Here is a 199,316-nt window from a genome sequence, read left to right as displayed (position 1 = left end):
TCGAAGCTCATGATCGAAGCCCCGGTAAACGGCGGCCGTAACTATAACGGTCCTAAGGTAGCGAAATTCCTTGTCGGGTAAGTTCCGACCTGCACGAATGGCGTAATGATGGCCACGCTGTCTCCAGCCGAGACTCAGTGAAGTTGAAATTGCGGTGAAGATGCCGTATACCCGCGGCTAGACGGAAAGACCCCGTGAACCTTTACTATAGCTTGGCACTGAACATTGACCCTACATGTGTAGGATAGGTGGGAGGCTTTGAAGTGTTGTCGCCAGATAGCATGGAGCCATCCTTGAAATACCACCCTTGTAGTGTTGATGTTCTAACTCTGGCCCCTAATCGGGGTTGAGGACAGTGCCTGGTGGGTAGTTTGACTGGGGCGGTCTCCTCCCAAAGAGTAACGGAGGAGCACGAAGGTTAGCTAAACACGGTCGGACATCGTGTGGTTAGTGCAATGGCATAAGCTAGCTTAACTGCGAGACAGACACGTCGAGCAGGTACGAAAGTAGGTCATAGTGATCCGGTGGTTCTGAATGGAAGGGCCATCGCTCAACGGATAAAAGGTACTCCGGGGATAACAGGCTGATACCGCCCAAGAGTTCATATCGACGGCGGTGTTTGGCACCTCGATGTCGGCTCATCACATCCTGGGGCTGAAGTCGGTCCCAAGGGTATGGCTGTTCGCCATTTAAAGTGGTACGCGAGCTGGGTTCAGAACGTCGTGAGACAGTTCGGTCCCTATCTGCCGTGGGCGTTGGATGATTGAAGGGAGCTGCTCCTAGTACGAGAGGACCGGAGTGGACGAACCGCTGGTGTTCGGGTTGTATTGCCAAATGCATTGCCCGGTAGCTACGTTCGGAATCGATAACCGCTGAAAGCATCTAAGCGGGAAGCGAGCCCTGAGATGAGTCATCCCTAGACCTTAGAGGTCTCTAAAGAGCCGTCCGAGACCAGGACGTTGATAGGCAGGGTGTGTAAGCGTTGTGAGGCGTTGAGCTAACCTGTACTAATGACTCGTGAGGCTTAACCATACAACCCTAATGGGTTTTACTGAACTAAAAGTTCAGAGTAATTTGCTAAACCTTAGAAAGAATACAAAGCGCTTAATGAAGCGAGAACATTGAGAAATCACTTTCCAGATTATTAAAAGATTGGTTAAAGACGCAGGAAATTGTTTGGCTGACAAAGCCGTGACGAGCGAAGCGCGGAGTGTACTTAAAGTACATGAGCACTAGAGCGAGGAAACAATACCGTCAGACGGACAATTAACCAGTCCAAAATACAGAATTTGTCTGGTGACAATAGAGCTGTGGCCCCACCTGAATCCATCCCGAACTCAGAAGTGAAACGCAGCCTCGCCGATGGTAGTGTGGGGTTTCCCCATGTGAGAGTAGGTCATTGCCAGACGCCAAATAAGAGAAAGCCCTAGCAGAAATGCTAGGGCTTTTTACTTTGCGGGCAATGACCTACTCTAATACGTGGCCTCTCAGCTTCGCAGCATAGCTGGTCGTGCTTCGACAGTGCTTTCAAAGCACACTGTCTTCGCCCCCATGTGAGCCTATGTCCTCAATAAATACTTCAATGTGATAGTGAAAGTACTAGTTTTTATTTAAAACTGAAATTATTTCCATGGCTTGCAACCAAACTCATTACAGATCAAACCTTCCATGTTGTTAATTGCTCCAGAATAAACAACATCACACTTGCCAGTGCAATTTAATGTGATCTCGGTGTTAAATGAGCTGTCGTTTGTTGTATCAATCGTTGCGGCCATTTCTCCTTGTTGGACTGGCATATAGCTACCGTCGGGTAATTTAAATTTTAAGCCTACATGTTCACTGGTGTTGAATACCGGAAAACAGGTTTTCATGTTCTTATGCGTAACTACAGCGCTTTGACAGAATGATTGTCCATTGGTAAAGGCTGTAAAATTATTTCTCAAAAATCTCTGGGAATGCTCATTTACAGGTTGTGCCTGACAAACAAATGAAATAAATATTGAGGTAATTAAAAGCAGCTTCTTACTTAGCATATTACTCTCCAACTTAGGCTTTATAAAAAATAACAATGTTAAATCGAGAATTAACCTGTCAGTGTATATAGCATTACTTTATTTGGGCCATGGGTGGCACTCGGTGTCATCACAGATTAATCCTTCCCAACTCTTTATTGGGCCTGTATAGATGACATTAGTCTTTTCTCGGCCGTCGAATAGTGTGATTGTGGTGTCAAAGGAATTATTGTCTGTTATGTTGAAGGCGGCGTAACTAGAATCCGATTGGACGATATCATCACTACCATTTGGGAAGGTCAATATAAGCGCGTTTTTTTGACTTAAGTTTAGAATTGGGAAGCATGTTTTTACGTTAGGGTGATCCGACGCAACGCTATCGCATACTTGTTGTCCATTACCTAAGGATGCAAAATTATTTTCTTGGAGCTTTGAAGGTAACTCACTGACTTTTAAAGAATGTGCTTGCGCAAAACTTGAAAAAAATATTGCAGTAATCAAAATAAGTTTTTGGTTTGACATTTTATCTCCAGTAGTAACATTTCGTGCAAAAAATATGTTGATTTTGTTGATTATATAGCCCTGTATAAGATGCTTTTAATTAATCATCCTTAATCTGTATCTATGATAATGATTCAAGGTTTACTAGCTTAACCTCACCTGTATCAAACCTCTTTTCACCTATCTAACTTGCTGTTTTGTACTATCTTTGCCGTATCGACTTTTTTGAAATTATTGAGATAGCAATGGCAGAAAAAGCTCACTACATTGATGTTCAAACTTCGAAAGGCACTTTTAAAGTCTGGGTTGAAAAGCACGGCGATAATCCTGATTGCAAAATTTTATTGCTGCATGGTGGTCCAGGGAGTAGTCATGACTATATGAAGTTGTGCGAGCCGTATTTTGATAAAGCTGGATATGAGTTTTACTATTACGATCAACTCGGCTCTCATCGAAGTGACAAACCTAAAGATGATAGTTTGTGGGAGTTACCTCGATTCGTGGATGAGGTTGAGCAAGTTCGTTTGGCGTTAGGTTTGGATAAAACCAATTTCATATTGATGGGACAATCTTGGGGCGGGTTACTTGCAATGGAATACGCCATTCACCACCAAGCTGCTTTGAAAGGCATGATTATCTCCAATATGATGTCGAGTGTTCCTGCTTACGGGGCTTACAGTAAGGTGCTCGCTGAGAGTTCGATGCCTGATGATGTTTATAAAGAAATCATGCAATTAGATGCTGCGGAAGATTACGAAAACCCTCGATTTATGGAACTACTTATTCCTAATTATTACGAAAAGCATGTGATGCGCATCCCTTTTGATTCTTGGCCTGAATGCGTCATGGATGCATTTAATCGAATCAATCATGATATTTACATTCCAATGCAAGGGCCAAGTGAATTTGGTGTTAAAGGAAAGCTTGCTGATTGGGATAGAAGCCAAGATCTCAAAGACATCCAAACTCCAACGTTAGTGATTGGTGGTGAACACGATACCATGGATCCTAAGCATCTTGCTTGGATGGCTGAGCAATTACCTCACGGTGTTCATAAAGAATGTAAAGGTGGTAGTCATATCACAATGGGAGACGCACCTGAAAGTTACTTTAAAGCGATTAATGATTTTCTTTCTCATCTCTGAATTTAAACCAGCTCTGAAGCTGTCTTTATTGACGGCTTTAGTGCTGAGGTTTGTCCAAATACAATAGCCTTTGATGGCTTGTTTTCTGTATAATCACCACCATATCTGAGTAATGTACTATGGTATTGGTTATTTTCTATGTTAAGTACCAAATTTGATGAACTAATGGAGTTTCCTTGCTCCTTTCCTTTTAAAGTTGTTGGTGATGCGTGTGATACGCTAGCCGATCGTGTTGTCGCGGTTGTTCAGAAACATGCACCAGGCGACTACACTCCTACTACTAAAGCCTCCAGTAAGGGCACTTATCACTCCGTGACCATTCGTGTGAAAGTGACAAGCAAAGAACATGTGGAAACGTTATACGTTGAATTGGCTAAAATAGAAGGCGTAAAGCGCGTTCTATAACGTCTAGGAGAGTTCCTCTTGCAAGATGCAAAGCTTCATATTCGATATTTAGGGCAACAAGATTACGAATCTGTATGGCATGCCATGCAAGAGTACACCGATAATCGTGATGCCGATAGCCGTGACGAGTTATGGGTTGTTGAGCACCCTCCAGTATTTACTCAAGGACAGGCGGGTAAAAGTGAACATATTTTGTTTGCTGGTGATATCCCTGTTATTCAAGTGGATAGAGGCGGGCAGGTTACCTATCATGGCCCAGGTCAGTTAGTGGTTTATCCACTACTTGACATCAAACGTCTTAAAATAGGCGTTAGGCAACTTGTTACAACGATAGAACAAAGTATCGTTGATATGCTGAAGGACTTTGATGTTGAAGCTTATCCAAAAGCGGATGCACCGGGAGTATATGTTAACGAAGCGAAAATTGCCTCTCTTGGATTGAGGATCCGTAAAGGGTGTTCTTTTCATGGTTTGGCGCTAAACGTGAATATGGATATGGAGCCTTTCCATCGAATTAATCCATGCGGATATGCAGGGTTACAGATGGTACAATGTCACGAATTAGGTGGACCTGAATCAGTAGAACAGGCCGCGGAGTCATTAATCCCACACTTAGCTGAACTATTAGGTTTTAAGCAGTTGGTTCAACATCAAGGATTAGCAGATTTAAATGAATAGACCAGAAAGACTTCAACCGGGCGTTAAGTTACGTGATGCCGATAAAGTATCGCGTATTCCGGTAAAAATTGTTCCCTCTGAGCGTGAAACCATGTTGCGTAAGCCTGACTGGTTGAGAGTTAAGTTGCCTTCATCAAACCAACGCATTACTGAAATTAAAAATGCACTGAGAAGTAACGGTTTGCATTCTGTATGTGAAGAAGCTTCGTGTCCAAACCTGTCTGAGTGTTTTAACCACGGTACGGCAACCTTTATGATCTTAGGTGCGATATGTACTCGTCGTTGTCCTTTCTGCGATGTTGCTCACGGTCGTCCTCTTAAGCCAGATCCTGAAGAGCCAAAGAAACTGGCGAAAACCATTAAGGATATGAAGCTTAAATATGTGGTGATCACCTCAGTTGACCGTGATGACTTACGTGATGGTGGCGCACAACACTTTGCTGATTGTATTCGTGAGATCCGTGTATTAAATCCTGAAATTAAGATTGAAATCTTAGTACCAGACTTCCGCGGTCGTACTGAAAAAGCGTTGGATATTATCTCTCAAAATCCGCCTGATGTGTTTAACCACAATTTAGAAACAGCGCCTGCACATTATCGTAAGGCTCGTCCCGGGGCAAACTATCAATGGTCGCTAAACTTGCTTAAGCAGTTTAAAGAGCGTCACCCTGATGTGCCAACTAAGTCTGGTTTGATGATGGGCTTAGGTGAGTCAAACGAAGAAATCATGCAAGTTCTGAGAGATCTTCGTGAGCATAATGTCGAAATGCTAACGTTAGGTCAGTATCTACAGCCTTCGAAATTCCATTTACCTGTGGTTCGTTATGTTCCACCTGCGGAATTTGATGAGCTTAAAGAGTTCGCTGATAGCATTGGCTTTACTCATGCAGCTTGCGGACCTATGGTTCGCTCAAGTTATCATGCTGATTTACAAGCGATGGGGAAAGAGGTTAAGTAACTTCTACCTATTGAGTATTTAAAGGCTGCATTTGCAGCCTTTATTTTGGGTTTTGATGCTAGGTGAGCGTGAGCTCCATCATTATCGCGTCTTCCCTTCCTGACTCTGTTGGATAATATCCTTCACGCCTGTATGTTTCGGTAAACCCAAGCTTCAAATATAAGGCTATGGCAGCTTGGTTGGAAGCTCTTACTTCTAACATCATTATTTTCACGCCCCTGTGTTGAGCTTGTTCTAATACTTGCTTAAGTAACTGTTTACCATAACCTTTACCTTGGCATGCAGGAGAGACACAAATATCCATTAACGTGGCTTCATCAATCACTTGCTGAACAATGGCAAACCCTACTATTTCATTTGCTTCATAAAGCCCAATATTGTGATATAAACCACCAAAACAAGATTGTATCGTTGGTAATGACCAAGGGTGTGAGTGTGCTTGTTGCTCGATAGCATGCAACACTTCGCAGTCTGCGACTTCTAATGGAGAAATGGAGGTAGCCATTTTAAGCCCTTGCATCTAATTGGTTTAAATGCTGGCAAATCTGTTGCCATAACTCACGCTTAGATTGGCTTTGTTGAAGTAGCTGAGCCATAGGTGCTGATTCAATCAATGCGGTATGGGGGCGAGTTTTTCTCTGCCGCATATCCCAAATCACTTGAGCCCCTTTTATTGGTTGTTCAGCAAAAGCAAACTCCACTTCAGATAAATCAAGTAGCCTTAAGATTTGTGCTACAAACTCAACCGTTGGGGGAGTATCATCGTCATCATGCAAAATCAAATACGCTGCTTGAGACTGGGCGTTGGCTGCTGATTGCCATTGCTGAATATTCATGGCATCAAGAAAAGCGGATTTATCCATAATATGCACAGGTTAAGATTGATTTTGCCAGTATATCAAATCAAGCAACACATTGTGATAAAACCGTTTTACGAGGTGGAAACTTATGCCTTGTCGTTTTTCTCAATTAGCCCCTGAACGATTGATCGACATTCACGGTAATCCTACTTACGGTCAATTTGATGGTGGTGTCGACCAAATTAATATTGAAGATTTCTGTTACTTTAATTCAATGGATAACAGAGTAAATCCATTAAAAAAATATCTTCACTTTAAGCAATTCCAATTTGTGTCGATTCTGACTCCTCATTACTTATTAGGTGCAGCCATCGCTGATATTCGTTATTTAGGGTTAGGCTTTGTTTATCTCTATGACATCCATAAAAATACTCTAGTGGAAACCAATTGGTTAAGACCACCACTGTTAGGATATGCGCTTTCTCACTCTCCTAAATATGGTAAGAGTTACATTGGAGGACGTTCTAAAGCAATGTCATTAAGTATCAATGAAGGGCTATGGCAATTAAAGATAGACAGTTCAGCTATTCAAGCTGATCTCATACTCAGCCCACCCAGTTTGAGCTTACCAATCGCACTGTGTACGCCGACGGGATATAACGGTTGGACGTACACTCAAAAGCATAATGGTCTTAAACCATCGGGGCGACTTACGATCAATAATGAGCCTCAACCCTTAAACAAAGCGCTTGCGAGTTATGACTTTATGGCTGGTTTTATGTGCCGACAAGTCAGTTGGCGTTGGGCATCAATTAATTCCTTTTCTGATGATAAAGTCATTGGGTTGAATTTAGCTGCTGGAATTAACGAAACGGGTGCTACTGAGAATGTGTTTTGGATAAATGGTGAAAAGCATTTGTTACCCCCTGTTCATTTTGATTTTGATCGTCATGTTAAAAGGGAGAGTTGGCACCTCTTTTCGCATGATGGTGGAATTAATTTAAGTTTTACTCCGAGAAATCAGCGAATATATAAACACAATTTTGGCTGGCTGCAATCGAATACCAAACAGTTTATCGGTGACTTTAATGGTCAGATTACTGATAGTAAGGGGAGAATTTATCATTTAAACAATGTGCTTGGCATAACAGAAGATCACTGTTCAAAATGGTAGTTAAAAAGCGAATACCACGCTTTTTAAAACTTGCAGATAAGCAATGTTAGTCAATTGGTTTGGTAATAATAAATAGCATCCGATAGTTTGATCACATCATCATATTTGAACCCTAAAGAACTCGTTTTGCCCACCTTAGGTTGATCACGTTTTGCTGTGGCGATTTTGAAGCCCCATTGATTATTACTCAGTCCTCCAAAAATTACATTGATGAGAGAATTATTCTCTTTAACTATTGCGATAATAGAATGCTGTTTCATTAAATTTCTGAGACTTTTCGTTTGTTTAGAGTGACTAAAATAGGGTTGATCTGAAAAATCAGTAATATGTTTTGCTTTAGCAGAAGGGATGAAACCCGCTACGTCAGATGGCGTGAAATCCATAATCATCGTTGGGGTAAAAAATGCGTTATTGACTCGATAAACCGCGTCATCAAGGCGTTGGATGATTTTTATATCTGAATTATTACCGAAGAACCCTTCAATGGCTTGAGTACTGCTGATGGCTTTTTTTATTATCGATAACCTGTGTTCTCTACAGGTAGTTTTATGACAGAGTACGAGCTCTGGTAACTTACTCACCACATTTTCTTCTAGATCCGAAACTATGCTGCCCATCACACCTAAATTGAAATTTGCAAACTGATTTCTATCTTCTAAAGACGAAAATTTAGTTGGATGAATGTCGAGTATCCCATATGGTGAAGAAAGTATGACGAGCTGTTGAAGAGAGCTTTTTTGGGGAAAGATATCATTTATTTTACGCAGAGTTTTTAAATACTCTTCATTGGGTTGTCCTTTCAGATAATCAGGGATCGGGTTTGCAAAGGCTATAAATGGGAGTAGCAAAAAGAGAGGTAGGAATTTCATTATTTTTTCTTTAGATTGATCCGATACTTGGGATTTTTATTGTTGAACTAGGGATATAAAGCAGAGAGTCTCACAGGGTTAATCACTGTGAGAGCTAACGTTGCTGCAATATATATATAATTTACAATCTTTCAACAATAAAATCGATGAATGCTCTGACCTTACTTGATAAGTGCTTTTTACTTGGATACATAAAGTACACATCAATGCTTCTGTCTTCAAAGCCTTCTAGAATGCTGATTAATTTGCCTTGCTCAAGCTGAGTGTCGAGCAAAAAAGATGGCATTCTAGCAATGCCTTTCCCTGCGGTGCACATGGCTACTAACATCTCGGAATCGTTACTTTGAAAGCGGACATTAATTGGAATAGTGTTTTCTTTTTCATTGTTGGATTGATAGCCCCATACATTTGGATTTTTGGCATGAGAATAGCCTAGGCAATGGTGTGCCGTGAGATCTTCAGGTTTTGTCGGTGTGCCAAATCGGGTTAAGTACTCTGGTGAAGCTAAGGTTAGGGCTTTAAATGAAAGCAATTTGCGGCAGATAAAGCTTGAATCATCAATATCCCTGGTGGCGCGCATGACGAGATCAAACCCTTCGGTGATGATATCAACACGTCGATTTGATAACTCCATTTCTAATTTGACCTTAGGGTACTGTTCTAAAAACTCATCAATGATTTTTTGCATTTTTGAGGATTGAAAATCGGCCATACAGCTGACTCTTAACAGCCCTGAGGGCTCATGTTGTAAGCCTTGGAGTTGTTCTTGAACGTTAAGCGTATCTTGAATGAGTTGTAGACTGTGTTGATGAAATTGCTCACCTTCCGGCGTTAAACTCAGTTTGCGGGTTGTTCGATTAAGTAAGCGTACACCAAGTCGAGATTCTAATTTATTTACCTCTTTACTTATATGTGAAGGTGAGTGTCCAGTGACTTCAGCGGCTTTGGTAAAGCTATTAGATTGAATCACTTGATTGAAAATCAGTATGCCATCCAATAATTGAGGTTGATATTTCATTGGTGTCGCTCTGCTTATTTCAACTCATATGGAAATAGTATTTCAATTTTATAGATATTAAAACTTTAATGTAAACAAACTAAGCTGTAGTTGTCTTAAATTACACAGAGTGAAAATGAACATGAGAGTACTCGTATTTGCGGCAACCAATCACAGTCAATCAATCAACAAACAGCTCGCTATGTATGTGGCTCAGCGAGTTAAAGGGGCTTCGAGCCATAATGTAAACATTGAAGTACTAGATCTTAATGATTACGAAATGCCTATTTATAGCCAAGATAGAGAAGAAGTTTCAGGTATACCACAACTTGCTTATGACTTTAGATCTAAAATCGCTGAAGCTGATGCCATCATTATCGGTTTTGCCGAACATAACGGCACGTATTCGGTGGCGTATAAGAATGTGTTTGACTGGACGTCAAGAATAGATCGTTCTGTATATCAAAGTAAGCCTGCGTTGTTACTCGCGACTTCTCCAGGTCCTGGTGGCGCCAATAATGTCCTTACACAAGCTGTGACTTCGGCACCTTATTTTGATATGAAAGTCATCGCTCAGTTTTCTCTTCCTAGTTATTTCGATAATTTTCAAGGTGCGGAAGAGGTAATTAAGGATGCAGAGCTTGAGCAACAATTACTAACTGCTGTTGATGCACTGAATAGCGAATTGAAATGAGGAGCGCTAAGCTGAACAACTTAAAAGTTGCCATTCAAGTTTTATTTTTTATAGGAAGTATTGAATTTCAATTCGCTACGGACTTGTAAAGAGGTTAAATCAAGAGCTCCTGAACCATAATTTGCATCTTGAACAAACGGGTTGGAACTCAGACTTAACAAGTCTGAGTCTTGCTGAACAGGCTCTCGTTCATTGTTAATAGGAGTGAACCCAATAGTCATAAATGGTTGTAATTGAGATTGCAAAGGTTTAGGGGTTACTTCATAACTTGCAATTTTAGATTGTAACTCCTGTATGGCGGCTTTAGGAAGTTTGCTATTAGGCTGTGGGGTAAAACCTTGGTGATGCAAGCCTTCATCATCTTTTAGAATGATATACTGGAGGAGTTCATAGTTATTTTTTACTTTTACTTTAAAACAAATTTCGTTCCTACCTTCTGTAAGCTGAGAAAGGCGGTCTTTAATTTTTTGACTGCTACCCGTCAATTGGATTAAATCATCAACAGAGTTATAAAACCCATTAAATGCGGTGTCGGTAGAAGATATTGGTTTAGCCATAATGAATATTCGATAACCTAAGATATTGTTTAGGTTATCAAAGTATCTAAAGTGACATGATTAATTGTTATTCATTTATGCGTCTTTAACCGATTGTAAAACCACAAATTTACCGTTAGAGCCTACAGTCTTACAGTTTCCAAATAAGCGCTTAAGTTTAATGTGATATCCCAAATGACGATTACCAACCACATGTAAAACACCACCTTGGACTAATTTACGTTTAGCATCTAAAAACATTTGCCATGCAATATGATCGGTAATGGCTTCACCTTGATGAAAAGGGGGATTACAAATGACTAAATCAGGTTTAACTTCTGAATCCAAATTTGTTAAGCAGTCATCCCAGTGAAAGTGACCCTTTGCTAAGTCAAAGCCATTGAGTTGCCAGTTGTTTTGTGCTGAAGCAACTGCCATTTCAGAATCATCCACAAAATGAATGTTTGCATTAGGGAATATTTGCGCTGCTCTTAGCCCCAAAACACCATTACCACAGCCAAGGTCGACAATATTGCTAAAGTCGCCTTTTGGGAAAAATTGTAATAATGCTCTTGCACCAATATCCAATTTATTCGCTGCAAATACATTGCTGAAGTTATTGAGTTGGAGTTGATATTCAGGGATCTCCCAATGTGTGTTGTTGGGGGCATTTCTCTTTGTACCGTCAGTCACACAAGTGATCACTCGGCATTTTTTCCAAGCCAAACTTGCACTTGCCTCACCAAGTTGTTGCTTAATAAGCTCGATCACCGATTTATTGATATTCTTAGCTTTAGCGGCAATCAGTACTTTCGTTTCTTGTTTTAGCACCTGCGACAATCGACTTAGCTGGTGGGCGAAGTAATTCAGGTTTTTAGGGAGCTTCATTAATACCAAGTCGATATTTTCTGGCAAATCTTCACGACTGTTTAGCCATTCAATGTTGTCTTGAACAAGCTGGTTAGCTTCGAGGTTCGCGATGGTGCCTAATTGACTGGTTTTGTTATCTGTTTCAACAAATAATGAGGTTTGAGGAAATTGCTGAGTCAATGCGCACGTAAGTGCACCGAAACTGTCATTAATAATAGCGACCTTGCTAAATGCGAGTTCTGATTCTAACAACTGCTTAAGCAAATATTCATCGGCAGCATCCCACGCTTGTAAATTGGCATTGGCAAACTGAGGGTAGCGATTTAGAGACAGAGATAATGTGCGATCCGATAAAGCGAGGTGCATAACATACTTCTTTTAAATGAACAGAAAAGTATTATCTCAAAGAATGTGGCTGAAATTAAATAAGTTTCTGAACCGCTAACTATACTTAAAGTAAATTTAGATAGTAGGTGTATGATTTTTATGAAAAACAAAAAGTCTCAAGGGTTGGCGCTTTTATTTATCGCTTCATTAGTTATGGTCAGTTGGTATGTATTTGGGGTTCTTATGATGGATTTGGTATGATCCGCCTAACACATATTTAATATTTGGATTTTGTGCAACAATCTCTAGCGCTTGAAGGCTCTGAGCTTCCAGTCAAAATTGTTCGACGTTACCTTACAAATAAACAGCGGCAATTATTGTTAGCTGAAGCTGAACGCTATCCTTTTTCTTCCCCGCAAATTGAAGTTTTTGGAAAGGTGCATACCATTCCACGCAGCCAAGTATGGCTTGCTGATGACGGTTGTGATTACTTGTACTCAAAGAAGTTAATAACCGCACAACCTTGGTTTCATTACGTTGCTCGATTGAAAGAGCAACTCAACACTCAGTTTTCTCAAAACTTTAATGGAGTATTAATCAATCATTATGCTAACGGACATGAGCATATGGGGTGGCATAGTGATGATGAGCCAGAAATTGTAGTTGGCAGTGACATCGCTTCAGTAAGTATTGGGGCAAGTCGTGATTTTGTGTTAAAACATAAAACGACTCATCAAAAATACACCATTTCCCTTGAATGTGGTGATTTACTGATCATGCCAGCAAGTACTCAGTCAGACTGGCTGCATGCATTACCGAAACGGTTAAAAGTGACTGAGCCAAGAATTAACTTTACTTTTAGACAAATCATTTCTGACTACCATTAGAGGGCGCTCTCAATTAAAGATTTTTGATTTGTTACTGCCTAAAATTTGCAAAATCAAGGCACGAAGATTGAAGTTTAGTGAACTAAACGAAAACTGAAGTAACACAGAGTTTACAAATTTTAGGCGTAACCCAGAGGGCTGCGTTCCTTTTTTGTTTAAACTTCGTTGTCAAATGTTTATGTAGATTAACTACACCTCACACTTTCCGCCTTGTTTAACCTAAAAAATAACAGCAGCAAATCAAAAATCTAATTGGGATCGCCCTCTAAAAATTTGTGCTTTATCACATCGTTTCTGTTTGCTTTATGAGATAAAGAAAGCAAGCAAAAGGAGAATATACGATGAAAGTCAGTGTGATAAGTACGGTAAGCGGTCTTGGCGGCAGTAATGTTGTAACTGAACTTGCACAAGAAACACGAGAGTTGGGCGGACATTGGCAAACCAGTAAAGTGATAACACTTGCCGATCACTTCACCGCGTTATTTTTAATCGTGATTGAGGAAACTCAACTAGCCGAGTTTAAACAAGCCATGTCACGACGCTTTTCGGAACTGCGCTTTGAATACTCAGCCCCTAAAATAGAAGCCACCATTTTTAGTGATCCCATTTCAGTAACCGTGCACTGTGTCGACAGGGCGGGATTAACAAAAGATATCCATGAATTGATGCAAGGGCTGGATTTGGATGTTGAGCAATTTAGCTTTTTTAGAGCCCCCGTTGCTCTGGTCGGAGACTCAGTATATCAAGCCAATATTCAGATGCGATTGCCTTCAGATCTCAGTATCGAAAAGCTCACTGAGAAATTTGAAGAACTCGATCCTGCTCTAAGGTTATCTACCCTAGGTTGATCTTTGTCATATCAAGCTTTAATCTGCTTGCATATTGTTTATGCGAGTAGAAACTATGCCCCAGAAACCGATAGGGCCTGTAGCAGCAAAAATTACCGAAAAATTAACACAGGCCTTTACTCCTCATTACATCGATGTGTTGAATGAAAGCAACCGTCACAATGTGCCTCCTGGCTCAGAAAGCCACTTTAAAGTTGTTGTAGTTAGTGATGAATTTGATGGCAAGAGATTGATCGGTCGACACCGCCTAGTTAACCAAGTGTTAGCAGAAGAGCTCGAATCAGAAATTCACGCATTATCCATTCACACTTATACTCAACAAGAGTGGCAAGAAAGTGATGATGTACCTCGTACACCAAACTGCAGAGGCTAAGCATCTTTGATAAGGGAGGGGACAGATGGAACAGTTAGAGTTTTTTGATGTCCCCAGCCCATGTATTAATGTTTGCCAGTCAGATAATCGCGGCTATTGTAAAGGCTGTTTTAGAAGCCGAGATGAACGCTTTCACTGGCAGCAGTTCGACGATGCCAAAAAAATCGACATCATTCGCCTATGTAAACAACGCAAACGACGTTACCGTTACGCTCAATATCAAGCCTATAAAGCTCAACTACGCCAAGAAAAGCAGCAAGCCGATACTAATCAGAGTTTTGATTTTGGTGAGTAACCTAAAACTTACTATCTCTATTGACCTCGAGCTGAGGTAGAAACTGATTATACGCTTGTTAGATCTAAAACCTTGCTTTTGCCTTTTTCTTTATACTGTTTGAAGAATTCATCCGTCGTTTTTTGTTGTTCCTCTGATTGATATGGTGCTGTAGGTATAGGAATAGCCAAAGAATCCAAATCACCTGTTAATCTTGCAATTTTAGCTTGAGTCACTACTAATACATTATATTGCTGCTCAATTGCTTTAGCTGCCGCTTTCCATTTTCTAGATAACATATCCCCTGATTCAACTTTTACGTTTATTGGATTGTGAAAATGGGTGATTGGTTTTAAATCCCCAACACCGTCTGCGGGTAACACTTTTACTAAAAAACTCTTTTCCTGAGAGAAACCCTCACCAGTGCACTTTAATTTCAGCTTGATTGTTTGCCAATCAGAATATTTCAAGTTTAATTGTGCTTTTATAGCAGGAAGGGCTGTTTCACTGAAATCCTCCAAAGAACCATTGCTTGGATTAAAGTTGCACACACGATCAATTATATTTACTTTGGATATCGGCTTTACGTCAGTGGCCATAATACTAACTTTGGTTTTGAAGTGTTGTATTTATGTAATCAAAATTAGTGATTTTCTGCCAGTTAATGTTTCTTCATTAATCTTTCATTGATTGGTGAAGTTTAAATTGACAAATTGCCTTTTGAAAAAAATACAATTTGGAAACGATTAAGTACAAGCTACATAGATTGATCAAAGCCTGAGCATTCCCAAATTTGTTTAACTTTCGTATGCTTGAAACCGCGAAAGTGATAACAACGAATAGAAGGACACACCAATGAGCCGCCCTCATTTTAACTGGCAAGATCCATTGAATCTTAATAGCTTACTCACTGATGAAGAACGAATGATCCGAGATATGGTTCATGAATACGCTCAAGATAAGTTAATGAGTCGTGTATTAACCGCAAACCGTGAAGAGCGTTTTGATCGTGAAATCATGAACGAGCTAGGAGAGCTGGGCTTGTTGGGGGTGACTCTACCTGAGCAATATGGCTGTGCTAATGCTAACTATGTAAGCTATGGCTTGATTGCCAGAGAAGTTGAGCGTGTAGATAGTGGTTATCGCAGTGCCATGAGTGTTCAGTCTTCATTAGTCATGCATCCTATTCATGCATACGGAACCGAAGCACAAAAGCAAAAATATTTACCCAAGTTGGCTACTGGTGAGTGGGTGGGCTGCTTTGGTTTAACTGAACCTGATGCGGGTTCGGATCCTGCGGGGATGAAGACCAGAGCCGAGAAAATTGAGGGGGGTTATCGCTTAACAGGTAGCAAAATGTGGATTACCAACTCGCCTATAGCAGACGTATTTGTTGTTTGGGCAAAGCTTAATGGCGATATTCGAGGCTTTGTTCTCGAAAGGGGCATGAAAGGGTTATCAACGCCAACGATTGAAGGAAAGTTCTCACTAAGAGCTTCCATTACGGGAGAAATCGTAATGGATAACGTTGAAGTGGGGGAGGATGCTATTTTCCCTGAAATCTCGGGATTAAAAGGTCCATTTGGTTGTTTAAACAAAGCGCGTTATGGCATTGCATGGGGCGCGCTTGGCGCGGCTGAATTCTGTTGGCACGCCGCAAGACAATATGGTTTAGATAGAACTCAATTTGATAAACCTATTGCCGCAACACAATTATTCCAAAAGAAGCTGGCTGATATGCAAACGGAAATCACCACAGGCTTATTCTCTTGCTTACAAGCAGGGCGATTGATGGACCAAGGCTCACTTCCCGTTGAAGCCATATCGCTCATTAAACGAAACTCTTGCGGAAAAGCGTTAGATATTGCTCGCATTGCTCGTGATATGCATGGTGGTAATGGTATTGCCGATGAATTTCATGTGATACGCCACGTCATGAATTTGGAGTCGGTGAATACCTATGAAGGCACCCATGACATTCACGCTCTAATATTGGGAAGAGGACAAACGGGTTTACAAGCTTTTATGTAGATTAAATTGCCTTAATCTTGCGAGATTGAGGCTCAGTTTGCGTTAAGGTCATAGCCAAGTTTGTTATTAGGTAAACTGGCTATGAAACTCTCGTCTACACTCTTTGTCATATTGCTTTCTAGCTACTCTGGCTTTGCATTTTGCAAAGCCTCTTGCGCTACTAAAAAAGACCAAATCATTGACCAACCCGATGTGAAAGTATGGAAAACTCGCCTTTGTCGCCGAGGAGTGATTGATTACCATACTCACAAGAATGCTCGAGTTATTATCTCGTCTGAAAATGCCATTCTCAAAATTCTGTACAGAGACGGAAGCTATGAGTTAATTAAGCTTCAAAAAGGCATGCCAAAGTATTTAACAAAGCAAGAAGGCCAAAAGCCTCATGAAGATATCAATGTGAGTGGTCATAATCTTGATTTAACAGTAATTGACCTTGAGCCACACACAGTCTGAGTTTGTTAAATTAAAGTTGAATTAGCATAAATTATCCCCACCTATATTTTTATAATGGAATTATAGGTGCGGATATGGATGAATTGATTTCAAGGTTTACAGAGCTAACGGCCTTTCACTTGTTTGCTGTAGTGTTACTTTGCAGCATTGGCCTTTGGGGATTATTCAAAATTGTAAAATGGGCGAAAGGTATGCCGAAAGCCGCTTTTTTAGTTCTTGCTATTTTTCCTTTAATTTCAATCTTCCCAATACCACCCCCAGCGTTTAAAAATGTTGAGAAAGCCAAAATAGAGCAACGAAAAAATAAACAAAATAATGGTGATTCAGGGGATGAAAACTAACTTATAAGTGGAACAGCGGTGGAACAGAAACGGAATGATTTTAAGTTTTTTGTTATTTTTCAGCTGCTTAGGTTGAGAAATGGTGGCCCCTCACAGACTTGAACTGTGGACCTATCGATTATGAGTCGAGTGCTCTAACCAGCTGAGCTAAGGGGCCATTTTTAAGTGGTAATGAATACTACCAAAGCGAAAAGAAGTATACGAACTTTGTACGCGCTTGTCATCTATGAACTGATGAGAAATTCAGCAAACAGAATCAACTGGTTAGCCTTTATTCAGAAAAGTGGTTTATGCCATCTTCTTAATTGGAAGCATTAGAGTGAGATTTGAATGTAAGGATAGAGTTGCTCTGGGATTATGGATAAACTCCACGGCTTCAGCATCTTCATCAATTTCGTAACTTTTGTCGAAAGCTTCTTTATAGAGTGCTTCCCAGCACGCAATATAAGTCGATGTATCTTTAACTTTTACATGGCAAGTTAGGTATTGTTGATGAGGAATACAGTGATTAGCTTCAGTTTCTGTGGTTTCATAGCCTAATTTATAAATAAATTCGAAGTTATCATTGTTAATTGGGGTGACGGTAACAGCAATTTCTGAGTCCTTTGGTGCGAAGTTGTCCCAACTCGCGATTATGCTCTGAAATCGATAATCACTAGAGTTTTTTAGTTTATAGAATTGTTTATCGATCACGGATATTGAAAAATCTATCGTTTGGCTAAGTGCTTGTTCAGAAGAGGTGTCATCGACTACGTGCTCTACTTTTTTCCTCAAAATTTCGTAATTTTCAGTAATGTCTTCTTGGCGGATCTCTTTTGCTGTTTTTCCAAAGTGCTTTTTTAAGATTTTTGCTAAGGATTGAACGGTTGAGAAACCTGCATCTAATGCGATGTTAGTAATCGTTTTTTCTTTGGCAAAGTAGAGTTCAAGTAGAACTTGTTTTAGACGTAAGCGCCTGTGATATGAGGCTGGTGGCTCTCCCATTACGGCTTTGAATATTGAATGGAAATGGGTAGGAGAAGAGGCACACTGCTTAGCGATATCTGGCCAATAAAGAGGCTTAGATAAATCTTGATGCATTAATTGAATTGCTTTTTCGAAACGAGCTTTCCATGTTTCTGAAAGTGAAGCAATGAGAAGTTCTTCATGAACTAAGTTATTAAATTGCATATTCGAGTCACTAAAGTGGAAGTAGCAGTATATTAAACGGCATTTTTTATAAACACCAATGAAAAAGCCCTGATTGGATCAGGGCTTTTAGAGAGTTACTTCATAAGTAAGATTATTGATTATTCATCTAAGAATGATTTCAAAATCTCTGAACGAGAAGGATGGCGTAGCTTACGCAGTGCTTTGGCTTCAATCTGACGAATACGCTCACGGGTAACGTCAAACTGTTTGCCCACTTCTTCTAGTGTATGGTCGGTGTTCATGTCGATACCAAAACGCATACGCAGTACTTTAGCTTCTCTTGCTGTTAAGCCTGCAAGTACTTCGTGAGTGGCATTTTTCAAGCTCTCGCCTGTTGCGCTGTCCAGTGGTAGCTCGAGGGTGGTGTCCTCGATGAAATCACCTAAGTGCGAATCTTCATCATCACCGATTGGGGTTTCCATGGAGATTGGCTCTTTAGCAATTTTTAGTACCTTACGGATCTTATCTTCAGGCATCTGCATGCGTTCAGCGAGTTCTTCCGGCGATGGTTCACGACCCATTTCTTGAAGCATTTGACGCGAAATACGGTTCAGCTTGTTAATGGTTTCGATCATGTGTACCGGAATACGAATGGTACGTGCCTGATCTGCAATCGAGCGAGTGATAGCCTGACGGATCCACCATGTAGCGTAAGTCGAGAACTTATAACCACGGCGGTATTCAAACTTATCTACCGCTTTCATCAGACCGATGTTACCTTCTTGAATAAGATCCAAGAATTGTAGACCACGGTTGGTGTACTTTTTCGCAATCGAAATTACAAGACGCAGGTTAGCTTCAACCATTTCTTTTTTCGCACGGCGAGCTTTCGCTTCACCGATAGACATGCGACGGTTGATGTCTTTTATTGCCGAGATGGCGAGACCTGTTTCTTCTTCAACGGCAACCAATTTACTGATGCAGCGAAGTACGTCTTCTTCAACTTTTTTAAGACCTTCTGAATAGGTTTTTCCTGAATTTAACTCAGTCAAAAACCATTCTGTTGATGCTTCGTTACCACCAAATACTTTGATAAAGTTTTTCTTTGGCAGTTTAGCTTGTTCGATACATAGCTTCATGATCAGACGTTCTTGAACACGAACTCTGTCCATCATGCTGCGCATGCTTTTTACTAGTGCATCGAACTGCTTAGGAACAAGACGGAACTCTTTGAACAGTTCACCTAGTTCAAATAAGCATTTTACAGACAAGTGATGATCACGGCCTTTTTCGGCAATAGTCGCTTGACCAATATCAAACAGTTTTCTCAGTTCCGTGAAGCGCTCTTTGGCCTCTTCAGGATCTGGACCTTTGTTTGCATCATCTTCTTCGTCTTCATCGTCGTCCTCATCGTCCAGTTGTTCGTCAGTCAATTCTGAACCAACGTGAGTAGCGGTTGGAGCGACGTCATCTTCGTCAGGGTTTACAAATCCAGAGATTATGTCTGATAGGCGAATTTCTTCGGCTTCGTATTTATCGAACTGCTCAAGGATCATGGCGATCGCTTGTGGGTATTCGGCTACCGAACCTTGAACGGTATTGATCCCTTCTTCAATTCGCTTGGCGATGACAATTTCGCCTTCACGGGTCAATAGTTCAACTGTACCCATTTCACGCATATACATACGAACTGGGTCAGTAGTACGGCCAATTTCACTTTCAACAGTCGCTAGAGCTGCAGCGGCTTCTTCTGCTGCATCTTCATCGGTACTGTCTTCAGACATCATTATTTCATCGGCATCCGGTGCTTCTTCAAACACGCGAATACCCATGTCATTGATCATCTGGATAATATCTTCAATTTGATCAGAATCGACCATATCTGCAGGTAAGTGGTCGTTCACTTCTGCATAAGTCAGGTAACCTTGTTCTTTACCTTTTGCAAGTAACAATTTGAGTTGCGACTGTGGAGTATGATCCATAGATATCATCCAAGTTTGAGTAAACAGTTTACGAGGCGAAGCGTTGAATTGTTCAGCGATGCTGTATTCAACGCAAAGCGTCAATTATAACCTTACGCACTACCTTGTGCTAGAGGTATGAACAAGAATTTACTTGTTTATCCCCTTCATTATGGAGATCAGCTTTTGAAGCTGTATCCTTTCTTCCTTGGTGTGGCTTTGTTTCAAGCTGAGTTCTTGATATCGCTGTTCGAGATATTGGTTACTTAACCAGACAAGCGATTTTTTAAATTCATGCTTGAGTTTGTCAGTAGCGACTTGATGTTCCCAGGTAGACAACTTTTTGACCGTCTCGAATTGAGGTTGCTGACGAAAATGCTCAAGCAGTTGGGCAGATGTCATCTGAGTATTACGAGTCAGATCCAATAATTGGATCAATAAATCCAGTCCGGGCATCGAAAGATGTTGTAAGGCTGGTTGTGCTGGTAAATTATTACCAACATCTGGGTGTTGTATGATCAGGCTTATGGCGAGTCTTAATGGTGTTCCTCTGCCTTTTAAACCTTTAGCACCCAATGGATTGGCTTTCGCAGCTTGCGAATTAAAGCCAAATTTCTTTTTAAGCTCATCGCTGCTATTAAGCCCAAGTTTATGGGCTAAATTTTCCAGCAATAAGTTTTGTAAAATTTCATCTTTAACTTTTTCTATAAGAGCAATGGCTTGCTTTACAAGCGTGCTTTTATCACCATCTGCTTCTTCAGTTAATTTTTCAAATAAAAAAGTTTCGAGTGGTTTGGCTTGGTCTATGTGTTGTTCGAAGGCTTCTTTACCGATGTTTCTTACGGTTGAGTCTGGGTCTTCACCTTGTTCTAAAAACATGAACTTAAGCTTGTCACCCGGCTTAAGTAGTGGCAAAGCCGTTTCTAGGGCTCGCCAAGCGGCTTCTTTTCCTGCTCTATCGCCATCGTAGCAGCATACCACTTCTCGGGCGCTTCTTTGTAATAACTGTAATTGCTCTGCTGTGGTTGACGTTCCTAAAGAAGCGACAGCGTAATCGACCCCATATTGTGCAAGGGCAACTACGTCCATATAACCTTCGACAATTAAGGCTCTATGTGGGTTCCGGTGTTTTAATTTTAATTCATAAAGACCATATAACTCATTGCCTTTATGGAAAATTGGGGTTTCCGGTGAGTTTAAGTATTTTGGTGTACCTTCACCAAAAACTCGACCGCCAAAGCCGATGACTCGTCCGCGACGATCGCGGATAGGAAACATGAGTCTGTCTCGAAAACGGTCATAACGTTTACCGTTATCGTTGGCGATTAACATTCCTGCGGTAAGCAGTTTTTCTTGTAATCCTTGGTTGTCTCGGTAACGACTGAGCAAATTATCCCAACCGTCTGGCGCAAAGCCAATATTAAACCGTTCTACAACGTCAGAAGATAGACCTCGATATTCAAGATAATTTTGTGCTTTTTCTTTATCTGAATGTTGGCGAAGCTGTGCCTGATAAAAGTTACAGGCTTCTTCCATTAATTGGTAGAGATCTTTACTCAGAGCATGGTCAACCTTTGGTCCTCGACCTTGCTCTTTTGGTATTTCAAGCCCAAGCTGTCCGGCTAAATCTTCTATGGCATCGACAAACTCTAAGCGGTCGTATTCCATGACAAAGTCAATGGCATTGCCGTGAGCGCCGCAACCAAAACAATGATAAAATTGTTTGTCTTGACTGACGGTGAAAGAAGGTGTTTTTTCGCTATGGAAAGGGCAGCAGGCCGAGTAATTCTTACCCGCTTTTTTAAGTGGTACTTTACTGTTGACCAGTTCGACGATATCAGTTCGAGCAACTAACTCATTGATGAAATCGCGTGGTATTGGCATAGTCTCACTCTTTGCTGGTTTTGCCTCTGGTCGAGGCTTAAACAAACAAGCCGCGCAGGTGCACGGCTTGTCGTAACGTTATTTAGAAGCCACCAAAAGAAGGCTTCTGCGGTTTACTTCAATTGGGCTCTAACTTGAGCACCAGCAGCACTCATATCAGCGCGACCTTGAAGTTTACCTTTTAACGCTCCCATTACTTTGCCCATGTCCGCCATGGATGAAGCGCCAACTGCTTGAATGGTTTCAGCAATAATTGCGTCAACTTCTTCAGTAGTTAATGGAGTTGGTAAGAAGGTTTCTAATACAGAAATTTCTGCCAGTTCCACTTCGGCCAGTTCGCTACGTCCAGCTTGCTCGTATTGAGTGACTGAATCGCGACGTTGCTTCACCATTTTGGTTAGCACAGCTATTACCTGATCATCAGTCAAGCTTTCGCGGGTATCCACTTCAACTTGTTTGATGGCGGCTAATGCCATACGAATCGTACCAAGTCTTGCCTTTTCTTTGGCAATCATGGCTTGCTTCATATGGTCTTTAAGCTGATCTACTAGGCTCATAACGGATTAGTATAAACGTACGCGACGAGCGTTTTCGCGAGAAAGCTTCTTAGCAAGACGCTTTACAGCAGCAGCTTTTGCACGCTTACGTGCAGTAGTTGGCTTCTCGTAGAATTCACGAGCACGAACGTCAGCTAGAATACCAGCTTTTTCACAAGAGCGCTTAAAACGACGAAGAGCTACGTCGAATGGTTCATTTTCACGTACTTTAACGATTGGCATACGCCATCACCCCTTAGGTGTAAGTTGTATTGAAAGAAAACAGCTAAAAGCCGTAATCAATCAAGGTTGATTAAAAAATGGTTCGGAATTCTACACCCAGAATGTCGACTTTGTAAACCCCAAAACCTTAACGATCGCGAGATCTTTTTTCGATCGTGACATTGATGTTTCGATTTACTGGAGCAAATCAGTATCTAAAGGTAGAATTGTTCGCCTTTGTAGTCATTAAGTGTAGATGAAATGCGAGTTTTAGGTATTGAGACGTCCTGTGATGAGACAGGCATTGCTGTTTATGATTCAAATGCTGGGTTGTTATCTCATACATTATATAGCCAAGTAAAACTGCATGCTGATTATGGTGGTGTGGTACCTGAATTAGCATCGCGTGATCATGTCCGAAAGATCATTCCTCTTATTCGTAAAGCACTTGCTGATGCTGATTTAGCCATGAGCGACCTCGATGGTATTGCTTATACCAAAGGCCCAGGCTTGATTGGTGCGGTATTAGTGGGCGCTTGTGTTGGACGATCGCTTGCGTTTTCGTTAGGTATTCCTGCCATTGGTGTGCATCATATGGAAGGACACTTACTGGCACCTATGCTTGAAGAAACGCCACCTGAGTTTCCGTTTGTTGCATTGTTGGTTTCTGGCGGTCATACCATGCTAGTGGATGTAAAAGGTATTGGTGAGTACGAAGTGCTGGGTGAGTCGATTGATGATGCAGCAGGTGAAGCGTTTGATAAAACCGCTAAGTTAATGGGGCTGGATTATCCCGGCGGTCCTCGCTTAGCCAAACTTGCTGCTAGTGGTGAACCTGCTAAATATAAATTCCCGCGCCCTATGACCGATCGCCCAGGGTTAGATTTCAGTTTTTCTGGTCTTAAAACCTTTGCCGCGAATACTATTTCAGCAGAGCCTGACGATGAACAAACTCGCGCCAATATTGCTAGAGCGTTCGAAGAAGCGGTGGTTGATACGCTAATGATCAAATGTAAACGAGCGCTTAAACAAACAGGTCGTAAACGCTTGGTGATTGCGGGTGGTGTGAGTGCAAATACAAGATTACGCGAAGGGCTTACCGAATTAATGACAAGCTTAAACGGTGAGGTGTCTTATCCTCGCTCTGAGTTTTGTACTGACAACGGTGCAATGATTGCTTATGCGGGCACGCAGCGTTTAGTGGCAGGACAAACTGAAGGGCTAGAAGTCAAAGGTCAGCCACGTTGGCCGTTGGATACATTAGAAAAATTATAAAGCCTCATTTTATCTCAAGGCATTATAAACGAATGTATTTTATAGAGTGGGAAACGCTTACTTGAGCAAAAGCCAAAAGCGAATCCCATCATCTGTGGTTTCACTCTACAGGGTTATATTGTTTTAGCTGTTCTAGTATTTCAGAATGCAGCTCTCCTGCTTGTAATCTTTGGGCTAAGTTATCGGAAGAAAGGTGAGGTTCAAGTTTTTTAAGAAATTCGGAGAACTGTTTTTCCTGCTCCTCTTGGGGGACATCTTGGCTTTTTTGTGCCCAAAGCTTGAGTAGTGACATGGCTGCGTCAAATTCACTTTCATCAATAGCCAATGTAAACAGTAACTTCAAGTCGTCCTTGTTAATATTAACTGTTTTATTTCCTAATACTTCATCCAGAATCCGTCTTTTTTCATCGCAGTCATTTTTTATTAATTGCTTAAGTAAAGTCATTAGCCAGAGTGTATAAGCCGCTGGCTCCATACTCTTTTGGGTTTCTTCAATGAGAAACTCTATTTTCTGCTCATCTTGGGGGATATCTTGGTTCTTTTGTGGCCAAAGCTTGAGTAGTAACATGGCTGCGCCAAATTCACTCTCTTCTACAGCCAAAGTAAATAGTAAATTCACGTTGTCCTTTCCAATATTAACCGCTTCATTGCCTAATACAGCGCCAAGCATCCTTATCTTTTCATCACAGTCACTTTTTATTAATTGCTTAAGTGAAGTCATTAGCCAGAGTGTATAAGCCGCTGGCTCCATACTCTTTTGGGCTTCTTCAATGAGAAAGTCTAGGTAATCAGTGCTTTTTTGGACAAGAGCATACCCCAGCAAGGTACTATCACTTTCATCTTCAAGTTTTAAATCATAATGGTTAGTGCTTATAATTATTTTCCCTATGTTCGTTCTTTGATTTAAAACGGATAAGTGAAAAGGAGTGTAGCCGGATGCATTTTTAGCTTTAAGCAAGCTAGATTCAGAGCCAGCTTTTTGGGCATCTTGGAGTAAGAGTACAAATACTCTTTCTCTGCCATGAATAACGGCTTCATGAAGCAGTGTGTTTCCCGAAGCGTTCACAGCATCAATTTGTACACCAGTTTGTTCAGCTTTGTGGAGTAAGAGTTCAAATATAGATTCACTGCCATTGATAGCCGCCTCATGAAGCGGCGTGTTTCCCGCGTCATTGACGGTGTTAATAGGTGAGCCTGACTCAAGTAACTCTTCTACTACGTTTAGTTGATCACAAATCACAGCTATATGTAATGCTGTTTGCCCACGCTTTGATTCGGCTGATGAGAGTTCAGTGCCTTCAGGTAGATGTTCTGTTCCCTGTTGTTTTGTGTCTAACGCTTTTATTTCAGATAGAGGGTGAGTGCTTGTAACACAAAGATTAAAACCTAACCCTAACAGCCTTCTAGTTTCAGTGGTATCTCCTTTTGTAGCAGCAAGAAACAAATTTATGTCATAGCGACCATTAAGAATGTGCAAAACAGTATATGCCATACAATCATGTGGAGTTTGGTCAGGTGATGCTGATTGACCTTGATGGAACTCTAGCCATTGCTTACTTGTTGCACACCAATGAAAAGAGAAAGTCCATGATTTTCCATCTGAACAGTTAACCGTTGCGGAATGTGGACAATCTTTTAGTTGCCCTATTTGAGTAAATTGTTCAGTTAGATATCGGTCATTGTCGACTGGGTTTTGTAAAACAACAACTGAGCCATAATCGACTGCTTGCAATGTCCATTGCTTAGCTGCTTGGGTACTTTCTGACGCTGTCATAGCCATAATGGAGACTCTAGAAGGACGGAAACACCCGCTTAAACTAACTTGAATGCACTGAATAATGGCTTACAAGGCTGTTTGTTAATGGCTTTGGTTTTGCCCTAATTTATAGCAAATTCATCATTATAGTTCTTATGTGTTGACCGCTTTTTGCAAAGTTTCTTTTACTTCTTTTAGTTTTAAAAGCAAGTCTTCTGCATGTGGTTGTTGGATCATATCTTCCTGAGTTAGCCTAGTAACTATGTCTATTGGCTCTTCTAAGTCTTTAGTTTGGAGTGCTTTGTCTTTTGCAAAAAAATGTTCCAATAATAACGTTGCAACTTCAAATTCTTGGCTATTGATTGCCATAAGAAGCAAATTTGTTTGTTGATATTTTACAACTTCTCTTCCTTTTAATTCAGTCTTAACCATCATATTGGTTTTCTGAATTGTAAGTGTCACAGGTTTATACTCAAAAATCTTTTTAACCATTGCTGTTTTAACGTCACAGTTACTATTAAGAAGCTGTGATAGAGAATGAGTAATCCAAGACTTGAATTTATTTGGCTCCATTTTACGTTGCGCGAACTCCATAAGTAGCTCTATATGTTCAATGTCTCTTTCAATCAGGGCTTGAGCCAATATCAAATTACCGTTCACTGCTGTAAATGCTAAATCTGGGTTTTGTTCAAGTATTGCCTTTGTCATAGTCGTTCTTCGATGGTGAACAGATAAGCCAAGAGGGGGGAAGCCAAACTTGTTTTTTGCTAGCAATGCATTATCTGTATAAACCAGCGATTTATTTTTTGCGAGTAATTCCATGAAAATAGCTTCATCGCCTTCAATGACAGCCTCGTGAAGAGGGGTGTTTCCTTCCGAATTTACTACATTAATAGGTGCCCCAACGCTCAGGAGCTCTTGTGTTGTATGAAATTTTTTAAAAATGACAGCTAAGTGTAATGGCGTTTGCGATAGTTGATAACGCGGTACTAAGTGAGCATCTTCTGTTTCTATGGGTAAGGACAATTCCTGAGATGTGAATCTACACAGATTAACGCCTTTACACAGTACGGTTTTTAATTGCTCTAGTTCACCGTTAGCCGAGTGAATAAGTACTTCAGAGGAATGTAAGCCATTAAGAGCTTGTAGGATAGGAAATCTCGGGCTATCTGGAGATGTTGGTTTGAAAGGTTCTTTCTCTCCTTGATGAAACTCACACCACTGTTTGCTCTCTGGGCAGAACTTTACTACGAAAATGTCCTTTACTCCATCAGGAAACTCTTGAGTAAATTGATGGGGAGAAAACATTTGCAGCCCAGCTGCCGTGAATTGTTTTGTTAATGACTGATTGTCATTCGGGGCGTTTTTTAAACTTACTCCACCTTCGACATGTTCGGATAAAACTGTCCACTCTAGAGGTGGTACAGAAAATCTAACATTGAGCTCTGCCACACTGAATACTCATTACAAACTGAAAGTACTCTGTCAAACTAACTCTTTTCAACTGAATATAGGCTTACAGCAATTATTGCTTTCTTTTTAATTTGTTTCTTAGAGTAAATCGAGGTTCTTCACCTCTGAACAGGCGATAGATATTGTCTTTATGTCGAATGACAATCAGTATTCCAAGCATTGCCACTGGAATGGTAAATCGATCATCTAAATAATGGGTTAAGATAGGAGCCATAATCGCGGTAGCAATTGACGCTAAGGAAGAAAATCGTCCGATAATGACCACAAGTACCCACGTTCCCATTAAATAGAGTGCTAAGCCTTCACCAATAGGGGCCATTGCACCAAATGCAGTTGCGACACCTTTGCCACCCTTAAAGTCAAAAAAGACAGGGAAAATATGGCCAAGACAGGCCGAGATAGCAATAAAGCCTAATGATACTGAATCGATATTGAGCTTGTAACTGAGGTAGGTGGGTAGTGCACCTTTTAGCATATCAAAAAACAACACCAAAGCCGCTGCACTTGCTCCCCCAACACGAAGAACATTAGTGGCGCCGGGGTTTCCAGAGCCTTGAGTGCGTGGATCTGGTAATCCTTTCAGACGACATACCAGAATCGCTGAGGAAATCGAGCCTAATAGATATGCTGCAATTAGCATGGCACTGATTAATGCTATTTCGCTCAAGTTGGTTTCCTTACTCAGGTTAATGTATTATCACGCCTACAAATTACGGCCTAAAAATATAAGACCGGTTTCAAAATATAAAACGCCAAGAAGTCCTAGTGTAACAGTACATTTGTTCAACATGCGACTCTGAATTGCCAATTATATATTGATTTTTTTAAATCTCTTATCAGACCTGTACAGCGTGGAATTACTTTGATGGATAAAGTCCTCATTAAACAATTAAAAGTTGATACCGTTATTGGTGTTTATGATTGGGAAAAACAAATTAACCAGAGCTTATATCTTGATCTTGAGATGCAATGGAATATTGCTCAGGCCGCCCAAAATGATGATTACAAACACGCACTTTGTTACGAAACTGTATCTAATCGTTTAATCGAGTTAATAACAGAAAAGCCCATTGAATTGATAGAAACTGTTGCCCAGTTAGTGGCTGATTGTTTGATGTCGGAATTTAATGTTCCGTGGGTAAAAGTAACAGTAAATAAACCGGGAGCGGTTAAAGCTTGTCAAAATGTGGCTGTTGAAATCACTCGCCAACAACAAGATTAAGGTAACGGTGTGTCACAGATATACATCAGTGTTGGTAGTAATATCGAACCAGAAAAATATTTTCGATTAGGGCTGAGAGCACTTAAACACTATTTTGATGATTTTAGTTTATCATCCGTTTATCTAAGTGAAGCCGTAGGCTTTGGTGGCGATGACTTTCTTAATATGGTGATAGGGGCTAAAACCTCAATGACCGTTGAAGAAGTTGTGAGCATTCTTAAGCAAATTGAGTATGATCATGGTCGAGCTAATGATGCTAAAAAGTTCAGCTCCCGTACCTTAGATTTAGACTTGCTTTTATTTGATGATTTAGTTTGTCAGATGCCAGTGCGTTTGCCTCGTAGTGAAATCACCTTTAACGCTTTTGTACTTTGGCCGTTAGCGGAAATTGCACCAAACCTTGTTCACCCCGAACTTAATAAGAGTTACTCGAACCTCTGGCAAGCTTACGATAAGTCTTCTCAGTGTTTAAAGCCCATTGAGTTCGATTGGTAACATTAATTTTTTAGATTTAGTTTTTTAGGAAAACAGATGGATACGTTACACGTCATTATTTTAGCGATCATTCAGGGATTGACTGAATTCTTACCTATTTCCAGCTCAGGGCATTTAGTCTTAGCCGCACCATTATTTGGCTGGCAAGATCAAGGTTTATCATTCGATGTTGCGGTAAACACGGGGTCGTTATTGGCTATGGTCATTTACTTTCGTCAAGAAATTTGGCAAATGGCTAAAGCATGGACAACCAGTTTAGTCACTCGAAAACAAACGCCTGATAGTAAATTGGCTTGGTGGATTGTATTGGCTACTTTGCCTGCGGTTATTTTTGGCTATTTGGGTATGGACTTTATCAAAACTCACTTCAGAAATATTGAAACCATTGCTACGACTACGATCGTGTTCGGCTTGTTGTTGTGGTGGGCGGATAAAGTTTCAAAACACAAGCTTGATGAGTACCAAACGGGTTGGAAAAAGGCCTTACTGATTGGTTTTGCTCAAATGCTGGCTTTGATTCCGGGAACCTCTCGCTCAGGTGCTACTATGACAGCAGGGTTACTTTTAGGCTTAACGCGTGAAGCGGCGGTACGTTTTTCGTTTTTAATGTCGATTCCAGTAGGGCTTGGCGCGGCTATTTTAGTGACCAAAGATTTGGTTTCTTCACCCGAAGCGATTGATATTCAAGCTTTGACTATTGGTACCATCGTATCTTTTGTCGCCGCTTATGTTTGTATTCATTACTTTTTAAAAGTGATTGGTAAGATGGGCATGAAGCCATTTGTGATATATCGATTACTGCTCGGTGCAGCATTGTGTGGTCTGATCTTCCTTGGCTAACCGAAGTAAGGCTCGCTCTGTTTTTAGAGCGAGCTAAATCAAATTCCACTCCTACTTCTATTTTCTATAGTTTCTGGCAAGGTTATTTAAGCGATCATTAGCACGTTCAGCGGCCTGTTTATTTCGCTTGATGCTATTCATCATTTGCTCGTGCTGAGATTTCATATCATTGACTTGTGAACTGAGCTGATCGAGTTTTTGGTTTGTTGTATTGATGTGTGCTTGTAATTCTGCATTGCTGACACAGCCAGAAAGCAAGCAAGTTAAACCTAATGCTGAGATTATGAGTAATTTTTTCATTATTTGGGCGCTCCTGAACGGAAAGTGCCCATATGTTGCCATAGCTGGTCTTAGTCTCAATTTTGATTAGGGATTTTTCGTGGCTTTGTCAGCCTGCAGTCAGCTTTTTAATTTCTGCTATGCTCTCTGTTCTTTGCTTCTCTAACTCAGACTTTATTGCAGCCCCTTTGAACCCTGAAGCAAGGATATTTTGGATATCAACACTATTTGCTGCATTAAAGCACTCAATTAAATAGTTAGCTTGCGTGTATTCATGCTGTTCAAAGCCCGTTCTTCCTCGAATATCGGCATGACAAGCAATAAGAATCTGCGATACACGTTCAGGTTTACGCCAAGCGTCCATTTTATTAAAAAACTTCAGGACTGTTGCTGGCTTAAGCTCAAAAGCGTTATGAACATTTTGATGTAAATCGCTGACCAGTAACGCCAAGTCTCTATAGTTGTTTGGGACTCTTATGCGTTCACACATTTTTTTGATCAAAGGCATACCAAACTGTCCATGACCATGATGGCTGGGCCATTTGTCTTGTGGTGTAACACCTTTGCCAAGATCATGAACTAAGGCGGCAAAGCGGATTTGCTTGTCTTCAGTTAAGCGTGCGGCTTGTTCCAGTACCATTAAGGTGTGAACACCCGTATCGATTTCAGGATGCCATTTTTCTGGCTGTGGTACGCCAAACAATTGCTCAATTTCTGGAAATAAAGCCTTAAGTGCCCCGCAATCTTTTAGCACTTGGAAAAAAACTTGAGGTTGAGGATAAGACAAGACTTCTTCCAGCTCTTGCCAAACTCGCTCAGCACTTAATGCTTGTAATTCACCGGATGCTGAAAGCTCTGTCATTAATGCCATGGTTTCTACTGCGATTGAAAAACCAAGAGGTGAAAAACGGGCGGCAAATCTCGCGACACGTAACACTCTTAACGGATCTTCAACGAAGGCTTCAGATACATGGCGTAGAGTTTTATTCTTGATATCATCAATACCACCGTAAGGATCATACAATTGTCCTTGCTCGTCTTCAGCAATGGCATTGATGGTGAGATCTCGTCGAAGTAAATCTTCTTCAAGTGTTACGGACTGGCTAGCATCGACGCTAAAGCCGCGATAGCCAATACCTGTTTTACGTTCAGTTCGGGCAAGAGCATATTCACAATGGGTCTTGGGGTGCAAAAATACTGGAAAATCTTTTCCCACTTGCTGATAGCCGAGGCTTACCATTTCATCTGGTGTGCTGCCCACCACCATATAATCTTTATCTTTTACGGGGAGCTCTAAAAGAGCGTCTCTAACGGCTCCCCCGACAAGGTATATTTTCACAATCTTCTTCAACTTTAAGCGATATCTATCTAAAGCTTATCAGACAAAACTTTGACAACAAAAGCACTTAGCCGTAAGTTGTTGCCATATTTGTCGATTATTTAGTTTATTGGTATGTATAAAGCGTTTTTTGGTTTAAAGGATACTCCGTTTTCAATCGCTCCAAATCCTGACTATTTATTTTTGAGTGAGCGTCATCGTGAAGCATTGGCCCACTTGAGTTATGGACTTGGTGATACTGGTGGATTTGTGTTGCTTACAGGAGAAGTCGGAACGGGGAAAACCACTGTCTCGCGCACTTTACTAAAGCAACTGCCCGACAATACCGATACTGCGTTTATTCTGAATCCTGCGCTTACTGAACTGGAATTACTGGCGACCTTATGTGATGAGCTGAAAATAGATTATCCAGAATCTCCTACTTTGAAACAGCTTACTGACCGCATCAGTGAATTTTTACTTGAGAATCACGAAAAAGGTCGTAATACCTTAATGATCATTGATGAAGCTCAGCATTTAAAAGCTGAAGTATTGGAGCAGTTAAGGTTACTCACCAATTTAGAAACAGACACAAAAAAACTGTTGCAAGTGATTTTAATTGGTCAGCCAGAATTACAACAGTTACTAAAACGCCAAGAACTTAGACAGTTGGCTCAGCGGATCACGGCTCGCTATCACTTATTGCCACTAACTGAAGATGAAGTCGCGTTATACGTTCAGCACCGCTTAGAGGTCGCTGGACGTTATGAGCCGCTATTTACCCGAAAATCAATCAAAGCTCTACATAAACATTCTGGTGGTATTCCAAGATTGATCAATTTGCTATGTGAGCGCACCTTGATGGCGGGATACGGTCAATCTAAAGTACCGCTTGATCATCATATGGTAAATAGAGCCGCTCAAGAGATCTTAGGAGTAGAAGAAGTTGCGGCTCCCAAATACAAATGGCCACTATTGATAGGCGGAGCTTTGGTGGCAAGCTTTGCTGTGGCGTATGTTGGGTTTAACCATTTCCAATCACCACAGGTTTTTGAACCGTCAGTTGGGGTAGCTAAAACTCCTGAGCGTAGCGAGCAAGTAGATAATCCAATATTGACTCAGGCGATAGGTCAAAGTCGTGACATCAAAACGGCGTTTTCAGTATTGCTTGGGCTGTGGGGGAAAACACCCTATCAAAACCTTACTAGTTGCCAAGCCGCACAGGCACAACAGCTGAATTGTTATCAACAGCAAGGAGACTGGAAAACGCTACTTAGAATGGGATATCCAGCGGTACTTTATCTGAAAGATGAAAGTGGTCGTCCTTTTTATGGCGCTTTGGTTGCTGTGGATGATCATAGAGCATTAATTCAACTTGGTGAGCAGCAATTATGGATTCAGCAAAGTTGGCTTGATACTCACTACGATGGCACGTTTGAGCTACTTTGGCAGAATGTCGGAGCACCTGACAGTACGATTACACGCTATGCACCAATTGAGCAAATCCAATGGCTTGAAAATCAACTGGCCAATTATAACCACGAAAAACCAAGGGAAATGACGCACTTTGATGCACCGCTTATTCGAACATTAAAAGACTTTCAAAAGCAAAATGGGCTGTTAGATGACGGTATTGCAGGCAAGCAAACATTGGTATTATTAAGTTTGTTTGCTGAGCATTCTGGGCCAGATCTTTCTGCGGCTAAGGAGTTGTATTAAATGTCAATTTTGCTTGATGCGGTGACTAAAAGTAAGCAAAAAAATGCGCCGTTTGATCCTACGATTTCTCCACAACGGCAACTGGCATCTGTGCACTCGAATAGACAGCTTCCTTGGCACTGGTTAGGCTTAGGCACAGCTGTTGTCGTAGGTGCGATCGGTGCATGGTGGTTATTGCAGCCTAATGTTGTTAATCAAACAACGAAACAAGCAGAGCCTATCACTACTGAAGCTAAGCCCTCAGTGTCATCACAAGTTACTCTTGCTGGGAAGGTCGCTTTGCCTATTCCTCAGTCTTATCAAGCACCAAGCCAGCCAGTTAGCAATGCTCAGAACCCTCAATCCGCTCAAGCTTCAACCAATAGCTCAAGTCAATCACAAGCTGTTCAAACGGCTTCGACAACTTCAGAACCCAGACCGATTATTTTAGGTAAGCCTTTGGATAAAAACAGTCCTTTAGCGAGCGAATATGGGCCTGAACAGACCCAATCGGATTTGGAGCACGCTAAAGAACTAATGCTTGGTGCGAAACCTAATAATACGCAGGCGTTAGATTTGGAAGCGTTAAAACGACAAGTGGCGCTAGCGGCATCGGATGTGGGATTAAAAACAGATGAGCAGCATAAGCAAGATAAAGTCATCAATAACTTGAAACAAGAACTGAGTCAGGTTGAACATGAAAGAGCGGTCAATAAGCCTTTTTCGGATGATCCTAAATTAGAAGCGAATGCCAAAGATAAATATACTCAGGTACCTAAATATGGGGAATTGCCAGCTGGTGTTCAACTACAAGTACCTCAGTTTACTATCAGCGCGCACTTGTATTCTACTACACCATCACAGCGCCGTTTAAGTGTTGACGGAAAAGAGTTAAAAGAGGGCGACACCATAAAAGGTAAATTGAAAATTTTAGAGATCCGCCCTCAAGATGTCGTCTTAGGGATTAATGGTGAGAAGTTTTCGGTGCCTGCTGCTTAACCAAAAAAATACCGACCGACAACCAAAGTCAATCCATACCCCAAACTATAACAAATGAGTAAAGCAGGGAAGAACTTGAGGTAACTACCAAAAGTCAGTTCTTTCACTTTACTCATAGCGATAACACCTGCTGCACTGCCTATCACCAATAGTGACCCGCCAACACCGACACCATAAGTTAGCCCTAACCATTCTGGAGTCGTTAGGTTTGGGTCTGCTTTTAACAAGGCTGCCGTCAGTGGCACGTTATCTAATAAAGCAGAGAAAGTACCTGCTATATAGTTAGATACACTGGCACTGTGCTGGCTGTAAACTTGTGCCAAGGTATCGAGTACCCCAATTTCTTTTAGCATTCCCACTAACAGCAAAATACCTAAGAAGAAAAGTAAAGTGTCGAACTCCACCTGCCTGATGTATTCCAATATCTTGACTTCTTCTCGGTTAGATCGTGCCAAGCTGCCAAGCAAAAACATGATCGACAAGCCAGTTAAAAAAGTCAGTACAGGAGGAATGGCAAATAGAATATTTAATAGCATGGTTAATACGATGGTACTGAAGAATAAAATCGTAATTGCGACATCGATTCTGTTGTAGTTACTTTCAACTTTGGTGGTACTTACGGTTCCTTTTAAGTTGTATGAAAACATTGAGGACAGCAAGATAACACTAATGGCTGAAGGAATGATTAAGGTGACTAACTCTGACATTTTTACATGACCACTTAGGAAGATCATTAAGGTGGTTACATCGCCAGTGATTAAAGCCACTCCGCCTGAGTTAACAGCAAATACCACAAGCACCGCCATTTTTAATTTCACTTCAGAACTCAGGTTAAAGGTACTTAATAGACCTAATGTCACCAAGGTTGCCGTGACGTTATCGCAAAATGTTGAGAGGATTAAGGCAAACAAAGATACCTGTATCATCAATAAGCGAACAGATATTTGGCTGGGAAAGATTTTTTGAACGATCAGCTGGATCATACCTTTGGCATTCAAGTAAGCGACAAAGGTCATGGTAGACATTAAAAATAGCCATAAGGTGGCAATCTCAAGTAAGTTCTCATTCAAATCCTTAGTGATAATTTGCTGGTGGCTTGACGAACCTGCTGCAACAAATAAACACACCCAAGAAAAACAGCCTAAAAATAGAGTGGTTTTAGCTTTGTTTATTTTGGTGATGTCTTCAAAAATGATGGTGATTAACGCTATGACTGATAAAGCAATTAGAAAAGTGTTGAGCATTGACGGCTCCAAGTAGTCAATTACAGAAAGTGAGTTATAACTCACGTCTTAATTCATTATTTTTAAATAAAAAATAATACAGGTTGTTATTAAGTAATAGTGTAATTGAAACCGCTTTTACAAAATCATTTATGAAAAAGATTTCATGATTCAATAAGATTTTTGAATATTTTCCTAAGCGCAGGGATGTGTCTGCCTGTTGATAAGGCAGACACTGATAAAGGACTATAGTTGAGCAAACACCTTATCCGCTGCTTTAAGCGTTTTCTCAAGCATTTCATCATCATGTGCTGCTGATAAGAAACTTGCCTCATAAGCACTTGGTGCTAAATAAACGCCTTCTTCTAACATGCCATGATAGAAAGCTTTAAAGCGTTCAAGGTCGCACTTAGTGACTTGTTCGAAAGTCGTCACTTTCTCATCTTCAGTGAAGAAGAAACCAAACATAGCGCCAACATAGTTGATGGTCATTGGGATGCCATGTTTATCCGCTAACGCTTTAAACCCTTCGGCAACATATTTGGTTTTACGAGCTAACTCTTCATAAAGCCCTTCTTCTTCCAAGGCTTCCATTTGTGCTAGGCCTGCAGCCATTGCAATTGGGTTACCCGAAAGAGTACCGGCTTGATAAACAGGGCCAGTAGGCGCAATGTACTGCATCACTTCTTTGCGGCCACCAAACGCACCGACAGGCATACCGCCGCCGATGACTTTACCAAGGCAAGTTAGATCGGGTTTAACACCATAGTGAGCTTGAGCACCTGCTTTAGCAACACGGAACCCTGTCATGACTTCATCAATGATCAGCAGTGCACCGAATTGATCACAAATATCACGCAACCCCTGTAAGAAGCCATCAATAGGAGGAATGCAGTTCATGTTACCCGCTACTGGCTCAAGAATGATACAAGCGATATCTTCAGGGTATTCTTCAAACAAGGCTTTTACGGAATCTAAATCGTTGTAGATCGCCGTTAGGGTGTGCTTAGCAAAATCAGCCGGTACGCCAGGAGAGCTTGGCTGACCTAATGTAAGTGCGCCAGAGCCAGCGTTAACCAATAGACAGTCTGCATGACCGTGATAACAGCCTTGGAATTTTAGAATTTTGTCACGGCTGGTAAAGCCACGTGCTAAACGAATTGCACTCATGGTCGCTTCTGTACCAGAGCTCACCATACGAACTTGTTCCATAGAAGGCACCATAGACGTGACTTTTTCAGCCATGGTTATTTCAAGTTCAGTTGGTGCACCAAAAGATAACCCGTTTTCAACAGCGTCAAGAACAGCTTGGCGTATTTTAGGGTGGTTATGACCTAAAATCATAGGTCCCCATGAACCGACGTAATCAATATAAGCATTGCCATCAGCATCATAAATATAAGCACCATCGGCTTTTTCAATAAAACGTGGCGTGCCGCCAACGCCATTAAAAGCACGAACAGGTGAGTTTACTCCACCTGGGATGGTCTGTTTTGCCTGTTCAAACAGCGTATCAGAACGGGTCATATGGGGTTCCTTAATTAAGTCTATTATTTTCTTACATACCAATTAACTGGTAGCTCATGTTGCTCTAATTGAGAATCAACACCAAGCGTAAGCGCAAAAAGTGCCATGCGAATAAGCAGGCCATTATCAGCTTGACGGAAAATCGCCAAGTTTGGATTTGAATTTAGATCATCGTTCAGCTCGTTGGCTTCTGGGCGAGAATCACGAGGCAATGGATGTAAAATTACCGTATCCTGATGACAATGTTGAGCGTAAACTCTTTGGTTCAGCCTAAATTGTCCTCGATACTTATTAGCTTCATCCTGAGATGGAAAACGCTCTTCTTGAATTCGGGTTTGATACAAAATATCGGCGTTTTCAAGGTTGCCTTCAATTTTATCAACGATGTTGACTTTATGCCCTGCATTAACCACTTGGTCAACCACATGTTGAGGCATTTGCAACTCTGTTGGAGAAAGTAAGGTGAAGGTCACGTCATTATATAGGCTGAGAAGTTTAGAAAGTGAATGTACGGTGCGACCATACTTTAAATCACCCATCATAGCGATGTTCATACCATTGATGTCTTTGTGTTTACCTTTGAGCTCTTTTTCAATGGTAAATAAATCAAGCAATGCTTGAGTTGGATGCTCATTTGAACCATCACCGCCATTGATTACAGGCACACAGCTGCCTTTAGAAAAATCCTGCACAGAAAAGCTTTCTGGGTGACGCATGGCAATGACATCCGAGTAGGTCGCCATCATTTTGGCAGTATCAAACAGTGACTCTCCTTTAGAAAGTGAAGATGTGCCTGAGCCAACGGTTTCAGCAACATTACCACCAAGTAGATTGAATGCTGTTGAGAAACTAACTCGAGTGCGAGTGCTTGGTTCAAAAAATAGGTTACCTAAGATCGCACCGTCAAGAACTCGAGTACGTCTTTCTCTTAACGCATAGGGTTGCATACGTTGGGCAACAGAGAAAATGGTGTGGAGGGTATCCAAATCAAATTGGTTCACCGAGAGGATGTGGGATCCTTCTAATTGTGTCATCAGCCTATCTTCCAGTAGTTTGGGTACAAAGATAATTATTAAAGATATTGCTGAGCGGGTATGCTACCAGAATAGCGCCAGTTTTTATATGTTTTGAAGAGGAAAAATGAGGTCTTATTAACTGAAATAACTTTGATATTAGGCGTTATAAATTTTCTTTACCTATCTGCTTTTCTAGCATTTTCCAAGAAATTATACCAACGATTCTGGTTTCATCTTGTTCATAGATGGCCACTTCTCCAGCTTTTTTATGGCCTATGTGGTTATACACTTCATCGAGGGTTGCTGTATCAGGCACAAGGGCAATTTTTTGGGTGTCGATCTGAGTCATATCTTCTGCTGCTAGTGCTCCTAGATGATGAGTAAATGTTCCCTCACTCTTTTGACTGATTACGGTTGAGACAGACTTTTCTTCGTATATGGTTGGTGAAACCTCTTTTTCGCTCTCAATGATGATGAAATCCTGACTCATCACCGCTCTGACGCCAACTTTTTGTAAAGCTTGGTTTTTAGCGGGGACGAAATGTTCTAATCCCATAATATTCATTTGTTCGATAAATAATGACTGAGACTTCAGCACCTTAAATGCGACTAAGTAGGCGGGAGTGATCACAAACATGGCTGGTAAAATGATATTTGCATCGGGTGTCAGCTCAAGCAATGTTACCAGCGCAGCAAGTGGAGCACTTAATGTTACACCCATCATTACGGTCATTCCTATGGCAACATAAAGCCCATAGTACTGCGCGGTATCAGGAGAAATTAAAATACTAAAAGTGGCTAGAATTGCCCCAAATAAAGCGCCAATTCCAAATAGAGGACCAATGATTCCACCAGGGATACCTAAACCGAGCGCAACAATCGTGGCTAATGATTTAGCAATAAGCACAGTAGCTAAAATAAAAAGGCCCAACTGGTGATCAACTGCAGTATGAATAGCTAAGTCCATAGAACCTAGTGCCTCAGGGACAAATACGCCAATTAGAGCTGTAAGTAAGCCTGCCAATAATAGTTTTTTTCTTAGAGGCCATTGCTTGTTGATTTTGGTCAATTTAAGCAAACTTTTGCTAAAGAGAGCGACATAACAGCCTAATAAAATCCCGCCAATAAATAACAATGGATAGAGTGCTATGGGAAAATGAACTAAATCAATACCAGCAAACTCTTGGAAATTACCAAAGACTAAGCGGCTAGTAAGAGCACCAATGACAGCAGAAAGTAGAATAGGGAAGAAGTAATGCAAACGGTATTCACGAATAACGACTTCAAATACAAAAATTACCGCAGCAAGGGGTGAGTTAAACGTGGCAGCTATACCTGCTGCAATACCGCTGGCACAAATAATTCTTACGCTGTTGTCAGGCAAACGAAACTTCTCGGCCATAGCACTGGCGCTGACTGCTGCAATATGAATTGCAGGGCCTTCACTTCCCACTGAGAAATTAGTGACTAATGAAGTGAGCGCTTGAAAAAATTGACCAATGCCTGTTTGGAATGGAATTTTGCCGTAAAACATCTTGAAACGATGCATGACAAAAGCAATCCCCATACGTCGATATTGCTTTGCCGTTAAATGAGCGATGCCCCATATCAACAGAGCACCGAGTATAGGAAGATAAACTCGCCAATCAGTGAAGTCAGCATTAAAGTCATCAGTGGTAAGCCGAGTAAACTCAAAGGTGTTGGTTATTAGCCAGCGAAAAGAGATGATCACACCTGAGGCAAAGAGCGCAAAAAACAAAGCCAAAATACATAGAGGAATACTCAGTTTGGCTTCGGCTAATATATTCCGTAAGCCATTTGCCATATCTCTTAGAATCCCCAACATCGTCGATGTACTCAAAACCGATTTGTTAGGTGATTTCATTTGTGTAGTCTCCTAAATCCATGGAAACATGACTCAGTCAAATGCTTTCAATAAAATATAGTATAAAAGCCAGTTAAACATGACCTTTACGAACTTCTTTATAAATCATTTTCCAGCTGATCAATCCAACAATATTGTGAGGATCTTTTTGGTAAATGGTGATTTCTCCTGTACGCATTGGTGCTAGTAATTTATAAGCATCATCAAGAGTTGCAGTATCAGGTAGTATTTTCAAAGGGGCTGATGAGAGCATTAGCTCTTCAGAGTTATTATCTGAAGCTTGTAAAATGTGAATGTCACCATCAACTGTCCTTACCAGTACTTTTTGCTCATTTTCATGGGAAGTACTCATTTGTTGTAGTAGGCTTTCATCAATAACCTTGATTTGTTTTTCCATTACTGCTCGTACACCTCGTTTTTGCAACCCTAAGTTGAGAGGCGGAACTCGGTAACCTAGTCCCATCAAGTCCAATTGCCTTAGTAATATTGATCGGCAATTAAAACCTTGGAATGCCAATAAAAAGGCTGGGATCATTACGAACATGGCAGGAAGAAGAATATTCGCGTCATTCGTGAGTTCTAAAAGCGCCACTAATGCCGCTAAAGGTGCGTTTAAGCATACGCCCATCATAACTGTCATGCCGATAATGGTATATAAGCCAACATAAGGTGCACTTTCAGGAAATAAATAGACATTGATTCCGGCCAAAATTGCTCCGAGTACAGCACCAATTCCATAAAGAGGGCCGATAAGCCCACCAGGAATTCCGAGCCCAATTGCGCTTACCGTTGCTATGGTTTTTGCAAATAAAATAGCAAATAGAAAAGTGAGGCCAACTGAATCGTCAATTGCAGTAGTTATGGCTAATCCATCACTGCCTAATGCTTGTGGAACCATAATTCCAACGGCGGTCGTGATAACACCAGCTAACAGCAATTTGGGAAATAAAGGCCACTTTTGGCTGATTTCAGTTATTTTCAGTAACGATGAGTTCAATAGTGCAGCAAAGCAGCCAAGTAACAAACCATCGGCTAATAACGTTGGGTAAAGACCTAGTGGCATATCATTGATATTAATTGCGCCGAATTCATGAATATCACCAAATACCAGCTGGCTACTCAGCGCACCGCAAACGGCAGAAATTAAAATGGGGAAGAAGTAATGAATTCGATATTCTCTAATGATCACTTCAAATACAAAGATCACCGCCGCTAAAGGAGCGTTAAAAGTTGCGGCAATACCAGCTGCAACACCACTGGCGCTCAGAATCCTGACACTGTTGTCTGGAAGGTTAAACTTTTGCGCTATGACACTGGCGCTAACCGCACCTAGATGAATTGCTGGACCTTCTCGTCCTACAGAGAAATTAGTAGCAAGTGCAAATAGTGCTTGTAAAAATTGACTTGGGGCCGATTGAAGTGGGATTTTTCCATAATGTAACTTGTATCGATGCAGTACATAGGCAATACCCATTTGCTTATATCGACGAGAGGCAAGACGAGCAGTAAGCCAAATAAGTAGGACACCTAATAAAGGCAAGTAACTGCGCCAATCAGCCAAATCAGCTACAAAGTCTGAATGTCTCAGTTCAGTGATTTCGAATGACGTTTGTAACAGCCAACGGAATAGGATGATGACACTTGAAGCGACAATCGCAAAAGCTAATGCTAGGAGGCACAATTGAACGTTGGTTTTGCTTCCTGAAAGCAAATCCCTGAAGTCGCTAGAAAAATATTCCAAAGCTTTTGAACAACTTTGCGTATTCAGCAATTTTTTTATTGTAGAATGCACCTATCCAATGGCTCCAAAGGGTAATAAAAATCATGTCGAGATCGGAACGCAGGCAAGATCGCTTGCGAAAATTTGAACAAAATTATTTTCCCATAAATCGCTATGTATTTTTAGTGGTTTTATTGGCTTTTGTGGCGGGGGGAGCAAGTTATTTTTATTACGAACAACTTTCACCTGTTCCCAAACAAGGAAATGCTGAGATTAAAGAGCTCAAAAATAAATTAAATACTCAGTCTCAAGAGTTGGCTCAACGTAATTTAGAGCTCAGTATCGCTCATCAATCGAACCAAAATCTACGAAATATGTTTGCAAAAAAGCAGGCATCACAAGCCGATATAGAAAGAGAATTGGCGTTCTACCGTAGCATCATGGCTCCAGAAACCAGTGCTCAAGGGATCAGTATTTATGATTTGAGGCTAGATAAAACGGTCGCCAGTGAAGGATATGAGTTAAATTTGATCTTAACCCAACTTAAAAAGCGTCGTTCTTCACTCACAGGTTATGCTGAATTGACACTTATTGGTGAAAAAAATGGCAAAGAGATCAAGCAATCTATCAATCAGCTGACAAAAAATGATTTCAAATTTCGTTTTAGATTTTTCCAATCGTTACAAGCTCGACTCGACTTACCTAAAGGCGTTAATTGGAAGCAATTACGAGTAAAAGTGAAAGTGCCAGCTAGTCGTTGGAGCAAAGCGGAAGAAACAGAGCGTAGTTTTGATATTAATAAATTACTTGCTGATCCTGAAGGTTCCCAATAATACTTGAATGAATTACTAAGGCATTAGATAATTAATAGAGAAAGTATTTAAAGAGGTAATCATGACGCAATTTACTGATGCTGCTGGAACAGTTGAAAAAGAACAGCCACAAGTGGTTCAACAAGAAACACAAGAACAACAAAGCAATGAACCGCAGCCAGAAAGCGATGCATTACCTATTCAATTTACTGATGCCGCAGCCAGCAAGGTAAAAGAGCTGCTAGAAGAGGAAGAAAACCCTGCATTAAAACTGCGAGTTTATGTTACTGGTGGTGGGTGTTCAGGATTCCAGTACGGGTTTACCTTTGATGAAAAACAAAACGAAGGTGATTTCACCGTTGAGAAGCAAGGTGTATTGCTAGTTGTAGACCCTATGAGTTTGCAATATTTGATTGGTGGGGAAGTGGATTATACTTCAGGCCTTGAAGGTTCTCGATTCTATGTGAAAAACCCGAATGCCACTACAACGTGTGGTTGTGGTGCAAGCTTCTCAGTTTAAATACCCCATCACAATAAGGCGCATTGAGCGCCTTATTCGTATCTTGTTCTAGGTTAAGTTATGGATAACACTTCAGCGCGAAATCGACTTCGTCATCAAATTCGCAATCAAAGACGTCAAATCTCTCAACCTCATCAAAAAATGTTTGCTGAGCAAGCCTCAGAAATACTGTTATCTCAACTTATTAAACAGCAATGTCAGTCTGTGGCTTTATATCTCAGCTTTGATGGCGAGCTTGATACTATGCCCTTGATACAAAAATTATGGCAATCTGGGGTAAAAACCTTCTTACCTGTATTGCACCCGTTTACTCAAGGGCATTTATTATTTCTGGAGTATCAGAACTCTACACCCATGAAGCTCAACAAATTTGGCATCGAAGAGCCTGAATTGGCTTGTAATAAGGTGTTACCTGTCGAACAACTTGATGCGATTATTACTCCATTAGTGGCTTTTGATGAGCAAGGAAATCGAATGGGCATGGGAGGAGGCTATTACGATCGCACTCTGGCTTATTTAGAGTCTAAACCGTTTTTAAAAGTAATTGGCTATGCTCATGAATGCCAGAAAGTGGATGCGCTTCCTATCGAAGCTTGGGATAAGCCTTTGTCGGCAGTGGTAACGGCACAAGCATTTTATCAATTTTGACAAGACCATAACTGTTACCTATACCTTATTCATTGCAGTAGCTGTATTAATAAGGAAGTATTAACATGGAACGTTCATTTGCCTCTAGGCTTTATAAAAGCTTAATAGCCCTCTCTCTCTCTGTTTTCATCGTAAGTTGTGGCAGTGACAACGATAAAAAAGTTGAAAAACAGCCTGTCGGTTTTATCTATACCACTACAAATGGTGAGGGCATCAACCAAGTAATGCAATTAAGCCGATATGATGACGGCACCTTAGGTAATGAAAAAGTGTACTCCACCAGTGGTAAAGGTGGTGCTAATGTCGGTGCTGGTGGTGATGCTCACGGTGATTTTGACTCACAAGGTGCAGTACAAATCATTGGTGATTATCTATTAGCAACCAATGCCGGTGGAAATAGTATTTCCGTTTTTAAGCTTAACAGAAGTACTGGTGATTTAGCCTTTATGCAAAGCGTTGGTTCTGGTGGTGAACGCCCTGTGAGTATTGGCTTTACTAAAAAAACAGAAAGTGAAGACGAGTACTGGGTCGTGGTTGGTAACCAATGGAATAACCCGAATATTCAAAAGTCAGGTGATGATATTGAAAGGTATCCAAACAATGCTTTCTTCGAGGGTGATTTAACCGCTGCCGATCCTTCTGATGCAGTAAGGAACATTGTGCTATTTAGCTTCGATAGCTCAAATGGTGCCTTAGTTCGTGATGATGGCGATTTTATGGATAGCTATAATCGTGAAAATGGTGGCCCAACAACAGTGACCTTTAGTGATGATGGCACTCGCTTAGCGGTAGCCACTTGGGGGATCGCACATTTCAGTACAGATACTCCTCTACTTGCTGAACAAAAACCAAGCCGCGTATACGTTTATAACTTTGATGCGGAAAATGGTGAAGTTTCAAACGTACGTCATTTTGAGAAGGAAGGCGTGGCGGGAACCATCGGCATCAACTTCGCTAAAGGTGTGAATGACGTTATTCATGCCAGTAACTTTAATTTGATTAACAGCTTATCTGATCATGGTCTTACGGTTTTAAAGGTGGCTGACACAGAAGTTACTATGATGGAAAGTGGTAATACAGGTGAAGCTAATCAACACGATGAAGCGTGCTGGACGGTATTGAACCCTGATGGAACACGTTTGTATGTTTCAAGCTTCGGTGCGAACGTGGTTACACCATTTTCGATTAACACTGACGGTAGCATGAACAAGACGCTTCCTTATGAAGCTCGTGGTGACAATACGCCAAGTGGTGATACCAAGGAAATGTGGGTATCGCCTGATGATAAGTATGTTTATGTGCTTGGTGCCTTTCAAACTTTCACCCTTAACCGCTTTAAAGTAACTGAAGATGGATTAGATTATCTAGATCAATACATCTATGAAGAAACTAAAGATGCTAGAGGTGACGATAGTGCAGGTAAGTACAACTTCCTTGGTTTAACGGGTTTTGACATCAAGTAACCCAATAATTAAACCTCTAGAGCCTCTGCTATTACAGGGGCTTTTTTTATGGCTATAAGTTAGAATCATTACAGACTCTATCTTTATTTCGACAATAATAAACTATGCAATTTGATAACAGTTACCTTCAATTAGGTGAACGATTTTTTGTAAAAACTCAATCTAAACCGGTTAGTAATCCCAAATTACTTTTATGGAATGATTCGTTAGATGAGCAGCTTGGATTGTCTGAATTGCAGGAGTCAAAGCGCGCACAGTACTTTTCAGGTAATGAGTTACTAGAAGGCTCTGAGCCAATAGCATTAGCCTATGCGGGTCATCAGTTTGGTCACTACAATCCTCAATTGGGTGATGGTAGAGCTCATTTACTCGGTGAACTGATTGATAGTGATGGCACGAGAAAAGATATTCAGCTTAAAGGATCTGGAGCGACACCATTTTCCCGTGGTGGAGATGGATTGTGTGCCATAGGCCCAGCACTGCGTGAATATTTAATGAGTGAAGCCATGTTTGCTTTAGGTGTTCCAACCACCCGCTGCTTGTCTGTGGTGTTAACGGGGGAGCCTGTTTATCGCCAGAGAGTACACCAAGGTGCAATCGTTACTCGAATTGCAAGCAGTCACATACGAGTAGGGACGTTCCAATTTATAGCGGCTCAGCAAGACAAAGCTACACTTCAGTCTTTGTGTGATTATGTGATAAATCGACATTTTCCAGAAGTTCAACAAACAGACGGTGATTCCATTTGTGCTTTATTTGAAGCGATTATGAATAAGCAAATTGAGCTTATTGTCGAGTGGCTGAGAGTGGGTTTCATTCATGGAGTGATGAATACTGATAACACTGCAATATCGGGAGAAACCATCGACTTTGGTCCGTGTGCCATGCTTGGAACATATGACCCAGAAACCGTTTATAGCTCGATTGATCGCCGAGGGCGTTATGCGTTTGGCAACCAAGCTAAGATTGCTCACTGGAACATGGCAAAATTAGCCGAAAGCTTGTTGGTGTTGGATAATGAAGTTTCCCGATTAGAACCACTTCAACACGCGTTAAATCAATTCCAATCCAAATTTGAACAGGCTTATTTTGCTATGATGTCGAATAAGCTAGGTTTATTGGAAACTCAAGAACAAGATAACACTCTGATTGAGAAAATAACTCAGGCCATGTACCAACAACAGCTTGATTACACGCAAACCTTTACTTTACTCACTCGTTCCCTAAATTGTGAAGAATCAGAGCAGAAAATAAGTAAGTCATTGGGTGATGCTTACTCAACTTGGTATCAAAGATTGAAAGCTAGTAATCACTCATTGGAGGATATTCAAGCTCATATGAGACAAGTTAATCCTGTCGTTATTCCAAGAAACCATCAGGTTGAGCAAGTGTTAGCTGAGTATGAAGACAATAATAATATTGAGCCGTTGTTGGCTTTTCTTAATGTATTAAAGCAACCTTATACTGACTCAGAAGTCAGTAAAGTGTATCAACAAGCCGACTCTGAATATGATGCTCAATATCAGACGTTTTGTGGAACCTAATATAAATTCTGACGCGCACCATCAAGAATATCGTAATAATCACCTTTTTCTGCGGTGAAGATATGTAATTTGATGGTACAGCCTGTGCCTCCATCAATACTGCCTAAAGCAATGCTGATCCAATCGTGTTTGTTTTTATCGATAGGATCAAAAAAGAGTGTAGAGCCGCACTTAGAGCAAAAACCGCGTCTGGCTTTTTCTGATGAATGATACCAGCTTAGATATTCTTCTCCTGCAATGGTTAATGAATCTAGCGGAACTGAAGTTGAAGCGAGTGCATAACCTGTAGATTTCCGACATTGAACGCAGTGACAAATTTCACCATCACCTAAAGGGCTGCTGGTGGAATAAGTGATGCAGCCACAAAGACATGATCCTTTAATCATTTTTACTTCCTAACGAACGCTTAGCTTTCGACAATAAGGTAACAATACCGACAGTGATCAAGCCTGCGATAACGCCAATTACGAGTTGCAATAAATGCGGCACAATAAACCAATCAAATTGAGTCAACTTCAAGAACTCAAGAACATGCAGGCTATGATCAACAATGCCGCCACCCACAAGAAACATGGCTAATGTGCCAATGATGGTAAGAATTTTCATTAATCTAGGGGCGGTATTCAACAGTGCTAATCCAAGCAGTTTTGCCCCTTTTCCTAACTTGCCTTGGTTGTGTTTTTGCAACAAATAAACACCACCATCATCCATCCGAACAATAAGCGCCACGAACCCGTAAACACCTATGGTCATCAAAAGAGCAATAATGGCGAGCGTAGAAGCTTGGGTGATCAAACTCTGCTCTGCGACAACGCCTAATGTTATGGCAATGATTTCGGCTGAAAGAACAAAGTCAGTCCGGATTGCACCTTTGATTTTTTTGACTTCATAAGCTTGGCGCTCTTGTTCCGTTTCAAGTTCAGGCTCATTTGAGTCTTCTGCGGAGGCTTTCTTTGAGGTGAGTTTGTGGTAAGTGCTTTCGATGCCTTCAAAACAAAGAAATAAACCGCCACAAAGGAGAAGGGGCATAATTGCCCATGGAATAAATGCGCTGATGAGAAGAGCGGCGGGAACAAGAATGCATTTATTTTTTAAGGAGCCTTTGGCGACTGCCCAAATAACAGGAAGCTCACGTTCTGATGCTACGCCTGATACTTGTTCGGCATTTAGCGCTAAGTCGTCACCCAAAACCCCCGCGGTTTTCTTTGCGGCGACTTTACTCATTACCGAAACATCATCCAAAATTGTGGCGATATCATCAAGTAGGGTTAGCAGACTTGCTCCAGCCATTGGTCATCCTTATTTCAAATGCTGATTTGTGGTTATCCTACTGACTCATCATTAGTTTATCAAATTCAGATAATGTTAAATCATCGACACTTTTTTGCATTAAGTGGCGTATAATATGTCGCAAAATCCATTGATTAAGCGTGGCGAATATGACCCAAGATGAAATGAAAAAAGCAGCTGGCTGGGCAGCTCTAGAATACGTTGAAAAAGATTCAATTGTGGGGGTTGGTACAGGCTCAACTGTTAACCATTTTATTGATGCACTTGCGACCATGAAAGCTGACATTGAAGGTGCGGTATCGAGCTCTGAAGCGTCGACTGAAAAAATGAAAGCTCTGGGTATTCCGGTGTTCGACTTAAACACCGTTGATAACCTTTCTGTGTATGTTGATGGTGCGGATGAGATCAATGGTCACATGGACATGATCAAAGGCGGTGGGGCAGCTTTGACTCGTGAAAAAATCGTGGCTGCAGTCGCTGATAAATTTGTATGTATCGTTGATAACACTAAAGAAGTTGATATTTTAGGTGAGTTCCCACTTCCTGTTGAAGTGATCCCTATGGCTCGTTCGTACGTGGCTCGTGAGTTAGTTAAATTAGGTGGTGATCCGGTTTATCGTGAAGGTGTGATCACTGATAATGGCAATGTGATTTTAGATGTGTATAACTTAAAAATCATGGAGCCGAAAAAGTTAGAAGAACAAATCAATAGCATAGTAGGCGTGGTAACTAACGGTTTATTTGCTCATCGCGGTGCTGATGTATTGTTGGTTGGCTCACCTGATGGCGTAAAGACAGTAAAGGGCTAAACTCTGGCTTATTAAAGTAGAAAGAGACATTCAGTAAGGCTTATTTCCGAAGCGAAATAAGCCTTAAGTGATATTAAAGTGGATTTAAAAGCAGTTTCTTTTTGCTCAAAACACGTCGTAAAACCAATCCTGCAGATTCAAGTTGCTCTGATTCTTGTAAATTATGGGCGATCATAAATTCTCGTTGCAATTCTTCATCTAAACCCAAGGTCTTAAACGCTTCAATTGTTAATGACTGTTGATGTTCATCAATAATGTTTTTCACAAAAGGTAATGGAATTGGTTTTTTCAAATCGAGCTCTAAGCGAGCAAACGAAGTAAGTGCAATGATTTGACCAAATACACTGAATAAGCAAATAGTTTGAAGTTCATCACTGTCGATTTTTGAGTCATGCATTTCGTGCAGTAATAAAATCGATTCTTCGGCAATACTTTCAGTAAGCTGCCAGTAGCCTTTGACTAATTTTTTGTAAGGTTGAGACAATTCATCGAACAACTCTTTTAGATAAAACGAAAACGCATATCGATATATGTTGACCTGACCTAAGCGTACCAGTGCTTCTTTGATGGTCTTAGGTTTACTCTGGATAGACGTTTCATGGTGCGCCAATTGAGTACGCCATAATATATGCGCTGAGAGTGAAGGATCACTGATCACAATATCGATGATATTTTGAATATCACCATCGGCGATAATGGCTTTTTTTAGTGGTATCAAAACACCGCGACGACCAATTAGAAGTTCTTCGTTAGCGATGATTGATTTTATCTGAGAAAAAATGATTTGCTCAATGTCTGTCATACTACTGTCCATAATCCTTTCAGAAACAGCGAACAGCTAGCCGCCACTTACTAATACACCGGATTTGTCGCATCTATTAACACAAGAACAGTATAAAGGAGTTGCTATTACAAAACTTCCACTTTTGTCTAATTAAAGAAACGGGTGCTGATAATTTAAACAAGACTATGCCTGCTGTTGTGAACAGGCATAGACATTAGCAATGTAGATTAGAACTGATAATTGACACTCAAATTGACATTACGGCCGTTACCAATATAAAAACCGCTACCAAATTTGCTATAAAAGCCTGAGCTTACATAAGTTTTATTCAGCAAGTTGTCACCACTCAGGGTAAATCGCCAATCGTTAAGCGTGTAATTGATTGCAGAGTTAACCAAGGTGTAACTAGGTAATTTCTTACCTAGGTTTCCGTTATCTCCTTCAAGGTAGCGCTTTCCAATAAAGTTAGCCGATAGATAAAACTGGATATTATCGGAAACATCAATTTGGCTGCTAATACGTGCGTTATTCTTCGCTACCCAAGAAAGGTGTTTACCCGTATTTTTCCCCTCAGTGAACTTGGCATCGATGTAATTGTATTCCGCGCCAAGGGTAACATTGCTGAACAGTTGCCAATTCCAATTAATACCTGCGCCATTACGGCGGGAGGCATCCGCATTAACATTGGCTCCGTTAAACCCACCTCTTCTTGGTGGTTGTGCGCTTGGATCAAATACGATTTCGTCGGTCAAGTCTAAACGGTATAAGTTTATTTTTAGGCTGTGATCACTTCCGCTGTAATTCCAACCAGCTTCATAAGACTTACCTGTTTGAGGCTTTAAACCATGCACGTTTGGAGAGGTATAAGCTTGCTCGTCCACTTTGGCGAATCTAAAGTTGGTTTCACCTCTAAGATAAAGACGATTTGACTGGTTTAATTGATAGTTAAATGCAAGCTCAACAGCAGTCGCATCCGCATTTAAATCAGTTCCATTTTTATAGATTTGCCCGTCGGTTAACTCATCTTTTACTGATGCATAGCGCCCACCGACGGTATAGCTGAGTTGTTTATTTAATGGCACTATTGCTTGGGTATAAACTCCTGACATAGTTTGGGTGTTTTTTCTATTGCGTACAGGAAAGTTTGCGCGGCCAACAGTAATGTCACTGCCTATAATCCAGTTAATCTTGCCTGCTTTGACAGGGAAATCGGCAATAAATTTTGAATACAACCCTGTTTGTTCACGTGATATCGGAAATGGATTACCAAAACTCAACCCTGTTTTTCCAGAATTGGTATAGTTTAGCTCGATATCCGTTTGCCAAATTTTGTCTAATTGCTGTCTCCAGCCACTTCGTAGAACAGTAGTGATGGTATGCCCATAATCATTGGCTAAGTGTGGCTTAGGGCTGGCTTGTCGAGGATTTTCTTTGTACTCTAGTTTGGTAAGAGCACCTGCATATAAACGGTTGTCATCCGAGTGACTAGCTTCAACAAAAAATCGTTGAGCGTCATCTTTATATTCAATTCTCGCTAACCCATTGCCAGTTTTGTTGGCATTGTGCTCTCGGTAATTGTCGCTTTTATCGTATTGACCACTTAAGTAGTAACTCCACGCATCTGTAATCTTGCCGCTGACATTCGCATTCGCCCGTTTGTGGTTCCAGCTACCGGCTAATAATTGAAGGTTACCTTGAGTAGACTGTGGTGATTTGGTGATGATGTTAATGACGCCACCGACCGCTTGATCACCATAAAGAACCCCGGCACTGCCAGATAACACCTCTATACGCTCGATTTGGTTTAATGCTATGGCATTAAGATCGGGGGCAGAAATATCAATTCTATTTAAACGTCTACCATCAACAAGCACGAGAGTATTGTTAGCGGCTTGGCTACCAGTAAACCCTCGGATTGAAAATCTAGGGCCTGAATTTGAATCTGAGACCTGAATGCCTGCTTGACCGCGCAATAAATCGGCTAGGTCTTTAGCTCCACTGGCAATGATGTTTTGATGATCAATTGTGGTAATGTTGCTGGCAATGTCCAGTTCGTGATTTAAACGTCTGCCGATTACCACAAAAATATCGAGAGGTTTATCTATTTCTGGCTCAGATTGAGCCGCCATTGTATTAGGTACGAATACACAGGCTGACAATAAAGCACAGCAGATAGAGCGATTAACTAGAGTTTTAGTTGTTCTCATTTTCACATCCAAAATTAAGAAAATGAGGCAGGACGTCACGAGCTTAAAAGCATCGCATCTCGAGATCTGCCCACCGAAATCATCGAAATCACCAATTCGGGCCGGTCTCCGGACTGAGGTTATGTTGGCAATTTTGCCAATGCAGCGAAATTACATGTTGTGTAAAAGCTTCACCATCACCGTTGCGGGGGCAGTATCGGATTTGCATGTTAGCGCACCGATTTCCCGATTATCCTTCATTAGGGCGTGCCCTAAGGTGAAGGCACCACGAAAGGTTGACTAGGATTCAGATTTTAATCAAATCCAGTTTGGAAATATAGAGGTCTACAGCGGTCAGAATAAACTATCTACAAAAGACAGATAGTTTTGGCTCGTCAAAGGTGGTTGCTTACTGTTGAACACTTTTCCACGTTGTGATTTATGCATTAAAATAAGCGTGTCATTGGTTTCTAGTACAGTAAAGTAACCAATTTCCCCTTGAGGTTTTGATACGAAGGTTTGTATTTTTCCTGTTTTAATTGTGTGAGTATTAGGCATACGGGTACAGCCTAAAATCGCATGGCTACCATTGTAACCACTGTGTGTTACATCACCCATCAGTTGAAATATCACCTCGCCTTGGCAGTTTTCCTCATAGTTTTCGGCCATACTATTTAGAAACATCTCAGGTTCAAGCTGCTTTGAGACGTTTTTAAAACCTTGGATACAAATCAACTCTTCCCATTCATTTAAATGCTGATGCTCAGGAATATACTCTGCTGAGAACATATTGGTCAGGCTTTCTCTATGCACTTTTTTCCATTTTTCAGGTAAGTTGAAATTTAATTTTTGAGAAAATATATCTAAAGTAACGGGAGTCTTGGCTGAGGTGAGGGTAGGGAATAGGGCTACAACGACCATACATGTTGTAATCATATGGATGTTTTTTTTCAGGTTGGTATTGAGCAAGCCTTTCATTTTTTAGCCCTTACTATCAAGTTTTTAATAAAACCTGTTGGTATAGTAACCAAGTTTTATGTTGCTAAAAAGAGTTAGTTGTTAAAAAATCTACAAAAATTATTTTAAATCATTGAGGAAAAGTAATGGATCAAAGTAACGCAGGGGTGTTAAAGCAGCAATGTTATATTCATGGTCGTTGGTTAGATGCCAATGATGGTGTAGAAATGCTCATTACTAATCCCTGTGACGGCAGCCCTGTCGCGACAGTACCCAGTATGGGGATGGAAGAGGTTCAATTAGCGATTAATTCTTCTGAAAAGGCGCAGAAACAATGGGCGAAGAAGTCTAGCCATGAACGCAGTCAGACGTTAATGAACTGGTATGAATTGATTTTGAAGAATCAAGATTCATTGTCAGAGCTGTTAACTTTAGAGCAAGGAAAGCCTTTGGCAGAAGCTAAGGGGGAAATTACTTATGCTGCTTCTTTTATTAAATGGTATGCCGAAGAAGCCAAGCGAGTGTCAGGTGAATTGCTTTCTCCTCCTAATACTGAAAACCGTTTGATGGTTGTAAAACAAGCGGTAGGAGTGACCGCTGCCATTACGCCATGGAATTTTCCTGCTGCGATGATCACTCGTAAAGCGGCAGCGGCTTTAGCTGCTGGGTGCAGTATGATTGTTAAACCTGCGCCAGAAACCCCGTTAACAGCATTAGCTTTAGCAGAACTGGCCGACCAAGCTGGTATTCCTGCTGGAGTATTGAACGTGGTAACGGGTGATGCGGAAATCATTGGTGAAGCTTTATGTGCTAGCCCTATTGTCAGAAAGCTATCTTTTACTGGCTCAACTCAGGTTGGCCGACTATTGATGGCAAAGTGTGCCCCAACCGTTAAAAAATTGTCATTAGAGTTAGGGGGAAATGCGCCATTTATTGTATTTGAAGATGCAGATATAGATGAAGCCGTGAAAGGTGCACTGCAAAGTAAGTTTCGTAATGCTGGACAAACCTGTGTTTGCGCGAACCGTATTTATGTACATGAGTCGGTATACCATGAATTTTCTGGAAAATTAGCCAGTTTAGTTGCGCAGTTAAAGGTCGGTTGCGGTGATGACAAAGGCGTTGATATTGGGCCGCTGATCAACCGTAAAGCTATTGATAAAGTACAAAGTCATCTCAATGATGCAATCACCAAAGGCGCAACTTTATTGGTTGGAGGAAAACAGGTGACAAAGTCGGTGAACGAGCAAGGGAACTTCTTTGAGCCTACTGTACTGACCGATGTAAACAAATCGATGCTGATTGCTAAAGAAGAAACGTTTGGTCCAATTGCGCCATTGTTTTCATTCAAAGATGAACAAGATGTCATTCAACAAGCCAATGATACTGAATTCGGACTTGCGGCTTATTTTTATGCAAAGGACATGTCTAAAATCTGGAGAGTCTCAGAAGCATTAGAGTATGGCATTGTGGGGGTTAATACAGGCTTGATATCAAACGAGGTTGCTCCGTTTGGGGGAATTAAAGCTTCAGGTTTGGGTCGAGAGGGAGGACATCAAGGTATCGAAGAATATCTTGATATCAAATACATCAATATGAAAATTTAGGGCTGCTTAGAGGGGATAGGTTCACGGTGATACAGTTTATAGATAAAGCCACATTTGTTACATTTGTATCTTGCTCTCACTCTAGAAAGCCTATCCCAAATAGTACGCGGGACTCGTGTATGGTAAATCTCATTTCCGCAACGTTCACAATTCATTTTGATGCCTTATCTGAAATTGAATTGAATAGTGGTTAAAATACATTTTTCCTTTACCTACTAGTGACGTTGCGTTTGAGAACAAAATTAGAATAGTTGTTAAGTTAATGTTAACTCTGATTTGTGTCAAGATTTTGACCAGTTGGGAAAAGTTTTTTTACACTAGATATTAATTGCTAAATTAAGTCAGTTTTATGAATCCAATGATTAGTTGTTGACGTAAGCTTTAAATACTTTACCTGTTTCAACGCCCTCAACAGATCGAACATAATACTGTGCCACTTCTTTAGCAGATATGGATCTAAAGCCTGGAAAGTAATCAGCATAAATATCTAAAGATTCTGTGAGTACAGACGGGCTTACACAATTGATACGAATGCCCTGTGGAAGTTCAAGTGCTACATGATGAACAAAATGATGAATGGCACCGCTTAGGGTGGCTGCACTAATACCTGTGGCTATTGGGTGATCGGCTATTATTCCAGTTGTTAATGTAATACTTCCATTATCGTTCAACATTTTAGCGGCTTGTTGAGCTAAATGGATTTGCCCCATGAGTCGCCCATTTATGCCAATATCCCATTGTTCGCGAGTCATTTTACTGAAAGGTGCAAATGCAACAGAGCCAGTTGCACAAATAACAGCGTCTAGATCAGTTAATTGTTCAAATGCTCTCTTAATGGAATTAGGGCAAGAGATATCGATTAAAACATCGCCTTGTGTTCTAGACGCTTTGATGATTGTATGTTTGCCTTCTAATGCAGAAACGATGGCTTTACCAATTGTGCCCGTTGCACCAATGACTAATATTTTCATAATGCTGGAGATGAGTTTTGATGAGCTAACAATAACAAAATGAGTAAGACTTTCAGTGAATAATCGTTAATGGCTGGAATAGCCTACTTTTGGCAGGCTATTCAAGTTGAAATAATTAGAAATGATATCTAAAGTTTGCTGCTAACCCTTCGTAATCTTTTGCATCACGAAACTCAAGATTTATGGACATAGCATCAGTAAATTTATATCCAGCTTGAGCGCTATAAACAAAGTTAGTTTCTTTAAAAGAACCATTTCGAATATGCTCAAAACCGATTCCCGCTTCAAGATAAAACTTTTCAAACGTTTTACCTAAATCGGTCATAAATCTTATTGCATTGGCTGAATCACGAGTAGAAATATTAACAGGGAGGGTCTCAGAAAGGTTTAGACTAGGATTTGATACGTTGATTTCGCCGTTAGCTGAGGCTTTTGCCATATTGCGAGTATAGCCACCATGGATATCTAGATAGAGACTATTTTCGAAATTAAACACCTTACCGATTTCAATACTCAACTGCTCGATTTCAAATTTACGCTTCACTTTAGATGTTCGAGTTAAGTCTCCAGTGGTTTCTGTACTTGAATTATTGAGTGTTTTTTCGGTGCTTAAATAGGAAATTGTGCCATACACAACTCCAAAATCCTTACTGACTTCGAGTTTAAACCCTTTAGGTTTTAGAGATTTGCCACTATCTGAATCTATACCGTCGATAGACATGGTTTGATAGCCAATTTCAGCATAATCTTTTATGTTGTCAGCAAAGGCTGGTGTTGAAAGGGTGAGTATTGTTGAAGCCAGAAGAAGTTTTTTCATTTGATTAGTCCATTAATTAAACGAGTTCCAATTTATTGTATTTGAAGATCGGCAAAAAGCTAGGGCGTGACCTAATTGAGTTATAAATAAACTCTCAGTTTAAAACCCTCTCACTCAGTGGTAAAATTCCCCGTTTTTGAATCTTTCACAAAGAATTAGGCAAAGAATGAGCGATATAAAACTGATCGTCGGTTTGGCAAATCCTGGTACTGAATATGAGCGCACTCGCCATAATGCTGGGGAGTGGTTTGTTCGAGAGTTAGCGAGAATAACCGGAGCCAACCTTGTCATGGACAGTAAATATTTTGGTCTAACCGCCAGAACTACTTTGCATGGTAAAGACGTTCGTTTGCTCATTCCTACTACTTTTATGAATTTAAGTGGTAAATCGGTTGGCGCATTAGCGAATTTTTATAAAATTACGCCCGAGCAAATTCTTGTGGCTCACGATGAGTTAGATATGCCTCCTGGCATTGCAAAGTTTAAGTTGGGTGGCGGTCACGGTGGTCATAATGGTTTAAAAGACATTATCGCTAGGCTTGCCAATAACAAAAATTTCTATCGACTTCGTATTGGTATTGGTCACCCAGGTCATAAAAACTTAGTCAGTAATTATGTATTGAGTAAAGCCAGCCCAACCGATCAAACATTAATGGACGCTGCGATTGATGAAGCTGTCCGTTCAACCGAAATACTGTTTAAGCAGGACATGGCAACTGCCATGCAAAGACTGCATTCGTTTAAAGCATAACGCTAAGCAAAAGGTAATTAATTATGGGATTTAAGTGCGGCATTGTTGGCCTTCCTAACGTGGGCAAGTCCACACTATTTAATGCATTGACTCAAGCAGGTATTGAAGCGGCAAACTTTCCGTTTTGTACCATTGAGCCTAATACTGGGGTGGTTCCTGTACCTGATGCACGTCTGAATGCATTGGCTGACATTGTTAATCCACAAAAAGTACTGCCAACAACTATGGAGTTTGTTGATATTGCTGGTTTGGTTGCCGGTGCGTCTAAAGGTGAAGGTCTGGGTAATAAGTTTTTAGCTAACATTCGTGAAACGGATGCAATTGGACACGTGGTTCGCTGTTTTGAGAATGACAATATTGTTCACGTTTCTGATGGTGTTGATCCTGCTCGTGATATTGAAGTGATCAATACTGAGCTAGCATTAGCTGACTTAGATAGTCTTGAGCGTGCTGTTTTACGTCAAACTAAAAAAGCTAAAGGTGGCGACAAAGACGCTAAATTTGAACTGACCGTACTTGAAAAAATGCGTCCGGTTCTCGATGAGTGCAATATGTTGCGTTCTTTAGAGCTAGAAAAAGAAGAGTTAGCCGCAGTTCGCTACCTAAACTTCTTAACCCTTAAGCCAACCATGTATATTGCAAACGTATCTGAAGATGGTTTTGAGAATAACCCACATTTGGATGCCGTTCGTAAGATTGCTGAGTCTGAAAACGCGGTAGTTGTCCCAGTTTGTGCTGCGATTGAATCAGAGCTTGCTGAAATGGATGCTGAAGAGCAGGAAGAGTTCTTGTCTGAGCTTGGCTTAGAAGAGCCGGGACTTAACCGTGTAATCAATGCAGGTTATACCCTTCTTAATCTTCACACTTACTTTACCGCAGGTGTAAAAGAAGTTCGTGCATGGACAATTCCTGTTGGTGCTCTAGCTCCACAAGCAGCTGGTGTGATCCACACTGACTTTGAACGTGGCTTTATTCGTGCTCAAGTCACTTCTTATAATGACTTCATCGAATTCAAAGGCGAGAACGGTGCTAAAGAAGCCGGAAAGCTGCGTGTTGAAGGTAAAACATACGAAGTGAAAGACGGCGACGTGATGCACTTCTTGTTTAATGTTTAAAATTATAGGGCGGGTTGAACTTTCGTGATTATTTTTGCAGCGAAAAATTGGTTATCTTATGCAAGGCAGCGTTTGTGTAGTGTGGTTATTACCAACATACAAAACTGTTGTTACTTCGTTTCCACATAAACAAACGAGAACGTAGTAAAAGTAACCAATTTACGCTGTCTTCGATGCTCTTGAGCATTTCCTGTTCTGTGTTGTGAGCTGTTCACTTAGATTACTAAGCCTTACAACTCACGCCTTGAACACGAAGTGCTCAAGCAGCACAAAATTTAATCCTGAAAGCTCAACACGCCCTACTGGAAAAACCGCTTTTTTGAGCGTCTTGCCCAAATCATGACCGTTTGATGACGTTAGGCGTATTTTTACTAAAAAAGCGGTTGACCTGCTTGGGGCGAATAAGCATAATACGCCCCGTTCCTCACGAGGAGCAAAACAAAGTGGCTATGTAGCTCAGCTGGTTAGAGCACAGCACTCATAATGCTGGGGTCGCAGGTTCAAGTCCCGCCATAGCTACCATCTTCTCTAAGATGTAAAACATAGGGACTCCGTGCGGGAGTGGTGGAATTGGTAGACACGCCAGATTTAGGTTCTGGTGCCGCAAGGTGTGAGAGTTCAAGTCTCTCCTCCCGTACCATTTAATAATTTACTTTTTGAAGGTTAAATTGTTAAATAAGCTTTCTTAGATTGGGGTATCGCCAAGCGGTAAGGCACCGGGTTTTGATCTCGGCATTCCCAGGTTCGAATCCTGGTACCCCAGCCATTTTTAAGTAAGCGCTAATATGATTTAATGGGGTATCGCCAAGCGGTAAGGCACCGGGTTTTGATCTCGGCATTCCCAGGTTCGAATCCTGGTACCCCAGCCATATTAAGGCTATGTAGCTCAGCTGGTTAGAGCACAGCACTCATAATGCTGGGGTCGCAGGTTCAAGTCCCGCCATAGCTACCATCTTCTCTAGGATGTAAAATACAGAGACTCCGTGCGGGAGTGGTGGAATTGGTAGACACGCCAGATTTAGGTTCTGGTGCCGCAAGGTGTGAGAGTTCAAGTCTCTCCTCCCGTACCATTTAATTTAGGCTGCTTGGTTTGAATTAAATAAACCCAATGTTGGGGTATCGCCAAGCGGTAAGGCACCGGGTTTTGATCTCGGCATTCCCAGGTTCGAATCCTGGTACCCCAGCCATATTTTCGTACTTTAGTAAAAGTGCAATCTTGTCTATGCGGGAGTGGTGGAATTGGTAGACACGCCAGATTTAGGTTCTGGTGCCGCAAGGTGTGAGAGTTCAAGTCTCTCCTCCCGTACCATCTTTTAAAGATTCTTAATTTCTCATCAAGCAGTTATTCATCATCTTAGTGTTATTCTTATTCTCAAGAATGCAGTTTAAGTTTTGTGATGAACGCTAAAATATCCCCTGAAACTATCGATGCTGGTCAAGCGATATACTCTAAGAAAATCTTAATGATTTATGATATTTGGGTACTTGGTATTTCCAATACTTTTATCTGGCGCTGTCCTACTAGACACCTTAGAGCTTTATTTTCTGAACATGTGAGTAACAATCATCTGGATGTCGGTGTTGGTACAGGATACTTTTTAGATAAATGTTTGAAGGCGAAAGAAAGAAGAGTTGCCTTATTGGATCTTAATCCCAATAGTTTGGCGGCAACAGCCGATAGGATCCAACGATTTTCCCCTGAAATTAATCAAGGTAATGTATTAGCGCCGATTTCATTACAGGGTGAAAAGTTCGCCTCTATCAGTATCAACTACTTGCTCCATTGCTTACCCGGAACTATGACTGAAAAATCTCAGGCATTTGGTTATTTGGCAGAACACTTAATGGCTGATGGCGTGTTGTTTGGGAGTACTATTTTAGGGCAGGGCTTGCCAAAATCGTTTTTGGCCAACAAATTGATGAGGTTTTACAACGAAAAAGGCGCTTTCAGTAATCTTGGGGATGATATGATAAGTCTGAAAGCGGGATTAAAACGTTATTTTGAAGATGTTGAAGTTCGTACAAGAGGATGTGTTGCGATATTTGTTGCACGAACTCCCAAATTAATTGCTAAGTAAACTGATGGCGGCACAACCAATCATGAACTTTATTGTTCTCTCTCCTTCTTCCCCCAGCTGACTCTTTGCTTGTTCAACACTGTTTTCTATTGCTTGAAAATGAGTGATTGATGAGTTTGCATTGCCAGATATGCTAAAAAAGAGCGTAAGTACAGCCTTAGCCTCAGATTCGCTAAAGGCTTTATTCCATGATGTTTCGAGAGTAGCAATCGTACTGAAATCGAGTGCTCCAATAAAAAGTTCTGCAATTCTGTCATCTAACTTTATCAAAAAGTCCGTTTTTTTTGGAAAGTGGTGACTGATCCCTGTGCGGCTGATCCCAGTTGCTTGAGAAAGCGTAGTGTAAGACATATTATCAAAACCAATTTCAATGATTTGTTTAAATGCCTCATCTTTAATCTGGTTGATAGTCAACTCTGTTTGAGATTTTGATCGTTTTGCCATAGACCCCTTTCCTCATTCAATAACCAACTCATGTTCTCGCACAATTAATTCGTTAGATGAGTAAATACTTTTGTCTGCTTATAAGCGAGTTTTCAGATTTATTACTGAATAACAAAGAATTGGTACTAAGTTGCATCTGAGCTTACCAAAGGGCTGTAGCTTTTGCTTTTGTATTAACGAATTGTTCAGGACGGATTCAGGCTATGATTCAATGGAAGAGCAAGTGCTTTAAGTATTGATTGTGCTTGAGTTTGATTTAACAATGCGGCGAGGGTTGGTGTTAAATAGGTGCTCAACTTGTCTCGGCGCCAAGATAAGTAATGAGGTTGATTAAAAGTGCTATGGGAGTGAAATAAGTGCCTAATGAGTGATTGAAATTCACGCTGTTCATCTTTAGATAAAGGCTGGAACTCTTGAATGATATTCTCGGCAAACTCTCGGTAGGACCCAAAGGCAATGACTTGTTCTGGGGAGTATTGTGTCAGTACATGGTGTAATAATGGAACGCTCCAATGAGAATAATCGGATTGTGAATTTATCACATTTAAATTACGTCTGTGGTACTGCTGCCAAGCAAGATGAAAGCTCTGAGTAGTATGGACACTTTGCCAAAGCGTATATAAATCGGCAAATGCTTCATGTTCAATTTTTGTCAGCCGACGTTTTAGGAGCGGATGAATGATTTGCTCGTTGTGTAGATGACCTTGCTCATGCCAAAGGTTTAGCTGTTGTTGCTGTTTTAAATTTAAAGTTATTTTTATCCCGTCTACGAAAGCATCCAGCTGAGGATCGGTTTTAACAGAGCGAAGAAAAATAACCCCTGAAACTGTGTTATCAGAAACTGGAACCACCATGGCATCTCGAAATGCCATGGATTTTTTGATATTTGAAGCCGCTATAGGTTGCTGAAGTGAAGAGGGGAGTTGCTGAATACATTGGGGAAAGTGGTCAATATTGCAGACTAACGCTTGTTTGTCGGCGATATCAACCCAATAACTGGCACTCAACAACATCCCAAGTAGCATTACTGGTTTGCCATTATGTTTTCGATGATTGCTGTAGTAGAAATACCGTCTTCAAAATTCAGTACTTTTACCTCACCACCCGCGGCCATTACCTCTTGTCCTCCAGCGATTTCCTCAACTTGATAATCACCACCTTTAACCAACAAATCAGGCAGTAGATTAGCAATTAAACGCTGAGGTGTATCTTCTGAAAATGGTACTACCCAATCAACAGCACTTAGCCCTGCCAATACTGCCATACGGCGATCTAACCCATTAATTGGGCGCTCTTCACCTTTAAGACGTTTTACAGAGTCATCCGAGTTCACGGCTACTATGAGTCTGTCACCTAAATTACGAGCTTGTGAAAGGTAGCTAACATGCCCAGCGTGAAGAATATCGAAACAACCGTTTGTCATTACGATCTTTTCTCCTTTCGCTTTGGCTTGCTTCAGTGTAGTAAGTAACTGTTCTTCACTGATCACACCTAATCCGGATTCACCTTGGTGAGTGTTTAGAGCTTCGATTAGCTCTACACGAGAAACTGTAGAAGTACCGAGCTTGCCAACCACAATACCTGCGGCGGTATTGGCAATCAAACAGGCTTGAGCTAAGTCACTTCCCGCAGCAAGACAGCTTGCTAAAGTCGAGATAACGGTATCGCCAGCGCCCGTTACGTCATAAACCTCACGCGCGACAGTTGGAATGTGTAACACGGGCTCTGTTTGGCTGACTAAAGTCATGCCTTTTTCAGAACGAGTGATCAAAATCGATTCAATCTCAAAATCTTTTAGAAGCTGTTCGGCTTTTTGCTCCAAGTCTTGCTCACTTTCAACTTTACCAACTACAGCTTCAAATTCAGACAGATTAGGCGTAATAAGGCTTGCGCCTTGGTAACGAGAAAAGTCACTACCTTTCGGATCGACAAGTACTTTAACGTTTTTTGATTTTGCTTTAGCAATAAACGAAGTGGGATCTGCAATAGCACCTTTTGCGTAGTCAGATAAAATCACAACTGAGACATCATCAAGGTGTTGTTCTGAATTGGCCATCAGTGCTTCACTGTCGTGTTCGGCAAAAGGTTCTTCAAAGTCTAAACGGATCAGTTGCTGGTGTCGGGATAATACACGCAATTTAGTGATTGTTGGTTTATCAGCGACCTTGTGCCATTGTGGGATCACTGCTTGAGCCTTGAGTACCTGAGTTAATGACTCTCCAGTTTCGTCATTGCCGATGATCCCAGCTAGCTGTACTTTTCCACCTAAACTCGCAATATTTAGTGCAACATTGGCAGCGCCACCAGGTCTGTCTTCGTTTTGATCGATTTTTACAACTGGTACTGGTGCTTCAGGAGAAATGCGGCCTGTTGGACCTGTCCAATAGCGGTCTAACATTACGTCGCCAACGACTAACACACTGGCATTTTCAAGAGCTGGAAGAGAAACCTTCATGGTGATCCGTCTATTTTTAAAATATTAATTGGGGATTTTAACCGAAATTTTTTTAGATAAGGTAAAATGTTACTCATTTTCTTATTTTTATTGTGAGTTTACCGTGGTAGAGAAGGCTGAGTTTTCTGTTCGATTACTTCATCCAAAGTTTTGGCTAGTTTGGTTTGGTGTTGCAATAGCACGCTTGACACAAGCTTTACCTTTGTCAGTTCAAATGAAATTGGGAGCTGGAATTGGTCGATTAGCCCTAAAGCTTATTGGTAAACGCGCAAAGACGGCTCAGCGAAACTTAGAATTGTGTTTCCCCGACATGCCTGAGACTGAGCGTCAGCAATTATTAATTCAAAATTTTGAAGAAACGGGCAAAGCCATTTTTGACTCAATTAATGCTTGGTGGTGGAGTGATGCTCGAGTTCAAAAGCATATGCATTTAAAAGGTGAGCATTATGTAACCGATACTATTAATAGTGGACAAGGCGTTATTTTATTTGCCGTTCATTGTTTACCGCTGGAAATGGGCGCTCGAATTATTGGGCAGTTTAATCCAGGTATTGGTGTATACAGACCTCACAATAATCCTGTAATGGAATACCTCCAAGTCAACGGCAGGCTGCGTTCTAATAAAGGCCTGATTGCCAAACGTGATATGCGAAAAATGGTTAAAAGTTTACGTAGCGCTGAAATGATTTGGTATACAGCCGATCAAGATTTTGGTCGCTCTAGTGCAGTATTTATCCCTTTCTTTAATGTTAAAGATGCGGCAACAATAACGGGTGCTACTACATTGGCAAAATTGGGAAAAGCGAAAGTTGTCCCTATGTTTGTTGAGCGTAATGAAGGAGATAGCGGTTATACCGTTGAACTTATGCCGCCACTTGAAAACTTCCCCGGAGAAAATGAAGTGGATGATGCTATTAGAGGTAACAAGATCATCGAGGAATTGATAAGTCGAAGTCCTGCTCAATGGATGTGGTTGCATCGCCGTTTTAAAACACGTCCAAACAAAGACGATCCTTCTCTATATTAATTATTCATTTTGGGGTTAATTTGTTTGAATTAACCCCAAAATAATTCCCCTTCACAATTTCTATCCTTAACTATACTTGTGTTTGACTTTTTGGTTTAGTCAGAGGCAAGGATGAAACGGATTTTAATATTATTGTTCTCGTTTATATCGTTTAACGGTATGGCTCAAATTCCTCAGCAGGCAGTTATGTCGTTTGCCGTCGGGGCTGGGTATAGTGCGGGTGAAAACTCCCGAGGTGTTGAAAATGATAAGGCTGCGGTTAGTTATGATGGCTCATATCGCTTTCAATTATTACCAGAGTGGGGGATAGAACTTGGCTACAAGCGACTTGATCCACAACTTTATACTGTGCATGTAGAAGAGGTTCTCGATAATGAAATTATTCAGGAACATATTTATAGCTACAGAGCACTGGCCACATACAGTATTCCATTTATGGACAAGCAGAGATTCGATTTAAAAGCTGGTGTTCATCAATATGATCTTGGCTATCGTTCGAAAGTTGACGGTAAAATCGTTGTTAAAGATAAATCAGCCATGTCTTATTATGCCGCAGCAAATTGGGTTTATCGGTTTGATATTGGTATAGAACTAGGCGTAGGCTATGACTTCCAACAGATAGACGTTATCAGAGTACAAACTTTCAGCTTAGTCATTGGCTATAGTATTTAATTACTGCAATTGGTGTAAACAAGGATGTTAAATATGAACAAGTTTCTATTAGCCATAGTATTAATGGCTTTGCCCCTTTCTACTTTAGCGGAAGAGCAGTTACAAGATAGACCTCATTACATTTCTACATCGGCATCATTTGCCCTTAGTCACGACAAGTCTGGGTATGACTTTAAAAGTGATGACTTCATGATTGGGCTTGATGTGTTCTATAGTTATCACTTCAACAACGAATGGGCCGTTGAACTGGGTTTTAGAGCCGTTGCTCCTGAACCATTCGTCACCATATTTACCGCGCCGTTTGAGCCAGATTTAATTCTTGATGATGCAAAGTCATTTCGCTTAGTGGCTAACTATGGCTGGCAACTCAATAAGCGTCACTCGATTATTTATAAGTTAGGTGCTCAGTTTTATGACGTGAACTATATTCATCAAACTTATAAAAGCTCGACTAAAGATGGCAAAACGACGATTACAGCGATTAAAGATCATCGCTCAACAGATGGTGTTTCTGTATTTGCCGGCGTAGGTTGGAGAATGCACTTTGACTCAGGTTGGGAGTTAGGTGTGAGTTATGACTTTCAACCTATGGATGTGATTAATGTTCAAACTTTAAACCTTGATTTTGGTTATCGTTTTTAGACCTGTTTAGGCAATTGTATCCCTACGCGAGTGATTTTACCTTCTTGCATTTCAGCAACAATCCAGCGTAGGGATTGCCATTTAAACTGATCTCCAATTACAGGAGTTTCACCGACCTTCTCATTAAATAAGTCTTGAACTTTTTTGTGCTGTTCTTCTTCTGAAAGAGAGATAGCGTACATCGGCGCCAAATGAATGAGTGGTGTTTGTGGCTCAATAAAGAAGTCTCCTAAGAATCTTGTTGGCGTAATCCCAATTTCAGTTTCTGGGGCTTGGCTGAATAGCTCACTTAAGGCATCAAGGTTCACCTCTTTTGCCAAAACACAAAGAATGTCATCAGCCTTTAATTCCGTTTTCCCCGATGGATGAAGCATTTTTTGATTTCTAAATACGGCGATAACACGAGTGCCATCAGGCATATTTAAAGCTTTCAGTGGTTCACCAATGCACCATTTATGGTTGCCTAACTTATATACAAAGACTTCCCAGTCGCTCTTGGGGTAGATCTCAATACCTGAACGTGAAATGGGCTCTGGTTTAGGAGGTAACAGGACTTTCGCTAATTTTGCCGCAAAACTGAGTGTTGAACCCTGTACTAATAGCGATACTAAAACGACAAAAAATGCCACATTAAAATAAAGTTGTGCATTGGGTAATCCTGCCATCATAGGGTAAACGGCAAGGATAATAGGTACAGCGCCTCTAAGCCCTACCCAAGAAATGAACCAGCGTTGGCGCTTACTGAAGTGTTTAAAGGGTAATAAACTCAGCCAAACCGATATTGGTCTTCCGATCAGAATCATACCAAAAGCAAGTAACAGACTTGGGATGATAATCCCTGTTAAAGACGAAGGTGTAAGCAGTAACCCTAAAATTAAAAACATGCCAATTTGACTCATCCATGTGACACCATCTAAAACGGCTAAAATGGTATGACGCCCTCGAGTTGGATGATTGCCTAACCAAACGCCTGCTAAATATATCGATAAAATGCCACTACCGCCCAAACTGTTGCTAATAGCATAAATCAGAAGCCCACCGCTGAGCACTAATATGGCATAGAGTCCTTCATCTAACTTCATGCGGTTGATAAGTTGCCATAGCAGCCAACCACCACCCAAACCTAGGCAAATTCCAATACTAAAATGCTGAATAAAATGCCAAATGAGCATAAAGCCTGAGGCATTAATTTGAGACATTGAGATTAAACTGATCAGAGTTACGGTAAGGAATACCGCCATGGGATCATTACTACCAGATTCAATTTCAAGGGTAGCCTCAACACGTTCATTGATGCTGCGGCCTTTCATCAATGAAAATACCACTGCGGCATCGGTTGAGCCTACAATCGCACCCAATAGTAGCCCTTGCATTAAAGACAGATTGAAAAGCCAAGTTGCCATCAGCCCTGTGATAATGGTGGTTAAGGCAACGCCTAATGTGGCAAGAGATAAAGCTGGACCAAGAGCGACTTTAAAGCTGCTGGCTCGGGTTCTAAGGCCGCCATCGAGCAATATAATAGCTAAAGCCAAGTTACTGGCGAGATAGGCGAGAGAAAAGTCGTCAAAGACTATACCGCCAATACCGTCGACACCCGCGAAGATACCTACAGCTAAAAAGACTAAAAGAATGGGAACACCGAGACGAGAAGATACTGGGCTGAGTAGCACACTGATTGCGATTAAAATAGCGCAAATTAGAAAAAAATTATTTATCCACTCAGCACTCAAATCCCTATCTCCTTAGAAATTTCACCAATCTAAACGCTATAAACCATAGCATAGAGAGCACTCTGTTTTGTCGTGTTTTTTATCTTATTGCAAAATCAAAAAAAGGAAACAGCACCGTAATAGCTAGAGTCAGGGCTATAGTGAAAAATTGGAACTGACTTATCTTTTGGTTTATTAACACAATATGCTCAGCTGTTGGTGGTTTTCCATATTGATATTTGGGTTGCTGTACTTTAATACCATCAAATAATTGAGGGCCGCCGAGCTCGATACCAAATTTAAAGGCTATTATGCGGTAACTCACTAATGCTGTTGTAAATGATTGAGGCGAAAAAGCAGTATTTACCCAAAGTGAGAAGCCTTTACAACCAGCTGAAATAGCAAAAAAAGCTGAGAATAATAACTTCGGAAAGAAATTTAATATCGCTAATACCGTATGCAAGTAACTGTTAAAACCGTTGAATCTAGGGGCAATATTAGGCCATGCTTCATCTAATTGCTGCAGCATTTTATACACTAAAACTAAAGGTGCACCACCAAGTAAAAAGGCAAGTATCACGCCAGTAAAGTTAGTTTGTGTAACGGATATAGTGGTTTCGATAGTAGCTTTGTTGATACCAAGAGTTGTTAAGGAGGAAGTATCTCGACTTGTCCAATCGGCTAAAACCATACGGGCTTTGTGCTTTTCCTGTTGATGACTCAGCTGTGCAATTCTATTGCTGTCTTTTATTAGCCGACTGTCCTGTAAGCATAAGTACAAGATCAAGAATTCAAAGAACCAAGGGTAATAAGCTAAAGCAATAAAAAAATAAATGAGCAGTGCAAAAGGCAAGGTAAGCAGTAGTACTGATAGAAAACCAGCAATTTTTCTTTGACTTATCGCCCGTTGTGGGTGATTAACATGAACCGCAAATTGTTTTGCAAGTCGAGCAAATAAAAATAGAGGTTGTTGTTGACGGTATAACGGAATGAAGTGAGCCATTATCAAAGCAGCAAGTAAGATTGCTGCTTGTTGATAATAAGCTAGGTTGTGTTCTAGAAGATGTACTAGTGCATCCTGCATTCTTCAAGTTTACTTATAGATATTCCGTTAACGCCAGTACCATTAGCGCAGAATGGTGACCTGCCTTAATAATATACGAATCAAAATCTACAGCTGAGTCATCATTAGCATTATCCGATAGCGAACGTATCACAACGAATGGCTTTTTAAATTGATAACACACTTGCGCTACGGCAGCGGCTTCCATTTCACAAGCGGCCATCGTTGGGAAGTTAGATAGCATCACTTTTGCGCGCTCAGGATTATTGATAAAGCTGTCACCAGAGCAAATCAAACCTTCAATTGCCTTCACTTCACCAATCTTATCAATGGCTTTACTGGCGGCATCAACCAAAGTTGGGTGAGGTAAATAGGCTGCAGGATGTTGAGGCACTTGTCCTATTTCATAACCAAAAGCGGTAACGTCGACATCGTGATGACGGACTTCGTTTGAAATCACAATATCACCAATAGCTAGCTCTTTTGCGAAACCGCCAGCAGAACCCGTATTGATAATGTATTCAGGGTTATACTCTTGAATAAGTATGGTTGTAGCGATACTCGCAGTTACTTTACCAATACCTGAACGCGTAACAATAAGCTGATGCTCACCATATTCGCCGGATACGAATTCAATACCTGCAATGGTTTTAGTTTGTGGATTTTGTATAGACTTAATTAAGTGAACAACTTCCGGCTCCATTGCGCCGATCACACCAATTTTCATATCTTTTTTGCCTTAGGGGTTACGCTTTTGATTCTAAATATTTTTTAGCATTTGAAGATCATCTGCTGCATGTTTAAGGATCAGGGCTAACCAAGCCTCTTTTTCTTGTTCCCAAATGGCCTCTTCACCATGTTGAAGCTTCTGTGCCGTTTGCTGGATGCGCTTTAGCCCCACAGAGCCCGCGGCTCCTTTGAACTTATGTGCTTCAGAACACAAAATGTCTTTGTCTTTAGACTCATCAGCTTTAACAAGGTTGTCCAAATATTCTGGGAGTAATTGTTCGAACAAAACAACACTTTTTAGTAAGGTAGTCGCGCCAATGGCATTACAATATTGCTCTAATGTATTTAGATCCAAAATGGTGTCTAAGTCCGCTGCTGCCATCCTGCTACCTCTTTCAAAATTTCAACGGTTGAGTGAAAAACAACCTTAGTGGTTATGCTAATGATTGCTTTCCTTGAATAAATTGGTACATCATACCCAGTATGCCTTGCTGTGAAAAGCGAAACCAGTATTTCAGTCGGTTAAGCATCAAGATTTACGAAAGTAGATAACAAGTCGAGATCATTTTTATGAAAAATTTACCAAGTTTGAAAAACTTGCATTACCTTATCCACTTACATCGTGAGCAAAATTTTAACCGTGCAGCCAAAGCGTGCTTTGTCAGTCAGTCAACCTTGTCGACGGGTATCCAAAACCTTGAAGAATTACTTGGTCAACAACTGATTGAACGAGACAATAAATCGTTTATGTTTACTGCGACAGGTGAAGAAGTCGTTGCAAGAGCTCAGCAAGTGTTAACCGATGTTACCGATTTAGTCGACTTGGTTCAGCAGCAAGGAGAGCCGATGACCGGAGAGGTTAGACTTGGCTGTATTCCGACCATTGCGCCTTTTCTACTAGGGCGGTTAGTCAGTCAATGTCAGCAAAAATATCCCGATTTGAATCTACAAATAAAAGAAGACACCACGGAGCAGTTATTATTGGCGCTTGGTGAGGGAAAACTGGATTTACTCATTTTGGCATTGCCCGTAGAAACTCATGGTTTTCATACTAAAAAAGTTGGTATTGACCCGTTTAAAATGATTGTACACAAACAATACGCAGAAGGTCTAAAAGAGCCTGTCGATTATCGCAGTTTACCTGAAAATAGCATCTTCTTATTGCAGCAAGAGCACTGTATTACCGGTCACGCTATCAGTGCTTGTAAGTTACAAGACAATCGCAAGGTTCACCCATTTTCCGCCACTAGCCTCCATACTTTGGTACAGATGGTTAATTGCAAATTGGGAGCAACCTTCTTGCCTCAAATGGCGATTGATAGTGGAATATTACAAGGCACAGAGCTTGAAGCATTAAACCCACCGGGAGAAACACCATACCGTGATATTGGCATTGTATGGCGTCAAACCTCTAGCAGACTTCAAACATTCATCGGTATTGGTCAAGAAGTTGAGGCATTGTTAGAGATAAGATAAGGTCTCTATAGTTGTTTACTCTTTCTTTTTCTTTGTAACTCCAAAGAGTTGCGTTGAATGTTGTTTACCCTTGAGTTTATGTTGACCAAGATCTTGGATATCAAATTCCGATTGCTCCTTATCCAGCCTAAGTGCCGTAGCGGAAGAAATGATCAGCTCTTGTTTTAGTGTGCTGCACTGATCTTGTAACCGAGAAAGTGTATTGAGTACATCACTAAAAAAGCTGATCTCTCGTTTTTGTACCCCTACAACAGCAGTGACAACCTGACCACAATGAATAGCGGCTTTAAACTCAGGAACAAAGCCATATTTTTTCTTGAAGTGAGCGCTATGCCATTTCAGTATTTGATTGAACTCAAAATATAAATGCAGGCAACGTTCTTCCTCAATTCCACGTTCAACTTGCCAATGAAGAAATACGCCATCACCCATATAACGATAGATTTCGGCGCCATTGTTACTTACGGGTTCATTCAGCAGTTTGAAACAGTCTTGAATTAAGCAACTGAAACGATAATCCCCCAGTTTTTCAGCGATCATCGTTGAATTAGACATGTCTAAAAACATAAATAAACGCTGTTCGTATAACGGTCGATGATATTTGCCGATGGCAATATTCAGTAGCTCTCTTGTGCCAACCAATAATCCCATTTGTTCAACAAACGCGAGACTGATCCGAACAAAAATAAGGTAAACCAAAAATAGTTTGAATGAATCACTATAGAGAATGCCTATCGCATCAATTTCCCAAAGAGTGATGTGATGATTTTTGATCCCCCACAGTTCTAAATATTGGAAGAAGCGTCCAATGGTGATTGCGGCGGCCAATAAAATGATGCCTTTGACAAATAAAGATACGATATAAGGCAGACGGTAGATGAAACTGTAATCCACAATGAGATTGGATAACCAGTGTAAACAGCCAAAGATCAGCCCTACACACAGGGCAAGAATTTGAAGATCCATGACGCTATTGGCCCATATGGGAAAGCCTGCATTATGGGAATAGCGGAAAAAAATAAATACTGACATCGCTACTATCCAAGAGATAACAGCAAAGGAAAGCTTTTTCAGTTGATGATCTAATCGCACAGATCAAAGTTCACTCAGTTGAATGGCAGCGCAGTCTATTCAAGAATATGGCTCTAAATCCACCCTGATAAGTGATGTTCGTCACGGTGTTGGGATAATTTTTTTAACGACTAAACATTTTTGCGAGAATTTGTGAGGTAAATTGGGTTTTAAGATAAAAACCACGAGGATTTGTTAATTTAATGCTGCCATCTTCAGTGATACTTTCTGTTAATGCGCGACTATTGGCGGCCTTAGGTCTAAGTTGTAGTACTTCTCCATGACGAGCTGTAATAGATTCAACTTGACCCAAAGCAATCAACTCCATGATTTCTTCCCAGTCCTGTTGAAGTAGCTTTAATTCAACTGGATCGGGTCGCCACAAAAATGGAGTTCCGATTCGACGCTCTGCGACAGGAATATCGCGTTCACCTTCTATTGGAACCCATAACACTTGTTGCAGTTTGTGAAAAACTAAGCTGTCAAAAAAGTTCAGGTTATTCACATTCATCAATGGAGTCGTTGTGACAAATGTGGTTTCTAAAGGTTTTCCATAACGATTTATTGGGATGGTTTTTAGCTCCACGCCAAGGTGAAGAAAGTCTTGTTGAGCTTTAGAACCCGCATCTGCACCGAGTTCAATTTCAATGAGCTGCCCAATCCAGCCTTTATCTCGCTTTAGATCTTTTGGAACGGGTAGTTGATTTAGCTTTGCTAGCTCCTCTAAATTGAGTCCAGCCATGGCATCAGCTCTTAGTAAAAGTTCATCTAGCGATTTAGGTTTAGATTTCATTGAGAGAAAAATGCTTCATGGTTCATGTAAATAGTGTACCAACTTAAACATATTCGTGATACTTGAAGGTGCATACTTCAAGTATCACGAGAATACATGTCTATGGGTGGTTAAAAAATGAGCTGGCATAGGCGTGCTATTCCAATTATTTTATTAATGACCCTAAAAGGATGAATCTAAAAGGGCTTAAAGCATCTGTATTAGCAAAGAGACAAAGTTATACCTGTTACTCCAGTATTACCCTATGTCTTTTCACAATGTTATCCACAGATTACTGGGATAACTCAAGTCTATAGACCATCAAAATGGTTTGGTCAATGAAAAATTGGTGCTAATTCGAGCATTAGAGAACAAAATTATATTTTTCTTGTGTATAAAATTAGTTAGCTAAAAGCTCGAATTTGTGAGTAACTTGAGGTGGTTGTTTTTTGTTCTGTCACTATGGCTAGTATATAGTGATAGGGTTTGCTTTTGTTTTAGTTATTGATAAATAGTGTTTTATTTGTTTTTTTGCCTTTGGTCTTAGTTCTACGTCATATAAAATTATGGAGAATTAATCACAGTTTTCAATAGTTGCGAACAGGGATATCCACAGCTTTTGTGGATAAAAATAAAGTTCAGTAAAAATTAATGTTGATAACTGTAACGTTTTCTATTGGTTATCCAAGATTAATAACAATGGCTAAATTTGCTGGAATCCTTACTTTATGAAACAATCAGTTTATATATTTGCAAAATATTTGGAGTCCATGTGATTGATAGTGACGGCTTTCGTGAAAATGTAGGCATCATTATCTGTAATAAATTCGGTCAGGTTATGTGGGCGAGAAGGTTTGGGCAACACTCATGGCAATTTCCACAAGGCGGTGTCGATGATGGCGAAACCCCTGAACAAGCAATGTATAGAGAATTGTATGAAGAAGTGGGGCTTAAACCTGAGCATGTGACAATCTTATCATCAAGTCGATCTTGGTTGCGATATCGTCTACCCAAGCGCTTGATTAGACAAGATAGTAAACCTGTTTGTATCGGACAAAAACAGAAGTGGTTTTTATTACAATTAAAAAGCCATGAAAAAGCCATTAACCTGAATGCATCTGGTCATCCTGAATTTGATCACTGGCGCTGGGTTAGTTATTGGTATCCGGTAAGGCAAGTCGTGTCCTTTAAACGAGATGTATATCGGAAGGTAATGAAAGAGTTCGCCCCAATAGTACTTGCAATGCAGCAAAGGGATTTTAGTGGCGGACGAAAGAGGTATAAAAAACGTTAGGAACTGATTATTTAGACCACAGTATCTCATAAAAAAGGAGGCAGCCGTTGTTAACTACGCTAAAAAAAATTAGTCAATCAATGGCTGCGGCTGCAAACTATGAACAAGCTTTAAAGGTGCTGGTGACAGGCACTAAAGAAGCCATGCTCACACAATGCTGTTCTATTTTTATTCTTGAAAATCAAAAGCTGGTTTTATCTGCCACTGACGGTTTACAGAAATCGGCCGTTGGAAAAGTTAAAGTCCCTGTCTCAGAAGGCTTAATTGGCTTAACTGTACAGCGTGAAGAACCACTTAATTTAGCCAACGCTCAAAGTCACCCTAATTTTAAAGGTTACCCAGAGGTGATGGAAGAAGACTATAAAGCGCTTCTTTCTGTTCCCATTATTCATCGCAAGCAGGTCCTTGGTGTTATTACCGTTCAGCAACAACAATCTCGCCAGTTCACAGAAAATGAAGAAGCGTTTTTAGTGACGTTAGCTGCGCAGGTCTCTTTAGCAATAGGTGGACTGCAGCAAAAAGAAAAAGTTAATAAAAAGCGCAGCCTAGTCATACTCCAAGGGTTATCAGCCTCTTCTGGTATCGCCATTGCTCCAGCTGTGGTAATGGGGGGGCAGATTACCTTAGAGCAACAGGATGAAGTAAGCAATGATACTAACTTTGAATATGAACGCTTACATTTAGCGATTACACAAACTCGAACCATGCTGGATGAGCTAGCTCAACGTTTTGATCAAGCCCAGCAACAAGATTTAGTATCGATTTTTTCAGCGTTACAGTTATTACTGGACGACAATAGCTTAGGCGGTGAGTTTGAGAAAGAAGTTCAGCTTGGTTGGAAAGCGGAATCGGCAGTAAGCCGAGTTTCTCTAAGGTTTATTAAACAGTTTTCTGAGATGGAAGATCCATACCTTAAAGAACGTGCAAACGATGTTCGAGATTTAGGTCAAAGAGTGCTCAGACATTTAATAGAACCTAATCGTTTACAGATGGAGTTTGATGAACCTGTTATCCTTGTTACCCGTGATGCGGATGCAACCATACTGGCTGAATTTCCTCAAGATAAGCTGGCTGGCATAGTCACTGAATTTGGTGGTGTTAACTCTCATGCAAGTATTATGGCGCGAGCATTAGGTATACCAGCCGTTGTGGGTGTCGATAAATTATTACTGGCGGACTTAACGGATAAAAAACTGATCTTAAATGCCCATAGAGGCATGTTATTGGTTTCTCCAACTCGATCAGTAGTTAAAGAATATCAGGCTTTAATTAAGGCCGAGCGAGCTCAAGAGCGTCGTTATCGTAAAGAAATGAGCGAGCCAACAGTCACGTTAGACGGACATAAAGCTAATTTGTATGTGAATGCAGGGTTATTAGGTGGCATTCAAAACGAAGTGGTTAATGAAGCTGATGGTATTGGCTTGTATCGTACTGAAGTTGCTTTCATGCTTCAGCCGCATTTCCCTAGTGAGATTGAGCAAATCAAGCTTTATGCTGAAGTGTTGCAATCAATGCCTAATCGTCCCGTAGTGATGAGAACCTTAGACGTTGGTGGTGACAAAGCTTTACCTTATTTTCCCATCAATGAAGTTAATCCTTGTCTCGGTTGGCGAGGAATACGTTTATCGTTAGATCATCCTGACTTATTACTCATCCAACTGCGAGCTATGATTCAAGCTGATCATGGTCAACAACAGCTGCAAATCTTACTGCCTATGGTCAGTCAGTTAGATGAGATTGATCGTGCATTAGGGTACATAAATAAAGCGCATCAAGAAATTGAAAGTGAATTAGATAAAAGTATTCCAAAACCCAAAGTTGGAGTCATGATTGAAGTGCCAAGTTTGGTTTACCAGCTGGATCAAGTAGCACAAAGAGTCGACTTTGTTTCAGTAGGCAGTAATGACTTAACTCAGTATTTATTAGCTGTCGATCGTAACAACCCAAGAGTCAGTGAGCTATATGATAGTTACCATCCAGGGGTTTTACGTGCACTACAGCGAATTATGCTGGATTGTCGTCAACACCAGCTAGATGTCAGTGTATGTGGTGAACTAGCCAGCGAACCGATGGGAGCAGCGTTGTTGCTTGCCATGGGGTGTAACAAGCTCAGTATGAACCACGGCAATATCCCCAAAGTTAATTATGTACTGAGAAGGGTTAAGCTCTCAGAGCTTAAGCAAATTTTATCTAAGTTATTAAGTTTGGACAGTGGTCTTGATGTTAGGACGTCGCTTGAGTCTTACTTTGAACAGCAAAATATAAAAGTTAGCTGAGCAATACAAGAAGGGCTTAGCTCTCAAATTCAATCATCATTGGCAAATAATTTGACTGGTCATTCAGCATGATTTCAATTTATATATTCAAATAATATTGCTTTGAGGCTGAGCCTGTTATCATAGAAAAGTTAACATTTTGATGGTTGAGGTTGAGTTGGATTCGTTTTGGATAGCCATTACAGTATTTATGGCTTTGGGTTCTTTGGTTGGGTTTATGGCTGGCTTGTTGGGGATCGGAGGTGGTCTCATCGTTGTTCCAGCCTTATTTTATTTATTACCACAAATGGGCGTTAATGCCGACTATGTTCCATTAATCGCTATTGCCACATCTTTGGCAAATATGGTTCTTACCACTTTTTCTTCTGTAGCCGCACATCATCGCAGGCAAAATTTAGATTGGGGTGTTGCCAAAGTTTTGGTTCCAGGGATCTTCATTGGTGCGGTGTTATCAGGCAGCGTGGCATCGCTTATCCCTGCCGAAGCCATGAAACAATTTTTTGCCATATTTGTCATTTTGATGGCTATCAATATGGCGAGACCAATCAAAGCTGAAGCTAATCAGAGAAGTTTGCCTCCCCCAACTATTCTGTTTGGAATGATGGTTCTCATTGCTATGTTATGTGGCATGCTCGGAATAGGTGGCGGCGTTATAATTGTGCCTCTACTTTGTTATTTCGGACAAAAAATGCAGCGTGCAGTCGGGCTTTCAAGTATGGCTGGCTTTTGTGTCGCGCTTGCGGGAAGCATTGGCTACATTGTTGCAGGGTGGAATGTCACCGATTTACCATCAGCGACAATAGGATATATTTATATACCGGCGTTGGTAGGCATTGCAATTACTTCAACATTAGTCGCTCCACTTGGAGTAAAAGCAGCAATGACGTGGCCGACTCCTGTCCTTAAAAAGGTGTTTGCCTTGTTTTTATTTTTTGTTGGTATTGAACTTGTAATTAGTTCATTCAGCGGTTAGTTTTATTCACAATTTTAATTGGTTACGAAAATACAATGGCATTAGAATTCCCACATATTGACCCAATCATGCTGCATTTAGGCACCTATGAAATTTTTGGGCAAACCTTTGAACCTGCTATCCGTTGGTACGGATTTATGTACTTAGTTGGCTTTGTTGCTGCGATGGTTTTATTAAATCGCAAAGCGGATAAATCCAATGGGGTTTGGACAAGAGATCAGGTTTCAGATTTGTTGTTCTATTCATTTTTAGGAGTCATTTTAGGTGGACGGATTGGCTATGTGCTGTTTTATCAGTTCGACTACTTCTTATCTGATCCTATGTATTTGTTTCGAATCACCGAAGGTGGAATGTCATTTCACGGTGGCTTGATTGGCGTAATTTTAGCTTTCGTTTATATCTGCTTTAGCCAGAAACGTAACTTCCTTGCTGTTGGTGATATGGTCGCCCCAGTAGTACCAATTGGTTTAGGTGCTGGACGCATTGGTAACTTTATTAATGGTGAACTTTGGGGAAGAGTAACCGATGTACCGTGGGGTATGGTGTTTCCTGGAGCAGGGCCGTTGGCGCGTCACCCATCTCAACTGTATCAATTTGCCTTAGAGGGCGTGGCGTTATTCTTAATCTTATATTGGTTCAGTAAACGTACCAATAAAGTTGGTGCAGTATCAGGTATGTTCTTACTTTGCTACGGTATCTTTAGAAGCTTGGTTGAATTTGTACGCCAGCCTGATGCCCAGCTTGGCTTATATTTAGGCGAGTTTACTATGGGGCAAATCCTTTCCCTACCAATGATTCTTTTAGGCTTATATCTTATCTTTAGAAAGCAAGGACTGCAGCAATGAAGCAATATTTAGATCTTTGCCAGCGTATTATTGATAAAGGCGTATGGGTTGAAAATAAGCGTACAGGAAAGCGCTGCTTAACTGTGATTAATGCCGATTTAACCTATCATGTTGATCGTAATGAATTGCCACTGGTGACGACACGCAAAAGCTATTGGAAAGCAGCTATCGCTGAGCTACTAGGTTATTTACGTGGTTACGATAATGCGGCTGATTTTCGTAAAATTGGCTGTAACACTTGGAATGCCAATGCGAATGATAACGAAGACTGGCTAGCGAATCCAAACCGAAAAGGTGAGGATGATATGGGCTTTGTATATGGCGCCGTGGCACGTAATTTTCCTAAACCAGATGGTGGTAGTGTTGATTTAATTAAGCAAGTCGTCGATGACTTATCTAAGGGCATTGATAATCGAGGTGAAATTATTACCTTCTATCATCCCGGCTCCTTCCACTTAGGTTGTCTTCGTCCTTGTATGTTCCAGCATCAGTTTTCTATTTTAGATGGCACCCTTTATTTAAACAGTTATCAACGCAGCCAAGACGTTCCTCTAGGTGGTAACTTTAATGCGGTTCAAGTGTTTGCTTTGCTTAAAATCATGGCGCAAATTACAGGCCTGAAAGCAGGTAAGGCCTATCATAAGATAGTGAACGCTCATATTTACGAAGACCAATTAGAGCTAATGCGAGATGTTCAGGTTAAACGCGAACCGTTTGCATCGCCTCAATTGCACATAAACCCTGAAATTAAGACCTTTGAAGATTTGGAAACATGGGTTACCTTGGATGACTTTGACGTGACGGGGTATGAACATCACGAAGCGATTAATTATCCGTTTTCAGTTTAAATCAAACGAATAACATCGAAAGCTAAGTCATTATGACTTAGCTTTTTTGTCGATATGGAAATCAAAATGAATAAAAACAAGAACAAACAAATAATACATTGGGAGAAGTGGACGGCACTTGGCACTGTTTTAATGGCTGTCTGTGCAATTGCGACTTCTTTATGGCAAGGGCATTTACTGAAAACCCACAATGAATTATCAATTTACCCTCACTTGGCGCTTGAAGTGAATACAGATCCGACTCCCAACGGCAGGATGACTTTAAGTATGTACATTAATAACCAAGGGCTAGGGCCTGCGAATGTGACTCATGTAGATATCTTTTGGGGAGATGAAAAGTTAAATAAAACCATAGATATTTGGAAGCAGATTAAATCTAAAGATTTCAAGAAAGATTGCCACAGAGGTTCAGGAAATATCAATCGATTCTATAAAGTTGAAGATAAACAAATGGTGATTAAAACGGTTAATTGCCCTTTAACATCCGAACAAATGTGGGAGTTGATGGATAATTTACGCTTTAAAGTAACGTACGAATCACTTTATGGTGAAGAGTTTGTACAAGAGTGGATGTAGGTGAGCCAAACTGTTTGTCACCAATATGCCCAATAAATGTGAATAAAAGGTTGATAATAATTAACTAAGTTGTTTTTGGCTAATCTAATACAATGTCTGTATTGAAGTATATTTTGTAGGTGCAAAATGGCAGCTCGTGCAGACTTAAATCCCGATGTGATAACTCCTAACTATGGGACAATTTCACCCAAACAGCCTGATACCCCTTCTCAATCATTTACTAATGCAGATAGGAGTTACTCGTTACTGGTGAACGTCGGAAAAAGTGCTCAACAGCCTCAAGCGCCACAGGGACAGTTTCATAAAGCTATTGATTTAACAGCGCTTAGCTATGCTGAACAAAAGCCTATTGTAGTGTCACAGTCATACTCAGTAAGTAAAGGAAGTAGTGACTTCGAATCAAGTATGATTATGGTGTGCTGCGTTTTATTGGTGATTGTATTGTTTATAGTAGGTATGGCAGTGGTTTGTTTATGGGCTGAAAATAAGTGGGGCTCATAGAGCTATACCAAGTCTAATAGCTTAAGTTGAGGCATTAATATAAGGCTAAGAAGCAAAACTTAACATGATATAAAAAACGGGCAAAAGCCCGTTTTTTTCATCCATAACTTAAATGATTAAAGATTAAAGTTTACATTAGCCATTAACCACAGCTTATCAGTATCAGCAGTTAAGCCTTTGTCTGAAGCCGAAGTCGTATCAGCATCATAACTCGCGTATTTTACTAGCACGGTAGTTGTTTTATGCACTTTAGCACTTGCTACTAAATCGTACTCAGTGCCGTAGTCACGTTTGTTATTGACTGATTCGAACTTGTGATAGAAAGCGGCCAAATTAACAGGGCCAACTTTGGTCGCGACTTTACCATAGTAATCTCTTAAGCCATCTTTGGGGGTGGCTAAGAACTTATCTGCAAAACCATTGAACTTGTGAGCTGTCGCTAACGGTGTACTAAAGCCATATTGACCGTGGTCATCACCCAGTTCTTCCATACCTAAGGTAAATTTGAAAGCGGAAACACTTGCTGTACCGTCGATTGCAAAATAGCCTGCGTCAAAATCACGATATTCTTGTTTCGCATAACTGGCATGTGCGCTTAACCAACCGAATTTACCTGTATAGTCAAAGCCAATCGTATTATTTTGATCAGGCCAATCGTTATCGTTCAACAGGTAAGCGAAAGCGGTCACATTCAACATCTCGCTTTGCTTATAAGTGGCGTTAATAAAGTGGAAATAACCGTTAAGAGAACTTTTAGGGCCGTCTGGACCAAAAATACGGTTAACGTGGTAAACAAAGCTGTAATCAAGTGAAAAATTATCATTGAAGGTGTATTGACCACGAGCACCATCAAACGTTTGCTCGTTTTGGCGCCACGCCACGCCACCTACAAAACGTTGGTTACCCAAATTAATACGCTGGCGACCCAGAGTGAACGCACCATTCTCACCTTGATACATCACATTTAACTGATTTAAATCAGTACCCGTTGGGTCCGCAACGACTGGATACCCTTTTACGTTGTCATGGTTATTACCGCTGTTATATCGCTCAGCACCAATACGAGTCACGTTATCGACTTCTGCTAGCACTCGATAGTTACTGAATGTGCCACTTTTAAAGGTGAGTCGGCTGCGAAGCGTTGAAGCATCAGCTTGTTCTTTAATGCCTTGTTGGTCGACATTCTCATAGCGATAGCGGAAGTTAAGGTTAGTAGAGCTACCCTCCAAAAAACCTGTATTACTATCAGCTAAAGCTGGTACTGATGAGATGCTACCGAGGACAGCTAATAAAACTGCCGATTTCTTAAAGCTTGGGCGTTTATTCATCATGGATTATCTCTCACTAGTGATTATTTATATTTGGTTTAATGCGTGAAGCTATTATGTGCTTTTTATTTTTTATGAAGTTGACCGAAATCAAGAGTAAATAATATTTGCTGTAGTCAGGCTATCAGTTATTGGAATTTAGACTTAGATTGAAATGGTCTTTCCAATAAAAGCTGGCTATAAACAGAGGGATGGAAATGAAGGCTGGTATCCATGAAATCGCTGAATTGACACCGTGGAGATTTAGCCACTCCATTAGCAAAGGAGAGCAACCTCCAATAGTTGAAAATGCCAGATTGAGACATAAAGCGATACCGGTAAATCTTATTTGAGTGGGCATAAGTTCACTGAGTGTGGCTTCATAAACGCCACTGATCAGAGCTGAATTAACAATTAGAGGTAAGAATGCTAAGAGTAAGCTGCACTTATAAAAGCAATGGTAGCTTAAAGGTAGTAGAAAGATGATGATACAACTGAGTCTGATTATTGGAATTCGTCCTATCTTATCGGACACTAAGCCAGAGACTATGGCGCCAATGCAGGTACATATGAAGCTCAGTAAAATGAATGTATGCATAGAGATTGGTAGCGCTAGAGTGATGTCTGAAAGATAGTAAAGTTGATAGATGCTAGAAATCGCAATGGCGGGAGCAGAGGTAATGAGGACTCCTAAAATGAGTTTACTTTTATATCGCCGTAGGAAGATTTTAGCAGGGAATGTTTCGACTTTATTTTTTAATTCTAGGAAGACTGGAGTTTCGGAAATAGATTGGCGTAAATACAGACTGAACAGACTAAATAATGCCCCTGCAATATACATTAATCGCCAGCCATATTGAGTAAAACTATCATGAGAAAGATAAGTCGTTAGCAAGACTAAAAGGCCACTGGCGACGACATTACCGCTTGTCACTCCTGCAACAATAAGTCCTGTGGTAAATCCTCTGCGGTTAATTTCACTATGCTCAGCAGCAAATACAATTGCTCCGGGTATTTCTCCACCTAGTGACAAGCCTTGTATCAAGCGCAGAAAAATCAAACAAATTAATCCGACATAGCCAGATTCGGCGTAGCTAGGCAATAATGCAATCCCAAAGCTGGCAGCGGTCATGATGGCTACTGTTTTTATGTACGTAGATTTACGACCTAATCGGTCGCCATAATGACTAAACCAAATTCCACCTATAATACGAGTCAAATACCCAGATGCAAATATGCTTAATAGGAGCAGCTGGTGAGTTTGTATATCGGAGTGAGGAAATAGTATCAGTCTTAATGTTGGTGCTAAGAAAATCAATAATGCAAAGTCATAAAATTCGAGCATAGAGCTCATAGTTGTTATGAGCTTTATTTTCGCAATTTGGTTCATCTCAGGCTATTGATAATCAGAAGTAAATATTCTGAGAGGTTCGAAAAGGATCTCCTTTCTGAGCGACGTCACCAGCAATCGTAACCAGAAGCGTTTTTGCAGCAATGCCCCCCATTTTTGTTCCTTGTGTGACTGTAGGTTGAACTGCATTTACTACGGGCTTAGGGACTAATGCCTGTGCTTGTTGCTGCCAAAGTATTGCAGTTCCCATTCTTGTTGTCACAGATAAAGCAACGTCCCAAAGGCTAGTTTGAGTGCCTTTCGGTTCGGAAGGCTCTTCATCAAGAACGTTATGATTAGCTAATTTTGCGGCGATTTCAGATACTGCGGCTCCAAAAGCTTGCGGCGTACCTTTTGTCTTTAAAGGGCCTGAACTTGTTATTAACACATCCCCTGCTCCTGATATAAAACGATAATAACCAGAGCTAGCAACTTCAGGGGCAACTTTATAAACAGCTTCATCTGCTAAGGATTTAACGAAGGCTACGCTACCGTTGATTGCTGCGGCTTTAACGCCACCGAACATCAAACCGCTCAACATCGCTCCTCCCACGGTTTCAGCCTTTTCGAATAACGTTGAATAACTTGGTGCTGGTTGCACTGCTGTTGTCATTTCTGTCATCAATTGCTCCTCGTTAGCACAGGGATAAATAGGTGGGATAATGGGAAAAGATGCTACACTAGCGTCCGATTTCGAAAAAATTAAACTTTATTAATCTGTTACTTAGGGTTGCTCTCGTGACAAATACATCCGTCAAGGTTTCTCAGCTTTCTTGGAGCCCAAACGATTCATTTGTGTTAGATGATATTCACTTCGAATTGAAAACAGGAAAAGTACTGGGAGTGATCGGGCCTAATGGATCAGGGAAATCCAGTATTCTTCGGTGTCTCTATGGCTATATTAAAGATTGCTCAGGCTCAATCAGACTATTTGATAAACCTCTGAAGGAATACTCTTCACTAGAGTTGGCTACCAAAATTGCCGTAGTACAACAAGATACTCCGAGTAATATTCACCTGACTGTTGAACAGCTGGTGGAACTTGGATTGACTCCTTATCAATCCTTATTGTCTTTAAAGCAACCTGATAAGGCACTCATTTTAGATGCGATTTCAACGGTTGGATTGTCTGATAAAGTCGGACAACAATTTCATACACTATCTGGTGGCGAGAAACAAAGAGCATTAATTGCAAGAGCTCTAGTCCAGCAACCTGAATTGTTGATTTTAGATGAACCAACAAATCACCTAGATATTCGATATCAGATCCAACTCCTCAGTATTATTAAGGAGTTATCTATCTCGGTTGTCATAACCATCCATGATTTAAATCTCGCCAGTGCTTTTTGTGATCAATTACTGTTGCTTAATACTGGAAAGGTTGTGGCTTATGATAAACCTACGAAGGTACTTACTCAGGAAAATATCTCAACCGTATTTGGAGTAGACTGTCAGATAACGGCAGATCCCGAACTTGCTAAGCCTCATATAAAATACTGCTATCAGCTTCAGCCGCAACGTAAAAACAAGGAACAAGCATGAAAAACGCCTTTGGTATGAATATCACAGGGTTGATGATGCTTATCATCAGTGTTTTTGTCTCGTTAAGTTTTGGCTCTGTAGAGACATCTTTTTCCGATGTATGGGAATCAATGATGGCTCCTACCTCAACGGATTTAATGAGCCGTATTATCATTGATCTTCGTCTTCCTAGAGTGATATTAGCCTTGTTAGCCGGTGTTGGATTAGCGGTAACAGGGCAGACATTACAAACGGTTACTCGAAATCCATTGGCCGACCCTTATTTATTCGGGATAAGTTCAGGGGCTTCATTTGGCGCAGTTGCTTTTACCATCTTAGCGGCCTCTGTTGGTGTAACTGCGAGTCTTGCAGCGTCGTTAGGGATCACTGCTTTTGCTTTTACAGGAGCCGCTGCTTCGGTTTTTTTAGTTTTGATTCTATCTGGGGTTCATCAACAACTTCAGGTAGAGCGAATGCTGTTATCTGGGGTGGCGATTTCATTCATGTTTTCGGCATTCAGTAGCTTGTTGCTTTACTTTGCTCAACCTCAAGCCGCAGCCTCTGTTTTATTTTGGGGGCTTGGCAGTTTTACTCAGGCTAATTGGGAGATGTTGCTATGGCCAACGATAGTTGTTACTTGTTCCATATTGGCTCTACAATTGCTTCAACCTTGGATTAATACTCTACAGCTTGGAGATGAAACCGCGCAAACCCTTGGTGTACCAGTTCAAAAATTACGCTTGAGTGTACTGCTTATTTGCTCTCTTATTACGGCTGTTTTAGTCGCAAATTGTGGAGGAATAGGTTTTGTTGGCTTAATGATACCGCATTTGGTTCGTATGATATTTCGAACAAACTCTTTAGCACTTTCAGGCTTAGTTGGGGGCATTTTTATGGTGTGGGTTGATGTGCTTGCTCGTACTCTTTTATCTTCGCAAGAATTGCCAGTTGGTATCATCACAACGGCATTAGGCAGTGTATTCTTTATTGGAATTATGAGTCGTAAAACTCATAGCTGACTTCTCGTTAAGTAAACTTCTTATTAAAAATGGTTTAGTTTTTTAGCCAAGTTTGGCTATCAGGGGTATCTTTAAACTGTGCTGGTTATCAGGGCTTAAGTCATGTCTGAAATATCAAATACAGCAGCAATCTATGAAAATCGGTTCCTAAGAGCTTTCAATATTGGTCCTAAACAATACCAAGGAATACATAATGCGAAGAGCCGTGAAGAGGCTCGACAGTATAGAACTGTGTGGCAAAAGATCAGTGATTGGTTTTTTGGAGAAAACTACCGAGTGTATGATCAGCTAAACTTGCTGCTACGTTATTCAAATAAAGATGAAATAAATTTAGAGCAACTGCATTATTTAATGTTGGCATTTAATGAGTTGAGAGACTGTTGTTGTTATGAATTTGAAGAGATGTTTAGAGTTAACATTATTGATTCAGGGCAGGGGCGTTTTAGCTTTTCTTTTAATATAAAAGGGCTAGGAGATTTGCACGTACCACAAGATGATTCGGAACATCCACAAGCCGTTGCAGAAAATTATGACCGAGAGCCAACAGTTGTTGCATATGCTTCACGTGGAGGTTGGGAAAAACCATTATACGCTTCAACTTCATTACCCATTCCGATAACGATTCAACCTCAACGACAAGGGCGAAGAAGAACTCAGCCTCTTTCTGGAGTACAGCGAGAAGTAGAGAACATTCTTGCACACGCTAGATTCGATCTTGATATGCTAAATCAATGTATTATTCGAAGGGAGGCAACAGCTAACACTCTTGAGAAAAAATGGAACGAAGATATTAGAGATCTTATGGAAGGGACTTTTTTACAAGCAATTGAAGATTTACAACAAGTTGATCCTGAAAGAAAGTGGGATCTTAAGCAAGTCCAGAGACGGATTGGTAAAAAGTAGGGCAGACATTGTCTGCCCTGTCTATTATTAGCTATTTATTCGCAAAGTACTCTTTGGTTAACTTAAAGACCACAGGGCTAAGTAGCAGTAGAGCGATCAAGTTTGGTAAAGCCATCATTGCATTTAAAGTATCTGCCAATAACCAGATGAATTTTAAAGAGCTTACCGCGCCAATTGGAATCGCAATAATCCATAAAATTCTAAATGGCAGTACGGCTTTCACACCAAATAAGTACTGAAGACATTTTTCAGAATACAAACTCCAGCCCAAAACAGTAGTAAAAGCGAAAATGGCTAATGCGATTGAGACAATATGCTCCCCCGCCGGAATCGCGGTTGCGAAAGCTTGAGAAGTTAATGCCGCACCATCTGCGCCAGAAGTCCACTCACCTGATACAACAATCGCTAAGCCTGTAATTGAACATACAATCAAGGTATCAATAAAAGTACCTAGCATAGCAACTAAACCTTGAGACACTGGGTTTTTAGTTTGAGCTGCAGCGTGTGCAATCGGCGCACTACCTAAGCCTGCTTCGTTAGAAAACACACCGCGAGCCACACCAAAGCGAATGGCAGCCCAGACTGCTGCACCAGCAAAACCACCAGTAGCGGCTGTGCCATTAAATGCTGAGTTGAAAATAAGGGCAACGGCTGCTGGAATTTCAGAAATGTTTACGATAAGCACGAACAAACCAGCACTGATATAGAAGAGAGCCATTAGAGGAACAAGCTTACCTGCCACATCAGAAATACGTTTTATTCCCCCCATTAGCACTAAGCCAACTAGTATCATCATTGCAATACCAGTCATTAGAGGGTCGATACCAAAACTAGATTCTAAGGCATGAGCTACTGAGTTTGATTGAACCGTATTACCAATACCAAAACCAGCAATTGAACCGAAGACAGCGAAAGCACCACCTAACCATGCCCATTTTTTGCCTAAGCCGTTTTTGATGTAAAACATTGGGCCGCCAATGTGGTTGCCATTTTCATCTGTTTCACGATATTTGACAGCAAGAACAGCTTCTGCAAATTTTGTCGCCATACCCACAAGGGCTGTACACCACATCCAAAATAGTGCGCCGGGGCCACCAAGAACAATGGCAGTAGCTACACCAGCAATATTACCTGTACCTACTGTGGCTGAAAGTGAAGTCATCAAAGCATTAAAAGGGCTGATTTCGCCTTCTTTCTCATCCCCTTGCTTGGGGCTACGACCACGCCAAAGTAGCTTAAACCCTGTACCGAGCTTGAGTATTGGCATTAATTTAAGGCCAATAGTAAGGAATAACCCTACACCCAAGATAGCAACCAGCATTGGTACACCCCATACAACGCTGTTTACCGCCGAAATCCAGCTAGTAAGCATTTCCATAACACTTTTTCCTGTGTTTTATTAAATTAGAACCCAAAATTTGATTTGAGTGATTGTTGTAATTTGGTTAACAACTTATCGAAAACCACTGAGCTTGCCAAGTTGAAGATTGCATATTTATGTCATAAAAAACAAAAAATGTTTTTTCAAGTCGTTCTAAAATCATAAAACCACAAGGGATTAATAAGGATTAACAGTACTTTAATGTGGGTTATATATTTGAATTTAAACAAGTATTTTTATTGGTGAACCCGTGTGGTTATTTTGTGACTAGATTTTTAATTTTTGAAGAATAAAGTAATTTTTATCCTAACTTCAAATAGTTACTCAAATGAGTTTTGACAAAATAGGTTCTGATGAAACTTTGCAAAGTCAGAATGACTACTCTACAAATGATCTTGATGCTGAGCCACAAGATTTTCATTCTGCTGGTTTAGATCAGCAAAATGTCTTTACCAAACAGACAACAGTTGAAGGCAAACCTCAAAAAGATAGAGCTGAACGACTAGAGGCCAAACCTTTAATGGGATCTGAAAAACCTCAACCGCACCCAGAGGTACAAATTAAAATTAAGCCGTTGGCTGTCGAAACAAAATCCATTCGCGATGAACTTCTTGCCACAGCACAAAGAAGGAAAGAGGTGAGTGGTGCTTCTGCATCTTCGGAGGTAGGTGGTATTAGTGCAAGCCGTGATGAAGATAAGCCTAAAATGACGCCAAGCAAGCCAATAAAGGTGGTCTCGCCATTACGAACTAAGGTTGTTGAGCAAGATGATGGTCATTTAGCTGATGATGAAGAAGAGCATAGTGTTGGGAGTATGAAGTATATTCCTGGTACTAATATTGCTGAATTCCCTTTACAAAGGCCGGTGCTGTTTTCACAAAAAGAGCAGCCAGCTCTGCAAACGGGAGCAAAGTCTAACAAAATACCAATGAGTTACCCCAAAGTAGCATCTGAAGTAGCAGGGGCACGTGGTTCAAGTCTTGAAATGTCTGCTCAAGTTATGCATACAGCAGGGAGTGCTAGATTTGATCCTTCTACGCTAACAAAAGGCAGTGAGGTTGTTACTGAGTTTCCGAAACATAGAGTTAGCGGTTTTCAGAGTAAGGATAGTCAAAGGCGTGATGCAATGAGAAACAGGGATTATCACGATAATTTGTTAGGTTATGGCATTCGAACTGTAGGGGCAAGAAAAGTTCAGCCACAACCGCCTGCTCCAGTTGGTGAAGGTCAGAGATTGGTAGAACCTAAACCACCCTCTCAAGGCAAGAAAGAGATCACAGAAACAAAGGTTTTGACTGACGATGAGCTGAGAAGAAAAAGGCTTGAAAGGTTAAAAAATCTAAAATAATCATTTTTTATTCGTTACGTAAATAAACCGGACACTAAGCGGACAGTGAGCGGTGTCCGTGGACATTCTAATATTTCTATCAAATCTAATTTTTTTCAGTAAGCTTCTGTTAATTAAGGTTAAAGTGTTTTGGCACACTAACTGCTAATCCTAAGGTAAGATAAAACATGGATAGCGGTTATGATTCAGGACACCAGCAGACAAGATACTAGTTTAAGGCCTTCAGCTAAAACAAGACTAATGAAGCCTTTGGGTCTAATTGCCATTTTCTCAGCTGTTTGTGCTGGAATATGGGTGACGCTAGGAAGCGATTCAGCCAGTCATTCGATAGATAAAGATGAGCTTAGACTATCAACTATCATACGCGGTGATCTGACTCGCGATATTGCGGCAACAGGTAAAATTGTGGCTGCTAATGCCCCTGTGTTATACAGCACAGAAGCGGGTGTGGTTACCTTGGTGGGTAAGCCAGGAGATCAAGTTAAAGCCGGTGATATTCTTGCAACCATCACCAGTCCTTCATTAGCCAACCAAGCAAAGCAGCAGCAATCGACGCTTTCTGCGATGAAAAGTGAGTTTGAACGAACCAAACTTACAGCGCGTAGCGAGCAACTTACTGCTCAACGCAGTCTCGATATGGCGCAAGTCGAAATGGCGGCAGCCGATCGTGAAAATCGTCGCGCGCAGCTACTCATCAAAGATAATCTGATTTCAAAAATCGATTTTGAAAAAAGTAAAGATGATCTCAATAAAGCGAAGCTTCAATACAAGCATGCCAGCCAAGAGCTTGAGTTGATCAGAGAACGACTCGCATTCGAAGTAAAAAATAAATCGTTAGAAGTTGAGCGACAAGCCTTAGTCGTAGCCGATTTAGAAAGGCAATTACAAGAGCTACAAATTAAAGCGCCTGTTGATGGCATCATCGGCAACTGGTTAGTAGAACAAAAAGCTCGTATAGCCGCCAGTCAGCCTGTACTGACCGTGGTCGATTTAAGTGCCTTTGAAGCTGAGCTTTCAGTACCTGAATCTTATGCCGATGAAATTGGTTTAGGCATGGATGTGGAGCTAAATATTGGCGGTAACAAAATTATGGGTAGTTTATCAGCCATTTCACCAGAAGTTCGAAATCGTGAAGTAACCACTCGTGTTCGCTTTACTCAAAACTCATCTCTTAAGTTAAGACAAAACCAGCGTTTATCAGCCCGAGTACTACTTGAAAACAGACCAAATGTATTAATGGTCAAACGCGGTGCTTTTGTGAGTTCAAGTGGTGGTCGTTATACCTATCAACTGGATGATGAACTGGCAAAGCGTATTTCTATTCAACTTGGTGCTCAGAGTATGAGTCACATCGAAGTGCTATCTGGGGCAAAAGAAGGGGACGTTTGGGTTGTGTCTGATCTGTCCAGCTTTAAAGAGTCCGATCAAGTGAGGGTTCGATAATGAAACGTAAGCTGATTGCTGCAATGGCATTACTGCTATTAACTGTCGCATTTCACCATGTGTTTGCAGAAGTTAATCATTGGTCGGTAATGGGGCTAGTTGCAATCGAAATCACGGAATTAGTTTTTAGTAGTTAAACAAAATTGTGAATAAGCTTGAGAGCTCCGAGGGAACAATAATGAAAACGCCAACAGAAGCGCACATCTGATAGGCAGGAAGCCTGAATGCCATGAAGCACATGGATGTGCGTGAATGGCCATGTGCTGACGACCGTGACATCCTGTCACGGACGGTTGTCTTATTTCATTATTGTTCCTCTATGGTTTTCTCAGCATGCTCGCCATCTACGTATTTGGTGAGTAAATAGATTTGAAAATTTGAGATAAGGAAATTCAGTATGTTGAAAATGAATAATGTCAGCAAAATTTTTAAAACCGAGCTGGTGGAAACTCATGCATTGCGTGATTTTAATCTCACAGTGAATGAAGGCGAATTTGTGGCAGTGACGGGACCTTCGGGTTCAGGAAAAACCACCTTTTTAAACATTGCTGGTTTATTGGAGCCATTTAGCCAAGGGGAATTCGAATTAGATGGTATTGATGTTTCTAATTTAAATGATAACCAAAGAACACAAATTCGAAATGAAAAAATCGGTTTTATCTTTCAAGGGTTTAATTTAATTCCTGATTTGAACTTAGCCGAAAACGTAGAAGTACCATTGCGTTACAGAGGGATGGGACGTAAAGAGCGCCAACAACGAGTCAATGCCTCGCTTGAACAAGTGGGATTAGGTTCTCGTCATCGACATTTGCCTTCACAGCTTTCTGGTGGTCAGCAACAACGTGTGGCTATTGCTAGAGCATTAGCGGGTGAGCCACGTTTTCTACTCGCTGATGAACCAACAGGTAACTTGGATAGCCTAATGGCGCGCCAAGTGATGGAACTATTGGAAGACATCAATCGTAAAGGCACCACCATCATCATGGTAACCCATGATCCAGAGCTCGCTCGTCGAGCGCAAAGGAATATTCAAATAGTGGATGGTCAAGTGTGCGATTTCACCATGTATCAACCGCAGCAAGACACTGGAAAAGAAACCAAATTAGAAGAAGCATTGAGTGAGTAGATTTATGTGGTTCAGAGAGTACAGCCAAGAAAACACCGACACGCTGCAAGCCCATCCATGGGTGCTTGACCTCGGCATCCATGCCTCGGACAGTCGGCTTATTTCTTAACAGTACTCCAGTTCACTCTGTTGAATACTCAAAATTTAAGGAAAGAAAAATGTTTCTACATTATTTAGATTTAGCGTGGCGAAGTATTCGCAAAACGCCGGCATTGTCACTACTAATGGTGATCGCTATCGCGATTGGTATTGGCATTACAACTACAACACTCAACATTTACCAAATGATGGCGTTTAATCCAACGGGTGAAAGAAGTGAGCAGTTACATGCAGTGCAGTTATGGAGTCAAGGTACTGATACATGGGATGAATTTCATATGCAGGTCACGTATCAAGATGCTATGAACTTGAGAAAGTTATCACCGCAATTTAAGCAGTTAGTGCAAATGCGCTCAGGCATGGTGATTCAATCAGATAACAAAGATTTCGAGCCTGAGTTAAGAGCTGTTCGAGTAACCGATGGTGATTTTTTTAGTATGTTCTCTGTACCATTTCGTTATGGGAGTTCATGGAGCAAACAAGTTGATGAAAGTGCTGCCTATCAAGTGGTGATTAGCGAAAACTATAACCAAAAAATCTTTGGCGGTGGTGACAATGTGGGTAAAACTATTTTCTTGAATCGAAAGCCATATCAAATCGTTGGCATCATTGATAGCTGGAATCCTCAACCTAGATTTTATGATCCTATGAATGGTGCCTTTAGTAATGCTGAAGAAATTTTTGTTCCTTTTTCATTATTAGCCATTGAGAAATACCAAGTTTGGGGAAATACCAGTGGCTGGAAATATGAAGAAGTTAAAACCTTTGAAGATAAACTGTTATCCGAAAAAGTATGGCTACAGTTCTGGATTGAGTTAAACACTGTAGAAGAACGTCAGCAATATAAACAAATTTTGACGGATTATGTGGCAGAACAGAAAGCACTAGGACGCTTTACTGATAATAAGTCTGCATCAGAATCACATAAGCTCAATACGGTTGAAGAATGGTTAGAGCACTCTGAAGTGGTAAAAGAAGATAATCGTATTTTAGTTGGCTTGAGCTTTTTATTTCTCTCTGTTTGTTTGGTTAATATTCTTGGCTTGATGCTCACAAAATTTTTAAAACGCGCACCAGAAGTTGGCGTAAGGAGAGCCATTGGTGCCAGTCGCTTTCAGATCTTTAGCCAGTATATGGTGGAAGTCGGCATTATTGGATTATTAGGCGGTATTACTGGTTTAGTTCTTGCTTCAGGCCTACTTTACTTGCTTGGTGAGCGATTTGCCATGGATTCATCATTAATTAGTCTTAGCCATAGCATGTGGTTTATTGCGCCTTTTATCGCCATTGTTACGACGTTACTGGCAGGTGTTTTCCCTGCATGGAAAGTCTGCCATACCAAACCAAGTATCTATTTGAAAAGCCAGTAAGGGAATACCATGTTACATATCAAACCTATTGTTAGTGCCTTATGGCGAAGTAAAAGTGGCCCTGTTCTGTTGTTACTGCAAATCGTTTTATCGGTGGCGATAGTGGCAAATGCGAGTTTTATTATCCATGAACGACTGCAAAAGATGACGCGTGATTCAGGGATTGAAGAGCAAGAAGTATTAACCATTAACGTTTATAACTTTGGTGAAAATGTCGATTACGATTTACAGCGTCGCAAAGACATTGAAATCATAAAAGCATTACCAAATGTAAAAAATGCTTCATTAGTGAGTATGTTGCCGATGAGTGGTAGTGGTTGGTCATCGGGGTTTACAGCTGAGCCTTATGATCCTAAGAAACCACATCAACACTCTGTGTCTTCAGGGATTTATTTTAATGACCACCATTTCATCGATACATTTGGGTTAACCTTAGTTGAAGGAAGAAATTTTCGAGCTGATGAAATCAGTTTTTCTCAAAATCTTTCGGATGTGAAAGCTATCATCTCAAAAGCGTTTGCGACAGAAATGTGGGGGAATGAATCTGCAATTGGAAAGAAGTTCTATCACGGTTTTAAGGAGCACATTACCGTAGTCGGTGTGTTGGAGTTTCTACAGGGTGATAGTGTAGGGAGAGATACCTTTGAAAATGGGATCATTCTCAGTTACGACTTTATTGGGGCGGGTAAGAATGCTATTTATACCATCAGAGCCAATGTAAAAGATATTCCTCAATTAGAAAAAGACATCAAAGATGCATTGATGGCTGATAACCCTTATCGAGTATTTCAAGGTTTCGAGACCATTGCAGAAATCCGAAAAGAAGCATACCGAAATGATGCTCTAATGGTTAGTGCATTGTCGATGATCATTGTTCTTCTTTTGGTTATTGCCTCTCTAGGTCTATCTGGCATGGTAATGTTCAATATTCAAAAACGCACCAAACAGATTGGTACTCGCCGAGCATTAGGAGCGAAAAAGCGCGATATCATCCAGCAGTTTTTAATGGAAAATTATCTGATTTGTGCTGCTGGTGCTTTGCTTGGTGGGATACTTGCTGTCCAGTTAGGTAATCAATTAATGCGCCACTATAACTTGCCTATGTTGGATCTGAGTTACGTCTTTTTCACTGTCGCTGGGTTGTTTGTTGTTACCACTATTGCAGTGTTGCTTCCAGCAAGAAAAGCGGCGGCTATATCGCCAGCAATTGCGACCAGAAGTGTTTAACTAAGTAATCATCACATTAGGTCAGGCTACTAAATGAAGAAAGAGCAGCTAATTGCTGCTCTTTCAAAGTGTGTTGATTTAGTAATAGATTAAGGCGTTGATATACACGAGACATAAACTGGCGTTGTGGCTCTGGGGAAAGTGCCATTTGATGTATTATTGAGTGACTCACTTGTCATGTCTGCACCAGATATTGATGTCGTTGCATATAAGTAAAACGTTGGCCATCCTGCAAAGTCCCACATGCTTCCTCTATTTGATTGAAGTCCGCGAATTTGGGCTCGGGTAGCTCTAGCCCAGTTGTTTCTGCCACCGAAAGAGAATGAGTTTAAATCGTCACACCAAGCTTGATATTGTCCGCCAGAACCATCATCTGGACCCGCTTGTGTGAACCTCCCAAAGCCTCCTCCACTTGGCCCTTGATTACCATTTTCAGTAAAAATTATCGAATAGTTCTTTGATGAGCCTGCCCCTTGTGTGTAACTCAAAGCCTGTAATGCAGGTAGACTTGGGGATGAGGTAAACCAATTATTACTGGAGTCGGTAGCAACTTTTATACAAGCGGTGCTGGCATTACTTTTGTCTGTATTGTTTACCTCTGCTCCACAAAGCCCAACGGCTGCCGTGGGAGTGACAGTAACATTTATATTTTGGTTAAAGCTCCCCATAGTTACAGTGATTGTGGTACTACCCGTTGCAACCCCTGAGATTTGGCCTGAGGTTGATACCCTGGCAATTGTATCATCTGAGCTCGACCAAGTTGCCGATGCTGATATATCACTGGTTGAGTTGTTATTGTATCTTCCCGTTGCCACTATGTTGTAATTTTGGCTTGCAGCTATGATGGCTTGAGATTGAGATACTTGTATGCCCGTCAATTGAGCCGCAGTTACATTTACGGTTATATCATTGCTAGTTTGACCGCTTAGAGAAGCATGTACTGTTGCTTGTCCTACGTTGGCTCCACGTAAAAGTCCACTTGGTGTAACCGTAGCTATATTGGTATCTGAACTATTCCAGTTCACAGTACTGGTGATATTCGCTGTCGTCGAATCACTGTAGGTTCCTGTTGCAGTTAGTTGTTGGGTAAGGCCATCAATAACACTGATGGGGGTAGTTGGAGTCACTTGAATACTATCAAGAACCGCTGCGGTCACTTGAATCGAAGCGCTTCCCCCTAGGCTTCCAATGTTGGCTCTTATCGTTGCAGAGCCTTCATTGACAGCTGAAACTAAACCAGAGTCGCTTACGGTTGCGATATTGTCATCAGAGCTTGTCCAGCTGACTTGAGTATTTAAATTTCTCGAAGTGCCATCTGAAAAATTACCAACGGCATTATATTGAACCGTATTGCCTTTAGGTGCCGAATTAGGTGTAGCCTGAATTTGTATGTTGTTAATGACGGCTGCGGTGATAGTGGTATTAATGGTGTTACTGCTGACGCCATCTAATGCTGCAGAAATAGTGACTGAACCCTCATTCACTCCTGTCACTAAGCCAGCATTTGATACGGTTGCGATATTGTCGTCAGAACTCGTCCAATTCACGCGGTTTGAAATGTCCGCTGTTGTTGTATCTGTGTATGTCCCTGTTGCGGTGAATTGTTGAGTTCTTCCGTTAGGAATGCTTTGATTGCCTGTTGGTGTAACTTGTATCTGTGTTAATTCTGCCGCAGTAACAGTAAAGGCGGCTTGATTACTGGTTACACCTGACATAGATGCAGTAATGGTTGATGTGCCAACATTTTCCCCTTTTGCTAATCCTGCGGGAGTAATTGTCGCATTATTCTTATCTGAACTATTCCAGCTAGCTGAATCAGTAATTGTCTGCGTTGTGCTGTCACTAAAAGTCGCAACAGCAGTAAACTGAGCGGTGTTTCCTTTTGGAACGGTGAGTGTGTTAGCAGTTACTTGAATAGAGTCTATGACCGCATCAGTAACGGTGACGTTAGCCGTATTACTGGTTACTGTTCCCATTGTTGCGTTAATTGTCGTTTGACCAACAGTCACGCCATCTACTAGACCAGCTGGAGTTACAGTTGCAACCGCAATACTTGAACTACTCCAACTGACTTTATTGGTGATATTGCTGGTACTGTTATCGGTATAAGTTCCCATTGCGGTATATTGCTGATTTCGTCCTTTGGCAATACTGGAAGTGGCAGGGGTAATTTGAATTTGGGTCAATGTCGCAGCGGTGACTGTAATGTTGGAATCGTTACTCGTAACGCCGTCTCTCACAGCCGAAATGACTGTCGTTCCTTCATTTACAGCGGTTGCGAGTCCTGCACTACTAACGGTGACCGTTGTATCGCTGTCTGTTTCCCATGTGACCTGGTCGGTAATATTAACAACACGACCGTTGTTGTAAGTTCCTTCGGCTGTGTATTGTTGAGTCAGTCCCTTGGCAATGCTTACGGTTGCAGGAGTGATTTGTATTGAAGTAAGTTGAGCTGCCGTAATGGTTAAGTTCAAGGTGTTACTGTCTATGCCGTTTAAGTCGGCTGAAATAGTGGTGGTGCCGTCATCAAGACCAGAGGCTAAACCTTGTGGGTCAATGGTGGCTTTTGAAGTGTCAGAGCTACTCCAACTGACGGAGCTAGTTACATTTGCTGTAGTGTTATCACTGTATGTGCCTGTGGCGGTATATTGAAGCTTGTTACCTTCGATGACCGTATTAGCACTGGCGGTAATTTGTAATTGGGTTAATACGGCAGCGGTAACGGTAAGTGTCGCATCATTACTTCTCACGCTATCTTCTGTTGCATGAATCGTCGACTCCCCAGTATTAACACCGTTTGCTGTACCATCCTCTCCAATCGTGACGTTATCAGTGTTGGAACTATTCCAGCTGACTGAGTTGGTGATGTTACGGGTTGATTTGTCCGTATAAGTTCCTGTTGCGATAAAGGCTTGGCTTCGACCTTTAGCAATGCTTTGAGTCGCAGGAGTGACTTGAATTGAAGTGAGTTCTGCTGCCGTAACCGTCATTGCCGCATTATTACTGGTTATGTTCCCCATGGCTGCTTGTATCGTCGACTCACCTTCAGTGTCGCCTGTTGCAAGCCCTTTGTCGTCAATGGATACATTGTCCTCACTTGAACTACTCCACACGACTGTGTTGGTAATATCCTCAGATGTTTGGTTGGTATAAATGCCTTTAGCCGTAAATTGCTGAGTTGTTCCTTTTGCAAGACTAGTTTGTGCTGGGGTTATTTGGATAGACGCTAATTGAGCATCACTGACGGTAAGCTTCAGCTGATTACTGCTTATGTCATTGAGAGATGCCGATATTTGAGTGTCTCCTTGATCAACGGCTTTAAGTAATCCTTTGTTATCAATGGTGGCTATACTCGTTTCCGAGCTCGCCCAACTCACAGAATCGCTGATATTCTGGGTGCTTTTATCGGTATAAGTTCCCGTTGCTGTGTATTGCTGAGTTAATCCTTCAGGGAGGTTATTTTCTGCTGCAGTGACTTCAATGGCCGTCAAGGTAGCAGCGGTTACTGTTAGAGTTGCTGTATTACTTTCAATATCGCCCTCTTTGGCTTGTATGGTCGCACTACCAATGTCAGGTGTTGCCGCAAGCCCTTTATCGTTGACACTGACCTTAGTGGCGTCTGAACTCGTCCAATCAACAGAGTTTGTGATATTTACTGTCGTATCATCGCTGTATGTTCCAATTGCGGTATATTGTTGGGTCAGTCCCTTGGGTAAGCTGTTTGTCGCGGGCGTGATTTGAATGGCTCGTAAAGCGGCGTCTGTAATGGTTAATTTTGCCTGATTACTGGTTACGCCATCGAAACTTGCGGTGATTGAAACTTCACCCTTTGTGAGTCCTTTGGCTAGACCTGCAGCATCAATACTTGATACCGCTGGCGTTGAACTTGCCCACGTTACCGAGCTACTGATGTTTTTCTTGGTATTGTTCTTATAAGTCGCGATTGCATAGTATTGGATGTTTACCCCTTTGGGGATCTCAACTTGGCTGGTACCTCGGGAAGGGTGACTCACAGGAGATATCTGAATGGAAACAATATTATGGGAACGAGAGTGGTGATGTAACGGACAACCACTCAAGGTTAATAGGCCAAAAACAATAATCATCCATTGACGAACATAGTGACTCCAAACTTTTTGAGGGCAAACAGAAAAAGCGTTCATAGTTGCTTCTCCAAGCTGGGAAAGGCGCTGATGTGTCCGACCACACTATGAGTTACTTTAGGTAATTTCAATGCTTAGACAGGTGGATTTTTCAGACATTCTAGATCTTTTATTTCTTATTAATGCTGTCTATTCATCTCATGATAATTTCTTACATTAAATGCTCATATCTTTCGTGTTTTTCATGTATCGTGTTGCTAGGAAGAAAATAAAGTATTAACACATGGATAAAGTTCTTATCGTAGATGACAACCTGTCGGTCTGTCAGGCATTAGCATTAATGCTCGAACTTAATGGTCATCGTGCCCTGTTTTGTCATAACGAAGCCGATGCCCTGAGTATTATTGAGCAGCAAGATATCTCGTTGGTGATTCAGGATATGAATTTTAGTGCTGACACCACTTCGGGCCATGAAGGGCAAAAGCTGTTTTATGCCATCAGAGAGCTTCAGCCTAATTTGCCTATTATTTTGATCACTGCGTGGACTCAACTTGAAATGGCGGTGGAGTTGGTAAAAAAAGGTTCGGCAGATTATATGTCCAAGCCTTGGGATGACGATAAGCTGTTAACAAGCATTAGCAATTTATTGGAATTACATCGAGCCACAAAAAACAACCAGCAGCTAAAGCGAATTGATAACCAACGAACCGAACATATAGCTAAAGCCGATTTATGCGGATTGGTTTTTGCGAGTGGTACTATGCAGCGGGTAGTGGACTTAGCCTTGCAGCTCGCTAATTCAGATGTATCAGTATTGGTCACAGGTCCAAATGGTGCAGGTAAAGATAAGATTGCCGATATCCTTCACGCTAACTCTCCTCTTAAAGATAAACCTTTAGTAAAAGTAAATATTGGTGCACTGCCAAGTGAATTATTAGAAGCAGAATTATTCGGTGCAGAAGCAGGGGCGTTTACCGGAGCAACAAAAGCCAGAGTCGGTCGCTTTGAAGCGGCTAAAGGTGGTACTTTATTTTTAGATGAAATTGGTAACTTGCCACTTTCTGGGCAAGTAAAGTTACTCAGAATATTGCAAACAGGAGAATATGAGCGCTTAGGAAGTAGCCAAACTCGTAAAGTGAACGTGCGTGTGATCAGTGCCACCAATGCCGATTTACTGGCTGATATTGCCAATGGCAGTTTTCGAGAAGACTTATACTATCGCTTAAACGTTATCGAACTAAAAGTGCCAGCTTTGTGCGAGCGAAAAGATGACATTGTGCCATTAGTTGAGCACTTCATTGGCCCTGAATTCTCATTAGATAAAGTCACCAAACAAGCTTTGTTAGCCCATCCTTGGAATGGCAATGTACGAGAGCTTCAAAACGCTTGTAAACGTGCAGTGTTATTGGCAAGAGACAGTAAATTACAAGCAGTGGATTTCGGTTTGATAGAGCCAAATTTGTCGAGTACAAACCAAGACATTGACATTAATAAACAGCAGATATTAGATGCAATGGAACAACATGACGGAGTGATAGCTCATGTGGCTAAATCAGTTGGCTTGAGCCGCCAAGCCTTATATCGCCGTTTAGATAAATTCGGAATCGAACGATGAGTTTATCTTCAAGACTGGCTTTGATTGTCGCTACTTGTATTGGCATTAGTGTTTCATTAATTCTGTGGTTAAACGCATTATTACTGCAGCCCAATAGTTGGTTATCTAAATTGAATCAGTGGCTGGGGTTGGATACTAGTTTACTATTCCATTTCGCGATACTGTTTTTGGGTGTTTGTCTTGTAAGACGGATGACTGCCAACATCAGTAACAGCTTACAAGCGTTAGAAGTCGGACTATTGAATTTCAAAGATAATGACTTTAGCGTTACTGTACCTGAAGTGAAAGATAAGGAAGTAAGCCGTTTGGTCAGTTTGTTTAACCAAACGGCTAAGATTCTGCGAAAAGAAAAGCAGTCGATTTATCAGCGTGAATTGTTACTCGACAAAGTGATTCAAAGTTCTCCTCATATCATGTTACTGCTGGATAATGAGCAAAGAGTGATTTATTCCAACGATGCGGCTCGGCACTGGTTCGCTCAAGGTAAACCCATCGCAGGGTGTTTGTTGCAAGATTTAAGCAAAAATTTATCACCTGAAATGGCACAAATCATCCACAGTCAGCAACAAGGATTGTTTACTTTAAACCATGATGAAGCTAAAAGTTGGCATATCAGTCGTGGCAATTTTGCGTTAAATGGTCAGAATCATCATTTACTGTTATTAAAGCAACTAACGAAAGAGATCAGCCGCCAAGAAGTACAAGTGTGGAAGAAAGTCATTCGTATCATCAGTCATGAGCTCAACAATTCTTTGGCACCCATTGCTTCCATGGTGAACTCTGGCAGAAAACTCACTCAAGAAAACCAATCACCTCAGTTAAATTTGATTTTTGATACCATCGAAAACCGATGCTCTCATCTAAATCAGTTTATTTTTAACTATGCTCGTTTCGCTAAGCTTCCTTTACCTCAGAAAAGTCATGTTGACTGGCAAGTTTTAACTCAGCAACTCTCTCAACATTATTCATTTAAGCTGATAGGTGAATTGCCATCAGAGCAAGGCTACTTTGACCAAATTCAGATTGAGCAGGTTTTACTTAATTTGTTGAAAAACGCTCATGAATCTGGCTCAGAGGTAGATGAAATTTCAGTGGAAATTAAACCTATGATAGTTGCTGCTAAACTAGGCGTTAGCATTAATATTTCTGATGCAGGATCAGGCATGTCTGGTGAAGTGATGCAGCAGGCTCTTTTGCCGTTCTATTCAACTAAACAGTCTGGAACTGGGTTGGGCTTGCCGCTATGTCGTGAGATCATCGAAGCCCATGAAGGGCAAATCAGTTTGCATCATCGGCAACCTCAAGGGCTGACGGTACAAGTGTGGTTGCCGAGTTCAAGTTAGTTGATCTTTTGATACAAGTCGTGCCCTGTCACTCTGGCTTTCCAAGTATCTACTCCATTACTCTGTACTAAGTAGATAGTATCCAACGTTTTGTTTTCTTTGCCCACACTCCCCACCATTGCAATGGTGGTTGGGGAGCCACAATCTTCAAGACTCATACTGATAGCTAAAGCATTACCATTGCTTGAGCCTTTAAAAGGTATCGGGTAGCCAATACAAGACTTGGTATCAGCGACAGCGGTTTTGAAGGTTCCAGTAAAATCATCATTTTCAGTTTGCGTGATGGTTAATGTAGAACCGTGTTCGTTTTTCCAAGTGCCTATTAATTGCTCGGCACCGATATTAGATTGGCAAAATGCATTAAATGATGTGAAAGAAAATGCAAATAATACGATATGAAAAAGGCGTTTCATGGTAGGACTCCAGTATTCCTGTATAGCTTATTCGATTTTACTAAAGGAATACTGGATGAAGGCTTGCTAGACTTACTTCAAAAAGCTACCCAACAAGAATTTTTGAAGTTTGGTGCCGTAGGGTGGATGAATGAATTTCCCCATATCGAACCAACCTTTCTTTAACACTGTTTTTGCGTGACTAAAGGTTCTAAAGCCCTCTTTCCCATGATAGTGCCCCATACCTGACGGCCCAATGCCACCAAAAGGTGCATCATCAACGGCTACTTGCATTACGGTATCATTAATCGATACCCCACCTGAGTGGGTTTGGCTAATGATGTGGTTTTGGATATCTGTGTCAAAACTCATGATATACAGCGCTAATGGGCGAGGGCGTTGGTTAATGTAATCAAGACTTTCATCTAAGCTGTCATAAGCAACGATAGGGAGAATAGGGCCAAAAATTTCTTGTTGCATTAACTGCATATTATCCGTCACATTGGTGACTAATTGCGTTGCAAACTTTCTTTGTTGCTTATCAATTTCTGTATTGGATGCAGAGATAATCTTTGCGCCTTTCTCGCGAGCATCATCCAATAAGCCCACGAGCCTTTCGAATTGCCGTTGATTAATGATACTTGTGTAATCTGAGTTATTCTCAAGATCTTGATACATGGCTTGAAAGCGTTGTTGATAAGTATCAATGAACTCTGCAATACGATGAGATGGGCAAAGTATATAGTCAGGCGCCACACAGATTTGACCCGCATTTAAGCATTTACCGTAAATCAAACGCTCAACCGCGGTTTCAATTTTCATATCAGGAGCGATGATCACCGGTGACTTTCCGCCTAGCTCAAGTGTTACAGGAGTTAAGTTATCAGCGGCGGCACGCATGACATGTCGACCAACTTGAGTTGAGCCCGTAAATAATAAATGGTCGAAAGGTAAGGCTGAAAACTCAGCAGCAACATCAGCTTCACCCTCAACAACGGCAATATGATTCTCTGAAAACGTTGTTTCGATGATTTTTCTAATGACTACATTTGTGCTTGGAGTGAATTCAGAAAGCTTTAGCATCACTCGGTTGCCAGCGGCTATCGCAGTAGCCAGTGGTGAGAGTGACAACATGATGGGAAAGTTCCAAGGAACGATAATACCAACGACGCCTTTGGGCTGATAATGCACTTTGACACTGGCTGGTGCCAGCATCGCTCCTGCGCTTCGGCTTTCAGGTTTCATCCATTTTTTTAACTTGGAAATGGTGTAGTTGATTTGAGAAACCGTAGGGAGCGTATCACCAATCATGGTGTCGTATTCTGAGCGACCATTGTAATCCTGATTTAACGCAGAAATAAGATCGGTTTGATGCGTTAGAAGAGATTTTTTCAGGGCTTTAAGGAAGTGCAAACGAGCTGAGTAGGGAAGGTAAGGCTCATTCTGAAATGCTTGTTTTTGTTTTTTAAAAACAGAAAGTAACGGTGAAGCTTGCTTGGCAGTATTCATGCTTTTCTCAGTTTCCAGTCATCAAACAGAAATTAGAATAATAGCACTATAGCGCAGTGATAATTTTGATAAAAGTGGAGAATAATATGAATTTGATATGAAGAGTAAGAAGTGGTGCCCGAACCCGGAATCGAACCAGGGACACGAGGATTTTCAATCCTCTGCTCTACCAACTGAGCTATTCGGGCAACGGGCGTCATTAAACGGTTTTTTAGTGGTAGAGTCAACTGTTTTCATTCGGTTTGTGTAAAAAATGCAATTAAGCGGAGGATTTGTATACGATAAAGCGGATTCACGTTAATTTTACTTTGTTTTACTGCCTAAAAAATTGTTTGCATATAAGTTAAGTTCATCTAACTCCTCTTTTGTGGCTTGTTTTACATCATCGACTTCAGTGTATTCCGCTTTGTATTTCGCTGGTAGTTTTGGGAATTTGAATTGAGGCTGAGTTAAATAAAGGCGAACGCCCGTTTTGGATGCGGCAATCCACTTATAATTTACTGTGGAGTCGGTATCTAGCAAAATTGGGCTAGTTTTTAGTCTAAATAGCACCAAATTGTTTTCTGTTAGTTCTAGACCTGAAAATGGACACATCGGCGGCTTTATTGAAGGCCTGATTTTAGAATAACTGCTGGGGGATGGAAGTAAGGTTTTTGTTACGAGTTCACCATTTTCTTCTACTTGTTGAGTGCTACCTTTTGCAGGCCGGATGTCATTTAATTTAAGGAAAACGGCCTGTAGGCGTTTCCCTTTGTGGGTATCAAAAAATGCCTGGTAACTATCGAAAATTAAATCTTCGTCTGTTGTTTCTTTTGCAAAATAGTTCTCGACTAGTGTAAGTTCATTGCTGCCTGCTGAGTCTGATTGAGTTGCTGCTTGAAATTTTGTTTTGTATCTAGATGCCTTTGGTTCTTTATATAGAGGGGTTATTTGCTCTTGTATTCGCACTTTTTCTATGTGTTCCTCTATTTGTCTAGCGATTAAAGATTTACTGATAACGGCACGAACATTAAATGCTGCTTGAGGCTTTGATACAAATGTACTGAACTTACTGCCAGAGCTATGCGGGGGAGTGGCTCTGACGATGAATGTAATACCATTTATGATAAATTCACGGGGACCAAGCATTTGTTTTAGCATCTGCTGCATCACAAGTTCACGAACTGTATCCAGAGTGAACTCTGTCGAAGTGCCTGCTGAAGTAGCCATGATTCTTCTCTAAGTTTTGTCTTCAAATAGTTCAAATTGAGCTTGTGAAAAAGCAAATTTGGGGTGATTAAACCGATGAGTGCAATATTGAGCTTGTTGGTAATTATCTTGGGTGGTTATTCTTATGTCATCCTCTGTAATATCTGTTGCTTTGAATCCTGCGGGAAGGGATTCGTAGTTTTCCTGGGTTGAAAAGAGAAATAACCGTAAACCTCGACGAGAAACTGTAATCCAATGTTCCTCTTCTTGAGCTGGATCTGTTTGGGAAGGCTTATGTAAGCGCAGTTGAAGCGAATTGCTTTTACAGAGAGGCTCTCCAGTAAAAGGGCAAATACATGTGATACTTCTCCAACCTTTTTTGGGAACAAGTTGGTAAGCATGCCAATCAGATTGAGGTTTTAAGAGCTTAGTTACTGGATCAAATTTCTTGGCTTCAATTTCAAATTCTGCTGTTTTTAATTCGAACTGTTTTTCTACAATTTTTTTGGCAGCTTTACCTTCTTCTGTTTCCAAAAAAACTTCTAGGTTGGTTTTAAGGCGTTGTGGCTGGGCCTTAATCGTTTCGAAAACTGTAGTTGGATCGTTAGGTTTTTCGGTTGTAATTTCAGTAAATTCATCTTCTTCAGCAAGAGCTTTCGCTCTTCTTGCATCATCTTGGGCTAACGTTCGAACCCACTCCTCTTGTGTGGCACCTACAGGCGAAAGCTGAAATTCATTATCTTGCTGTTGTTGAGGTGTGCTTTGTTGTGTAGGGGGAGGAGTCGTTATTTCTCCTTTATAATCACATATAACCCAGCCCTCTAGTAGCTTTTCATCATCATCTGTACCAGCCTTTTGGTTGACGATATAAGCTCCTATATTGTGGGCTGTGTTAAGTAGAGGTGCTGCAGTGGGGTCAGTAACTCTGGCGGCACTAATCCCTTCCTCTAAAAAAGCAGTAAGAATTTTATCTTTATGGTATGCCTGTGGGACATTCGCGACTGGGATTACTGTAAACGCTTTAGTCTGACCATTGATTTCGAGATAATAGGCGCTTTGACGGTTTCCACGTTCACCAGTTTTTTTGTCGAGAACGTTACTCACACCCCCATCTTTATCGTAATGAAAATGCTCACCAAAGTTTTTAAGCCAAGCGTGCTGTGCTACCTGCTCTTGTAATGAAAATTTCCATTGTGGTATGCCCATTTCATTATTCCGTTTAACAAAGAATAATGTAAGTTTAGGCCAAGATAGAGAGTTGAGAAATAAAGGAAAGGCTGTAGTTATTACAGCCTTTTTAGAAAGGTTAGTTTAATAACGAGTTATTAGGATAATTAGCCTTTAATACACTCAAGGCATGATCTTCAAGCGTTTTTTGGCCTAACTCTTTATAGGCTTTAGCCATTATTTCTAATGCCTTTTCTCTTGATGGCGAGCCTTCAAATGTTTCTAATACATATTGAGCTCGGCTGGCTGCTGCACTCCATGCATTCATCTTAAAGTAGTACTCGGCTACGTGGATAGAGTATCGAGCTAAGCGATTCTTGATGGCTTGCATGCGTTGACGGGCATCAGCCGCATACTTGCTATTAGGATAAAGCTTGATTAGCTTCTCAAAGTCTTTAAAAGCTTGTTCAGAGTATTGAGGATCGCGATCAGTTCGGTCGATGTTCAATAAATCATGGAACAAATAATCGTCCGACTGCATATTGGTTAGGCCACGCATAAAGTAGACGTAATCAATATTCTTATTTGTTGGGTTCAAGCGAATAAAGCGGTCTATGTTTGCAAGGGCTTGCGCTGTATCTCCCGTTTTATAGTAAGAAAAAATCATGTCCAATTGCACTTGAGTCTTATATGGCCCAAATGGATAGCGAGAATCTAGAGCTTCGAGGGTACGGATGGCTTTAGAATAGTTACCCAAATCCATAGAGTTCCGAGCTTGAGAGTACAAAATCTCTGCTGTGGCTTTTTTAGATATTTCTTCTGGTTTACTGCTACAGGCATTTAGCGTTAATGCAAGCAGGGCTAAGGCAACACCTTTTGACACTCTATTCATACTTGAATTCAATTCTTTTAAAGTTGTAGTTAAGAATTTTTCCATTTCGCGATAAAATGGAAGTTATCCGATTGTAACAGAGATACCAGAGATTCTTCAAAACGTCGAGTGGAAATACTTGAAAACATCTGAATTATCAAAATCCGGTATTCGTATATTGACCCCAAAGTTGGGTTAGGGTTCCCATGGCTCAAGAGATTAATCTAAAAAGTGAGTTTTCAGCAACTCAAACAGGTCAGCGTTTAGATCAAGCGTTGGCAGAATTATTTCCCGATTATTCCCGTACTCGAATTAAAGAGTGGATTTTATCTGGTGCAGTATCCATTGACGGTGAGGTATGGGATAAGCCTAGAACCAAAGTAATGGAATTACAGCAGGTTCAAGTGCAGACTGAATTGCCAGAGGAAGTCGTCGCAGAAGCACAGCAAATTGATTTAGATATCGTTTATGAAGACGATGATATTTTAGTGATCAACAAACAAGCAGGCTTGGTTGTTCACCCTGGTGCGGGTAATCAAGATGGTACTTTGATGAATGCATTATTGCATCACTGTCCAAATATTGAGTTAGTACCAAGAGCAGGGATTGTTCACCGCCTTGATAAAGACACCACAGGTTTAATGGTGGTAGCTAAAACGGTGGAAGCGCAAACGCACTTGGTGGCATCACTACAAGCAAGACAGATCACCCGTGAATATGAAGCTATTGCTATAGGAACCATGACCGCAGGTGGTTTGGTTGATGCGCCTATTGGTCGTCATCCGACGAAACGTACTCATATGGCAGTGCATCATTCAGGTAAACCAGCTGTAACCCATTACCGCGTGGCAGAGAAGTTCCGTGCGCATACTCGCCTAAGATTACGCCTAGAGTCAGGGCGTACTCACCAGATTCGTGTTCACATGGCACATATCGGCCATATTTTGGTAGGTGATCCTGTCTATGGCGGTCGTCCGCGTTTACCAAAAGCGGCCAGTGCTGAATTTATTGATGTATTGAAAAACTTTAAACGCCAAGCACTTCACGCTGTTCGTCTTGAACTGCAACACCCAATCACTTGTGAAATGATGAGTTGGACGGCACCAATACCTGCAGACATGACAGAGTTAACGAAAGCACTACGAAAAGATACGGAATTAAATCCTACTGTTTTATAAGGTGGATAGAAAGACGAGTTGAACTTAGCCTTGCCTAGAACTGACTAAAAATAAAAAAGCGGTAAGTCTCTTTAAGACTTACCGCTAGCGTCACTCATCGAAAGATTATTCAGCTTTTTTTACGTCGCCAAAATAAAACTGATATTCCTCCAGTAATGCTTTCACCTTAGGATCTGCTTCGAATTTTTTCGTAGCTTCAGGCACTGTGCTTTTTACCCACTCTAATGGCTTTCCGCTAAGTTTGAAGCTGTTGTGTTCGCTATATAAGTTCTTTGCTTCGGTAAAGTTATTTGAAAACTCATAATAAGAAAGTCGCTTTCCGTTAACTCTTAGCTCATAACGGATGACAAGATCTTTGTTTGTTACGATTGGCAATACACCTAAGCTCATGCTCGACCACATTATAGAAGCAAAACTTGCAGCCGCGCCTCCTGCGGTTCCTTTAAAGGTATGACTGACTTCTAGTCTTATTGGGGCACCAATATGTTCATTATCAACCTTTGCAAACATGGGTTGTGCTTGGACTTCTTCTTTCATTTCGTCAAAGTTGAAAGAAGTACCAAAACTCATCGGTGGTATGGTGGTTGCGAAACTACTAACACTTAATAAGCTTAATGCAGCACTTAGTATCCACTTCATTTTTTATTTCCTTATTATTGATAGCAATTAAGTTGTACAACAGAAGATAATGCTGCGTCATTACTGATGCGAATATTACCTTTCATATTTGGCTCAACTTCATCGAAATCAATCTTATTTTTATTTAAGAACTTAGCGATGAATTTGCCGTTCAATGCAAAGTTAACATTCTGTGGTAACGTGCCTTCTTCTATTAAGGCTTTATAACTTAATGAACTTACAGCAATACCAAGTAATTCTCCGCCGTCAGAAACAACGGGGCCACCACTGGAACCAGGTTGAATTGGAGCTGAAAATTGAAAATTAGCAATGGAGCCTTTAAGACCACCGTGAGAACTCACGTTGCCACGGGTTAAGTTTGGAGACTGTGACAGTAAACCTTGTAATGGGTAACCGACATTCGTCACTTGCTCCCCTAAGAATAACTCCTGTTTTTTACGTAATGGTAAATATCGCTTCGCTTCTTTTTTCCCTTTAATTACGGCTAGATCTAACAAAGTTGATGAGGCTATTGGTTGAGCAATAAATGAGTCACCATCTTTACTAACTTTCGTATATAAGCATTGTTCCAATACATGAGCAGCTGTTAGGATTTGACCTTTCTTATTAATAAAGAAACCAGTACCACTGGAAAATGGTTTTTCAGTATTAGCAAGTTTTACAACATCAACATCAGACATTGCCATTTTTGCTGGATAGTTTTCTGCTGAAGGTTTTAGGGAATTAATCACTTCAACTAAAATAAGCTGCGTTGCTCTTAATGATACGTTATAAAGAGCAGCGTCATTACTGATATGCCCGAAAGCAACTGAGAATTCTTTTTTTCCTGTTTTGACAATTTTCATACTTGAATCAAATAAATTGTATTTCATTGTCATGGTTACGTCAGGGTAGGAGAACTTCCATTTAGGTTCGATATCAAGCAATAAGCCAAATTTATCTTCTGACTTGCGATCAAACGGGACTTTGTTATCAAAGTATGTAGAAATTGCATCATCAACAGCCGCTTTAAGCGCAGGTCCTGTGTTGACACGAGTTTTATGCGAGTTTATGTAGAAGCTTTGCTCAGTTAAAGACTTTGGGAGGTAATAGGCGAGTTGTACATTTCTAGGTAGTTCTATCCCCTTAGAAATCTTAACGCCTTTTGGAAGTTTCTTTGCATTCATTTTAGTTGTGCTTACACATGCTGTTAGCGACAGCATGGTTAACACTACAACGATTATTTTATTTGTTGACATATAAATCCCTGAATGTTTCTTAAATTACTACGCGATTAAAGGTCGTGTTTTGTAACCAGAGTTTTTAATTGGTTGAGATTTTAGCATGATTTGTTAACTAATAGCATTTATGTGAAATTTTGTTGTTATATGTTTGTTTTGCAATAGGTTGTGAGTGATTTTATCTGTAAAAATGCAGGGAGTAATTTAGAGACAAATCACGACTTAATAAAACAACTTCAATTGTTTATTTTTTTACAGCTAGTTTTTTGTTTTGTTGCCTAGAGGCCATATACAACTTCTAAAGTTCGAACGGGTATATTTGTTAATGAGAGTTGTTTATAGTGACTGAGTTATTATCCTCCAATGGGCTTTCATGTTCTTTAGTTCTTTAGTTCTTTAGTTCTTTATCAATCAACGGTAGTGATGGAATTTAGTATGTTCTTCAAACATGATTGGCCTGTACCTAATAATGTTGGTATGGCTATGACAAATCGTCATGGTGGTTTTAGCAAGTCACCATTTGATGGTTTAAACCTTGCCTTGCATGTGGAAGATGATGAGCAACAGGTATTGGCTAATCGTGAACTACTTAGTAATTCGTTAGGGTTAAAAATAAAACCTACTTGGCTTGAGCAAGTTCATGGAACGGAAGTGGTGACGTTACCACAACAAGGTGTTCCTGTTGCTGATGGTAGTTACAGTAACCAAGCTGGGCAAGTGTGTGTTGTGATGACGGCTGATTGTCTACCTATACTGCTTTGTAATGATTCAGGCTCTGAAGTCAGTGCGCTTCATGCAGGCTGGCGTGGGTTATGTAATGGTGTGATTGAAAACGGCGTTGCTAAGTTTCAATCAAAACCTCGGAGTCTTAGAGCTTATTTAGGCCCTGCGATTGGTGAGCAAGCTTTTGAAGTTGGAGCTGAAGTAAAACAAGCTTTTGTTGATAAAGACCTTAACGCTGAACAATATTTTAAACCACATGGTCAAAAATTTCTGGCTGACTTACAGGGGTTAGCGACACGAAGATTACAGAGCTTAGGAATAAAACAAATTTACCGCTCAAATCAATGTACTTTCACTAATTCTGATTATTTCTCTTATCGTCGAGAACAACGAACAGGCAGACAGGCCTCATTGATCTGGATTAAATAATTCACACATATTCGTACCTTTCTCGCTTGAAAAAACATCGATAAGCCCCATCTTTAAAATCAACAAAGTTTGATTTTTTAGGAGGCGGTATGCGACTCGACAGAATGACAAATAAATTTCAGCAAGCATTATCCGATGCACAGTCGCTGGCATTAGGACGCGATCATCAGTTTATTGAACCTGTTCATGTGATGTCTGCCTTAATGAATCAAGAAGGCACGTCTATTACTCCGCTCTTAAGTGAAGCTGGAGTCAATGTTCGAAGCTTACGTTCGGCACTTAGCCAAGAAATTGATCGCTTACCTGTAGTCGAAGGCACTGGTGGTGATGTGCAGTTTTCTCAAGCCATGGGCCGACTTTTAAACCTATGTGATAAAACGGCGCAAAAGCGAAAAGATAAATTCATTTCAAGCGAGCTGTTTGTTCTTGCGGCTCTTGAAGGTAGCGACAAACTAACAGCATTACTGAAAGATGCTGGGGCTACCGTAGAAAAAATTGAAAAAACCATAGAGACCATTCGTGGTGGTCAAAATATGGATGATCCTAACGCAGAAGATAATCGTCAAGCTTTGAAAAAGTATACGGTTGATCTTACTGAACGCGCTGAGCAAGGGAAATTAGATCCTGTAATTGGTCGTGATGAAGAAATTCGCCGTACGATTCAAGTCTTACAACGTCGTAGTAAAAATAACCCTGTGCTCATCGGTGAGCCGGGCGTGGGTAAAACCGCGATTGTTGAAGGTTTAGCTCAGCGTATCGTTAATGGTGAAGTGCCAGAAGGCATTAAAAACAAGCGTGTACTTTCTTTAGATATGGGTGCGTTAATTGCGGGGGCAAAATACCGAGGTGAATTTGAAGAACGCTTAAAAGCGGTATTGAATGAGTTAGCTCAACAAGAAGGACAGATTATTCTGTTTATTGATGAGCTGCATACCATGGTTGGCGCAGGCAAAACCGATGGCGCTATGGATGCGGGCAATATGCTCAAACCTGCTTTGGCTAGAGGCGAGCTGCACTGTGTAGGTGCAACTACTTTAGACGAATATCGCCAATACGTAGAAAAAGATGCTGCCCTAGAACGCCGTTTCCAAAAAGTGTTGGTGGAAGAACCTAACGTGGAATCGACCATTGCCATTTTACGTGGTTTAAAAGAGCGTTATGAGCTTCATCATCATGTAGAAATTACCGACCCTGCGATTGTTGCTGCTGCAACTATGTCTCATCGCTATATGTCTGATCGAAAACTGCCCGATAAGGCCATTGATTTAATTGATGAAGCCGCATCCTCGATTCGTTTGCAAATGGATTCCAAGCCTGAGCCATTAGACCGACTTGAACGTCGTGCTATTCAGTTGAAACTTGAAGAACAAGCGCTCGCAAAGGAAAAAGATGAAGCCAGTGCTAAGCGTTTAAAAACCTTGCGTGAAGAGTTAAATAAAGTCGAAAAAGAAGTGGCTGAATTAACTGAAGTCTGGACAGCAGAAAAAGCTGCTTTAGCTGGTACTCAGCATATTAAAGCCGATTTAGAGCAAGCTAGACATGATTTAGAAGTCGCTCGCCGAGCCAGTGATTTGGGTCGCATGTCTGAATTACAGTACGGCAAAATTCCAGAGCTAGAAAAGCAGTTGGATTTAGCGTCTCAAGCGGAAATGCAAGAAATGACCTTGCTGCGTAATAAAGTGACAGATGTAGAGATTGCTGAAGTGTTATCAAAAGCAACGGGTATTCCAGTTGCTAAGATGATGGAAGGGGAAAAAGAAAAGCTGTTACAAATGGAAGATGCTTTGCATGAACGAGTTATCGGACAAAACGAAGCTGTAGATGCGGTCGCAAATTCGATTCGTCGCAGTCGTGCTGGTTTGTCAGATCCTAATCGTCCAATTGGTTCTTTCTTATTCTTAGGTCCTACAGGTGTTGGTAAAACTGAGCTGTGTAAATCACTCGCGACGTTTCTTTTCGATACCGAGTCGGCATTAGTGCGAATTGATATGTCGGAGTTTATGGAGAAACACTCTGTAGCTCGTTTAGTCGGTGCGCCTCCGGGATATGTTGGCTATGAAGAAGGTGGTTATTTAACTGAAGCAGTAAGACGAAAGCCTTACTCGGTCATTTTACTTGATGAAGTAGAAAAAGCGCATCCTGATGTATTCAACATTTTGTTGCAAGTATTAGATGATGGACGCTTAACGGATGGTCAAGGTCGTACCGTTGATTTTCGAAATACTGTAGTGATCATGACATCTAACTTAGGTTCTGATTTGATCCAAGAACATGCTTCAGATCTTAATTACGAAGAAATGAAACAAGCGGTAATGGGCGTAGTTTCAAATAATTTCCGTCCTGAGTTTTTAAACCGTATTGATGAAACTGTGGTGTTCCATAGCCTTGGACAAGAGCACATCAAGCACATTGCGGGCATTCAAATTGAAAACTTACGTAAGCGTTTGGCGGACAAAGATTACAGCCTTGAGTTGAGTGAAGATTCGTTAGACTTGATTGCTCACGCTGGTTTTGATCCTGTTTACGGTGCAAGACCACTTAAGCGAACTATTCAAACGGAAATTGAAAACCCATTGGCACAGCAAATACTTCAAGGGAAGTTACTACCTGGAACGCCTATTAAAGTTAAACGGGTAGATAATGAATTAGTGTTTGAGCAGTAGCTTTGATTACTTGATAGAATAAATGCCGCTATTTAGCGGCATTTTCAATGGTTAATCCCAATCGCTGCATTTATTTAAGACACATTTCACGCCAACATAATTTTTTGCATCACCGTTGTAGAGTACTTTACCTCCCATCATGCTGATGATTTCCACTTTCTCAGTATCATGCTTTACCGTTTTATTGGACATAATGATTAACCCAAGTTGAGCGAGTTGAGCATCACCTAGTTTAGTATCGGGAAACTTCAACACTAGCGGGAGAATCGATAAATTTCCTACAGGAATACACGTCGCAGGATTTCGTTTTAATTTACAAGCCAGAGAGGGAATAGCTCCCATCGGCGTATAGTTGCTCGTCGGAATTTTGGATGAGCTAACAGTAATATTGTCACTCTGACTCTGGGTTTTTATTGCGGTATGAGTTGAGGCTAGAGCCGTACCAGACATCAAGAATAAAGATGTAACTGCGAGAAGTTTTAACTTTTTCAATGTACTCATTGTTTCTCCTAAAATAGTGAACGAAAAATGAGCCGATACGAGGTTGAACGTATCGAGGACAGATAAATCTACAGATACAAATCAATTCTTGTCAAAGTGAATTTGTTAAGACCAATTCTTAAAAATAACGTCTTCTATGCTTGTTATTGATTATTCGAAAAAAGAGTCGTTATATTTGTTGGATATAAGCTATGTTTGAGCTTTTATCTACGTGCAACTATGGTGATTTATGCTGCAATAAATTAATATCTCAGGAATCATTAACCAAATTGTGATTTGGTAATTGAAATACTGATTTTTTGCTTTAATGGAGATAATTTACGATGCAAGGCGTGAATAAAGGATTCACCTTAATTGAGTTAGTCTCTGTTATCGTTCTACTCGGTATCTTAGCCGTGACGGCATCCAGTAAGTTTATCAATTTTGAAGATGATGCTTTAATTGCGACTCATAAAGCTACTGCGGCATCATTTAAACAAGCGATTAACTTGGCGCATATCAAGTGGAGGGCAGAGGGGTATACGACAGGAGTTGAAGAATTTAATATTTACCCTCAAAGCACTAAAAATATTGATATGAATCGGTTTGGATGGCCTGCACAAAGTTACCCCCATGGTAATGAATCACCTGATGCGCTTGATCTCAATAACGGTGCCGATTGCCAATCTGTATGGAATCAAGTATTGGACGATAATTCTGCAAGAGCAGCTGAGCAAGGCAGAAATAATGATTACGTTAATGCAAATGAAGCCGATTATGTTGTTGAATATATAGCTACAGCTCAATGCCGTTATCGTCATGTCAAAAAAAATACCCTTACAGTCAGTTATAACGCTCATACTGGCGAAGTGTCAGTTGGGTTGTAAATATTTAATGGAATAAATCAAAGAATGACAACAATTACAATTCGTCATAGTCGTACAGAAGATATTGAAGCCATCATGAGTTTGTACGAACAGCCAAGCATATATGCAAATACCCTTCAATTACCTCATCCTTCTATTGAAAAATGGAAAGCATTTTTAGGGAAATTGCCCGAAAACTTCCACAGTCTAGTTGCCGAAATTGACGGAAAGATCGTGGGACAAGTCGGCATGGAAGTATTTACTCGACCGAGACGTAAGCATGTCGCTAATTTAGGTATGGGAGTCTGTGAATCAGCTAGAGGACAAGGAGTCGGTAAAGCATTATTAAAAGAAGCGCAAAAGCTCGCTCATGATTGGTTGGCTGTTTCTCGAATTGAAATTGAAGTGTATACCGACAATCAAGCTGCAATTGCCTTATATAAGAGTTGTGGCTTTGAAATAGAAGGGACAGCCAAGAATTATGCGTTTCGTGATGGTCAATATGTTGATGCTTTTTATATGGCTTCTTTAATTCAGTTGAATTGAACTGTTCTCCGAGTGTCGTCTTAGTTTATAGTGTTTGAAGTCATTCTGTAAGTTGCTGTTTTATTTTGAAAACAATGTTCGGTGTAATTATTTTGTAGTATTTCTTAAACCTTTCTTAAATATAAAATAAATATTTTAGAAATATAAATGCAGTTCTTTTGTCATTTTTAAGCGTTAGTTTTTACCTGCCTAAAAACTTAACCCTAAATTCCGTCCTCGGAGATGACAATGGAACTGAAGAATCTTTTTAAATTGGCTGCTTTAACAACAGCATTAGCGTTAGCTGGCTGTGGCGGCGATATCAACGTAAACACTGGTAGTGATGGCAACAATGGCGGTGGCGTGACACCACCTCCTCCTGGAAAAACTGCTCAAGAAAAAGCCTACGGTGGTTTTGCATCGAAAAGTACTACTCTTGCTAAAATTGACGGAAAAGAAGTGTGGGTACTCAAAGGCACTCTAGCTCCTTCTTCAGGCCCTTCAACGATTGGCAATAATGGTGGCCAAGACGGTAAGCGTATTGTTTTAGGTAATGATGTTGTTTGGTTACTTGAAGGTGCGGTTGTTGCTGGTGGTGATAATGCAAAACAAGTTGATTTAGAAATCCAAGCAGGCACTAAAGTTTTAGGTGCTAGCCAATCTTATATTGCGATCAGTCGTGGCTCAAAAATCAAAGCTATTGGTACTGAAAGCGCACCAATCGTGTTTACCTCTCTTCAAAAAGGCCTTGGTCAAAAAGGTGAAGCTGGCCAGTGGGGTGGTTTAGTCCTTCTTGGTAATGCGCCTGTAAATACTTGCCCTGACTTGAATAACTGTTCAGCATCTTTCGAAGTGGGTGATTACAGCTACGGTGGTAATAAAGCTGACGATAATTCAGGTTCTATCAAATACGTTCGTGTTGAGTTCGGTGGTTTTAAAATCAACGATACTCAAGAAATGAACGGTATCTCTTTTGCCGCTGTAGGTAGCGGTACGCAAGTTAGCCATATTCAAGTACACGAGAATAACGATGATGGTATCGAGTTCTGGGGTGGTAGCGTTTCTGTTAAGAATGTTGTACTTACCAATAACTTCGATGACTCTTTAGATTGGACAAACGGTTGGACAGGTGCTGCTCAACACGTTTATATCCGTCAAAAAGATAATGGTTCTAACCGTGGTATCGAAGCAGACAGCAACAGCGATGCTGCGGCAGAGCCAATGTCTAACCCTGTATTAGCTAACTTCACTATTGATGTGGCAGAAGGCGCAAACTCTGGTGGTGATGATGCAGAGGGGATCTTGTTCCGTAAAGGCACAGCAGCAAAAGCGTACAACTTATTGGTTAAAGGTGGCGCTGCGTCAGGTGAGTGTTTAGAAATCAATGGCAGTAGCACAGTTGCAAATGTTGAAGCGGATAAATTGACTGTTGAAAACAGCATCATTGATTGTACCGAGCCATTTAAGAGCACAAAAGACGATGCTGATAATGTGATTTTAAACACCGAAGAATGGTTCTTAGCTGATGGTAAAAATAATCTAGCTGCGGCTTCTGATTTAAATGGTTATCAGCCAAACCCATCTTCTCCAGCTCGTACTAATGGTAAAGCAAATTTAGCCAACGAAGACAGCCGTTTAGATAACGCTGAGTATGTTGGTGCATTCGATGGTACAAACGATTGGACTACTGGCTGGACAACCGATATTCATTCTGGTGAGCAGCCTGCAGCAGGCCTACCTGAGCTTAACTCTTGTCCTGCAGGAACCACTTCTGAAACTGTTACTGCTGGTTTGTTTAAAGACTCAAAAGTTAATCTAGTTTGTAGCTTATCTGGCAACCTGACTTCTAACGTAACTTTACTAGCAGGTTCTAACGTACTTTATAAGTTAAAAGGTGGAGCGGTTCTTGTTGGTGGTGATAATAAAGACTCTGCAACCTTAGGTATTCAAGCGGGCGTTAAAATCTTCTCTAAAGCGGACTCTTACATTGCTGTAAGCCGTGGCTCTAAAATTATGGCTACAGGTAGTAAACAGCGTCCAATCGTAATGACTTCTGAAGAAGATGTTATCTCTGGTGCAACACCTTCTCGTGGTCAGTGGGGTGGTCTAGTGCTACTGGGTAACGGCTTAACAAATAAGTGTTCAGACAAAGCGAACTGCGATGTTTCATTTGAAGTTGGTAGCCATAACTATGGTGGTAACAATAATGCAGATAACAGCGGTCAGCTAAGTTATGTTGTCGTTAAGTACGCTGGTTTCAAAGTTAATGACACTCAAGAGATGAACGGCATTTCATTTGCGGCTGTGGGTAGTGGTACTCAAGTTGACCACATCCAAGTTCACGCAAATGGTGATGACGGTGTTGAATTCTGGGGTGGTGCGGTAAACCTAAAGTATGTTTACTTAACGCATAACTTTGATGACAGCTTAGACTGGACGAACGGCTGGACAGGTAAAGTACAACACTTATACATCACTCATGAAGATGGTCAAGCTAACCGTGGTATCGAAGCTGATAGCCATAAGAGTGCAGGGGCAACACCTATCTCTAACCCAACGCTTTCTAATGTAACTATCCTACCGGGTGTTGATACTAAGAATGCGAGTGGTGATAAAGGTGAAGGTATCATTCTTCGTGTCGCTACCAAAGGTTCTCTACACAATCTTCTGGTTCAAGGCCGTAAAGGTTCAACTGAGGAAACTGAGTCTGGTGAGTGTTTAGAGCTTGATGGTTCTTTCCCTGAATTGGTTGACCATGCTAACGATAAGTCTCTACAAATCACCCACTCAGTGATTGATTGTAACGAACCATTCAAGTACAGCGATGGTGATGATAAAGCAGATAACGATATCGACACTGAAGCTTGGTTCAAAGCTCAAGAAGGTAACAAGGCAACTGCAGTAACACTAACCAACGGTAAGCCTGCTTCTGATGACGCAACTTTGATTGGTAAAGGTAAAGACCTAAGTGCAGACAGCTTCTTCGATAAGACCAATTACATTGGTGCTTTCGATGGAACAACTGATTGGACTGAAGGCTGGACTTTCAACCCTGAGAAGTAATTCCACTCAACCGACGGCCTATGCGGTCGTCGGTTTCTTTAAAAAAAGTAATTTATGGCGATTGAAAAGTTGCTTTTTTTAAATACCAAAACACACCCTAAGTGAACGTAAACCGCAGTCGATGACGGTTTGAGACAGGACAGTCAAGAAATGAAGACCAAGCCAAATTTTTCCACGAGTAAATTAACAAAAGCTATTGCCCTTGCTATGTCAGCGGCGGCAGCTTTTACGGTTTTACCTGCGTTTTCAGCGGAAGATGCTGAAGCAACAACTGCTGATGAAAATAAGGTTATCGACAAGGACGATTTTCCAATTGAAGCCATTCAAGTTATTGGTCGTTTAAGAAGTTCTGCTTCAGCCGCCATGGAAGAGCGTCGTGAACTACCAACCGTTGCCGATTTAATGGGCTCAGAGCAAATTGGTCGAACAGGTGATAGTGATGCAGCAGCAGCTCTTCGTCGTGTGACAGGACTGACGTTGAAAGATGGTAAATTCATTTACGTTCGTGGTTTAGGTGAGCGCTATTCATCGACGTCATTAAATGGCGCTGTTGTTCCATCACCAGATCCTACTCGTAATGTTGTGCCGCTGGATATGTTTCCAGCATCAATCATCGAGTCACTGTCAGTACAAAAAGCCGCTTCTGCCGATATGCCTGCCGCGTTTGGTGGCGGTCATGTCGACATTCGTACTAAATCGATTCCATCCGACTTCATGTTTAAGATGTCTGTCGGCACTGAGCACAACTCGAATGACTCAAACGATAGCTATACCTACAAAGGTGGAAGTGATGATAAGTGGGGTAAGGACGATGGTACCCGTGCTATGCCTAAAAGCATCACCAATACCATCAAAGCATATGGTGGCTTAAGCCCAATTGATATTTTTACTGGTTCAAAAGGAAAGCTTACATTCCAGCAAGCTCAAAGCCTAAATCGCTCATTAGCATTAGATATGAATCGCAATATGGCGATTGATACTAGAGACACCCCAACGCCAGTAAACGCGAATATTGCCGTTGGAGACAAATGGGAAGTCGGTGAAGAGTCAGTATTTGGATTAATCGGTGCTGTTGCTTATAAGCGTAAGTCTGAAAACTACACCAAGCGTGAAGTTGAATTAGACGGTGATGCTAACAATGTGCAAGTTGAAAACCAAAAAGACATCAAGGGAACGGATTCAGTTGTACAAGTTTCAGGCATGTTTAATATGGGCTTTGAGCTAAACGATGACCACAAAGTAGAAACCTTCACTACTTACTTACGTGACACCTCTGATGACGTATCTATAGGTATTGAAGAAACTATTGACACCATTGGTGAGCCAAATGCTTTACAAGTCAATGACATCGAATACGAAGAGCGAACACTGATCAGTAACCAAATCCGTGGTGAACACTACTTGACCGATTGGTGGGATATTGAAGCCAAGTGGATGTATTCTGACTCTCGTTCACGTCGTTATGCACCTAATGAGTTAAGTTATACCTATAACGTAATTGAACAAAATGATGGCACTTTCACTAACGCTGTTTTAAATACTCAAGATGCGCCTAAATACGTTTACAGCAATTTGGAAGATGACTCTAAAAACTATGGTTGGGACGTTACATTGCCATTAGAGTTTGGTAATAACGTAGTGAAGATAAGAGGTGGTTATCAGTACTACGAGCGTGTTCGTGATAGCGATGCCACTCGTTTAGGGCTTGAGGTTGGTTTAGCTCCAACAGCACCTAATGGTTCAATTTTATCAGAACGCTTCGATAAAATTTTCTCGGACGGAAACATTGATAATAACCGCCTAAAGCTTGAGCTTCGAGACGCCTCTACAGACACTGAAGATTATGTCGCTACAGAAAAGAACGATGCTTACTTTGGTAGTGTAGATATTGATTTTGATGATGTATGGCGCGTATATGCAGGCATTCGCTATGAAGACTTTCGCCGTGTAACGTTACCTTTAACCCCAGAGGGGCGAATTTCTGACGAGAACGGTCGTTATGATATTTTAGATTACATTATAAAAGATGATGGCATCTATCCTTCACTGTCTGTCACTTGGAAAGATTCTGATATTACTCAATGGCGTATGGGGGTGAGTAAAACTGTCGTTCGCCCAGATTTACGTGAAGTTTCACCTGTTCGTTTCCAAGATCCGGTGACTGGATTCGATTTCTTTGGTAACCCAGAACTGGAAAGTTCAGATATTGTTAACTTTGACCTTCGTTGGGAGTGGTATTCTGAAGAAGGAAACAGCTTCAGTGTAGGCGGCTTCTATAAAGACCTAGAAGCACCAATCGAGCCAATTCAACGTATTTCAGAAGCCGGTCGTCAGCTTAAATTTTACAATGCTGAATCAGGTTTAATTTATGGTATCGAAACGGAATTCTTACACGATCTTGAGTTCTTAGGTGGTATCGGAGAACACTTTTTTGTTGCAGGAAACTTAACCTTAAGTGACTCTGAAATTGAAATTTTACCGAATGGTGAAATTGACCCAACCAACAAAAAGCGTCGTATGACAGGACATTCTGAGTGGGTGGCCAACTTACAATTAAGTTTTGATTCCCCAGATGATGATCATAGCGCTACTTTGGTTTATAACATTTTTGGTGAGCGCATTGCTTATGGTGGCCGTGGTGGATTAGACGATGTTTATGAGCAGCCATTCAGTAGCTTAGACTTCACTTATAGCTATACACCCAGTGAGTTCTGGTCTGTTAAGTTTAAAGCCAAAAACATTCTAGGCTCTGAAACTGAATATGATCAGCAAGGTAAGCAAGTATACGCCAAAGACCCTGGAACAGGTCTTTCATTGCAAGTTAGCTATACCTATTAATTTACAAATTACGTAGAACAAAAAAGGCGACACTTTACCGTGTCGCCTTTTACTTTTAGTTAGCTAGTGTAGGGAATCAATCTTTCATTTGCTGTCTTAATTTTTCATTTTGCTCAGCTAATACGACTTGAAGTGTAGCCATATTTCTTGCCACGCCTTGGGCACTAAATATGATATCTGTGTAGTGTTTTGAAACTTCACCCAGTAATTTATTTTGCTCTGGAGTGATTTTATCTGGATTAGGTATGCTCGATTCAAATGCTTTTGCCATGAGGTCTAAAGTCCGATTTGATTGGTCTATAATTTGGGAAGGATCTTGTGATTGAATGTTATCAAACATTTTTTGCAGTTTACTGATTTCTTTATCAACCTCCGCAAATTTTTTTTCTACTTCTCGACCAAACATTGCTTTAATTTTGTCAGCGTCAAAATTAGGTTTGGCATCTTCAACTTTAGTAAAATCCTTCAAAGCTTGGCTACTAGTTACAGAATCAATCGGGCTCATAATAACTTCCTTGTTTAAATGTTAGCTTCGTATTAGATGACTATAAATTAGCTCTATCTTTATATGCCTCTTTTAAAATTTCATTTTGCAATTTGAGTTCATACTCTAAATCATGCATTTGTTTTGCAATTTGTAACGTTTTGTTCAGTACATCCGAATAATGTGTATGTAACTCTTGAACGAGTGCTGACTTTTCAACACTTGAGCCTTGATCACTCATTTTGAACGCGTGATCTATATCTTCTATGATTGATACTGTTTTATTACTTATGGCGTCTATACTCGAATTTGAGGATGTGCTTAACATTTGTTGAAGTTTAGTAATTTCCTTATTAATTTCAGAAAATTTTGAAGCTGAATTAGCACCTAGTATTTCCTTTATCTTATTTAAATCTAATTGTGGTTCAGTTTTTTCTGACGGTGAAAGACTGGTTACCGTGCTACTACCTAATGCTGGATCGATCGGGCTCATAAAACTTCCTTGTAGATGAGTATAGGCTTGATTATAGCTGATTATTTACCATCTCAGAGATCAAGCGTTTGATTTCTTTAATTCCATCTTGTATCTCTTTTAAGCCTTGTTGTATATCTTGACGAGCAATTTGTATTGCGTCTTCGCGTTTTTGCTCTTCTTCATCAAGAGTTGTGGCTGCAGAAGATTGTGCATTAGTTAAGACCAAGCAATTGCTTTGAGTTAGATCTTGTAACATTTGCTTTAGGCTGGAAAGTTTCAACTCCAGCTTTTTTTCATAACCAGTAAGGTGGGCGATGAATTGAGTGAGATGATTTTTCAAATCTATGTTTTTTTCTGAGTCCGTGGTTGCTGTATTAACAAGTTGATCAACAGCAGTTATCGGCATGAGTGGTGTTACGGATACGTCGCTCATAATGGGTTGCCTCTGTGAGAGAAATATCCGTTTTCAATGATTCATCCTAACTATTTATATAATTTAAGTTATTGATAATAAATTCGATATCGAATAATTACGCATAATTCACCATCTGGTCAAACCAGTGTTGTTAGTATCTATTTCTTTCACTGGGTAAATCAGTTAAATACTGCACAAATTCTACTTCAATACCATTTGGATCATTATAGTAAACACTCTTATGGCTTGGATCTTCAGCGCCGTTAATGGCAATTTCATAACCTGCTGTTTCGAGTCGGTTGATCAAAGCTTCAAGGTTTGTCACTGTAAAAGCGATGTGAGCTAACCCGACTTGTGAGCTTTTTAAATCACGAGCCTCTTCTGCACCGTGGTCACTAAAAGCTAAATAATTATAATCATCGCCAAAGTGTAGCCAATTACTTGGCATTCCATATCTTACATTTTTTCCTCTACCTCTTATTTTCCAATGAGGAAACGCGGCTTGGTAAAAGTCTACTGTTTTATTTAAATCTCTTACGACAAAATTTACGTGTTCTAGTCTGATCATATTGGCTCCTTACATTCCAAACGAGTAATTATTTTGATTAGGAAACGGGTCTGCTTGCAGTTGTTGACGCATGGGGGTAAGCGCTTGAGCATAGTGATGTAACATGTACAGGCTGTAGTCTATTCGCCCTCTGATTTGAGGATCATGACCGCTTTGTTGATCTTCATTAAGCACATCTTCCACGCTTCGGACGATTAAGTAATCTGGGATGGGAAGTAATTTGCTATTTTTAGTGCCATCTAACTTTAATTCAGATATTGGGTAAGCCCCGCTGATACCACTTGATACTGATACAAATACCACTGGCTTATGAGCTGTGATTTCGTTAGGTAGCATCATCAAAAAGTTTTTTAATAATGGCGATGCCATCCCATTCCATTCAGGGGTGATTAATACCAGTGCATCAGATTGTTCCACTTCTTCAGTGAGCTCAGTCCAATGAGGCCCATAATCATCACTTGCATCCCAAAATGGCAGCTGTTTGTCAGTAAGCTCAATATGAGTGACATGACTGAATTGTCTGGCCTGAGTTTTAATGTATTCACCTACTTTGGCACTTTGTGAGTTTTTTCTATGACTTCCGCTAAAGATTGCTAGTTTCATGATTGATGTTCCTTTTGTTATCTCCAAACTTGATATTAAGTAAAGTAAATTGTTTATTTAATATTGTAAAGTAAAAATAAAGAAAAAAGTTTATTTAATTGTTCTTTTACTTGATAATGGAGGTGTATAGCTAAGGAAGCGGATATGAAAACGTCTCAAAAAATCCTCAATTTACTCAAGACTCAAGGAGCGCTGACGGCTAAAGTGCTTGCGGAAGATTTATCTCTTACCACTATGGGGGTAAGACAGCATTTATTGTCTTTAGAAGAGAGCGGTGATGTCGTTACTTTTGACAAATCAGCTGGGCGTGGACGGCCAACTCGGTATTGGAAATTAACAGAAAAAAGTGTCGAGCGTTTCGAAGATCGCCATGAAGATTTATCACTTCAATTAATTGATTCCATTAAAGTCGTTTTTGGTGAATCGGGCTTAGATAAATTGATTGAAGAGCGTGAGACTCGAAGCCTTGAGGTTTATCAACAAGCTATATTGTCTGCCGATAGTATCGAGCGAAAGCTGGAAGTCTTGGCTAATATTCGAAACCAAGAAGGGTATATGGCTAGCATTGAACAAGATAATGAAGCTTGGTGGTTGTATGAAAATCATTGCCCAATTTGTGCTGCCGCAAGTAAATGCCAAAACTTCTGTCGCTCCGAATTGCAATTATTTCAGGATCTATTTAAGGATTGTGCGATAGTAACAAGAGAAGAGCATATCATTGAAGGTGCACGCCGTTGTGCATACAAAGTAGTACCGAATACAAAACATGAAAAGTAAGAGGAGCCGATTAGACCGTTATTTAGCTAAAGAGCTGGTTCAGCCTAAAAAGGTCATTCGTCAAATATTGTTACAGGGTCGGGTAAAACTCGATGGCGAAGTTTGTAAGGATATGGATAAGCTGATAGATGAATTTAGCCACATAAAATTTGATGAGCAAGTTTTACAATCTCTTCAGCCTGTTTACATTATGCTCCATAAGCCAGTGGGTGTAGTCAGTGCGACAAAGGATCTTCAACATAAAACGGTGCTGGATTTAATTGACCACCCCCAGAAAAATGAATTACATATTGTTGGACGGTTGGATTTAAACACTTCTGGATTATTGTTATTAACCAATGATAGTCGCTGGTCTAACAAATTGATGCAGCCTGAAAATAAAATTCCAAAGCGATATAGAGTCCAGCTGGCAAACCCGATACATCCCGATTATATTGAGAGCTTTGCCAAAGGCTTTTATTTTGAATATGAGCAAATCACAACATTACCAGCTCAATTAGAAATTATTGCTGAGCGTGAGGCAATAGTCTCAATTCAAGAAGGGAAATATCATCAAGTTAAGCGTATGTTTGGTCGCTTTCGGAATCCTGTTGTTGCTCTACACCGTTTATCTGTTGGTGGATTAAGTTTAGATAACTCATTGGAAGCTGGTGAAAGTCGGATGCTAATGCCTAATGAAGTCTTTATGGCGTTAGAAGAACCCAAATGGAGTGAAGATTAACAAAATTAGATCGATACTATTAATTATTGATGTCATTGATACAAGTGAGGTGCGAAGCTATGTTAGGTACTGCATTGTGTAAAAATGCCTTGAGAGCTCTACTATTAGGCAGTGGCGAGCTAGGTAAAGAAATCGCTATTGAATTGCAACGTCTTGGTATTGAAGTTATTGCGGTCGACAGATATGCCAATGCGCCAGCAATGCATGTTGCTCACCACTCACATGTAATCGATATGCTTGACGGTGCAGCCTTGCGTTCTGTAATTACTCAAGAGCAACCTCATTTAATTATCCCTGAAATTGAAGCCATAAATACCGAGACCCTTGTTGAGCTAGAGAAAGAAGGCTTACGTGTAGCTCCATGTGCTAAAGCAACACAATTAACGATGGATAGAGAAGGGATCCGTCGCTTAGCTGCTCACCAGTTGGGAATACTCACTTCTCGTTTCTTATTCTGTAGTTCTCGTAAAGAGATGGATAAGGCCATTGATACCATAGGACATCCATGCATAGTAAAGCCTTTGATGAGTTCTTCTGGTAAGGGACAAAGCTTGGTTAAATCCGCTTCAGACTATGAGCAAGCATGGACACATGCACAAGTTGATGCTAGAGGTGATTCAGCACGGATTATTGTAGAGAGCTTTATCGATTTTGATTTCGAAATTACCTTGCTAACCGTTAATGCAGTCGATGGTATTCATTTTTGTGATCCGATTGGGCACAGACAACAAAATGGGGATTATCAAGAGTCTTGGCAGCCACAAGTGATGTCAAAGCATGCCCTTGAGCAAGCACAAGAGGTCGCTCGTAAGGTAGTGAAGGCTTTAGGGGGATATGGTGTATTTGGTGTGGAGTTATTTATAAAAGGGGACGAAGTGTATTTTTCGGAAGTCTCTCCTCGGCCACACGATACGGGATTAGTGACTCTAGTAAGCCAAGATCTCTCTCAATTTGCTCTGCATGTACGGGCGATTTTAGGCATGCCTATTTCTAAAATTACGCATTGTGGTCCTAGTGCTTCAGCGGCGATAAACGCCGATGGTCACTCTGTAAATCTTGGGTTCAAAGGATTACAGCATGCATTTTCACAGCCGCAAGTTCAAGTCAGGTTATTTGGAAAGCCTGAAATCAATGGCCATCGTCGTCTTGGTGTTGCATTAGCTCGAGATGAGAGTGTTGAAGCTGCGGTATTAAAGGTCAAATCAATCGTAAAGAAAATAGAAGTCGTCTTATAGACAACTTAACAAACATAATTATGCATCTTCATTTGGATTGGCTAGGCTAAAAGTAAGTTATTGCTAGGGAATGTTGTTAATGAGTGGGATCTCAGTCGGTACGCATGGCAACCATCACTATCTTGCAGATAAAAAAAGCGATGTCACTAAGGTAGATCAAGTAACGGATCAAGCCTTAGCTAAACCCAATAATTGGGTGTCCTTTACTTTGCAAACACCAGATGGTTTAAGTGAAAGAAAATTTCAAGTGAAAGCCGTACGTCAAAAAGATGTGCCTTCCGGCTATAAAGTTGAAGTGCGAAGAAATAGCGTTGCAGGTAAAATTCGCCATGCGTTCTCACTTATTTTTTCTTCATTGAAATTTTGCCAAGCAGATAGGCAATTAGGACATTTTTCTCAAGATCTGTTTTCCCGTTACACTTTCAGTCAAGTTGCAATTGAAAAAAGCTCAATGTATTTGAAACCTGCCATTGAACATTTATTCAATGCGGCTCAGATATCACAAGCATCACAACCATTTATTGATGATCACGGGCATCATGTCGTGATGGCACCTTCTCAGGTTATAGATAAACTGAATGCACAGCCAGACTCAAAAGAACCAATGGCTGTGGTATTTGATTTGGATAATACCCTATATACAGAAGGCGATTATGATGGTTCTCAAACAGAAAAACATACTAAAAGTTTAGATCCTGAGCTTCCAAGTAAATTAAAGACATTTAGGCAAAAATTCCCCAATGCCAAACTTGTTGTCATTACACAATCCCCTTTTATGGCAAAGGGACTAGTTGAATCTAAGTTAGCGCATTGTGGCTATGAACAGGGAACCTTTGATGTGATAAATACCAAAGGGGACCCTGATTTTAAAGTTGAAAATGGAAGGTCACCTGCCAATAAAGGAGAACGCTTTTTAGCTATTGCAGCTAAAGAAAAAGTACGTTCGAATTGGTCTCCGCAACGGGTCTTTTTCTTTGACGACACTGAGGGGCATCTAGATGATTTAAAAAAAGCGAGTGATGAGCTAAGTGCTCAATTTGAAGGTTATCACGTTCAATCCTCTCATCATTTTGTCGAGCATAAACGTCAAAAAATTCCCTCTTTAGACAATGGCCCCAATTTAACAAAGCCCGAACTTGCTAAGCTTACTGTCACTGAAGAATTGATGGCTGGTAATTTAAAACCTGAGCAACTACATCGTTACCGAATGTTAAGGCGTTAGCTTTTTGCTAACTCAACTGCCTGACTTCTCTATTGATAGCTTCTCTAGTGCTATCAATGGCATTAATCATTAAATCTGTTGATTGACGGCTTTTTTTTACACTGTTCCAATTGGTTGACCAAGTACTCATCAATATTTTGGCTTTTTGCTCGACCTTGTAACCCGCCAGTGGGCTTAGGTCTCGTATCAATCTTACTTTAACCCACCCTTTGCGAGGGTTTCCATCTTTGGTGTTTTTATCAAAATGAAGTACATAAATGATTTGCTCAAGTTGAGATAAATCATTCAGAATCTCAATGCTTGCGGTGCGAGAGGTTGCTGTTTTTTCTATATTACCTAGTTTCCATACGGTATATCCAAACCCAGTTATAGATAAAAAAATAGCAAAAAGAGTAAAACTCAGTAGAAGTGATTTACGAGAAATATACACCATGACTTCCCCCAAAATCATTTGTGTAACCGCCACCATATCGTATAAAAATTAAACCAAATTGGCAATTAAGCTATGGTTGAAGGGCTAAGAGCATGTTTAGACAGGCTGGGCTAATGCAATGATGTGAGGGCTTTATTGATAGAGCTTCGAGTTTCGTCAATAGTGGCTATTACTGTATCTGTCGCTTGTTGGCTTTGTTCAATATAAGTCCAGTTTTCAGACCAGACATCCATTAGCTTTAGTGACATAACTTCGACCTCTTCCCCTGCAAGGGGGCTTAAGTCTTTAATCAAACCTACTTTTATCCATCCTCTTCTCGGGCTACCGTCGGTAAGGTTTTTATCGTAATGAAGAATATAAATGAGTTGTTCTAATTCAGACAGTTCTTTGAGAAGCTCAAAACTCGCTGTGCGAACGGTACTGTTCCGTTCAGTGACTTCAAGTCGCCATACGTTATATGAAAAACCGATTATCGAAAGGAGTATACTAAAAGCAATAAAAAAAGCATGTAAACGGCGTTTGGAAGCGTAACTCATAATTAAGTCTCAAAAAGTATTCTTAATTTCAATTTATATTAGTAAAGTATCTGTCTATACAGTTTAGAAAAGATATGAACTTTTGGGAGAGGTATAGATGGAAAATTTACTGAAAATCGCTTTTATCGCTGTTCCTGTTGTGTGTTTAATTTACTTTTTATCCTCTACCCGTAAAGGACTGACCATATTTGAAATGCACTTTAAGCAGGGGCGATTAGATAGACATAAAGGAACGGTTCCAAGTAAATTTGAATGCGAAGCGCGTGAATTAGCCAAAAAGAATAAACTCACAGGTATTGTTCGTGCAGAAAAAAATAATGGTATTCGATTACATGTATCGGCGACGATTAGTGATAACTGTACTCAGCAGTTACGTAATATCTTCCCTTTTGAGCTGTATGACAAAAAAGAGATAGATAACACCAAACAAAGAGGTTAGCTTTTTTTCATTACACTTAAGTATGATAGCGCTCGCTCTCTTGCTGGTTTATGTTCCACAATCGCTGGTGCATATTCAGCTGAAATTAGATATCCAGTATCAGTACGAGAATTAGCTTGATGTAACTTCTTAGCATCAATATGAGCTAACTCTGGAATAAAGTCTTTAATGAACTTAGCGTCAGGATCAAACTTCTTACTTTGTTCCATCGGGTTAAAAATTCGAAAGTAAGGTTGGGCATCACAGCCAGTGCCTGCGGACCATTGCCACCCACCGTTGTTAGCGGCTAAATCACCATCAATCAGCTTTTGTCTGAAGTATTGTTCTCCCCAACGCCAATCAATCAGTAAGTGTTTAGTCAGAAAAGAAGCCACAATCATACGGAGGCGATTGTGCATCCAGCCTGTGGTATTAAGCTGTCGCATTGCGGCATCAACAATTGGGTAGCCCGTTTGACCATCACACCATTTTTGAAAATCAGAAGGGTTGTTACGCCACTGAATGTGATTCGCTAGAGGGTTGAAATTTTGATTACGTGAAAGCTTGGGGAAGGCGACGAGTAAATGACGATAAAATTCACGCCAAATGAGCTCATTAAGCCAAGTCTCAGCCGGTGTTTTTTCCACAATGGCATTAGGAAACTCAGCAAGCAGTGCAGCCAAACATTGCATCGGGCTGAGTATGCCTAAAGCTAAATAAGGTGAAAGTTGGCTGGTGGTATGTAGAGCAGGGAAGTCTCGTTGCTCGCCGTATTTTGCAAGATGTTGCTTACAAAATTGGCTTAAAAGTTGATGCGCTGCTTTCTCTCCAACAGGCCATTGTTCGCTGCTGGTTTTCTCACAATTTAAAGTGATGGTTTGAGCCTGAATGGGTTCTGCAAACGCAGTTAATTTACTTAACGGCTGAACCTGAACCTCTTGCATTATTTCACGCCAGCGATTTTTGAACGGCGTGAACACTTTGTACATCATGCCATGCTGATTGTTAACTTTTCCAGCAGGAAGTATGCAATGTTCTTTAGTGAACGTGATGGGAAAACCATTTTCTAACAATTGGTTATCGCGTTGCCTTTCATTCCATTCAGGTTCTGAACCTGCAAAAACTTGTTCGATAAACCCTGCTTCCCGCTGGGTAATAAACCAATTTATTTGACCTTGAAAATCATTTACATCAAACACGGATAGGGGAATACCAAGTTGAGCTAGCGACGTTGATAACTCGTTAAGCTGGCGCTCGATAAAATCCAACTGAATGGTGGCTTGATCGTGCTGTTGCCACTGCGTAGGTGTAGCAAGGTAAATTGCATGAAGCGGCGACTGGTGTTTATCTGCATATTCTTTAGCTTGAGTCAGAGCTTGATTGTCACTAATTCTAAGGTCGTTGCGAAACCAAAAGATAACCGAATTAGGTTTAATATCCATATCTGAGTTTTAGCGCTTCTGGATGTGGATTTAGATAGATTTGATCTTGAATATACTCTTTGGGAAACTCTCTAAGGTAGTGATTTATCAGTGTTATTGGAACTAACAAGGGCGCGATACCTTGATGGTATTTTACAATACTATCTGTCAGTTCTTGTTTTTGTTCCTTGGTTAAGTCTTGCTTAAAGTAACCTTGAATATGCTGCAAAGTGTTAGTGTGAGTATTACGAGTAGCGCGATGCTTTAATGCCGTCATAAAGCCAATAAAGTACTGCTCTGCCGTTTCTTCTAAATTGGATAAATCTGCCAGTAAAGGCCCCAGCTTTTTATAGCTTTCACGATGGTGAGCCATGATCAGATATTTGTATCGGGAATGAAACTGGATCAATTTATGTTTGGTTAACCCTGAGTGCATCATACATTGCCAATCGTGATAGGCGTAAACTCGCGTGAAGAAGTTTTCTCGCAAGTTTGGATCGTGTAATCGGCCTTCTTCTTCAACGGGTAAATGTGGGTATATTTCCATTAAAGCTCTGGCATAAACTCCAATGCCGGTCTTAGTGGCATGATTGGTTCCCATTTTGTATTCCAGTACTCGTTCCATTCCACAGGTAGGAGATTTAGAGCAAAAGATATAACCGCCAAGTTTATCCAGTTGCGCGACTTTATCATGGCTGAACTCGTTGAGTTGCTGGGTCACATCTAAGCTGCCATCGGCACTTTGCACTAAAATGGCTTCACCTTCTTTGATGAGCCGAATGGATTTTCTTGGAGCGCCAAGACCAATGGCCATTTCGGGACACACTGGAATGAATCGAAAAAACTGACTGAGTTCTTTTTTACAATAAGCCGAATTTTTATGACCACCATCAAATCGGACTTTTTCACCCAATAAACATGAGCTGATGCCCACTTGAATTTTCTCTTCGTTAAACTGCATTGCATGTCCCAAGCATGAATTACTTTGTATCAGTATCGGAGCGGCTGCCGACTTTTTCCAATCTCCATACTAATACGATTGCGCTGAGCATACAGATCACGGCTAATAGTAATTGATGTGACTCTCCAGTGGAGTGTTGATAGGCAAAAGGGGACAAATTTTCTTGAACCAGTGGAACTTGTTCTCCTTTAGAGTTTACTCGCCAACTTAAGGTGACTTTCCAAGGCCAGATTTTGCCGAGCGTTCCTAGCATTAATCCGGTTAAGAAAGCGAGAGTGGCATCATGCCAACGAGATAACAGCATAGATATAAATCGACTGAAGCTTAAAAGCCCACACAAGGCTCCAGCTGCAAATACTGCAAGCGTAGTGACATCGAAACTTTTTGCGGCACCTAAAACGGTTGAATATAAGCCGAGTAATAACAACAAGAAGCTACCTGATATGCCCGGTAAGATCATAGCGCAAATGGCGATAGCACCGCCGATAAAGATAGTAAATAAGTTGATTTCCAAACCAATATGGGTGAGATGATTTAATCCCCAAGCGAGAAATATACCCATTACAAAGCAAGCCAATCGTTGAATCGTCAAGCCGTTAATTTGTTTAAGCACATGCACAACCGAAATTAATATCAGTCCAAAAAAGAATGACCAGATGGGGATTGGATGAGTAACGAGCAGCCAAGAGATGAGTTTAGCTAGGGTAAAAATGCTGGTCAAAATACCTGCAAATAAAGTAACTAAAAAGCCCCCATTGATATGATCGAATGTAGCCTTTAAGCCTTCACGTTTAACCATGCCAAATAATGATGGCTTGATTTTATTAATGCTACCTAGCAAGGTATCAAGAATACCCGTAATAAAGGCTATAGTGCCACCAGAGACTCCGGGTACTACGTCCGCGGCGCCCATTGCCACTCCCTTGAAATAAGTCTTGAGTAAGTTCAACTTCTTTTCCGTTTATAAATGATCAATATAGGCATTATACCTAGGGCCTTTTGAACTTTCAGGCTTAAATTTTGTGCTATTTGAGTGTTTTTTATTCAAGGCGTGAGCGGTGAAGCTTAGCCAGCTAAGTAAACTGGTCACAACACAGAACAGGGAGTGCTCAAAAGCATCGAAGACAGCGTAAATTGGTCACTTCTGCTGCGTTATCGTTTGATTATGTGGAGCGGCCACACTTCACAAACTCCGCCTTGCATAAGACAACCAATTTATCGCTGCAAAAATAAGCAAGAAAGATCAAAAAGCCCTATAGCTATTGCGCTGTCTTACGTTGTGTTTTAGTTTAAATAATAGGCTCATCCGACCACTGAATATGGAAGTTATGGAAAATCAAATTAGAAGCAGTGATAACAAAGTACTTCGTCTTTATAAAAAGTGTTGTCAGTATCCCTTTGGCAAATGGCTTTTTTCGAAAATTTTTTGTCATAAAGCCCCTTACTTCGCGACCGCAAACCCTAAGATTAAGACACTCAGACATAATTATTGTGAGTGCGTAATCAAAAAACGTCGAAGTGTTGAGAACCACATTAAAACGGTTCATGTGATTGCGATTTGTAATGGCTTAGAAATGTCGATGGGGGCAGTGGCAGAAGCTTCAATCCCAAAGCACCTTAGATGGATACCAAAAGGAATGACGGTTGACTACACTGCAAAGGCAGGAAGCGATATTCGCTGTGTGGCGGAGGTGAAGCAAGAATGGAAAGCAGGTGACTTAGATGTCATTGTTACAGCTTACGATACTAATGACGTAGCCGTTGTAAAAGGAATAATACATTTGTGGATTTCTGAAAAACCTAAAAAGCACTCTGGTTAGACCAGTGTGCTTTCCAAAGTCATGGTATAAAACCCGCTTAACAAACAGATAACAATGTCTAAGGAAAGAAATGGAACACTTTATTGGTTGTTTGAAAAAGTATGCTGACTTTACGGGAAGAGCGCGCAGACAAGAATTTTGGATGTTTGTTCTTGTTTACGTCATTTTATCTATTGTGGTGTCTGTCGTTGATATGTTGCTAGGAACATGGGTTTTAGGAACCATTTTCTCTTTAGCTTTATTGATCCCTTCACTTGCAGTTACTGCTCGTCGATTACATGACACAGGCCGCACAGGCTGGTGGCAGCTACTGATGTTTATACCTCTTATAGGTTGGATTATCCTTATTATTTTTGAAGTTCAAGATAGTCATGATGATAACCAATACGGTCCAAATCCAAAGGCTTAATTAAATTGGATTTATGACCACAAAGGTCGTTAGATTGATGAATAAAATAAACCCCAGTGAATCTATCACTGGGGTTTATTTTTAATATCGACGTTTCTGATTTAGGTCAATTAACGAACTTGGTCTCTATTAACAGATAACCGAATCTGTTCATCGGTTTTATTGCCTGTACTGAGCTGCCTTCCATCAGGAAAACTTCCTTCGGCAAGGAATTCACCAGAACGATAAAAGCCATTTATCTTGGTAAAAATCATTCTACGATACAGTGAAGGCACAACTCTCGATACAGAGTAGGGAATCCCTATTTCAATCGCCTCTTGGTTGTAATACTTGGAACTACTCCAATATCCAGTTCCAATTTTCTTTGCTGGAAGTTCGTTGTTTGAATCTCCCGTTGAAAATATCTGTAATTCATTATTTTTGAAGCTAAATGTGAACTCTTCACCTGCTGAAATTTCAAAAAAGTTTATTGTAGTCTTCGGTCCAGAAACTTCTGCGACAGCCTCTGCTGCAAGTTCTGCTTCATTAATATCTTCTGGTGGCTGATATTCAAGTAGTGCGACAATTTTTTTGTCTCCATCAGCATGAATAACCAGCATGTCAGGCATGTAATTGTAGTGGCCGCTGTTAGCATCGAAATTACCATCAGTAGCTACAAAGCTTGGTGAAGTTAATTTGTTTTCAAGTTTCGCTGAAGTCTTTTGCGTTGAGGTGTTTGATCTATTTGAAGGTTGATAAACTTGCACGTAGTTGCAAATATCTTCAGGGTTACCGCCATTTCTACAGCTTGTATCGTTAGCCAGTACCATAGTATCTAAGGGTATGAACGCCCTTGTTGTAAAGGCAATCATCTCGTCATTGTTTGGGAATAAACGAGGATAGTTTTGAGTTGGCACTAAGGCGGATTCCCAAGATGCTAAGTTTGGAAATAAATGCATAAGGCTTGAGATTTGCCTGTTTTTAACAGGAAATTGTTTACCTAACAGTAATTTTTTAAACCCTGATTGAGAGGCATTGGTGAATAATAATGCATTGTTTTTATCAACATCCTGTAGATAGCGTAAAAATGGTGAATCATTCTCATCAGATGGCCTAATTCCACTCTGGAAAAAATAGTCATTGGCCGAACCAACACCATTATTTGAGTAAATAATGGGTCTATTTGAGTCGTTATAAAGTGGGCGCTCGAAAGTATCCAGATTACTATTTATCGAGAACTCCATGGTGATAACATCACCAGAAATCACTTGTTCCAAGTGTGACACTAACCCTGATTTACTTGGTTGGTATGTCGTAAGTTTAACTTGGCTTCCATCTTGCGAAGACTGAAATTGCTGCTTCATATTAACAAAGGTAGCTTTTCTCATTGCTTGTAAAATGAGGCTTTCTTCGTGCTGATTTCTTGATTGAGCTGTATTGCTACTAGAGCCTGTACCACTCGAACTTTGTGGTTGATTTTGTGCTATTGGTGTTTCGATTTGAGCAAGATTTTCATGAGTGAGAATATGTTGAATCGCAACAAGACGCTTTTCTGAATGAGACATTTTATCTGCGTTTTCATTTTGCTCTATTTGTTCATGCTCCTTAAGAAGTGCTGCAAGTGTTCGCTGAGTCACATCTCTTAAGTGATCAGCTTCTCTTTTGGCAAGTGGCGATCTCGCCGTACGGCTCATTTCTATGTGATCTGAGCATAAATCAGCATCTGATAAAACTTTTGCTTTTATTTTCTCTTCCGCTTCTTCACGAGAGTCACCGAAAGCCATGTAGTGTGGAAGCAATGTCGTTAAGAGGCTAATGTTGTAACACTTTTGTGGTGTAATCAATTTAACTGGCTTTTCAACAGGCTTATTGGCATTTTGAATAATGGCGTTGGTGGTTATGTCTGCTAATAAAGGGCAATGTTGATTATTATCATTATATAAATGCCTTGGGTTAAAGCTCCCAGCTTCATCAGTGGTGGTTAATGGCTCATCACTGTCACAATTCAAGTTGCCGTTGCAATCGGTACATACATTTGCATTTTGTATATAACCTTCATCAAACATTACTTTTGCTTGATTCGGAATTGAGTGGCCGGAGTTTTTATCATTACAAGCAGAAACAAGGAGTAAACAAACAATTGAGGTAACTACATAAATCGACTTCATTTTGAGTAATCCATTACATCTAAAAACAGCAGTACAATTAAGGCTAGCAGATTACTTTTCAAAGACAATTGATAAAAATAGAATTAATTTTGATGAGCGTTAAGCATAAAAAAGGCTGGTACGAGACCAGCCAAAAGGGTAATGATTCTTTATCTAAAAAAGTTTCTAAACTTCTTCTACTTCCTTAGTTTGATGTGAATCCGCTAAGTATGAATAAATCACTGGCAATACAAATAAAGTGAAGAAAGTACCAATCAACATACCCGCGACCAATATCAAACCAATACTGTTACGCGCTGCGGCACCTGCGCCACTTACCAATACCAGTGGGAAGTGACCCAATACGGTTGCGGCCGTGGTCATCAAAATTGGACGTAAACGTACGCTGGCTGCTTCGATCACGGCTTGTGTTTTATCTTTACCTTCAAGCTGTAAATGCTTAGCAAACTCCACAATCAAAATACCGTTTTTCGCAACCAGACCAACTAGGGTGATCAAACCAATTTGCGAATAAATATTGATGGTGGTGAAGTTGCTGAATGACAAGAGTAACGCACCTGATAACGCTAGCGGTACTGAACCAAGCAAGACAACCAGTGGATCACGGAAGCTGTTAAACTGAATCGCCAAAACAAAGAATACGAACACAAGAGCAACACCTAGTACGCTTACTAAGGTATTCCCTTCTTTACGCAACTGACGAGATTCACCCATGTAGTCGATGCTATAACCCATTGGCAGAATTTTCGCTGCGGCTTGTTCAAGTGACGTTAGCGCTTGGTCTTTTGTCACACCAGGAACAATACCACCGTAAACTCTGAATGAGTTGCGTTGACCAAACTTAGACAGCGCACGAGGTGCAGCTTGAGTGGTCACAGTGGCAATGCTCGATAGTGAGAACTGCTTGCCATTAGGCGCGGTTAATTGCAGCTGCATAATGGCTTGTTGATCCTTACGGAACTCATCGGGTACCTGTGCAATCACTTTATAAGCTTTACCATCAAGGTTAAAGCGATTGACGTAGTTATCCGATAGCAAGAATGAAAGCTGCTGGTTAACATCGCTGATGGTCATGCCTAAGTCAGCAATTTTTGACTTGTTAAATTCAAATTTGATTTGTGGTAAGTCAACTTTCAAGTCCGTATCAGCAAACATAAAGTAGCCAGATTGAAATGCTGAATACACTATCTGCTGAGCAATACCTGACATGTTCGCTTGTGGATCAGATGAAGTCACAATTAACTCAACATCAAACTGACCAGAAGTTGGCAGTGACGATGGTAAGTTAGGCAGGGCGTTAACCTCTGGGAACTGACTTAATACACCGTATACTTGACCACGTAGTTCTTGAATACTCTGCTCACGTTCACTAACAGGATCAAACAGTAATCCACCAAAGCCAGTCGTTTGCATGGCAACGTGCCACATATCGTTAGTATTTGGCAGTTGTAGGTTCGCCTTTACAATTTCACCAATCTGTTGGCTAGTAAAGTCAACCGTTGACTCTGGTGGTGCAATCACATACATCTGAACTTGAGACTGATCTTCAACAGGAGCAAGTTCAGACTTTGAAAACATAAACAGTGGCACGATAAGCAAAGTGAAGAAAACGGCGATAGCGATCACTTGTGGACGGTAATTAAACACACGACCAAGGAATGCAGAGTAAGCGTTTTCTAGTCGCGCAAATTGACCGTTGATTTTTTGAGTCAGTTTGCCTTCTTTGCCACCTTCCGGTGAAACATACGCACTCATGATTGGCGATAATGTAAGAGCCACCACACCAGACATCAACACGGCTGTAGCTAGAGTAAATACAAACTCTTTAAACAGCACGCCCGTTAAGCCAGATAGGAAACCAATTGGCGCATAAACGGCTGCTAGTGTTACTGTCATACCAATGATTGGGGTGAACAGCTGACGTGAACTCAGTAGTGCGGCTCTAGGACCACTCATGCCATTACGCATGTGTCTTGCTACGTTTTCAACCACAACAATAGCGTCATCAACAACCAAACCTACCGATAGTACAATGGCTAAAAGGGTTAATAGGTTTAGTGAGAACCCCATTAAGGTCATCGCTGCAACCGCACCAAGAATTGATATAGGAATCGTGATCAAAGGCACTAATGCGGTGCGGAATGAGCCCATCATCAGTAAGATCACAATACCAACAAGCAGTACGGTTTCAATCAAAGTAGAAAATACTTCCTTAATCGAGTCGCGCATGTATTCAGTGGCATCGTAAGCAATCTTGATTTGCAGATCTTTTGGTAAACGCTTGTTTATTTGGGCAATCTTTTTATAAAGCGCATCACCAATCGCAATTTCGTTTGCACCAGGCTGAGCAAACACTGAAATGTAAGCTGAGTTTTGCCCACTCAAACCAGAAACTTCGTGACCTTCTTCAGAGCCTAGCTCTACTTTTGCTACATCACTTAACTTGACACTACGTCCATCCATTTCTTTGATCACGATGTTTTCAAAGTGAGAAGCGTCTTCAAGCAAGGTATTAGCCACAATATCAATGCGTTGGTTATGAGTTTTGGTACTACCAAAAGTGGCTGCTACGTTATTGCTCATCAAGGCTTGTTGAATATCATTAGCACTGACATTCATCATCGACATCTTGATTGGGTTTAACCAAATACGCATAGAAGGTGAGCGACTACCGACTAAGCCAACTTTTTGCACGCCGGGAAGCGAATTAAATAGCGGGTTAACTTGTCTAGTCAGGTAGTCACTCAAATCTGCAATACTGAATTCTTTACTATCAGCATAAAGATAGAAAGAAGCAAACGGTCTATCGGCTCGAACCACATCAATACTCGGATCTTGAGTACCACGAGGCAATTCAAATCGAATTTGACTCAAGCGAGTATTAAGCTCAGCTAACGCCTTAGTGCTATCAGCATTAAGTTCAAGTTGAACTTTTACATCACTGGTACCAGCGGTTGAGTTTGAGCTGATGTAGTCCACACCTGTGATGGTTGCAGCAGCTTTTTCAATCGGATCGGTAACGAAACCTTGGATTTCCTCAGCCGAAGCACCAACGTAGACGGTGGTGATATTTAATGAGGTATTCTCAATTTGAGGATACTGGAGTACTGGCAATTTTAGCGCTGATATTGTGCCGATGATCACTAAGGTCAAAGACAGAATAATCGCTAATATTGGCCGTGTCACAAACATATCTGTGAAACGGGCTTTATAAGATGTAGCGGACATTACCAACCCTTATTATTTGCTTGCTCACCAGCTTGTTGAATACTGACAAGCTGATTTGGGTAGAGCTTAAATGCACCAGAAGACACAACTTGTTCACCTACTTTTAAGCCATCAGCTAAGTAACTGAACTCACTGTCATCTTGGAATACCTTTACGTCACGACGCTGTACTCGATAAGTTCCTTCGTTTTCAGGCACGAGTACATAAACGTAACGAGAAGATTGCTGACGTAGCACAGCGTGTTTTGGCAGCTTAATCATCTGTTTGTTTTGACCTTGTTGTAATTTCACTTCAACAAAGGTTCCTGGGCTTAAATTTATACCTTCGCTTTTTTGCAACTCGGCACGATATTTAACACCACGAGTTTGGGCATTTACAACAGGCTCTTTGGCAATAATGTTGGCAAACTCTGTTTCAGGATGGTTTTCGATAACCATCTCAACGCTTTGACCACTTAATCGCTGTGATTGAACTTGCGATAAATCGAAATCAACCCACAGTTTTGGTTGCTTAGTGACAAGGTTGGCAACTTGAGAGTTAGGTGCAAGGTACTCACCTACAGATAGAGTGTGTAAACCTACAACACCATTAAATGGCGCTAGAATGGTTTTCTTATCAATAATCGCTTGTATGCGTGCTACGTCAGCTTCAGAAATCTCAGCATCCGCTTGAGCTTTGTCTAACGCCGTATCAGAAGCCAGTTTTTTTCGGTGTAATTCTTTAGTTCTTGCTAATTCATTGCTCGCTAACTTTGCTTTGGCTTTGGCGGTTTTAATTTGTGCCAATTCTTCACTGATATCTACTTGAAGTAGTTTTTGTCCTTTCTTAACTGTTGAACCACTTTTTAAATTCAAAAAAGTGATTTTTCCAGCAAAGCTATTGGTCAGCATTAATGATTCAGGAGCAACGATTTCAGCGGGTACCGTTACACGTTCTTTATAATTCGAGTAATCGACAGTTACAGCTTTTATCGGTGCAGGGTATTCTGGTTGCTCCTGCGCCATAGCCGTCTTAATTTCTGATGACTTATAGTGATAAAGACCATAACCAATGCTGGCGATGGCAATAAAAGTCAGGCTCCAGTTAAGGAGTGGCTTTTTCTTTGTCATGTGTATCTTCCTACTGTTATCTGTATCCAAGTGTTTCAAGTACTAATTTGGTTTGTTCAATGCCTTCTTGTGTGAGGGGCTCTTTCCATGGATGGGCATTGATATAGTGTGTCATAGCTACAATGCTGTTATCTTTTATTTTGAAAGCCTGCATACATTCTATTCCTGGTAAATGCTGGGAAACCGTATCAATATGATTGTTGACTTGTTTAAACCCAACAGACATTGCCCAGTGACCTACGCTGAGACTATGGACGGATGTCAAATCCTCTCCTAAAAAATCGCCTGAGTTGAAACAGTCAATGTTTTTTTGTCTACACAGCTCAGACATTTTATTTTCAAGTTCTAGAATGCGTGCTTTCCACATTGGAGAGCAACGACGGATCACGGATTCACTTTTAGATATGATTTCCAAATCTAAATCAAAGCTGAATGTTTTTGATTTATTCTCATCAACTAAAACAAATGCTATTAATTTTTGTGGCATGGCGAGTTCAGTACTAAAAATGTCTTTAAACAACTGATACTGGTGCTCATCTTTCTCGCAAGCTAGGGCGATAATTAAATCTTCTTTTGTTTGCACATACTTATAGAGAGAGCCAACAGATAATCCTGCCTCTTTGGCAATAGCGGTCATTTTGAAATCGAGTAAAGAGGAATCTTCAATCACCTTGACGGCAGCCTCTTTAATCATAATTTCCTGTTGCTCAACTGTGTACCTTGGAGCTGGGCACATATTAAAAACCTCATTCGAATGATGTTCGAATGCAATTCTAGGGTTGTTCGTGATTATTTTCAACTGCAAAATAATGTTTTTTTAAGAAAGTGTAGGGGCGTTCTCTGGTTAATATTTTTTAATTCGTTCAGGAAGGTAAGAATTATAAAGGGTATCGAACAAGAAAAGGTGCTGTTAACTCATTGACTTTATTATGATTATTTTTTGCGTTTAAGCAGGTTTAAAATTATGGACTGATTTACCCTGAACAGAATGAGATTAGTGCTAATTATACGCTTGCGACCATCTTTTTACGGTATATCATTCACTCTAGATTTGTCGTTTGAGAAATTTTATGTCTTTAAATCATGGTGTTAATCCAGATATTGTAAGTCAAGTTTCTTCGGTTTATAACTCTATCGGAGAACGTATAATTTCTTGTAATCTTGATTTTCAACGTGAAATTACCGTTGGAGGTAAGCAATATTTATTATCATTTAATGGCTCCGCAGTTCCCTTTTTAGTTGAGCCTAGTCGAGAAAACCAAGGGTGTTGCTCGTTTGGTAAGTTTTTTAGACGTGATGAACACAGAGTATCACAACAAATTTTAAAAGAGTTTTGTGAACTTCATCGTCGAAAGGAGTTGGAATTACAACGTGCTCAATTGGCTGAGGTTAAAGTAGAATCAGGTAGCACCTCTGAAGTGAAAAAAGAAGTACATGTCCCCACTCGAAAAATGTACATGGTAGATGGTGATAAAAAACAACTTTTAGAAATTACTTGTACAGATGCAAGAGTCATTGCAGATAGTGAGGAATGGGAAACAACGTTTAGAGATAGGCAAGTATTTCACTCGGTTAGGTATCAAAAAGCTGATCAAAAAGCCTACTATCTACAATTACAGCGAAGCAATAGTCTCAGAAAGGAAAGGCAAGACACTGATGCATTGAAACCGATGCCTGATATCAGTGCCGTAACCGCGAAGCCAGAACAAGGGGCACAATCTTTTCATCAGGTTCAACCGTTAGCGTCGATGTCTCCTCAGCCTCATAGACAACCAGATAGTGCATCAGAACTCAAAACTCAGATGCAAAGTCAGCAATACTTTCAACGCTTCGCTGCACAAAATAAAGGGGTTCGAGCTAAGAAGGGACAGGTACATTTTCCATTTCAAGCTAGTGATGCTTCAGCGACTAGTCCCCAAGTGTTAGCAGCTTTTGTTTGTCCCCCTAAGCCATCGTCGCCAAGAAAAATGAACCAATTAAATGAGTCAAGGCAAAGTAGGAATAGAGTAAACCCTGATAATCGAGAGAGAGAAATGCAGGCTATACAAAGGCAATATTCAGTGTATCGACCAAGGCCTGCTAAGGAATATTTTGATCGAAATAGGTGGAATACTGCCTCGTTGCCCGTTCAAGTTCAAAAAGCCCTGATAAGAGAACAACTCGATGCATATCGAGCTAAAAGCTACGGTCAACAAAATAAGCAAAGAACGCATACACAATCATACCCTGATGGGGGGAGCCTAGTTTAACATTTGTAGATGTACCCTAGATTGCCATAAGTAGGCTTAGCTTTGCTTTTATTTGTCTTATTTATTCATTTTTTTTCGTGTCTTGTGATTATTTATTTTAAAAATGTAAGTATTTATTGGTTTTTGGCTTGACAGCTTACGGTTTAAAGGTTAAAAAAACGTTAATTAGTTTTGGTATTTATGAATATGAGTCAAATGAAATTAGTCACTTTACTCCTTAGCAACCTCTTACTCCTATTTAAAGATAGGCGTGGGATGCTTGGTTAATTTCAAATTAATACCAGAAAACCCGCCTACAAAGTGCGGGTTTTTTTATGCATGAATATACTCGTGATACCTGAATAAACCCTGAGAGTTGCATCTTCAAGTAGCACGAGTATAGGTACTCAACTCACTTGACCACTGGAGGAACCATGAGCAATCAAGTGATCGTTTTTGACACCACATTAAGGGATGGCGAGCAAGCTTTAGCGTCAAGTTTATCAGTGCATGAAAAACTGCAAATTGCACTGGCGATTGAGCAGCTGGGTGTGGATGTGATGGAAGTGGGTTTTCCAGTTTCATCTCCCGGTGATTTTGAGTCGGTTCAAACCATTGCACGAACAGTAAAAAATTCAAGAGTGTGTGCATTAGCCAGAGCGGTTGAGGCAGATATTCAAGCTTGTGCTGACTCATTAAAAGTGGCTGAACAGTTTCGAATTCACACTTTCATTTCTACCTCAGATATTCATGTGTCACAAAAATTAAGACGCGAATTTTCGGATGTAGAACAAATGGCGATTAATGCAGTGAAGTTTGCTCGTAAATTCACTGATGATGTTGAGTTTTCATGTGAAGATGCGGGGAGAACACACATAGATAACCTATGCCGAATGGTGGAAAGCGCCATTAAAGCAGGTGCTACTACGGTGAATATACCTGATACCGTTGGTTACACTTTGCCAAACGAGTTAGGTGGCATCATAGATCAGCTATTCAATCGAGTGCCTAATATCGATCAAGCAATAATTTCTGTTCATTGCCATAACGACTTAGGTATGGCGGTCGCAAACTCTATGTCTGCAATTCAATCCGGTGCTAGGCAAGTTGAATGTACCATTAATGGCATAGGTGAGCGTGCCGGAAACTGTTCATTAGAAGAAATTGCCATGATCTTACAAACCCGTCAAAAAATGCTGGGTTTGCATACCAATATCAATCACAGAGAAATCGCTAAAACATCAAAGCTTGTTAGTGAGTTATGCAATATGCCTGTACAGCCGAACAAAGCTATTGTCGGAAGTAATGCATTTAGTCACTCATCGGGTATTCACCAAGATGGCATGTTAAAAGCCAGTAATACCTACGAAATCATGACACCAGAGAGTGTTGGAATTTGTAAGACTAAATTGAACTTAACCTCGAGAAGTGGCCGTCATGTTATCAAACACAGAATGGAGAGCCTAGGCTATACCGACACTGACTTTGACTTAGATAAGCTTTACGAAGATTTCTTGGCTCTAGCAGATAAGAAAGGGCAAGTATTTGATGATGATTTAGAAGCCTTAATATTTAACATTAATCAACAATCCGATTCAGCTTTTTACAAAGTAAATACACTTAATGTGCAGTGTGGTACAGGTCGTTTTGCCACGGCAAGTATTGATATTGCAATAGGCAATGAAAGCCAGATCAGTTCTGCTACAGGTAACGGGCCTGTAGATGCATTAATCAAGGCGGTTAAAGATGCTGTTGGCATTGAATTCAAAGTTGAAGACTACAAAATCTCGAACAAAGGTTCTGGTGGCGATGGCTTAGGAAAAGCGGCGCTTGAAATCGTATGGGGTGACCGTCGCTTTCATGGTTATGGCATAGAAACAGATGTCGTTAAAGCATCTGCTCTTGCCCTTGTTGATGCCTTAAACAGCATTCACCTAGCGCGAACTGTGACTCAATTAAAAATAAACCAGCAGCAACTAAATAAGGATTTGGCATGTTACGTGTAGCGGTATTGGCAGGCGATGGTATTGGCCCAGAAGTGATGGAACAAGCGATAAAGGTACTAGATACCGTATCGCAGCAATACGATTTTAAAATTGATTATCATCACCATGATGTAGGTGGTTGTGCCATTGATAATCATGGTGTTGCATTACCAGAATCAACCTTACAAGGCTGCGAACAAGCTGATGCTATTTTGTTTGGTTCAGTTGGTGGTGATAAATGGTCAAATTTGCCACCGGCTGAACAACCAGAACGTGCTTCGTTACTTGGGTTAAGAGGTCACTTTGGGCTGTTTTGTAATATGCGTCCAGCTCAATTACAGCTGTCTTTATCACAGTTATCACCACTTCGTTCAGATATATCTTCATCAGGTTTTGATATTTTGGTGATGCGAGAGCTGACAGGCGGTATTTACTTTGGTGAACCTAAAGGACGTCGTGAGCAAGGTACAGCCGAAGAAACGGCATTTGATACCATGATTTACTCTCGCGCTGAAATCGAACGTATTACTCGTTTGGCATTTGAGGCCGCACAGAAGCGAAATCATAAAGTCACCTCAGTGGATAAAGCCAACGTACTCGCTTCATCGCAATTATGGCGTGAAGTCGTTATTGAGATTGCGAAAGACTATCCCGATGTAGAGTTGGAACACATGTATATCGACAATGCCGCTATGCAACTTGTTCGAGCTCCAAACCAATTCGATGTGATTCTATGCTCCAACTTATTTGGTGACATTTTGTCTGACATTTGCGCCATGATCACAGGTTCAATGGGACTTTTACCGTCAGCGAGCCTGAATGAGTCAGGGTTTGGCATGTATGAACCCGCTGGTGGTTCAGCCCCTGATATTGCCGGAAAAGGCATTGCTAACCCGATTGCACAAATTTTATCAGCATCATTAATGCTACGCTTTAGCCTTAATCAGCCACAGGCCGCAGATGCGATAGAGCAAGCGGTAGCAGCGGTTTTAGAGCAAGGTTTTTTTACACGTGACTTAGTGTCTGATTCAAGTCTGCATCAAGCCTTATCGACTGCTGAAATGGGTGAAAAAATTTGCCAGCATATTAATCAGTATGCACCATCAAAAAGAGGAGGGTTGTGATATGGCTTCGACACTTTATGATAAGTTATGGCAAAGGAACTTGGTGGATCACCAAGAGGGCGAAACACCACTTATTTATGTGAATAGACATTTGATCCACGAAGTCACTTCGCCACAAGCCTTTGCTGGGCTTAGATTTCATGGTCGTACATTACGCCACCCTGAGCGTACGTTTGCCACTATGGATCACAATATTTCCACGCGTTCCATAGCCATTGATGCCGCAGGTAAGAGTGCGGCTAATCAGCTGGCAACCCTTGAACAAAACTGTGCCGAATTTGGGGTAACCTTATTTGGTATGGGGCATAAAAACCAAGGGATTGTGCATGTAATGGGGCCCGAACTTGGGTTAACCTTACCGGGAACTGTCATCGTCTGTGGTGACTCCCATACTGCTACCCATGGTGCATTTGGCGCATTAGCTTTCGGTATTGGTACTTCTGAAGTTGAGCATGTGTTTGCCACCCAAACACTAAGGCAAAACAAGGCCAAATCGATGAAAATTCAGATCAATGGCAAGGTTAATGATGGGATAAGTGCTAAAGATATTATTTTAGCCATTATTGGTAAAACGGGATGTGCAGGCGCTGCTGGACATGTGGTGGAATATTGCGGTGAAGCAATAGAAGCCTTGAGCATGGAGCAGCGCATGACCATTTGCAATATGAGCATCGAATTTGGCGCTAAAGCAGGATTAGTTGCGCCAGATGAAATGACATTCTCTTACCTTGAAGGTCGAGAGTACAGCCCTGAAGGTGAACAGTGGCGGCAAGCCGTTGAGGATTGGAAGACGTTAAAAAGCGATATCGATGCAGAATTCGATAAAGTGCTTATTATGGACGCCGCAGAGATTAAGCATCAAGTTACTTGGGGAACGTCACCTGATCAAGTTATCGCAATTGATGGTTATGTGCCACATCCAGATGATTTTGACGATGCGGTGGAAAAAGAATCTTGCGCCAAAGCATTACAATATATGGGCTTAACCTCAGGTACTAAAATATCTGACATCAAGATCTCTCATGTCTTTATTGGATCATGCACTAATTCCCGCATTGAAGACATGCGGGTTGCTGCTAATGCAATCAAAGGTCAGCAGGTTTCAGATAGTGTCACTGCTATTGTGGTCCCCGGCTCTTATCGAGTAAAAGAGCAAGCTGAAAAAGAGGGTTTAGATAAAATCTTTATTCAAGCCGGATTTGAATGGCGACTTCCTGGTTGTTCTATGTGCTTAGCGATGAACGATGATGTATTAGGAGAAGGTGAACGTTGTGCTTCAACCAGTAACCGTAACTTTGAAGGTCGACAGGGAAGAGGAAGTCGAACTCATCTTGTAAGCCCTGAACTTGCGGCTGTAGCGGCTATTGCTGGGCGATTTGTAGAACCTTCGACCATAACTAATGGGAACTGATAATGGAAAAGTTTATTACTCATACTGGTAAGTTACTACCTTTGGATCAGGCCAATGTTGATACCGACCAAATCATTCCTAAGCAGTTTTTACAGAAAACAGAAAGGGTGGGGTTTGCACAGCATTTATTTCACGACTGGCGCTTTTTAGATGATCACGGAAATATTCCTAATCCAGAATTTGTGCTAAATCAACCTGAATATAAAAGTGCGAGCGTGCTATTGGTGAGAGAAAATTTTGGCTGTGGTTCGAGCCGAGAACACGCTCCTTGGTCACTGCAAGAATATGGTTTTAAAGTGATCATAGCCCCTAGTTTTGCAGATATTTTTTATGGCAATTGCATCAATATTGGCGTGTTACCGATTATTTTGAGTGATAATCAAATATCCGAATTGTTTTTACTCGCTGAAAAGAATGTATTGACGGTAGCTGTTAATTTGGAAGATAAAACCTTACAGGTTAATGACAAAGCGTTGAGTTTTGACATTAAAGCTGTACATCAAAAGTCCTTACTTGAAGGTATTGATAGCATTGGAAAGTCTTTGCAGAGACTAGATAATATTGAAGCTTTTGAGCTAAAAATACCGACTTGGTTGTAGCTGGTATCAATGCCCGAATAACAAAACCGGGCATCATTCTTTTCTTATTACTTTTCATTTAATTGGCAGTTTAACGGTCAAATCAGTTAGATGATTAAATAAAAGTAACAAAGGTTTAATTTTTTGTAACTTGTTGTATTTATATGTTTTTTTGTGGTGTTCTATAAATCATGGGGCGATTTGCTTTTGGTCGCTTTGTGATTTGTTTTTTTAGCTGTTATTACTTATATCAAGTTAATTAAGTTAGAAGGTTTGAGTATGGGCGTAGAAACCTCATCACCTAGAATTATTCAATCTGATGCCGTCAAAAATTGGAATTCAACCCCAAAAACATACAGTTTTCAAAATCGTGGAACTCAAGTCATCAGCTTTGTTAGTCCAGAAACAGAATATCAAATTTTAATGTCACCAGAAATGACAGTTGCAGAAGCTGTGAAACAGTTTTTAAAGATTATCGACTACTCTGAATTCCCTCCATTCGATTACAAAGAGGTTGAACTGGTACTTAAATTTGGTGTAAATGCGACTGACTATAATGTAGGTGCTTGGTATATTCCTAACGATTTTATGAGGTTTAAAGTTTACGGCTTAGGTCCAAAATATGATTCACTCCGAGGAGTGCGTTTCGAAATAAATAAAAAGAATGTCTGATGTTCATTCAAGATTAATGAGTGGGGTAAATACTCTGAAGGTTAATTTAACTAGGTTAATAAAGATAAGTACAAAGAGTAGCAAGGTTTCTAGTTTAAATTTGCACCATGTTGTGATTATGTTACATTGCTAATACCCATTGAATAATCATATAAATAAATCATGGATGAAAAAATTGTTGCTTTTAGGCAAAACTACCGAGCGAATATGAGCGCTCATTACCACCCTCATTTTCACTTCTTTTTTGTATTTTCTGTTGGTTTCGTTGTCATTTTATATTCAGTTCTTCAACTGAAACAAATATCAGTATTAGAGTGGCTAACAGTACCCATTACTTTAGTTTGTGTGAATTTTGCTGAGTATGCCGCTCATCGATGGCTTGGGCACAGGCGAACTAAAATAGGAGGATTTTTTTACCAAAGGCATACAGGCGATCATCATCACTTTTTTGATGAAAGCACTATGAACTGGGAAACGCTAAAAGACTGGAGAGTGGTGTTGTTTCCTGCCTATCTTATTATCGCTTTTATTTTGGGTGTAGCCTTGCCTGTAGGCAGTGTTTTGTATTTTTGGTTTTCATCAAACGTTGCATATTTGGTGGTGTGTAGTGCCATCTTCGGATACCTGTTGTATGAAGCTTTACACCTTAGTTTTCATGTCCCTGATGACACTTACCTTAAGAAAATCCCATTTTGGTGGCGATTGAAGCGACTTCATGTCTTACATCATGAGCACAAACTAATGGTAAAAAAGAATTTTAACATTACTTACCCGCTATTTGATTGGCTGTTGAGTACTTTGTATTTTGATAACAAAGGCGATAGGTAATGTTCCCGTTGATGTTCAATATACTCTATTAGACAAATATTTTTCGATTTTTGTTGGTAAACTAAAGTCTCTCTTAAATGTGTTAAAGATCTCTTTATGTTCAACGCCCTAATGAAAATATCATTGTTTCATAACGCTATTGTTGAACTCACCAAGTAACCAACACCTCCCGGTAATAATTTATTGTTTTTTAATTTCAATAATCGCTTTCGAATATTTATTAAAAAATGATCTGCACGCTTCTCTTCTTCGCGAATAAAGGTTTTAACTTTAACCCCTTTATGATCGGTATGGTTAAATAAGTGGCCAATTTCATGAATGATAATATCTCTGACTCCTTTATTCCCTTTTTGTAATAAAGCGCGGTAGCCCAGCCGTCGTTGGTGTTTTGTTAGTGGGCTTGTGTTTATTTCCTTTTCGTTAAAGTTATATATATTGATAGTCATAGAAGGGCTGAATCCGGTTATCCGACCTTCACTTGCAAATGCAATATGTGGAACATTAGCAAAATCAGGGTGATCTTTTGTGTGTAATATGAAGCGTATAAATTTATGACGCTCTCTAAATTCATTGAGTTCTTGGCTATTTGCATCAACATCATCTGATAGTTTTAACAGCTGAGATACTGTATGGGAAATGATATTATCTCGCTTTATGAGTTTCTTTTGTGTGTTTAATGACAGGTCATGCCATTTAATGTCGTTAGGGAGTTGTGCACGTTGTAAAGGGTGCGCAGAAATGTGAGAAGAAAAAATAAATGGCAGCAAAACTACAACCAAATGCCACAGTATACTTGTCGAGTACTTCATACTACTCACCTCGAACTTTATGTTTGAGTTTGTAGCGCGTACCGATATTCTCTAGAGTGTTTCTACGACACTTTTCAAGCTGAACTGTAAAGAGTAGTTCAGTTTTTTATAAAAATAAAGCAAGATAATCAGGATCTTTCTCGCCCTAGCGGGTATCGCTTCTTGTGGTGAAAATGATGATCGCAAACCGGCTAGGATCGGATTTCTTTCCCACCTAAAATCATGGGTGTTTTTTAGCTGGTGATGCATTTCAATTGATTTAAAAGGTGTTTTTTGAACAGTATATAGCGGTAACCCCGTTCACTTTAGCTCTGGCTACAAAAACAACTCATCCTCCAGCGGGTGCTAACCCCATTTTGATTATGCTTTCAGGTCAAAGCTGGGGATTTCTGTTCACTCCAGTATTGATTGGTGCCGTTGTTTTAGTATTTATGGGTAAAGGGTGTCAGAAACTTCAGAATTTATATTTCAAAGAGTAGCAATGATTAAGATACCTTATAAACAGCATGTTATGCCTGAATGATTCTATTCAGGCATGGTTAGCAATCAGTTAAGGTTTATGCCACTCCATAATGGTTTCATCAAATTTGTCTTGGTCAACCACATGAAACCCAAAGCGTTCAAAGAAGGCTTTCATGACATCGTGACCTTCAACGTAGCAAAGCGAGATGGATTGGCAGTTGGGTATTGCCTTTATTTCTTTTAATACCAACTCTACAGCCATGGTTCCATAGCCTTTGCCTTGATGATTCACATCAATCATCAGCTGATCGATGAAAATTTCATTTGGCTTATTATCAGGAAGATTTGGGTAATACTGGATAAAACCAACGGGTTCATTTTCAAGGTAAACTCCCCGATTTACATAATCTTCATGAAATTTAGATGCAGCAATAGACTCCGCATTGAGCGCGACAAAATTTTCTTGTTCTTTGGTGATTTCCAACTCGATTATATCGACCCAATTGTCTTTGGTGACATCTCTTAAATTGATCTTCATTGATAACGTCCTTTTATATTTTCAATAAAGATATGAGTTCAAGTATCTGATTTTCAAGATATGACGAAGTAGTTGGTACGAACTTAAGCTCTGATAGGTAAGGAAATCCAAACCTATAATACCTTGGCACACCCTTTGCTTTAACACTCACATAATTCCATCTCGTCAAAAAAAAGTCATGGGAGACGAACATGCAAATTGGTGCTAGCTCTTTGTATACAGAGATGCAAACTATGAAAGGAGAAATCACTCCTTCAATTTCACCGCAAACTCACGGTATGCGTGAAGTTAACAATGTAAATTCATCAAATTTTGGTGAAGTGCTTTCCAATGCCATTGGCACTGTGAATCAATTGCAAGCTAACTCTGCTGATTTATCTACTCGTTTAGAAATGGGAGATACCTCGGTAACTCTGTCGGATACGGTTATCGCGCGTGAAAAGGCGAGTGTGGCATTTGAGGCCACGGTGCAAGTGAGAAATAAGCTGGTTGACGCTTATAAGCAAATCATGAACATGCCTGTTTAATGGCGTAGAAAATTGTCATCGCTTAATAAAGATAAATAGCAGTAAAGCAGGTAAGTATTTTGAGCACAGAACTCACCGTTGGTAACCAATCATCAGAAGTCAGCACAACCAATGCTGGAGCAGACCAAGAGCATAAGTCAGGCATGCTAGATGGTATTGGAAATTCGAACACCCTTCGTCAAATCACCATGATTTTGGGGCTGGCAGTGTGTTTGGCATTAGCGGTTTTTGTGTTATTGCTGGCCTCAGAAGATGAATATCGTCCGCTTGGAAAAATGGAAACCCAAGAACTGATCCAAGTGTTAGATGTACTCGATAAAAATAAAATCGAATATCAACTCGATGTTGATGTTGTACGAGTCCCAGAAGCTAAATACCAAGAAGTTAAATTGCTACTGAGCCGCTCAGGTATTGAAAGCAGCACCAAGAATGACGACTTTCTCAACAAAGATAGCGGGTTCGGCGTTAGCCAACGCATGGAGCAAGCCAGACTGAAACACAGTCAAGAACAAAATCTTGCTCGTGCAATCGAAGAGTTAAAAAGTGTGACTCGTGCCAAAGTGATTTTAGCTTTGCCGAAAGAAAACGTATTTGCGCGTCGTAAATCTCAGCCAAGTGCAACAGTGGTTATCACAACTCGTCGAAGTGGTCTTGGTCAAGAAGAAATTGATTCAATTGTTGATATCGTAGCATCAGCGGTACAAAACCTAGACCCAAGCCGAGTAACAGTGACTGATTCAGCTGGTCGCTTGCTCAATTCGGGTAGTCAAGACGGCGTATCAGCCAGAGCGCGTCGTGAACTTGAAATTGTTCAGTCTAAAGAAGATGAATACCGCAACAAAATTCAATCTATTTTGATCCCAATTCTTGGCCCTGAAAACTTTACCTCACAAGTGGATGTGGGGATGGACTTTACGGCTAAAGAGCAAACCGCCAAGCGCTACAATCCTGCTCAAACAGCAGTTCGCAGTGAGCAAACCCTAGAAACAAATTCTGGTGCTGGCTTTGTTGGTGGTATTCCGGGAGCTTTGTCGAATCAGCCACCGTTAAAATCTGAAATTCCTGAGCAGGTGAGCGAGTTAACTCAAGAAGGTTCAGCAGAGCGTAATGGTAGCTCCCACCGCGAAGCGACACGTAACTTTGAAGTCGATACCACTATTAGCCACACACGTCAGCAAATTGGCATTATTCAACGTATTAGTGTTTCAGTTGCCGTTAACTACAAAAGAGGTGCTGCTGGCGAAGATGGACAAATCAACCGTGAGCCTCGCACCGAAGCTGAACTTGCTAATATTCGTCGCTTGCTAGAAGGAGCGGTTGGTTTTAACTCCGCTCGTGGTGATATGTTAGAAGTGGTAACCGTACCATTCATGCAACATGAATTTGAAGCGGCACCGAAGCCTGAACTTTGGGAGCAACCTTGGTTCATGCGCGTAGTGAAATTTGTATTGGCCGCGATTGTGGTATTGGTATTGATCCTTACAGTTATGCGCCCAATGTTTAAACGTATGGTTCACCCTGAAAGTGATAAGCCACTGGAAAAAATTATACCGGGTAGTGAACTGGCTGAAATCGAAGATCAATATGCACAAGAAACCTTAGGTTTGATTAATAAATCCGAAGGTGAATACAGCTATGCGGATGATGGGTCGATTTTAATCCCCGATCTTCACAAAGATGATGATATGATCAAGGCCATTCGTGCGCTGGTGGCCAATGAACCTGAGTTGTCTACCCAAGTAATTAAGAGTTGGTTACAAGAAGAAGATGCCTGATATTATTGAAAGCCCGTCTAATACTGAAGCGGCATCGTTTGATGTCAGTACATTAACGGGCGTTGAAAAAGCCGCTATTTTATTGCTGAGTTTAAGTGAAGCCGATGCGGCGTCAATTTTGCGCCACCTTGAGCCAAAGCAAGTTCAACAACTGGGTATGGCGATGGCGTCAACTCAAGATTTTGGTCAAGAAAAAGTCATTGGTGTCCACAAACATTTCTTAGATGATATCCAGCAGTTCTCAGCTATTGGTTTTAACAGTGAGGATTTTGTTCGTAAAGCGTTAACGGCCGCCTTGGGTGAAGATAAAGCGGGCAATATCATTGAACAAATCATTATGGGCAGCGGTGCTAAAGGCTTAGATTCCTTGAAGTGGATGGACGCACGTCAAGTGGCGACTATTATTCAAAATGAGCACCCGCAAATCCAAACCATCGTATTGTCTTATCTTGAGCCTGATCAAGCCGCAGAAATTTTTGCACAATTCCCTGAAAATACCCGTGTTGACTTGTTAATGAGAATCGCGAATTTAGAAGAAGTACAGCCAGCGGCATTGCAAGAACTTAACGACATCATGGAAAAACAGTTCGCAGGTCAAGGTGGTGCACAAGCAGCGAAAATGGGTGGCTTGAAAGCCGCTGCGGACATCATGAACTATCTGGATACTGCTATTGAATCACAGTTGATGGAAACCATGCGTGAGTCTGACGAAGAAATGGCGCAGCAAATTCAAGATCTCATGTTTGTGTTCGAAAACTTATTGGATATTGACGACCGTGGTATTCAAGCGTTATTGCGTGAAGTGCCGCAAGAAGTACTGATGAAGGCATTGAAAGGTGCTGATGACTCATTGAAAGACAAGTTACTTGGCAATATGTCGAAACGTGCAGCTGAATTACTGCAAGACGATCTTGATGCCATGGGGCCAATTCGCCTGAGTGAAGTTGAACTTGCTCAAAAAGAAATTTTGGGTGTTGCTCGTCGTTTAAGTGAAAGTGGCGAAATCATGTTAGGCGGTGGAGGCGGTGATGAGTTCCTCTAATTCCGATGCTATTGCCGAAGAATTCGCGCACTGGAAAATCCCTGATGTAACAGAGGTCGAGTCTGAAAAGCAAAACCTATTCGGACGTACCCAAGCACAATCGTTACCGCAAGCTGAAGAAGAAAGTTTTACTCCACCAACGTTAGCCGAAATCGAAGCTTTGCAACAACAAGCCGAGCAAGAAGCCAGAGAGCAAGGTTTTCAACAAGGCTTTAATCAAGGGCTAGAAAAAGGCAAGCTTGAAGGCTTGGAAAAAGGCCATGAAGAAGGTTTTGCTCAAGGCAAGGAACAAGGGCTTGAGCAAGGTCTAACTGAAGCCAAAGAAATGCTGCAAAGATTAGAGCAGTTAGTACAACAAATTGAGCAGCCTTTGTCTGTGGTTGATTCTCAAATTGAAGCCAGCCTACTAATGCTGAGTACGAATCTTGCTAAAGCCATTGTTGCCACCGAAATCAATACTCATCCTCAGCATATCCACAATGTGTTGCGACAAGGGATTGAATCGTTACCTCTTAAAAATCAGCCAGTGAACATTCGTTTACATCCGCAAGATGTTGAGTTGGTAGAGCAAGCTTATAGCGCCTCGATGCTTGAAAAAAAGCAGTGGCAATTTGAAGCGGACCCTTCTTTATCTGTTGGCGATTGTTTTATCGAAAGTCAAAAATCCTCGGTCGATCTAAAAGTAAAAAACAGAACCGAAGCGGTTTTAATGGCGTTAACTGAGCAACAATTCCAGTTAGAAAAACAACTCCAGCAAGCGTTATTTGAGCAAACTCAAAAAGCCACACACATCTCTCCTCAAGAAGTACCAACTCAAAATGAATCTACAGAGATCCAAGAAGCTCAAGAACCAGCTTGATCAATATTGTCAGCAAGTCACGCCATTTCGTGCCGTAGCTAGCGGTAAATTGGTTCGAGTTGTCGGGTTAACGCTAGAAGCCAGTGGTTGCCGAGCACCCGTAGGCAGCTTATGCTCTATTGAAACCATGGACGGGGAATTGGTCGCCGAAGTTATTGGTTTCGATGATGAACTCCTTTATTTAATGCCGATTGACGAGTTAAGAGGCGTTTTACCCGGTGCCAGAGTTGTGCCTTTAGGTGAAAAGTCTGGTCTTAATGTCGGGATGTCGTTGCTCGGCCGAGTACTTGATGGCAGCGGTCAGCCCATTGATGGTCTTGGTAGTATTCAAAACTCAGAAAGCGTCTCTACCCATTCTATCGCAATGAATCCGCTTTCTCGTCGTCCTATCTCTGAACCACTCGATGTAGGCGTTCGTGCCATTAATGCCATGCTCACCGTCGGCAAAGGGCAGCGTATGGGATTGTTTGCTGGTTCGGGCGTGGGTAAGAGTGTTCTGCTGGGCATGATGACTCGAGGTACGACCGCTGATGTTATTGTGGTGGGACTTGTTGGTGAACGTGGTCGAGAAGTAAAAGAGTTTATTGAAGAGATTTTGGGTGAAGAGGGACGTAAACGTTCTGTGGTCGTTGCAGCTCCTGCGGATACCTCGCCATTAATGCGTTTAAGAGCCTGTGAAACTTCTACTCGCCTTGCTGAGTATTTTCGAGATCTTGGTTATAGCGTTCTGCTATTGATGGATAGCTTAACCCGTTACGCACAAGCTCAGCGTGAAATCGCGTTAGCTGTTGGTGAGCCGCCTGCTACCAAAGGTTATCCCCCGTCAGTATTCGCCAAGCTACCAAGACTTGTTGAACGCGCAGGTAATGGCGGTGGAGAACAAGGCTCGATCACGGCTTTTTATACGGTATTAACCGAAGGTGATGATCAGCAAGATCCGATTGCTGATGCATCACGCGCTATTTTAGATGGTCATATTGTGTTATCTCGTGCGTTAGCCGAATCAGGTCATTATCCTGCGATTGATATTGAAGCCAGCATCAGCCGTGTTGCACCTATGGTTGTGAGTGAAGAACACCTTAACAATATGCGTAAGGTAAAACAGATGTATGCCCATTATCAGCAAAATCGTGATTTGGTATCGATTGGTGCATACAATCAAGGCAGCGATCCGATTTTAGATAATGCCATTCGTTTACAACCAGCTACGAATGCGTTTTTACAACAAGGCATGAAAGACAGTTTGAGTTTTGATGATTGTGCAATGATGCTATCTCAACTTGCGGCTCAGTGTTAACTATCGAAGAAATGAAGCAATAGTGAGAACGCCAACGGAAACATACATCCATGTATTGACGGCCGTTACATCCTGTAACGGACGGTTGTCTTATCACACTATTGCTCCCATTCATCAGAGCCATTGTTCGAAAAATTAAATTAGAATATTTTCATGAGCAAAGACCCATTAAATACGGTATTAAAGTTGGCAAAAGATGCAGAAGAGCAAGCATCATTGCAATATCGAAGTGCCAAATTAGACGAGCAAAAAGCACGTAGCCAACTTGATGCGCTAAATACGTATCGCCTCGATTATATGCGGCAGATGGGGGATAAAGTTGGCAGCAATTTATCTTCTTCTCAATACCAGCAGTTTCATAAATTTGTTGATCAAATTGACCAAGCGATTAAGCAGCAGGTTGAGGCGATTAGGCAAACAGAAGAGCAACTCAAACACCGTCATCAGTTTTGGCTTGAAAAGCAGCAAAAGCGTCAAGCCGTTGAAATGCTCCTTGATAAAAAAGCACAGAAAAAACTCGCAGCACAGGCCAAATCAGAGCAGAAAATGATTGATGAATTTGCTATGCAGCAATTTTATCGAAATCGAAAATAGTGGCATAAAAACTGCCTTGCTTTAGTAAACGTAAATTCGTTGACGTTGCTAAAGAGGAAGTTATAGTGTCGCAAGTTAATCCTTTATCATTTATGTCCCAAGTTTCTACAGATGGAGTGGAAGCGAATGTGGCGCTGTCAAATGATGCCAATGTGGATTCGACTGACTTTGCACAAAGGCTTTCTGAGCTTTCAAATGATGAAAAGGTTGATTCTAGCGGGCAGCCGAATGCTCAAGCAGAAGTCGCTATTGAATCGGAAAAAGATCAAGAGTTAACACAAGAACAGGCCTCATCTCCAGAATCATTACTTGCGCAAATCAGTGATTCTCAAAACTATCAAACGGCAGTAACTCCCGTTACCCAAACTCAAAGCGGAGAAGTGTTGCCACCTAATAAAAGTGACACAAAAGACATTGACGAAGAGAGTGAGTCTGGACCAGAAGTTGAAGGTGAAGGAGATGAATCTGTAGTTGAATTAAAACTACAAGTCTCGCCACAAACCTCAACTAGCACTCCGCAAGAAGCTGATACTGGTGACGTTGAAAATGAATCAATAGCCAAGCTTGAAAAAGTATCGCCTAGTATTGAAACCGCGACCAATGCTAAAAAGGTGGAAGCAGAAATTGCTAAATTGCCTGAATCTGGAAATTCAGAACCGAAACAAACTCGTCAGGTATTAGAGCAATCCAATGCTGTAGTTAAAGAAGCACCAAAAGCCGTTGAAGCAACGACAGCTAAGCCTGTTATTGAGCCGAGTTTAACAAAAGCGCAAGCAAAGCAAATAGATGCAGTACCTCAAATCACTCAAGATGGTAACGCTAAACAAGGGCAAGAAGCGGATAGCGACAGTAAAGTCCATGCGAAATTGGCCGAGATGACAAATTCAGTAAAGCCAAATACTGAAATGCCGACAAAAAAAGTGGATTTAGCAAGAGTCTTTGAAGCGGTGTCTCAATCATCAACTGAACCGACTCCTGTTGCGGAAAGAATCAATCAATCACAAACCCATAATCCTTTTTCATTGCATCAAGCAGTGACTCCCGAAGGAAGGACTGATGTGCCGCAATTGCATGTATCACTTCGTCAAGGTGGTGAGCAAACCGTACAAATGCAGGATATGATCCAGCGTTTCTCGCCAGTAATGAAACAGCAGTTAATGGCGATGGTGAATAAAGGCATTGGTCAGGCCGAAATTCGACTCGATCCCCCAGAACTTGGGCACATGACTGTTCGTATTCAAGTGCAGAATGATCAAACACAAGTACAGTTTCAAGTGGCTAACCCTCAAGCTAGAGATTTACTGGAACAAGCTCAACCAAGGTTGAGAGATATGTTAGCTGAACAAGGGATGAATTTAGCCGATAGCCAAATTTCTTATCACGACGGTGGTCAACATCAAGGTGGAGAGCAAGGCCGAGGGCAAGGATTTTCTGGTTCCGATACTCACTCAGAGCTTGAACAAGAAACAAGTGAACAAATAACGCTCAAAGTCGCAACAAACCCAAGCTCAGTTATAGATTATTACGCTTAAACCGTTACCATAACCCGATTAAGTTTGAGAGTACTAAGAAAGGAATTTTAGCCATGGCAGATGAAGAAACGCTAACGGTTGAAGAACAAAAAAAGAAAAGTCCGTTAATGTTGATCATTATCGTTGCTGTTGTGTTGCTCCTTGGTGGCGCAGGCGCTTTCTTTTTCATGTCGGGTGATGATACCCCTGAGTCTGCAGATAAAGCGACAAACTCGACTTCGACAGAACAAGCGGCGCCAACAAAAAAGCAAGCGGCCAGTTATGTACCATTACCAAGACCGTTTTTGTTTAATCTAACGGGTACTAAAAAGCCTGTATTGGTGCAAATCAAAGTTCAACTTCAAGTGCGTGGTACTGATGTTGAAAGCAATGTAAAAAAGCACATTCCACTGATTGAGTCGGCACTATTATCGACGTTCAGCAGTGCTGATGCTCAAAAACTCAGTACACAGTCAGGAAAAGATGAACTACGCCAGCAGGCTTTGTTGAGCGTACAAAATGCCTTGATGCCGATTATGGGTGAACATGGTGTTGAGAAAGTATTATTTGTAGGTTTTGTGATGCAGTAATGGGTCTTTACTCAGCTGCAGAATGAGGAAATAGGCTAAACAGTGAGTGATTTACTAAGCCAAGACGAAATTGATGCGCTACTTCACGGAGTCGATGAGGTAGAAGAAGAGTTAGTCGATCAAAACAATGACGACGCGCAAACGTATGACTTTTCATCTCAAGATCGCATCGTTCGTGGCCGTATGCCAACGCTTGAAATTGTAAATGAACGCTTTGCTCGTCATCTTAGGATCAGCATGTTCAACATGATGCGTCGAACGGCAGAGGTATCCATCAATGGCGTGCAGATGTTGAAATTTGGCGAGTACGTTCATAGTTTGTTTGTGCCGACCAGCCTTAACATGATCAGGCTTAGCCCACTAAAAGGCACCGCTCTGATCACTATGGAAGCGCGGTTAGTCTTTATTTTGGTGGACAATTTCTTTGGCGGCGATGGTCGTTTTCATGCCAAAATCGAAGGTCGAGAATTTACCCCTACTGAACGTCGTATTATCCAACTGCTGTTAAAAATCATCTTTGAAGATTACAAAGATGCTTGGGCACCAGTAATGGATGTGGAGTTTGAGTATTTAGATTCTGAAGTTAACCCTGCGATGGCGAATATTGTGAGCCCAACCGAAGTCGTTGTGATCAGCTCTTTCCATATCGAAGTCGATGGTGGTGGTGGTGATTTTCATATTGCTATGCCGTATTCCATGATCGAGCCGATCCGAGAATTATTGGATGCCGGTGTACAAAGTGACAAGCAAGATACCGATATGCGTTGGTCACAGGCTCTACGTGAAGAAATCATGGACGTGGACGTTGGTTTTAATGCCAGCCTAGGCGAGCAATCTATGTCACTTCGGGATGTAATGTCGATGCAAGCGGGCGATATTATTCCGTTTGAATTACCTGAACATGTGATGATGAAGGTTGAAGACTTGCCAACATACCGTTGTAAGCTCGGACGCTCAAGAGAAAACCTAGCGCTAAAAGTCACTGAAAAAATTCCTCGTCCTGAAACCGTTAAATCAGAATTACAATTGGTCAAATTGCGCAATAAATCCCGTGATACGACTGAGGCATAAATTTTAAAGGTTAACCAATGAATACAGAAGAAGATTGGGCTGCGGCGATGGCCGAGCAAGCCATTGAAGAAGCTAAAACTGCAAGTTTAGATGAAGTGTTTGATGAGCCTGGCAGCCTTGGTGCTGATAAAGATAATCTCGATGCGATTTTAGATATTCCTGTCACCATTTCGATGGAAGTGGGTCGCAGTTTTATCAGCATTCGTAATTTGCTGCAATTGAACCAAGGATCTGTGGTTGAGTTAGATCGAGTGGCAGGTGAACCATTGGATGTTATGGTGAATGGGACCTTGATTGCTCATGGTGAAGTGGTAGTTGTTAATGACAAATTCGGTATTCGACTAACCGATGTGATCAGCCAAACTGAACGAATTAAGAAACTCAAGTAAGTTTTTGATAAGCTAGCTTAACATTCACTGAATCAAGGACAACTGATGAATAGTTTGCTTGCTACAACAGTCGCAACAACCAGCAGTTCCAACACGGTAGATGCCCCTAGTGCATTAGGCAGTTTTGCCAGCATGATAGGCGGTTTAGTCGTGGTGGTGATGATTATTTTAGTGCTGGCTTACTTGGTCAAACGCTTTAATTTAACCCCTGCATCCAACGGTGTAATGAAAACCCTTGCTGTTACACCGTTAGGGCAGAAAGAGAAGTTGGTCTTGATGGAGATGGATGGCAAGCAGTATTTGTTAGGTGTTACACAACATCAGATAACTTTGCTCGATAAAATAAACGATCCCATTGAAGTAAAAGCAGAGTCTTTTGCCGAGAAGTTGCGTCAGGCAAAGGGCAGGAAAGAAGATGCGTCTAATTAAGTTGTTTGTTTTTGCATTAGCCATGTTAGCGCCAATGGCTTTTGCAAACGATGGGATTTTACCCGCTGTAACTGTTACCACTGGCGCTGATGGTTCCACTCAATATTCGGTCACCATGCAAATATTATTGCTAATGACCGCAATGAGCTTTTTACCTGCTATGGTGATCATGCTCACTTCGTTCACCCGCATTATCGTGGTGCTGTCGATTTTAAGGCAGGCGATTGGTTTGCAGCAGACACCGTCAAATCAAGTCTTGATTGGCATCAGTTTGTTTTTAACTTTCTTTATCATGAGCCCCATTTTCAATAAGGTTTATGATCAAGGGGTTAAACCTTACATGGACGATAAAGTCACTATCGAACAAGCCTATGAAGCGGGCAAAAAGCCATTAATGGCCTTTATGCTGTCACAAACCCGAGTCACTGATTTACAAACTTTTATTGATATTTCGGGTTATAAGAATATTCAAAAGCCTGAAGATGCGCCAATCAGTGTGCTTATTCCAGCCTTCATCACCAGTGAGCTAAAAACCGCCTTTCAAATCGGCTTTATGCTATTTGTGCCTTTCTTAGTTTTAGATTTGGTGGTTGCCAGTATTTTGATGGCTATGGGTATGATGATGCTGTCACCGATGATTGTCTCTCTGCCATTTAAAATTATGCTGTTTGTACTGGTCGATGGATGGAGCTTGGTCATGGGCACTCTAGCTAACAGCTTTGGTGTCACGTAAAGGGAAGTAGGGGGAAATATGTCTCCAGAAGCGTTAGTTGATATCTTTCGTGATGCGTTATCCATCATCATCATCATTGTCTCGGTTATTATTCTACCCGGACTCGGTATTGGTCTATTAGTTGCGGTTTTCCAAGCGGCAACATCCATCAACGAACAAACATTAAGCTTTTTACCTCGCTTACTTATGACCTTATTAGCTTTAATGTTGCTTGGTCATTGGTTGGTGCAAACCATGATGGAATTCTTTATGGAAATGGTGAATCGTATTCCACAAGTGATTGGGTAGACCATCAGTGGAATTTTTAATGAGCACCATAGAAAAGACCATTGCGGGTTATCTATGGCCATTGTTTCGTATTTCCAGCATGTTCATGGTGATGGCGATTTTTGGTGCCAGTACGACACCTGCACGCGTTCGACTCATGCTGGCATTGGCTGTCACTTTTGCTGTCGCGCCTATGTTGCCCGAAATGCCATTAACGCCACTGTTTTCATTTCAAGGTATGTTCATCACTGCGCAGCAAGTTTTGATTGGTATCGCTATGGGGTTTGTTAGTGTGATGATGCTACAAACTTTCGTTCTCACAGGTCAAATCATCGGTATGCAGACCAGCTTAGGTTTTGCATCTATGGTGGATCCAGGTTCTGGTCAACAAGTCCCCGCTGTTGGTAACTTCTTTCTGATTTTATCGACCTTACTGTTTTTGCAGCTTGATGGTCACTTATTGATGATCAAGATGCTGATCGCCAGCTTTGAAACTCTGCCTGTTTCAACTCAAGGCATTCAAATAGGCAATTACAAAGCCATTGCTGACTGGGGCGCTTATATGTTTGGTGCGGCCTTAACCATGTCAATTTCGGCGATTTTAGCTTTGCTGCTTATCAACTTATCGTTCGGTGTGATGACGCGTGCTGCACCGCAATTGAATATTTTCTCTATTGGTTTCCCAATCACCATGCTGAGTGGTTTATTGGTGTTGTGGTTAACCTTAAATCCTATCATGGCGCATTTTTCAGAAGTCTGGAATTCTGCCCAAGTGCTAATGTGTGACATTCTGCAATTACAGTGTCAGGTGTCCGCTGGTAAAGGAGGGCACTGATGGCAGAAGACAGTGGCCAAGAACGGACCGAGGAACCCACCAGTAGGCGCTTGCAACAGGCGCGAGAAAAAGGACAAGTTGCACGCTCAAAAGAATTGGGCACATCAGCGGTATTATTAGCTGCCGCAGTGGCATTAGCCATGGTTGGGCCTAATTTGGCTCAGGCATTAGCCAGCATTATGGCGAACCTATTCACTATAGAAAGAGCCAATATTTACGATACAGACGCCATGTTGCGTGTGTGGGGGATGGTTGGAAAAGAGCTAATGTTTCCAGTTTTAGGTATTGTCGCTTTATTAGCTGTAGTTGCATTTATTGGGAATATTGCGTTAGGTGGATTGTCGTTTTCCACTAAAGCCATTATGCCAAAAGGCAGTAAACTTAACCCAATGAAAGGCTTTAAGCGGATGTTTGGTACTCAAGCTTTGGTTGAATTAACTAAAGGTATTGCTAAATTTTCGGTTGTTGCGATTTCTGCTTTTATGCTACTTAGATTCTTCTTTGATGACATTATGCAGCTGTCGGCTTCACATTTGCCTACCAATGTTTTTGAAGGGCTCAGTCTATTGACGTGGATGTTTATCATCTTGTGTTCTTCTACCTTAATCATTGTTGTGATTGATGTACCGTTCCAGATTTGGAATCACAATAAACAGCTAAAAATGACCAAGCAAGAAGTTAAGGATGAGTATAAGGACACTGAAGGTAAGCCTGAAGTTAAAGGTCGGATTAGACAACAACAGCGCGAAATTGCTCAGCGAAGAATGATGGGGGAAGTGCCCAATGCAGATGTGATTGTGGTAAACCCTGAGCATTATGCGGTGGCATTAAAATACGATGCAGATAAAGCGGTCGCGCCTTATGTGATTGCCAAGGGCGTCGATACAGTCGCCTTCAAAATCCGAGAAATTGCTCGTGAGCATGATGTGGCAATTGTATCAGCACCACCTTTGGCTCGTGCTGTGTATCACACCACTAAAATCGACCAGCAAATTCCAGATGGGTTGTTTACCGCAGTCGCTCAAGTACTGGCTTATGTATTCCAATTAAAACAATACCAAAAAGGTCGAGGTCGTAGGCCAACGCCAATCCCTACAGAGCAGCCGATACCTGATGAACTCAAATATTAAAAACCAAATGCTCTGACTTTATCTAGATAAACTTCCTAGCCTCTGTCTAAACTGAGAAGTAGTGATCGATAATTTTGACTATCGCGTAAAGGATGTACGGAGGCGCTTATGTTTTTCAATTGGATTCTGTTTAACTTAATGTGGCTTGGATGTGTCTTCTACGGCAATATCTTTGCCCCTTTTGTACTGACTTGGGCTGTGGTTTATGTGTGCGTTAACCGTGCACCAATAAAGCAACTCCTCTTTATTGCTTCTGTTACTTTTTTCGGCGCGTTTGTGGATACCATGCTCATGCATGCTGGATTTATACAGTTTCCTAATCAAGGTCAAATCATCCCCTTTTGGCTAGCTATGATGTGGTTAAGTTTTGCATTAACCATCAACGGTTGCCTGTCTCTACTCAAACATACTCCCGCTTTACAATGGTTGTTCGGACTCATTTTTGCGCCTTTAGCTTATTGGGCTGGAATAAACCTTAGTGATGCCAGCTTTGGTCATCCTATGTGGTTAACGATGATAGTGATTGGCATTCTGTGGTCGCTGATGATGTTGTTGTTTTTTGGAGTTAACCAACGATTAAATAAGGCGGAATCCTTTGCGTAATTTTATTATTTGCATTTTATTTTGCACTAGCCTCTTTACTGTTCAAGTTGCACAAGCGTGTAGTATTCGATTTCCTGATATGGAGTCTGACACTAATCAGTTGAAGAAACTTGGTGGCGCATCATTTTCATTTCTATTTTGGGATTTATACAAAAGCACCTTGTACACCAGTAATGCAAACAAGCCCAGAGACGCCAATGAAGTACTGTTTAAAATTCAATATAAGCGCGATATTGATAAGAAGGATTTAGTTGAGCAAACTCAAGTACAATGGGAGCATTTAAAGCTCCCCCCGAAGGAGTATCAATCATATTTACCTGAGTTAGAGAATATCTGGCCGAATGTAAAAAAAGGAGATACTTTAGCATTATTGGTCAGTAATAAAGGCAGCTCTTTTTATCTAAATCAGGCCTGTATCGGTACCATAGCCGACCCTCATTTTGGTAAACGCTTCTTGGATATTTGGCTGTCTCCAAATACTTCTGAACCCAAGCAGCGCAAACGCTTGTTAGGAGCAAGACGATGAAATTCAAATGTTCATGCTGTTTGTTAAATTGCTGTCAATGTTGAGGCTGGGAGCTTATCACAGACATTACCATTTTCTTTGATAAACAAATCAATGAAAAATTTGATCTAAACTCGAGCAAATGACGTAACTCTATTATTCACTGAAATTGGATCAGTCGCTGGTGGTGACTCATTTAGGTTGAATTATGGCAACGGCAACACAGATATTTGCAAACAGTCATGAGTATGCTAAAGCTATACCTATGACATCAAAATTACCCGTACAAGACTTAGAACAATTGCTTCTTAGTGTCGCGCTTAAACGCGATAAAAGTGCATTCTCCCAATTGTTTAAGTTTTTTGCCCCCAAAATAAAGCAGCACGCTCTTAGTAAGCTCGGTTGCCCTGATGCTGCGAATGATGTCGTGCAAGAAGCTATGACCAATGTTTGGCGGAAAGCCCATTTATTCAACCCAAATAAAGGTGCAGTGAATACTTGGATCTTCACCATAATGAGAAACGTCACCTTTGATGCGTTACGTAAAGTTCAAAGTAACCGAGAAGACGTTGTCAGTGACGATATATGGCCACTCGTAGAAGCAAAAACCGAAAAGCAACTAGACGATGATGATCACCTTTCTACGCGATTATTAATGGATTACATTCATCAGCTATCACCTGAGCAGCAAGCGGTAATAAAAGGCGTGTATTTCAGCGGTATCTCTCAAGAGCAATTAGCGATACACCTTGATCTACCTCTTGGCACGGTTAAATCGAGGTTAAGGTTGGCTATGGTGAAGCTTAAATCGTTAGGAGCGAATCTATGATTAACTATCATCCCGATCCTCAATTACTCGCTGCGTTTGCAAGTGGTGAATTAATGACATCTTTTAGCTGTGCTGTGGCAACGCATCTGGAAAAATGTCCTACCTGCCGTTATAGAGCTGATCATTTAACCAACCAGCAAGCTGACGATGTATTTCATCAGGAAGTTGGTGATGAGGATAATAGTGAGTTCGATAATATACTGAGTGCGATATTGGATGATGATGTCATTGATATGCCTCTGTTGCCATCTCTACAACCGTTTCAAATAGGAGGTGAGAATTTCATTTTGCCGAGAGCTTTATCAAACTTAAGTTTTGGTAAAGCCAGTTCGATTGGAAAAATTTCAAGATCTAGAGCCAAGCTTGATGAAGGCACAGTAAGAACCAGTTTGTTACATATTCAAGCTGGTGGAAATGTTCCTCAACACAGTCATAAAGGTTATGAAGTTACACTGGTGTTGTCTGGTGCATTTGAGGATGAAGCTGATCGATATGCAGAAGGAGACTTTATCTTCCTTGAAGGCGAACATAAGCATCAACCAATATCGAGAGATGGCTGTTTATGTATGACGATTGTTAGTGATTCTCTGCACTTCACTCAAGGCATAAACAAGTTACTGAACCCAATAGGTGCTTATATTTATTAAATCCGAATTCACACTGAATTATTAGGTGCAATTCGGAGTCAAGATGGGAGTGATAGTGTGATAAGTCAACCGTCCGTGACAGGATGTCACGGTCGTTAGCACATGGACGTGCGCTTCTGTTGACGTTCATATTATCACTACCTAGCTATGTAAAAATCACTGATTTACTCGTTAAGTTGTCGCGTATTGAGCTGTTGCTAACCCTTCTAACTGTTTGAGTTTTGGGGATCACAAGGAGCTAAAATGTCTGAACAACTGATAAAACTTACAGATCCTACATGGTTTAAGAATGTTGTTGAGCTGTATCAGACACTAACTAAGCAAGATCTTCACAAAATTTATGATGTTTACCATGAAAACGTCGTATTTCGAGATCCGATTCATCGTGTGGTGGGCGTGGAAGACTTACATGAGTATTTTCAGGCTATGTATAAAAACACCACTTCATGTCATTTCGATATCTACGAAACTTTCTACGATAAATGCAATGCCGCTTTGTATTGGAAGATGACCTTTACCAACCCCAAAATTAAGCGTGGAAAACCTATCTTAGTAGAAGGGCATTCTTTGATTCGTGGTCAAGGAGACAAAGTCATTTATCACCGTGACTATTACGATGTTGGCGAAATGGTTTATGAACATGCTCCTGTACTTGGGTTCATGGTTCGTAAACTTAAGGGGTACATAGGGAAATGCAAAAAGTCTTAATTACGGGAGCCTCTTCAGGTATTGGTGAGGCTTTGTATCATCAATATCTTAAATACGACTATCATGTTATTGCTTGCGGTCGTAATGCTCAAAAGTTGAATGATTTAACACAAGGTCATTTAAATTCTAAGACTCTCTGTTTTGATGTAACCGACCATCAACAAGTTATAGAGTCGACAAAAGACTTAGAGCAATTAGATATCTTGATTCTAAACGCTGGCGATTGTAAGTACATTGATGATGCCAAACACTTCGATGCCCACAGTTTTAAACACAATATCGAAACCAACCTGATTTCTGTTGGCTATCTACTAGAGAGCTTATTACCCAAATTAAAAAACGGTGGGCAACTGGTATTGGTCAGCTCAAGTGTCACGATATTGCCTTTTCCTAGGGCAGAGGGTTATGGAACATCTAAAGCTGGCATGGACTATTTAGCGAAAAGCCTAATGCTTGACTTAAGGCATTACAACATTGACGTGAGCCTTGTTCACCCAGGTTTTGTTAAAACACCACTTACAGATAAAAATGACTTTCCCATGCCATTTCTTATAACTGCTACGCAAGCCGCTGAAGCCATTTTTAACGGCGTATCTAAGCGTGAGCGTTACATACATTTCCCTAAGCGATTAACTTTATTATTAAGAATACTTTCACTGCTTCCTATTTCTTGGTGGAGTAAAATGATTTCAAGGACGGCCAAATGAAAGAAAACCTGTCAGTAATAGTTGCGAACGTTATGAATCGTATAAGAGCAGTGTGGACTTTATCCTGAAGTACATTTTTTCCAGTGGCTTTTTACCGTGTATTTCAGAAATGACTACACTTACACAGAGAAAAACACTTTTAGTCGTTAAAGGCATAGAAGATATTGGGCTTCATTATGTAAGAACTTTAGCTCACTGGAGAGAGCGATTTTTGCAGCAATGGTATCAACTGAAACATCATGGGTACGATGACAAATTCAGGCGATGATGGCTTTACTATTTCGGCTATTGTGAAGTTTTTTTAGAACGTTCAATCAGTTCAGTACAGATGGTATTAAGGAGATAGTGAAATGAAAAAGGGAATTATCTTTTTACTTTCTTTGTGGTTAGTTGCTTGTAGTAGCACTTATCCGAATCAAAAAATCATGCAAGAATTCTTGCCGAATATGAAGGGGGAAACGCTAGAGAAGCGCAGTGTGATTATTCCCAATGACTTCAAAAGCCCACAAACAATATTGTTGATTGGTTATGTTCGTAACAGCCAGTTTGATATTGATCGTTGGTTACAAGCATTAAAAGGTACCAATGTTAATACTCCGACATATGAATTGGCTGCTGCAACTGGAGTCATGTCGAGTGTGTTTCAGGATTATATTAATAACGGCATGAGAAATGGCATACCTAAAGAACAGTGGAAAGGCGTAGTTACCTTATACGACGATGCCCATGTATTACAAAGGTTCACTGGAAACCATAAGCCCAATAATGCTCGTGTTATGTTAATCGATGATAAAGGCAAGGTGCTTTATTTTTATGATCGCGGGTTTTCAGTGGATGCTTTGGAATCATTGAAGAAAAAAATATCCAAGTAGAAACTCATGTTATAGGGCCTGTTGATCTTTCAGGCTTAAATTTTGTGCTGTTTGAGCACTTTTCTGTTCAAGGCGTGAGCAGTGAAACTTAGTCATCTAAGTAAACTGATCACAACACCGAACAGGATGTGCTCAAAAGCATCGAAGACAGCATAAATTGGTCACTTCTGCAGCGTTATCGTTTGTTTATGTAGAATAACTACACCTCACAAACTCTGCCTTGTATAAGATAACCAATTTCTCGCTGCAAAAATAAGCACGAAAGGTCAACAGGCCCTAAAAAGGAGCCAGTTGGCTCCTTTTTTATTTGTATGATAATTAGAAATGTTAATTTTCTGAGCGTTATTGCATTGAACTCAACTCTTGATTCAGGTCTACTCGTTTAACCCTTTTTATTCAGCCTCTGTTTTCTATTATGCGCAATACATTGACATTTCTACTCGCAATCTCAATTCTAGGCTGCGGCTCGGGCTCTGAATCAGATAAACCTTCAACTAATGACCCTATTAAAGAAACGGCTCCAGTCGATCCTAATCTTGATACCGATAAGGATGGCGTTCCAGACGTTGAAGAAAAGAAAAATGGAACTAACCCTGCTAAGTCAAACCTTGTTGAATACAAAGCAAAAGTGGTAGAAAGCTTTTCTGAATTCGAGTCTGACAATATTACCGATAACATGTCATTCACGACGAAAGAGTTGGCGTTGCTTTCCTCTAAAAGGCAGTTTCTTACCTCTTTGAAGGTCACAGATGTACCAAATCCTGCGACTAAAATCGACATTGATGGTGGCGTTGGAATTTGGGGCAATACGACCTTAGATTTAACCTTCGAAGTTCAGCATCGCTGTCCAACATACAAACTGTCTTATATTTTTACTCGCTCTACATCTCGCAACTCATTAAGAATGTTTCAAATAAGTCGTTTGGAAAATTCTGACGAGAAAATCATTCATGCTCAACAAGATGTCTCAGGTGTCAAAGAGAAAACCGAATGGTCGCAGCTTGTTACTGCAATAAATGATAACAATGAGAAAATCAGAGTCTTTGGAAAGCGAAGTGAACTATGGCAATTCAGTGTAGAAGAAAGCTGTCTGTTGTTTGATAGTGACTTAGATGGTCTTGTGGATGATGTTGAAGTACAACTTGGAACGAATAAAAAATCTGCTGATAGCGATGGTGACGGCTTAACAGATTTCGAAGAAGTGAACGCCAAATTAAACCCTTTGGATGTTCAAGATGCCAGTAAAGATAATGACGGTGATGGTTTTACAAACCTTGAAGAAGTTAAGCACGGGTTTAACCCGTTTGTTGCTGGTGACATCAATAAAGCTGATACTGATAACGATGGACTTTCAAATGGCAAAGAAAGACAACTGGGTTTAGATCCATTTAAACATAATGATGCTAATAGCGATGTTGATAATGACGGTCTTCCCGATCTTGTTGAGGTGAGATACCACCTAAACCCTATTGATGGTTCCGATGGTGCCAATGCCGATCAAGATAATGATGGGGTAACCAATGGCAAAGAAATAGAGCAGGGCACGAATCCCAATGATCACAAGTTACGCCTAAGAGATAAATTTACTTTACCGCTGTTGGTGCTTGATACCTCAGGTGACGGAAAAGTGAATGCTCAAGATGAAATGTTAGCCGTGTCTTTAGAGCGGTATTCGTTACGGAAAAACACCACAGGAATATGGACGTTTAACGACAATAATCCTACTGAAACCAAATATCAGCAACTGGATATTATGCCCGAAGTGAGATCATTTAGAGGGCGAATCGACAAGTACCCAGATAGTGCGGTATTTGCCACTATTTGGCCAGATTGTACGATTTCTTACGACGTATTTGTTGGATACAGTACTAAACCAGAGTTTGAGTTATCAGCAGATGCGGAATATTTCGCAGCGTTTAATAAGTCATTTGAAAATGATGGCATTTGTGAGTTGTCGGGTGTATCCGATGCAAAATATCAGTTAGGTAAACAAGCCAATTATCAGCGTGTTGATTACGGCGCTGATTCTAATAATGAGAACCTGATTTACTGGCCACAACAAGGTGATGACTTTCACTTGTTTGAGCGTCCGCAAAGTCAGCAAATTTCTTTTCATTCTTTACATGCGCTATTTAATGGTCAAGGCAAAATCGAAAGAGCCATCGCCTTTGTTGACTATCAAGTCAATCTAGCCGATCAAATGACTTCACGGACCTTTTATGAACGATTATCTGTGTCGGATTTATTGATTGAAACGTCGGGTAAAGGGTTACCAGATGATGGTTCATCATCAGCAGAATGGGATGATAACTGGAATCGAAATCTATCCGAATTTTGGTATCCAAGACGCTCTGGTGCTCAATTCTGGTATGAAAATGTCTATTGGAATAAACCTCACGGCGCATCGGGACGTGCTTATGGTGAGAAAATGATGAACTCGGCTTCTCAAGGAAACCAAGGGACTTATCTTCATGAAATGGGGCATCATTATGGCTCTAAGCACGAGTCTTTTCCTGAGCGTTTGTATGGATTGAATGCGATGCGAAGCAGCCATGCTTCAACACAAAGTACCATCGTTCATCAACGAGAAGGCGCGGCAAGAAGAGTCAAGAGTCAGCGTGCAGGAGTCAGACAGCATTACGATTTAAGAGTGCCAGCCTCTGATTGGAACTTCCATCCTCTTGCTCAGCCAGATCACTTTTCTGTATATAGAGATGATGTCGCAGATATCAATGTACTCAACAATGACAGTGATGCAGGCAATCAAAAGCTAAAAGTATTAAGTGTTCATATTAACCCTAAGCTGTCAAGCAATGGCGCCATCGATTCAAAAATCAGTGTTAACCCAGATAACAGCATTCACTTTGAACCTCCTAAAGGCTTTATTGGACTTGTTGATGCTTACTATGTACTGGCCGATGAAACCAATTTGACCACCAGAGGCATTTTACACATCAACGTAGAGCATAACGGGATTTCCGATGTATTCACTTTTGATGAATCTTGTATTGATACCAAGGCTGATGTGCGCTCTGAGTTTACTTCTACAGGTAATGACGCCAATGTTTCGTTGTTTAATTGGGGATATAAAGGCAATCGCTATAAAGACGAACATGGAGAACCATATAAAGTCAGCTGTGAAGTATTTAATAATCAGATGGGGGCATCCCAAGCGGTTACAGATAAAAGCGTCACTTGGGCTGTAACTCAAGGCAAATTGTTTAGTAATGAGTTGAACAACGAAGCGGGTTCAGTACATCGTTATCACCCGCATGTTTTTGAAGTTAACAATAAGAATTTCTCGATTTCATTTTGGTATAAACCTGACAGCTCTCTTGATCTAAATGGTTACACCGAATTAGCTCGAAGAGGCAGACGCTTTGGTTCAGGTTGGGATGGCGATGGTTGGGTTGTATCAGCTGAGGGCAATAAACTTAACTTCCTAATACATGATAAATCTAAAACCACACTTAATCGTAAGCTGTCACTGGATATCCCCAATGTCGAAGCGCTGCTAAATGTCGATAACTGGGTTCACATTGGTATGACGTTGGATTGGGACACGAGAAAACTTATCGCTTATGTAAATGGCGAACAAAAAGGTGACGCTGACATTCCTACTGAATTTAGCTTAGTGTCTAGCAGTGGAACTGGGCATGCTTATGCTAGAGGCGCCTATGCTGTATTTGGTCAGTCGAAGACGCTCTACACTACTTTTAATCATGCTGGATTAGATGATTTAGTGATTGCACATAAGGCGCTATCTCAGCATGAAATGAGTCAGATCTTTAATAAAAAACTGCCTGCGTTTATGCCTAAGCCAACGAATGGAAAAAGCCTTGCGATAGAGCTACTGTCTTCTCTTTCATGGCTTAAGCACTCTAACTTTGATGAAGGCTTTACTCAGTATCGAGTTTATTTTTCTGACAACAATGCGTCAGTTTCAAACCGAGAAAGTACAAGTCGATTAGATGAGTCGTTAATTAATGGAAATAGTGCTGATATTTCATCCATCCAGCTAGATGCAACTAAAGCTTATTATTGGGCGGTAGATATTGTCTCTGATAATAATGAGGTAGTGAAAGGCGAAGTGTGGAGCTTTTGGCAAAAGCAACAGAGTGTTTATCGAACTTTGTCTCAACTACTTAGAATTAAAACGCCAGAGCAATTAAAAGATTATGATGATATTTATGAAGGTGATATTCAATTTTCGCCAAATTATGAGTTTTATAAGGAAAAGCGCGATCAGTAATGGGGAAATTGGGAGCGCTTTACAATAAACAATAATAGAAAAGGGAAGCAAAATGTTGCCTCCCTTGTTTGTGAAGTGAGTAGCAAGCTACATCTTCAATTTAAATTGCTTAGCGCTTTCTTCTAACTGACCCGCCATATCCAATAAATGCTCAGCAATAGCAGCAGTATTTTTTGCATCATCAGAAGTAGTATCAGTCGAGTTAGCAATTTCAATTACGTTATTGTTGATGGATTCCGCTACTCGGCTTTGCTCTGAAGCCGCAGTTTCCATTTGAGTATTTAATTCACAAATTTGATTTACTGCGTCAGAGATTTGCTTCAGTTCAACCGCGACACTTTGAATGGATTCAACCTGCTGTTGTGCTAACTCAGATGCCGTGTTCATTACTGCAACACAATCAGAAGTTTCTTCTTTTAAGCCTTCTATGGTACGGCGAATGTCTTCAGTAGATTCTTGGGTACGAGATGCGAGTGTTCTTACCTCATCGGCTACTACTGCAAATCCACGACCTTGTTCACCTGCACGAGCTGCTTCAATCGCTGCATTTAACGCGAGTAGGTTGGTCTGCTCAGCTATTCCTGAAATTACTGATAACACAGCTGCCACTTCATCGGTTCGTTGTTCAAGCTGCTGAATTCTCATGGCACCGTGTTGTACTTCTTGGCTCAAACCTTCAATGGCACTCACGGCATCATGGGTTTGACTTTCACCATTAATGGCAAGTTCATTGGTTTGTTGAGAGTGAGAGGCTGTACTTTCTGCATTACATCTTACTTGCTCAGCAGAGGCTGCCATTTCCGTCATGGCCGTGGCCATTTGGTCTGTGTTGTATTTCTGTGCCTGAACTTCTTTTTTGGTAGTGTTAGCCATAGAGTTAATATCAATCGCGGATTGGGTTACTTGCTTGGCATTAGATACTACTGAGCATAAGGTATCGTTAATTTGTTTAACCATTTGGTTGAAAGCTGATGAAACGGAGCCAATTTCATCGTCACGATTATCGTTAAGCTGTAATGTTAAATCTGACGTTTCGGAAATAGTACTCATTAGGTGACGAAGCTTTCGTAAGCGAGCAATAACAACACGGTTTAAAATAAAGGCCGTAAAGATGAAGGCGGCAAAAAATAAAGCAAACTGAACGGTACCCGTAGTCCAAAGGCTCTTGGTCAAAGCTTTATCTTCAGCGGCTAAAGAGTAGTCGATTCTCAATGCACCTAATTGGGTGTTTTCAGGAACTTGGTGACATCCAAGGCAGTTGACACCTTGATAGTTTGATTGCGCTAAGATAGGTTCAATACGGGTCAGTATACGTCCGTTGGCTGTTTCACGAATTTCATTAATAATTTGACCACTGATGCCGCGTTGATCCAACGTGTCTTGTACTTGTTCACTCGCTAATCCAGCGCCAAAGACTTTACTTAATGCAGGAGAGCGAATAATACGGATGTCGTTGATTTCATCTTCTGCAATTAAGCGCTCACGGATCATCTCCCGATTGCTAATACTACCCGTCAACATCATGGCGTTGAGAGAGTCAAAATAGGATTTTGTGACACTGTGAGTGTGGCGTTGAGCAAACTCTTCTAGGTTTTCCCTTTGGGTACTGGCATTAAACCAAAAGGTAAACACTAAAACAGACAAAAATATAAACGCTAAGCAGAGCAAGACTAAAGATCGAATCGACAGGGTACTCTTCATATTACTGCTACAGAAAAACAAACCGTAATTTGCTATCGGCACGCTTTAGAGTTTCTTAACTAATTTTGTGAACTATGACCCTAAAAAAATCAGTTGAACGCGCACTAAATTAATATCTGTTTGAGTTAGCAATAATTTCATCGTTTCACCATTCGTCGAATAGATAAACGCTCTACGCCCACAAGCTTGCTAAAATGTCTGCTAGCGGCGTTGTAACTTTTGCAAGTAGAGTAACTACTTGCTGCAAGCTACGCCTTGCCATCAATCATTTTTTCTACGCTTGAGAACGTAGCCAACTGATATTTTAGGTTAACTCATTTGTTTGGATATTAAACGATTAATGTCAGTGCCAACATGTTGGCTTGTTCCTTGCTTTTTAATCAACATTCTTGAAAAAGTGTCAAACATTGGTTTTTTGAATGAATGCCGTATTAGGTCGTTTTAAACAGTTAAATGCCGCAAATATAAAAGGGATTGGTACTCCATTGCTCGTGCTCGCCGCGATGGCAATGATTATTCTACCAATGCCTGCATTGCTATTAGATACCTTGTTTTCTTTCAACATCGCACTGGCTTTAGTGGTTATGCTGGTGGCCATTTATTCAAATAGACCTCTGGATTTTGCAGCCTTTCCAGCTGTGCTTCTGGTGGCGACCTTATTACGTCTTGCGCTGAACGTTGCTTCTACTCGTGTGGTATTACTCGAAGGTCACAATGGTGGCGATGCCGCAGGTAAAGTCATTGAAGCCTTCGGTAACGTAGTAATTGGTGGTAACTACGCCGTAGGTTTGGTGGTCTTTATAATTCTGATCATCATCAACTTTGTGGTTGTAACCAAAGGTGCTGGACGTATTGCAGAGGTAAGTGCTCGCTTTACCTTGGATGCAATGCCAGGTAAGCAGATGGCGATTGATGCGGACTTAAACGCTGGCATTATCGACCAAGACCAAGCGCGTATTCGTCGTAGCGAAGTAACCCGAGAGGCCGACTTTTATGGGGCGATGGATGGTGCGTCAAAATTCGTAAAAGGTGATGCCATTGCAGGCATTATGATCCTTATCATCAATATCCTTGGTGGCTTTGTTATCGGTATGGTGCAGCATGGTTTGGACTTATCCAGTGCTGTAGAAATCTATACTCTGCTTACCATTGGTGACGGTCTAGTGGCACAAATTCCGGGGCTGTTACTTTCTATTGCTGCTGCATTAATGGTGACGCGTCAAAATGAATCGGGTGACATGGGCACCATGATGATGAGTCAGATGTTTGACAATCATAAATCCCTAGCCATCGCAGCCAGCTTATTGACGGTAATGGGCTTAGTTCCGGGTATGCCACATCTCGCATTCTTAAGCTTTGGTTTGTTTACGGGGGGGGCGGCTTATTTTGTTTATCGTCGTAACCAACAACGTTTACAACAAGCTGAAGAACTGGCAGATGCTGAAGCTTTAGAGCCCAAAGAAGCCGAAACAAAAGAGCTTGGTTGGGACGATGTTCGCCATGTGGACGTGATTGGTCTTGAAGTCGGATACAGACTGATCCCTCTTGTTGATAAAAGCCAAGACGGTGAACTGTTAACCAGGATCAAAGGCGTTCGTAAAAAGCTTTCTCAAGAGTTTGGTTTCTTAGTTCCTGCAGTGCATATTAGAGACAACTTGGATTTATCACCGAATAGCTATCAAATCTCTTTAATGGGTGTTGTGGTTGGTGAGTCTGAAATTCAACATGATTGTGAGCTGGCTATTAATCCTGGGCAAGTATATGGCCAACTTGATGGAACCATGACCAAAGATCCTGCCTTTGGTTTAGAAGCGGTTTGGATCAATCCGCAACAGCGAGAACATGCTCAAACATTAGGTTATACGGTAGTAGATGCTGCCACTGTTGTTGCGACTCATATCAGCCAGTTATTAACCAATAACGCCGCCAAGCTTCTTGGTTATGAAGAAGTACAGCAGTTGCTGGATATTCTGAAGAAGAACTCTCCTAAATTGGTGGATGGCTTTATTCCAGAAGTATTGTCGCTTGGTGTGGTGGTTAAAGTGATGCAGAACTTACTGGAAGAAGGCGTGTCGATTCGAGATCAAAGAACCATAGTTCAGACCTTGATAGAGTACGCGCCTAAGAGTCAGGACACCGAAGTATTGACCGCTGCGGTACGTATCGCATTGAAACGAATGATAGTTCAAGAGATTGCTGGACCAGAACCTGAAGTCCCTGTCATAACATTGGCTCCAGAGTTGGAACAGATGTTGCATCAGTCTATGCAGGCAACAGGTGGTGATGGGCCAAACATCGAACCGGGCCTTGCAGAACGCATGCAGCAGTCACTTACAGACGCGGCACAGCAGCAAGAGTTAATCGGTCAGCCCGCCATATTGTTGACGTCAGGAATGTTACGCTCGACCTTATCGAGATTTGTTAAGCACACCATTCCGAGCTTGAGAGTCATTTCCTATCAGGAAGTGCCGGATGAGAAACAAATCCGAATTGTGTCAGCAGTCGGTCAATAGAGGAAGTAACCGTGAAGATTAAACGATTTTTTGCTAAAGATATGCGCAGTGTACTAGCCCAAGTTAAAGATGCATTAGGGGCGGATGCTGTAATAATGTCGAACAAAAAAGTGGATAATGGAATCGAAGTGGTTGCGGCTGTGGACTATGACGAGCCTAAGCCTAAAATCCCTCAACCTGCAGAAACTGTGACTAAAGCAAAATCACAATCAGGATTCAGAAGTTTGTCGGGTGACAAAGTTTCACTTGGCCAAAAGCGTAAGCCTTCAGCATCGGCGTCTCAACAAGCATCGTCGCCAGCGGATTCACTGCAAGCATTGCTTGAGCGCCAACACTCTAAACTGCAACAACATAAGCAACAAAAACAAGAAGAAATGGAGTTGCCTGCTTGGGCAAGAGGTATGGAAGAGGCTAAGCAGCAACAACCTCAAGCTGCGACCTTCACTCCAAGCCCAGAAAAAAACAAAGCAGCTCCAACTACCAATAATGAAATGCAGCAGATGCGTGATGAGCTTGCATCGTTACGTAACTTATTGACTCATCAAGTTTCAAGCTTGCTAAATGAGCAAAAACAACGTGTTGACCCAGTTGGCTCTATGCTAGAAAGCAAGTTAATCGAAGCTGAATTTTCTATGCCGCTTGCCAAGCAACTTGCTGAATTGGCTTCTCACTACTCGCCAGCGGAGTTGGTGAGCGCATTACCAAGAAGCTTAGCTAATTTACTCGACAACCAAGGTGACGATATTGTTAATCGTGGTGGGGTTGTTGCACTAGTAGGACCAACAGGTGTTGGTAAAACAACCAGTCTAGCTAAAATTGCAGCTCGATTTGCTGCTAAACATGGCAGTGATCAAGTAGCCTTGGTTACAATGGATCATTATCGCATTGGAGCCTATGAGCAGCTGGCAACTTATGGCAAAATTATGGGGTGTCCAGTAAAGCTTGCTCATGACCTAAATGAGTTAGAACAAATACTGTATCAATTTAGAAATCGTAAACTAGTATTGATAGATACAGCCGGTATGGGGCAAAGAGATTTGCGTCTATATCAACAATTGGACAACTTAGCTGAAAATAAACGCATACCAATTCGAAATTATCTGGTATTGTCTGCAACATCTCAACGTCGAGTGTTGCAAGAAGCTGTAGAACATTTTCAGCGTGTACCATTGGCGGGTGCGATATTAACCAAATTAGATGAGTCTGTTTCATTAGCTGCGGCATTAAGTGTGGTGATTGAAAACCAACTTTCCTTAGGATATGTAACAGACGGACAACGGGTTCCTGAAGACATGCATGTGGCAGATTCTTACAAATTAGCCGAACAAGCATTGTCAGTATTAGATGAATCAAAACCCGATTTCGTACATAATACGAATTCTGATTGGGAAGTTCGCAATAACGAACTTTACTAAGATTAACGACAGATTTTATAGCAGGTAAAGCGAAGCCAAGTTCGCTTTAACAGTTTGAGTAAAGCTATGACCCAAGATCAAGCAAGCGGTTTACGTATGATGAATCAACCAAATAACGAAAAAGTGAAAGTTATTGCTGTAAGTGGTGGTAAAGGTGGTGTTGGTAAAACCAGCGTTTCCATTAATACAGCAGTCGCCCTTGCAGAAAAAGGCAAGCGTGTATTAATACTGGACGCCGATTTGGGTTTGGCCAACGTAGATGTCATGTTAGGTATCCGCGCTGAAAAGAATCTTTCTCATGTACTTACTGGTGAAAGTGAATTAGATGACGTCATCGTTCGTGGCCCTAAGGGAATAGGTATTATCCCTGCGACATCAGGCTCACAAAATATGGTTGAGCTTACTCCTGCTCAACACGTTGGATTGATTCGAGCGTTCAGTGAAATGAGAACGCAATTTGACGTATTAATTGTTGATACCGCTGCCGGTATCTCAGACATGGTATTGAGTTTTGCCAGAGCTTCTCAAGATGTACTCATCGTAGTATGTGACGAACCAACGTCCATTACCGATGCTTATGCACTTATCAAAATCCTCAGTCGTGAACATGGCGTATTCCGCTTCAAAATTGTAGCTAATATGGTTCGTAGCCTGAGAGAAGGTATGGAATTGTTTGCCAAACTCAGTAAAGTGACCGATCGTTTCTTAGATGTCGCTTTGGAGCTTGTAGCTACAGTGCCTTATGACGACAATGTTCGTAAATCAGTGCGGAAACAAAAGTTGGTTGTTGAAGCTTTCCCTAAATCGCCATCAACCATTGCTTATCACAGTCTAGCCAATAAGATCATTAGCTGGCCTATACCTGATCAGCCGGGTGGGCACTTAGAGTTCTTCATTGAACGCTTAGTTAAAAGGCCAGATCATAAAGAGGAAAATGTGAGTGAATAAGGCCGCTGCGTATACTAGTTTTGACGATAGAACACATGTAGTCGAACAGTATGCTCCGCTGGTGAAAAAAATCGCTCACCACCTACTTGCGCGACTTCCAGCATCTGTTCAACTCGATGACCTATTACAAGCAGGATTAATGGGGCTTTTAGAGGCCTCAGGGAAATTCGATAGCAGTAAAGGTGCAAAATTTGAAACGTTTGCAGGTATTCGAATTCGTGGTGCGATGCTTGATGAAATCCGTCGAGGAGACTGGGTGCCAAGATCCGTTCACCGAAATCAACGCATGGTTGACAAGGTAATTGAAAAACTTGAGCAAGAATTAGGAAGAGAAGCTTCAGATATTGAAATTGCGGCCGAATTAAACTTACCGATTGAAGAATATCATCACATTCTCAATGATGTGGCGACAGGAAAAATCGTTGGCTTTGAAGATCTAGGCGTATCGCATGATGTGATCCGAGAAGATCAAGCGCCAGAAGATCATGCTTTTGACACTTTGTCAGAGCACAATTTCCAGAAGGCCTTAGTTCAAGGGATTAAACAATTACCAGAGCGAGATGCCTTGGTGTTATCGCTTTACTATGATGAAGCCCTTAACTTAAAAGAAATCGGACTTATTCTTGAAGTCAGTGAGTCAAGAGTAAGCCAGATTTTGAGCCAAGCTATGCTCAGACTTAAAGGTAAGCTGAGAGATTGGACAGAACAATAATTTAAGCCAGCTTTTGGCTGACTGTTTAATTAAAAAATATAGAAAGCTATAAATTTTTAGTGACAAAGTGTCACTTTTATTTGATGGGAAATCCTTGTTAGATGCGCTACGGCCAGTTTGGATATCCAAGCGTTATCAGGCTGTTAACTCTGTCTATATAAGTTTCCGTTCGCTTTTTTTACGATAAAGATAAAAGATTACAAAAGCCCTTGGAGGAAACCTTGGACAAGAATATGAAAATCCTTATTGTTGATGACTTTTCAACGATGAGACGTATCATTAAAAACTTGTTGCGGGATTTGGGATTTAATAATACCCAAGAAGCCGATGACGGAACCACCGCACTGCCTATGCTACAAAAAGGTGACTTTGATTTTGTGGTTACCGATTGGAATATGCCTGGCATGCAAGGTATTGACTTGCTCAAGGCTATTCGAGCCGACGAAAAACTCAAATCTATCCCTGTACTTATGGTTACAGCTGAAGCTAAGCGAGAGCAAATCATTGCTGCAGCTCAAGCTGGCGTAAACGGTTATGTTGTGAAGCCATTCACAGCCGCCACCCTCAAAGAGAAGCTCGATAAAGTTTTTGAAAGACTGGGCTAAGCTAAGCAAGGATGTTGTATGCTAGAACAAACTTCAGGGCTGATCACTCTTGAAAAAGCTCAACTGCTTGTTGAGCTTCTAACGGCTGGTGAACAGCAGCAGGCTGATGAAATCGTAAAAGAGCTAGCTGTGCCTATTCAAAACGAGCTTTATGATGAAATTGGCAAGTTAACTCGTGAACTTCACAGTGCTTTAATCGACTTTCAGGTAGACAGTCGCCTAACTGAATTGACGAACAATGAAATTCCCGATGCTAAAGAGCGCTTGAACTACGTTATTGATATGACAGAACAAGCGGCCAATAAAACCATGGATGCGGTTGAAGAATCACTTCCTTTGGCTGATGCCTTAATCACAAACATCAACAATGTCCAACCCGCTTGGGATAAGCTCATGCGTCGAGATATTGACCTTGAAACCTTCAAAAAGCTCTGTTTTGACATTCAAGAAATGATGCAAAGAAGTGCTCACGACTCTACCCGATTACGTGATTTACTTAACCAAATTCTCATGGCTCAAGACTTCCAAGACATAACCGGTCAAATGATCAGACGAGTGATTGAGCTTGTTCACGAAGTTGAAAGCAGCTTGGTATCAATGCTGACTCTCTTTGGCGAACATACGTCAACTCATCCGGAAGAGAAAAATAAAAATAAAATTGAAGCTGAAGGTCCAATTTTAAATGCCGATATAAGAGATGATGTGGTATCTGGACAAGATGAAGTTGATGATTTGTTATCGAGTCTAGGTTTTTAAAGTTAAGCGTAGACTTGAAGCGATAAAGGCAGGCGTGTAGGGCTGTAAGGAGTATAGGGATGGACTTTTCGGTTGATGAAGAGATCCTTCAGGATTTTTTAATTGAAGCTGGCGAAATTCTTGAGCTACTGCAAGAGCAGTTAGTTGATCTTGAAAATAACCCAGAAGATACCGAACTATTGAATGCAATATTTCGTGGCTTCCATACTGTAAAAGGTGGTGCAGGGTTTTTAGGCTTGTCCCCTATGGTTGATGTGTGCCACGAATCTGAAAATACCTTTGATTTACTCAGAACAGGTAAGCGCTCTGTAACGGCTGAGTTAATGGATGTCATTTTACAGGCGGTTGATGCTATTAACGTCATGTTCAGCCAAACGCAAAATGGCGAAGAGCAGCAAGAAGCCTCTCCAGAACTATTGTCACTGTTGAAGCTATTAAGTTCAGGTGAGCCTTTACCAAGTGAGTCAGGCAGTGCACCAGCATCACCAGAAACCGTGGCTGAAATACCTGAGCCAGAACCCGAACTCGTTCCTGAGCCTGAAATTACCCAACCTTCTGATAATGAAGGTATTGATGATATCACTGAGACTGAATTTGAAGCGTTATTAGATGCACTTCATGGGCAAGGTAAAGCACCCACTGCATCCGTAGAAGTTGAGGCGACAGAATCACAAGCTGGTGATGATATTTCAGAAGACGAATTCGAAGCTTTATTAGATGAACTTCATGGAAAAGGTAGCTTTAACTCTAGTGTTGCTGAAGCTATCGAGCCGGTTACTCCTGAAGCGGTGACAGAACAAAGCTCAGATGAAATCACTGAAGATGAATTTGAAGCTTTACTTGATGAGTTACATGGCAAGGGAAGCAGCCCGACGGCAATTCAAACATCGGCATCTAAGAGTTCTGACATTCAAGAAAGCGATGAACCTGTTAAAGCAGCTCCTACTCCTGAAGGAAAAGTTGAAAAACCAAAAGCGGTAGCCAAAAAGCCCGCTGCGAAGAAAGAAGCCCTGCCAGCACGCGCTGCGGCCACAAAAGGCGAAACAACTGTTCGAGTTGATACTTCTCGCTTAGATCAAATTATGAACATGGTCGGTGAACTGGTATTGGTACGTAATCGACTTATCAGTCTAGGCGGAAACCGTGAAGATGAGGCGATGTCAAAGGCGCTGGCAAACCTCGATTTAGTGACAGCCGATCTTCAAGGTGCAGTCATGAAAACCCGCATGCAACCGATTAAAAAGGTGTTTGGACGTTTTCCGCGAGTCGTTAGAGATTTAGCCCGTTCATTAGATAAAGACATTAATCTCGTCATGGTTGGTGAAGAAACTGATCTTGATAAGAATTTGGTTGAAGCGTTAGCTGATCCTTTAGTTCACTTAGTTCGAAACTCTGTGGATCATGGTATTGAAATGCCAGATGAGCGTGAAGCGAACAACAAACCAAGAACAGGAACCATTACCCTGTCTGCAAGCCAAGAGGGCGATCATATTCTTCTGAAAATTGAAGATGATGGTGCAGGGATGGATCCTGAAAAACTCAAAAAAATTGCAATCAGTCGTGGTGTACTCGACGAAGATGCCGCGGCAAGAATGTCTGATGAAGATGCCCATAACTTGATTTTTGCACCGGGCTTTTCGACAAAATCTGAAATTTCTGATATCTCAGGTCGTGGTGTTGGCATGGATGTGGTGAAAACCCGTATTGCTCAGCTCAATGGCACAGTACATATTCATTCACAACGAGGTCTAGGTACGACATTAGAAATTAAAGTGCCACTAACGTTAGCCATCATGCCAACCTTAATGGTCGAAGTCGCAAAGCAAACCTTTGCATTACCACTTTCTAATGTGAGTGAAATCTTCCACCTAGATTTAACCAAAACCAATGTGGTTGATGGTCAACTGACGGTGATTGTCCGTGAAAAAGCCATTCCACTTTTTTATTTAGAAAATTGGTTACACAGCAATAATCATTTCCATCACGGGGAAAAAGGGTATGGTCATGTTGTGATTGTCCATATTGGCACTATGATGGTTGGTTTTGTTGTTGATGCACTCATTGGTCAAGAAGAAGTAGTGATAAAGCCTCTAGGGAAACTGCTACATGGTACTCCTGGGATGGCTGGAGCAACCATTACATCCGATGGTGGCATCGCGTTGATTCTCGATGTTCCAGGGCTACTAAAGTTTTACGCTACAAGAAAGTAAAAGAAAGAGGTTCAATGGCTATAAAAGTTCTAGTCGTCGATGACTCAAGTTTTTTTAGACGACGAGTGAGTGAAATCTTATCTCAAGATCCTAATCTTGAGGTGGTCGCAGATGCGCGAAATGGAGCTGATGCCCTAAAGAAAGCCGAAGAATTTAAGCCAAATGTGATCACCATGGATATCGAAATGCCGATCATGGATGGGATCACTGCGGTAAAAGAGATCATGGCGAGTAATCCAACGCCAGTTCTCATGTTTTCGTCATTAACCCATGATGGTGCTCAAGCAACATTAGATGCTCTAGATGCAGGCGCGTTAGATTTCTTACCTAAAAAGTTTGAAGATATTGCCACCAATCGTGATCAAGCGATTCGATTATTACAGCAAAAAGTAAAGGCATTAGGCCAACGTAGACTATTTAGACGTATCCCAAGAACCAGTGCGACTCCTATTGAAGCTAAAAGGCCACAAAGAGAAGCTCGGTTAGCGTCTAAGCGTCCAAATGTTGCTGAAACACCAAGTGTGGCAAAAACAGCATTTAAGGCGAGTGGCAAACAATACAAAGCGTTAGTTATAGGTACATCTACAGGTGGGCCTGTGGCACTTCAGCGCATTTTGACTCAGTTGCCAGCAAATTATCCTCACCCAATATTACTGATCCAGCATATGCCTGCCGCTTTTACACCAGCGTTTGCTTCAAGGTTAAATGGATTATGCAAAATCCAAGTTAAAGAGGCTGAAAATGGCGATGTAATGAAACCGGGTTGTGCTTACCTTGCACCTGGTGGGTTACAAATGTTGATTGAAAAGTCAGGTAGCTATGGACGAATCAAAGTGGTTGAGGGCAAGGCTGAGATGAATTACAAGCCAAGTGTCGATATCACTTTTGCATCAGCTTCTAAAGTATTTGCTGATAAAGCGCTTGCGATTGTACTAACAGGAATGGGCGCAGATGGTCGCGAAGGTGCAAGGCTGCTGAAAGCCGCTGGTTCAACCATTTGGGCGCAAGATGAGGCAAGCTCAGTCGTCTATGGTATGCCTCAAGCAGTGACACAAGCAGGACTATCAAGTAAATCCTTTTCTCTAGAAAACATAGCTAGCGCTATCATCAAAGAGACAATGGAGCGCTAATCATGTCGACACCAAAGCTGTATCTGAAATTGATTATTTTTCTTTTATTTATTGCTTTGGTGTCTATTGCTACATTTGCCTTCGAACAACACCAACAAATTAAAAAACTTGAAAGTGATGTCGAACAGCTGACGGCTTCCCAAGTTGTTTTTGTGGTCAGTAATGAGAATGCGAAAGACTTGAGTCAGTGGTTACAAAAAAAGCCTGAAATGATAAAGGAATGGCTCGCTAAAAGTAATCAAACCCCAAAGCAACCCGCTAGCCCATCTAAAAAAAAGACAAAAGCCGTAGAGCCTTTAAGTCAAAATTCGAACATCAAGCAGTATCAATTGCCTAATGGTGGCACCTTGATCACAACGAGAGAGCTGCAAAGGTGAAAGTCTGGACTGTAGCGAATCAAAAAGGTGGAGTTGGAAAAACCACTACAGTAATAAGCCTAGCTGGTGCTTTGGTCAAACAGGGTAAGCGAGTATTAGTGATTGATACCGACCCTCATGCGTCTTTAGGCTATTATCTTGGCATCGATTCAGAGCAAGTCCCTGCTTCTTTATATCATTTGTTTATTGATCATAAGTCATTAACTGAGTCTAAAATTCAAGCTCATATCATTCCTACTTCGGTTGAGCATTTAGATTTACTACCAGCCTCAATGGCACTCGCGACAATAGATAGGCAATTAGGGCATGAAGACGGAATGGGGTTGGTTCTTCGAAATATTATTGATGCCATCTCAAGCCACTATGATTATGCGATCATTGATTGTCCTCCTGTATTAGGGGTCTTAATGGTCAATGCGTTAGCCGCATGTGAGCGGGTGTTAATCCCCGTCCAAACTGAGTTTCTGGCACTAAAAGGGTTAAATCGCATGATCAAAACCCTTGAGCTTATGGGGCGTACTCAGCAGCAACAACATAACTTTACCGTTATTCCTACTATGTTCGATAAACGTACTAAAGCTTCACCTTTGGCGCTCAGAGAATTACAACAAAGCTATCCAGAACACTTATGGAGTGGGCTTATTCCTATTGATACAAAATTTAGAGATGCCAGTTTAGCGCATACTCCCGTTTCTCATTGCGCTCCTAATAGCCGAGGAACAGCGGCGTACAGAAAATTACTGCAATTTATCGACAAAGAGCTGAGCGTTTCATGACCGAACATTCAGATATTGCAGTATCAGATTTTTTCTCTCGGCTGCTAACAGAGCCCAAATCATCTGCGCCTAATCAAGCATCCAAACTACAGATTAAAGATTCAGAACCTGAGTTAGACGTTGAAAAAGTTCAGCTGCAGCACTTGCTTTCGAAAATATCGCCTGATGAAATCGAGGTTGAATCAAACATAAAGGTTGAAAAGCCTGAAATACCGACAGCATCGACTCAAGAGATTTCAGGTAGTCAGCAAATAGCAAAAGAAACTGACATTTCAGCCGATAAAGAAAATGAAAGCCCATTATTGCAACAAAGATTGGATGATGAGTTCCAAGCGTTATTTTTTAAAGTAGCGGGGTTAACTCTAGCTGTACCTTTGGTGGATCTAGGTGGAATTATCCATGAGGTCAAAGTTAATCATTTACCGGGGCAACCTGCTTGGATAAAAGGAGTGATGACCAATCGCAAGCAGAAAATCAATGTGGTTGATACTGCGGCTTGGGTCATGCCTGAAAAATACGATGAGAACTTGCAAAAGCAAGTGGAATATCAATACGTCGTGTTATTACAAAACAGCAAATGGGGCTTAGCCTGCGAGCAGCTTTTAGATGCCGAGTCTATCAATAAAGCACAAATTAATTGGCGCAAAAACACCGCTAAGCGCCCGTGGTTAGCTGGCTTGGTAAAAAAACAAATGTGCGGAATTTTAGATGTCGGTGCTTTGGTTGAGCAGCTTGACTCTAAAAATGCATAACACAATAGAAACGCGAAACAGCGTCAAAATAGTGATAGAGGATATTATGACAGATTCAAATAACCTAGCAGTATCAGCCAGCAATGATGATTCTGTTCTGCAATGGGTGACTTTTCGCTTAGATAACGAAACCTATGGCATCAATGTAATGCAAGTACAGGAAGTCTTGCGTTATAGCGAAATCGCTCCCGTACCTGGTGCGCCTCATTATGTACTGGGTATTATTAACTTACGTGGTAATGTCGTTACTGTTATTGATACTCGAGCTCGTTTTGGTTTAGCCTCAGCTGATATTGATGATTCTAGCCGTATTGTGATCATCGAAGCAGAAAAGCAGGTGATTGGTATCTTGGTTGATAGCGTTGCTGAAGTTGTGTACTTGAAAAGCACTGAAATCGATAATGCACCTAATGTTGGCACGGAAGAAAGCGCAAAATTCATCCAAGGGGTGAGCAACCGTGATGGTGAGTTGTTGATATTAGTTGATCTTGATAAGCTTCTCTCTGATGATGAATGGGATGAAATTGCTCAGTTATAAGAAGAGATAAGGGTTCATGGAAAACGAATTACTGATAGCGGCACTGTTTTACGGTACGGCTTGTTTGGCTTTAGTTCTGTACTTATTAAAACAGTTGGGCAAGCAGCGCAAGAAACTCGATGCCTTAGCCACCTTAGTAAAAGACAGTCAAAAACAGCGTGATACCTTAAAAAAGGAACTGGACGAACTCAGAAAAGGCACTATTGGTGTTGGTAGACGCGTTATCGATTTAGAAAAGAAATTAAAGCAAAATGAAGCCAGAATCGATGAAGCTGCTCAAGAAGAGCCGCAATCACGCTTATATACTCGAGCGATGAAAATGGTGGCCTTAGGCGCCGATGTTCAAGAAATTGTTCAAGAATGTGAACTGCCAAGAGCTGAGGCTGAGCTGCTCATTCGTCTCCATGGTAAGTCTGCATAATCCTATCAGCCTGAAGTTTATTTCAGGCTGGTTCCATTAACTGCAACAGAAAGTCTTACTTTACAAAAGCAAGAATTGGTTACTATCCTAGTTAGTCATAGGTTCGAGTGTTATAATCTCGCGTTTTAATCAATGCTAGGGAACCAATAAGACCATGTGTCAACGCATTATCTTTGTTTGTTTATTAATTCTCACACTGGGTACAGGATGTACATCAAAAGCTGCACTTGATAACAATCAGACAGCTCAAACCGATAATGCTCCTGCATCTAAATCTGACCAACCTCAATATAATGACGAAAGAGATCCGTTTGAAGGTTTTAACCGCGCAATGTGGAACTTCAACTATAACTATCTCGATAAATATTTCTTAAAGCCAGTGGCTCATGGTTACAACGATTATGTACCTTCACCGATAAAAACGGGCGTAGTCAATTTTGTTGATAACCTTGATGAACCTTCATCTCTTGTTAATAACACCCTTCAAGGAAAGTGGAAGAATGCAGCCACTTCGGGCGGTCGTTTTGTCATTAACAGTACTATAGGCCTACTAGGACTCGTTGATGTTGCTGATATGATGGGGCTTTCTGAAAAATCAGAAAGCTTTAGTGAGGTTGTTGGTTACTATGGCGTCCCTAATGGCCCATATTTCATGCTGCCAGCCTATGGACCTAAAGTGACTCGTGAACTGGCGACAGACTGGATTGATGATTTGTATTTTCCATTGGCCGAACTCTCAACTGGTCAGAACATCATTCGATTGGCTTTAAAAGGGCTAAATGCAAGGGTTGCTGCTATTCCACAAGAGCGCCTACTTGATAACTCTCTTGACCCTTATAGTTTTGTAAAAAATGCTTATTTACAAAATGTTGAATTCAAACTGCACGACGGTAAGGTACCTCAAAAGCAAGAAAATGATGATATCGATGATTATCTTGATGAATTAGATTAGAGGCCATATACGGTCTCTAATTAAAAGTAAAACAGGTCGGAGCAAAGAATAATTTGCTCCGAAAATTCGCAAAACCTCAGATCTGGTGTTATAACTCTATTGCGTGTCACAAAAATGGTTTAGAGAAAGCCGTATCCCTCTGATGTCAAATCTTGTGAGTTATGTAAAGTTTCGTTTTATATCACTCAATTTTGTTTCATTCACAATTTCAATATGACTTTATATGTTAGGTTTTTATACACCTTACAGATAAGTATTATTCATATAACTTTAGCCTTTGATAGGCGTAAAATGGATTTTAATCCGACAATGGAATGGTGTGGGTATGGCGTTACCAAATATTTCTGTGCTGCTGTTTGAAGTAGACTCGATAGAATCTGAATCAATAACAGAGTATCTAACCGAACAAGGATGTGTGTGTTTCTCGGCAATGACCATTGAGTCTGCAGCCCAGGTGCTTAAAACCGAGCCCGTAGACTTGGTGATTGCAGATCTCAGTTTACCAAGTTCTTGTGGGTTAGACTTAATCGCTGAAATTCCGCTTATTTCACCTCGAACTCACTCAATTGTGATATCTGGCAATAATGTTCTCTCAGATGTATTAGAAGCAATTCGCCTTGGAGCCAGTGATTACCTTTGTAAACCCATTGACGATATGTTGGTATTGGAGAGCGCCATTCAACAAACATTGGTAGGGTATGTTGAAACTGATGCTCCAATGGCTCTATTGGATGAACTTTCTTATCAAGAGTTTGATGATCATATCGCTTCAATTGAGCAAAACTCACATGCCGTGGATCATATCCAGCAGCAATTATTTCCATCAGCCGAAGTAAATTTTCCCAATGCTCAAGTCAGTTACAGTATCTTTAAACATGCAGAAATCAGTAACTATTTGATAGACAGTACCTTGGTCGGGGAAAAGTATCTCATGGTTTACATGGCTCATTTTCAACCTGAAAACAAAGCCACCGCTTTTGCCAGTGTAACGTTACGGAGCCTAGTGAACCAAAAACTACAAGCATTTAGAGTCGGTAAAAGTCAGTCGGTTATCGAGCCTTTTAATATGCTCAGTTATTTAAATGACCGTATTGTGAAATCAGGCTTGGATGTCCTCATTGATATGATCTATGTGATTGTTGATTTAAACAATTATCGAACTGCGATTGCTCAAGCAGGTCATGGGTTAAGAAGTTACATTAGAAATTCTGAAGGATTAATGCCAATAGCGATTTCCGATTCTATGCAAATTGGCGTGCAAAATTGGGTGAGAACAGGCACTCAGTATCGTACTTTGAATCGTGGTGAAAATTTCTGTATTTCAACCAGCAAACCAGAGCATAAACCTTTACTACTAAGTAATAAGTTTACTGGGTTAGTAAAAAATGAAGCTGTTCCCACAGGTGGTTATGTCGAAGTCAGAATTTAATATCTGATTTTCTAAAATCACTTACCCTAAAGTTGAGCATTAAGGTTGCGTTACGTAAGCCTTAGTTCCCCATAGCGGTACCGAAGACAAACTGTGCTTAAAGCTGCCAGAAGTTTCTTTAGTTGAATACGATAAATAAAGTAAAGTTTGGTGTTCAGCATCGTATATACGTCTTACTTTCATTGTTTTAAAAAAGATGCTTTTAGACTTTTTAAAGACAATTTCTCCAGATTTACTCTTATCAATTTTTGCAATCATCTCAGGCGTAATTTCTCCTGTTTGCCTACAGGCTATAGAGCTATCACTCGGATCAGATAGACTTAAGTTAGCCTCAACAGAAGCAATGTGACAGGTTACCCCCGTTACATCAGGATCGACCAAGGTATTAATTTTGATGTCTTTTAAAGTAAACAGACCAAGTGAGACATCTCCCACTTCTTTTTGTCCGAAACAGCCGGTTAATAAGGAAGTTAACCCAATAATTGTGATGACTTTTTTCATTGAAAGTTGTGCCTGAAATGAGTTTACTGCATAGTGACAAATAATTATCGAAATAGCTATACATCAGTAACCCCCATGTTTTGCCATTGTGATAATAATTGCATTATCTGTTTGAGCATGAGCGGTGTACCTACAAGATTTGGTGATTTTTGTATTCTTAAACTAACAATGGACTCATCGACGATTGTATTCAGGCTGGTGTCATGAGGAATAGGCTGGCTTCTGTAGCAAAACAGATTTAATGCGTTTAAAACAACGCCACTTTTACCCGTCCCCGAGTTACAGTGAATGATAGCTCCCTGTTTTGGAGAAACCATTTGGTATATTTCACAAACTAGAGCATCAAGAGATATCAAATCGTAAAGTACGCTGCTATGCCAATCATCTACATCAAGACGGTTTACTTGTTTTGACTTACCTGTTTTCATGTCAAATAGAAGGTAGTTACTCAAAAATTTATTCCCACCAGTTTTAACTACAGTGATGGAACCAAATTGTCTACTAGCTACATAAGTGGGACAGTAGTCCTTATTTGCTAAGGATGAATATGACAGATCTACAATTAGACCTATATCTTGCTGGAAAGCCATTAACCAAAATAATTCGACTTGTTTATCATCGGTATCATCGCAAATTGGCGTGTTCGTACTAATAAATTTTGTTTTTGGGATAGTGTGGATTGAAATATAATTAGCCGCTATTAATCCTTTTACTTTTTCTACACTGTGTGTGCCACTTACAGGAATACTGATAGGTACTAGACTAGTGTCTGAGATTAAAGTGTCTGAAAAGTAGCCATATTCAGGCTGGCATAGCATATTGTTAATCGGCCATTTTTTAAGTGTTTTCTTAGATAATGAATCAAAATGTGGCTCGTGATCCGTCAGAGTGTAATGCCTTGGGCTACAAATCGAAAGCTCTGCGCTGGTGGTAAAATATCCGCTATGATTTCGCCACATAAGCATCCCCTTTGGGATTGAATAGTATTCTCTGGATACGCTAGTTCTTCTTAAGGCATTTAGCTTTTCGACTCTTTGCAAAAACTCAGAATCTTGCTCTCTCAACTGCGTTTCATGAAATTTTTTTAGGGCAGGCTCAGATTGACTTTTGTGGAAAGAATAATTGTAACCAGTAAAAAATAAAGGTTCTTTAAGTGGTACTGAAAACAGGTCATTTTCGCGTCTATTGCGGACAGCATTAGAAGTAGGCATTGAAGGAGGCCGCTCAAAACAAGCTGCAAAGTAATAAGTCGATATCGTTGTATGTGCCATATATAAATGAGTTTAAAACTACATTTGTAGCATAGGTGTTCTGAATAAACCTTGAGTAAGAGTGAGTTACTAAAAATGAAAAAATGATTTTACGGAATTAGAGTGGAGAAAATGGTGTCCCGAGCAGGATTCGAACCTGCGGCTTTCGGCTTAGGAGGCCGACACTCTATCCACCTGAGTTACCGAGACGTATAGTAAATATAACCCTAAAAAGAAGTTTGAGGTAAATTATCTTTTGAATTGATACTCATAGCAATAACTCTGGTTTGTCGAACCCGTACTAGCGTTGCGTTTTCACATTTAAAGCCGTATTGATTGCTAGAGCATAATCTTTCGGAAGTGATGAGTTCTCAAAATTATCATACAGCCACATAAAACCACCTTTGGTAACGCTAGGGCATTTTAGTTTCGACTTGCTTATGGTTCCGTATACGTTTCTGACACTTGAAGTATTCGAAGATAAGCCTAATGAGACGGGTAAACCAAAATTCCACTCGCAAGGTGAGTTGCCTGAGCCGCCAGAATATCCCTGCAAATAGATACGATCTAGAGCATTTGGATATTTAGCATTAACTTTTTTTATTAGTTGATTCCAATAATCAGGATCAGAATAAGGCACTATGGTTGATTTAAAGCCAATATAGGCCAACATGCGATGAAACTTAACGGATGACTGTAAATCCAGTTCTGATTCATCATCATTATTAAGGGCATCAACATCAGGGAAGGCTTTTTTTAGAGCCATAAAATTGCGATATAAAATGTTTTTTTTAATATCGCAATCTTGACTCTTTTTGCATTTCAATAACACTTTAATATTGTGATAAGTCGGTGAACCTGCTGCACTTAAACCAAATTCAATGCGCTTAATATGGCTGTTGCCTTTTTTTAAAGAGGCGACATCTCTTCTAAAGTTCGGATAGTCGTTATCTCCAATATAGTTACCGTTCTCAATAATCGGAAACTCTTCATTGATGTTTAAGCTACCATCTTTATGGATATGAATCGTCCAAATGATTAACGTATCAAATCCCGATTTTTTTAGTTCATTAATACTTGTTTCACGTTCTTTATACACGGGACCGCCAGCAAAAACCGCTGAGCTAGCAAAGCATACGTGTAGAAAAGATAGAGTAATAAGTAAAATCGTTAAGCTGAGTTTTTTCATCTAGTCTGCTTTTTATGTAAAACCTAGGGCCTGTTGATCTTTCGTGCTTATTTTTGCAGCGGTAAATTGGTTATCTTATGCAAGGCGGAGTTTGTGCAGTGTGGTTGCTCCACATAAACAAACGATAACGTAGCAGAAGTGACCAATTTACGCTGTCTTCGATGCTTTTGAGCACTTCCTGTTCTGTGTTGTGACCAGCTTACTTAGATTACTAAGCTTCACTGCTCACGCCTTGAACAGGTAAACGCTCAAATAGCACAAAATTTAAGCCTGAAAGATCAACAGGCCCTTACATAACTTAAATGATTTTTATCAATAATGCAGGTTAATAAAAGCAGTTATACAACTAATCTTCAGGTTCTAAGGTTTAATAACAACATCCCCAACTTGAATATTTTCGATTTCAGTTGCTTTACTCCACTCAACCACTGCAGTTTGTTCAGTAATTTGGGTGACTGTCAGCTCTGTATGGCTAGGTTGAGCTATTGTCTTAATGGATTGAAAGCGGGTGTGTAGGTCTTTTCTGAGTACCAATTTTAGCTTGTCACCAACTTGGATATTGTTTCGTCTACCAAGGTTAATAAGCAACTGCTTTTCATGCTTAACGATAAACGTACCCATCAATGGACGTTCTTTTAGCTGAGTATCTATTTCAAGTGCGATACTATTTAGTAAACGCTTGATGGCTTGACCATATTTTGAATGCCACAATTCTGTGGATGATGCAGATAGAATTTTGTTACGCTCAAATTCCCAAACTTCATTGATAAAGTACGTTTTTTGCCATATTTTTTCACCACTAATGGCATGGAATAAGTTTAGGTTGATTTGGAACTGACGGCTTGGGTAGTGTTCAACAAAATCCCAAAAGCTTTTAGGAGCAGGTACCACTTCTGCATTTAGAATATTACCGATGAGTACATACTGGCTATTGCTCATATCACCAATCCAGTTTGGCAGCTTTTGAGTATTATCTTCAAAAAAAGATTGCGATAAATTCAGGTTTTGGTCAGCTCTTAACTCAGGAAAAGACAATTTGGACTTCTGGGCTAAACTGTCAGATAGCTCTTCAGTGAGTGATTGCTGAAATCCTGATAATTGGCCGTAGCGAAGGTGTGCTGGGTTTGTTAAGTTCAATTGAGGTAAGAAGATACTAACCTTACCTGCGGTTTGAAAATGAGATTGGTGAGAGCTTATCTTCACATTGACGACAATAATGTCTTTTTGGATGCGCTCACTGATCAATTCTACTTGTTCACCGTCTAAGCGGTTGTTAAGAATTGTGTGTGATTGGTGGAATTGACTGTTAGTACTCTCACGGCTGCTATTGATGGTAATGCCATTTTCTAAATTTGCTGTTAGTAAAGCCGCTTCAATAGCCTGTTGACGGGCACTATTGATATCACCATCAATGATCTGTGCTTGACCTTGAAAATAAAAATCAGCGGGTTGAGTTACAGGCAGGAAGCCAAAAACTAAAAACAAAAAAACAAACGCACGATGCAACATTACCATGAAAAAAGCCAACCTTTTGACAGCATAAATTCTTCAGATTGAAGTAATACAAAATCCATACCCAGTTTTAAAATTTATGGTTGGTATTTATTTTGCTTGTTAATTTCTAATTAATAAAAAATGACGCAAAAAGTACTTATAAGCGGCAATATTTGTCGCAAATGGAGTCGGTGGGAGAAGCCCGTGAAACGAATATCAGCAGTCATTGGATGCGCGATGCTTTCAGCGTGTAGTCACTATCAAGTATCCATAACTCAAAATTCTCACGAACAAGAGATCAATCAGAAGATGATGATGCCAGCTAGCTGGGCCGCACAGGTTGTTTGGTCTATGAAAAAGCATCACGCGGAGTTTCCAAAAGACTTGCCTTTGGTGGTAACAACACCAGTAGCGGCGGAAGACTTCAATCAAAGTGCCAGTTTTACAAATCAGCTCCAGCAAGAGCTGATGACGGCTTTTAGCCGTGCAGGCTACATAGTGGCAGAGCCAAATGTCGCAGACAGATTAATGATAAAAGCTAACGGTGAGTTTGTTTTGAGTAGAGACTGGCAAGAATTGTCTGGTGATCTCGACATTGGCTTGCTCGTGGTGACGACCTACAGTCTTGGCTTAGCAAATGTGAAATTAAACACTCGTGTAATTAACGTTCAAAACAATCAAGTTGTTGCGGCGGAATCCAGTGTTATCCCTGTTTCATCGCTTGGCCAGTTTTTATCGCCAGCAGAAAAGGTCATAGAAAAAGATGGCATCTTGTATCGCAATGAATCAGCAGGAATGGCACAATTAAAGGATAAAAAGGGAAGACCATGAAAAAGTTAGCAATGGTATTGGCGTTTTTTTTGGTTGGATGCGCCAATTCAGATAGATATGTGCAGTGGGAAGCAGAAAAGCCAGAGCATTTTCCAAAACTCACGGCAATAGGTTACGCACCTTTGGCGGAGCAGCCGGGCAAAACTCAATCTAAACGGGTGCTATTGGCGATGCAAGCTTCTAAGCTTGCTGCATACCGAGAGCTAGCCGAGCAAGTTTATGGACAACAAATTACTGCGAAAACGACGGTAAAAGATTGGACGACTCAAAGCGAGAGTATTAAAACTTCGGTTACAGGGCTAATTCGAGGTGCAAAGGTAATTAAAACTTATGCAGCGGGGGATTTTTACGTTACTGAGTTAGAACTTGATTATCAAAAGGTGTGGGAACTATATCAGCATCGAAATAAGACTCAGAGAGTAAAGCGGGTGACATATTTTTAATTGTCCCAAGTGCATAAGAGTATTGAGTAGTTCTATGCCTCAATACTCTTATTCATCGAGGACATTGTTGAAGTATGTCCTTTGTCATCATAGGTAAGTGACGATGAGTTTTTACTGGCTTGTAAGGCTTGAGAAAGTCGATTAAAGCTTGCGATATTTTTCTCGATTAACTCAGAATTATGCTGGTTTAGGCTTTTGCATTCGCTAAGCAGTTGCTTTCCTTGCTCTGATTTTTGAAGCAATTCTTCAGAAGATTTTATGATTTCTACTGTATCAGGCTGGCCAAGAGTGTCATTATTTTGCTGGAGTTGATTTAGACACTCATTTTTTTGCTTGGCAATTTCAAGCAAGCGATCACCGCCTTGTGACGAAAGCGCCTCACTCTCATCAATGATAAGTTGCTTTAGGTGAGTCAGTAACCCAAGTTGCTGCTCAAGAATTGCTGCGATCTGAACCATTGTCTTACTTATTCAATGTCGTTGTTTTGGTCTTTATACAAGGCATTGAGCTCAGATTCAAAACTAGCGATGTTTTTTGCTAAGCTATCGGCATCAATTTTATAGCGACCTTCAGAAATCGCTTGTTTGATCCCAGACACTTTATTGTGGTCAACATCCGACATTAGCGACAAACGAGTTTGCATTTTTTGAAGCTGTTGTGCTTGAGACGTTAATTCAACAGAATCACCTTTCACTGGGTGAGGAGCATCATTAGCCGCATGTGTTTGAGGTGCATTTTCTGATTTAACAGCTACTTTGCGTACGTGAACGCGATTGTTAAGGCTATGATTTAGCTTGTTAGTATCTATAGGCATAGTATTTTCCAGCAAAATAGAGATCAGATCGTCTCATTATCGGCCATTAGAATTTAAACTTTAGGAAAAAATGCAGTTTTTTCTTCTTTAATCGTCATTTTACATTTTGACTTCAACTTCGCCAACCCCAATGACGTTTACTTCAATGATTTTGTTTGATTTACTGTTTCTTACACGAATTTTATCATTGGGATTGCCGTCATTAAGTGCCATACCAACCGTTTTGATTTGAAGGTTTGCACTTTTGGCAAAAATGGATACGATATCGCCTTTACAAACGTAACAAACGTTTTGTTGATAAATCACATTGCCTTTTCCTATACGACGTTTTAGCCGTGTCCCCACCAGCGCATTGAGTTGGTCAAACATGGCGCCTCTTAATCGTCTTTCATCAATTGATTTCATAATGACATCATCTGCTGTAATGACTTGGCCAGTAGATAAAATACGATTGGCTACTGCAACACGATAATAAATACTGACTTTTACAGACACAAATGATTGCCACAGGGCTTGATTAGCTTGCTTACAGCTAAGTTTTACAGTGGTTAATGCCTTCACTCGGTTGTTGCTGATCTTGGCTTGCATAGGAGCAACACAAGAGGGGAGCTTGAATCTATTATCTAGCCCTTGTGCTTTGATGGTTAATTCTGCATCAGAAGGGACTTGAATTTTAGAGCGAACCGTTTCAACGGCTAATGATTCAATAGATCCTAAGTCAGGAGTATATGGCTGAGCTGAAACACTAAATGGAAGCAGGAGAGCAAAAAATATAGAGAAATCAAGAGCAATAGAAAAGCGCAAAATGAGTCATCCGATATATATGATTTTTTTACATCTTTAGTCAAAAAATTGACAAAAGATAGGTAAATTTAAAATTATGTAAAATATTAAGCAATGGCTATGCCCGAGCGTTAAAATTGCTGTTAGTATACCCGCCATTATGGCGCTTTTTAAGTTTATGAAGGCAAGATTATGGCTGGGGTTTTAGAATCCGTAAATAAGCGGACACAATTGGTTGGTCAAAACCGCCTTGAATTATTATTATTCAGATTTGATGGTAATCAAAGGTATGGGATCAACGTTTTCAAAGTAAAAGAAGTGCTTCAGTGTCCACCATTAACTGTCTTGCCTAAGTTAAACCCTCATGTGCGTGGGGTTGCTCATATTCGTGGTCAAACGATTTCTGTTATTGATTTAAGTGCGGCTACAGGTGGTCGACCAGTTTCAGATCTCAGTAAAAGCTTTGTCATTATCTCTGAGTACAATAGAAGTACACAGGGTTTTTTAGTGAACTCGGTAGAGCGCATTATTAATTTGAACTGGGGTGATATTATGCCGCCGCCAAAAGGGGCGGGTAAAAGCTCGTATTTGACGGCAGTGGCAGAACTTGAGAATGAATTAATTGAGATTTTGGATGTAGAAAAAATCCTCGATGAAATATCCCCTGTTAAAACGAGTTTGAGTAATGAAGTTGAAACACAATTAGGTAAAGAGAGTAATGAAGACTTTCAAATACTGGTTGTGGATGATTCATCTGTGGCACGCAAACAAGTTGTTCGTGCGTTGAGTGCCTTAAACTTGAATATTCAGACCGCCAATAATGGCCAGCAAGCTTTAGATTTTTTAAAGGGCTTAGCTCAAGATTGCACTAATGTTTCGGCACGGTTGCCATTGATCATTTCAGATATTGAAATGCCGGAAATGGATGGGTATACGCTAACGGCTGAAATTAGGGATGATCCTAAGCTAAGCAACATAAAAGTCGTGCTTCATACTTCACTTAGTGGCGTATTTAATCAGGCAATGGTCGAAAAAGTCGGGGCTGATGACTTTATCGCTAAGTTTAATCCTGATGATTTAGCGTCTACTGTAAACAATCATTTAAACCTTTAGGTGATTATTTTTTACAATAAATTGGAACAACTTTATATCTCATCGGACGAGAGCAGACGCTGTTTAATAAAGCAATAATCAGCGGTTGTGAATGCTAAGATAGCATCGCTGTAAGAATAAAAACTAGATCGACTTTCGTGGGAAGAATAGAGTGCCGCAAAACCAATTATCGCAAGACGAATACAAAAGATTTACCACTTTTTTAGAGCAACACAGTGGTATTGTTTTAGGTGACAGTAAGCAGTATTTAGTGCGTAGTCGCCTATCTCCTTTGGTGGCACTATATAAACTTAATGATATAACAGAGGTAGCTCAAAAAGCGATTGATGGCAGTATGCGTCAATTAAGGTTGGATGTTATTGATGCTATGACCACCAATGAAACTTTGTGGTTTAGAGACTCTTACCCATTTGAACTGCTAACAAAAACCGTCTTTCCAGAGTATGCTGAACAAAATCGCCCACTAAAAATATGGTCGGCTGCTTGTTCATCGGGTCAAGAGCCATATTCGATAGCGATGACTGCGCTAGAATATCAGCAAAAGAATCCCTTAGCTTTCAAACGCGGGATTTCAATATTAGGGACAGATCTTTCTCCTTCAATGCTCGAAAAAAGCAGTATGGGTGAATATGACGCATTAGCCTTAGCTCGTGGTTTATCTGAAAGCCGCAAACGTCAGTTTTTTGAAAGTAATGACCAATCAGGTATGCGAGTAAAAGCTGATGTTCGTGATTTAGTCAGCTTTCGAAATCATAACCTGTTAGAAAGTTATAGTTTATTAGGTAAATTTGATGTCATTTTTTGTCGTAATGTGTTGATCTATTTTTCGCCTGCGGCAAAGTCTAAAATCTTGCGGCAATTCGCTGCCGCCTTAAATCCTAATGGTGTACTGTTTTTAGGCGCATCTGAGTCTATCACTGGGCTGTGTGATGATTTTGAAATGATCCGTTGTAGCCCTGGAATTTTTTACCGCAAGAAGTCTTAACTACCCTTTTCTTTTTTTGGCATAGCAATTGCTTTTTAGCTGTTAATTACAGTTAAAAGGCAATTTTATGGCGCTCAGTTTTGATAAAGCTCTCGGCATACATCAACACACGTTAGGCATACGCGCTAAACGTGCTGAGGTATTGTCGAGTAATATCGCAAATGCAGATACCCCAAACTATAAAGCCCAAGATGTTGATTTTTCGCAGGCATTAAAACAAGCCTCGTCTAAACAACGTGGCGTTGGGCTTGGGGCAACACATCAAAACCACTTTTCTCTTCAAAGCAGTTTGCAATCTCAAACCAAATATCGTGTGCCTGATCAACCGGATACGGGAGATGGTAACACTGTCGATATGCAGCAAGAGCAAGCGGCATTCATGGAAAACGCCTTGGAATATCAAATGTCTTTGGGCTTTCTCGAAAGCAAATTTATGGGACTAAAAAAGGCAATTAGAGGCGAATAATCATGAGCTTATTCAATATTTTTGAGGTGTCAGGCTCTGGCATGTCAGCGCAATCGGTACGCCTGAATACGACAGCAAGTAACATTGCCAATGCGGATGCGGTTTCAAGTAGTGTTGAT

Annotated in this window: 193 protein-coding genes, 11 tRNA genes, 2 rRNA genes, 2 pseudogenes and 1 riboswitch (2 of these 209 only partly in view); of the genes and pseudogenes, 128 read left to right on the top strand and 80 right to left on the bottom strand. The window is 40.8% G+C overall.

Annotation, left to right across the window (positions count from 1 at the left end; genetic code table 11):
- Together E2H97_RS14320 and rrf are read left to right on the top strand one after the other, a co-directional pair.
- A 23S ribosomal RNA gene (locus E2H97_RS14320) occupies positions 1 to 1,032 on the top strand (it extends 1,860 nt beyond the left edge of the window).
- A gap of 260 nt (positions 1,033 to 1,292) precedes the next feature.
- A 5S ribosomal RNA gene (gene rrf / locus E2H97_RS14315) occupies positions 1,293 to 1,408 on the top strand.
- 214 nt (positions 1,409 to 1,622) lie between these two features.
- Here the strand turns inward: rrf and E2H97_RS14310 are convergent.
- A complete protein-coding gene (locus tag E2H97_RS14310; protein ID WP_133407762.1) occupies positions 1,623 to 2,033 on the bottom strand; it encodes a hypothetical protein in 411 nt (136 codons plus the stop codon).
- A 78-nt stretch (positions 2,034 to 2,111) separates the two neighbouring features.
- Entirely contained in the window at positions 2,112 to 2,534 is a 423-nt protein-coding gene (locus tag E2H97_RS14305; protein ID WP_133407761.1) for a hypothetical protein, read from the bottom strand.
- A 224-nt stretch (positions 2,535 to 2,758) separates the two neighbouring features.
- Between E2H97_RS14305 and E2H97_RS14300 the strand changes: the two genes are divergently transcribed.
- The 4 genes from E2H97_RS14300 (at position 2,759) to lipA (ending at position 5,699) form a co-directional block, all read left to right on the top strand.
- A complete protein-coding gene (locus E2H97_RS14300) occupies positions 2,759 to 3,658 on the top strand; it encodes a proline iminopeptidase-family hydrolase (protein WP_133407760.1) in 900 nt (299 codons plus the stop codon).
- Positions 3,659 to 3,796: 138 nt separating this feature from the next.
- Complete coding sequence (gene ybeD, locus E2H97_RS14295; RefSeq protein ID WP_133407759.1) at positions 3,797 to 4,063, top strand: DUF493 family protein YbeD; 267 nt, start codon at positions 3,797 to 3,799, stop codon at positions 4,061 to 4,063.
- Between the two features lie 18 nt (positions 4,064 to 4,081).
- Complete coding sequence (lipB, locus tag E2H97_RS14290; RefSeq protein ID WP_133407758.1) at positions 4,082 to 4,741, top strand: lipoyl(octanoyl) transferase LipB; 660 nt, start codon at positions 4,082 to 4,084, stop codon at positions 4,739 to 4,741.
- Positions 4,734 to 5,699, top strand: a complete 966-nt coding sequence (gene lipA, locus E2H97_RS14285) for a lipoyl synthase (protein WP_133407757.1) — start codon at positions 4,734 to 4,736, stop codon at positions 5,697 to 5,699. The genes lipB and lipA overlap by 8 nt, the downstream gene beginning before the upstream one ends.
- Positions 5,700 to 5,757: 58 nt before the next feature.
- Here the strand turns inward: lipA and rimI are convergent, their stop codons facing one another.
- A complete protein-coding gene (gene rimI, locus E2H97_RS14280; RefSeq protein ID WP_133407756.1) occupies positions 5,758 to 6,204 on the bottom strand; it encodes a ribosomal protein S18-alanine N-acetyltransferase in 447 nt (148 codons plus the stop codon).
- 1 nt (position 6,205) lies between these two features.
- Positions 6,206 to 6,562, bottom strand: a complete 357-nt coding sequence (locus tag E2H97_RS14275) for a DNA polymerase III subunit psi (RefSeq protein WP_133407755.1) — start codon at positions 6,560 to 6,562, stop codon at positions 6,206 to 6,208.
- A gap of 85 nt (positions 6,563 to 6,647) precedes the next feature.
- Here E2H97_RS14275 and E2H97_RS14270 point away from each other — a divergent pair, with 85 nt between their 5' ends.
- Complete coding sequence (locus E2H97_RS14270) at positions 6,648 to 7,673, top strand: DUF2804 domain-containing protein (protein ID WP_133407754.1); 1,026 nt, start codon at positions 6,648 to 6,650, stop codon at positions 7,671 to 7,673.
- A gap of 50 nt (positions 7,674 to 7,723) precedes the next feature.
- Here E2H97_RS14270 and E2H97_RS14265 read toward each other — a convergent pair whose 3' ends face one another.
- Positions 7,724 to 8,542: a hypothetical protein gene (locus E2H97_RS14265; RefSeq protein WP_133407753.1), complete on the bottom strand. Its 819-nt coding sequence runs from the start codon at positions 8,540 to 8,542 to the stop codon at positions 7,724 to 7,726.
- A gap of 121 nt (positions 8,543 to 8,663) precedes the next feature.
- A complete protein-coding gene (locus tag E2H97_RS14260) occupies positions 8,664 to 9,560 on the bottom strand; it encodes a LysR family transcriptional regulator (protein WP_133407752.1) in 897 nt (298 codons plus the stop codon).
- Positions 9,561 to 9,681: 121 nt separating this feature from the next.
- Between E2H97_RS14260 and E2H97_RS14255 the strand changes: the two genes are divergently transcribed.
- Positions 9,682 to 10,233, top strand: a complete 552-nt coding sequence (locus E2H97_RS14255) for an NADPH-dependent FMN reductase (RefSeq protein WP_133408658.1) — start codon at positions 9,682 to 9,684, stop codon at positions 10,231 to 10,233.
- A 41-nt stretch (positions 10,234 to 10,274) separates the two neighbouring features.
- Here the strand turns inward: E2H97_RS14255 and E2H97_RS14250 are convergent, their stop codons facing one another.
- Both E2H97_RS14250 and E2H97_RS14245 read right to left on the bottom strand, forming a co-directional pair.
- Positions 10,275 to 10,790 carry a hypothetical protein gene (locus E2H97_RS14250; protein ID WP_133407751.1) on the bottom strand — a complete coding sequence of 172 codons (516 nt, stop codon included), beginning with the start codon at positions 10,788 to 10,790 and terminating at the stop codon, positions 10,275 to 10,277.
- Positions 10,791 to 10,865: 75 nt separating this feature from the next.
- Positions 10,866 to 12,005 (bottom strand): methyltransferase, encoded by a 1,140-nt coding sequence (locus E2H97_RS14245; protein WP_133407750.1) that lies wholly within the window; start codon positions 12,003 to 12,005, stop codon positions 10,866 to 10,868.
- A gap of 254 nt (positions 12,006 to 12,259) precedes the next feature.
- Between E2H97_RS14245 and E2H97_RS14240 the strand changes: the two genes are divergently transcribed.
- The 4 genes from E2H97_RS14240 (at position 12,260) to E2H97_RS14225 (ending at position 14,369) form a co-directional block, all read left to right on the top strand.
- Positions 12,260 to 12,853, top strand: coding sequence for an alpha-ketoglutarate-dependent dioxygenase AlkB family protein (locus tag E2H97_RS14240; RefSeq protein WP_246029007.1), 594 nt, complete (start codon positions 12,260 to 12,262; stop codon positions 12,851 to 12,853).
- 341 nt (positions 12,854 to 13,194) lie between these two features.
- On the top strand, positions 13,195 to 13,701 hold the full coding sequence (locus tag E2H97_RS14235) for an ACT domain-containing protein (RefSeq protein WP_133407748.1): 507 nt from the start codon (positions 13,195 to 13,197) through the stop codon (positions 13,699 to 13,701).
- A 40-nt stretch (positions 13,702 to 13,741) separates the two neighbouring features.
- Entirely contained in the window at positions 13,742 to 14,074 is a 333-nt protein-coding gene (locus E2H97_RS14230) for a BolA family protein (RefSeq protein WP_246029006.1), read from the top strand.
- Between the two features lie 25 nt (positions 14,075 to 14,099).
- Complete coding sequence (locus tag E2H97_RS14225; RefSeq protein WP_133407746.1) at positions 14,100 to 14,369, top strand: DUF1289 domain-containing protein; 270 nt, start codon at positions 14,100 to 14,102, stop codon at positions 14,367 to 14,369.
- Positions 14,370 to 14,416: 47 nt separating this feature from the next.
- Here E2H97_RS14225 and E2H97_RS14220 read toward each other — a convergent pair whose 3' ends face one another.
- Complete coding sequence (locus E2H97_RS14220; RefSeq protein ID WP_133407745.1) at positions 14,417 to 14,947, bottom strand: hypothetical protein; 531 nt, start codon at positions 14,945 to 14,947, stop codon at positions 14,417 to 14,419.
- A gap of 256 nt (positions 14,948 to 15,203) precedes the next feature.
- Between E2H97_RS14220 and E2H97_RS14215 the strand changes: the two genes are divergently transcribed.
- The 3 genes from E2H97_RS14215 to E2H97_RS14205 all read left to right on the top strand — a co-directional run bounded on the left by E2H97_RS14215 (position 15,204) and on the right by E2H97_RS14205 (position 17,173).
- Complete coding sequence (locus E2H97_RS14215) at positions 15,204 to 16,379, top strand: acyl-CoA dehydrogenase (protein ID WP_133407744.1); 1,176 nt, start codon at positions 15,204 to 15,206, stop codon at positions 16,377 to 16,379.
- 81 nt (positions 16,380 to 16,460) lie between these two features.
- Positions 16,461 to 16,832 (top strand): hypothetical protein, encoded by a 372-nt coding sequence (locus E2H97_RS14210; RefSeq protein ID WP_133407743.1) that lies wholly within the window; start codon positions 16,461 to 16,463, stop codon positions 16,830 to 16,832.
- Between the two features lie 74 nt (positions 16,833 to 16,906).
- Entirely contained in the window at positions 16,907 to 17,173 is a 267-nt protein-coding gene (locus tag E2H97_RS14205; RefSeq protein WP_246029005.1) for a hypothetical protein, read from the top strand.
- Positions 17,174 to 17,253: 80 nt separating this feature from the next.
- Here E2H97_RS14205 and E2H97_RS14200 read toward each other — a convergent pair.
- The 6 genes from E2H97_RS14200 to rpsU form a co-directional block, all read right to left on the bottom strand.
- Positions 17,254 to 17,330 (bottom strand) — tRNA-Ile (locus E2H97_RS14200).
- 131 nt (positions 17,331 to 17,461) lie between these two features.
- Positions 17,462 to 18,343, bottom strand: coding sequence for an AraC family transcriptional regulator (locus tag E2H97_RS14195; protein WP_133407742.1), 882 nt, complete (start codon positions 18,341 to 18,343; stop codon positions 17,462 to 17,464).
- A 119-nt stretch (positions 18,344 to 18,462) separates the two neighbouring features.
- Entirely contained in the window at positions 18,463 to 20,286 is a 1,824-nt protein-coding gene (gene rpoD, locus E2H97_RS14190) for an RNA polymerase sigma factor RpoD (RefSeq protein WP_133407741.1), read from the bottom strand.
- A gap of 129 nt (positions 20,287 to 20,415) precedes the next feature.
- Positions 20,416 to 22,149 carry a DNA primase gene (gene dnaG / locus E2H97_RS14185; RefSeq protein WP_133407740.1) on the bottom strand — a complete coding sequence of 578 codons (1,734 nt, stop codon included), beginning with the start codon at positions 22,147 to 22,149 and terminating at the stop codon, positions 20,416 to 20,418.
- 113 nt (positions 22,150 to 22,262) lie between these two features.
- On the bottom strand, positions 22,263 to 22,706 hold the full coding sequence (locus tag E2H97_RS14180; protein WP_133407739.1) for a GatB/YqeY domain-containing protein: 444 nt from the start codon (positions 22,704 to 22,706) through the stop codon (positions 22,263 to 22,265).
- 6 nt (positions 22,707 to 22,712) lie between these two features.
- Positions 22,713 to 22,928 (bottom strand): 30S ribosomal protein S21, encoded by a 216-nt coding sequence (gene rpsU, locus E2H97_RS14175; protein ID WP_011758943.1) that lies wholly within the window; start codon positions 22,926 to 22,928, stop codon positions 22,713 to 22,715.
- A gap of 240 nt (positions 22,929 to 23,168) precedes the next feature.
- Between rpsU and tsaD the strand changes: the two genes are divergently transcribed.
- Complete coding sequence (gene tsaD, locus E2H97_RS14170; RefSeq protein ID WP_133407738.1) at positions 23,169 to 24,182, top strand: tRNA (adenosine(37)-N6)-threonylcarbamoyltransferase complex transferase subunit TsaD; 1,014 nt, start codon at positions 23,169 to 23,171, stop codon at positions 24,180 to 24,182.
- 100 nt (positions 24,183 to 24,282) lie between these two features.
- On the opposite strand, the gene E2H97_RS14165 is transcribed toward tsaD, so the two are convergent.
- The 3 genes from E2H97_RS14165 to plsY form a co-directional block, all read right to left on the bottom strand.
- Positions 24,283 to 25,962: an ankyrin repeat domain-containing protein gene (locus tag E2H97_RS14165; RefSeq protein ID WP_133407737.1), complete on the bottom strand. Its 1,680-nt coding sequence runs from the start codon at positions 25,960 to 25,962 to the stop codon at positions 24,283 to 24,285.
- A 129-nt stretch (positions 25,963 to 26,091) separates the two neighbouring features.
- Positions 26,092 to 27,390, bottom strand: coding sequence for an ankyrin repeat domain-containing protein (locus E2H97_RS14160; RefSeq protein ID WP_133407736.1), 1,299 nt, complete (start codon positions 27,388 to 27,390; stop codon positions 26,092 to 26,094).
- 73 nt (positions 27,391 to 27,463) lie between these two features.
- Entirely contained in the window at positions 27,464 to 28,078 is a 615-nt protein-coding gene (gene plsY, locus E2H97_RS14155) for a glycerol-3-phosphate 1-O-acyltransferase PlsY (RefSeq protein ID WP_425466792.1), read from the bottom strand.
- A 198-nt stretch (positions 28,079 to 28,276) separates the two neighbouring features.
- On the opposite strand from plsY, the gene folB reads away from it, so the two are divergent.
- The 3 genes from folB to E2H97_RS14140 are packed head-to-tail and all read left to right on the top strand — an operon-like array spanning position 28,277 to position 29,968.
- Entirely contained in the window at positions 28,277 to 28,633 is a 357-nt protein-coding gene (gene folB / locus E2H97_RS14150) for a dihydroneopterin aldolase (RefSeq protein ID WP_133407735.1), read from the top strand.
- 9 nt (positions 28,634 to 28,642) lie between these two features.
- Complete coding sequence (gene folK, locus E2H97_RS14145; protein ID WP_133407734.1) at positions 28,643 to 29,128, top strand: 2-amino-4-hydroxy-6-hydroxymethyldihydropteridine diphosphokinase; 486 nt, start codon at positions 28,643 to 28,645, stop codon at positions 29,126 to 29,128.
- A 36-nt stretch (positions 29,129 to 29,164) separates the two neighbouring features.
- Positions 29,165 to 29,968, top strand: a complete 804-nt coding sequence (locus E2H97_RS14140; protein ID WP_133407733.1) for an undecaprenyl-diphosphate phosphatase — start codon at positions 29,165 to 29,167, stop codon at positions 29,966 to 29,968.
- A gap of 57 nt (positions 29,969 to 30,025) precedes the next feature.
- On the opposite strand, the gene E2H97_RS14135 is transcribed toward E2H97_RS14140, so the two are convergent.
- A complete protein-coding gene (locus E2H97_RS14135; RefSeq protein WP_170308314.1) occupies positions 30,026 to 30,268 on the bottom strand; it encodes an LPP leucine zipper domain-containing protein in 243 nt (80 codons plus the stop codon).
- Positions 30,269 to 30,356: 88 nt separating this feature from the next.
- Positions 30,357 to 31,586 carry a multifunctional CCA addition/repair protein gene (locus tag E2H97_RS14130; RefSeq protein WP_133407731.1) on the bottom strand — a complete coding sequence of 410 codons (1,230 nt, stop codon included), beginning with the start codon at positions 31,584 to 31,586 and terminating at the stop codon, positions 30,357 to 30,359.
- A 114-nt stretch (positions 31,587 to 31,700) separates the two neighbouring features.
- Between E2H97_RS14130 and E2H97_RS14125 the strand changes: the two genes are divergently transcribed.
- Positions 31,701 to 33,284: an AAA family ATPase gene (locus E2H97_RS14125; RefSeq protein ID WP_133407730.1), complete on the top strand. Its 1,584-nt coding sequence runs from the start codon at positions 31,701 to 31,703 to the stop codon at positions 33,282 to 33,284.
- Entirely contained in the window at positions 33,285 to 34,262 is a 978-nt protein-coding gene (locus E2H97_RS14120; RefSeq protein WP_133407729.1) for a general secretion pathway protein GspB, read from the top strand. It begins immediately after the preceding gene.
- Here the strand turns inward: E2H97_RS14120 and nhaD are convergent.
- From nhaD to E2H97_RS14095, 5 genes are all read right to left on the bottom strand, one after another.
- A complete protein-coding gene (gene nhaD, locus E2H97_RS14115) occupies positions 34,259 to 35,506 on the bottom strand; it encodes a sodium:proton antiporter NhaD (RefSeq protein WP_133407728.1) in 1,248 nt (415 codons plus the stop codon). The two genes, E2H97_RS14120 and nhaD, sit on opposite strands and share 4 nt — an antisense overlap.
- Before the next feature lie 225 nt (positions 35,507 to 35,731).
- Positions 35,732 to 37,012, bottom strand: a complete 1,281-nt coding sequence (hemL, locus tag E2H97_RS14110; RefSeq protein ID WP_133407727.1) for a glutamate-1-semialdehyde 2,1-aminomutase — start codon at positions 37,010 to 37,012, stop codon at positions 35,732 to 35,734.
- A 23-nt stretch (positions 37,013 to 37,035) separates the two neighbouring features.
- Positions 37,036 to 38,046, bottom strand: a complete 1,011-nt coding sequence (locus tag E2H97_RS14105) for an aspartate carbamoyltransferase (protein ID WP_133407726.1) — start codon at positions 38,044 to 38,046, stop codon at positions 37,036 to 37,038.
- A gap of 145 nt (positions 38,047 to 38,191) precedes the next feature.
- Positions 38,192 to 39,913, bottom strand: a complete 1,722-nt coding sequence (locus E2H97_RS14100) for a chloride channel protein (protein ID WP_133407725.1) — start codon at positions 39,911 to 39,913, stop codon at positions 38,192 to 38,194.
- 73 nt (positions 39,914 to 39,986) lie between these two features.
- On the bottom strand, positions 39,987 to 41,705 hold the full coding sequence (locus E2H97_RS14095) for a chloride channel protein (protein ID WP_133407724.1): 1,719 nt from the start codon (positions 41,703 to 41,705) through the stop codon (positions 39,987 to 39,989).
- A 32-nt stretch (positions 41,706 to 41,737) separates the two neighbouring features.
- On the opposite strand from E2H97_RS14095, the gene E2H97_RS14090 reads away from it, so the two are divergent.
- The 5 genes from E2H97_RS14090 to E2H97_RS14070 all read left to right on the top strand — a co-directional run bounded on the left by E2H97_RS14090 (position 41,738) and on the right by E2H97_RS14070 (position 46,620).
- Positions 41,738 to 42,466: a DUF6776 family protein gene (locus E2H97_RS14090; protein WP_133407723.1), complete on the top strand. Its 729-nt coding sequence runs from the start codon at positions 41,738 to 41,740 to the stop codon at positions 42,464 to 42,466.
- A gap of 112 nt (positions 42,467 to 42,578) precedes the next feature.
- A complete protein-coding gene (gene erpA, locus E2H97_RS14085; protein ID WP_133408655.1) occupies positions 42,579 to 42,965 on the top strand; it encodes an iron-sulfur cluster insertion protein ErpA in 387 nt (128 codons plus the stop codon).
- Between the two features lie 60 nt (positions 42,966 to 43,025).
- The gene (locus E2H97_RS14080; protein ID WP_133407722.1) at positions 43,026 to 43,613 is read left to right on the top strand and encodes a 5-formyltetrahydrofolate cyclo-ligase; all 588 of its coding nucleotides are present in this window, start codon (positions 43,026 to 43,028) and stop codon (positions 43,611 to 43,613) included.
- A 65-nt stretch (positions 43,614 to 43,678) separates the two neighbouring features.
- Positions 43,679 to 45,076 carry a beta-propeller fold lactonase family protein gene (locus tag E2H97_RS14075; protein ID WP_133407721.1) on the top strand — a complete coding sequence of 466 codons (1,398 nt, stop codon included), beginning with the start codon at positions 43,679 to 43,681 and terminating at the stop codon, positions 45,074 to 45,076.
- 104 nt (positions 45,077 to 45,180) lie between these two features.
- A complete protein-coding gene (locus E2H97_RS14070; RefSeq protein ID WP_133407720.1) occupies positions 45,181 to 46,620 on the top strand; it encodes a protein adenylyltransferase SelO in 1,440 nt (479 codons plus the stop codon).
- Here the strand turns inward: E2H97_RS14070 and E2H97_RS14065 are convergent.
- Positions 46,617 to 47,006, bottom strand: a complete 390-nt coding sequence (locus E2H97_RS14065; protein WP_133407719.1) for a GFA family protein — start codon at positions 47,004 to 47,006, stop codon at positions 46,617 to 46,619. The two genes, E2H97_RS14070 and E2H97_RS14065, sit on opposite strands and share 4 nt — an antisense overlap.
- The gene (locus tag E2H97_RS14060; RefSeq protein ID WP_133407718.1) at positions 46,999 to 47,910 is read right to left on the bottom strand and encodes a DUF808 domain-containing protein; all 912 of its coding nucleotides are present in this window, start codon (positions 47,908 to 47,910) and stop codon (positions 46,999 to 47,001) included. The genes E2H97_RS14065 and E2H97_RS14060 overlap by 8 nt, the downstream gene beginning before the upstream one ends.
- A gap of 149 nt (positions 47,911 to 48,059) precedes the next feature.
- On the opposite strand from E2H97_RS14060, the gene rpiA reads away from it, so the two are divergent.
- On the top strand, positions 48,060 to 48,719 hold the full coding sequence (gene rpiA / locus E2H97_RS14055; protein ID WP_133407717.1) for a ribose-5-phosphate isomerase RpiA: 660 nt from the start codon (positions 48,060 to 48,062) through the stop codon (positions 48,717 to 48,719).
- A 73-nt stretch (positions 48,720 to 48,792) separates the two neighbouring features.
- On the opposite strand, the gene E2H97_RS14050 is transcribed toward rpiA, so the two are convergent.
- The 3 genes from E2H97_RS14050 to E2H97_RS14040 form a co-directional block, all read right to left on the bottom strand.
- Positions 48,793 to 49,521 (bottom strand): HDOD domain-containing protein, encoded by a 729-nt coding sequence (locus E2H97_RS14050; RefSeq protein WP_133407716.1) that lies wholly within the window; start codon positions 49,519 to 49,521, stop codon positions 48,793 to 48,795.
- Positions 49,522 to 49,730: 209 nt separating this feature from the next.
- Positions 49,731 to 51,710, bottom strand: a complete 1,980-nt coding sequence (locus E2H97_RS14045; RefSeq protein WP_133407715.1) for a TonB-dependent receptor — start codon at positions 51,708 to 51,710, stop codon at positions 49,731 to 49,733.
- 82 nt (positions 51,711 to 51,792) lie between these two features.
- A riboswitch (cobalamin riboswitch) is annotated at positions 51,793 to 51,996 on the bottom strand.
- Between the two features lie 47 nt (positions 51,997 to 52,043).
- Positions 52,044 to 52,667 (bottom strand): hypothetical protein, encoded by a 624-nt coding sequence (locus tag E2H97_RS14040; RefSeq protein WP_133407714.1) that lies wholly within the window; start codon positions 52,665 to 52,667, stop codon positions 52,044 to 52,046.
- Between the two features lie 125 nt (positions 52,668 to 52,792).
- Between E2H97_RS14040 and E2H97_RS14035 the strand changes: the two genes are divergently transcribed.
- Positions 52,793 to 54,253, top strand: a complete 1,461-nt coding sequence (locus tag E2H97_RS14035; protein ID WP_133407713.1) for an NAD-dependent succinate-semialdehyde dehydrogenase — start codon at positions 52,793 to 52,795, stop codon at positions 54,251 to 54,253.
- Positions 54,254 to 54,615: 362 nt separating this feature from the next.
- On the opposite strand, the gene E2H97_RS14030 is transcribed toward E2H97_RS14035, so the two are convergent.
- On the bottom strand, positions 54,616 to 55,224 hold the full coding sequence (locus tag E2H97_RS14030) for a short chain dehydrogenase (RefSeq protein WP_133407712.1): 609 nt from the start codon (positions 55,222 to 55,224) through the stop codon (positions 54,616 to 54,618).
- 115 nt (positions 55,225 to 55,339) lie between these two features.
- On the bottom strand, positions 55,340 to 56,041 hold the full coding sequence (locus E2H97_RS14025; protein WP_133407711.1) for an outer membrane beta-barrel protein: 702 nt from the start codon (positions 56,039 to 56,041) through the stop codon (positions 55,340 to 55,342).
- 166 nt (positions 56,042 to 56,207) lie between these two features.
- On the opposite strand from E2H97_RS14025, the gene pth reads away from it, so the two are divergent.
- From pth to E2H97_RS13970, 11 genes are all read left to right on the top strand, one after another.
- Positions 56,208 to 56,792: an aminoacyl-tRNA hydrolase gene (gene pth, locus E2H97_RS14020; protein ID WP_133407710.1), complete on the top strand. Its 585-nt coding sequence runs from the start codon at positions 56,208 to 56,210 to the stop codon at positions 56,790 to 56,792.
- Positions 56,793 to 56,815: 23 nt separating this feature from the next.
- Positions 56,816 to 57,907 (top strand): redox-regulated ATPase YchF, encoded by a 1,092-nt coding sequence (gene ychF, locus E2H97_RS14015; protein WP_133407709.1) that lies wholly within the window; start codon positions 56,816 to 56,818, stop codon positions 57,905 to 57,907.
- A 445-nt stretch (positions 57,908 to 58,352) separates the two neighbouring features.
- Positions 58,353 to 58,429 (top strand) — tRNA-Met (locus tag E2H97_RS14010).
- 33 nt (positions 58,430 to 58,462) lie between these two features.
- Positions 58,463 to 58,547 (top strand) — tRNA-Leu (locus E2H97_RS14005).
- A 51-nt stretch (positions 58,548 to 58,598) separates the two neighbouring features.
- Positions 58,599 to 58,673 (top strand) — tRNA-Gln (locus E2H97_RS14000).
- Positions 58,674 to 58,701: 28 nt separating this feature from the next.
- A tRNA-Gln gene (locus E2H97_RS13995) sits at positions 58,702 to 58,776 on the top strand.
- Between the two features lie 6 nt (positions 58,777 to 58,782).
- Positions 58,783 to 58,859: transfer RNA gene (locus E2H97_RS13990), tRNA-Met, on the top strand.
- Between the two features lie 33 nt (positions 58,860 to 58,892).
- A tRNA-Leu gene (locus E2H97_RS13985) sits at positions 58,893 to 58,977 on the top strand.
- Between the two features lie 42 nt (positions 58,978 to 59,019).
- A tRNA-Gln gene (locus E2H97_RS13980) sits at positions 59,020 to 59,094 on the top strand.
- A gap of 37 nt (positions 59,095 to 59,131) precedes the next feature.
- Positions 59,132 to 59,216, top strand: a tRNA-Leu gene (locus tag E2H97_RS13975).
- Positions 59,217 to 59,304: 88 nt separating this feature from the next.
- Complete coding sequence (locus E2H97_RS13970; protein WP_170308369.1) at positions 59,305 to 59,985, top strand: class I SAM-dependent methyltransferase; 681 nt, start codon at positions 59,305 to 59,307, stop codon at positions 59,983 to 59,985.
- Here the strand turns inward: E2H97_RS13970 and E2H97_RS13965 are convergent.
- From E2H97_RS13965 to hldE, 3 genes are all read right to left on the bottom strand, one after another.
- Entirely contained in the window at positions 59,971 to 60,429 is a 459-nt protein-coding gene (locus E2H97_RS13965) for a TetR family transcriptional regulator (protein ID WP_133407708.1), read from the bottom strand. The genes E2H97_RS13970 and E2H97_RS13965 overlap by 15 nt on opposite strands.
- 185 nt (positions 60,430 to 60,614) lie before the next feature.
- Positions 60,615 to 61,454, bottom strand: coding sequence for a hypothetical protein (locus E2H97_RS13960; protein ID WP_133407707.1), 840 nt, complete (start codon positions 61,452 to 61,454; stop codon positions 60,615 to 60,617).
- Positions 61,454 to 62,884, bottom strand: a complete 1,431-nt coding sequence (hldE, locus tag E2H97_RS13955; protein ID WP_133407706.1) for a bifunctional D-glycero-beta-D-manno-heptose-7-phosphate kinase/D-glycero-beta-D-manno-heptose 1-phosphate adenylyltransferase HldE — start codon at positions 62,882 to 62,884, stop codon at positions 61,454 to 61,456. Before hldE ends, E2H97_RS13960 begins: the two co-directional genes overlap by 1 nt.
- Positions 62,885 to 62,987: 103 nt before the next feature.
- Here hldE and E2H97_RS13950 point away from each other — a divergent pair, with 103 nt between their 5' ends.
- From E2H97_RS13950 to E2H97_RS13940, 3 genes are all read left to right on the top strand, one after another.
- A complete protein-coding gene (locus E2H97_RS13950; RefSeq protein WP_133407705.1) occupies positions 62,988 to 63,911 on the top strand; it encodes an LpxL/LpxP family Kdo(2)-lipid IV(A) lauroyl/palmitoleoyl acyltransferase in 924 nt (307 codons plus the stop codon).
- Positions 63,912 to 64,022: 111 nt separating this feature from the next.
- A complete protein-coding gene (locus E2H97_RS13945; protein WP_133407704.1) occupies positions 64,023 to 64,583 on the top strand; it encodes an outer membrane beta-barrel protein in 561 nt (186 codons plus the stop codon).
- 33 nt (positions 64,584 to 64,616) lie between these two features.
- Positions 64,617 to 65,225 carry an outer membrane beta-barrel protein gene (locus E2H97_RS13940; RefSeq protein WP_170308313.1) on the top strand — a complete coding sequence of 203 codons (609 nt, stop codon included), beginning with the start codon at positions 64,617 to 64,619 and terminating at the stop codon, positions 65,223 to 65,225.
- Here the strand turns inward: E2H97_RS13940 and E2H97_RS13935 are convergent.
- From E2H97_RS13935 to E2H97_RS13920, 4 genes and pseudogenes are all read right to left on the bottom strand, one after another.
- Positions 65,222 to 66,955 carry a potassium/proton antiporter gene (locus E2H97_RS13935; protein ID WP_133407702.1) on the bottom strand — a complete coding sequence of 578 codons (1,734 nt, stop codon included), beginning with the start codon at positions 66,953 to 66,955 and terminating at the stop codon, positions 65,222 to 65,224. The two genes, E2H97_RS13940 and E2H97_RS13935, sit on opposite strands and share 4 nt — an antisense overlap.
- A 79-nt stretch (positions 66,956 to 67,034) precedes the next feature.
- Positions 67,035 to 68,018 carry a cobalamin biosynthesis protein CobD/CbiB gene (locus E2H97_RS13930; protein ID WP_133407701.1) on the bottom strand — a complete coding sequence of 328 codons (984 nt, stop codon included), beginning with the start codon at positions 68,016 to 68,018 and terminating at the stop codon, positions 67,035 to 67,037.
- Positions 68,019 to 68,031: 13 nt separating this feature from the next.
- Entirely contained in the window at positions 68,032 to 68,724 is a 693-nt protein-coding gene (locus E2H97_RS13925) for a 5'-methylthioadenosine/adenosylhomocysteine nucleosidase (RefSeq protein WP_133407700.1), read from the bottom strand.
- Positions 68,725 to 68,743: 19 nt separating this feature from the next.
- Positions 68,744 to 69,108, bottom strand: a pseudogene (locus E2H97_RS13920) (Hpt domain-containing protein).
- Positions 69,109 to 69,296: 188 nt separating this feature from the next.
- Between E2H97_RS13920 and E2H97_RS13915 the strand changes: the two are divergent.
- Positions 69,297 to 70,202, top strand: coding sequence for a hydrogen peroxide-inducible genes activator (locus E2H97_RS13915; protein WP_133407698.1), 906 nt, complete (start codon positions 69,297 to 69,299; stop codon positions 70,200 to 70,202).
- Positions 70,203 to 70,217: 15 nt separating this feature from the next.
- Here E2H97_RS13915 and E2H97_RS13910 read toward each other — a convergent pair whose 3' ends face one another.
- A complete protein-coding gene (locus tag E2H97_RS13910) occupies positions 70,218 to 71,234 on the bottom strand; it encodes an adenylate/guanylate cyclase domain-containing protein (RefSeq protein WP_170308312.1) in 1,017 nt (338 codons plus the stop codon).
- Between the two features lie 163 nt (positions 71,235 to 71,397).
- On the bottom strand, positions 71,398 to 72,066 hold the full coding sequence (gene mutH / locus E2H97_RS13905) for a DNA mismatch repair endonuclease MutH (RefSeq protein WP_133407696.1): 669 nt from the start codon (positions 72,064 to 72,066) through the stop codon (positions 71,398 to 71,400).
- 751 nt (positions 72,067 to 72,817) lie between these two features.
- Here mutH and rppH point away from each other — a divergent pair.
- From rppH to E2H97_RS13870, 7 genes are all read left to right on the top strand, one after another.
- A complete protein-coding gene (gene rppH, locus E2H97_RS13900; protein WP_133407695.1) occupies positions 72,818 to 73,339 on the top strand; it encodes an RNA pyrophosphohydrolase in 522 nt (173 codons plus the stop codon).
- Between the two features lie 47 nt (positions 73,340 to 73,386).
- On the top strand, positions 73,387 to 75,615 hold the full coding sequence (ptsP, locus tag E2H97_RS13895; protein WP_133407694.1) for a phosphoenolpyruvate--protein phosphotransferase: 2,229 nt from the start codon (positions 73,387 to 73,389) through the stop codon (positions 75,613 to 75,615).
- Between the two features lie 157 nt (positions 75,616 to 75,772).
- Positions 75,773 to 76,588, top strand: coding sequence for a sulfite exporter TauE/SafE family protein (locus E2H97_RS13890; RefSeq protein ID WP_425466810.1), 816 nt, complete (start codon positions 75,773 to 75,775; stop codon positions 76,586 to 76,588).
- A 35-nt stretch (positions 76,589 to 76,623) separates the two neighbouring features.
- Positions 76,624 to 77,433 carry a prolipoprotein diacylglyceryl transferase gene (lgt, locus tag E2H97_RS13885; RefSeq protein WP_133407693.1) on the top strand — a complete coding sequence of 270 codons (810 nt, stop codon included), beginning with the start codon at positions 76,624 to 76,626 and terminating at the stop codon, positions 77,431 to 77,433.
- Positions 77,430 to 78,281, top strand: a complete 852-nt coding sequence (locus E2H97_RS13880) for a thymidylate synthase (protein WP_133407692.1) — start codon at positions 77,430 to 77,432, stop codon at positions 78,279 to 78,281. Before lgt ends, E2H97_RS13880 begins: the two co-directional genes overlap by 4 nt.
- 66 nt (positions 78,282 to 78,347) lie before the next feature.
- Positions 78,348 to 78,857, top strand: a complete 510-nt coding sequence (locus tag E2H97_RS13875) for a hypothetical protein (protein WP_133407691.1) — start codon at positions 78,348 to 78,350, stop codon at positions 78,855 to 78,857.
- A gap of 126 nt (positions 78,858 to 78,983) precedes the next feature.
- The gene (locus tag E2H97_RS13870) at positions 78,984 to 79,358 is read left to right on the top strand and encodes a hypothetical protein (protein WP_133407690.1); all 375 of its coding nucleotides are present in this window, start codon (positions 78,984 to 78,986) and stop codon (positions 79,356 to 79,358) included.
- A gap of 116 nt (positions 79,359 to 79,474) precedes the next feature.
- Here the strand turns inward: E2H97_RS13870 and E2H97_RS13865 are convergent, their stop codons facing one another.
- From E2H97_RS13865 to E2H97_RS13855, 3 genes are all read right to left on the bottom strand, one after another.
- Positions 79,475 to 80,689, bottom strand: a complete 1,215-nt coding sequence (locus tag E2H97_RS13865) for an alginate export family protein (protein ID WP_133407689.1) — start codon at positions 80,687 to 80,689, stop codon at positions 79,475 to 79,477.
- A 121-nt stretch (positions 80,690 to 80,810) separates the two neighbouring features.
- Positions 80,811 to 82,019 carry an MFS transporter gene (locus tag E2H97_RS13860; protein WP_170308311.1) on the bottom strand — a complete coding sequence of 403 codons (1,209 nt, stop codon included), beginning with the start codon at positions 82,017 to 82,019 and terminating at the stop codon, positions 80,811 to 80,813.
- 52 nt (positions 82,020 to 82,071) lie between these two features.
- The gene (locus tag E2H97_RS13855; RefSeq protein WP_133407687.1) at positions 82,072 to 82,677 is read right to left on the bottom strand and encodes a hypothetical protein; all 606 of its coding nucleotides are present in this window, start codon (positions 82,675 to 82,677) and stop codon (positions 82,072 to 82,074) included.
- Positions 82,678 to 82,793: 116 nt separating this feature from the next.
- Here E2H97_RS13855 and E2H97_RS13850 point away from each other — a divergent pair, with 116 nt between their 5' ends.
- From E2H97_RS13850 to E2H97_RS13840, 3 genes are all read left to right on the top strand, one after another.
- On the top strand, positions 82,794 to 83,597 hold the full coding sequence (locus E2H97_RS13850) for an ABC transporter ATP-binding protein (RefSeq protein WP_133407686.1): 804 nt from the start codon (positions 82,794 to 82,796) through the stop codon (positions 83,595 to 83,597).
- Positions 83,594 to 84,595, top strand: a complete 1,002-nt coding sequence (locus E2H97_RS13845) for a FecCD family ABC transporter permease (RefSeq protein WP_133407685.1) — start codon at positions 83,594 to 83,596, stop codon at positions 84,593 to 84,595. The genes E2H97_RS13850 and E2H97_RS13845 overlap by 4 nt, the downstream gene beginning before the upstream one ends.
- Before the next feature lie 102 nt (positions 84,596 to 84,697).
- On the top strand, positions 84,698 to 85,498 hold the full coding sequence (locus E2H97_RS13840) for a hypothetical protein (RefSeq protein WP_133407684.1): 801 nt from the start codon (positions 84,698 to 84,700) through the stop codon (positions 85,496 to 85,498).
- Positions 85,499 to 85,529: 31 nt separating this feature from the next.
- Here E2H97_RS13840 and E2H97_RS13835 read toward each other — a convergent pair whose 3' ends face one another.
- Positions 85,530 to 86,876, bottom strand: a complete 1,347-nt coding sequence (locus tag E2H97_RS13835; RefSeq protein ID WP_133407683.1) for an alanine/glycine:cation symporter family protein — start codon at positions 86,874 to 86,876, stop codon at positions 85,530 to 85,532.
- A 331-nt stretch (positions 86,877 to 87,207) separates the two neighbouring features.
- On the opposite strand from E2H97_RS13835, the gene E2H97_RS13830 reads away from it, so the two are divergent.
- The 6 genes from E2H97_RS13830 (at position 87,208) to E2H97_RS13810 (ending at position 93,492) form a co-directional block, all read left to right on the top strand.
- A complete protein-coding gene (locus E2H97_RS13830) occupies positions 87,208 to 88,227 on the top strand; it encodes a hypothetical protein (RefSeq protein WP_133407682.1) in 1,020 nt (339 codons plus the stop codon).
- A gap of 180 nt (positions 88,228 to 88,407) precedes the next feature.
- A complete protein-coding gene (locus E2H97_RS13825; RefSeq protein WP_133407681.1) occupies positions 88,408 to 89,670 on the top strand; it encodes an efflux RND transporter periplasmic adaptor subunit in 1,263 nt (420 codons plus the stop codon).
- Complete coding sequence (locus tag E2H97_RS18875) at positions 89,670 to 89,807, top strand: hypothetical protein (protein ID WP_170308310.1); 138 nt, start codon at positions 89,670 to 89,672, stop codon at positions 89,805 to 89,807. Before E2H97_RS13825 ends, E2H97_RS18875 begins: the two co-directional genes overlap by 1 nt.
- A 260-nt stretch (positions 89,808 to 90,067) precedes the next feature.
- Positions 90,068 to 90,796 carry an ABC transporter ATP-binding protein gene (locus tag E2H97_RS13820; RefSeq protein ID WP_133407680.1) on the top strand — a complete coding sequence of 243 codons (729 nt, stop codon included), beginning with the start codon at positions 90,068 to 90,070 and terminating at the stop codon, positions 90,794 to 90,796.
- Positions 90,797 to 90,954: 158 nt separating this feature from the next.
- Positions 90,955 to 92,265: an ABC transporter permease gene (locus E2H97_RS13815; protein WP_133407679.1), complete on the top strand. Its 1,311-nt coding sequence runs from the start codon at positions 90,955 to 90,957 to the stop codon at positions 92,263 to 92,265.
- 9 nt (positions 92,266 to 92,274) lie between these two features.
- Positions 92,275 to 93,492: an ABC transporter permease gene (locus E2H97_RS13810; protein ID WP_133407678.1), complete on the top strand. Its 1,218-nt coding sequence runs from the start codon at positions 92,275 to 92,277 to the stop codon at positions 93,490 to 93,492.
- An 89-nt stretch (positions 93,493 to 93,581) separates the two neighbouring features.
- Here E2H97_RS13810 and E2H97_RS13805 read toward each other — a convergent pair whose 3' ends face one another.
- Entirely contained in the window at positions 93,582 to 97,655 is a 4,074-nt protein-coding gene (locus E2H97_RS13805) for a beta strand repeat-containing protein (protein ID WP_133407677.1), read from the bottom strand.
- Positions 97,656 to 97,878: 223 nt separating this feature from the next.
- Between E2H97_RS13805 and E2H97_RS13800 the strand changes: the two genes are divergently transcribed.
- On the top strand, positions 97,879 to 99,210 hold the full coding sequence (locus tag E2H97_RS13800; RefSeq protein WP_133407676.1) for a sigma-54-dependent transcriptional regulator: 1,332 nt from the start codon (positions 97,879 to 97,881) through the stop codon (positions 99,208 to 99,210).
- Complete coding sequence (locus E2H97_RS13795; RefSeq protein ID WP_133407675.1) at positions 99,207 to 100,553, top strand: sensor histidine kinase; 1,347 nt, start codon at positions 99,207 to 99,209, stop codon at positions 100,551 to 100,553. The genes E2H97_RS13800 and E2H97_RS13795 overlap by 4 nt, the downstream gene beginning before the upstream one ends.
- Here the strand turns inward: E2H97_RS13795 and E2H97_RS13790 are convergent.
- From E2H97_RS13790 to E2H97_RS13765, 6 genes are all read right to left on the bottom strand, one after another.
- On the bottom strand, positions 100,550 to 100,966 hold the full coding sequence (locus E2H97_RS13790) for an avidin/streptavidin family protein (RefSeq protein WP_133407674.1): 417 nt from the start codon (positions 100,964 to 100,966) through the stop codon (positions 100,550 to 100,552). The two genes, E2H97_RS13795 and E2H97_RS13790, sit on opposite strands and share 4 nt — an antisense overlap.
- A gap of 72 nt (positions 100,967 to 101,038) precedes the next feature.
- Positions 101,039 to 102,454, bottom strand: coding sequence for a coniferyl aldehyde dehydrogenase (locus tag E2H97_RS13785; protein WP_133407673.1), 1,416 nt, complete (start codon positions 102,452 to 102,454; stop codon positions 101,039 to 101,041).
- A 112-nt stretch (positions 102,455 to 102,566) separates the two neighbouring features.
- Positions 102,567 to 102,642 (bottom strand) — tRNA-Phe (locus E2H97_RS13780).
- 115 nt (positions 102,643 to 102,757) lie between these two features.
- Entirely contained in the window at positions 102,758 to 103,663 is a 906-nt protein-coding gene (locus E2H97_RS13775) for a hypothetical protein (RefSeq protein ID WP_133407672.1), read from the bottom strand.
- A 9-nt stretch (positions 103,664 to 103,672) separates the two neighbouring features.
- A complete protein-coding gene (locus tag E2H97_RS13770; protein ID WP_133407671.1) occupies positions 103,673 to 104,848 on the bottom strand; it encodes a hypothetical protein in 1,176 nt (391 codons plus the stop codon).
- Positions 104,849 to 104,948: 100 nt separating this feature from the next.
- Complete coding sequence (locus E2H97_RS13765) at positions 104,949 to 105,701, bottom strand: outer membrane protein assembly factor BamD (RefSeq protein ID WP_133407670.1); 753 nt, start codon at positions 105,699 to 105,701, stop codon at positions 104,949 to 104,951.
- Between the two features lie 185 nt (positions 105,702 to 105,886).
- On the opposite strand from E2H97_RS13765, the gene rluD reads away from it, so the two are divergent.
- On the top strand, positions 105,887 to 106,858 hold the full coding sequence (gene rluD / locus E2H97_RS13760; protein WP_133407669.1) for a 23S rRNA pseudouridine(1911/1915/1917) synthase RluD: 972 nt from the start codon (positions 105,887 to 105,889) through the stop codon (positions 106,856 to 106,858).
- A 105-nt stretch (positions 106,859 to 106,963) separates the two neighbouring features.
- On the opposite strand, the gene E2H97_RS13755 is transcribed toward rluD, so the two are convergent.
- On the bottom strand, positions 106,964 to 107,497 hold the full coding sequence (locus tag E2H97_RS13755) for a hypothetical protein (protein WP_133407668.1): 534 nt from the start codon (positions 107,495 to 107,497) through the stop codon (positions 106,964 to 106,966).
- Positions 107,498 to 107,511: 14 nt separating this feature from the next.
- A complete protein-coding gene (locus tag E2H97_RS13750) occupies positions 107,512 to 108,735 on the bottom strand; it encodes a S1 family peptidase (RefSeq protein WP_133407667.1) in 1,224 nt (407 codons plus the stop codon).
- A gap of 417 nt (positions 108,736 to 109,152) precedes the next feature.
- Here E2H97_RS13750 and pgeF point away from each other — a divergent pair, with 417 nt between their 5' ends.
- A complete protein-coding gene (gene pgeF, locus E2H97_RS13745; protein WP_133407666.1) occupies positions 109,153 to 109,869 on the top strand; it encodes a peptidoglycan editing factor PgeF in 717 nt (238 codons plus the stop codon).
- 89 nt (positions 109,870 to 109,958) lie between these two features.
- Positions 109,959 to 112,532 carry an ATP-dependent chaperone ClpB gene (gene clpB, locus E2H97_RS13740; RefSeq protein ID WP_133407665.1) on the top strand — a complete coding sequence of 858 codons (2,574 nt, stop codon included), beginning with the start codon at positions 109,959 to 109,961 and terminating at the stop codon, positions 112,530 to 112,532.
- Between the two features lie 51 nt (positions 112,533 to 112,583).
- Here the strand turns inward: clpB and E2H97_RS13735 are convergent, their stop codons facing one another.
- On the bottom strand, positions 112,584 to 113,033 hold the full coding sequence (locus E2H97_RS13735; protein ID WP_133407664.1) for a hypothetical protein: 450 nt from the start codon (positions 113,031 to 113,033) through the stop codon (positions 112,584 to 112,586).
- Positions 113,034 to 113,356: 323 nt separating this feature from the next.
- Between E2H97_RS13735 and E2H97_RS19070 the strand changes: the two genes are divergently transcribed.
- The 4 genes from E2H97_RS19070 (at position 113,357) to E2H97_RS13715 (ending at position 120,304) form a co-directional block, all read left to right on the top strand.
- On the top strand, positions 113,357 to 113,899 hold the full coding sequence (locus E2H97_RS19070; RefSeq protein WP_133407663.1) for a type II secretion system protein: 543 nt from the start codon (positions 113,357 to 113,359) through the stop codon (positions 113,897 to 113,899).
- A gap of 24 nt (positions 113,900 to 113,923) precedes the next feature.
- Positions 113,924 to 114,424 (top strand): GNAT family N-acetyltransferase, encoded by a 501-nt coding sequence (locus E2H97_RS13725; RefSeq protein ID WP_133407662.1) that lies wholly within the window; start codon positions 113,924 to 113,926, stop codon positions 114,422 to 114,424.
- Positions 114,425 to 114,652: 228 nt separating this feature from the next.
- A complete protein-coding gene (locus E2H97_RS13720) occupies positions 114,653 to 117,466 on the top strand; it encodes a hypothetical protein (protein WP_133407661.1) in 2,814 nt (937 codons plus the stop codon).
- Between the two features lie 150 nt (positions 117,467 to 117,616).
- On the top strand, positions 117,617 to 120,304 hold the full coding sequence (locus tag E2H97_RS13715; protein WP_133407660.1) for a TonB-dependent receptor plug domain-containing protein: 2,688 nt from the start codon (positions 117,617 to 117,619) through the stop codon (positions 120,302 to 120,304).
- A gap of 76 nt (positions 120,305 to 120,380) precedes the next feature.
- Here E2H97_RS13715 and E2H97_RS13710 read toward each other — a convergent pair whose 3' ends face one another.
- The 5 genes from E2H97_RS13710 to E2H97_RS13690 form a co-directional block, all read right to left on the bottom strand.
- Positions 120,381 to 120,809: a hypothetical protein gene (locus E2H97_RS13710; protein WP_133407659.1), complete on the bottom strand. Its 429-nt coding sequence runs from the start codon at positions 120,807 to 120,809 to the stop codon at positions 120,381 to 120,383.
- A gap of 40 nt (positions 120,810 to 120,849) precedes the next feature.
- Positions 120,850 to 121,281: a hypothetical protein gene (locus E2H97_RS13705; RefSeq protein WP_133407658.1), complete on the bottom strand. Its 432-nt coding sequence runs from the start codon at positions 121,279 to 121,281 to the stop codon at positions 120,850 to 120,852.
- A 31-nt stretch (positions 121,282 to 121,312) separates the two neighbouring features.
- A complete protein-coding gene (locus E2H97_RS13700; protein ID WP_133407657.1) occupies positions 121,313 to 121,669 on the bottom strand; it encodes a hypothetical protein in 357 nt (118 codons plus the stop codon).
- Between the two features lie 160 nt (positions 121,670 to 121,829).
- Positions 121,830 to 122,246 carry a VOC family protein gene (locus E2H97_RS13695; protein ID WP_133407656.1) on the bottom strand — a complete coding sequence of 139 codons (417 nt, stop codon included), beginning with the start codon at positions 122,244 to 122,246 and terminating at the stop codon, positions 121,830 to 121,832.
- A 9-nt stretch (positions 122,247 to 122,255) separates the two neighbouring features.
- Positions 122,256 to 122,849 carry an NADPH-dependent FMN reductase gene (locus E2H97_RS13690; RefSeq protein WP_133407655.1) on the bottom strand — a complete coding sequence of 198 codons (594 nt, stop codon included), beginning with the start codon at positions 122,847 to 122,849 and terminating at the stop codon, positions 122,256 to 122,258.
- Positions 122,850 to 122,993: 144 nt separating this feature from the next.
- Between E2H97_RS13690 and E2H97_RS13685 the strand changes: the two genes are divergently transcribed.
- From E2H97_RS13685 to E2H97_RS13670, 4 genes are all read left to right on the top strand, one after another.
- Positions 122,994 to 123,626, top strand: coding sequence for a helix-turn-helix transcriptional regulator (locus E2H97_RS13685; protein WP_133407654.1), 633 nt, complete (start codon positions 122,994 to 122,996; stop codon positions 123,624 to 123,626).
- Complete coding sequence (locus tag E2H97_RS13680; RefSeq protein WP_133407653.1) at positions 123,616 to 124,347, top strand: pseudouridine synthase; 732 nt, start codon at positions 123,616 to 123,618, stop codon at positions 124,345 to 124,347. The genes E2H97_RS13685 and E2H97_RS13680 overlap by 11 nt, the downstream gene beginning before the upstream one ends.
- Before the next feature lie 59 nt (positions 124,348 to 124,406).
- A complete protein-coding gene (purT, locus tag E2H97_RS13675; RefSeq protein WP_133407652.1) occupies positions 124,407 to 125,582 on the top strand; it encodes a formate-dependent phosphoribosylglycinamide formyltransferase in 1,176 nt (391 codons plus the stop codon).
- Between the two features lie 79 nt (positions 125,583 to 125,661).
- Entirely contained in the window at positions 125,662 to 126,804 is a 1,143-nt protein-coding gene (locus E2H97_RS13670; protein ID WP_133407651.1) for an HAD family hydrolase, read from the top strand.
- A gap of 7 nt (positions 126,805 to 126,811) precedes the next feature.
- Here the strand turns inward: E2H97_RS13670 and E2H97_RS13665 are convergent, their stop codons facing one another.
- Both E2H97_RS13665 and E2H97_RS13660 read right to left on the bottom strand, forming a co-directional pair.
- Positions 126,812 to 127,273, bottom strand: a complete 462-nt coding sequence (locus E2H97_RS13665) for a hypothetical protein (protein ID WP_170308309.1) — start codon at positions 127,271 to 127,273, stop codon at positions 126,812 to 126,814.
- A gap of 74 nt (positions 127,274 to 127,347) precedes the next feature.
- On the bottom strand, positions 127,348 to 127,773 hold the full coding sequence (locus tag E2H97_RS13660) for a hypothetical protein (RefSeq protein WP_133407649.1): 426 nt from the start codon (positions 127,771 to 127,773) through the stop codon (positions 127,348 to 127,350).
- Between the two features lie 97 nt (positions 127,774 to 127,870).
- Between E2H97_RS13660 and E2H97_RS13655 the strand changes: the two genes are divergently transcribed.
- A complete protein-coding gene (locus E2H97_RS13655) occupies positions 127,871 to 128,212 on the top strand; it encodes a DUF3634 family protein (protein WP_133407648.1) in 342 nt (113 codons plus the stop codon).
- Here E2H97_RS13655 and phrB read toward each other — a convergent pair.
- The 3 genes from phrB to E2H97_RS13640 are packed head-to-tail and all read right to left on the bottom strand — an operon-like array spanning position 128,209 to position 131,522.
- Positions 128,209 to 129,633 carry a deoxyribodipyrimidine photo-lyase gene (gene phrB / locus E2H97_RS13650; RefSeq protein WP_133407647.1) on the bottom strand — a complete coding sequence of 475 codons (1,425 nt, stop codon included), beginning with the start codon at positions 129,631 to 129,633 and terminating at the stop codon, positions 128,209 to 128,211. The genes E2H97_RS13655 and phrB overlap by 4 nt on opposite strands.
- Positions 129,623 to 130,573, bottom strand: coding sequence for a YbgA family protein (locus E2H97_RS13645; protein ID WP_133407646.1), 951 nt, complete (start codon positions 130,571 to 130,573; stop codon positions 129,623 to 129,625). The genes phrB and E2H97_RS13645 overlap by 11 nt, the downstream gene beginning before the upstream one ends.
- A 19-nt stretch (positions 130,574 to 130,592) precedes the next feature.
- A complete protein-coding gene (locus E2H97_RS13640) occupies positions 130,593 to 131,522 on the bottom strand; it encodes a polyprenyl-phosphate transporter (RefSeq protein WP_133407645.1) in 930 nt (309 codons plus the stop codon).
- Between the two features lie 379 nt (positions 131,523 to 131,901).
- Between E2H97_RS13640 and E2H97_RS13635 the strand changes: the two genes are divergently transcribed.
- Together E2H97_RS13635 and E2H97_RS13630 are read left to right on the top strand one after the other, a co-directional pair.
- Positions 131,902 to 132,393, top strand: coding sequence for a hotdog fold domain-containing protein (locus E2H97_RS13635; protein ID WP_425466791.1), 492 nt, complete (start codon positions 131,902 to 131,904; stop codon positions 132,391 to 132,393).
- Between the two features lie 70 nt (positions 132,394 to 132,463).
- Positions 132,464 to 132,802 (top strand): DUF805 domain-containing protein, encoded by a 339-nt coding sequence (locus E2H97_RS13630; RefSeq protein WP_133407643.1) that lies wholly within the window; start codon positions 132,464 to 132,466, stop codon positions 132,800 to 132,802.
- Positions 132,803 to 132,912: 110 nt separating this feature from the next.
- Here the strand turns inward: E2H97_RS13630 and E2H97_RS13625 are convergent, their stop codons facing one another.
- The 4 genes from E2H97_RS13625 to E2H97_RS13610 all read right to left on the bottom strand — a co-directional run bounded on the left by E2H97_RS13625 (position 132,913) and on the right by E2H97_RS13610 (position 140,022).
- Positions 132,913 to 134,949, bottom strand: coding sequence for a hypothetical protein (locus E2H97_RS13625; protein WP_133407642.1), 2,037 nt, complete (start codon positions 134,947 to 134,949; stop codon positions 132,913 to 132,915).
- 165 nt (positions 134,950 to 135,114) lie between these two features.
- Positions 135,115 to 138,177 (bottom strand): efflux RND transporter permease subunit, encoded by a 3,063-nt coding sequence (locus E2H97_RS13620; RefSeq protein ID WP_133407641.1) that lies wholly within the window; start codon positions 138,175 to 138,177, stop codon positions 135,115 to 135,117.
- Positions 138,177 to 139,286: an efflux RND transporter periplasmic adaptor subunit gene (locus E2H97_RS13615; protein ID WP_133407640.1), complete on the bottom strand. Its 1,110-nt coding sequence runs from the start codon at positions 139,284 to 139,286 to the stop codon at positions 138,177 to 138,179. Before E2H97_RS13615 ends, E2H97_RS13620 begins: the two co-directional genes overlap by 1 nt.
- 16 nt (positions 139,287 to 139,302) lie before the next feature.
- Complete coding sequence (locus tag E2H97_RS13610) at positions 139,303 to 140,022, bottom strand: TetR/AcrR family transcriptional regulator (RefSeq protein ID WP_133407639.1); 720 nt, start codon at positions 140,020 to 140,022, stop codon at positions 139,303 to 139,305.
- 334 nt (positions 140,023 to 140,356) lie between these two features.
- Between E2H97_RS13610 and E2H97_RS13605 the strand changes: the two genes are divergently transcribed.
- The 7 genes from E2H97_RS13605 (at position 140,357) to E2H97_RS13575 (ending at position 148,112) form a co-directional block, all read left to right on the top strand.
- A complete protein-coding gene (locus E2H97_RS13605; RefSeq protein ID WP_133407638.1) occupies positions 140,357 to 141,535 on the top strand; it encodes a hypothetical protein in 1,179 nt (392 codons plus the stop codon).
- 413 nt (positions 141,536 to 141,948) lie between these two features.
- Entirely contained in the window at positions 141,949 to 143,520 is a 1,572-nt protein-coding gene (gene leuA, locus E2H97_RS13600) for a 2-isopropylmalate synthase (protein WP_133407637.1), read from the top strand.
- Positions 143,508 to 144,623: a 3-isopropylmalate dehydrogenase gene (gene leuB, locus E2H97_RS13595; protein ID WP_133407636.1), complete on the top strand. Its 1,116-nt coding sequence runs from the start codon at positions 143,508 to 143,510 to the stop codon at positions 144,621 to 144,623. The genes leuA and leuB overlap by 13 nt, the downstream gene beginning before the upstream one ends.
- Before the next feature lies 1 nt (position 144,624).
- Positions 144,625 to 146,034 (top strand): 3-isopropylmalate dehydratase large subunit, encoded by a 1,410-nt coding sequence (leuC, locus tag E2H97_RS13590; RefSeq protein WP_133407635.1) that lies wholly within the window; start codon positions 144,625 to 144,627, stop codon positions 146,032 to 146,034.
- A 2-nt stretch (positions 146,035 to 146,036) separates the two neighbouring features.
- Positions 146,037 to 146,633: a 3-isopropylmalate dehydratase small subunit gene (gene leuD / locus E2H97_RS13585; RefSeq protein ID WP_218938218.1), complete on the top strand. Its 597-nt coding sequence runs from the start codon at positions 146,037 to 146,039 to the stop codon at positions 146,631 to 146,633.
- A gap of 258 nt (positions 146,634 to 146,891) precedes the next feature.
- Positions 146,892 to 147,284, top strand: a complete 393-nt coding sequence (locus tag E2H97_RS13580) for a hypothetical protein (protein ID WP_133407633.1) — start codon at positions 146,892 to 146,894, stop codon at positions 147,282 to 147,284.
- 162 nt (positions 147,285 to 147,446) lie between these two features.
- Complete coding sequence (locus E2H97_RS13575; protein WP_170308308.1) at positions 147,447 to 148,112, top strand: fatty acid hydroxylase family protein; 666 nt, start codon at positions 147,447 to 147,449, stop codon at positions 148,110 to 148,112.
- Positions 148,113 to 148,240: 128 nt separating this feature from the next.
- Here E2H97_RS13575 and E2H97_RS13570 read toward each other — a convergent pair whose 3' ends face one another.
- Positions 148,241 to 148,879, bottom strand: a complete 639-nt coding sequence (locus E2H97_RS13570) for a hypothetical protein (RefSeq protein WP_133407631.1) — start codon at positions 148,877 to 148,879, stop codon at positions 148,241 to 148,243.
- A gap of 308 nt (positions 148,880 to 149,187) precedes the next feature.
- On the opposite strand from E2H97_RS13570, the pseudogene E2H97_RS13565 reads away from it, so the two are divergent.
- Positions 149,188 to 149,400: pseudogene (locus tag E2H97_RS13565) on the top strand (HPP family protein); the annotation flags it as partial.
- Between the two features lie 71 nt (positions 149,401 to 149,471).
- Here E2H97_RS13565 and E2H97_RS13560 read toward each other — a convergent pair.
- Positions 149,472 to 149,921, bottom strand: coding sequence for a GNAT family N-acetyltransferase (locus E2H97_RS13560; RefSeq protein WP_133407629.1), 450 nt, complete (start codon positions 149,919 to 149,921; stop codon positions 149,472 to 149,474).
- Positions 149,922 to 150,112: 191 nt separating this feature from the next.
- On the opposite strand from E2H97_RS13560, the gene fliE reads away from it, so the two are divergent.
- From fliE to E2H97_RS13440, 24 genes are all read left to right on the top strand, one after another.
- Positions 150,113 to 150,448, top strand: a complete 336-nt coding sequence (gene fliE / locus E2H97_RS13555; RefSeq protein WP_133407628.1) for a flagellar hook-basal body complex protein FliE — start codon at positions 150,113 to 150,115, stop codon at positions 150,446 to 150,448.
- Between the two features lie 59 nt (positions 150,449 to 150,507).
- Positions 150,508 to 152,223 (top strand): flagellar basal-body MS-ring/collar protein FliF, encoded by a 1,716-nt coding sequence (gene fliF / locus E2H97_RS13550; protein ID WP_133407627.1) that lies wholly within the window; start codon positions 150,508 to 150,510, stop codon positions 152,221 to 152,223.
- Entirely contained in the window at positions 152,216 to 153,265 is a 1,050-nt protein-coding gene (gene fliG / locus E2H97_RS13545; RefSeq protein WP_133407626.1) for a flagellar motor switch protein FliG, read from the top strand. The genes fliF and fliG overlap by 8 nt, the downstream gene beginning before the upstream one ends.
- Positions 153,252 to 154,124, top strand: coding sequence for a flagellar assembly protein FliH (gene fliH / locus E2H97_RS13540; protein WP_133407625.1), 873 nt, complete (start codon positions 153,252 to 153,254; stop codon positions 154,122 to 154,124). The genes fliG and fliH overlap by 14 nt, the downstream gene beginning before the upstream one ends.
- Positions 154,084 to 155,421 carry a flagellar protein export ATPase FliI gene (gene fliI, locus E2H97_RS13535; RefSeq protein WP_133407624.1) on the top strand — a complete coding sequence of 446 codons (1,338 nt, stop codon included), beginning with the start codon at positions 154,084 to 154,086 and terminating at the stop codon, positions 155,419 to 155,421. Before fliH ends, fliI begins: the two co-directional genes overlap by 41 nt.
- Positions 155,422 to 155,574: 153 nt before the next feature.
- Complete coding sequence (gene fliJ / locus E2H97_RS13530) at positions 155,575 to 156,015, top strand: flagellar export protein FliJ (protein WP_133407623.1); 441 nt, start codon at positions 155,575 to 155,577, stop codon at positions 156,013 to 156,015.
- A 65-nt stretch (positions 156,016 to 156,080) separates the two neighbouring features.
- The gene (locus E2H97_RS13525) at positions 156,081 to 157,547 is read left to right on the top strand and encodes a flagellar hook-length control protein FliK (RefSeq protein WP_246029003.1); all 1,467 of its coding nucleotides are present in this window, start codon (positions 156,081 to 156,083) and stop codon (positions 157,545 to 157,547) included.
- A 53-nt stretch (positions 157,548 to 157,600) separates the two neighbouring features.
- Complete coding sequence (gene fliL, locus E2H97_RS13520) at positions 157,601 to 158,116, top strand: flagellar basal body-associated protein FliL (RefSeq protein ID WP_133407622.1); 516 nt, start codon at positions 157,601 to 157,603, stop codon at positions 158,114 to 158,116.
- Between the two features lie 42 nt (positions 158,117 to 158,158).
- Positions 158,159 to 159,187 carry a flagellar motor switch protein FliM gene (fliM, locus tag E2H97_RS13515; protein ID WP_133407621.1) on the top strand — a complete coding sequence of 343 codons (1,029 nt, stop codon included), beginning with the start codon at positions 158,159 to 158,161 and terminating at the stop codon, positions 159,185 to 159,187.
- A gap of 17 nt (positions 159,188 to 159,204) precedes the next feature.
- The gene (fliN, locus tag E2H97_RS13510) at positions 159,205 to 159,576 is read left to right on the top strand and encodes a flagellar motor switch protein FliN (RefSeq protein ID WP_133407620.1); all 372 of its coding nucleotides are present in this window, start codon (positions 159,205 to 159,207) and stop codon (positions 159,574 to 159,576) included.
- A 45-nt stretch (positions 159,577 to 159,621) separates the two neighbouring features.
- Positions 159,622 to 160,005: a flagellar biosynthetic protein FliO gene (gene fliO / locus E2H97_RS13505; protein ID WP_133407619.1), complete on the top strand. Its 384-nt coding sequence runs from the start codon at positions 159,622 to 159,624 to the stop codon at positions 160,003 to 160,005.
- Entirely contained in the window at positions 159,992 to 160,738 is a 747-nt protein-coding gene (gene fliP, locus E2H97_RS13500; RefSeq protein ID WP_133407618.1) for a flagellar type III secretion system pore protein FliP, read from the top strand. Before fliO ends, fliP begins: the two co-directional genes overlap by 14 nt.
- Positions 160,739 to 160,756: 18 nt before the next feature.
- Positions 160,757 to 161,026, top strand: a complete 270-nt coding sequence (gene fliQ, locus E2H97_RS13495; protein ID WP_133407617.1) for a flagellar biosynthesis protein FliQ — start codon at positions 160,757 to 160,759, stop codon at positions 161,024 to 161,026.
- A gap of 7 nt (positions 161,027 to 161,033) precedes the next feature.
- Complete coding sequence (gene fliR / locus E2H97_RS13490; RefSeq protein WP_133407616.1) at positions 161,034 to 161,840, top strand: flagellar biosynthetic protein FliR; 807 nt, start codon at positions 161,034 to 161,036, stop codon at positions 161,838 to 161,840.
- Entirely contained in the window at positions 161,840 to 162,970 is a 1,131-nt protein-coding gene (gene flhB, locus E2H97_RS13485; protein WP_133407615.1) for a flagellar biosynthesis protein FlhB, read from the top strand. The genes fliR and flhB overlap by 1 nt, the downstream gene beginning before the upstream one ends.
- Positions 162,971 to 163,078: 108 nt before the next feature.
- Positions 163,079 to 163,573, top strand: coding sequence for a DUF2878 domain-containing protein (locus E2H97_RS13480; protein WP_133407614.1), 495 nt, complete (start codon positions 163,079 to 163,081; stop codon positions 163,571 to 163,573).
- Positions 163,566 to 164,099 carry a chalcone isomerase family protein gene (locus E2H97_RS13475; protein ID WP_133407613.1) on the top strand — a complete coding sequence of 178 codons (534 nt, stop codon included), beginning with the start codon at positions 163,566 to 163,568 and terminating at the stop codon, positions 164,097 to 164,099. Before E2H97_RS13480 ends, E2H97_RS13475 begins: the two co-directional genes overlap by 8 nt.
- A 187-nt stretch (positions 164,100 to 164,286) precedes the next feature.
- Positions 164,287 to 164,907, top strand: coding sequence for a sigma-70 family RNA polymerase sigma factor (locus E2H97_RS13470; protein WP_133407612.1), 621 nt, complete (start codon positions 164,287 to 164,289; stop codon positions 164,905 to 164,907).
- Entirely contained in the window at positions 164,904 to 165,554 is a 651-nt protein-coding gene (locus E2H97_RS13465) for a ChrR family anti-sigma-E factor (protein ID WP_133407611.1), read from the top strand. Before E2H97_RS13470 ends, E2H97_RS13465 begins: the two co-directional genes overlap by 4 nt.
- A 243-nt stretch (positions 165,555 to 165,797) precedes the next feature.
- The gene (locus E2H97_RS13460) at positions 165,798 to 166,262 is read left to right on the top strand and encodes a nuclear transport factor 2 family protein (RefSeq protein ID WP_133407610.1); all 465 of its coding nucleotides are present in this window, start codon (positions 165,798 to 165,800) and stop codon (positions 166,260 to 166,262) included.
- The gene (locus tag E2H97_RS13455) at positions 166,247 to 166,969 is read left to right on the top strand and encodes an SDR family NAD(P)-dependent oxidoreductase (protein WP_133407609.1); all 723 of its coding nucleotides are present in this window, start codon (positions 166,247 to 166,249) and stop codon (positions 166,967 to 166,969) included. The genes E2H97_RS13460 and E2H97_RS13455 overlap by 16 nt, the downstream gene beginning before the upstream one ends.
- Before the next feature lie 52 nt (positions 166,970 to 167,021).
- Positions 167,022 to 167,237, top strand: coding sequence for a class I SAM-dependent methyltransferase (locus E2H97_RS13450; RefSeq protein ID WP_133407608.1), 216 nt, complete (start codon positions 167,022 to 167,024; stop codon positions 167,235 to 167,237).
- Between the two features lie 82 nt (positions 167,238 to 167,319).
- Positions 167,320 to 167,841 (top strand): hypothetical protein, encoded by a 522-nt coding sequence (locus E2H97_RS13445; protein WP_133407607.1) that lies wholly within the window; start codon positions 167,320 to 167,322, stop codon positions 167,839 to 167,841.
- A gap of 415 nt (positions 167,842 to 168,256) precedes the next feature.
- Entirely contained in the window at positions 168,257 to 172,093 is a 3,837-nt protein-coding gene (locus E2H97_RS13440; RefSeq protein ID WP_133407606.1) for a LamG-like jellyroll fold domain-containing protein, read from the top strand.
- A gap of 87 nt (positions 172,094 to 172,180) precedes the next feature.
- On the opposite strand, the gene E2H97_RS13435 is transcribed toward E2H97_RS13440, so the two are convergent.
- Positions 172,181 to 173,794 (bottom strand): methyl-accepting chemotaxis protein, encoded by a 1,614-nt coding sequence (locus tag E2H97_RS13435; protein WP_133407605.1) that lies wholly within the window; start codon positions 173,792 to 173,794, stop codon positions 172,181 to 172,183.
- A 419-nt stretch (positions 173,795 to 174,213) separates the two neighbouring features.
- Here E2H97_RS13435 and flhA point away from each other — a divergent pair, with 419 nt between their 5' ends.
- The 15 genes from flhA to E2H97_RS13360 all read left to right on the top strand — a co-directional run bounded on the left by flhA (position 174,214) and on the right by E2H97_RS13360 (position 189,328).
- Complete coding sequence (flhA, locus tag E2H97_RS13430; RefSeq protein WP_133407604.1) at positions 174,214 to 176,307, top strand: flagellar biosynthesis protein FlhA; 2,094 nt, start codon at positions 174,214 to 174,216, stop codon at positions 176,305 to 176,307.
- Positions 176,308 to 176,318: 11 nt separating this feature from the next.
- A complete protein-coding gene (flhF, locus tag E2H97_RS13425) occupies positions 176,319 to 177,722 on the top strand; it encodes a flagellar biosynthesis GTPase FlhF (RefSeq protein WP_133407603.1) in 1,404 nt (467 codons plus the stop codon).
- A 66-nt stretch (positions 177,723 to 177,788) separates the two neighbouring features.
- Positions 177,789 to 178,670, top strand: a complete 882-nt coding sequence (locus E2H97_RS13420; protein ID WP_133407602.1) for a MinD/ParA family protein — start codon at positions 177,789 to 177,791, stop codon at positions 178,668 to 178,670.
- Positions 178,663 to 179,382 carry an RNA polymerase sigma factor FliA gene (locus tag E2H97_RS13415; RefSeq protein WP_133407601.1) on the top strand — a complete coding sequence of 240 codons (720 nt, stop codon included), beginning with the start codon at positions 178,663 to 178,665 and terminating at the stop codon, positions 179,380 to 179,382. Before E2H97_RS13420 ends, E2H97_RS13415 begins: the two co-directional genes overlap by 8 nt.
- Before the next feature lie 221 nt (positions 179,383 to 179,603).
- A complete protein-coding gene (gene cheY / locus E2H97_RS13410) occupies positions 179,604 to 179,987 on the top strand; it encodes a chemotaxis response regulator CheY (RefSeq protein ID WP_121837002.1) in 384 nt (127 codons plus the stop codon).
- Between the two features lie 18 nt (positions 179,988 to 180,005).
- On the top strand, positions 180,006 to 180,743 hold the full coding sequence (locus tag E2H97_RS13405) for a protein phosphatase CheZ (RefSeq protein ID WP_133407600.1): 738 nt from the start codon (positions 180,006 to 180,008) through the stop codon (positions 180,741 to 180,743).
- Between the two features lie 59 nt (positions 180,744 to 180,802).
- Positions 180,803 to 182,953 (top strand): chemotaxis protein CheA, encoded by a 2,151-nt coding sequence (locus tag E2H97_RS13400; protein ID WP_133407599.1) that lies wholly within the window; start codon positions 180,803 to 180,805, stop codon positions 182,951 to 182,953.
- Between the two features lie 14 nt (positions 182,954 to 182,967).
- Complete coding sequence (locus E2H97_RS13395) at positions 182,968 to 184,083, top strand: protein-glutamate methylesterase/protein-glutamine glutaminase (RefSeq protein WP_133407598.1); 1,116 nt, start codon at positions 182,968 to 182,970, stop codon at positions 184,081 to 184,083.
- Between the two features lie 2 nt (positions 184,084 to 184,085).
- On the top strand, positions 184,086 to 184,460 hold the full coding sequence (locus E2H97_RS13390) for a hypothetical protein (RefSeq protein WP_133407597.1): 375 nt from the start codon (positions 184,086 to 184,088) through the stop codon (positions 184,458 to 184,460).
- Positions 184,457 to 185,236 (top strand): ParA family protein, encoded by a 780-nt coding sequence (locus E2H97_RS13385; RefSeq protein ID WP_133407596.1) that lies wholly within the window; start codon positions 184,457 to 184,459, stop codon positions 185,234 to 185,236. The genes E2H97_RS13390 and E2H97_RS13385 overlap by 4 nt, the downstream gene beginning before the upstream one ends.
- A complete protein-coding gene (locus E2H97_RS13380; RefSeq protein ID WP_133407595.1) occupies positions 185,233 to 185,988 on the top strand; it encodes a chemotaxis protein CheW in 756 nt (251 codons plus the stop codon). The genes E2H97_RS13385 and E2H97_RS13380 overlap by 4 nt, the downstream gene beginning before the upstream one ends.
- A 46-nt stretch (positions 185,989 to 186,034) precedes the next feature.
- Positions 186,035 to 186,526 carry a chemotaxis protein CheW gene (locus E2H97_RS13375; protein ID WP_133407594.1) on the top strand — a complete coding sequence of 164 codons (492 nt, stop codon included), beginning with the start codon at positions 186,035 to 186,037 and terminating at the stop codon, positions 186,524 to 186,526.
- A 16-nt stretch (positions 186,527 to 186,542) separates the two neighbouring features.
- Complete coding sequence (locus tag E2H97_RS13370; protein WP_133407593.1) at positions 186,543 to 186,947, top strand: DUF2802 domain-containing protein; 405 nt, start codon at positions 186,543 to 186,545, stop codon at positions 186,945 to 186,947.
- Positions 186,948 to 187,101: 154 nt separating this feature from the next.
- Positions 187,102 to 187,899 (top strand): MlaA family lipoprotein, encoded by a 798-nt coding sequence (locus E2H97_RS13365; protein WP_133407592.1) that lies wholly within the window; start codon positions 187,102 to 187,104, stop codon positions 187,897 to 187,899.
- Positions 187,900 to 188,224: 325 nt separating this feature from the next.
- A complete protein-coding gene (locus E2H97_RS13360) occupies positions 188,225 to 189,328 on the top strand; it encodes a response regulator (protein WP_133407591.1) in 1,104 nt (367 codons plus the stop codon).
- Positions 189,329 to 189,367: 39 nt separating this feature from the next.
- On the opposite strand, the gene E2H97_RS13355 is transcribed toward E2H97_RS13360, so the two are convergent.
- From E2H97_RS13355 to E2H97_RS13335, 5 genes are all read right to left on the bottom strand, one after another.
- The gene (locus E2H97_RS13355) at positions 189,368 to 189,829 is read right to left on the bottom strand and encodes a CreA family protein (protein ID WP_133407590.1); all 462 of its coding nucleotides are present in this window, start codon (positions 189,827 to 189,829) and stop codon (positions 189,368 to 189,370) included.
- Positions 189,830 to 189,885: 56 nt separating this feature from the next.
- On the bottom strand, positions 189,886 to 191,040 hold the full coding sequence (locus tag E2H97_RS13350; protein ID WP_170308307.1) for a protein-tyrosine phosphatase family protein: 1,155 nt from the start codon (positions 191,038 to 191,040) through the stop codon (positions 189,886 to 189,888).
- A gap of 172 nt (positions 191,041 to 191,212) precedes the next feature.
- Positions 191,213 to 191,289: transfer RNA gene (locus tag E2H97_RS13345), tRNA-Arg, on the bottom strand.
- A 91-nt stretch (positions 191,290 to 191,380) separates the two neighbouring features.
- Positions 191,381 to 192,268, bottom strand: a complete 888-nt coding sequence (locus tag E2H97_RS13340) for a hypothetical protein (protein ID WP_133407588.1) — start codon at positions 192,266 to 192,268, stop codon at positions 191,381 to 191,383.
- Positions 192,269 to 192,628: 360 nt separating this feature from the next.
- Positions 192,629 to 193,783 carry a flagellar assembly protein T N-terminal domain-containing protein gene (locus E2H97_RS13335; protein ID WP_133407587.1) on the bottom strand — a complete coding sequence of 385 codons (1,155 nt, stop codon included), beginning with the start codon at positions 193,781 to 193,783 and terminating at the stop codon, positions 192,629 to 192,631.
- A 183-nt stretch (positions 193,784 to 193,966) separates the two neighbouring features.
- Here E2H97_RS13335 and E2H97_RS13330 point away from each other — a divergent pair, with 183 nt between their 5' ends.
- Together E2H97_RS13330 and E2H97_RS13325 are read left to right on the top strand one after the other, a co-directional pair.
- The gene (locus E2H97_RS13330; protein ID WP_133407586.1) at positions 193,967 to 194,593 is read left to right on the top strand and encodes a FlgO family outer membrane protein; all 627 of its coding nucleotides are present in this window, start codon (positions 193,967 to 193,969) and stop codon (positions 194,591 to 194,593) included.
- A complete protein-coding gene (locus E2H97_RS13325) occupies positions 194,590 to 195,036 on the top strand; it encodes an LPP20 family lipoprotein (RefSeq protein WP_133407585.1) in 447 nt (148 codons plus the stop codon). Before E2H97_RS13330 ends, E2H97_RS13325 begins: the two co-directional genes overlap by 4 nt.
- A gap of 32 nt (positions 195,037 to 195,068) precedes the next feature.
- Here the strand turns inward: E2H97_RS13325 and E2H97_RS13320 are convergent, their stop codons facing one another.
- From E2H97_RS13320 to flgA, 3 genes are all read right to left on the bottom strand, one after another.
- Positions 195,069 to 195,494, bottom strand: a complete 426-nt coding sequence (locus E2H97_RS13320) for a flagella synthesis protein FlgN (RefSeq protein WP_133407584.1) — start codon at positions 195,492 to 195,494, stop codon at positions 195,069 to 195,071.
- Positions 195,495 to 195,502: 8 nt separating this feature from the next.
- On the bottom strand, positions 195,503 to 195,850 hold the full coding sequence (flgM, locus tag E2H97_RS13315) for a flagellar biosynthesis anti-sigma factor FlgM (RefSeq protein WP_133407583.1): 348 nt from the start codon (positions 195,848 to 195,850) through the stop codon (positions 195,503 to 195,505).
- A 99-nt stretch (positions 195,851 to 195,949) separates the two neighbouring features.
- Positions 195,950 to 196,654 (bottom strand): flagellar basal body P-ring formation chaperone FlgA, encoded by a 705-nt coding sequence (gene flgA, locus E2H97_RS13310; protein ID WP_170308306.1) that lies wholly within the window; start codon positions 196,652 to 196,654, stop codon positions 195,950 to 195,952.
- Positions 196,655 to 196,825: 171 nt separating this feature from the next.
- On the opposite strand from flgA, the gene E2H97_RS13305 reads away from it, so the two are divergent.
- From E2H97_RS13305 to flgC, 4 genes are all read left to right on the top strand, one after another.
- A complete protein-coding gene (locus tag E2H97_RS13305) occupies positions 196,826 to 197,746 on the top strand; it encodes a chemotaxis protein CheV (RefSeq protein WP_133407581.1) in 921 nt (306 codons plus the stop codon).
- 151 nt (positions 197,747 to 197,897) lie between these two features.
- Positions 197,898 to 198,731, top strand: coding sequence for a CheR family methyltransferase (locus E2H97_RS13300; protein WP_133407580.1), 834 nt, complete (start codon positions 197,898 to 197,900; stop codon positions 198,729 to 198,731).
- 67 nt (positions 198,732 to 198,798) lie between these two features.
- Positions 198,799 to 199,197: a flagellar basal body rod protein FlgB gene (gene flgB / locus E2H97_RS13295; RefSeq protein WP_133407579.1), complete on the top strand. Its 399-nt coding sequence runs from the start codon at positions 198,799 to 198,801 to the stop codon at positions 199,195 to 199,197.
- 2 nt (positions 199,198 to 199,199) lie between these two features.
- Positions 199,200 to 199,316, top strand: partial view of a flagellar basal body rod protein FlgC gene (gene flgC, locus E2H97_RS13290; protein WP_133407578.1) — the 5' portion only. 312 nt of this gene lie beyond the right edge of the window; the window shows 117 of its 429 coding nt (coding positions 1–117); it begins with the start codon at positions 199,200 to 199,202; the stop codon falls past the right edge of the window.

Source organism: Parashewanella tropica (assembly GCF_004358445.1).
Classification (GTDB): Bacteria; Pseudomonadota; Gammaproteobacteria; order Enterobacterales; family Shewanellaceae; genus Parashewanella; species Parashewanella tropica.
This window is presented reverse-complemented; position numbering and strand designations above follow the sequence as displayed.

Bases quoted from the DNA above. Each gene is read 5' to 3' on its own strand.
- E2H97_RS13420 (WP_133407602.1), top strand. From the start codon at position 177,789: ATGACCCAAGATCAAGCAAGCGGTTTACGTATGATGAATCAACCAAAT.
- E2H97_RS13435 (WP_133407605.1), bottom strand. From the start codon at position 173,794: ATGAAGAGTACCCTGTCGATTCGATCTTTAGTCTTGCTCTGCTTAGCG.
- E2H97_RS13320 (WP_133407584.1), bottom strand. From the start codon at position 195,494: ATGGTTCAGATCGCAGCAATTCTTGAGCAGCAACTTGGGTTACTGACT.
- E2H97_RS14210 (WP_133407743.1), top strand. From the start codon at position 16,461: ATGAAACTCTCGTCTACACTCTTTGTCATATTGCTTTCTAGCTACTCT.
- E2H97_RS14235 (WP_133407748.1), top strand. From the start codon at position 13,195: ATGAAAGTCAGTGTGATAAGTACGGTAAGCGGTCTTGGCGGCAGTAAT.
- E2H97_RS13870 (WP_133407690.1), top strand. From the start codon at position 78,984: ATGGCAGCTCGTGCAGACTTAAATCCCGATGTGATAACTCCTAACTAT.
- E2H97_RS13390 (WP_133407597.1), top strand. From the start codon at position 184,086: ATGTCGACACCAAAGCTGTATCTGAAATTGATTATTTTTCTTTTATTT.
- E2H97_RS14250 (WP_133407751.1), bottom strand. From the start codon at position 10,790: ATGGCTAAACCAATATCTTCTACCGACACCGCATTTAATGGGTTTTAT.
- E2H97_RS13690 (WP_133407655.1), bottom strand. From the start codon at position 122,849: ATGAAACTAGCAATCTTTAGCGGAAGTCATAGAAAAAACTCACAAAGT.
- E2H97_RS13665 (WP_170308309.1), bottom strand. From the start codon at position 127,273: ATGGTGGCGGTTACACAAATGATTTTGGGGGAAGTCATGGTGTATATT.
- E2H97_RS13695 (WP_133407656.1), bottom strand. From the start codon at position 122,246: ATGATCAGACTAGAACACGTAAATTTTGTCGTAAGAGATTTAAATAAA.
- E2H97_RS13735 (WP_133407664.1), bottom strand. From the start codon at position 113,033: ATGAGTACATTGAAAAAGTTAAAACTTCTCGCAGTTACATCTTTATTC.
- fliO (WP_133407619.1), top strand. From the start codon at position 159,622: ATGAATAGTTTGCTTGCTACAACAGTCGCAACAACCAGCAGTTCCAAC.
- flgM (WP_133407583.1), bottom strand. From the start codon at position 195,850: ATGCCTATAGATACTAACAAGCTAAATCATAGCCTTAACAATCGCGTT.
- E2H97_RS14025 (WP_133407711.1), bottom strand. From the start codon at position 56,041: ATGAAAAAACTTCTTCTGGCTTCAACAATACTCACCCTTTCAACACCA.
- E2H97_RS14165 (WP_133407737.1), bottom strand. From the start codon at position 25,962: ATGGCTATGACAGCGTCAGAAAGTACCCAAGCAGCTAAGCAATGGACA.
- flhA (WP_133407604.1), top strand. From the start codon at position 174,214: ATGAATGCCGTATTAGGTCGTTTTAAACAGTTAAATGCCGCAAATATA.
- E2H97_RS14040 (WP_133407714.1), bottom strand. From the start codon at position 52,667: ATGAAAGGCTTGCTCAATACCAACCTGAAAAAAAACATCCATATGATT.
- E2H97_RS14105 (WP_133407726.1), bottom strand. From the start codon at position 38,046: ATGACACAATTAGAAGGATCCCACATCCTCTCGGTGAACCAATTTGAT.
- E2H97_RS13685 (WP_133407654.1), top strand. From the start codon at position 122,994: ATGAAAACGTCTCAAAAAATCCTCAATTTACTCAAGACTCAAGGAGCG.
- E2H97_RS14075 (WP_133407721.1), top strand. From the start codon at position 43,679: ATGGAACGTTCATTTGCCTCTAGGCTTTATAAAAGCTTAATAGCCCTC.
- mutH (WP_133407696.1), bottom strand. From the start codon at position 72,066: ATGAAATCTAAACCTAAATCGCTAGATGAACTTTTACTAAGAGCTGAT.
- E2H97_RS14035 (WP_133407713.1), top strand. From the start codon at position 52,793: ATGGATCAAAGTAACGCAGGGGTGTTAAAGCAGCAATGTTATATTCAT.
- E2H97_RS14305 (WP_133407761.1), bottom strand. From the start codon at position 2,534: ATGTCAAACCAAAAACTTATTTTGATTACTGCAATATTTTTTTCAAGT.
- E2H97_RS14065 (WP_133407719.1), bottom strand. From the start codon at position 47,006: ATGATTAAAGGATCATGTCTTTGTGGCTGCATCACTTATTCCACCAGC.
- E2H97_RS13830 (WP_133407682.1), top strand. From the start codon at position 87,208: ATGAGTTTTGACAAAATAGGTTCTGATGAAACTTTGCAAAGTCAGAAT.
- flgB (WP_133407579.1), top strand. From the start codon at position 198,799: ATGGCGCTCAGTTTTGATAAAGCTCTCGGCATACATCAACACACGTTA.
- leuC (WP_133407635.1), top strand. From the start codon at position 144,625: ATGGCTTCGACACTTTATGATAAGTTATGGCAAAGGAACTTGGTGGAT.
- E2H97_RS13635 (WP_425466791.1), top strand. From the start codon at position 131,902: ATGGAAAATCAAATTAGAAGCAGTGATAACAAAGTACTTCGTCTTTAT.
- rluD (WP_133407669.1), top strand. From the start codon at position 105,887: ATGGCTCAAGAGATTAATCTAAAAAGTGAGTTTTCAGCAACTCAAACA.
- E2H97_RS13615 (WP_133407640.1), bottom strand. From the start codon at position 139,286: ATGACAAAGAAAAAGCCACTCCTTAACTGGAGCCTGACTTTTATTGCC.
- leuD (WP_218938218.1), top strand. From the start codon at position 146,037: ATGGAAAAGTTTATTACTCATACTGGTAAGTTACTACCTTTGGATCAG.
- fliL (WP_133407622.1), top strand. From the start codon at position 157,601: ATGGCAGATGAAGAAACGCTAACGGTTGAAGAACAAAAAAAGAAAAGT.
- E2H97_RS13350 (WP_170308307.1), bottom strand. From the start codon at position 191,040: ATGCCTACTTCTAATGCTGTCCGCAATAGACGCGAAAATGACCTGTTT.
- hemL (WP_133407727.1), bottom strand. From the start codon at position 37,012: ATGACCCGTTCTGATACGCTGTTTGAACAGGCAAAACAGACCATCCCA.
- E2H97_RS13940 (WP_170308313.1), top strand. From the start codon at position 64,617: ATGAACAAGTTTCTATTAGCCATAGTATTAATGGCTTTGCCCCTTTCT.
- E2H97_RS13790 (WP_133407674.1), bottom strand. From the start codon at position 100,966: ATGAAACGCCTTTTTCATATCGTATTATTTGCATTTTCTTTCACATCA.
- E2H97_RS13340 (WP_133407588.1), bottom strand. From the start codon at position 192,268: ATGAAAAAACTCAGCTTAACGATTTTACTTATTACTCTATCTTTTCTA.
- E2H97_RS13765 (WP_133407670.1), bottom strand. From the start codon at position 105,701: ATGAATAGAGTGTCAAAAGGTGTTGCCTTAGCCCTGCTTGCATTAACG.
- E2H97_RS13835 (WP_133407683.1), bottom strand. From the start codon at position 86,876: ATGGAAATGCTTACTAGCTGGATTTCGGCGGTAAACAGCGTTGTATGG.
- E2H97_RS14215 (WP_133407744.1), top strand. From the start codon at position 15,204: ATGAGCCGCCCTCATTTTAACTGGCAAGATCCATTGAATCTTAATAGC.
- E2H97_RS14270 (WP_133407754.1), top strand. From the start codon at position 6,648: ATGCCTTGTCGTTTTTCTCAATTAGCCCCTGAACGATTGATCGACATT.
- E2H97_RS13335 (WP_133407587.1), bottom strand. From the start codon at position 193,783: ATGGTAATGTTGCATCGTGCGTTTGTTTTTTTGTTTTTAGTTTTTGGC.
- fliE (WP_133407628.1), top strand. From the start codon at position 150,113: ATGCAAATTGGTGCTAGCTCTTTGTATACAGAGATGCAAACTATGAAA.
- E2H97_RS14045 (WP_133407715.1), bottom strand. From the start codon at position 51,710: ATGAGAACAACTAAAACTCTAGTTAATCGCTCTATCTGCTGTGCTTTA.
- E2H97_RS13840 (WP_133407684.1), top strand. From the start codon at position 84,698: ATGTCTGAAATATCAAATACAGCAGCAATCTATGAAAATCGGTTCCTA.
- E2H97_RS13365 (WP_133407592.1), top strand. From the start codon at position 187,102: ATGTGTCAACGCATTATCTTTGTTTGTTTATTAATTCTCACACTGGGT.
- E2H97_RS13775 (WP_133407672.1), bottom strand. From the start codon at position 103,663: ATGGCTACTTCAGCAGGCACTTCGACAGAGTTCACTCTGGATACAGTT.
- E2H97_RS13710 (WP_133407659.1), bottom strand. From the start codon at position 120,809: ATGAGCCCGATTGATTCTGTAACTAGTAGCCAAGCTTTGAAGGATTTT.
- E2H97_RS14030 (WP_133407712.1), bottom strand. From the start codon at position 55,224: ATGAAAATATTAGTCATTGGTGCAACGGGCACAATTGGTAAAGCCATC.
- E2H97_RS14120 (WP_133407729.1), top strand. From the start codon at position 33,285: ATGTCAATTTTGCTTGATGCGGTGACTAAAAGTAAGCAAAAAAATGCG.
- E2H97_RS13575 (WP_170308308.1), top strand. From the start codon at position 147,447: ATGGATGAAAAAATTGTTGCTTTTAGGCAAAACTACCGAGCGAATATG.
- E2H97_RS13960 (WP_133407707.1), bottom strand. From the start codon at position 61,454: ATGCTACTTGGGATGTTGTTGAGTGCCAGTTATTGGGTTGATATCGCC.
- E2H97_RS13645 (WP_133407646.1), bottom strand. From the start codon at position 130,573: ATGCAGTTTAACGAAGAGAAAATTCAAGTGGGCATCAGCTCATGTTTA.
- fliQ (WP_133407617.1), top strand. From the start codon at position 160,757: ATGTCTCCAGAAGCGTTAGTTGATATCTTTCGTGATGCGTTATCCATC.
- E2H97_RS13795 (WP_133407675.1), top strand. From the start codon at position 99,207: ATGAGTTTATCTTCAAGACTGGCTTTGATTGTCGCTACTTGTATTGGC.
- E2H97_RS13605 (WP_133407638.1), top strand. From the start codon at position 140,357: ATGTCTTTAAATCATGGTGTTAATCCAGATATTGTAAGTCAAGTTTCT.
- E2H97_RS14070 (WP_133407720.1), top strand. From the start codon at position 45,181: ATGCAATTTGATAACAGTTACCTTCAATTAGGTGAACGATTTTTTGTA.
- E2H97_RS13375 (WP_133407594.1), top strand. From the start codon at position 186,035: ATGACAGATTCAAATAACCTAGCAGTATCAGCCAGCAATGATGATTCT.
- E2H97_RS13445 (WP_133407607.1), top strand. From the start codon at position 167,320: ATGAAAAAGGGAATTATCTTTTTACTTTCTTTGTGGTTAGTTGCTTGT.
- E2H97_RS13880 (WP_133407692.1), top strand. From the start codon at position 77,430: ATGAAGCAATATTTAGATCTTTGCCAGCGTATTATTGATAAAGGCGTA.
- E2H97_RS14100 (WP_133407725.1), bottom strand. From the start codon at position 39,913: ATGAAATCACCTAACAAATCGGTTTTGAGTACATCGACGATGTTGGGG.
- E2H97_RS13465 (WP_133407611.1), top strand. From the start codon at position 164,904: ATGATTAACTATCATCCCGATCCTCAATTACTCGCTGCGTTTGCAAGT.
- E2H97_RS13785 (WP_133407673.1), bottom strand. From the start codon at position 102,454: ATGAATACTGCCAAGCAAGCTTCACCGTTACTTTCTGTTTTTAAAAAA.
- E2H97_RS14260 (WP_133407752.1), bottom strand. From the start codon at position 9,560: ATGAAATATCAACCTCAATTATTGGATGGCATACTGATTTTCAATCAA.
- lipA (WP_133407757.1), top strand. From the start codon at position 4,734: ATGAATAGACCAGAAAGACTTCAACCGGGCGTTAAGTTACGTGATGCC.
- E2H97_RS14245 (WP_133407750.1), bottom strand. From the start codon at position 12,005: ATGCACCTCGCTTTATCGGATCGCACATTATCTCTGTCTCTAAATCGC.
- E2H97_RS14230 (WP_246029006.1), top strand. From the start codon at position 13,742: ATGCGAGTAGAAACTATGCCCCAGAAACCGATAGGGCCTGTAGCAGCA.
- E2H97_RS13725 (WP_133407662.1), top strand. From the start codon at position 113,924: ATGACAACAATTACAATTCGTCATAGTCGTACAGAAGATATTGAAGCC.
- fliN (WP_133407620.1), top strand. From the start codon at position 159,205: ATGAATACAGAAGAAGATTGGGCTGCGGCGATGGCCGAGCAAGCCATT.
- E2H97_RS13855 (WP_133407687.1), bottom strand. From the start codon at position 82,677: ATGACAGAAATGACAACAGCAGTGCAACCAGCACCAAGTTATTCAACG.
- leuB (WP_133407636.1), top strand. From the start codon at position 143,508: ATGTTACGTGTAGCGGTATTGGCAGGCGATGGTATTGGCCCAGAAGTG.
- pth (WP_133407710.1), top strand. From the start codon at position 56,208: ATGAGCGATATAAAACTGATCGTCGGTTTGGCAAATCCTGGTACTGAA.
- E2H97_RS13480 (WP_133407614.1), top strand. From the start codon at position 163,079: ATGTTTTTCAATTGGATTCTGTTTAACTTAATGTGGCTTGGATGTGTC.
- E2H97_RS19070 (WP_133407663.1), top strand. From the start codon at position 113,357: ATGCAAGGCGTGAATAAAGGATTCACCTTAATTGAGTTAGTCTCTGTT.
- dnaG (WP_133407740.1), bottom strand. From the start codon at position 22,149: ATGCCAATACCACGCGATTTCATCAATGAGTTAGTTGCTCGAACTGAT.
- E2H97_RS13355 (WP_133407590.1), bottom strand. From the start codon at position 189,829: ATGAAAAAAGTCATCACAATTATTGGGTTAACTTCCTTATTAACCGGC.
- E2H97_RS13670 (WP_133407651.1), top strand. From the start codon at position 125,662: ATGAGTGGGATCTCAGTCGGTACGCATGGCAACCATCACTATCTTGCA.
- rpsU (WP_011758943.1), bottom strand. From the start codon at position 22,928: ATGCCAATCGTTAAAGTACGTGAAAATGAACCATTCGACGTAGCTCTT.
- E2H97_RS13460 (WP_133407610.1), top strand. From the start codon at position 165,798: ATGTCTGAACAACTGATAAAACTTACAGATCCTACATGGTTTAAGAAT.
- E2H97_RS13455 (WP_133407609.1), top strand. From the start codon at position 166,247: ATGCAAAAAGTCTTAATTACGGGAGCCTCTTCAGGTATTGGTGAGGCT.
- leuA (WP_133407637.1), top strand. From the start codon at position 141,949: ATGAGCAATCAAGTGATCGTTTTTGACACCACATTAAGGGATGGCGAG.
- E2H97_RS13755 (WP_133407668.1), bottom strand. From the start codon at position 107,497: ATGAAGTGGATACTAAGTGCTGCATTAAGCTTATTAAGTGTTAGTAGT.
- fliJ (WP_133407623.1), top strand. From the start codon at position 155,575: ATGAGCAAAGACCCATTAAATACGGTATTAAAGTTGGCAAAAGATGCA.
- E2H97_RS13925 (WP_133407700.1), bottom strand. From the start codon at position 68,724: ATGAAAATTGGTGTGATCGGCGCAATGGAGCCGGAAGTTGTTCACTTA.
- E2H97_RS13965 (WP_133407708.1), bottom strand. From the start codon at position 60,429: ATGGCAAAACGATCAAAATCTCAAACAGAGTTGACTATCAACCAGATT.
- E2H97_RS13700 (WP_133407657.1), bottom strand. From the start codon at position 121,669: ATGCCGATAACTGCTGTTGATCAACTTGTTAATACAGCAACCACGGAC.
- E2H97_RS13805 (WP_133407677.1), bottom strand. From the start codon at position 97,655: ATGAACGCTTTTTCTGTTTGCCCTCAAAAAGTTTGGAGTCACTATGTT.
- E2H97_RS13910 (WP_170308312.1), bottom strand. From the start codon at position 71,234: ATGTCAGTATTTATTTTTTTCCGCTATTCCCATAATGCAGGCTTTCCC.
- E2H97_RS14220 (WP_133407745.1), bottom strand. From the start codon at position 14,947: ATGGCCACTGACGTAAAGCCGATATCCAAAGTAAATATAATTGATCGT.
- E2H97_RS13610 (WP_133407639.1), bottom strand. From the start codon at position 140,022: ATGTGCCCAGCTCCAAGGTACACAGTTGAGCAACAGGAAATTATGATT.
- E2H97_RS14225 (WP_133407746.1), top strand. From the start codon at position 14,100: ATGGAACAGTTAGAGTTTTTTGATGTCCCCAGCCCATGTATTAATGTT.
- E2H97_RS14090 (WP_133407723.1), top strand. From the start codon at position 41,738: ATGTCGAGATCGGAACGCAGGCAAGATCGCTTGCGAAAATTTGAACAA.
- E2H97_RS14050 (WP_133407716.1), bottom strand. From the start codon at position 49,521: ATGACAGACATTGAGCAAATCATTTTTTCTCAGATAAAATCAATCATC.
- fliI (WP_133407624.1), top strand. From the start codon at position 154,084: ATGAATCTACAGAGATCCAAGAAGCTCAAGAACCAGCTTGATCAATAT.
- E2H97_RS13360 (WP_133407591.1), top strand. From the start codon at position 188,225: ATGGCGTTACCAAATATTTCTGTGCTGCTGTTTGAAGTAGACTCGATA.
- E2H97_RS13660 (WP_133407649.1), bottom strand. From the start codon at position 127,773: ATGAGTTACGCTTCCAAACGCCGTTTACATGCTTTTTTTATTGCTTTT.
- E2H97_RS13405 (WP_133407600.1), top strand. From the start codon at position 180,006: ATGCTAGAACAAACTTCAGGGCTGATCACTCTTGAAAAAGCTCAACTG.
- E2H97_RS14205 (WP_246029005.1), top strand. From the start codon at position 16,907: ATGGATGAATTGATTTCAAGGTTTACAGAGCTAACGGCCTTTCACTTG.
- E2H97_RS13560 (WP_133407629.1), bottom strand. From the start codon at position 149,921: ATGAAGATCAATTTAAGAGATGTCACCAAAGACAATTGGGTCGATATA.
- E2H97_RS14300 (WP_133407760.1), top strand. From the start codon at position 2,759: ATGGCAGAAAAAGCTCACTACATTGATGTTCAAACTTCGAAAGGCACT.
- E2H97_RS13705 (WP_133407658.1), bottom strand. From the start codon at position 121,281: ATGAGCCCGATCGATCCAGCATTAGGTAGTAGCACGGTAACCAGTCTT.
- hldE (WP_133407706.1), bottom strand. From the start codon at position 62,884: ATGAAGGTTTCTCTTCCAGCTCTTGAAAATGCCAGTGTGTTAGTCGTT.
- E2H97_RS13470 (WP_133407612.1), top strand. From the start codon at position 164,287: ATGGCAACGGCAACACAGATATTTGCAAACAGTCATGAGTATGCTAAA.
- E2H97_RS13715 (WP_133407660.1), top strand. From the start codon at position 117,617: ATGAAGACCAAGCCAAATTTTTCCACGAGTAAATTAACAAAAGCTATT.
- E2H97_RS13655 (WP_133407648.1), top strand. From the start codon at position 127,871: ATGGAAAATTTACTGAAAATCGCTTTTATCGCTGTTCCTGTTGTGTGT.
- tsaD (WP_133407738.1), top strand. From the start codon at position 23,169: ATGCGAGTTTTAGGTATTGAGACGTCCTGTGATGAGACAGGCATTGCT.
- folB (WP_133407735.1), top strand. From the start codon at position 28,277: ATGGATAAAGTCCTCATTAAACAATTAAAAGTTGATACCGTTATTGGT.
- E2H97_RS13440 (WP_133407606.1), top strand. From the start codon at position 168,257: ATGCGCAATACATTGACATTTCTACTCGCAATCTCAATTCTAGGCTGC.
- E2H97_RS14140 (WP_133407733.1), top strand. From the start codon at position 29,165: ATGGATACGTTACACGTCATTATTTTAGCGATCATTCAGGGATTGACT.
- E2H97_RS13865 (WP_133407689.1), bottom strand. From the start codon at position 80,689: ATGATGAATAAACGCCCAAGCTTTAAGAAATCGGCAGTTTTATTAGCT.
- E2H97_RS13680 (WP_133407653.1), top strand. From the start codon at position 123,616: ATGAAAAGTAAGAGGAGCCGATTAGACCGTTATTTAGCTAAAGAGCTG.
- purT (WP_133407652.1), top strand. From the start codon at position 124,407: ATGTTAGGTACTGCATTGTGTAAAAATGCCTTGAGAGCTCTACTATTA.
- E2H97_RS13720 (WP_133407661.1), top strand. From the start codon at position 114,653: ATGGAACTGAAGAATCTTTTTAAATTGGCTGCTTTAACAACAGCATTA.
- rimI (WP_133407756.1), bottom strand. From the start codon at position 6,204: ATGGCTACCTCCATTTCTCCATTAGAAGTCGCAGACTGCGAAGTGTTG.
- E2H97_RS13945 (WP_133407704.1), top strand. From the start codon at position 64,023: ATGAAACGGATTTTAATATTATTGTTCTCGTTTATATCGTTTAACGGT.
- E2H97_RS14275 (WP_133407755.1), bottom strand. From the start codon at position 6,562: ATGGATAAATCCGCTTTTCTTGATGCCATGAATATTCAGCAATGGCAA.
- E2H97_RS13750 (WP_133407667.1), bottom strand. From the start codon at position 108,735: ATGTCAACAAATAAAATAATCGTTGTAGTGTTAACCATGCTGTCGCTA.
- E2H97_RS13815 (WP_133407679.1), top strand. From the start codon at position 90,955: ATGTTTCTACATTATTTAGATTTAGCGTGGCGAAGTATTCGCAAAACG.
- nhaD (WP_133407728.1), bottom strand. From the start codon at position 35,506: ATGCTCAACACTTTTCTAATTGCTTTATCAGTCATAGCGTTAATCACC.
- E2H97_RS14080 (WP_133407722.1), top strand. From the start codon at position 43,026: ATGGATAACACTTCAGCGCGAAATCGACTTCGTCATCAAATTCGCAAT.
- E2H97_RS13395 (WP_133407598.1), top strand. From the start codon at position 182,968: ATGGCTATAAAAGTTCTAGTCGTCGATGACTCAAGTTTTTTTAGACGA.
- E2H97_RS13860 (WP_170308311.1), bottom strand. From the start codon at position 82,019: ATGAGCTCTATGCTCGAATTTTATGACTTTGCATTATTGATTTTCTTA.
- E2H97_RS14180 (WP_133407739.1), bottom strand. From the start codon at position 22,706: ATGAGCCTAGTAGATCAGCTTAAAGACCATATGAAGCAAGCCATGATT.
- phrB (WP_133407647.1), bottom strand. From the start codon at position 129,633: ATGGATATTAAACCTAATTCGGTTATCTTTTGGTTTCGCAACGACCTT.
- E2H97_RS14125 (WP_133407730.1), top strand. From the start codon at position 31,701: ATGTATAAAGCGTTTTTTGGTTTAAAGGATACTCCGTTTTCAATCGCT.
- clpB (WP_133407665.1), top strand. From the start codon at position 109,959: ATGCGACTCGACAGAATGACAAATAAATTTCAGCAAGCATTATCCGAT.
- E2H97_RS13625 (WP_133407642.1), bottom strand. From the start codon at position 134,949: ATGAAGTCGATTTATGTAGTTACCTCAATTGTTTGTTTACTCCTTGTT.
- E2H97_RS13810 (WP_133407678.1), top strand. From the start codon at position 92,275: ATGTTACATATCAAACCTATTGTTAGTGCCTTATGGCGAAGTAAAAGT.
- E2H97_RS18875 (WP_170308310.1), top strand. From the start codon at position 89,670: ATGAAACGTAAGCTGATTGCTGCAATGGCATTACTGCTATTAACTGTC.
- ybeD (WP_133407759.1), top strand. From the start codon at position 3,797: ATGTTAAGTACCAAATTTGATGAACTAATGGAGTTTCCTTGCTCCTTT.
- E2H97_RS13400 (WP_133407599.1), top strand. From the start codon at position 180,803: ATGGACTTTTCGGTTGATGAAGAGATCCTTCAGGATTTTTTAATTGAA.
- E2H97_RS13845 (WP_133407685.1), top strand. From the start codon at position 83,594: ATGAAAAACGCCTTTGGTATGAATATCACAGGGTTGATGATGCTTATC.
- E2H97_RS13770 (WP_133407671.1), bottom strand. From the start codon at position 104,848: ATGGGCATACCACAATGGAAATTTTCATTACAAGAGCAGGTAGCACAG.
- E2H97_RS13380 (WP_133407595.1), top strand. From the start codon at position 185,233: ATGACCGAACATTCAGATATTGCAGTATCAGATTTTTTCTCTCGGCTG.
- E2H97_RS14195 (WP_133407742.1), bottom strand. From the start codon at position 18,343: ATGCAATTTAATAACTTAGTTCATGAAGAACTTCTCATTGCTTCACTT.
- E2H97_RS13800 (WP_133407676.1), top strand. From the start codon at position 97,879: ATGGATAAAGTTCTTATCGTAGATGACAACCTGTCGGTCTGTCAGGCA.
- E2H97_RS13630 (WP_133407643.1), top strand. From the start codon at position 132,464: ATGGAACACTTTATTGGTTGTTTGAAAAAGTATGCTGACTTTACGGGA.
- fliG (WP_133407626.1), top strand. From the start codon at position 152,216: ATGCCTGATATTATTGAAAGCCCGTCTAATACTGAAGCGGCATCGTTT.
- E2H97_RS13305 (WP_133407581.1), top strand. From the start codon at position 196,826: ATGGCTGGGGTTTTAGAATCCGTAAATAAGCGGACACAATTGGTTGGT.
- fliP (WP_133407618.1), top strand. From the start codon at position 159,992: ATGCGTCTAATTAAGTTGTTTGTTTTTGCATTAGCCATGTTAGCGCCA.
- E2H97_RS13930 (WP_133407701.1), bottom strand. From the start codon at position 68,018: ATGCAGGATGCACTAGTACATCTTCTAGAACACAACCTAGCTTATTAT.
- fliH (WP_133407625.1), top strand. From the start codon at position 153,252: ATGAGTTCCTCTAATTCCGATGCTATTGCCGAAGAATTCGCGCACTGG.
- pgeF (WP_133407666.1), top strand. From the start codon at position 109,153: ATGTTCTTCAAACATGATTGGCCTGTACCTAATAATGTTGGTATGGCT.
- E2H97_RS13325 (WP_133407585.1), top strand. From the start codon at position 194,590: ATGAAAAAGTTAGCAATGGTATTGGCGTTTTTTTTGGTTGGATGCGCC.
- E2H97_RS13825 (WP_133407681.1), top strand. From the start codon at position 88,408: ATGATTCAGGACACCAGCAGACAAGATACTAGTTTAAGGCCTTCAGCT.
- E2H97_RS14310 (WP_133407762.1), bottom strand. From the start codon at position 2,033: ATGCTAAGTAAGAAGCTGCTTTTAATTACCTCAATATTTATTTCATTT.
- E2H97_RS13970 (WP_170308369.1), top strand. From the start codon at position 59,305: ATGAACGCTAAAATATCCCCTGAAACTATCGATGCTGGTCAAGCGATA.
- rpoD (WP_133407741.1), bottom strand. From the start codon at position 20,286: ATGGATCATACTCCACAGTCGCAACTCAAATTGTTACTTGCAAAAGGT.
- E2H97_RS14255 (WP_133408658.1), top strand. From the start codon at position 9,682: ATGAGAGTACTCGTATTTGCGGCAACCAATCACAGTCAATCAATCAAC.
- rpiA (WP_133407717.1), top strand. From the start codon at position 48,060: ATGACCCAAGATGAAATGAAAAAAGCAGCTGGCTGGGCAGCTCTAGAA.
- E2H97_RS14265 (WP_133407753.1), bottom strand. From the start codon at position 8,542: ATGAAATTCCTACCTCTCTTTTTGCTACTCCCATTTATAGCCTTTGCA.
- lgt (WP_133407693.1), top strand. From the start codon at position 76,624: ATGGCATTAGAATTCCCACATATTGACCCAATCATGCTGCATTTAGGC.
- E2H97_RS13620 (WP_133407641.1), bottom strand. From the start codon at position 138,177: ATGTCCGCTACATCTTATAAAGCCCGTTTCACAGATATGTTTGTGACA.
- E2H97_RS14135 (WP_170308314.1), bottom strand. From the start codon at position 30,268: ATGAAAAAATTACTCATAATCTCAGCATTAGGTTTAACTTGCTTGCTT.
- flhB (WP_133407615.1), top strand. From the start codon at position 161,840: ATGGCAGAAGACAGTGGCCAAGAACGGACCGAGGAACCCACCAGTAGG.
- E2H97_RS13580 (WP_133407633.1), top strand. From the start codon at position 146,892: ATGGGCGTAGAAACCTCATCACCTAGAATTATTCAATCTGATGCCGTC.
- E2H97_RS14060 (WP_133407718.1), bottom strand. From the start codon at position 47,910: ATGGCTGGAGCAAGTCTGCTAACCCTACTTGATGATATCGCCACAATT.
- E2H97_RS13875 (WP_133407691.1), top strand. From the start codon at position 78,348: ATGAATAAAAACAAGAACAAACAAATAATACATTGGGAGAAGTGGACG.
- E2H97_RS13370 (WP_133407593.1), top strand. From the start codon at position 186,543: ATGGAAAACGAATTACTGATAGCGGCACTGTTTTACGGTACGGCTTGT.
- ychF (WP_133407709.1), top strand. From the start codon at position 56,816: ATGGGATTTAAGTGCGGCATTGTTGGCCTTCCTAACGTGGGCAAGTCC.
- E2H97_RS13915 (WP_133407698.1), top strand. From the start codon at position 69,297: ATGAAAAATTTACCAAGTTTGAAAAACTTGCATTACCTTATCCACTTA.
- E2H97_RS13820 (WP_133407680.1), top strand. From the start codon at position 90,068: ATGTTGAAAATGAATAATGTCAGCAAAATTTTTAAAACCGAGCTGGTG.